Raw genomic sequence first — 224,296 nt, forward strand, 5'->3', positions numbered from 1 at the left:
ATCAAGGTCATCGACCTGCTCGCTCCTTACGCCAAGGGCGGCAAGATCGGCCTGTTCGGCGGCGCCGGTGTCGGCAAGACCGTGCTGATCCAGGAACTCATCAACAACATCGCCAAGGGCCACGGCGGCACCTCGGTGTTCGCCGGCGTCGGCGAGCGCACCCGCGAGGGCAACGACCTCTATCACGAATTCCTCGACGCGGGCGTCATCGCCAAGGATGCCGAGGGCAATCCGACCAGCGAGGGGTCGAAGGTCGCCTTGGTGTTCGGCCAGATGAACGAGCCGCCGGGCGCCCGCGCCCGCGTCGCGCTGTCGGGCCTGACCATCGCGGAATATTTCCGCGATCAGGAAGGGCAGGACGTGTTGTTCTTCGTCGACAACATCTTCCGCTTCACTCAGGCGGGCGCGGAAGTGTCGGCGCTGCTCGGTCGCATCCCGTCGGCGGTGGGCTATCAGCCGACGCTGTCGACCGACATGGGCGCGCTGCAGGAGCGCATCACCTCGACCAACAAGGGTTCGATCACCTCGGTGCAGGCGGTCTACGTCCCCGCGGACGATCTCACCGACCCGGCCCCGGCGACCTCGTTCGCCCATCTGGATGCGACGACCGTGCTCAACCGCGCGATCTCCGAACTCGGCATCTATCCGGCGGTCGATCCGCTCGATTCGACCAGCCGCGTGCTCGAACCGCGCGTCGTCGGCCAGGAGCATTACGACACCGCCCGCGCCGTCCAGTCGCTGCTCCAGCGCTACAAGTCGTTGCAGGACATCATCGCCATCCTCGGCATGGACGAATTGTCCGAAGAGGATAAGCTGACGGTGACGCGCGCGCGCAAGATCCAGAAGTTCCTCAGCCAGCCGTTCCACGTCGCCGAGGTCTTCACCGGCATCAGCGGCAAGTTCGTGCAGATCGAGGATACGGTCCGCTCGTTCAAGGCGGTGGTCGACGGCGAATACGACCATCTGCCCGAGGCGGCCTTCTACATGGTCGGCGGCATCGACGAAGTCGTCGCCAAGGCCGAGAAGCTCGCGCAGGAAGCGTAACCCTATCAAAGCCCCTCTCCTTCAGGGGAGGGGTTGGGGTGGGGCCTGTCCGTAGACGCGAGTCTCGATGAGACATCCCCCACCCCCAAACCCCTCCCCCGAAGGGGAGGGGCTTAGGAACACAAGACATGCTCCACTTCGAACTCGTCACGCCCGAAAAGCTGGTCCGCTCCGAGGACGTCTATATGGTCGTGGTGCCGGGCACCGAGGGCGACTTCGGCGTGCTCGAAGGCCATGCGCCGCTGATGTCCACCGTCCGCGACGGCGCGCTGTCGGTCTATCGTACCGAGGGTGGCCAGCCCGAGACGATCGCGATCCAGGGCGGCTTCGCCGAGGTCAACGCCAAAGGGCTGACCGTGCTGGCCGAAAAGGCTGCCTGACGCGCACGCGCCGGCAAGTCGCTGACCTGCCGGTCGAATCCCGACGCGCTGTCCTACACGTCGCGCCACTGCTAGGGGAGGAGCCGTACACCCGGCTCCTCCCCATCCGTGCAGAAACGGAAACGATCGGGAGGCGATCGTTTCCATTAAGGTGTCCAACTTGTCCATGTTGGCGCGGCGACCTCGGCGCATGAGGGCATGATCGCTCGAGCCCGGGCCCTCACGCCTTGAACAGCGACGGCCCCTTCTTCACCACCGTCACGCCCGCCGCATCGGTCACCGCAAAGGTGAAGCCCGGCAGCAGGCAGAAGGCGCCGACCTCGCCCTTCGGCGACAGCGCCAGGAAGCCGACCTGCGTGCCCTTGATGGCATCGCCGCGCAGCGTGGCGATATGGCGGACCACCTCCTCGCACGCCGCCTGCGGCGACAGGCCGGCGCGCATCGACGCCACCACGCGCGCGCTGCCCGAGACCCGCGTCACTTCCTCGCCGAGCCCGGTCGAGGTCGCCGCGCCGACCCCCGCCTCGACATAGAGGCCCGCGCCGACCTGCGGCGAATCGCCGACGCGCCCGCGCATCTTGAACGCCATGCCGGAGGTCGTGCACGCCCCCGCCATCCGCCCGTCCGCCGTCCGCGCCAGCAGACCGATCGTATCGTGGTCGAGCGCACCGCCGCGGGGGCGGCGGTTCTCGATATTGGCCTCCGGTCTGTATTGCGAGGTCTTGAGCCAGTCGCGCCACGCCTTCTCCGCCTCGGGGGTGAGCAGATCGACCTTGGGGAAGCCCTGGTCGCGCGCGAAGCGCGTCGCGCCCTCGCCGACGATGAAGGTGTGTGGCGTCTTCTCCATCACCCGTCGCGCCACCGAGATGGCGTGGACCGTGTCCTCCAGCGCCGCCACCGCGCCGACGCCGCCGCGATCGTCCATGATGACCGCATCGAGCGTGACGTGGCCGTCGCGATCGGGATAGCCGCTATAGCCGACCGAATGGTTGTTCGGGTCCGCCTCGGGCACCATGCCGCCCGCCTCGACCGCGTCGATCAGCGTGCCGCCCGCCTTCAGCCGCGCGAAGGCGGCGTCGTTCGCCGCGGCGCCGAAATCCCAGGTCGAGACGATCATCGCGCCGCTGCCCGCCGGCGCCGCGCCGGCGAGCGATGCCACACCGGCGGTCGCCGCCGCCCCACCGAGAAATCCGCGCCGTGTCGTCATTCGCCACACCCCTGTTGGACCTGTATTGGTCTGCTAGAGGAAGTTATACGGATCGACGTCCACCGTCACGCGCGCTTTCGCCGGCCAGTCGAGCGCGCCGAGCCAATCGCGGATCACGTCCTGCACGTCGAGTGCGCGGCGGGCATGGACGAGCAGGCGGTAGCGATGCCGCCCGCGCAGCATCGCCAGCGGCGCGGGGGCGGGGCCATAGACCGCCATCCCCTCGACCTGCGGCGCCGAGCGCGCGACCAGCCGCGCGATCTCGTTGGCGCAGGCCTGTTCCTCCGACGAGACGACGATCGCGGCATAGCGGCCGAACGGCGGCGCCCCGGCGTCGCGGCGCGCCTCGGTCTCCGCCTCGTAGAAGGCGTCCGCGTCGCCGGTGATCAGCGCCTGCATCACCTGCGCCTTGGGGCTGTGCGTCTGGATGAACACATGGCCGGGCTTGGCGCCGCGCCCGGCGCGCCCCGACACCTGCCGGATCTGCTGGAAGGTACGCTCGGCGGCGCGCAGGTCGCCGCCCTCCAGCCCCAGGTCGGCATCGACCACGCCGACCAACGTCAGATTGGGGAAGTGATAGCCCTTGGTGACCAATTGCGTGCCGACGACGATATCGATGTCGCCCGCCTCCATCCGCCCGACGAACTCCGCCGCCTTGGCCGGCGACCAGATCGTGTCGGAGGTGACGACCGCGGTCTTCGCCTCGGGGAACAGCGCGGTGACCTCGTCGGCGATCCGCTCGACGCCGGGGCCGCAGGCGACGAGGCTGTCCTCCTCCTTGCACTCGGGGCAGGCGCGCGGCGTCGGCAGGACATGGCCGCAATGATGGCAGGCGAGCCGCCGCGTCAGCCGATGCTCGACCATCCAGGCGGTGCAATTGGGGCATTGGAAGCGATGCCCGCAGGTGCGGCACAGCGTCAGCGGCGCATAGCCGCGGCGGTTGAGGAACAGCAGCGACTGTTCCCCCTTGGCGAGCGTCTCCTCCAGCGCGGCGACGAGCTTGGGCGCGAGCCAGCGGCCGCGCTCGGGCGGCTGCTGGATCAGGTCGATCGCCTCGATCGTCGGCATCTCCGCGGCGCCGTAGCGGCCGGGCAGCTTGAGTTCGGCATAGCGGCCGAGCGCGACCTGCTGGCGCGTCTCGATCGCCGGGGTCGCGCTGGCGAGGATCACCGGGCAGCCTTCGAACTTGCCGCGCATCACCGCGACGTCGCGCGCGTGGTAATGGACGCCCTCTTCCTGCTTGAAGCTCGTCTCATGCGCCTCGTCGACGACGATCAGGCCGAGGTTGCGATAGGGCAGGAACAGCGCCGAGCGCGCGCCGACCGTCACCAGCGCCTCGCCCGTCGCGATCGCCCGCCACGCGCGGCGCCGCTGCGTCGAGCGCAGCCCGGAATGCCACGCCACCGGCTCGCAGCCGAAGCGGTCGTGGAAGCGCTTGAGGAACGGCTCGGTCAGCGCGATCTCGGGCAGCAGGACGAGGCATTGCCGGCCCTGCCGGATCGCCTCGGCGACCGCCTCGAAATAGACCTCGGTCTTGCCCGAGCCGGTGACGCCGTCGAGCAAAGTGGGGCGGAAGTCATGCGCGGCGACGCCCGCGACCAGCGTCGCGGCGGCGGCCTGTTGTTCGCCGGCCAGCGCCGGCGGGCCGAAATCGGGATCGGGATGCGGATAGGGGCTGTCGATCGCCACCTCGACCGCCTCGATCGCACCGGTCTTGACGAGCCCGCGGATCACCGCGTCGGAGACGTCGGCCATCGTCGCCAGCTCGCGGATCAGGCCCTGGCGGTCGCCGATCCGCTCCAGCGCCTGTTCGCGCTGCGGGGTGAGGCGCGGCGGGACGTGACCGGTGACGCGATATTCGGTCGCGGTCCGCTTGCCCTCCAGCGCCGAGGTCGAGGCGAGCGCCATCCGCACCACCGCGGCGGGCGGCGCGAGATAATAATCCGCTGTCCACTCCACCAGCCGGCGCAGCGGCGCGGCGAGCGGCGGCACGTCGACCGTGCCGAGCAGCGGTCGCAACCGGTTGTCGCCGACCTCCGTATCCGAGGGCAGCCGCTCGGGCTCCCAGACAACGCCGAGCAATTGGCGCGGCCCCAGGGGCGCGATGACGACCGACCCGGGCTCGACCGCCATGCCCGCCGGCACGCGATAATCGAGCGGGCCGAGCGCGGAGTTGAGGACGAGGACGCGGGCACGCGAGGACATGGCCGAGCCCATATGGGGGCTCGGCGACTCGTCGGAAAGCGTTAAGCGGCCTTGCGGACGTTCGCGCGCTGCGCCTGGCCGACGCGGGCGCGTTTCGCCGCATAGAGGACGACGTCGGCGCGGCGGGCGAAATCGCGCAGCGAGTGGCAATCGGCGTCGAACAGCGCGAGCCCGACCGATCCGGCGCTGGTCATCGTGATGCCGCCGCTCTCGACCGGGATGTGCAACGCCGCCTCGAGCCGGTCGCGCAGCCGATCGGGATCGGCGATCATCGCCGGATCGGTGATCACCACCGCGAATTCGTCGCCGCCGATCCGCGCGGTGAAGCAGTCTCGCAGCCACGGTTCGGTCAGCGCCGCACCGGTCAGCCGCAGCACGTCGTCGCCGACGCCATGGCCGAGCGCGTCGTTGATGTCCTTGAAGCCGTCGAGATCGATCAGCGCCAGCATCAACGGCGATCCGTCGACCCGCGCCCGCCGCATCGCATGATCCAATTCACGGTCGAACGCGGCGCGATTGGGAATGCCGGTCAGCGCGTCGGTATCGGCGGAGTGGCGCAGCCGCGTCTCCAGCTCGTGCTGCCCGGTGATGTCCTGGAACACGCCGACCAGCGCCTGGACGATGCCGTCGCATGCCTCGACCTCGGCGGCGGCGCGGACCCGGCGGCGGTGGCCGTCGGCGGTGATCAGGTCGGTGTCGAATTCGAACGGCTCGCCCGTCTCCAGCGTCCGGCGGATCGTGTCGGCGACCATCATGCGGGCGTGCGGCGGGTAGAAATCGAGCGCGTTGTCGAGCGGCGGGACCGCACCGACCGGCAGGCCGTGGATGCGGAACACGTTCTCCGACCATTCCAGCGCCGAATCGGCGACCGACATGCGCCACGACCCGATCATCGCGATCCGCTCCGCCTGGCGGAAGATGCGCTCCTTGCGCGCCAGCCGGCGGACCAGCTCCTCGCCGGTGGTGGCGATGCGGATCGCCTCGATCGCGGTGCGCCGCGCCGCGATCAGCGCCTCGGCGAGGCTGGCGAGGTGCTGCAAGGCGGCATGGCCGGCGGCGTTGAGCGAACGCGGGCTGGTGTCGAGGACGCAGAGCGTGCCGATCGGCTGGCGGACGCCGGCGCCGTCGGCGACGTGGATCGCGGTCCCGGCATAGAATCGCATGCCGGCGTCGGTGACCAGCGGAAAGCTGTCGAACCGCGTATCCTGGGTGAGATCGTCGACGATCAGCGGCCGGTCCTGCCGGATCGTGCGATCGCAGAAGGCGACGTCGCGATCGAGCTCGCGCGCGCCGGGCACCGTGCTCGCCTTGATCCACAGCCGTTTTTGGTCGATCAGCGTGAGCAGCGCGATCGGGCAGCCGAGCAGCTCCGCCGCCAGTGCGACGAGCGCGTCGAATTCCTTCTCGGGTTCGCTGTCGAGCAGCGCCAGCGCATGCAACGCGGCGAGCCGGCCGGTTTCGTCATAGGAGGGATGGGATGACGACGGATGATCATTCATGGCCGCTATGGTGTTGTCCCAAAACAGTTAAAATGTTCTTCTTGACCCTGGATGCGCGCGCCGCGGCGGCCCGGCGATGAGCGCTGCCGAGCCGCCTCCATCGGTTCGCTGGGCCGCGCATCTCGCGCGCGACCGGCGGCGGTCGGCGCATACCGTGCGCGCCTATCAGGCGACCGCCGAGCGGCTGACCGCCTTCCTCCAGGTGCATTGGGGCGAGCGCGTCGATGCGGCGGCGTTGGCGCGGGTGACGGCGGCGGACCTGCGCGCCTTCCTCGCCGCGCGCCGCGCGGAAGGGCTGGGCAACGCCTCGGCCGCGCGCGAGCTGTCGGCGGTGCGCGGCTTCCTCGCCTTCGTCGTGCCCGATGGCGACGTGCCGCGGCTGCGCGGACCGCGGGTGAAGGTCGGGGTGCCGCGGCCGGTGTCGCCCGACGAGGCGCTGGCGCTCGCCGGCGCGGTGGCGGATGCGGCGGTCGAGCCGTGGATCGGCGCGCGCGATTGGGCGGTGCTGCTGCTGCTCTACGGTGCCGGGCTGCGCATCGGCGAGGCGATCGCCTTGCCGGCGGCGGTGCTGCCGCTCGGCGAGACGCTGGCGGTGACCGGCAAGCGCGACAAGACGCGGATCGTGCCGCTGCTGGCGCGGGTCCGCGACGCGATCGAGACTTATGCGGCGCAGCAGCCGTGGGTGCTCGATCCGGCGGCACCTTTGTTCCGCGGCGCCAAGGGCGGGCCGCTGTCTCCCGGCATGGTCCGCAAGGCGGTGCAGCGCGCCCGGGGGCAATTGGGGCTCGGCGAGCGGACGACGCCGCACGCGCTACGGCACAGTTTCGCGACGCATCTGCTCGGCCGGGGCGCGGACCTGCGCGCGCTGCAGGAGTTGCTGGGCCATGCCAGCCTGAGTTCGACGCAGGTCTATACCGCGGTCGACGCGGCGCATCTGCTCGACGTCTACCGCAACGCCCACCCGCATGGGTAAGGATAATTCCTCCCCCGCCAGGGGGAGGGGGACCGCCACGCGCAGCGTGGTGGTGGAGGGGGAGGACAGGGCGGGAGCATCGCAGGGCTTCCACCCTTTCCGCCCCCTCCGTCAGCCGACGTCACCGCTCCCGCGGCTTCCACGTCGCCACGCGCCAGATATAGCCCAGCACGATCAGCACCATGATCGCCACCGCCAGCGGCCCGACATAATGGTCCAGCTCGGCGAAGCGCGCACCGAGGTAGAGGCCCGCGCCGGCAAGGATGCTGTTCCAGATCAGGCTGCCCGCGAAGGTCCAGACGAGGAACCGCCACACCGGCATGCAGGTGATCCCCGCCGGCAGCGAGATGATCGTCCGGAAGGTCGGCATGAAGCGGAACACGAACACCACCCAGCCGCCGCGACGCACGAAGAAGCGGTGCAGCGCCTCGACATCCTCCCATTCCATCGTCAGCCAGCGGCCGTGCCGCTCGACGAAGGGGCGGAAGCGTGTGTAGCCGACGTGGCGGCCGATATAATACCAGACGTAATTGCCCGCGGTCGTGCCCGCGGTGCCCCATAGCACCAGCGGCACCATCGCCATGTCGCCGCGCGCGACCGCCATCCCGCCGAGGCCCATGATCACCTCCGACGGGATCGGCGGGATGATATTCTCCAGCGCCATCAGCAGGAAGATGCCGATATAGCCGCCCCAGGCGATGCCGTTGAGGATAAGCTCCGTCATGCCGGTGGGTAACGGCGCGGGGGTCAGCCGCGTTCCGCCACCCTGCGCTCGATCGCATCCCAGATCAGGCCGGCGACGTCGGTGCCGTCGAACCGTTCGATCGCGACGATGCCGGTCGGCGAGGTCACGTTGATCTCGGTCAGCCATTCGCCGCCGATCACGTCGATGCCGACGAAGATCAGGCCGCGGCGCTTCAGCTCGGGGCCCAGCGCGTCGCAGATCTCGCGCTCGCGGTCGGTCAGCTCGGTCTTCACCGCCGAACCGCCGACCGCGAGGTTGGAGCGGATCTCGCCCTCGCCGGGCAGCCGGTTGATCGCCCCCGCCACCACGCCGTCGACCAGCACGATACGCTTGTCGCCCTTCGCCACCGCCGGCAGGAACGCCTGGATCATATGCGGTTCGCGCCACGTCTGGTTGAACACCTCGATCAGCGCGGACAGGTTGGCGCCATCGCTGCCGACCTTGAAGATCGCCTTGCCGCCGTTGCCGTGGAGCGGCTTGACGACGATCTCGCCATGTTCGGCGAGGAAGGCGCGCGCCTCGTCGAGGCTGCGGGTGATCAGCGTCGGCGGCATGAAACGCGCATAATCGAGCACGAACACTTTTTCGGGCGCGTTGCGGACGCTGACCGGGTCGTTGACCACCAGCGTCCGGTCGGCGATCCGCTCGAGCAGATGCGTCGCGGTGATATAGCCGAGGTCGAACGGCGGATCCTGCCGCATCAGCACGACATCCGCCTCCTCACCGAGGTCGAGGCTGACCGGCGCGTCGAACCGGAAATGATCGCCCTCGACCCGCTGCACGGTGACGGGATGCGCCTTCGCCCAGACGCGGCCGTCGCGATAATTGAGATCCCCGGCGTCATAATGGAACAGCCGGTGGCCGCGCTTCTGCCCGGCGAGCATCAGCGCGAAAGTCGAATCGCCCGCGATGTTGATACTGTCGAGCGGGTCCATCTGGACGGCGACGGTGAGGGACATCGGGACACTCGCGGGCTGTTGGTCTGGGGGCGGGACTTAGGGTGGCGTGGGGGGAATGTCACCCGCTTCGCAACTCGCGCGTTATTCCTGAACGTCAGCCGCCGATCCACGCATTCTCGATATGCCGCGGCCGGGTGCCGGGAGCGAGCAGGATCACGTCGATGCGGATGTCGTCGCCGGGAACGGCATAGCGCGGCATCAGCAGCTCGGCGGCCGCCGCGACGCGGGCAAGGCGCCGTTCGTCGATCGCGAAGTCGAGTTCGGCGGCGGTCCGGCGCATCTTGACCTCGACGAAGGCGATCAGGCTGCCCTTGCGCGCGACGAGGTCGACTTCGCCCGCCGGCGTGCGGACGCGGCGATCGAGCACCGTCCAGCCCTTGAGCCGCAACCACCAGCCGGCCAGCCGCTCGCCACGACGTCCCGCCGCCTCCGCAGTACGACGCTCGGTGGTGGAGGCACGGCGAGGGGGACGCATGCCGTCAGGCTGCCGCAACCACCCGTGGCACGCAAGCCCGCGGGTCGTGCGGTTGGCCGGCACGGCGAGGGCGCCGCCTGCATCCGCCTATAATGACATCACGACATCGCCGGCCGGCCGATGCGACGGACCCGCCGGCATATCCGAACAGAGAGTAATGTGATGCTCGCCACCGATGCACTGGAACGCGAACTCATCGACGAGCTGAACCGGCAGATCGGGCGACGACTGAGTTCCGGCGAGATAAGCCGGCTCAGCCTGATGGTGTTCTTCGAACAATGGGCGGACGATCCGAATACGGTGGCGCAGACCCTGTTGCGTATCGCGCTGAAAGCCTCGCCCAATGCTGAAAACGCTACGCAGGTGCTGAATGCCTATCGCGAGATTACGCGGCAGCGCGCGATTCGCGACATGCCGGCGTTGATCGACTGGGTATCGGCGTGCGAACACCGATCGCTGCCGCTGCCGGTCATCATCTCGTGCGAAAAGTATTTGTCCACTGTCGCGCGCGCCGCAGGCGATCTGGCCGACCGCTATTTTGGCATACGGCCGGTCATCGTCACGGGCGGGAACGATCTCGGCTTCGATGAAGCCCGTTCGATCCTCCGGCTGCCGGTCAGCGACGTCTATGAAGCGCTGCCATACAAGATCTTCGAGACCTGGGTGTTTCTGGAGGCGCTCGGCGCGCGCCACGGCGTGATCAAGATCGACGACGATCTGCAGGTCGTCCCGCAGGCGACGCGCGATATCGACGCGGTGCGCGCGGCGTTTTCCGGCGTGAATTATATGGGGCTGACCCTGTCGTCGCTTCATTACGACCGGGCCTGGCATCAGGGCAAATGCGCCTCGGCCGTGGCGCCGCTCTACGCCAAGCCGTTCGTCGCGCCGTGGGCGCGCGGCGCACTGTACTTTCTCTCCAAGGCCGCGATCGAAAAGCTGGCGGCGCATTATCTGCGCTTTCCCGGCTGCCTTGCCGGGGAGCTTTACGAGGACAAGGCGGTCGGCGACCTGCTCCATGTGCTGGGTGTCAACGCCATACACAATCCGCTGGAGGCCATCCTCGGCGTCAGCACCGATGCGCCCGACCGCGGAGTCGCGACCGGCAGGTAATGCCAGCGCCGCCTAACTCACGACGCGGAAGGTGTAGCTGTAATCGGTGCGGGGTGCGCCGGTGATGCCGGTGATGGTCACCGTATAGCTGACGCCCGCCTGCAAGCCGGCGACGCGCCATTGCACGTTGTTGGCGAGGCCGTAGCCTTCGTTGTCGCTGGTCACGTCCGATACGGCGAGCGCGCCGCCGGGGCCGGTGACGGTGATCGTCGCGCGATCGTAGCGGACGTTGGCATTGGCGCCGAACGTGCTCGTCGTCCCCGCGACCACGCTGAAGGACAGATAGCTCGACAGCGTGAAATAGCGCGCCGGATAGTCGCCCGACGGATAGGCGACATAGGCGGGCAGGCCGGCCGGTGCGGTGACGCCGCCGGCGAAGTTGAAGACGCGCATCGAGGCGGCGCTGGCGCGGCTGCCGTCGGGCAGGACGACCGCGACGCGCCCGTAGGAGGTCTTGCCGAGGAACGGGTTGAGGATCCAGCGGCGGTGGCCGATCGAGGCGCTGCCGCCCTCGGTCAGCCACAGGCCGAGATAGCTGTCCTCGCTGTCGAAGCCGAGGCCGGTGCCCCAGCCGCCGATCAGGTTGCTCGCGCCGGCAGCGGTGGCGCCGCTCGCGGTATAGCAGGTCCAGCTCGTCGGCGGCGTGTGGCTGAGCTGTTTGTTGACCGCCATCATCAGCGACGAATCGGCCTCCTGCGCGTCCTCGGCCTCCGAATAGGTGACCGCGGGGAGCTGGTGCAGCGCGCGGATCGCGTTGAGCTTGGCGAGGAAGTCGGCCTTGACGCTCGCCTTGAGCGTGCCGGGTCGGCAGGTCGCGGCATCCGGCTGGACGTCGTAGAGCGCGGCGGCGGCACCTGCCCAGGTCGTCGGAGCGGGCGTCGGGGTCGGTGATGGTGCCGGCGTCGGCGTGGGGCTGGGTGCGGGCGTCGCCGTGGGGGTCGGCGCCGGCGCGCTGACCACGGGCACCGCGGCCGAACCGCCGCTGCTGCCGTCGCCGCCGCCGCATCCCGCCAGGGCCATCAGGAGCGCCGAGGTGACGCCGGTCTTCCACATCTGCATGCGCCGACCATAACCGCGGACTCGTTGACAAGTTGTTGAACGACGGCGCTATTTACCGTCCTGCCGGCACGGGTCGGCGCGCCGTGGCGCTATTCGCCCTTCAGTTCCAGCGCGCGTGCGTAGAGCGCCTTGCGATCCAGACCGAACGCCTTGGCCACCTCGCCGGCGGCCTTGGCGACGGGCAGGCGGGTCAGCGCCTCGACCAATGCGGCGTCGGCGTCCTGCGAATCGGGCGGCGGCGCCTCGCCGGGCGGCGCGACGACGATCACGATCTCGCCCTTCGGCGGCGCATCGGCGTAGCGCGCGGCGAGATGGGTGAGCGTGCCGGTGACCGCTTCCTCGTAGCGTTTGGTGATCTCGCGCGTCACCGCGGCGTCGCGGTCGCCCAGCCCCTCGGCCAGCGCGGCGAGGCAGGCGGACAGGCGCGGGCCGGATTCGTAGAGGACGAGCGTGGCGCGGATCGCGGCGATCTCGTCGATCGCCACCGCCCGCGCATGCGCCTTGCTGGGCAGGAAGCCGGCGAACAGGAAACGATCGGTCGGCAGGCCCGCGAGCGTCAGCGCGGCGACCGCGGCGCAGGGTCCGGGGATGGTGACGATATGATGGCCGGCGGCGCGCGCGTCGCGGACGAGCTTGTAGCCGGGATCGGAGATCAGCGGCGTGCCCGCGTCGGAGACGAGCGCGACCGCCTCGCTCGCCATGCGCGCGATCAGGCCGGGGCGCATCCCCTCGGCATTGTGGTCGTGATAGGGGAGCATCGGGCGCTTGATGCCGATATGGCGGAGCAGGCCGGCGGTGACGCGGCTGTCCTCCACCGCTATCACGTCGGCGCGGGTCAATATGTCGGCGGCACGCGGCGACAGGTCAGCAAGATTGCCGATTGGCGTCGCGACGATGTAGAGCCCGGCTTCTAAAGGTTCGGATATGGCCACAGGGGACGTCATGGCAGAGGCATCGACACTTGCACAGCCGGGGATGCGACAGCCGGAACCGCGACGGCCGTGGTTGCGGCGCGGCATCGCGCTGGCCGCGGCGGCGATGCTCGCCGCCTGTTCGACGGTGGTGCCGCGCGCGCCGGTGACCGCGCCGGAGCGGGCGCCGCGTCCCGCGGCGAACCGGCCCGAGCCGGTCGAGGCCGGGCTGCCGCGCGATACCGCGCGCAATCGCGTCGCGCTGCTGGTGCCGCTGTCGGGGAGCAATGCCGGGGTCGGCCGCTCGATCGCCAATGCGACGATGCTGGCGGTGCTCGACACCGGCACCGACAAGGTGCGGATCACCAATTACGACACCGCGACCGGTGCCGCGGCGGCGGCGCAGCATGCCATCGCCGAGGGTGCGCAGCTGATCCTCGGGCCATTGCTGTCCGACGACGTGCGCGCGGTGGCGCCGATCGCCAAGGCGGCGGGGGTGCCGGTGCTGAGCTTCTCCAACGACGTGTCGGTGGCGGGCAACGGCACCTATCTGATGGGCTATGCGCCGGCGCAGTCGATCGACCGCGTGGTGCAATATGCCACCAGCCGCGGCGTGACGAGCTTCGCCGGGCTGATCCCCAACGGCCTGTACGGCGAGCGCGCCTCGACTGCGTTCCTGCGCTCGGTCGAGGGGGCGGGCGGCTCGGTCGTCTCGTTGCAGACCTATGGCCGGGTGGCCGGCGGCATCGCCGGCGCGGTGACGCGGCTCAATGCCAAGGCGCCCTACGGTGCGGTGCTGATCGCGGATGCCGGATCGAGCGCGGCGGTGGCGGCGCCATTGGTCAAGCGCGGCAGCGGCGCATCGACGCGGCTGCTCGGCACCGAATTGTGGAATTCGGAGACCAGCCTCGCCACCAAGCCGGCGCTCAACGGCGCGTGGTTCGCCAGCGTCGGCAATACGCTCTACCGGCAATATGCGACCAAATATCGCGCGCGCTACAATGCGGCACCGTACCGGCTGTCGAGCCTCGGCTATGACGCGGTGCTGCTGACGGTGCGCATCTCGCGCGACTGGCCGGTGGGGCGGCCGTTCCCGGAGGCGCGGTTGCGCGATGCGGATGGCTTTGCGGGGATCGACGGCGCGTTCCGCTTCGGGCGCGACGGCATCGCCGAGCGGGCGCTCGAGGTGCAGGAAATCCAGAACGGCGCCACGGTGACGGTATCGCCGGCACCGGCCGGGTTCGGCCGCTGAACCCCATTCCTCCCCCGCAATGGGGAGGACTTAGGCGTCCTTGACCACCAGCGGCAGGATCGCGTCGAGCAGCAGCGTGCCCGCCTCCGTCACGCGCAGCCGGCCGGGATCGCGCGCGAGCAGGCCTTGTGCCTCCAGCCGCTCCACCGCGGCCCAGTCGATCGGCGCGATACCGCCGGCGAGCGTTGCGACATGCGTCAGGTCGATGCCCTCGCGCAGGCGCAGGCCCATCACCAGCGCCTCGCTGGCGCGATCGTGCGGGACGAGCGGCTCCTCGATCTGCAGGCCGTGGCCGTTGCGGGCGACGGCGGATAGCCAATTCTCCGGCTTCTTGTGGCGCTGCGTCGCCAATCTGTCGCGGCGGCCGTGCGCGCCCGGGCCGATGCCGGCATAATCGCGGTAGCGCCAATAAGTGAGATTGTGGCGACTCTCCGCACCACGCCGCGCGTGGTTCGAGGTCTCATAGGCCGGCAGGCCCGCCGCATCGGTGAGCGCACGCGTCACCTCGAACAGATCGGCGGCGGCGTCGCCGTCGGGGATGACGAGGCGACCCCTGGCGGCCTCGGTGGCGAAGCGCGTGCCGGGCTCGATCGTCAATTGGTAGAGCGAGAGATGCTCGGTGCCGAACGACAGCGCGCGTGCGAGCTCAGCCTCCCACGCGGGCAGGCTCTGCTCGGGGAGCGCGTAGATCAGGTCGAAGCTGACCCGCGCGAAATGCCGCTGCGCGGTGGCGAGCGCCGCCAGCCCCTCGTCGACGCCATGCGCGCGGTCGAGGAAGCGCAAGGCGCCGTCGTCCAGCGATTGCAACCCGAGCGACACGCGATTGACCCCCGCCGCGGCGATATCTGCGAAGCGCGCCGCCTCGACCGACGACGGATTGGCCTCCAGCGTGATCTCGATATCGGCGGTCGGCGGCCAATGCGTCTGCGCCGCGTCGAGGATCGCGGCGACGGTGGCGGGCGGCATCAGCGACGGCGTGCCGCCACCGAAGAAGATCGAGCCGAGCGTCCGGCCGGGCAGCGCGCGCGCCTCATGCGCGAGGTCGGCGAGCAAGGCGTCGCGCCACGCGTCCTGATCCACCGATTCGCGGACATGGCTGTTGAAATCGCAATAGGGGCATTTCGAGACGCAGAACGGCCAATGGACGTAGAGCGCGAGCGGCGTCTTGTCGGGGATCATGATGCTGCCGATATGGCGGCAATGACAGGGAAACGCCACTCATGGCTCGCCGCCGCGCTGATGTTCGTCGCCGGCTGTACGCAGGCGCCCGAGCGCATCGTCGAGCCGCGGCCGAGCGCCGCGCCGGCGCCGCGCGGCTCGGTGCTGCTGCGCGAGGCGATGCTGTCGGGGCAGAATCGGGCCCGCGCCGACGTCGGCGTCGCGCCGCTGACGTGGAGCGCGCCGCTCGCCGCCTCCGCGCTCGCCTACGCGCAGGAGATGGCACGGACGGGCCGGTTCGAACATGCGCCGCAGTCGATGGGAATGGACCGCGAGGGCGAGAATCTGTGGACCGGCACCCGCGGGGCGTATCGCTTCGACGAAATGGTCGGCCATTGGGTGGCGGAGAAGAAGGATTTCGTGAACCTGCCGGTGCCGCAATCGAGCAGGACCGGCCGCTGGGAGGACGTCGGCCATTACACGCAGATCGTCTGGCGCGGGACGACGCAGGTCGGCTGCGCGATCGCGAGCAATGCGAAGGACGATTTCGTCGTGTGCCGCTATTCGCCGCCGGGCAATGTTTGGGGGACGGTGGCGTATTGAGAGGCGCCGGGCGCCCCTCATCTCCCGTCACCCCGGACTCGTTCCGGGGTCCACGCCGCGGCGAGGAGAACGGCGTGCGATGATGCCGTCTCCTCCTCTGGCGGGGAGGAGTCGTCTTCAAATCCCCGAATATCGCCCCGACCTATGCGGGATCGACATTCATCGTCGTAGCGTAAGCTCCCTGGCGGGCAGGGCCATCGCATATGGCCATTGGGGTGTTGCAACGGCTTTCCCATCCCCGTCATGCCGGACTTGATCCGGCATCCCGCTTCTTCGCGCCGTCCAAAGAAGCGGGACCCCGGCGCAAGGCCGGGGTGACGAAGTGGATTTGGAGGGCGAACGACTTACCGGGAGGGCCATATGCGATCGCCCTGCCCTTGCGGGGGAGGAATCAGGATCGTCGCCGTCGTATAAGGCGCATAAACCCGCCAGCCGAGCGTCGCGTAGAGCGCGGCGCCCATTGCGGTGGCGGTCAGCACCTGGCGTGATGTCGGCGTGCATTGCGCGCCGAGCGCCATCATCAGCGCTTTCCCCAAGCCGCGGCGGCGGTGCGGTTCCTCGACGACGATCCGGTCGTAGACGAAGATGCCGTCCAGTTCCGCCGCATAGCCGCTCGCCGCGGGTCCGCCATCCGGTGCGGCGATCGTCGTGTGCGTGACGCCGCCGTCGCGGAGAGACGTCAGCCGGTAGCCGGGCGGTACCATTGGCGGCATCGGTACGGGCTGGTCCGGCACCATCATGCAATTGGCGTCGGTGATCGTCCAATGCGCAGGCAGCAGCGTGCGGAAGGTGTCGGCATCGGCGCAGAGCTTTACGAAGACACCCGGCTCGGCGATCGTCGCGAGCAAGGCGGTGAGGCCGGGGCCGGGCTCGGCAAACACGTAACGGCGGCGTTCGACCTCGCCGCCCGTGTCGACGCGCCAGCCGCCATGGTCGGCGACCGGCGCCGGCAGGCCGCGCGACAGCGAGCGGGCGGCGAGCCAGCCCCGCACGAGGACCGGATCGACGCCCGTCATCGCCTAGAGCACCGCGGCGACCAATTGGCGGAACGCGTCGGCACGGTGGCTGATCGCGTGCTTGGCGGCGGCGTCCATCTCGCCGAACGTCTCGGTGCCGCCCTCGGGCAGGAACATCGCGTCATAGCCGAAGCCGTTGGCGCCGCGCGGCGGCCAGACCAACGTGCCGTCGACGCGGCCTTCGAACCATTCGACATGGCCGTCGGGCCAGGCCAGCGCCAGCGCGCAGACGAAATGCGCGCTGCGCGGCAGGTCGGGCTCTTCGTTGAGGCGATCTTCGACCAGCCGCATCGCGAGGTCGAAGTCCTTCGACTCCCCCGCCCAGCGCGCCGAGAAGATGCCGGGGTCGCCGCCCAGCGCATCGACGCACAGGCCGCTGTCGTCGGCCAGCGCGGGCAGGCCGGAGAGATCGGCCGCCTGCAACGCCTTCAGCTCGGCGTTCGCCACGAAGGTGGTGCCGGTCTCCTCGGGCTCGGGCAGGTCGAGTTCGCCCGCCGAGACGGGCGCGATGCCATGAGGCCCGAGCAGTTCGGCGATCTCACGCACCTTGCCGGCATTGTGGCTGGCGATGACCAGCCGGCCGGGCTTCAGCTTGCGGATCGCCTGCGGGATATCGCCTTCGCCGCTCATTGGACGGCGCGATCCTGCGCCGCGAAGATCTCGGTGCAGCCGATCCGCGCGAGGCGGAGCAGGCGGAGCAGCGCTTCCTCGTCATAGGTGGCGTGTTCGGCGGTCGCCTGCGCCTCGGCGATATTGCCGTTTTCGAGCAAGACGAAATTGCCGTCGGCATCCGCCGCCGAATCCTCGAGATAGTCGAGGTCGAGCACCGGCGTGCCCTGATAGATGCCGCAGCTGACCGCAGCGACCTTCTGCCGGATCGGGTCGACGGTCAGCTTGCCGCTGGTCATCAGCGTGTTCACCGCGAGGCGCAGCGCGACCCAGGCGCCCGAGATGGCGGCGGTGCGCGTGCCGCCGTCGGCCTGGATGACGTCGCAGTCGAGCGTGATCTGGCGCTCGCCGAGCAGCTTCATGTCGACCACCGAGCGCAGCGACCGGCCGATCAAACGCTGGATCTCCTGGGTACGGCCCGACTGCTTGCCCTTGGCGGCCTCGCGACTGCCGCGGGTGTGGGTGGCGCGGGGCAGCATGCCATATTCGGCGGTCACCCAGCCTTCACCCTTGCCGCGCAGGAACGGCGGCACGCGCTCTTCCAGGCTGGCGGTGACGAGCACCTTGGTATCGCCGAAGCCGACCAGCACCGATCCTTCGGCGTGGCGGGTGAAGTTCGGTTCGATGGTGATCGCCCGCATCTGGTCGGGGGCGCGGCCGCTGGGGCGCATTCAACTCTCCTCAAGGTTCGATGGCGCAGCCCTAGACGGCACGGCTGGCACACGCCAGTGGTGAGCAAGGGGAGAAGGACATGCGCGGCACGGTCTTGGGGGTAGCATTGGCGGCGATCGGCCTGTCGGGATGCGTGGTCATCGACGCGTCGCGCGGCGACGGCAAGCCGGTGGCGTTGGAAAGCGAGACGATCCGCTACGAAACCGGCGCCTGCCACGGTACCTGCCCGGTCTATGCCGTGACGATCGCGCCGGACGGCAAGGGGACGTTCGAGGGCAAACGGTTCACCACCGTCGCGGGAACGCGCACCTTCCAGGCGTCGGCCGCCGCCTATCACCTGTTCGCCGCCAGACTGGCACCGTATCGGCCGCATGGCAGCGAGACGATCTATCAGCCCGGGACGCCCGATTGCCGCAACGCACCGACCGACCTGCCCAGCGTCGACGTGACATGGAGCGAGGCGAGCGGCGGACGCCAGCATCTCGCTTTCTATTACGGCTGCGGCGATCCCGCGATGCGCGAGGCGCTGCGCGGCGCGGCGGCGCTGCTGCCGATCGCCGGCCTGATCGGCACCCCGCAGCGGCCGGGGGCATCGTGAGGCGCGTCCTCCACCGGCGATCCGCATGCGGTGGATCGCCGGTATCGGCGCAGACGGCGGCGCAGGCCTGTTGCGTCGCTACGATCCGGCCTAAATAAAGCGTATGGCACAACCGGTCACCGAACTCACCGATCGCGCCCGCGACATCTTCCGTGCCGTGGTCGACGGCTATGTCGAGAACGGCATGCCGGTGGGGTCGAAGACGATCGCGATCGCCTCCGGACTCAACCTGTCGCCGGCGTCGATCCGCGGCGTGATGCAGGAGTTGGAGGAACTGGGGCTGCTCGCCAGCCCGCATACCAGCGCCGGCCGCATCCCGACCGAACGCGGGCTGCGCCTGTTCGTCGACGGGATGATGCAGGCGCTCGAACCCTCCGCCGAGGAACGCGCGGCGATCGAGGCGCGCGCCGGGCATCGCGGTCCGGTCGAGGAGGCGCTGGCGGCGACGACCGCGGCATTGTCGGGCCTGTCCGCCTGCGCGGGGCTGGTGATGGTGCCCAAGCGCGAACTGGCGCTGCGGTCGATCGGATTCGTCGCGCTGTCGCCCGATCAGGCGATGGCGGTGCTGGTCAGCGAGGATGGATCGGTCGAGAACCGGGTGATCCAGCTTCCCGCGGGGATGACGCCCTCGGCATTGGTCGAGGCGGGCAATTACATGACGGCGACGCTGTCCGGCCTGACGCTCGCCGAGGCGCGCGCGCGCGTCGGGCGGCAGATGGCGGAGGGCGAGGCGGCGCTCGACGGCGCGGCGCGGGCGCTGGTCGAGGCGGGGCTGGCCGTATGGAGCGAGGACGGCGCGCGGCGGCCGGTGCTGATCGTGCGCGGGCAGGGGCGGCTGATCGACGCCGCCGCCGCGGCCGATCTCGACCGGGTGCGCGATCTGCTCGACGACCTCGAGGGCAAGCAGGAAATCGCGCATCTGCTCGACAGTGCAAGTGCCGGCGACGCGACCCGCATCTTCATCGGTGCGGAGAACAAATTGTTCGCTTTATCAGGGTCTTCGGTGATCGCGCGGCCGTTCCGCGGACCCGGCGGGCGGGTGGTCGGCGTGGTCGGCGTGATCGGGCCGACGCGGTTGAACTATGCGCGCGTCGTGCCCATGGTGGATTTCACGGCGGCAACGCTCGCCCGATTGATGGGCTGACACTACAGGGACCTACATGACCGAAGAGACCAAGATCGACGTGGAAGCACTGCGCCAGGAGACGGCGGAGGCCGCTCCCGAAGTGGCGGAGCATGACGGCGCGGCGGCGCGGATCGCCGACCTCGAGAACCAGCTCGCCGACGCCAAGCAGCAGACTCTGTATGCTCAGGCCGAGATCCAGAACCTCCGCCGCCGTACCGAGAAGGAAGTGTCGGACGCGCGCAATTATGCGACGACCTCGTTCGCGCGCGACATCCTGTCGGTCGCCGACAATCTGGCGCGCGGCCTGTCGGCGATCCCGGCCGATCTGCGCGGCGACGAGCGGCTGAAGGGGCTGGTGACCGGGCTGGAAGCGACCGGCCGCGAGTTGGAAAGCGTGTTCACCCGCAACGGCATCACCAAGGTCAAGGCGATGGGCGCGATGCTCGACCCCAACAAGCACCAGGCGATGATGGAAGTGCCGAGCGACGCAGAACCCGGCACCATCGTGCAAGAGATGCAGGCGGGCTATATGCTTAAGGATCGCCTGCTGCGCCCGGCGCTGGTCGGCGTGGCGAAGAAGCCGGATTGAGGTGGGCGGCGGCTCCGGTTGGTTAAACCGGGGTCGCGCCGATTACGCGGCGTGCGACTGGATGTCGTTGAACGGCTCCGCGTCGCGCAGCACCGCGTTGATGCGCGCCTCCCAGCCGGGGCCGGTGGCGCGGAATTTTTCAATCACGTCAGGGTCGAGATGCAGCGTCACCTCTTCCCATTCGGTATCCGAGCGGACCAGCATCGCGACGATTTCGGGCGGCAGTACCTCGCTTGCGGGGCGCGCCTTTGCGAAATCCTCCTTGGTCCATTCGGGATTGTCGTCGAAATCAGGATCGGCGTCGAAGGGCGGTGTCGGGTCCGGCCTATTCATAACGGCGAAGCTCCTTCTCGTGCGCGCGGCAAAAACTTATAGCGCGAATGCCCATGTCGGTGAAGGTGAACACGAGGCAATGTGCCTTGCCGTCGCTCCGGCCGAATGCCTGATAGCGCTGCTCCCCATAATCGAATCGCTCGTCGACGCGTACAACCGGTCCGAGTCGAACGGTCGTAACTCGGCTAGCGACAGGCCGTGTTTTGCGATGTTGATCGCATCCTTGTCGGGATCGAAGGCGATAGGCATGGATTGAGGCTAGCGACCGGATATGACCGGTCTGCGACCCGACGGTCTTCCAAAAGCGAGACACGCATGCAGCTCAACCCCAATCTCACCGCCGATCGCCCGACCTTCGTCACGCATCTCGAATGCTCGCTGACCGGCGAGCGCTACGACGCGGACCGGCTGCACGGCCTCTCGCGTGCGGGACGGCCGTTGCTGGTGCGCTACGACCTCGACGCGGTGAAGGCGACCCTGTCGCGCGACGCGCTGGCAGCACGGCAGACCGACATGTGGCGGTGGCGGGAGGTGCTGCCGGTGCGGGGGACTGAGCATGTCATAAGCCTTGGGGAGATCGAGACGCCGCTGATCCCGATCCCGAAAAGCGCGGGCAGCATCAACGTCTGGGTCAAGGATGAGGGGCGATTGCCGACCGGCAGCTTCAAGGCGCGTGGGCTGGTGATGGCGGTGGCGATGGCCAAGGAGCTGGGCGTCACCCGCATCGCGATGCCGACCAACGGCAATGCCGGGGCGGCACTCGCCGCTTATGCGACGCGGGTGGGGATCGAGACGATCGTCTTCTGCCCCGAGGACACGCCGGAAGTGAACGTGCGCGAGATCGCGATGCAGGGCGCGCGGGTGTGGCGGGTCAACGGCCTGATCGACGATTGCGGGGCGATCGTCGGCAAGGGCGCCGCCGAGGGGCGCTGGTTCGATTTCTCTACGCTGAAAGAGCCGTATCGGATCGAGGGCAAGAAGACGATGGGGCTGGAACTCGCCGCGCAATTCGGCTGGGAATTGCCCGATGCGATCTTCTATCCCACCGGCGGCGGCACCGGGCTGATCGGCATGTGGAAGGCGTTCGACGAGCTGGAGGCGCTGGGCTGGATCGGCGCGAAGCGGCCGCGCATGTATGCGGTGCAGGCGAGCGGTTGCGCGCCGATCGTCCGCGCCTTCGAGGAGGGCGTCGAACATGCGACACGCTGGGAGGATGCGCATACCGTCGCTGCGGGCATCCGCGTGCCGAAGGCGGTGGGCGACTTCCTGATCCTGCGCGCGGTGCGGGCGAGCGGCGGCAAGGCGCTGGGGGTGGGCGACCCCGCGATCCTCAAGGCGGTGGACGAGGCGGCACGCAAGGACGGGCTGCTGCTGTGTCCCGAGGGCGGCGCGACGCTGGCCGCCTATCGCGAGGCGCTGCGCACCGGCGAGGTCGACGAGGACGAGCGCGTGGTGCTGTTCAATTGCGCGACCGGGCTCAAATATCCGATGCCCGAGGCGCCGCGGACGCTCGACCGGCATGGCGCGATCGACTTCGACGCATTGTAGAGCGGGCGCTCAGCCGAACGGCAGCAGCGTCTCATATTGCGCGAGGCTCGGCGCGCCGGGCACGCGCGCGCCGTGGCGGAGCAGGAAGGCGTGGCGGACGATCTCGCCCTGCTGCTCGATGCCGTAGCGGTGGAGCGGCTGGCCGGGCTTGAGGGCGTAATCGTAGCGGCACCACGGATGCCGCGCGAGCGGCAGGATGATGCCGCGCTGGTGCTGCCAGATGTGGACCATCTCGTGGATGAACAGCCCCTGGTCGGTCAGCGCGGCAGCGGCGAAATCGTCGCGCCAGCTCTGGCCCTTGGGATGAAAATGGATGCAGCCGCGCGGTGCCATCACCGTGTCACGCGGCTGGAAGAACGCCCATTTGCTGCGCGACAGACGGACCGCGTCATAGTCGATCGTGTCGCGGAAGACCGACGCCGCAAGGCTGCGTTCGCCGGTGGTGAGGGCGCGGGTCGTCGGGATCGTCATCCTGTCCGCCCGTTCGCCGGGATGACGAAGAGGGGGGGATGCGCTTTCCCCATCAGAAATCCGGTGCCGCCGCGGCCGCACTCACCGTCATCGCATCGACGTACAGCCGGCCGCCATTCCCGAAGTTGAGCGTCAGCTTGTAGATTCGGCCGGCTTTCGCCTTGGGGTTGATGTCGAACAGCATGACGTGGCGGCCGCCCGGGGTGAAGGCGACCTTGGTCTTCGCCGGTACGGCCACGCGGGCGAGCGGCTTCATCGCCGTCATGCCGCTATCGCCGGCCATGCTCTCGTGCATCTCGGCGCGTACCGCGATGTCGGCGGTGACGTCGATCAGCGTCGCGTCGGAACGACCGCCGTGCAGCGTGAAATAGGCCGCACCCGGCCGGCCCGGCACCGCCGGCAGGCGGATCCAGGCGTCGTCCACCTCGACCCGGTCCGGTCCGCCGCAGCCGCCCAGTGCGGCGGCGAGCACCAGCATCGTTCCCACTCCTGTCCGGCGCATCGTCGCTCCTCTTCCCGCAAACGCGATCATTTCTGTCACAGCCCTATGGTCGCCACCGTCTTGCGGCAAGCGGAACCCCACCTATATCGCCGCCATACACAGGAGCTTTCGCTGCCGTAACGGGGCAAAGGTTCCCTGGGTTCGGCAATGATTTTTGCCATCGTTTCGTATGTGAGGGGCTCAGTAAGCACACATGGCTAAAGTAATCGGTATCGACCTCGGCACGACCAACAGCTGCGTTGCGGTGATGGAGGGCGGCAAGCCCAAGGTGATCGAGAATGCGGAAGGCGCGCGCACCACGCCGTCGATCGTCGCCTTCGCCAAGGACGGCGAGCGTCTGGTCGGCCAGCCGGCGAAGCGTCAGGCCGTCACCAACGGCGACAACACGATCTTCGCGGTGAAGCGCCTGATCGGTCGTCGGTTCGACGATCCGATCACCAAGAAGGACACCGAGCTGGTCCCGTACCACATCGTGCGCGGCCAGAACGGCGACGCATGGGTGCAGGCGGGCGGCAAGGATTATTCCCCGTCGCAGATCAGCGCCTTCACGCTGCAGAAGATGAAGGAAACCGCCGAATCGTATCTCGGCGAGACGGTGACCCAGGCGGTCATCACGGTTCCTGCTTACTTCAACGACGCCCAGCGTCAGGCGACCAAGGACGCCGGCCAGATCGCCGGCCTCGAAGTGCTGCGCATCATCAACGAGCCGACCGCGGCGGCGCTGGCCTATGGCCTCGAGAAGCAGGACGGCAAGACGATCGCGGTCTACGATCTCGGCGGCGGCACGTTCGACGTCTCGATCCTCGAGATCGGCGACGGTGTGTTCGAGGTGAAGGCGACCAACGGCGACACCTTCCTGGGCGGTGAGGATTTCGACAACAAGCTTGTCGAATATCTCGCCGAGGGCTTCAAGAAGGACGAGGGCATCGACCTCGCCAAGGACAAGCTCGCGCTGCAGCGCCTGAAGGAAGCCGCCGAGAAGGCGAAGATCGAGCTGTCGTCGGCAGCCTCGACCGAGGTCAACCTGCCGTTCATCACCGCCGACCAGAACGGCCCGAAGCACCTCGTCAAGACGATCAGCCGCGCCGATCTGGAGCGTCTCGTCGACGACCTCATCAAGCGCACCATCGAGCCGATGAAGAAGGCGCTCGCCGATGCCGGCGTGAAGACCGACGACATCAGCGAGGTCGTGCTGGTCGGCGGCATGACGCGCATGCCGAAGGTCCGCGAGGCGGTGAAGACCTTCTTCGGCAAGGAGCCGCACACCGGCGTCAACCCGGACGAGGTCGTCGCGATGGGTGCCGCGATCCAGGCGGGCGTGCTGCAGGGTGACGTCAAGGACGTGCTGCTGCTCGACGTGACGCCGCTGTCGCTCGGCATCGAGACGCTGGGTGGCGTGTTCACCCGGATGATCGACCGCAACACGACGATCCCGACCAAGAAGTCGCAGACCTATTCGACCGCGGACGATAACCAGGGCGCGGTGACGATCCGCGTGTTCCAGGGCGAGCGCGAGATGGCGGCGGACAACAAGATGCTCGGCCAGTTCGACCTGGTCGGCATTCCGCCGGCGCCGCGTGGCGTGCCGCAGATCGAGGTCACGTTCGATATCGACGCCAACGGCATCGTCAACGTCTCCGCCAAGGACAAGGGCACCGGCAAGGAGCAGCAGATCCGCATCCAGGCCTCGGGCGGTCTGTCGGACAACGACATCGAGCAGATGGTTCGCGACGCGGAGAAGTTCGCCGACGAGGACAAGAAGCGTCGCGCCGGCGCCGAGGCGAAGAACAACGCCGAATCGCTGATCCACACCACGGAGCGCCAGCTCGCCGACAACGGCGACAAGGTCGACGAGGCACTGAAGGGCGAGATCCAGTCGGCGATCGACGCCGCCAAGGCGGCGGTCGAGAGCGGCGATGCCGATCAGATGACCGAAAAGTCGCAGGCGCTCGCGCAGGTGGCGATGAAGCTCGGCCAGGCGATCTACGAGAAGCAGGCCCAGGCCGATGCGTCTCCCGAGGGCGGCGCCGGTGGCGACGCACCCAAAGACGACGTGGTCGATGCCGAATTCTCGGAAGTCGACGACCACAAGGCGTAACCACTTATGATCTCCACCGTCATGCCAGCGGCGGTCCCGGCGAAGCGATGCTTCGCCGGCGACCGGCCCGCCGGCAGCTCCCGTCATCGGGGAGGCCCCGGCATCGGCCGGGGTGACGGCCGGGGGGCGGCGAGGCGATCATGAGCAGCACAGTCGATTATTACGAATTGCTCGAATGCGAGCGCGGTGCGGATGGCGCGACGATCAAGTCGGCCTATCGCAAGCTCGCGATGAAATACCATCCGGACAAGAACGCCGGGTGCAAGGACAGCGAAGCCAAGTTCAAGGCGGTCAGCGAAGCCTATGAGGTCCTGAAGGACCCGCAGAAGCGCGCGGCCTATGATCGCTACGGCCATGCCGCGTTCCAGAACGGCGGCGGCGGTGGCGGTGCGCAGGACTTCGGCGGCTTCTCCGATATCTTCGAATCGGTGTTCGGCGAGTTCATGGGCGGCGCGCGCGGTGGTGGCCGGGCGCAGCAGCGCCGCGGTGCCGATCTGCGCTACGACATGGAAGTCAGCCTGGAAGAGGCGTTCCATGGCAAGGCAACCGAGATCACCGTCGACGTCTCGGCACAATGCGACACCTGCCACGGCTCGGGTGCCAAGCCCGGAACGCACGCGTCGACCTGCCGGCAGTGCAACGGTCACGGCAAGGTGCGCGCGCAGCAGGGTTTCTTCGTCGTCGAGCGTGCCTGTCCGGTGTGTCAGGGCGCGGGCGAGATCATCGCCGATCCCTGCCCGGACTGCCGCGGCGAGGGGCGTGTCGAGAAGACCAAGACGCTGAGCGTCAATGTGCCGCCCGGTGTCGACGAAGGCACGCGCATCCGCCTGTCCGGCGAGGGCGAGGCGGGACCGCGCGGCGCGCCGGCGGGCGATCTGTACATCTTCCTGCACGTCAAGCGGCACCCGATCTTCGAGCGCGAAGGCACGACGCTGTTCGCGCGCGCACCGATCAGCTTCACGACCGCGGCGCTGGGCGGCGCGCTGTCGATCCCCGGGCTGGACGGGCGCACGCATGAGATCAAGATCCCGGCGGGCATTCAGTCGGGCAAGCAGCTTCGCCAGCGCGGTGCGGGCATGCCGGTGCTGCAAGGCCGCGGGCAGGGCGATCTGGTCATCCAGATCGAGGTCGAGACGCCGACCAAGCTGTCGGTGCGGCAGCGCGAGCTGCTCGAACTGTTCCGCGAGACCGAGACGGGCGACGAATGCCCCGACAGTCAGGGCTTCTTCGCCAAGCTGAAGGGCGTGTTCGCCGCGGAGTGAGGCGCGCACGACGCGGGGTGAGATCGGACTCGAGCCTGATCCACCCCGTTATGGCGGACGTGTCGCGAGGTTCACCCTCTCACGGGCACGGCGTTGCTCCTGCGGGACGGGGGCTAAACAATGGCAAGCCCTCCGCAAAACGCAGTCCGTGACTTACCATGGCTGCACCCCGGCGAAGGCCGGGGCCCAGTTGGGTGAAGGTCTGTAATGACTTGCAACGGCCTCCCCAGCTGGGCCCCGGCCTTCGCCGGGGTATATGAAGTGTTCAACAGAGCTCTCGCTTCCGCCGCAAACCACGCCATCTTGCGCCCTTGTCGCGGATGCGGATGATGCGCGCTTCGTAAACCGGGGGACATGCATGCGCGGACAGGTGTTGGGGGTGGATCAGCGGACCGGCGAAGGGCTGGTCGCGGGCGACGACGGCCGGCGCTATCGCTTCACCCCCGAGGATTGGGCGCAGCGCGGCGAACCGGCGATCGGCCTCCACGTCGATTTCGAGGCCGAGGGCGATCGCGCGCTGAGCGTCTTCGCGATGCCTGCCGCGGGCGGCGTAGCGGCGGCGAGGCATCCGGCACCGCGCGAGCCGGCGAGCGATCGCAACAAGATCGTCGCCGCGCTGCTCGCCCTTTTCCTGGGGACGCTCGGCATCCACCGCTTCTACCTGGGGCGGACCGGATCGGGGGTCGTCATGCTCGTGATGACGCTCACCGTCGTCGGGATGCTCGTCACCGGGCCATGGGCGCTGATCGACGCGATCCGTTATCTCGTGATGTCCAACCGCGAATTCGACGCCCGCTACGCGCGGCATTGAGGCGGCCGCCCGAGCCACGCCCTCTCGGCCCGTGCGGGCAAGGGGGCGGGCGGGCCGATGGGTCAAAGGGTGGAAATGATCACCCCGACCACCAGCGCCTGGGCCGCGATCGCCAGCACGCTGCTGGCTGCGGTTTCGAACATGCGCATGGAAGGTCTCCGATGCCGGAGGAATATCCGGCAAGCGCGAGATGGCTATAATTGCTTGATATCGCAACATTGTTGCTTGCATGCGCCAATGCGTTTCACGCAACTGTAACAAATGCCAACGTCGGACCCGTGTAGCGGACGCTTGCCAGACCCATATCGCGTACGTCAGACTGCCGCTTTGTCGTTCGGGAGATGCCGATGCCCAGATTGCCTTATGCCGCGATGCTCGCGGTAGCGTCGTTGACGGTCGCCGTCGCTGCCGACGCGCGGGTCGCCGCGCCGCGGGTGGCGGCAGCGAGCTTCGAGCAATTGTCGCAACCGCTACCGTTGCCGTACGACGGCAATGCCGATGCGAAGGCGGCGGTCGCCGCGGCCAAGGCGCGGGCGCTCAAGGGGCACAAGAAGCTGCTGATCGATCTCGGCGGCAATTGGTGCCTCGATTGCCGGCTGCTCGCCGGCGTGATGGAGCTGCCGACGATGCGCGGCTTCGTCGCGCGCCATTACGAGGTGGTGACGGTGGATATCGGCCGGTTCGACAAGAACCTCGACATTCCCGCACGCTACGGGATCAAGGGCCGGCCGGCCGGGGTGCCCGCGCTGCTGATCGTCGATCCGAAGACCGACCGGGTGGTCAATGCCGGGCGCGAGACGGCGCTGGCGGATGCGCGCTCGCTGTCACCGCAGGGGCTGGCCGACTGGCTGGCGCAATGGGTGTGAGCAAATCCTCCCCGGCACGGGGAGGTGGCGCCGCGCAGCGGTGACGGAGGGGGGATTCCGCAAGCGCTGCGTCTGCGGCGATCCCCCTCCACCCCTCGGCTGGCGCCGAGCGGTCCCCCTCCCCGTGCCGGGGAGGAATGGCTTACCCGAACACCCGCGTGAAGATCGTGTCGACGTGCTTGAGGTGATAGCCGAGGTCGAACTTCTCCTCGAGCTGTGCCGGTGACAGCGCCGCGGTGACCTCGGGGTCGGCCTTGAGCAGTTCGAGCAGCGAGAGCTGGCCGTCCGATTCCCAGACCTTCATCGCGTTGCGCTGGACGAGCCGATAGGAATCCTCGCGGCTGACGCCCGCCTGGGTGAGCGCGAGCAGCACGCGCTGCGAATGGACGAGCCCGCCCATCTTGTTGAGGTTCTTGTCCATCCGCTCGGGGTAGACGAGCAATTTGTCGATCACGCCGGTGAGGCGCGCCAGCGCGAAGTCGAGCGTGATCGTCGCATCGGGGCCGATATAACGCTCGACCGACGAGTGCGAGATGTCGCGCTCGTGCCACAGCGCGACATTCTCCAGCGCCGGCGTGACATAGCCGCGCACCATCCGCGCGAGGCCGGTGAGGTTCTCGGTCAGCACCGGATTGCGCTTGTGCGGCATCGCCGACGAGCCTTTCTGGCCGGGCGAGAAATATTCCTCCGCCTCGAGCACTTCGGTGCGCTGGAGGTGGCGGACCTCGGTGGCGAGCCGCTCGATCGACGAGGCGATGACGCCCAACGTCGCGAAGAACATCGCATGGCGGTCGCGCGGGATGACCTGCGTCGACACGGGCTCGACCGACAGGCCGAGCTTGGCGGCGACATGCTCCTCCACCGACGGATCGATATTGGCGAAGGTGCCGACCGCGCCGGAGATCGCGCAGGTGGCGATATCGGCACGCGCCGCGATCAGCCGGGTCTTGCAACGGTCGAACTCGGCATAGGCCTGCGCGAGCTTGAGGCCGAAGGTGACCGGCTCGGCATGGATGCCGTGGCTGCGGCCGATCGTCGGCGTCATCTTATGCTCGACCGCGCGGCGCTTGAGCACCGCGAGCAAGGCGTCGAGGTCGGCGAGCAGGATGTCGGCGGCGCGCGCGAGCTGCACCGCGAGGCAGGTGTCGAGCACGTCGGACGAGGTCATGCCCTGATGCATGAAGCGCGCCTGATCGCCGACGTTGTCCGCGACCCAGGTGAGGAAGGCGATGACGTCATGCTTGGTGACCGCCTCGATCGCGTCGATCGCGGGCACGTCGATCGCCGGGTTGGTGCGCCACCACGCCCACAATGCCTCGGCGGCTTCCCTGGGCACGACGCCCAGGTCGGCGAGCGCATCGGTGGCATGCGCCTCGATCTCGAACCAGATGCGGAAACGCGCCTCCGGCGTCCAGATCGCGGTCATCTCGGGGCGGGAATAACGGGGGACCATAATGTTCCTTCGTCCTGACGGGAGCACGGCTCGTCGCGGCCATTTCGGCCCGACTCGCGGATTTCTGCGGCGCAGTAGCAGCAGGGGCGGCCTGCGACAAACCTCCCGATCCGGAACCATTGCATGCGAAGGATCATTTCCCACATCAAGTATGCGATGCGGTCGGCATAGTCGATCGGCGCATGCTTCATGTAGTACGATGGGAGACAGGTAATGCTGAAATATGCTTTTCTCGCCGGAGTGATGACGCTATCCGCGCCTGCTCTGGCGCAAACGCAGACCAATACTGCACCAACTCAGACGACGCCGGGACAAACTGTGCCGGATTCGGGTTCTGTTGAGGCGCAGCCGCAATCGACGACGCCTGCCGATGCGACGACTGCGACCGACCCCGCGCAGACTGCGGCAACGCAGCCCGCGGGCGCCGATCAGGTCGCGACGGTGGTCCAGACCGAATTCCCGACTTATGACGCCAACAAGGACGGCAAGCTCGAAAAGGCCGAATTCGCCAGCTGGATGGTCAAGCTGAAACAGGCCAGCGACCCCAAGGCGAGCGCCGAAAGCGCCTCGACCAAGAAATGGGTGAACGCCGCCTTCGCCCAGGCCGACACCGACAAGAGCCAGTCGGTCTCCCAACCCGAATTGATCGGCTTCCTGAGCAAGGGCCAATCGTAACCTCGGGGTGACGTGAGAAGAGGGGCCGCCGGTGCGATCCGGCGGCCCCTTTCGTTCGGACGGTTATTGCTGTGGTGGCAATTCGACGGTGACGTGAAGCGTGCCGGTGTTGCCGGTGAAATCGACGTCGTTGAAGCCGAGGGCCAGTCCCGCCGCGGCATCCGGAATCGGCAGGCGGACACCCTTGCCGACCATGAACGGCCGGCTGACCACCGCACCCTTGGCGTCGACGAACACCGCGACCAGTCCGTGACGATAGGCGGGATAAAGCAATTTCGGCACGTAGAAGCTGGGATAGCGCTGGCCATCGGGCGACAGCGTGTCGTTGATCGTCTTCTTTTCGTTGCCGATCGCACCGACGCCGGCCGCTTCGGCGGTGTTGGTCGTGCCTTCGGCGAAGATCACCGCCTTGCCGGCGGGCACCTCGATAGGGACGATCACCGGCGGCTTCGCCCCCTTGGCGCCGATCGGCAGCGTCGCGGCATTCGCCACCGGGTCCCAGGGTGCGGTGGCGGCATCGATTGCGACCGAGACGCGCTGCACGGTCGCGGGTGCCGCCGGCGCGGGGGCGGGGGCGCCCGCCGGCGTGGCAGCGGCCGGCTTGGCATCGGCGTCCTCGACGGTGACCGAGGCGACCGGGATATCGATCGTCACCGACAGCGTGCCGCTATTGTCGAAGAAGGCATCGTCGTTGAGCCCCATCGAGATGCCGGCGGCGCCGGCCGGCACGACCAATTTGGTGCCGCGGCCGATCGGGAACGGGCTGCCGACGATGACGCCGTCGCCGGAGATGAACGCGCCGACGAGTTCGCCGAGGAAGATCGGGTCTTTCGCCGCCTTCATATGATGGCTGGGGAAATAGTCGACATTGCCGCGATCGTTCGGCCAGGATGTGTCGCCGTCCGGCCCGAACGAGCGGCCGCCACGCACATAGACGGTCGATCCCGACGCGGTGACGGTGATCGTCGCGCCCGCCTTGATCGCCGGGTCCATGACGATGGCGGGCGGGCGACCATCGTTGAGGCCGTAGCGCAGCATGCGGTTGGCGCGCAGATCCCACGGCATCGACTTCGAATCGACCTTGACGGTCAACGTTTTCGCCATGGCCGGCGTCACGGCGATCAGCGCCGCCAGGCATGCCGTCGAACGAACCAATGATTTCAACATCTTGTTTCCCCCATCTCCCAAATCACCGAGCTATCCGACGCCAATCGATCGGGCGGCGGCGTATATCGATGTGCCGAGTGAATATAGGGGCAGGAAAAGAGTCAATGTTCGACTCACCTCCCCTTTGTATTTATTGAAATTGTTTTTAATGATATCGGAATACCCCCGTCAGGATTGGGAGTCCGGCACCGACGTCAAATCAATCCTTGCGCCTTCAGGCTGACATGGCCGTTGCGACCGATGATGATGTGGTCGTGCAGCACGACGCCCATCGCCGCGCCGGCGTCGGCAATGGTGCGGGTGATGGCGATGTCGGCGCGGCTCGGCGCGGGGTCGCCGGACGGGTGGTTGTGGACGAGGATGATCGCTGCCGAGCCCAGGTCGATCGCGCGACGGATCACCTCGCGGACATGGACCGCGGCCTGATCGATCGAGCCGTCGCTCATCACTTCGTCGCGGATGAGCATGTTGCGCGTGTTGAGGTGGAGGACGCGGAATCGCTCGATACCGTGATGCGCCATGTCGGCGCGCAGATAATCGAGCAGCGCCTGCCAATTGCCGAGGATCGGGCGTTCGCTCACCTCCGCCTTGAGCAGGCGGATCGCGATCGCATGCGCGATCTTGACCGCGGCGGCGGCGGAGGGGCCGACGCCCTTGACCCGGCCCAGCGCCTCGGCATCGGCGCAGAGCAGCCCGCCGATGCCGCCGAACTCGCGTAGCAGGGCCTTGGCGATCGGCTTGGTGTCGATCCGCGGGATGGCGAGCATCAGCAGATATTCGATCAGCTCGTGATCGAGCAGCGCGTCGCCGCCGCCGGCGAGCAGCCGCCCGCGCAGCCGTTCGCGGTGGCCGGTGGCATCGTCCGGCGGGGAGGGGGGAGCGGCCATCGCGGCGAAGGCTATCGTCGGTCCGGCATGGGCGCAATTGCGCGGACGCATCGCCCCCGCCTATGAGGGGCGACGATGGGCGAGGGCGTGGACGAGTTGAACGATACGCCCGCGCGGCCGCGACGCTTCGCGACGCCCGCGCAGGCGCGACGCTTCGCGACGCCCGCGCAGCCGCGACGCTTCGCGTCGTGGAGCCGGCGGCGACGGATCGCGCTCGGCACCGCGCTGCTCGTGCTCGCCGCGCTGATCGGCCTGTGGGTCGAACGCAAGCCGATCGCCAGCCGGGTCATCGACGGCGAACTCGCCAGGCGCGGCGTCGTCGCGCGTTATGACGTGCGTGATCTGGGGTTCGGGCGGCAGCGGTTGACCAACGTGGTGATCGGCGACCCCGCCGATCCCGATCTCGTCGCCGACTGGTTGGAGACGCGGACGCGCATCGGCCTCGGCGGCGTGCGCCTCGATATGGTGCGCGCCGGGCACGTGCGGTTGCGCGGGCGGATGATCGATGGACGGTTGTCGCTCGGCGAACTCGACAAAGTGATCCCGCCGTCGTCGGGCAAGGCGTTCGCGCTGCCCGCGCTCGACGTCGATGTCGCGGATGCGCGGATGCGGCTGGAGACGCCATTCGGCGTCGCGGGGCTGCGGATCGCCGGACGCGGGCGGCTGGATGGCGGCTTTGCCGGCACCGTCGCGGTGGTGAGCGACCGGCTCGCGCGGGGCGATTGCGACGCCAGCGGGGTCCGCGCGGCGCTGAAGGTCGCGGTGACCGCCGGTGCGCCGCGGCTGCGTGGCCCGGTGCAGATCGCCGCGGCACGCTGTGCCGGGGTCGACGTGCAGCGGGGCGGGGCGGACATGGACGTGGCGCTGACGCCGGCGCTTGACGGTTGGCGGGGCAGCGCCCGGCTGGCGAGCGGACCGGTGCGTGGCACCGGTGCGCGGGTCGCGGGGCTGCGCGGCGCGGTCACCTTCGATGGCGCGGCGCAGGGGACGGGCGGAACGGTGGATCTCGCGGCAGGCATGGCTGCGGTGGCCGGCGCGACCGCGGGGACTGTCGGTATCGAGGGGCGCTATCGGGTCGGCGCGGCGCAGACGTTCGCCGGCACCGTTCGCGTCGCAAACGCGCGGATCGCACCGGATCGGCTGCCGACGATCGGCACCGCAGCGGGTGAGGGAACGCCGGTCGCGCCGCTGGTCGCCGCGGCGGCGCAGGCGCTGCGTGGCGCGGCGGACCGGTTCGGCGGATCGGCGGCGCTCGCGGTCCGGCAGGACGGCGGCGCCGGGCAGGCGCGGGTGACCGCCGCGTCGCTGGACTCGGCGAGCGGCGCCCGCGTGCGAATCGAAGGCGGTACGGGGTTGACCCTCGGCTGGCCGGGTGCGCGGCTGCGGATCGATACGCGCCTCGCCATGGCCGGCGGCGGATTGCCCGATGCGCAGATCGCGCTGGCGCAGGCACGTGCGGGCGGACCGATCACCGGCCGCGCGACGATCGCGCCTTATGCCGCCGGCGGTGCTCGGCTTACGCTGACGCCGGTCGACTTCGCCGCGACGCCGGACGGGGCGACGCGGATCGCGACGCGGGTGGCGCTGTCGGGGCCGCTCGGCGGCGGGCGCGTCGACGGGCTGGCGCTGCCGGTCGACCTGCGCTGGAACGGCCGCGGCACCTTGGTGGCGAACCCCGCCTGTACGCCGGTGGCGATCGAACGGCTGGCGGTGGCGGGGCTGGTGCTCGATCCGCTGCGTACGACGCTGTGTCCGATCGCCGGGGCGGTGGTGACACTGGCGGACGGACGATTGACCGGCGGGGCGCGGCTGCCGGCGGTGCGGCTGGCGGGGCGGCTCGGTCAGACGCCGCTGACCGTCGCGGCGAGCGGTGCGCAGGTGCGGCTCGGCGACGGCGGCTTCGTGCTCGACAGCGTCGCGGCGCGGCTGGGCAGCCCGGAGCGGGTCACGCGGATCGACCTCGCGCAGCTCACCGGCCGGATCGCCGGCGGGGCTGTGGTGGGCACGTTCGGCGGCGGGGCGGGGCAGATCGCCAACGTGCCGCTGCTGCTCGGCGCGGCGGCGGGCGACTGGTCGCTGCGCGGCGGCGCGCTGCGGCTGGCGGCGACGATGACGGTCGACGATGCCGCACCCGATCCGCGCTTCAAGACGCTGGCGGCGCGCGACGTCACGCTCGATCTGGTGGGCGGCGCGATCGCCGCGCGCGGGACGCTCTACGAGCCGACGAAAGACGTGAAGGTCGCCGATGTCGCGATTCGCCACACGCTGGCGAGCGGGCGCGGCACCGCCGATCTGACCGTGCCGGGGATCGCCTTCACCAAGGACTTCCAGCCCGAATTGCTCACCCGCCTGACCTTCGGCGTCGTCGCCGACGTGCGCGGCAGCGTCAATGGCGACGGCCATATCGCGTGGAGCCCCGAAGGCGTCGGCTCGACCGGCACCTTCGCGACCAAGGATACCGATCTCGCCGCCGCCTTCGGTCCGGTGACCGGGATCAGCACGACCCTGCACTTTACCGACCTGCTGGGCCTCGCGAGCGCGCCGGCGCAGGTGGCGACGATCAAGACGGTCAATCCCGGCATCGCGGTCACCGACGGCACGATCGTCTACCAATTGCTCCCCGATCTCCGCGTCCGGATCGACAGCGGCGATTGGCCGTTCGCCGGCGGCACGATGACGCTGCTGCCGACGACGCTCGACTTCACCGAATCCGCGGCGCGGCGGATGACCTTCCGCATCCAGGGCGCCGCGGCGGACCAGTTCCTCGAACAGTTCGACTTCAAGAACCTGAGCGCGACCGGCGTCTTCGACGGCGAGCTGCCGATGATCTTCGACGTGCAGGGCGGGCGGATCGAGGGCGGGCGGCTGGCGGTGCGGCAGGGCGGCGGCAGCCTCGCCTATGTCGGCGACCTCTCGCAGAAGGATCTGGGACTGTGGGGCAATATCGCCTTCCAGGCGCTCAAATCGCTGCGCTACCGCAACCTGACGATCGGCATGAACGGGCCGCTCGCCGGCGAGATGGTGACCGAGGTGCGCTTCGCCGGGGTGACGCAGGGGCAGGGGGCGAAGAGCAACTTCCTCGTCCGCCGGCTGCAGCGGCTGCCGTTCGTGTTCAACATCCGGATCAAGGCGCCCTTCCGCGGGCTGCTCGATTCGGCGCAGTCCTTCTACGACCCCAGCCGGCTGATCCAGCGCAACCTGCCGGCATTGCTCGAACGCCAGCAACAGCAGCAGAAGAGCCAGCAGCCCGCACCCATTCAGCCCCCCGCAAGCGGAATCGTGCCATGACCGAAACAGGATTGAAGATGGAGCAGCGAATCACGACTTTGAGACGCAGGACGGGGCTGGCCGCGATCGGTCTGGCGACGACGCTTGGTGGCTGCATCAACGTCTCGGCGCCCGACAAGCCGATCGAGATCAACCTCAACATCAGCGTCACGCAAGAGGTGGTCTATCGTCTCGATGGCGAGGCGAAGTCGCTGATCCAGCAGAATCCGGGGATATTCTGATATGAAGACGAAGCTTTTGATCGTTGCCGGTGCGGTGGCCCTGCTGGGCCTGTCGACGATGGCGATGGCGCAGCGCGACCCGGCCTATGCCGCCGCGCGCGAAGCCAAGCAGGTCGGCGAACAGCCCGACGGCTATCTCGGCGTGGTGAGCGGCGGCGCGTCGGTGCAGGCGCTGGTCCGCGACATCAACATCAAGCGCAAGGCCGCTTATACGGCGAGCGCGCAGGCGAGCGGCGCGACGGTGGAGCAATTCGCCTTCACCAGCGGCTGCAACCTCGTGGCGAAGGTCGGCCGCGGCGAGATGTACAAGACGCCGTCGGGCCAGTGGAAGGAGAATAGCGGCACGCCGGAGCTCGATCCGCGGTGTAAGTAACCCGATTCCTCCCCGCTTGCGGGGAGGGGGACCAGCGAAGCTGGTGGAGGGGGCTCGCCACCAGCGTAGCGCATGCGGAAGCCCCCCTCCGTCAGCACTGACGTGCTGCCACCTCCCCGTGCCGGGGAGTAATGGTGCGGGAACCAGACGGTTGACACCCCGGCACCCCCCACCTAAACGGACCGGGCCTTGGCGGGATCGCTCGCCCCGCGCGTTTTCTCCCCCGGCTGAACGAAACAGGCGAGGGATGGCGCGTGGCGGACGAGGAACCTGGACGAGACTTCACCAGCGCGGACGATCCGCGGCTTTCCGCGCTCGACGAGCGGCTGAAGGAAGCCCGGCATGCCGAAGCGTTGCGGACGGGGCAGGGGGCGCCGACGGCCGATGCGGGATATTCGCTCGGCAATCGCGTGCTCGCTGCACTCATCGGAAGCCTCGTCGGCAGTGCGCTGATCGGCTGGTGTATCGACCGCTGGTTCGCCACGACGCCCTGGGCGCTGATCGTGATGCTGTTCCTCGGAATCGCCGTCGCGTTCAGGCAGATCATTCGGATTGCAGGCGAACGCCCGGAATAACCGGGCGTTTGTCGTATTAGGGAGCGAACGGGCCAAGTGGCGGCAGAATCGGGCAGCAAGATCGATCCGATGCACCAGTTCCTGATCGAACCTTTGTTCGGTCGGCATTGGGTCGTCGCGGGATACGACATCTCGTTCACCAACTCGGCGTTGTGGATGGTGATCACGCTCGCCAGCCTGTGGCTGTTCATGCTGGGCGGGATGAAGCGCGAGCTCGTCCCCGGCCGCTGGCAGGCCGCGGTCGAGGGCTTCACCGGCTTCGTCTCCAACATGCTGACCTCGAACATCGGGCCGCAGGGCAAGCGCTTCGTGCCCTATGTCTTCTCGCTGTTCATGTTCATCCTGTTCGCCAACATCTGGGGCCTGACCCCGGTAGGCATCGTGCCGGGCTGGCATCCGTTCACCATCACCAGCCACCTCACCGTCACCGGTGTGCTCGCGGTGATTAGCTTCGCGATCGTGCTGATCGTCGGCTTCGGCAAGCACGGCTTCCACTTCTTCAGCTTGTTCGTGCCGCACGGCACGCCGAAGCTGATGATCCCGCTGATCTTCGTCGTCGAGCTGATGAGCTTCCTGGTGCGCCCCTTCTCGCTGGGCCTGCGACTGTTCGTCGCGATGACCGCGGGGCATATCCTGCTCAAGGTGCTGGCGGCCTTCGTGATCAGCGGCCTCAACCTCGGCATCGGCTACGGCCTGCTGGTGTCGCTGCCCAGCTTCCTGCTGATGATCGGCATCACGCTGCTCGAGCTGCTGGTCGCCGCCATCCAGGCTTACGTCTTTGCGCTGCTGACGAGCGTCTACCTCAACGACGCCGTCAACCTGCACTGAGTTTTTCGTTCCAACCTACTGAATTGATACGGGAGTATTGACATGGACGCAGAAGCCGCCAAGATGATCGGTGCCGGTCTGGCCGCGATCGGCATGGGCCTCGCCTCGCTCGGCGTGGGCAACGTGTTCGCCAAGTTCCTCGAGGGTGCGCTGCGCAACCCGGGTGCGGCGGACAGCCAGCAGGGCCGTCTGTTCATCGGTTTCGCGGGCGCCGAGCTGCTCGGCCTGCTCGCCTTCGTGACGATGATCATCCTGCTCTTCGTCGCCTAACATCGGACGTGTTCGCCGGGCGGGTGCGCCCGGCGACTCTTCGAGGTCGCGCAAAAGGTCCTAAATGCCTCAGATTTCGCAGATCGCTGCTACCTACGCCTCGCAGATCTTCTGGCTGCTCGTCACCTTCGGCATCCTGTATTTCGGGATCGGCAAGGTGATGGTGCCACGGGTCATCGCGACCGTGGACGCGCGTGAAGGCCAGATCGCGGCCGACCTCGCCGCGGCCGAACAGGCCCGTCTCGCCGCCGACCAGGTCGAAGCGGCGTGGCGCCTGAAGATGGACGAGGCACGCGCCGCGGCGCTCGCCGAAACCACCGCCGCCAAGGCGCAGGCCGCCAAGGCATCTGAAAGCCAGATCCGGTCCGCCGATGCGGAACTCGCCGAACGCCTTGCGCATCACGACCTCGCGGTCGGCAATGCCAAGTCGCAGGCGATGCTCAATCTCCAGGCGGTTGCGGCTGAAGTTGCGCAGGATCTGGTCGCCAAGGTGTCGGGCCTGACCGTCAGCATCGATGCCGCCGCGGATGCGGTGCGCCGGAGCAATGCGCATGGCTAATCCCGCCAGCAGTCTCGTCGCCGCCAATCTGTCGGATGCGGCATCGTCCGAAGCGATGCAGCCGCAGAACGTGCGGGACGGCAGCCAATTGACCGCCAACGTCTCCGAACCCGGTGCCGAGCACGTCGCCGAGGCGACCGCGCTGGGCTTCAACACCACCGGCTGGGTCGGCATCGCCGCCTTGGTCGTGCTGATCGGCATGGTGATCGTCAAGGTGCCGGCGAAGATCGCCGCGAGCCTCGACAAGCAGATCGCCGCGGTCCGCCAGCAGCTCGACGAGGCCAAAAAGCTGCGCGCCGAGGCCGAGGTGCTGCGCAACGAATATGAGGCCAAGGCCAAGGCGGCCGAGGCGGATGCAGTGACGATGCGTCATCACGCGCAGCAGGAAGCCAATCAGATCATCGCCAAGGCGAAGCACGATGCGGAGGAGCTGATGGCCCGCCGCACCAAGCGCACCGAGGACAAGATCGCCGCCGCCGAGCGGACCGCGATCGCCGAAGTCCGCGCGCTGGCGGCCGAGACCGCGGCGAAGGCGGCGGAGGTGCTGATCGCCGAACAGCTCGACGCACAGGCGGACCGCACGATGATCGACCGTTCGATCGCCAGCCTGGGGCGGGTGAACTAACGACAAGTCCTCCCCGCTCGCGGGGAGGGGGACCGCCCGCGCCAGCGGGTGGTGGAGGGGGTTCCCCACGCGCACAGCGCTTGTCGAAGCCCCCCTCCGTCAGCGCTGGCGCGCTGCCACCTCCCCGTGCCGGGGAGGATTGATCTCTCCGACGCGCGTCTCTTCCCGGGTTTCCGGCGCCGTCCTGCATTTACGAGCCCGTACAGGAGTAACATCCATGTCGTGGCTCATCCTGGGCATCGCCGTGTTCACCGAAATCTGCTGGGCGCTCAGCCTCAAATGGGCGGCGACCGCTGCGACGTGGCAGGCGTCGAGCGTCCCGATCATCCTGTCCTTCGTCAACATGGGGCTGCTCGCGCTGGCGATGCGCGGCCTGCCCGCCGGCACCGCTTATGCGGTGTGGACCGGGTGTGGCGCAGTGGGCGTCATCATCGGCGGCGTCCTGCTGTTCGGCGACAAGGTCGGCGTCGTGCAGGCGTGTTTCATGGCGCTGACCGTCATCGGCATCGTCGGCACCAAGATGTTCGCGCAGGCCTGACCCTTTCGCGGCGGCGCGAGGCTGCTACAAGGCCGGGTCGCGCGCCGGTGCGCGGCCGTGTCGAGGTGGCCCGATGTCGATCCTTTTCGCTGCGCTGATGGTCGCGCAATCCTCGCCGGCGTCGCAAGCCGCGGACAAATTCGCGCTCGACCTGCCCGCGGAGGGTACGCCGGCCGCGCCGGCAGACCCGGTAGCGCCCGTTGCCGCGGCGACTCCGGCGGCGGGCGGCTATTCGCTCGATACGCCGATCGCGGACCTGATCGCCGAGCCGCGCGCAAAGGCGATCCTCGACCGCGACGTGCCGGGGATGAGCGACGATCCCAATCTGCCGAAGTTCCAGGCGCTGTCGCTGCGCAAGCTCGCACCGCTCAGCGGCGGGCAGATGACCCCGGCCCTGCTCGCGAAGGTGGGCGCCGATCTGGCGGCGATCGACGGGACGGCGGCACCGGTGAAGAAGGTCGAGAGCCGCCGCGCGCTGCCATCGGGGCGCTAATCCCAATTCCTCCCCCGCAAGGGCGAGGAATTTGCCGCCTCGTCGCAACCCTCTAGCCCCGCACCGCCGCGACTCCTACATGCCGCTCATGTCCGGTTACGGTCCTCCCGATCGATTCAACGAAGAGCGCGCCACTTTCACCGTCCGCGGGTCCGATACGCCGGATCTCGACGCGGGGATCGCCGCGATCCGCAACGTGCTCGCGACGCTGCCGAGCCGCTCGGGCGTCTATCGCATGCAGGATGCCAAGGGCGACGTGCTCTATGTCGGCAAGGCGCGGTCGCTCAAGCAGCGTGTCGCCAATTATACGCAGGTCAAGGGGCTGACCAAGCGGCTGCAGCGGATGATCGCGCAGACGCGGTCGATGACGATCGTCACCACCAACAACGAGGCGGAAGCGCTGCTGCTCGAGGCGCAGCTCATCAAACGCTATCGCCCCGCGTATAACGTGCTGCTGCGCGACGATAAGTCGTTCCCGTTCATCCTGCTGCGCGGCGACCACGAATTTCCGCGCGTCCAGAAGCATCGCGGTGCGCGGCGCGCGCCGGGCAATTACTACGGCCCGTTCGCCAGCGCGGGCAGCGTCAACAACACGCTCAACGCGTTGCAAAAACTGTTCCTGCTGCGCTCGTGCACCGACGGATTCTTCAAGACGCGCGACCGGCCGTGCCTGCTCTATCAGATCAAGCGCTGTTCGGCGCCGTGCGTCGGCCGCGTCAGCAAGGCGGATTATGAGGAACTGGTCGACGATTGCCGCGACTTCCTCGGCGGCAAGTCGACCAAGGTGCAGGCCAAGCTCGGCGTGCAGATGCAGGCGGCGGCGGAGAATATGGATTTCGAGCTGGCCGCGCTGCTACGCGACCGGCTGAAGGCGCTCACCTTCGTCCAGGGCTCGCAGGCGATCAATGCGGAAGGGGTCGGCGATGCCGACGTCTTCGCGCTCGCCTGCAAGGACGGGACGATGGGCATCCAGGCGTTCTTCATTCGCGGCGGCCAGAATTGGGGCCATCGCAGCTTCTTCCCGCAGCATACCAACGAGGTGCCGGAGGAGGAGGTGCTGACCAGCTTCCTGACCCAATTCTACGAGGAGGTGCCGCCGCCCAAGACGATCCTGCTCGACCGCGAGCTGGGCGAGGGTGCGCTGCTCGGCGAGGCGCTCGGCGAGCGTGCCGGCTACAAGGTCGCGTTGTCGGTGCCGCAGCGCGGCGACCGGCGGCGGCTGATGGAGCAGGCCAAGCGCAACGCGATCGAGGCGCTCGAACGGCGGCTCGCGGAGAGCACGACGCAGGCGCGGCTGCTGCGCGAGGTCGCCGATCTGTTCGACCTGCCCGAGCCGCCCGACCGGATCGAGGTCTACGACAACAGCCATATCCAGGGCACCAATGCGCTGGGAGCGATGGTCGTCGCCGGGCCGGAGGGCTTCCGCAAGGGCCAGTATCGCAAGTTCAACATCAAGGGCAACGAGGCGGCGACCGACAGCGACGTCGGCATGATGCGCGAGGTGTTCCGCCGCCGCTTCGCGCGCCAGCTCGACGAAGCCCCCGATCGCGACGACGGCACGTGGCCCGACCTCGTCCTGATCGACGGCGGCAAGCCGCAGCTCAATGCGGCCAAGGCGGTGCTCGAGGATCTCGGCATCGAGGACGTGTGCATGGTCGGCGTCGCCAAGGGACCGCACCACGGCCGCGACGGGCGCGAGGTGTTCCACATGCTCGACGGGCGCGAATTCCAGCTGCCGGTCAACGCGCCGGTGCTCTTCTACCTCCAGCGGCTGCGCGACGAGGTGCACCGGTTCGCGATCGGCGCGCATCGCGACAAGCGCTCGAAGGCGATCGGCGCGAGTCCGCTGGACGAGGTGCCCGGCATCGGCCCGGCGCGCAAGAAGGCGCTGCTGATGCATTTCGGCACCGGCCGCGCGGTGCGCAACGCGAGCCTCGAGGACCTCAAGAAGGCACCAGGCGTATCGGCCGGCGTCGCGCAGCAGGTATACGACTTTTACCACGCGCGGTGATGGCCCTACCAATTGTTCACGTCCCTGCCGTATGGCCGGGCCATGGCGACCCGCGTCTTCCTTACGATCGACACCGAATTCGCCTGGCGGCATCATGCTGCCGGGCTCGACGTCGAGACGATCTATGCGCGGTCGATCGAACCCGCCGGGGTGGGGCTGAGCTATCAGCTCGATCTGCTCGCCGAGCACGGGTTGAAGGCGTGCTTTTTCGTCGATCCGATGCCGGCGCTGATCTTCGGCCTTTCGCCGGTCAAGCGGATGGTCGATACCATCCTGGCCGCGGGGCAGGAGGTGCAGCTTCATCTCCACCCCAATTGGACCGCGGCGCGGGTCGGTGATCGCGGCGCGCATTACGCCCGTTTCCAGCTGCACGAATATACGCTGGGCGAGCAGCGCGACCTGCTGCGCGGCGCGGTCGAACTGCTGGTCGCGGCAGGGGCGCCGGCGCCGATCGCGTTCCGCGCCGGCGGCTATGCGGCGAACGAGGATACGCTCATCGCGCTCGCCGAACTCGGCTTCGCCTATGACAGCAGCCACAATGGCGCCGAGGCGGCGGAGAGCCGGATCGCGCTGCCGCCCGCCCAGATCGCGCCGATCGACCATCATCTGATCGAGGTGCCGGTGACGGTGATCGAGGATGCGCCGGGCATGTGGCGCACCTTCCAATTGTGCGCGCTGTCGGGGGCGGAGACCGCGGCGGCGCTGGATCATGCCGCGGCGGAGGGCCATGCCGCGGTGACGATCGTCAGCCATGGCTTCGAGCTCGCCAACCGTCTCGGCACCCGCGCCAACGGCGTGCACGTCCGGCGTTTCGATACCTTGTGCCGGCTGCTGGCCTTGCGCACCGACGCGCTGCCGACGGTGCATTTCGCCGATCGTCCCCCGCTCACGCTGGGGCAGGACGATCGGCCGCTCGGCGCCAATGCGCTGCGCCGGCGCTTGCGGCAGGCCGAGCAGCTCTGGTCGAACTGGGTCGCGGAACGCGGCGTATGACGGCGGTGGCGCTCAAGTTCCAGGTCGGGGCGCGGACATTGGCGGTGGTGCGGCGACGGCTGGTGCGGGTGGCGCTGTCGCTCGACGCGGTGCTGGCGGGGCAGGTGCCGGTGCTGCCGGAAACCGATGGCGACGGCTATCTGATCACTTCGCTGCCCGCATCGCTCGCCGGAGCGGTGGAGCGCGGCGGCCGGGTCGCGATGGAGCGCCAGCGCTACACGCGCTTCTACACCGATCTCAGCATCGGCCACGATGCGTGGCTCGCGGGCCTGTCGGGCTCGGCGCGCTCGACGCTGAAGCGCAAGACCCGGAAGATCGAGGCGGCGGGGCTGGCGATCCACGCCTATCGGACCGCGGCGGAGTTCGCCGCTTTCTACCCGCTGGCACGGACGGTGTCGGCGACGACCTATCAGGAACGGTTGCTCGACGCCGGCCTGCCCGAAGATGCGGCGTCGGTGGCGCATCTGTCGGCGCTGGCGGCGGCGGACGAATTACGTGCCTGGCTGCTGCTGATCGGCGGGGCACCGGTCGCCTATCTCTGCTGCACCGCGCAGGGGACCGCGTTGCGCTACGATCATGTCGGCCATGATCCGGCGTGGAGCGAGCTGTCGCCCGGCACGGTGCTGCATGCGGCGGCGATGCGCGATCTGTTCGAGGACCGGTTCGCACGCTTCGACTTCACCGAGGGGGAAGGGCAGCACAAGCGGCAGTTCGCGACGGACGGGGTGGCGTGCGTCGATCTGCTGTTGCTGCGCCCGACGCTCGCGAACCGGGCGACGCTGGCGGCGCTGGCGGGGTTCGACGGGATGATGGCGCGGGCGAAACGCGCGGCTGGGCATCCGCGGGTGGCGGCGCTGGCGAAGAGGGTGCGGCGGTAGCGTGCCGCCGGTCCTGCCTCTGGCGGGAAAGGGCCGGGGGGCTATATCCCCATGATGCATCTGCGCGCCGAAGCCATCGTTCTCGCGATCCGTGCGCATGGCGAGCATGGCGCGGTGGTGCGCGCGCTGACCCGCGGCGACGGCGTCCAGCCGGGCTATGTCCGCGGCGGCCGGTCGCGGCATCTGCGCCCCGTGTTGCAGCCCGCCAATGCGATCGCCGGCGAATGGCGCGCGCGCACCGGCGAACAGCTCGCCGCGCTCACCGTCGAGCCGCTGCACAGCCGCGCCGCGCTGCACGGCGAACCCTTGCCCGCCGCGGCGCTCGCCTGGGTCACCGCCTTGACCGCCACGGCGCTGCCCGAGGCGCAACCCTATCCGCGGCTCTACGACGCGCTCGGCGCGGTGCTTGACGCGGTCGAGGCAGCGCCGGCGGCGCGCGGCTGGGCGACCGCGCTCGTCCGCTACGAATTGCTGCTGCTCGCCGAACTCGGGTTCGGGCTCGATCTCACCGCCTGCGTCGTCACCGGCGGCGAGCATGATCTCGGCTTCGTCTCCCCCCGCAGCGGCGGTGCGGTCAGCCGTGGTGCGGCTTACGGTTACGAGCAACGGCTGTTCGCGCTGCCCGCCTTCCTCACCGAAGGCGGCGCGGCGGACTGGCCAGATATCCTCGCCGGCCTTGCCATCACCGGCCATTTCCTCGCGCGCGATCTGCTCACCGATCGCCGCGCCGATCCGCTCGTCGCGCGCGAACGGCTGGTCGCGATGCTGAAAAGGGCCGTTGCGTAAAGCACGGCGGCGCGGCTAGGCAGCGGCCATGGCATTGATCGCACTCCTGCCGGGCGACGGCATCGGCCCCGAGGTCATCACCCAGGCGCGCCGCGTGCTCGACGCGCTCGATCTCGACCTGACCTATGAGGAGGCGCCGGTCGGCGGCGTCGCCTATCATAGCGTCGGCCATCCGCTGCCCGAGGCGACGCTGGACCTTGCCCGGCGAGCGGATGCCTTGCTGTTCGGCGCGGTCGGCGATCCGCGCTGCGACTCGCTCGAACGCGCGCTGCGCCCCGAACAGGCGATCCTCGGCCTGCGCAAACATCTGTCGCTCTTCTCCAACCTCCGCCCCGCGACCCTGTTCGAGGGGCTGGAGGACGCCTCCGCGCTCAAGCCCGAGGTGGCGCGGCAGATCGACCTCGTCATCGTCCGCGAACTCAACGGCGACGTCTATTTCGGCGAGAAGGGCCGTCGCACGACGGCCGCCGGTCATCGCGAAGGCTATGACATCATGAGCTACGACGAAACCGAGGTGCGGCGCATCGCCCGCGTCGGGTTCGAGACGGCGCGCAAGCGGCGCGGCCAGCTCTGCTCGGTCGACAAGGCGAACGTGCTCGAAACCTCGCAATTGTGGCGCGACGTGGTGATCGAAGAGTCGGCGGACTATCCCGACGTGACGCTGACCCATATGTACGTCGACAATGCCGCGATGCAGCTCGTGCGCAATCCCGGCCAGTTCGACGTGATCGTCACCGGCAATCTGTTCGGCGACATCCTGTCGGATCAGGCCTCGATGTGCGCCGGCTCGATCGGCATGCTGCCCTCGGCGAGCCTCGATGACGCGGGCAAGGGGCTGTACGAGCCGATCCACGGTTCGGCGCCCGATATCGCCGGACAGGGCAAGGCCAACCCGTGCGCCGCGATCCTGTCGGCGGCGATGATGCTGCGCCATTCGCTCGGGAACGGCGCGGCGGCGGACCGGATCGAGGCGGCGGTGGCGCAGGCGATCCGCGACGGCGCGCGCACCGCCGATCTCGGCGGCACGATGAGCACCTCCGCGATGGGGGACGCCGTCCTCGCCGTCCTGTGAGCGCGCTGCTCGAGATCGCGGTCGTCATCCCGACGTTCAACGAGCGCGCCAACGTGCCGACGCTGATCGCCAGGCTCGATCAGGCGCTGGCCGGGCGGCGCTGGGAGGCGATCTTCGTCGACGACGACAGCCCCGACGGCACCGCCGAAGCGGCACGCGAACTCGGGCGGGTCGATACGCGGGTGCGGGTGATCCACCGCATCGGCCGGCGCGGCCTGTCCTCGGCGTGTATCGAGGGGATGTGCGCGACCGCCGCGCCGGTGGTCGCGGTGATCGACGGCGATCTGCAGCATGACGAGACGTTGCTGCCCAAAATGCTCGACCTGCTGCAGGCGGATGCCGGCCTCGACGTGGTGGTCGGCTCGCGCTTCGTCGACGGCGGCGGGACCGGCGACTGGGACCGCGACCGCGTCGCCAAATCCGCGTTCGCGACGCGGCTGTCGCGCCGGGTGCTCAAGGGCGACCTCAGCGATCCGATGAGCGGCTTCTTCGCGATCCGCACCACGCATGCGCGGCGGCTCGCCCCCGAATTGTCGGCGATCGGCTTCAAGATCCTGCTCGACCTGATGACCGCCAGCGCCGAGCCGCTGCGCTTCGCCGAACTGCCCTATACCTTCCGGGTGCGGACCGAGGGCGAGTCGAAGCTCGATCACGTCGTCGCGATGGAATATCTGATTGCGCTCTACGACCGGATGTTCGGGCGGTTCGTGCCGGTGCGCTTCGCGATGTTCTCGTGCATCGGGGTGCTCGGCGTCGGCGTGCATATGGGGGTGCTCGGCGTCGCGATGCTGTTCGGCGCGGCGTTCCTCGGCGCGCAGATCCTCGGTGCGCTGGCGGCGATGACGTTCAACTTCGCGCTCAACAATGCGCTGACCTATCGCGACCGGCGGCTGAAGGGCATGCGGCAATGGCTCGACGGCTGGGTGTCGTTCTGCGTCGTCTGCTCGGTCGGGCTGGTCGCGAACGTCGGGATCGCGGCGTTCGTCCACGACGTCCACAACGAGGGCGCGGCGGCGTCGGCCTTGCTCGGCATCTTGGTGGGCGCGGTGTGGAATTACGCGCTGTCGTCGAAATTCGTGTGGGGCCGGTATTAAGCGACTAATTTCTTCCTCGCGAAGCGGGGGAGGGGGACCGCCCGGCGCAGCCGGGTGGTGGAGGGGGCGTCTCCACGAATGACGAGTTCTGCCGTATCCTCCCCCTCCGTCATGCCTTCGGAAACTTCCTGGCGGGGGAGGAATACCGCGCGCCTAAACCCAGCTTTTCAGCCACATCCAGCCATGGAACGACCCCGGCCCGCGCAGTGCCGCGGCGGACAGGATCGGGTGAAAGTGGATGAACAGCACCGCGCTCGCGGCGAGGAACGCCTCGTCCCAATTGCGCAGGCGTTGCCGCCAATGGTCGAACGTCGCGGCGATGACCAGCGCCAGCCAGATGCTCGACAGATAGTAATAATAATAGAAACCCAGCGACTTGGGGATGAGCGCCCACATCGCGACGCTGGCGATCCACAGCAGGGCGACACCACCGGTCCGCGCGTTGCCGTCGCGCACCCACGCGGCAAGCCCCGCGACCACCGCGACCAGCCCGCCCCACATCACCACCGGATTGCCGAGCATCAGGATGCCGCGCTGCGCGCCATCGGCGGGCTCGTAGAAATACCAGACCGGCCGCCAGTCGAACGGCCACGTCCACCAGCTCGACTGATAGGTGTGCGGCGGCAGCACCTGCGTCTGCTGGCGGTACATGTCGAGCTGGAAGGGGAGCAGTCGCGCGAGCGTCAGCGGCTGGTCGGCATAGAGGAAGGCAGGCCAGAAGGTGGCGAAATAGGCGAGCATCGCCACGCCGCCGAGCAGGACGAGCGCGACCAGCGGGTGAAGGCCGGGCCAGAGGTCCGGCCGGCGCCGGCGCGCGACGAGATAGGTCGCGCCGGCGAAACCCAGATACGGCAGCGCGGTCCATTTCGTGCCGACCGCCAGGCCGAGCAGCAAGGCGCCGAGCAGCCACCGCCACCAGACCGCCGCGCCGCGCGCGCGCATCGCCCAAAGCAGCGCGGCGAACCCGGTGACGACGAACGCCGCCATGAACCCGTCGAGCATCGCGATCCGCGCCTGCACGAAGACGGTGAAGTTGAGCAACGTCAGCACCGCGCCGATGCTCGCGGTGCGCACCCGGCCGAAGATAAGCCAGAGGATCGCGAACACCCCCATCACCACCGCGCTCGCCGCGACGGTCGACAGCGCGCGCCAGCCGAGCGGGCCGTCGCCGAAGATCGTCATGCCGAGCGCGATCAGCGTCTTGCCGAGCAAGGGATGTTCGATGTTCACCGGCCCGACAAGCCCGCGCAGCATCCGCGCGGCGGGAACGTAATGCACCTCGTCGAAGACGAGCACGTGCGGCGTGGTCAGCTGCCAGCAGAACAATATTTGCGCGACGAGGCCGATGGCGAGCGCGGCGGGGAGGGGGCGGGAGAGCAGGCGCACCCCGCCTTGTCTTCGCGGCGGCGGGCCTTGGCAAGCGCCTCGACGCGCCCGCATGCCGGCATGGTCGCGGCCTGTTGGACGATGCCGTCTCTATCCCGCTGATCGGGAACGGCGAACTGCCCCGGTCTGTCCTACCTGGCGGCATAGGGATAGGGCTGGGGCATCGCATCGCTCTTTCTCATTGCTGCATGACCTGCCGACGAGTGATCCGCGATCGGTGCAGAAATGGAAACGATCAGGGGGTGATCGTTTCCATTAAGGTGTCCATCTTGTCCATGTTGCGCGCGGCGACGCCGCCGCGTCCCGCGTCGCCAACGCTTGCACCGCCCGCACCCGTCCGGCTAAGCGCATCGCATGAAGCGCAAGGCAGGACAGGACCGCTCGATCACCGCCAATTGGCGTCCGGCGACGCTCGCCATCCGCGGCGGCACCGCGCGCAGTGAATATGGCGAGACAAGCGAGGCGCTGTTCCTGACCTCGGGCTATACCTACGACAAGGCCGCCGATGCCGCGGCGCGTTTCGCCGGCGAGCAGGAGGGGATGACCTATTCCCGCCTCCAGAACCCGACCGTCGAGATGCTCGAACAGCGGATCGCGTTGCTCGAAGGTGCCGAGGCGTGCCGGACGATGGCGACCGGCATGGCCGCGATGACCGCGGCGCTGCTGTGCCAGTTGCAGGCCGGCGACCATCTCGTCGGCGGCCGCGCCGCCTTCGGTTCGTGCCGCTGGCTGACGGATACGTTGCTGCCCAAGTTCGGCATCGCGACGACGGTGGTCGATGCGCGCGATCCGCAGGCGTTCCTCGACGCGGTGCGGCCCGAGACCAAGGTCTTCTTCTTCGAAACGCCCGCCAATCCGACGATGGATATCGTCGATCTGCGCGCGGTGTGCGGCATCGCGCGCGAACGCGGCATCGTCAGCGTCGTCGACAATGCCTTCGCCACCCCGGCGCTCCAGCGGCCGATGGACTTCGGCGCCGACGTCACCGCTTATTCGGCGACCAAGATGATGGACGGGCAGGGCCGCGTGCTCGCCGGCGCGGTGTGCGGCAGCAAGGATTTCATCGACAACACCCTGCTGCCCTTCACCCGCAACACCGGCCCGACGCTGTCGCCGTTCAACGCCTGGGTGGTGCTCAAGGGGCTCGAGACGCTCGACCTGCGCATCCAGCGCCAGTCGCAGAGCGCGGTCACCGTCGGCCGCTTCCTCGAAGGGCGCGTGCCGCGCATCCTCCATCCCGGCCTGCCCAGCCATCCGCAACACGAACTGGCGATGAGCCAGATGTCGGCGACCGGCCCGATCTTCGCGTTCGAGGTCGCCGATCGCGCACAGGCGCACGGTCTGCTCGATGCGCTGGCGCTGATCGACATTTCGAACAACATCGGCGATTCACGCTCGCTGATGACGCATCCCGCCTCGACCACGCACGCCGGCGTCGCCGAGGACAAGCGCATCGAAATGGGGATCGGCGAGGGCATGCTGCGCCTCAACGTCGGACTGGAGGACCCGCAGGACCTGATCGACGATCTCGACCAGGCGCTGCGGCAGGTCGGTCTGTGAAGGAATTCTTCCCGCATGCCGCGACCACCGACGGGGTGACGGTACGCGTCTCGGTGAGCTATCTCCCCGAACAGTCGGAGCCGCGCCGCGGCCGCTGGTTCTGGGCCTATCATATCCGCATCGAGAACGAATCGGCGCGGTCGGTGCAATTGCTGACCCGCCATTGGGTGATCATCGACGGGCGCGGCGCGCGCCATTCGGTCGAGGGCGAGGGGGTCGTCGGCGAACAGCCGCTGATCGCGCCGGGTGCGAGCTTCGATTATGTCTCGGGCTGCCCGTTGCAGACGCCGAGCGGGGCCATGCAGGGCAGCTATCGGATGATCGACGAGGACGGCACCTGCTTCGACGCCGCCATCCCCAAATTCACGCTGCTCGCCTCGGCGGTCGAATCGTGAAGCGCACGCACCTGCCGCTCAACGGGTTGCGCGTGCTCGATGCCGCGGCGCGCCACCTGAGCTTCACCCGCGCCGCCGACGAGCTGGCGGTGACCCCCGCGGCGGTCGGCCAGCAGATCCGCGCGCTGGAGGATACGCTGGGCGTCGTGCTGTTCCGCCGTACCACGCGCGGCCTGGAGCTGACCCCCGAGGCGGAGGCGGGACTCGGCGCGCTGCGCGACGGTTTCCTCCAGTTCGAGGAGGCGGTTCGCGCGATGCAGGCGGGCCAGTCGTCCAAGTCGCTGACCATCGCCGCGCCGCGCGACCTGACCGAGAAATGGCTGATGCCGCGGCTCGCCGAGGTCGCGCAGCGCGACGGCGAGCTGCGCTTCGTGCTGATCGCGGCGGACGATGCGGTCGATTTCACCGAAGCGAACCTCGACCTGGCGATCCGCTGGGGCGAGGGGCCGGGCGAGCATGAGGGCGAGGCGCTGGAGTCGGAGGGCATGGTGACGATCGCCGCGCCCGGTGCGGCGGAGACGCTGATCGCCTGGCCGGGCTGCCCCGGTGGCGAGGGGCATGCGCTGGTCCGCGTCGCCGACGCCGGCCTCGCGATCGATGCGGCGGTGGCGGGGCTCGGCCGCGCGACGGTATCTGAGCTGCTCGCCGCGCGCGATATCGCCAACGGCAAGGTCGCGGTGGTCGGCGATCCGCAGCCGTCGCGCTTCGGCTATTGGCTGGTCGCACCGCTGCCGCAATGGCGGCAGGCGAAGGTGCGGGCGCTGGTCGACGCGCTGACCGGGTGAGCGATACGCCGACGCTGACGACGGCGCGGCTGACGCTGCGGCGGTTGACGCTGGACGATGCCGAGGTGCTGTTTCCGGCGATGAGCGACCCCGCGGTGATGCGCTGGTGGTCGCGCGGGCCGTTCGCCGCGGTCGAGGAGCTGCGCGGATATTTCGCCGACATGCGAGCCCGGCAGCGCGTCTGGGCGGCGGTGCGGACGGGCGGGAGTGCGGCGATCGGCTTCGTGTATATCGGCGAGAAGCGGCCCGGGGTGGGCGAGATCGGCTATCTCTTCGCGCCGGCGACCTGGGGCAGCGGCGTGGCACGCGAGGCGGTGGAGGCGGTGGTGGCGCAGGTGTTCGGCGAGGGCATGCGGCGCATCTTTGCCGACATCGATCCCGAGGCGGTCGCCTCCGCGCGCTTGCTGGAGCGGGTCGGCTTCACCTGCGAGGGGCGGCTGCGCGGCGAATGGGAGACGCATATCGGGGTCCGCGATACGCTGATCTACGGGATGTTGCGCAGCGAGTGGATCGAGCGCGATGCAGCCCCGTCAGGACGCCAATAGCCCCAGCGTCCGCGTGACGAGCGCCATCAGGCGGGGTTCGTCGACCGCGCCGTCGGCGCTGTGCCAGCTCGCGCAGATCGCGTACCAGCGGCCGGTTTTCGTCTGCGCCAGCACGTTGAGCGCGATGATGCCGGGTTCGGAGCCGCCCTTGAAGCCGACATAGGCGAAGCGCGCGGCGGTTGCGGGATCGACGCCGTGGTTGATCGACAGGATATCGCGCACCACCGGGCCGGCGTCGCGCAGATGGGCGAGCAGGCGCGCCATGTCGCGCGGGGCGGCGAACCATTCGACGGTCTCGCTGGCGAGCGGACCCGAGGAGAACATCAGCGGGTCGAGGCGGGCGGCGTCGAGGCGCGCGGCTTCGGTTTGCAGCAGGGCGCGGCGGCCGGTGGCGTCGCGCCCGATCCAGGCGGCGGTGAGCGTCGGGTCGGCCTTGATCGCGAACGCCTCGCGCGTCGTCAGGACCGGGGCGGTCGCGCCGAAGCGTGCCGCCATCGCATCCACCTCGCGGCGGCCGAGCAGGCGGACCAGCGTGTCGGTGGCGGTATTGTCGCTGATCGAGATCATCAGCGTCGCCAGCGTCTGGAGCGTCACCGGCGTGGCGCGCGGCCAGGCCTGGAGGATGCCGGAGGGGAGCGACGGCGGCCCGACCGCCACGACATCGTCCCAATGGCGCGTGCCCGCCGCGACCTGCCGCGCCGCCTCGGCGAGGACCCAGAGCTTGAACGCGGAGCCGAGCGGGGCGGGGGTGTCGGCGCGGGTTTCGGCTTGTGGCGTGGGTTGCGGTCCGTCGAGCGCGTAGACGCCGAATTGCGCGATGCCGGGCAAAGCGGCGAGGTCGGCTTGCACCTTGGCGGGCGTGTCGCCGTGCAACTCGGTGCCGGTGATCAGCAGGCCGGCGATCGCATGCGGTGCGGCGGGGTCGATCGACAGGCGCAGCGTCGCGGTGCCGCGGTCATAGTCGATCACCGCCGTCGCCGCCCAGCGGCCGACGGGATCGAGGCGGGCGACCTTCCGCGGTTCGCCGAGCGTCGCGCGCAGTTGCGCGGTGAGGGCGGTCCATTGCGCGGACGGCACCGCATGGCGGAAGGCGGCGGTGAACAGCGCGTCGTAGCCGGGTCGGCCGGCGAGCACCGGGATCAGCGCGGTGGCGCGGGTGCGGACGGCGGGGTCGGCGGCCGGTGTCGCGGCCACGGCGGGGGGCGTCTGCGCCGATGCGGCGAGCGGCGTCAGGGCGATCAGCGCCGTCGCCGCCAGCGCGATCAGTTCTTGAGCTTCCAGCCTCGCTTGAGCAGCTGATAGCATAATACCCCCAGTGCGATGTCCACCGCGAGGATCGCGATGCTGCCGACCATGATGGGCGAATCGGCGGTGCCGAGGAAGCCGTATCGGAAGCCGGAGATGATGTAGAAGAAGGGATTGGCGTGGCTGAACGCGCGGAAGGCGGGGGCGAGCCGGTCGACCGAGTAGAAGGTGCCCGACAGCAGCGACAGCGGCGCGATGACGAAATTGGTCACTGCGGCGGCATGGTCGAACTTTTCCGCCCAGATCGAGGTGAGCACGCCGAGGAACGACAGGAAGGCGGCGCCGAGCAGGCCGAACCACAGGATCGCCAGCGGGTGCGTCGGGGTGACGTGGACGCCGGGATAGAGCGCCATCGCGCACCAGCAGATGAAGCCGACGATGAACGCCCGCGTCATCGCGCCGCCGACCAGCGCGGCGAGCAATTCCGCCGTCGACAGAGGCGGTTGCAGGTAGTCGACGATCGTCCCCTGGATCTTGCCGACGAGCAGCGAGAAGCTGGCGTTGGCGAAGGCGGGGCCCATCATCCCCTGGCTGATGATCAGGCCGGGGGCGATGAAATCGGCGAAGGGGACGGTGACGCCGCCGACCACGACCGGGCTTTTCGCGCCGGTCGCGATGGTGAAGACGATGAGGAACAGCAACGTGGTGATCGCCGGGGCCCACACCGTCTGGAGGTGGACCTTGAAGAACCGGCGCACCTCCTTCACATAGAGGGTCTTCAGGCCGCCCCAGTTCACGTTCCGGATCACCGGGACGCCGGGTGCGGACCGGATTGCCGATTGGATCTCGCCGATTGGGGGCTGGCTGCTCATGGGTGAAGCGGGTAACCGCAGCCGCAGCCGCCCGCAACCCGGCGCAAGTGTAAGGAACGTGATAATGTCCTGGACCGACGAGCGGATCGACACGCTCAAGACGATGTGGGAGGCGGGGCAGACCGCCAGCCAGATCGCCGAGGCGCTGGGCGGCGTCAGCCGCAACGCGGTGATCGGCAAGGCTCATCGCCTGGGCCTCCAGTCGCGCCCGTCGCCGGTGAAGCCGAACGAGCCGGCCGCCGCCGCCCCGGCGCCGGTCGTGCCGCTGCCCGAGGCCGAGCCCGAACCCGCGCCGGCACCGGTGGTCGCCGCGCCGCCGGCCCCGCCTCGCCCGGCGCCCGCGCCGGAGCCGGTCGCCGCCGCGGCCGATCCCGACGAGGACGAGGATGACGCGGTCGAGGACGATGCGGACGAGGAGGAAGACGAGGTCGTCGCCGCGCCCAAGCGCGAGCCGCAGCCGATCCTGCGTTCGGTCGGGCCGGGCGGGTTCGTCCGCCAGTCGCCCGGCGAGCAGCAGCCGCCGTCGACCCCGGCGCCGCCGCGCCGGCTGGTGCCCGCCAAGCCGTCGCCCGAGATCGCCGGCAAGACGACGCTGCTCGATCTCAACGACCGGATCTGCAAATGGCCGCTCGGCCATCCCGGCGAGCCGGACTTCCACTTCTGCGGCGACAAGGTGAACCCCGGTTTCCCGTATTGCGTCGCGCATTGCGGCCATGCCTATCAGGCGCAGCTGCCGCGCCGCGACCGCCGTCCGCCGCCGCCGCTGCCGTTCGGCGGCCCGCGCGTGCGCTGACGCATCGCGACTCGGGTGTGAAGGAGGCCGCTTCCCGCGAGGGGGCGGCCTTTTTCGTGGCCGGGGGGGCATGGCGCGGGCGCGGTACGTCGCTGCCTCGCCGTGGCTGCGGTTGGACGGGTTATCCACAAAGGCCGTCGCGTCGGACTGGTTCGAGGCCACTGCAAAGTACCGTATGTACCCCGGCGCAGGCCGGGGCCCAGTTGGGAAGGCCGTTGTAAGTTATTGCAAAGCTTCACCCAACTGGGCCCCGGCCTGCGCCGGGGTACGTGCTTGGGTGTTAGGCGACATGGACAACATGGACACCTTAACGGAAACGATCCACTCCCATCGTTTTCAAATCTGTCGTGATCGTGGTGCGGCGATGAGAAAGAGCGTCGCCACGGGAGATATCACGCGCCTGCCGTGTAGGACAGGCGATCATTCCCCCGCTGCGCTGCGCATAGCAAAAGGGGCCGGCTTCCTGCGAAGCCAGCCCCCTTCGGCTATCGGGCGTGGGCGCCGCGCCTAGAAGCGGAACGCCGCCGTCGCGCGCAGCGAATGCCAGCGGAACTTCTCGTCCGAGCGACGGAAGTCGGTCGAGGTGCCGCCGGCGACCGCGACGAACGGGTTGGTCGCGGGCGCGGTGCCCTGGGTCACGCGGACGCGGGCGTCGTCGTCGTTATACTGGTGATAGGTATATTCCATGCCGATCGAGAAATGCTCGCCGAGCTTCTGCTCGACGCCGCCGCCGCCGACGATGCCGAACTGCTTGCGCTTGCCCGACTGGGCGAAGGCGTTCGCGGTGTTGGTCGAGGTGAAGCTGCGGTCGATATTGGCATAGCCGGGACCGAAGGTGCCGTAGAACAGCGTCGTGCCGGGCGCATAGCCGACGCGGCCGCGGATGCTGGCCTCCCACTTCACTTCGCGGGTCATCACGTAATTGGCCGGCGTGGTCGAGAAGCCGCTGACGCTGTCGGTGATCTCGGTCTTGCCGAATTCGCCGAGCGCACCGATCACGATGTTGCCCGCCTGCGAATCCATGCCGATGCGACCGTAATAGGACCAGCCGTCCTTGTCGTTGGCGCAGCCTGCCGGCAGCGGCGTCGCGGCGCGGGCGCGGCCGTTGCAGAAACCGGGAGCGAAGGCGTTGCCGCCGTTCGCGACCACCGTGTCACCGAAGCTGCCGTTCGAGCCGCGGTCGAACAGGATCGTCGAACCGGTGTCGTTGGGCTGGACGTCATAGCCGCCGGCGGCGCCGACGTAGATGCCCGAGAACGGGGCCGGATCGCCGGCGTCCTGCGCCTGGGCGGCGGTGGCGAAGGTGGCGGCGGCGAGGGCGCCGAGCAGCAGGGTGGTACGCATAGTCTCTCCCGGAGTGTGTGCAGCACCCTAGGAACGTACGGGATGTCGTTGATATGCATCAGCATCTGCATTCACATAAAGTGTGGTTTTCATGCATCAGCGCAGACACATCCGAGCAACATCGCGCGGCCGGGCAGGTGCGGTCCGGCGCTGGTATCGGCGGCGATGTTCCCTTATGGTTCCCGCTGATGGCCCAAGACCTTTTCGCGCCCGCCGCGGCGCCCGACAGCAATTACGACGCGTCTTCGATCGAGGTGCTGGAGGGGCTGGAACCCGTCCGCCGCCGCCCCGGCATGTACGTCGGCGGCACCGACGAGCGCGCGCTGCACCATCTCGCCGCCGAAGTGCTCGACAATGCGATGGACGAGGCGGTCGCCGGCCACGCGACGCGGATCGAGGTGACGCTGGAACCGGGCAACCGGCTGACGATCACCGACAACGGCCGCGGCATTCCGGTCGATCCGCATCCCAAATTCCCCGACAAGAGCGCGCTGGAGGTGATCCTGTCGACGCTCCATTCGGGCGGCAAGTTCGCCGGCAAGGCCTATGCGACCAGCGGCGGCCTGCACGGTGTCGGCGTCTCGGTGGTCAACGCACTGTCGTCGGATACCGTGGTCGAGGTGGCGCGCGAGCGGCAGCTCTATCGCCAGCGGTTCAGCCGCGGGCTGACGCAGGGGCCGCTGGAGCATGTCGGCGCGGCGCCCAACCGGCGCGGCACCTCGGTCGCCTTCACGCCGGATACCGAGATCTTCGGGCCGGAACTCGCGTTCAAGCCCAAGCGGCTCTACCAGCTCGCGCGGTCCAAGGCGTATCTGTTCGCCGGGGTCGAGATCCGCTGGCATTGCGCGCCCGAGCTGGTCGAGGGGACGGACACGCCGCCCGAGGCGGTGTTCCAGTTTCCCGGCGGGCTGGCCGATCACCTCAAGGAACAGGTGGGAACCCGCGAATGCGCGACGTCGGACTTCTTCGCGGGCAGTCAGGATTTTCCGAGCGAACAGGGGCGCGTCGAATGGGCGGTCGCATGGCCGCTGTGGAGCGACGGCAGCTATAGCTGGTATTGCAACACGATCCCGACCCCCGATGGCGGGACGCACGAACAGGGATTGCGCCAGGCGCTAGTGCGCGGCCTGCGCGCGTTCGGCGACCTGATCCACCAGAAGAAGGCCAAGGAGATCACCGCCGACGACGTGATGGTCGGCAGCGAGCTGATGCTCAGCGTGTTCATCCGCGAACCGCAATTCCAGAGCCAGACCAAGGATCGCCTGACCAGCCCGGAGGCGGCCGGGCTGGTCGAGAAAGCGGTGCGCGACCATTTCGACCATTGGCTCGGCCACAATATGGACCGCGGCAAGGCGCTGCTCGGCTATGTGCTCGAACGGATGGACGAGCGGCTGCGCCGCAAGCAGGAGCGCGAGGTCAAGCGCAAGACCGCGACCAGCGCGCGCAAGCTGCGCCTGCCCGGCAAGCTGACCGATTGCGCCAACGACGGCAACGAGGGCACCGAGCTGTTCATCGTCGAGGGCGATTCGGCGGGCGGCTCGGCGAAACAGGCGCGCGACCGCAAGACGCAGGCGATCCTGCCGATCCGCGGCAAGATCCTCAACGTCGCCAGCGCGACCAGCGCCAAGATCGTCGCCAATCAGGAGATCGCCGATCTGATCCAGGCGCTGGGCTGCGGGACGCGCAAGGATTGCGATGCGAGCCAGCTCCGCTACGAGCGCGTCGTCATCATGACCGACGCCGACGTCGACGGCGCGCATATCGCGACGCTGCTGATGACCTTCTTCTTCCAGGAGATGCCCGATCTGGTGCGGCGCGGGCATCTGTATCTGGCGCAGCCGCCGCTCTATCGGCTGACGGTCGGGGCGAAGTCGCTGTACGCGCGCGACGATGCGCATCGCGCCGAGCTGGAGAAGACCGCGTTCAAGGGCAAGAAGGTCGAGGTGTCGCGGTTCAAGGGGCTCGGCGAGATGAACCCCGGCCAGCTCCGCGAGACGACGATGGACCCCAAGACGCGCGGCATGATCCGCATCACGCTGCCGCAGGAATATGAGGAACGCGCCGGGGTGAAGGACCTCGTCGACCGGCTGATGGGCAACAATCCGGCGCACCGCTTCGCGTTCATCCAGGAGAATGCGGCGCGGCTGGACGAGGAGGCGATCGACGCCTGATTGGGTGGGGGCTTATGGAGTCTGTGGTGGCCCTGACCTTGCGTAGGGTTGATCGACATTCATCGTCGTAACGTAAGCCCTCCCCCTGGCGGGGAAGGAATTGCTGAAGGTCGATCCCGCCTTAGCTCGTTCCGTCACCCCGGACTCGTTCGAGCCTTTTGCAGGGGTCGTCGCATGACACGTCGAGATTGTACCCCGGCGAAGGCCGGGGCCCAGTTGGGAAGGCCGATGTAAGTCATTGCAACCCTTCACCCAACTGGGCCCCGGCCTTCGCCGGGGTACATCAGGCCTTCCAAATAAGTCTCGACCCGTTCCGGGGCCGTCGGAGCGCCGTCAGCGGCGGTCGGCGCCGTCGCGTGTGTCGCAGTCCGCTTTGTGGAGCAGGTGGATCGTCTCGTCCTCCTCGCACACGACGAAGCCGATGTCCTCGAGCGCGAGCTTGAGGTGGATGCGGGTGAGGTGATCCCCTTCCTCGAAGGCGAAGACAGAGTCGGCGGGATCGATCATCCGCGTCCAACTCCAACCGATTATCGCCGTTCCACCCGTTAACCACTTAAATAGGTTAAATAAGACGAACGGTTAACCCCGATCTGGCGGCCATTGCGGCAGCGGTGGCAGACCGCGTGCCTGGGTACGGCCATGCGAGAAGCCGGCGTGCCAGGCGGCGAGGATCAGCACCGAGCGATGATCGAACGGGCAATCGCGCGTGCTGCCGTCGACGCCGGACAGGCGGCCGTCCTCGAACGCGGTCTGCAGATCGGTGAGATGGTCGGGGGCGGGGGGCTGGGTCATGCCGTCGGCTCCGTCTAGCGCCGCACCGGGCCGGGGCGGAACGTGCGTGGATCGGCGGGGGCCTCGGTCCCGTCGGGCGTGTCGAACAGATGTTCGAGCATCGCCGCCATCGCGGTATAGCCCTTGCCGGTGAGCCGGACGCGGACGCGGCGGTGATCGGTCGGGTCGGGATGGCGCGAGAGCAATGCGGCCTCCTGCAACCGGTCGATGCGGCGCATCGCGCTGGTCGTGCTCTCGCCCGACATCAAGGTCAGGTCCTTGACGTACAGGCGCTCGCCGGTGCCGGCGGCGACGAACAAATCGATCATCATGTCCCAGGCGGGATCGACGAGCAGGTCGCGCGGCAGGAAGTGGCTCATCCGCGCGCGAAGCTGGCGGGCCTGTCGCGCCCGGGCGAGCAACGTCGGCGAGAAGGTCGCGGCGGGATCGCCGTCGAGCGGGGTGGCGCCGGCGAAGGCGGCGTGGTCGAGGGGCGGGCTCATCGTTCGCGCAGTGCCTCCTGCGCACGGTTGAGGGGTTTGAGCAGATATTGCAGCACGGTCTTGCTGCCGGTGTGGATGTCGACGGTGGCGACCATGCCCGGGGTGATCGGGAAGCGGCGGCCGGCCTTGTTGGTCAGCGAATCCGATTTGGTGCGGACGAAGACGCGGTAATAGAGCACGTCGGGCTTCACCTCGTCGCGGATCGTGTCGGGGGAGATCGTCGTGACGACGCCCTCCAGGCCGCCGTAGATCGAATAATCGTAGGCGGTGACCTTGACCTTGGCGGCCTGGCCGGGACGGATGAAGGCGATGTCGCGCGGCTGGATGCGCGCCTCGATCAGCAGGCGTTCGTCGAGCGGGACGATCTCCATCACCTTGCCGTTGGGCGGGATGACGCCGCCGATCGTCGACACCTCGATGTTCTTGACCACGCCGCGCACCGGCGAGCGCAGGGTGAGGCGGCTCAGCGTATCGGAGCGGCCGCGGATCACCGGGCCGAGCGAATCGACCTGTTCCATGACCTTGGCGAGATCCTGCCGCGCCTCGACCATATATTGCGAGCGCAGGTCGGCCTTCTTGAGCTCCAGTTCGGCGCGCTGGCGTTGCAGGCGCAGCACCTCGACGTTGCTCGCCGCGCCGACGGTGATCAGCGACTGGCCGATCGACACTTCGCGGCCGATCAGCGCGAGGCTCTGGTCGATCAGCCCGATCGAGGATTGCAGGCTGCGGCGGCGGGTCTCGTAGAGGCTGGTCTCCGCCGCCTTGAGCTCGGGGAAGCGGTCGAGTTCGGGCGAGAAACGCAGCGGCGTCCCATTGGCCTCGGCCTGCAGGCGGCCGGCGCTGGCGAGCGCGGCGCGATATTTCGCGGCGCTCTCCTCGACGGTCGAACCGGCCTGGGTCGGGTCGAGCTGCGCGAGCAACTGGCCGGGTTTGACGATATCGTCCTGATGGACGAGCAATTTGGCGAGGATGCCGCCTTCGAGCGATTGCAGCACCTGTTCGCGGCTGGTCGGCACGACGCGCGCCTCGCCGGTCGCGACCTCGTCGAGGTCGGCGAACCACGCCCAGCCGAGCGCGGCGACGAACAGGGCGGCGAGCAGCCAGATCAGGCGGGTGGCGGTGACGCGGGTGGCCTCGCCGTCGCCCCCGAACAGATGGTCGTCGTCAGCGGTGATGCTGGTCATGCCGCCGCACTCCGTGTGCCACGCATCGTGGCGAGGATCTGGTCGCGCGGACCGTCGAGAACGACGCCGCCCTGGTCGATGATGACGATGCGCTCGACGATATCGAGCATCCGCATGCGGTGCGTAGCCACCACGAGCGTGCGGTCGCGGCCCCATTCGCCGAGGCGCTGGATGAAGTGGCGTTCGGTCGCCTCGTCCATCGCCGCGGTGGGCTCGTCGAGCAGCGCGACCATCGGCTGGCGGAGCAGCAGCCGCGCGAGCAGCAGCGCCTGGACCTGCCCGCCCGACAGGCCGCGGCCGCCCTCCTGGACGACATGGCCGAGGCCGTCGCGCATCCGGCGCAGCATCGCGTCGGCGCCGACCATGGCGAGCACCGCCATGATCTCGGCGTCCGACGCCGACGGCGCGCCGAGCGTCAGATTCTCGCGCAGCGTACCGTGGAACAGCCGGCTCGACTGGGTGAGCAGCCCGACGTCGCGGCGGACGTCGGCGGGGTCGATCTGGTGCAGCGCGAGGCCGTCGAGCAGTACCTCGCCCGAGACGGGTTGCAGCATGCCCGACAGGCCCTGGAGCAACGTCGACTTGCCGGCGCCGTTGCGGCCGAGCAGCGCGATCCGTTCGCCCGCGGCGATCTCCAGCCCCGCGACGGTGAGCGCGGGCGGCGCGTTGGGATCGGCGTAGGTGAAGACCGCCGAGCGCAGCGTGAAGGCGCCGGTGACCGCAGGCAGCGGGATGCGATGGTCGGCGTCGGCGCTGTCCACCGGCAAGGCCATGATCTGATTGAGGCTGCCCATCGCGACCTTGGCGTGCTGCCAGCGGCCGAGCAACTGCGTCACCTGCGCCATCGGCGCCATCATCCGCGAACCGAGGATCGAGGTGGCGACGAGTACGCCGGTGGTGATGCTGCCCGAAATCACGAGCGGCGCGCCGACGAAGATGATCGCCGCATAGACGCCGTTCTGCACGCTCTGCGTCCACACCGACAGGCCGTTGGTGAGGCCACGCAGGCGCAATTGCGCCTCGCCGGCGACGGCATTGTAGTGGTTCCACTGCTGGTGGAAGCGTTCCTCCGCCTGGAGCGACTTGATGTCCTCGATACCCTGCACCGCCTCGACCAGCATCGCGTTGCGCAGCGAGGATTCGCGCATCGATTCCGTCGCCAGCATGCGCAGCCGGCGCTGGGCGAGCAGGCCGGGGAGCAGCAGCAGGACGAGCGCGACGACCGGCACCAGCGCCAGCATGCCGCCGATATACCAGAGCAGGCCGAGGAACATCAGGAAGAAGGGGAGGTCTGCGACGGTGGCGATCGTGGTCGAGGTCAGCATGTCGCGGACCTGATCGAGGTCGCGGAGCTGCGCGATGAAGGTCCCGGTCGAGGCCGGGCGTGACTGGTTGCGGACGCGCAGCGCGTGGCCGAAGACGCGGTCGGAGATGCGCAGATCGGCGCGCTTGCCGAGCACGTCGACGATGTTGGTGCGCAGCCGGCGCAAGGCGAAGTCGAACGCGATCGAGACGAGCACGCCGACGAACAGGATGGTCAGCGTCGGGATCGACGCCGCGGGCACGACGCGGTCGTAGACCTGCATCGAGAACAGCACGCCGGCAAGGCCGAGCAGATTGGTGACCACCGAGGCGACCATGACATGACCATAAGCGGGGGCGTCGCGCATCAGGATCTGGCGCAGCCAATGATCCTCGAACGGGCGGATATAGGTGTCGACGCGCGCGTCGGGCGAGGAGCGCGACGGCCGCGGCACGACGAAGCCGGTGGCGGCGGCGCGCAGCTCGGCGAGGGAAAGGCGGGTCTGGCCGCCACGGTCGCCGGGCAGCACCAACCGCGCCTGCTCGTCGCCGTCGATGCCGTCGATCAGGGCGATCTCGCCATCGGCGAGGCGGACGATCATCGGCAGCCGCCAGCCGCTGAGCTTGACCTCCTGCGGCGTCGAGAAGCGGACGGTGAGGCCGGTGGCGCGGGCGAGCGCGAGGATGCGCGCGTTCTCGTCGCCGCCGAGATCCCATTGCGCGGCGAGGCGCGCGCGTTGTTCGGAGACGGGCAGGCGATAGTGGCGGGCGACGCGGGCGAGCAGTTCGAGCCAGCCGTCGACGGCGGCGGGCGCCGCCGGGGCGATCGCGGCGGTCACAGCGTCACCCCGCGCACCGAGGTGCCCGAGAGGCCGAAGGCGTCGCGCATCCGGCCCGAGACGTACAGGCAGTCGATTTGCAGGCGGCGCAAATTCTGGGTGGTGTTGACCGCGTCGAAGCGCACCTGTTGCAGCTCCTGTTCGGCGTTGAGCAGATCGACCAAGGTGCGGGTTCCCATTTCGAGATACTGGATGCGGTAGAGGCGGCCGGTCTCGCGCATATTGTCCTCGCGCGAGGCCAGCGTGGTGACGAGGCGCGAGAGGCTGTCGATCTGCTGCTGCGCCTCGGCGAGCTGCTGGCTGCTCTCGTTGCGGATGCGTCGCGCGCTCGCCTCGGCCGCGTCGAGGCGATAGGCGGCGCTGCGCACCCGCGCCTTGGTGAGCCCGCCGGCGAAGATGTTGCTCGAAACGCGCAGGCCGAAATTATAGATGCTGCGGTCGCCGAACGGCGAGTTGACGTCGGTCGAGGCGTCGCCGCCGAACGACACGGTCGGATAGCGATCGGCACGGCTGCGGCGCAGGTTGGCGGCGGCACGCTCGGTCTCGGCGTCGGCGGCGGCGACCGCGGGCACGCTCTGCCACGACGGCGCGGGGCCGGCGCACCCCTGCATCAGCCAGCCGGGCACGTCGGCGGAGACGCCGGCGGGCGCGGGATGGCCGAGCAGGAAGGCGAGGTTGCTGGTCCAGCGCCGCTCCTCCGCCTCGACCTGGGTGAGGCTGGCTTCGGCCGCCTCGACGCGGGCCTGCGCCTGCAAGGCATCCGACCGGGTGGCGGCGCCCATCGTCGAGCGCTGGCCGACGAGTTCGCTGATCTGGCGGATGCGATCGGCCTGGTCGCGGGCGATGATCCGCTGCGCGGTGGCGCGCTGCAATTCGATGATCGCATAAGCGGTGTCGCGGACCAGCGTATCGACCGCGAGCAGCATCTCGGCGCGGCTGGCGCGGGTGCCGGCGCGGGCGGCGGCGACGTCGCTCGACACCTTGCCGAAATCGAAGAGCATCTGCGACGCGCTGAATTGCGGGCGGGGCGACCAGGTGCCCGACACGCGACTGTCATAGCCGCTGCCGAGCCCGCCGCTGATCGTCGGCAGATAGCCGGCGCGCGCGGCGGCGACGTCCTCGCCGCTGGCGGCGAGCGTGCCCGCCGCCTCGATCACCGACGGATGCCAGGCGACGGCGTCGCGCGCGGCGCTTTCCAGCGTGACCGGCACGGGGGCGGGGGCATCCGCGGCCATGCCGCTGCCGGCGAGGGCGACGGCCATCACCGCGCCCGTCGCGACCAATAATCCGGGTAACCGTCGTGGGGAAAGCATTGCAACCGGGTCCTCTCTTGCCGTGCAAAAGAGGCCCGGTTGCTTAACAAAGAGTAGATTTCACTCTTTCGCCATCAATACTTTAGACGCAGTTTGAGGTGCTTAAACAACATGATTGACGGTAGTTCCATGATGCGTTTGATCATCAAGCGTCGCGAGATAGTCGAGCGGGTCGGCGACGACCGCCGCGGCGACCGGCGCCACCGCGGCGCTGTGATCGGCGCTCAACGCATCGGCGTGGATGCCATTCTGCTGCGTGGCGAGATAGTGCGAGAGCACATCTTCGAGTTCGCCGCGGCCTTCGAACAGCTGGTAGGTGGCGAGCCCGATCGCCGTGCCGTCGCCCGTCGCGGCGACCGCGGGCGCGGTGGCGAGATGGGCGTCGGCGGTCACTGCGTGCGTATCCAGTGAAACCACATCGGGTTCGATACTGTACACCGGTGCGACGGCATAATGGACCATCGCCGAGGCATTGTCGCCGGGCACGTCGATCGTGACGTTCAGAGTCGTGGTCGCCGCGACTCCGTTGGGCTGCACCAACTGGTAGGTGAACGAGTCGGTCAGGTCGGTGGTCGAGTAAGCCAGCGTCGCACTCGGCTGGTAGACGTAATGGCCGACCTCATCGACGGTGAGCGTGCCGTGCGCGCCGTTGATGACGAGCGGGGTGTTGCCGACCTCGGTGAAGGTGTTGCCGGTGCCGACGCGGACCGCGACGAAGCTGGAATGGGCGTCGTCGTTGGCGAGCAGGCTGCCCTCGACCGGCGCCGGGCTGACGACGACATGGCTGTCGAGCAGCGTCGTCGTCCGTGCCAGCGTGACGGTGGTGGAGAAGCCCGATCCGACCACCGCGTCTGCGGCAAGCGTATAGCGGTAATTGCCCGCCGGCAGGTCGTTCAGCGTGAAGCTGGTGCTGGCGCCGCCGACGCCGGCCAGCGCGAGGTTGGTGATCGTCTGAGTAGTGCCGGCGGTGAGATTGGTCAGCGTCAGCGTATAATTGGGAGCAACGCTGAGCAGTGCCGCCGTCGACGCGCGGATGGTGATGTCGGCATCGGTGTTGGGCGCGACGACGAACGTATCGGTCCGCTCACCGTGCGACCCGACCGCGACCGGCAGCAGCGGCAGCTGTACCGCGGGCGTCGTGGTGAAGCTGTAGGTGATCGGTGCTGCCGTCTCGACGACGTTGGCATAGGTGACCGGCGCGAACGCGACGTCGGCGACGGCGACCGGGGCGCCGGTGATCGCGCCGCTGCCGACGGTGATCGACAGATTGGCGCTCTCCACCTCATTGTCGCTCGGGTCGATGATCGCATAGCTGAAGACGTCGGTATGGCCGATCGCCGCGGCGTTTACGTCGGGCGTGTAGGTGTAGCTGCCGTTGAGGTTGATCACCAGCGTGCCCCATTCGCCGTCGACGACGGTGCCGTCTGCGGTGACGGCGATCGTCGCGCCGGTGACGGTGTTGGTGACGCTGGTCACGTGCGTGCCCGGCGAAACCACGTCGACCGCGCCGCCGACGCCGGGGTCGGTGATGACGTTGCCGGTGGCGGCGACGGGCCGGACGCCGCCGACATCGGTATAATCGATGTCGGTGCCGCTGACCGCGAGGCTGCCGAGCAGGCCGGCGCCGACGCCGAGGCCGCTCTGATAGGTGAGGAAGGCGCGATATTCGCCCGATGCGAGCGTCTGGCTGGCGGTGAGATTGCCGTTGAGCAGGCTGAGGTCGAGCAGCGAGCCGCCCGGTGCGCCGTTGACCGCGACCCATTGCGTGCCGTCGAAGCGCTGGACGACGACGCTATAGCCGCTGGTGACGCCGATGTTGAGCGTCGCGTCATAGGTGAAGCTGGCGGCGAGATTGTGGCCGTCCTGCACCGTGAAGCGGACGCTGGGCGTGCCCAACACCTGCGCCTGCAGGTTGAGCGCGCCGGCGGAGACCAGGGCGAGGTAATTGGCGCTGCCGACCGCGGTGGGCGCGGCGGCGACCACCGGCAGCAGGTCGATCGTCGCATTGGCGGCGTTGCCGAACGCCTGGATGTCGAACGGCGCGACCACCGTCGCGGCGCCCGAGACGTTGCCGGCGGCATCGGCCAGCGTCACCGCCAGCGTCGCACCGGCGACCTGCGGCGTGAGCAGGTTGACGGTGAACGTGCCGTCGGCGCCGACGACGCCGTTGCCGAGGACGCTCGTGCCGCTGCGCACCTCGACGCGGGCGCCGATCTCGCCGGTGCCGCTGAGCGTCGTGCCGGTCGCGTTGACCGCCAGCGCCGCGGGCGCCGCCGGCGCGGTGATGTCGGGCGCGACGACGGTGATCCCAGCCGACACGTTGCGGGCGGCGTCGGTCTGGATCGCGGTCAGCGACTCGCCGTTGCGCTGCGGCGTCGTCAGCGTGACCTGATACGCGCCCGAACCGGCGACGAGCGCGGTGCCGAGGTCCACGCCGCCGGCGGAGCGGATCGTCACCGTCGCGCCGGGTTCGCCGCTGCCGATCACCTGGGTGCCGCCGACGACCACCGTCGCGGTCGGCGCGGCGGGGGCGGTCAGATCGGGGGCGAGCGCGAGCACCGGCGGCGAGGCGTTGCCGGCCCCGTCCGCCTGGACGACGTTGAGCAATTCGCCGTTGCGTTGCGCGGTGCTGAGCGTGACCGAATAGGCACCGGTGGCGTCGGCGGTGGCGGTGCCGAGCGAGACGCCGTTGAGTGTGACGGTGATCGCCGCGTTGGCCGCGCCGACACCGGTGACCAGCGCGCCATCGGTCGAGACGGTGGCGGTGAGACCTGCCGGTGCGGTCAAATCGGGTGCGGTGGCGACGACGGGCGCCGAGACGTTGCCGGCGGGATCCCGCTGGGTGACGGTGAGCGTCTCGCCATCGGTCTGCGCGGTCGTGAGCTGCACGGCATAGGTGCCACCGCCGCCGACGACGCCGGTGCCGATCGTCGTGCCCGCGGCGTTGGTGACGGTCACCGTCGCGCCGATCTCGCCGGTGCCGGTGACGAAGCCGCCGTCGCCCGTCACCGTCGCGACCGGCGCGAGCGGGGGGGTGCTGTCGGGCGCGACGGCCGGCGTGACCGGCGAAATGCCGCCGCCATCGCTCTGGCTGACGCCGAGCAGCTCGCCGTTGGTCTGCGGGGTGGAGAGCGCCACGGTATAGCTGCCGTCCGCGGCGGCGACGGTGCGGCCCAGCTCGCCGCCACCCGGAGCGGTGACGACGATGGTCGCGCCGGCTTCGCCGAGGCCGCTGACGCTGGCGCCGCCGATTGCGACGGTCGCGGTGGGGGCGGCGGGAGCGACGAGGTCGGGCGCGGTGAGCCCGGTGCCGGGCGACGCGTTGCCGGCGGGGTCCGCCTGCCGGATCGTCAGCGGCTCGCCGTCGATCTGCGCGGCGGAAAGCGGGATCGTGAAGCTGCCGTTCGCCGCGACCACGGCGCTGCCCAGCACCGTGCCGGCGGCGTTCGTGGCGGTGACGGTCGCGCCCGCCTCGCCGAGGCCGGAGATGCTGGCGCCGTCGCCGGCGACCGTGCCGCTGGGGGCGAGCGGCGCGGTGGTGTCGGGGGCAGTCGCGGTCGCGACGGGCGAGGGGTTGCCGCCGCCGTCGACCTGGATCGCGGTGAAGCCTTCGCCGTTCAGGCGCGCCGGGGTGAGCGGGACGCTGAAATTGCCGTTGGCGTCGGCCGTCACGGTGGCGGTGAAGCCGCCGGGGCCGGTGACCGTGACGGTCGCATTGGCCTCGCCGACGCCGCTGGCGAGCGTGCCGTCGCCGGCGATGGCGAGTGTCGGCGCCGCGGGCGGCGTGATGTCGGGGGCGAGCGCCGCGACCGGCGGCGAGACGTTGCCGCCGCCGTCGGTCTGCGTGGCGAGCAGCCGCTCGCCGTTGGCCTGCGGCGTGGACAAGGTGACGGCATAGCTGCCGTCGGCGGCGACGATGGTGACGCCGATCGGCGTGCCGGCGGGATCGGTGACGACGATCCGCGCGCCGGCCTCGCCCGCGCCGGTGACGGTGGTGCCGTCGGCGGAGACGATCGCGGTCGGCGCCAGCGGCGCGATCAGATCGGGGGCGGTGACGGTGCCGGGGAGCGAGACGTTGCGGGCGGCATCTTCCTGCGTCGCGGTCAGCGTGCCGCCGTTGTTCTGCTGCGTGGCGAGCGTGACGGTGAAGCTGCCGTCCGCCGCGACCGTCGCGGTGCCGAGCGCGGCGCCGGCGGCGTTGGTGATGGTAACGAGGGCGCCGGCCTCGCCGCTGCCGGTCACGACGGTACCGTCGCCGTTGATCGCGAGGGTCGGCGCGGCGGGGGCGGTGAAATCGGGCGCGACGACGGTGACGGTCGGCGAGACGTTGCCGGTCGCGTCGGTGAGCGTCACCCGGACGCTTTCGCCGTCGACCTGTGCGGTGGTGAGCTGCACGTTGAAGCCGCCGGTGACGTCGACGGTGCCGGTGCCGAGCAGGTTGCCGGCGGCATCGCGCACCATGGCGATCGTGCCGGGCTCGCCGGTGCCGCTGACGAAGGTGCCGTCGACGCCGACGCTGGCGACCGGGGCGGGCGGTGCGGTGAAGTCCGGCGCGACCAGCGGGATCGCGGGCGAGACGTTGCCGGTGCGGTCCGCCTGGGTGACGGCGAGCACCTGGCCGTCGACCTGCGCCGCGGACAGCGTCACCGCATAGCTGCCGGCGGTGGTGACGATGGCGGTGCCGAGCGACGTGCCGTTGAGGTCGCGCACGACGACGGTCGCGCCGGCCTCGCCGGTGCCGGTGACGACCGCGCCGGTCGGATCGAGCGTCGCGGTCGGTGCCGTCGGCGCGGTCAGGTCGGGTGCGATCGCGGTGGTCGGCGGCGACGCGCCGATCGCATCGGTCTGGGTGACGAACACCGTCTCGCCGTTGACGCGCGGCGTGGCGAGCGCGACGCTGTAGCTGCCGTCGGCCGCCGCGGTGCCGGTGGCGATGACGATGCCGGTGGCGCTGTAGACGGTGATCGCGGCGGAACCCATCGCGCGGCCGGTCACCGCGCTGCCGTCGCCGGTCACGGTGGCCGACGGCGGCATCGGGATGACGCCGGGGGCGATGTCGGGCGCGGTGGCGTTGACCACCGGCGACACGTTGTTCGCCGCGTCGGTCTGGCGGACGGTGAGCACCTCGCCGTCGACCTGCGCGGTCGAGAGCGTCGCGGTATAGCTGCCGTTGCCGGCGACAATGGCGGTGCCGATCTCCAGCCCGACGGGATTGCGGATCGAGATCGTCGCGCCCGCCTCGCCGGTGCCGGTGACCGACAGGCCGTCGCCGCCGACCGTCGCGGTGGGGGCGAGCGGCGCGGTGATGTCGGGCGCGGTCAGCGCGACGGTGGGCGAGGCGTTGCCGGCACCGTCGGCCTGGCCGACGACGAGCGTCTGGCGATCGACCTGCGGGGTGGCGAGCGTCACCGAATAATTGCCCTGCGCGGTGACGATGGCACTGCCGAGCAGCGCGCCGGCGCTGTCGCGGACGGTGACGGTCGCGCCGATCTCGCCGGTGCCGGTGACGATGCGGCCGCTGGCGTCGAGCGTCGCGGCGGGCGCCGGCGGCGGGGTGAGATCGGGCGCGGCGAAGGCGAGCGGCGGCGAGGTGTTGCCCGTCGGATCGGCCTGGACGACGGTGAGCGCCTCGCCGTTCGCCTGCGGCGTGGCGAGCGTGACCGCATAGCTGCCGTTGGCGGCGACGGTGTCGGTGCCGAGCACGGTGCCGTCGGCGGCGGTGACGGTGACGGTCGCGCCGGGTTCGCCGGTGCCGATCACGGTGCTGCCGCCGGCGGCGACGGACGCGGTGGGTGCGCCGGGGGCGGTGAAGTCGGGCGCGGCGATGGTCGTCGCGGGCGAGGCGTTGCCGGTGGGATCGGCCTGGGTGACGGTGACGGTCTGGCCGTTGCCCTGCTGCACGGTCAGCACGACGCTGTAGCTGCCGTCGGTCGCGACGACCGCGGTGCCGAGCGGATTGCCGGCGGCGTCGCGGACGGTGACGGTCGCGCCGGCCTCACCGATGCCGGTGACGCTGTTGCCGTCGGTCGCGACGGTGGCGGACGGCGCGGCGGGCGCGGTGATGTCGGGCGCGGCGAGGCCGGTCGCGGCCGAGACGTTGCCGGCGCCGTCCGCCTGGGTGACGGCGAGCGTGCCGCCATTGGCCTGCGGCGTGCCGAGCTGCACGGCATATTCGCCGGCGGCATTGGCGGTGGCGGTGCCGACCGCGGCACCGCTGGCGTCGCGGACGGTGACGGTCGCGCCCGCCTCCGCGGTGCCGGTGACGATCTGGCCGGTGGCGTCGATCGCCGCGGTCGGTGCGGCGGGGGCGGTGAGATCGGGTGCGATCGCGGTGGCGGGCGGCGACACCGCACCTGCGGCATCCGCCTGGGTGACGCGGATCGTCTCGCCGTCGAGCCGCGCGGGGGTCAGCGCAACGCTGTAGCTGCCGTCGGCGGCGGCGGTGCCGGTGCCGATCGCGACGCCGTTGGCGTCATACAGCGTGATCGCCGCGCCGCCGGCGGCGACGCCGGTGACTGCGGTGCCGTCGCCGGTCACCGCCGCGGTCGGCGCAGCGGGAAGGACGTCGACGATCAGGTCGGGCGCGGTGGCGGTGGCGACGGGCGAGACGTTGCCGGCGGCGTCGGCCTGACGGACGCTCAGCACCTCGCCGTCGATCTGCGGCGTGGACAGCGTGGCGGCATAGGTGCCGTTGGCGGCGACGGTGGCGGTGGCGATCACGGTGCCGAGCGGATCGCGGATGGTGACCGCGGCGCCGGGCTCGCCGACGCCGCTGACGCTGGCGCCGTCCGCGGCGACGGCGATGGTCGGCGCGGCGGGGGCGGTGAGATCGGGCGCGGTGAGCGGCGTCGCCGGCGAGGCATTGCCGGCGGCGTCGGTCTGGGTGACCGCGAGGCTCTGGCTGTCGACCTGCGGCGTGGCGAGGACGACCGCATAGCTGCCCTGTGCGCCGACCGTCGCCGAGCCGAGCGCGGTGCCGGCGGCATCGCGGACGACGATCGTGGCGCCGGGCTCGCCGGTACCGGTCACGGTGGTGCCGGTAGCGTCGAGCGTGGCGACCGGCGCGGCTGGCGGCGTGATGTCGGGCGCGGTCAGCGCCAGCGGCGTCGCCTGGTTGCCGGCGGCGTCGCTCTCGCGCACCGTCAGCGTCTCGCCATTCGCCTGCGCCGGGGTCAGCGCGACGGTATAGGTGCCGTCGGCACCAACCAGCGCGGTGCCGAGCACGGTGCCGGCGGCGTTGACGATCGTGATGCGCGCACCCGCCTCGCCGGCGCCGCTGACCGAGGCGCCGTCGGCGGTGATCGCCGCGGTCGGCTGGCCCGGTGCGGTGAGATCGGGGGCGACGGTGCTGGCGGTGCCCGAGGCGTTGCCGGCCGCGTCGGTCTGGCGCGCGTCGAGCCGCTCGCCGTTGACCTGCGCGGTGGCGAGCGTCGCGCTGTAGCTGCCGTCGGCGGCGACGGTGACGGTGGCGAGCGTGGTGCCGGCGGGATCGGTGATCGTGACGCGGGCGCCGGGCTCGCCGGTGCCGGTGACGACGGTGCCGGTGCCGTCGACCGCGACGGTCGGTGCGGCGGGGGCGGTGATGTCGGGGGCGGCGACCGCGACGGTCGGCGAGACGTTGCCGGCGGCGTCGCTCTGGCTGACGCTCAGCGCGCCGCCATTGGCCTGGGGCGTCGATAGCGTGACGGTGTAGCTGCCGTCGGTCGCGACCAAAGCGGTGCCGAGCACGGTGCCCGCGGCGTCGCGGACGGTGACGGTGGCGCCGGCCTCGCCGCGGCCGGAGACGGTCGCGCCGGTCGCATCGACCGCGGCGGTGGGGACGGTCGGCGCGGTGAGGTCGGGTGCCTGGATGACGACGGCGGGCGAGACGTTGCCGGCGGTATCGGTCTGGGTGATCGTGAGCCGCTCGTTGTCGATACGCGCCGGGGTGATCACCGCGGTATAGCTGCCGTCGGCCGAGACGGTGGTGGTGGCGATCACCGTACCGGCGGCATCGCGGACGGTGATGGTGGCGCCGGCCTCGCCGCGGCCGGTGATCGCGCTGCCGTCGCCACGGACGGAGGCGACGGGCACGGCGGGCGGCGTGGTGTCGGGCGTGCCGGTGCCGGTGCCAGTACCGGTGCCGGTATCGGGCGTCGGGGCGCCGCTGCCGGCGGCGGTGGCGTCGCTGCCGCCGCCGCTGGCGATCGCGACGATGCCGCCCGCCGCCGCGGCCCCGCCGAGCAGCATCGCGGGAAGCGCGAGCGACGAACCGCCCTCGCTGGCGGTGGCGGTGAGATCGGCGAGATCGCGGAGCGATGCGAATCGCGCTGCGCCGCCGCTGCCGTGCGCGACCCAGAGATGGCCGTCGGGTTCACGCAGCACGAGGTCGTTGGGCGTGGTGGCATTGGCGGGGTAGAAATCGGCGATGCGCACGGTCTGACCGTCGACGAGGCGGATGACGAGATCCTGGCCCTGGCGATCCATGCCGGCGATCTGGGCACGCGTGAGATCGAGGCGGACGATGCTCGGCGCGTCGAGGTCGACGCTGTTGCCGGCGACCTGGTTCACGGTGCCGTTCGCCTTCGAGATCACTTCGACGTTCATGGCCTATTCCTCTACTGGCACTTCGCTGCACGAGTTTGTCCGTATTGGACCGAGGTGCGATTGCTCTATGCTAGTAAAGTCGGGTCAAACCCCGAAGCTGCTTCGATACCGATATCGGTTTGAAATCCTGTTGTCGGTTCCGCGCCACACTCTAGCCTGATGAACAGAGAGGAGAGGGGCGAGGACCATGAATCCCGAAGCCGAATACTTGCGCCGCCGGGAATTGCACGAATTGCACATGGCGCGGCGGGCGCAGTGCAAGCGGGCGCGGCGGGTGCATCATCATCTTGCCGCCATCTATGCGACGCGGCGGGCCGATCTTGGCCCGGCTCCGATGCCGGTGGCGATGCCGGTGCCCGGACCGTGGCGGGCGTGGCGCAGCTTTTGGCGGCTGGTGTGGGATTGAGCGGAACGTGCCGGGCGCTCGTTCGTCCAGTGCTGCGAACGCACGGATGGGAGCGAATTTGGTAATGGCGATCTTCAACAAGGATATGGTCGAACTCGCCGGTCGCAACGACCTTTGGCAGAAAGAGGTCTATCGCGATGCCAAGGTGCAGATCGTGCTGATGGCGATCCCCGCGGGCGAGGAGATCGGCATGGAGACGCATCCCGCCGACCAGACGACCTTCATCGTCGACGGCGAGGCGCAGGTGGTGATCGACGGCCATTCGACCACGGCGACGCCCAACCACCTCGTCGTGGTACCGAAAGGTGCGCAGCACAATATCGTCAACAAGGGCGCGGGCGCGCTCAAGCTGTTCTCGGTCTACGCGCCCCCGGCGGAGCCGGAGGGTGCCGCCTTCAAGACCAAGGCCGAGGCGGAAGAGGCCGAGAAGGGGCTGCTCGCCAAGGCTGTCGACGCGGTGAAGGATGCCGTCGGGCAGTAAGCCCGGACACGATCTTCAGAGATGTCGCGCCATCGGGGGACTCAACCCCTCCGATGGTAGCGATTGGCATTTGATTTTTAGCGGGCTTGGTTGCATCCACCACCGCGCGGCACGGGTGTCGATCGGAGCGGAGGTTCGCGCATGGCTATCGACAATGCCGACCGTCTCGACGAGGCGCGGCAGCTGATCTCGCAGGCATTGGAGCTGGCCGTCGCGGCGGATGAGACGTTGGCCGCGGCCGAGCTGGAGCAGGCGCTCGACACGGTGACGCGCCGGGCCGATGCGCTGCGCTTCAGTTCAGGGTCGCCCCCGCGGCGCCCGTCTGCGACTCAATGATCGCCTGACAGGCGTCGGCGGCCATCATGAAGCCCGCCTCGGTCAGGGTGATCGCACCGCCGTACTCGGCGACCAGATCGCGATCGACCAGCACGTCGATCCAGCGGCGCGCGACCGGCGCCGAGACCCCCGTCGCGGTGATCAGCGGCGGCATGGTCATCGCATGGTCGTCGGCGACGAACAGCGCGTACAGCAGGTCGATCGGCGGGTTGTTGACGAACTCGGCCGGCATCACCGAGCGCAGCGCGCTGCGCGAGGCAAGCAGATCCCGCGCCGCGCCGCGCAACTGCTCCAGCATCACCGGGGAGCGGGCGGCGATCGCTCTTGCCCAGAAGTCTACAAGGCGCGATTGCCGCATGGCCTTCCGTCCTCTCTTGTCTAACTGACGCCTACGTGCCGGAGCCGGGGCGGTGAAACAACCTATAACAACTGTTGTGGATCAAATACTTAGTTAACGCTGTCGAAATCAGGCGAGTTCATACCAGATCGCGTCCTGCGCGAAGGCGTCCGCGGCGCTGCGGGTGCTGCCGTCGGCGAAGCGGATCGTCGCGTCGGGCACCGCGGTGCCGCGGACGAGCGCGGCGACGTGCAGGCTGCGGCCGCCGGCGCTGCGGGTGAAGGCGAGGATGCGATCGCTGCCCTCGACCGTGGCGGGACGATAGTCGCCGTCGGCGAACAGCGCCGGATCGGCGCGGCGGCGCGCGAGCAGGTCGGCGATCAGCCGCAGCTTGGCCGGCGCCGAGTCGCTGCCGAGCAACGCGGCGCGTTCGGCATAATCCACGGGGCGGCGGTTGTCGGGGTCGACGAGGCTGAGGTCGGCGAGTTCGGTGCCCTGATAAAGATCGGGCACGCCGGGCAACGTATAGCGCAGCAGCGTCTGGACGAGCGTATTGGCGCGCGCCGCAGGTTCGATCTCGGCGACGAAGGCGGTGACGTCGGCGGCGAAGCGGGGATCGGCGAGATAGGCGTCGATCAGCGCCGCGGCGGCGGCTTCATAGTCCTCGTCGGGGGCTTCCCAGGACGAGCGTAGCTTGGCCTCGCGCAACGCCTTCTGCTGCCATGCTTTCAGCCGGTCGGCGAAGTCGCCGGCCGCGCCCTCGGCGGGCCAGGCGCCGACGATCGTCTGGAGCAGCATGTAGCGGTCGCCGCCGTCGACGTCATGGTCCCAGCCCCAGGACAGCGCCTCCCACGCCTCGACGCGCGCGCGCCACGCATCGGGGATCGTGCTCAACACCGCGAGCCGGGCGCGGACGTCCTCGCCGCGCTTGTGGTCGTGCGTCGCGGTGGTCAGCATCGCGTGTGGCACGTCGCGGGCGCGATCGGCGACGATCTGGTGGAAGGCGTCGACGGGGATGCCGAGGATCGTGGCGTCGAAGCCGACGTCGTTGCGCGACAGCAACCGCCCCGACCGGTAGAAAGCGGTGTCTTCAACCGATTTGGCGGCGATCGGCGCGGAAAGCTGCTGGAAGCGGCGCACCGCGTCGGCGGCTTCGTCCGAAGTCCCCTGCGGCCCTTCGCCGGCGAGCCAGGCGAGGATGCGGTCGACGACATGCGCTTCGCCGGGCGGAATCAGCCACGACACGCGCTCGCGGACGAGACCGCGGATCGCGGCATCCTGCGGCGCGGCGGCGTCGCCGGTGCCATAGGTGCGGTAGACCGGGAACACCCAGAGCAGCCGCTCGATCGCGCGACGCAGCATCGCCGGGGTGACCGCCTCGTCGTCGCTTAGCGCGACGAAGGCGGCGACGCAGGCATCGAGCTGCGCGGAGAATTGCCACGCGAGCAAATCCTGCCGCGCCTCGAACTCCTCCGCCTCGAAGCCCTGGTAGCGGCCGCTGACCTCCTGCCACAATTCCTCGAGCGGCAGCGCGCCGAGCGGTTCGTGGATCAGCGTCGCGACCTGTTCCATGAAGTCGTAGCCGCTGGTGCCGTCCACGCCCCAGCCCACCGGCTGGCCTTCGCCCGCGCCGAGGATCTTCTCGATGACGATCCAGGCGTCGGGGCCGAGTCGTTCGCGCAGCGTGCGGCAATAGCCGATCGGATCGGTGAGCCCGTCGACGTGGTCGACGCGGACGCCGTCGATCAGCCCTTCGTCGTAGAGGCGGAAATAGAGGGCGTGCGTCGCCTCGAACACCGCGGGGTCCTCGATGCGGACGCCGGCGAGATCGTTGACGGTGAAGAAGCGGCGCCAGTTGAGCCGGTCGTTGGCGACGCGCCAGCTTGCCAGCCGGTAATGCTGGCGGCCGAGCAGGGTGGCGAGGTCGCTTTCCTGCACGTCGGGGCGGAGCGGGAAGCGGTGTTCGCCGTAAGCGACGATCGCGTCGCCCTCGACCGCGAGGTCGCCGTTGGCGATCGTCGCGGCGAGCGTGTCGCCGAGCACCGGCAGCAGCAGGGGTTGCGACCAGTCGATATCGAAGACGCGCGCGTAGGCACTCGCCTGACCGTTGGCGAGCACGTCGTTCCACCAGGCGTTGCCGCCGCCGGCGACGCCCATATGGTTGGGCACGATGTCGATGATCACCCCCATGTCCCGTGCCTTCAGCGCGGCGACGAGGCTGCGAAAGCCGTCCTCGCCGCCGAGTTCGGGGTTGATGCGGGTCGGATCGATGACGTCATAGCCGTGCGTCGACCCCGCGGCGGCGACGGTGATCGGCGAGGTGTAGAGATGGCTGATGCCGAGCCGGTCGAGATAGGGGACCAGCGCCTCGGCATCGGCGAAGGTGAAGCCGGCGTGGAACTGCATGCGATAGGTGGCGCGGGGCGTCATGCTTGGCTCTTTGCTGAAAGGAGGGCGGTGCGGCGCGCGACCTCGGGCCGGGCGAACAGCGCTTCGGTCGTGTCGGGCATGCGACGGCGCCAATTGGGATGTTCGTCGGTGGTGCCGGGCAAATTGGGCTGTTCCTCGATCCCGACCAGGTCTTCGAGCGGGACGATGGTCAGCGGGCACGGCGCCTGACGCGTGAAGGCGATTGCGGCGTCGATCGCGGCGGCGGGATCGTTGGGAACCGGGCCGGCGGCGACGCCCGCCCCCCGATAGGCGGTCCACAGCGCCTTCTTCTCGCCGATGCGGCGCAGACGGTCGGCGGGTTCGTCGCCGCTGCTGCGCTTCAATTTGTGGTTCCAGGTGATGTCGCGGCCGGTCCACCAGCCCGCCAGCGTCGCGGTGTCGTGCGTGCCCGTCATCGCCACCGCCTGCGCGTCCCACTCGGTGGAGGGCGTGAAGCCCGTGTCGTCGCGTTCGAAGGGGAGGACGCGCATGCCGAGCATGCCCTTGTCCGCCATCGTGTCGCGGAAGCCGGGGGGAACGGTGCCGAGATCCTCGCCGATGACGATCGCCTTCGCCCGGTGGGATTCGAGCGCGAGGATGCGGAGGAGATCGGCGAACGGCATGGCCAGATAGGCGCCGTCGCTGGCCTTGCCGCCGTCCGGGATCACCCACAGGCGTTTAAGGCCGAGCGCATGGTCGATGCGCAGCCCGCCGGCGTGGCGGAGCGCGGCGCGGACGGTGCGGATGAAGCCGTCGAAACCGGTCCGGCGCAGCGCGAAGGGGGACAGCGCGGTGATCCCCCAATTCTGCCCCTGCGGCCCGAGCGGATCGGGCGGCGCGCCGATCGACAGGCCGGTGAGGAGGTCGTCCCGGCGGTTCCACGCGTGGCTGCCGCCCGCGTCCATCCCGACGGCGAGATCGGCGATCAGGCCGATGCGCATGCCGGCGTCGCGGGCGGCTTGCTGTGCCTGGGCGAGGCTCGCGTCGGTGAGCCATTGCAGGAAGGCGTGGAAGGCGACGTCCTGCGCGTGGTCGGCGACGAAGCGGGCGACCGCGGGGCCGGCGGGGTCGTGATATTCGGCAGGCCAGTCCTGCCAGCCGCTGGCCCCGGTCGTGGCGAAGACATGCGCGTGGAGCGCATCGAAGCGGGCGTGTTCGTCCCAGTCGGGGCGGGTCGTGCGATCGGCATCGAAGCGGGCGCGAAGCCCGGCGGGGGCGTGATCAAAGGCGGTGCGGAGCTGCGCGAGGCGATCGGGCCAGGCGGTCTGCCAGTCGATCAGCGCGCCGCCGGCGGGACCGGTGTCGGACAGGCCGGCGAGCGTGGGGTCGGCGAGCAGCGCGTGGTGGAACTGGCGGCTCGACGGCGCATAGGGGCTGAAGCGGGTGGCGTCGGCGGGGAAGAGCGCATGCGTCGGGCTGATCGCGACCGTATCGGCGCCGGCGTTCGCGATCGCGCGTGCGGCTTCGGCGAGCGTGCCGAGGTCGCCGTAGGGCGCGCGGCGCGACCCGCGCAGCGCGGGAATCTGCACCGCCGGCCCCCAGCCATGGCCGGGCGGGGGCGCGACGCAGCGCGGCGGGGCGATGGCGAGCGTGATCGCGCCGGTGGCGGTGTTGAGGCGGTGGTAGCCGGATTCGGCGATCGCGGGGATCGTGCCGTCCGCGGCGATGGTGACGGCGCGGGTGGTGCCGTCTTCGAGGATCAGGCGTGCCGCGCCGGGTTCGACGGATGTGGCGATGGGGCGGCCGGTGTCGCCGGTGACGAACGGCACGCCGTCGACGCGCGTGTCGAGCGTATCGAGGATCGCGCGCAGCACCGCGTCGTCGACGCGATGCTGGCGGCCGTCGGCATCCTCCCATTCGACCTGCAGCCCGGCGGCGGCGGCTTCGGTGGCGAGGTCGGTCATCGCATCGCCCCTTGGTATTCCGGCGAGGGCCTGGGCCCGGTCGGGAAGGTCGTGGTTATGACGTGATGCGCTTCGTTCTTTGCGTCCCCCAACTGGGCCCCGGCCTTCGCCGGTGTACAGAAGAGGTGGATTCGCGCGGAGGCGCGGAGAACGCGGAGGGGGTCGTGCGGCTTGGCCGATGTCGTGGCCCTATGATCCGTCTCGATGATGTTCGCTGCACGCGGAGGCGCGGAGGCGCGGAGGTGAGAAGAAGGCTGCCGCGGACGCTGGCCTGCTCCGCTCCTCCGCGCCTCCGCGTGAATCAATTCCGGCTTATCGGGAGTCCCGCCGCCGGTCCCGGCCGCGACCCCTCTGCGTCCTCCGCGCCTCTGCGCGCCGATCATTTCGCGATCCAGGCGCGGAAGCGTTCGCCTTCGGCGTGCAACACCTCGCCTTCGCCTTCCGGCAGCGGTGCCGGATCGTAGGCGAGATCGAGCGCGATCGTCAGGATGCTGCCGTCGCCGAGCCGCCAGCGGGCGGTGACCGCCGCCTCGCCGTTCGCTTCGGCGCCGATGGCCTGCGCGCCCGCGAGATGCGGCACGATCGCGCGCTGGCGCAGCGCGATGAGGTCGCGGATCAGCGTCCGCCAGCCGTGGGCGTCCGGCCCGGGCTCGGGTCGCGAGCGTTCGAAGGTGTCGGGGGCGTTGGGGTCGGGGATGCGTTCGCGTGCCGCGGGATCGGCGAAGGCGTCGAACTTGGCGAATTCCTTGCGCCGGCCTTCACGTACCGCGTCGGCCAGTTCGTCGTGGAAGTCGGTGAAGAACAGGAACGGCGTCTCGCTGCCCTCCGTATCCCCCATGAACAATAAAGGCACCTGCGGCCCGAGCAGCAGCAGCGCGGTCGCGGCGCGCAGCCGGGCGGTGTCGGTGAGGACGGTGAGCCGCTCGCCGAGCGCACGATTGCCGACCTGATCGTGGTTCTGGAGGAAGGCGACGAAGCGCGTAGGCGACAGATGCGCGCTCGGCGTGCCGCGCGGCGTGCCGTCGTGATTGGCCGATGGCTCGCCCTGATAGACGAACCCCTCGGCGAGGCAGCGCGCGAGCCGCTCGGCGGGAAGGTCGGCGAAGTCGCTGTAATAAGCGCTGGTCTCGCCGGTGAGCAGGACGTGGAGGACGTTGTGGAAATCGTCGTTCCACTGCGCGTCATAGCCGCCCTTTCGGAGGCGTTCGGCGTCGTTGCGCTCGTTTTCGAGGACGAGGTGGATGTGGCGGTCGGGGAAGGCGGCGCGGATCTCCGCCGCCATCGCATCGAGGAAGTCGGGATCGTCGATCGCGTGGACCGCGTCGAAGCGCAGACCGTCGATGCGATATTCGCCGAGCCACATCAGCGCATTGTCGACGAAGAAGCGGTGCACCGCCGCCTGCTTCACCGCGACCGCGCCGCCCCAGGGGGTGTGGACGTCGGCGTCGAGGAAATCGGGCGCATAGGCCGACAGGTAATTCCCGTCGGGGCCGAAGTGATTGTACACCACGTCGAGGAAGACCGAGAGGCCGAAGGCATGCGCCTCGTTGACCAGCGCCTTGAGGTCGGCGGGGGCGCCATAGGCCTCGGCGGGGGCATAAGGCAGGACGCCGTCATAGCCCCAGTTGCGCGTGCCGCCGAAGGCGTTGACCGGCATCAGCTCGATCGCGGTGATGCCGAGCGCGGCGAGCGTCGGGATCTGGTCCATGACGCCGCGGAAGCCGCCGAGGACGCCGGCGTGAAGCTCGATCAGCACCGTCTCTTCCCACGACCGGCCGCGCCAGTCGGGTACGCTCCAGGCGTAGGCGGGATCGATGACGAGGCTCCAGCCGTGGACGCCGCCCGATTGCGCGCGGCTCGCCGGATCGGGGACGGCGAGGTCGCCGATGCGGAAGCGGTAGCGCGTGCCGGCGGGGGCGTCGGCGGTGGCGGCGAACCAGCCGTCACCGTCCGCGATCATCGGAATCGTCGCGCCGCCGTCGATTTCCAGCGTCACCGCGTCGCGCGCCGGCGCCCAGAGCGCGAAGCGGGTGCGGCCGTCGTCGCGCAGCTCGGCGCCCCAGCGGCGGCTCATGCCGCGTCGTCCTCGAAGCGCAGCGTCCAGGTGACGAGCACCGCGCCCTGCGGCGACACCTCGTAGCTGTCCTCGATCGCGATTTCGCCCTGGTCGGGCTTGGCGCTGTCGATCAGCACGATACGGCCGGCGTGGGGCGGCGGCAGGTGGAAGGTCACCGGATCGGGCGAACCGTTGAGCAGCAGCGAGATCGCCTCGACCTCGCCGGCATCGTTGCGGCTGGCGCGGCGCATCATCAGCGCGCGACCTTCCGGATTTTGCCAGTCCTCGGGGCTCAGCCGCTCGCCGCGCTCGTCCCACCATTCGACGTCGTTGATGCCGTGGCCGGGCGAATCCTGCCCGTAGAGGAAGGTCGCGGCGCGCAGCACGGGGTAGCGGCGGCGCAGATCGGTGAGGCGCGCGACATAGTCGATCTGCGTCTGGCCCGCCTCGCTCGCCGCGGCCTGCCAGTCGAGCCAGCTGATCTCGTTATCCTGGCAATAGGCGTTGTTGTTGCCCTGTTGCGTCCGGCCGAATTCGTCACCGGCGACGAGCATCGGCGTGCCGAGCGAGGCGAGCAGCGTCGTCAGCATCGACCGCTGGACGCGGCCCCGTGCGTCGTTGATCGCGGGATCGTCGGTCGGGCCTTCGTGGCCCCAGTTGCGCGAATGGTTGTTGTCGTGGCCGTCGCGATTGTCCTCGCCATTGGCCTCGTTGTGGCGCTCCTCGTACATCACCGTGTCGGCGAGCGTGAAGCCGTCGTGTGCCGAGAGCAGGTTGATGCTCGCCCACGGCCGCCGCGCACGGCGGTCGAACAGGTCGCCCGACCCCGCGAGCCGCGCGGCGAGATCGGCGCGCTGGCCGGCGTCGCCGCGCCAGAACTGGCGGACGGTGTCGCGATATTTGTCGTTCCACTCGGCGAAACCGGGCGGGAAATTGCCGAGCTGATAGCCGCCGGGGCCGACGTCCCACGGCTCCGCCATCAGCTTGAGGCGGCCGAGCACCGGGTCCTGCCGCACCACGTCGAAGAAGGCGGCGCCGGGGTCGAAGCCGTCGTCCTCGCGCCCCAGCGTCAGCCCGAGATCGAAGCGGAAGCCGTCGATGCCGAAGCTCGTCGCCCAATAGCGCAGCGAATCGGCGACCATCTGGACGACGCGGGCGTTGCTGAGGTTGAGCGTGTTGCCGGTGCCGGTGTCGTTGATCGTATAGCGCGGCTGATCCTTGACTAGCCGGTAATAGCTCGCATTGTCGAGCCCGCGCCACGACAGCGTCGGCCCCTTCTCCGAGCCTTCGCAGGTGTGATTGTAGACGACGTCGAGGATCACCTCGATCCCCGCCTTGTGCAGCCGGTGAACGGCGCGGCGCAGCTCGTCCTGGCTGTCGGTCGACATATAGGCCTGTTCGGGCGCGAAGAAGCCGAGCGTGTTATAGCCCCAATAGTTCTTGAGGCCCTTCTCTTGCAGGAAGCGGTCCTGCGTGAAGGTCTGGATGGGGAGCAGTTCCAGCGCGGTGACGCCGATCCGCTTGAGATGCGCGATCACCGCGGGATGGCCGAGCGCGGCATAGGTCCCGCGTTCGCGCGGCGGCACCAGCTCCATCAGCTTGGTCAGGCCCTTGACGTGCGCCTCGTAGATCACGGTTTCGGACCAGGGCGTGTTGGGCCTGGTGTCGCGCGACCAGTCCCAATGATCGTCGACGACGACCGCCTTGGGCATCGCCGGCGCGCTGTCGCGCTTGTCGAAGCTCAGGTCCTCGCGCGCGTGGCCGACCTTGTAGCCGTGCAGCGCGTCGGTCCATTTGATCTGGCCGTGCAGCCGCCGCGCATAGGGATCGAGCAGCAATTTGTTGGGATTGAAGCGATGGCCGTTCTCGGGCTCGTAGCGGCCGTGCGCGCGATAGCCGTAGATCAGGCCGGGCGCGGCATCGGGCAGATAGCCGTGGAACACCTCGTCGGTACATTCGGGAAGCGTGATCCGCTGCAACTCGCGCTTGCCGGAGGGATCGAAGACGCAGAGTTCGATACGGTCGGCATTGGCGCTGAAGACCGCGAAATTGACGCCGAGACCGTCGAAGGTCGCACCAAGCGGATACGGCGAGCCCGGCTCGAGCCGGTCGGGCAAGGAATGCACGTCTTAGGAACCCCCATATTGATCTCGCTGCGCCAAACGCAGGTGCAGCATGGAAGCTCCCGACCGAAAATTCACGCGCGCGCGGCGCGCCGGCGGTCGGGCCGGCGCGCCTGCTCGGGTCAGCGCTTGGCGAGGGGGTCGAAGCCGGCGGCGCGCCACTGGCTGAGCGATTTGCACTCGCGCCGGCGGATGTGCGAACCGGTGACGTCGTCGACCAGGCAGACGCGCGGGTTATAGTCCGGGCGCGCCAGCGTCGCGGCGGCGGCGGCCGCTGCGGTCGCGACGGGGGTGGCGGATGCGGTGGGTGTCGAGGCGGGCTGCGGCGCGGCGGTGGCGGACAGGAGCGCGGCGGCGATGGTGGTGATGAGCATGATGTTCCTCCCAAGGACACAGCCCGATGTGGCTGTACCCGTAGCAGTGCATTATGCATGCCAAACACCTCATAGGAGGGCGGCGGGCGTTTTCGGAGCGATTTGCGCCGCGTGGCGCGCCAACATCTGGTTTCTGGCGCCGAAGCTCGGGATCAGCGCGCCGGCTTGCTGAGGAAGCGCGAGCCCGCCGCGCAAAAGCGCCACGGCGTCTCGACGGCGCGGGTGATGCCGATGCGCGTGCCGGCGTGGGTCGGGATGGCGGCGCCGGCGGCGGCCAGCGCGAACGGCGGCAGGTCGAGCGCGGCGCCGTCGAGCGCCTTATCGACGCCGAGCGCCTGGCAGAGCCGCCCCGGTCCGGCGCAGAGCAGGCGCGGATCGGCGAGGCCGCGGCGGGCGATCATCGTCGCGATGCCGTCGGTCGGTTCGAGCGCGCGGATCAGCACCGCGCTGCCCGGGCGGCAGACGAAATTTAGGCACCAGTGGATGCCGTAGCTGCGATAGACATAAGCGTGGCCGGCGGGACCGAACATCGCCGCGTTGCGCGCCGTTGGCCCGTTCGCGCTGTGCGAGGCGGGGTCGTCGGCGTCGTAAGCCTCGGTCTCGACGATCGTGCCGCCGACGCCGTCGATCCGCATCGTCGCGCCGATGAGGTCGCGGGCGACGCTCGCGACGTCGCGGTCGAAGAAGGCTGGGGGTAGCGGCATCGCGGTGGGGTTAGGCGGGGGAGGCGTTGCGGGGCAAGCGTGTACCCCTGTGGGCGGATACGACGAGCGGTTCAGGCGGCTGCCTTCATTCACCCGTCACCCCGGAACGAGTCCGGGGTGACGGAGTGGGTTGGAAAGGGCGGGGCAACCTAAATGCTCCTTGCCAAAAGCTCGAAGCCGGCCCGGATGCCGGTTATGGGCCGCCGGTCAGCCCCAGTCCTCCAGCACCGCTTCAATCCGCTCTAGCCGCGTCTGCGCGTCTTCGATCCGCTCGGCGAGGATCAGGCGGCCGTTCTTCTCCTTGAACCCCTCGGGCGGGGTGATCGGTTTGCGCGGGGTGAGCGCGATCGCGGCCGGTCCGGCGTCGATGCGCTGGATGTCCGCCGCGCGCGCGGCGACGCGGATGCGGGCGATGGCGAGGAGCAATCGCACCGCGTCGGGCAGGTCGCCGAACCGGTCCTCCAACTCGTCGGTGAGCGCGTCAAGGCCGTCGACGTCCTCGATGCGGGCGAGCCGCGCGTAGGTGGTGACGCGCAGCTCCTGTTCGGGCATCCAGTCGTCGGGCAGGCGGCCGTCGATGCCGAGGTGCAGCTCGGGGCTCCAGCGCTCCACCGTTTCGCCGCGCGCGGTGCGCAGCGCGCTTTCGAGCAGATGCTGGTACAAATCGATGCCGATCAGCTTCATATGCCCGGCCTGCGTCTCGCCGAGCAGATCGCCAGCGCCGCGCATGTCGAGATCGCGCGCGCTGATCGCGAACCCGGCGCCGAGCCGGTCGAACGCCTCCAGCGTCTTGAGCCGTTTGAGCGTGCGCGGCGCGATCGTCGCCTCGGGGTCGGTGAGCAACAGGACCTGACCACGGCGGATGCCGCGACCGACGCGGCCGCGCAACTGGTGGAGCTGCGACAGGCCGAAACGGTCGGCGCGCCAGATCACCATCGTATTGGCGCGCGGCACGTCGAGCCCCGCCTCGATGATGTTGGTGGCGAGCAGCACGTCGCCGTCGCCGCCGGCGAAACGCACCATAGCCTCGTCGATCTCGGCGGCGGGCATCTTGCCGTGCGCCTGGACGATATCGAGCTCGGGCACCGATTTGGCGAGCTTCTCGGCGAGCGGTGCCATGTCCTCGATCCGCGGCACGACGACGAAGCTCTGGCCGCCGCGGGTGCGCTCGCGCAGTAATGCGGTGCGTACCACGGTCGCGTCGAACGCGCCGACGACGGTGCGGATCGGCTGGCGCCGCGCCGGCGGCGTGGCGATCACCGAGAGCTGCTGGAGCCCGATCAGCGCGGTCTGGAGCGTGCGCGGGATCGGCGTCGCGCTGAGCGTCAGCACGTGGCCGGCGCCGAGGTCGCGCAGCCGCGTCTTGTCGGCGGCACCGAACCGTTGTTCCTCGTCGATGATGACGAGCGCGAGATCCTGGTAGGCGATGCCCTTGGCGGCGACCGCGCCGGTGCCGACGACGACGTGCACCGATCCGTCGGCCAGACCCGCCTTGATCCGCTTGCGGTCGGCGGCGGCGGTGAGGCGCGACAGGCCTGCGACGACCACGCCGGTCCCTTCGAACCGCGCGGCGAAGCTTTCGAGATGCTGGCGCGCGAGCACCGTGGTCGGCGCGGCGATCGCGACCTGATGGCCGGCGAGCGCTGCGATCGCGGCGGCGCGGAGCGCGACCTCGGTCTTGCCATAGCCGACGTCGCCGATGACGAGCCGGTCCATCGGCTTGCCCGAGGCGAGATCGTCGCGCACCGCGGTGATCGCGCGTGCCTGATCGGGGGTTTCGGTAAAGGCGAAGCCCGCCGCGAAGCGTTCGTAGGCGGCGATGTCGGGAACGAGCCTGGGCGCGGCGCAGCGGTCGCGTTCGGCGGCGAGCGCGGTGAGGCCGCGCGCGCTTTCGGCGATGGCGGCGTCGATCGCGCCGCGCCGCTTGAGCCAGCTCGCGCCATCGAGCTTGTCGAGCGTCACCGCCTCGGCATCGGCGCCGTAGCGCCAGATGCGGTCGGCCTCGGCGACGGGGACGAGGCGGACGCCGTCGTCGGCATAGGTCAGCGCGATGGCGTCGCCGGCATCGTCGGGCAGGGGTTGCAGGCCGCTGACCACGGCGAGGCCGTGATCCTCGTGCACGACGACGTCGCCGAGGCGGATCTCGCCATAATCGAACAGGCCGGTGTCGGCGACGGGGGTGGTGGGATCGTCGCGCTCGGCACGGCTGCCGAGCAGGTCGGCGGCGGCGATGGCGAGCACGCCGTCGCGGTGGAAGCCGCGATCGGCGGCGAGCGGGAGGGTGTGGACGCTGCCCGGCGCGGCGGCGACGATCGCCGGCCACGAGCCGGCTTCGGCGACGGGCAGTTTGAGCGTCTTGGCGATGCGCCGTTGCAGGAAGCGCAGATCGCGCGGGCCGCCGAGGATCGCGAGCCGGTCGCCGGCGTCGATCGCGGCGCGTGCCGCCTTGGCGAAGGCGCGCATCGGCGCCTTGCTCTCGACGAAGCGCGGCGGCGGGTCGCCGGCACGCGCCAGCGGCGGCATCGCGCGGTCGGCGACCGCCTTGCGCCAGCGGGCGTCGCCGAGCGTGTCGGCGATCGCGCGGGTCGGGCGGCGCTTGGCGGCGTCGGCGGCAAGCGCGAGGAAGCGCGCGCGGCGGGCGTCAGCGGCGGGTTCGAAGCCGATGCGTGCGTCGGGCAGATGGTCGCAGAGCGGCACGCCCTCGTCGGCGAGTGGCGGTTCGGCGACGCGGCCGAGTTCGCGCGTGTCGATGTCCCCCGTGGTGCGCTGGTCGCCGGGATCGAAGCAGCGCAGGCTGACGACGCGGCCGTCGCCGGCCTCGACGCGCAGCGGCAGGCCGGCATCGGCGGGGAAGACGTCGAGCACTTGGCCGCGCAGCGCGATCTCGCCGGGCTCGTCGACGGTCTCGTCCGGGGTGTAGCCGATCGCGGTCAGGCTGGCGAACAGCGCCTCGAGATCGATCGGCGCGCCGGCGTCGACGCGCGGCGGCGCGGCGGCGAAGGATTGCGGCGCGGGATAGGCGCGGGCCAGCGCCTCGCCGGTGGTGATGCACGCGATGCGCGGCCGCTCGGCCGCGTCGAGCAGCAGGCGGATGCGGCGTAGCGCCGAGACGCGCTGGCCGACGTTGCCGGGCGAGGCGGGGGCGGCGTCGCCGGGCAATGCGTCGCTACCGGGGCAGAACAGCACTTCGGCATCGGGCATCGCGAGCGCGAGTGCATGGCTGAGCGCGACACCACGCGGTTCGTCGGCAACGGCGAAGAGGAGATCACCGGCGGCGAGCCGTTCGGCGAGCGCGGCGGCGGTTTCGGCAATGCCGAGCGGGTCGGCGAGCGGCGGTTCGGGAGCCAGCAGGGGGGCGTCGCGGGAAGGGCTGGCTTTGGCCGGCATAGACCTATGTTGCCTTTCGATAGGGAATGCTGCCGAACGGCCGGTCGGCGGCGACGTTCCTTCTCCGCCAGTGCGAAAACTGTGGATGATATTTGCGGCCGCGGCTCAGGGACTTGGCGGGGTGGGCCAGCATATCCTCGCCTTTTTACGGACGATGATGGAAGTCAAAGCTGCACTCTTCCGTCACCCCGGATCAAGTCCGGGGTGACGAACTGAAGGGTGTCGCAGGCGCGGCGCCGATCAACGTCGATCCGGCCTGGCCGCTCGGGTCAGTCGACCTGGGCCAGATAGCGTTCGAGATCGTCGCTGCCGCCGATCTGTTCGCCGTCGATGAACACCAGCGGCGTCGTGGCGACGTCATGCTCGGCCTTGAACGCCTCGACCTCTTCGCGCGAGCGGAGGATCTGGTCGTCGACCTCGAAGCCTTCGGATTGCAGGATCTGCTTGGCGCGGACGCCGAACGGGCAGATGTGGTCGGGCAGGACCATGCGGTACAAAGTGGCGGTGCGGCTGTCGGCCATGTCGGGTCCTTTCGGGAACACTCGCGGCTATAGCGCGGCAGCGTCGCGTGCGTTCCGTCAGCCGCCGGGTTTGAGTCCGGCGGCGACCAGCGGGGTGAGCCGGTCGGCGATGCGCGCGACGCCGGTCGCATTGGGGTGGACGCGGTCCGCCTGCATCAGCTTCGGATCGCCGATCACGCCGTCGAGGACGAAGGGGTAGAGGCCGGCCTGGTCGCGCTTCGCCAGATCGGGCCAGATGCGGTCGAAGGCGGCGACGTAATCCGCGCCGAGATTGGGCGGTGCCTTCATCCCGGTGAGCACCACCGGCAGGCCGCGCTTGCGCAGTTCGTCGAGCATCGCGGTCATGTTGGCGCGCGTCTCGGCGGCGGGGAGCTGGCGCAGCACGTCGTTGCCGCCGAGGCCGAGCAGAACGAGGTCGGGCTTGCGCGGCAGATTGTCGAGCACGAAGCCGAGCCGCTGCCGCCCCGCGGCGGTGGTATCGCCCGAGACGCCGGCGTTGACGATCGTCGCGTTGATCCCGTCGCGGCGCAGCCGTGCCTGCACCGCATCGGGCAGGCTCTGGCCGCGATCGAGGCCGTAGCCGGCATAGAGGCTGTCGCCGAAGGCGAGTACCAGCCGTTCGGGGCCGGCCGGGCGCCGGGCCGTCGCGGTCGCCGTCGCGCTGGGTGCCGGCGTCGGCGTCTGCGCCGGCCGGTCGCAGCCGGCGAGCATCAGGGCTTGGCCGAGCGCGGCCGCTGCCGCATAGCGTATCATCAGCCCCTTCAAGGCCTTGTCCTCCCGATATGACCGAACCCGCTATGGTGATCGACGCGCGCGATGTCACGCTGACGCTCGGCGAAACCGCGATCCTGCGCGGTATCGACCTCTCCGTCGGGCGCGGCGAGAGCGTCGCGCTGCTCGGTACCTCGGGGTCGGGCAAATCGTCGCTGATGGCGGTGCTCGCCGGGCTGGAGCGGGCGAGCGGCGGGCGCGTGACCGTCGACGGGCTCGACTTCGGCCGCCTCGACGAGGATGCGCTGGCGCGCGCGCGGCGTGGCCGGATCGGGATCGTGCTCCAGGCCTTCCACCTGCTGCCGACGATGACCGCGCAGGAGAATGTCGCGGTGCCGATGGAGCTGGCCGGGGCGGCGGATGCGTGGGAGCGGGCGGCGGCGGAGCTGGCGGCGGTCGGCCTGGGCCACCGGCTCGATCATTACCCATCGCAATTGTCGGGCGGCGAGCAGCAGCGCGTCGCGATCGCGCGGGCGCTCGGGCCGCGGCCGCCGCTGGTCTTCGCCGACGAGCCGACCGGCAATCTCGACACCGCGACCGGCAGCGCGATCATGGACCTGCTGTTCGTGCGCCGCGCGGCGATCGGTGCGACTTTGGTGGTCATCACCCACGACCGCAGCCTCGCCGAACGCTGCGACCGGGTGGTGACGCTCGCCGACGGACGGATCGTTTGAGCGGCTGGGCCTCGGCGTGGCGGCTGGCGCGGCGCGAACTCGACTGGCGCTTCCGGGGGTTGCGGCTGCTCGTCGTCTGCCTGTTGCTCGGCGTCGCGGCGCTGGCGGCGATCGGCGGGCTCGCCGATGCGGTGGGACGCGAACTGGCGGCGCGGGGTGCGGCGATCCTGGGCGGCGACGTCGAATTCGCGGTGTCGCAGCGATCGGCGAGCGAGGCCGAGCATGCGGCGCTGGCGCGTGCCGGCGCGGTGTCGCAGACGGTGCGGATGCAGGCCAATGCGGTCGCCGGCGGCAGCGCCGCGCCGATCCAGTTGAAGGCGGTCGATACCACCTATCCGCTCTACGGGCGGGTGAAACTGGCGGGCGGGCGGCATGTCGGCGCGCCGCCGCCGGGGCAGGCGTGGATCGCGCCGGCGCTCGCCGAGCGGTTGCGGCTGCGTCCGGGCGGGCGCATCATGGTGGGCGCGGCTCGGCTGACCGTCGGCGGGATCATCGCCGACGAGCCCGACCGGCTCGGCGAGGGGTTCACGCTCGGCCCGGTCGCGATCATCGCGATGACGACGCTGCCGGCGACGCAATTGGTCCAGCCGGGCAGCCTCTACGAGACGCGCTATCGCCTGCGCCTGCCGGCCGGCAGCGACCCGGCGCGGATCGCCAAGGCGTTCGAGGCGCGCTTCGCCACCGCCGGATGGGAGAGCAAGACGCGCGAGCGCGCCTCGCCGGGGGCGTCGCGCTTCGTCGACCGGATGGGCGAGTTCCTGACGCTGGTCGGGCTCGCCGCGCTGGCGATCGCCGGGATCGGCGTCGGCAATGGCGTCGCCTCGTTCCTCGCCGGGCGGCGCGGCGGCATCGCGACGCTCAAGGTGCTCGGCGCGACCAGCGCCGATGTCGCCCGCCTCTATGCGATCGAGATCGGCGCGGCGGCGCTGGTGGGGATCGCCGGCGGGCTGGTGATCGGTATCGCGGCGGTGCCGCTGCTCGGCAAGGCGCTCGCCGGCGCGCTGCCGGTGGTGCCGGACCTGACGATCGCGCCGTGGCCGTTGCTGCGCGCGGCGGCCTATGGCCTGCTGATCGCGATCGCCTTCGCCGCGCCGCCGCTCGCCGCGGCGGGGGCGACGCCGGCGGCGGGGCTGCTCCGCGGCGCGCTCGCACCGATGCGCGCGGCGTCGTGGCGGGGGCGGGGAATCGCGCTCGTCGCCGGCGGCGCCGCGGTCGCGCTGGCGATCGCCACCTCGGCGCAACCGCCGATGGCGGCGAGCTTCCTCGCCGCGGTGGCGGGCGCGCTGCTGCTGCTCGCCGGGCTCGGCCGGCTGGTGCGCGCGACGGCGGGGCGGCTGCCGCGGTCGCGCCGGCCGCTGCTGCGCCTCGCCATCGCCGCGCTGCACCGGCCGGGTGCGCGCACCGAGGCTTTGGTGGTGGCGTTGGGGCTCGGGCTGACGCTGTTCGTGCTGCTCGCCGCGATCCGCACCAGCATCGACGCCAATATCGCCACCACCGTGCCGGCACGCGCACCGGCGCTGTTCGCGCTCGACGTGCCGCGGCCGCGCGAGGCGGAGTTCCGCCGTATCGTCGGCGCGGCGGTGCCGGCGGCGGTGGTCAAGACGGTGCCGATCCTGCGCGGCACGATCACCGGCTATCGCGACACCCGCGTCGCCGACCTCAAGACGCTGCCCGAGGGCGCCTGGGCGCTGCGTGGCGAACGCGGCCTGACCTATGCCGCGACGCTGCCCGAGGGGAGCACGCTCGCCGCCGGTCGCTGGTGGCCGAAGGACTATACCGGGCCGCCGTTGGTCTCGGTCGACGAGCGGCTCGCCAAGGCGCTCGACCTCCGGATCGGCGATCCGCTGACGGTCAGCCTGCTCGGCGTCGAGCGCACCGCGCGCGTCGCGTCGTTCCGGCAGATCCAATGGGATACTTTGGGGTTCAACTTCGTGCTGGTGTTCTCGCCCAACACGCTGGCGGACGCGCCGCACAATCTGGCGGCGACGATCGACCTGCCGCGGGGGCGCGAGGGGCGGGTGACGCGCGCGCTGCTGGCACCTTTCCCGTCGGTGTCGGTGATCGAGGTGCGCGGCGTGCTGGCGCAGGTGCGCGATCTCGTCGGGCAGGTCGCGGCGGCGATCGCCGCGGCGGCGGGAGTCGCGGTGGCGGCGGGGATCGCGGTGCTGATCGGCGCGATCGCCGCGGCGCGCGAGGCGCGCACCTATGACGCGGTGATCCTGCGCACGTTGGGCGCGACGCGCGGGCAGTTGCTGGCGGCGCAGGCGCTCGAATATCTGCTGCTCGGCGCGGTGGTGACGGTGGTGGCGCTGGTGCTCGGGCTGGGCGGGGCGTGGTATGTCGTGGTGCGGATGTTCGACTTCGCCTGGGCGCCCGATCCCGTCGCGGTGGGCGTGACGCTGCTGGCGGGGCTGGGCGTGACGCTGGGCATCGGACTGGCGGGCGCGTGGCCGATCCTGAGTATGCGGCCGGCACGGGCGCTGCGGGAGGTGTGACCCCAATCCCTCCCCCGCAAGGGGGAGGGGGACCGTCCGGCGCAAGCCGGATGGTGGAGGGGGAGGACAGGGCGGGAGCTTTGAACGACGCTCCCGCCCTGTCCTCCCCCTCCGTCACCGCTGCGCGGTGCCACCTCCCCCTGGCGGGGGAGGACTTAGGTCCAGTAGAGGATGCGCGCTTGCGGCAGGTGCCGCGCCACCTCCGCCGCGAAGAAGCGTTTCAGCGTTCCCATCGTCGCTGCGTCGTAGACGTATTTGAGCGAGCCGAACTTCGTCCGTTTCTCCACCCGGTTTTCGGCGCCCATGTCGAGCTTCGAGGACGGATACCAGCTGTCGAGCACCGCCTTCGACCCCGGCGTGTAGCGGTGGGTGATCAGCTCGATCGTGCAGTCCGTCGCCACCCCGGCGAGCGCGGCACCGGCCTGCGCGAGCAGCTCGCCATAAGCGTCTTCCCAACCCGGCGCGGCGATGATCGGCGCGATCGTCAGGCCGATCGGATAGCCGGCGCGGCCCATCCGCGCGAGCGCGGCGAGCCGTGCCGCAACCGGACTCGTTCCGCCCTCGAACCGGGCGAAGCGCGCCGGGTTGATCGAGGCGCGCATCCGCGTCCGCCCCTGATGATCGAGCGCGAGCAACGGCTCGACCGCGTCGAACTTGGTGGTGAAGCGCAATTGTACCGGCGCCCGCCATGCCCCGAACGCCGCGATCAGCGCCGACAGCGATCCGGTGAGATGTTCGAGCGCGAGCGGATCGGTGTAGCAGCTCGCTTCATAGGTCGTCCCTTCGTCGGCACGCGCCGCGGACCGCGAGGTAACCGTTCCCTCGCCGAGATACTGCGGCAGCGCGGCGACGATCGCGGGCAGATTGGCATAGGCGCGGGTGATCGGCGGCCCCTTCAGCGAGCCTGCGAGATAGCAGTAGCTGCAATGCGCCGGGCAGCCCTCGGCAAGGTCGACGCGCCAGTCGGCGGAGGGCGCGATCGGTTGCAGGCGCAGCTTGCCCGGCGGCGCGACGACCACCGCCAGCGTCTTCTTGGCGGCGGCATAAGCGGCGGCGGCCTCGTCGGGCAGGCCGAGCGCCAGCCGGTCGGAGGCGAGCCGCTCGACGGGAATGCCCAGCGCCTCCGCGCGCGCCGCAATGGCATGGCCGTGCTCCCACGACAGCGCCGAGCGGGTGATCAGCACGCGCCGCGGCAGCCACGGGCGCGTCGCCCGGATGTCGCTCACGGCAGGGCCTCGAACCAGGCGGCATACGGCGTGTTCGCCGCCATGTGGCGGTTGAGATCGGGCGTGCCGTCGTCCCACCACACCGGGCCGCGCTCGCCCAGCGCCTGTTTGGCGGCGTCGACGCGGCTGCGGGCGTCGCGCTCGGCAGCGGCATCCTCGGCGCGCAACGCGGCGCCGACGTCGCGGCGGGCCTGCATCAGATCGGCGACCAGCGCCGCGCGGCGATCTTCGCCGAGCGCGGGGTTGCTGCGGCGCCACAGGCGTCCGCGTACCACGATATAGCGGCCATCGGGGGTCGTCGGCGGGTCGGTATCGCGCATCAGGGTCCAACGCACCAACCCGCCGCGCGTCGCAAGCCATTGGCGGATAGTGGAAAGATCGCCGGCGCCGCCTACATCACGGACGATCTTCCAAGGACATGAGATGATTCCATCGCCGGTTTCCGCCGATCCCCTGCTGCTGGCTTATGGCGATAGCCTGATCGCCGGTTACGGCCTTGCGTCCGCCGATGCCTTTCCGGCCCGGCTCGAACAGGCGCTGCGGAGCGACTGGCCCGATGCGGCGGTGATCGCCGCGGGTCGGTCGGGCGACACGTCGCAGGATGCGCTCGCGCGGCTGCCGCGGACGCTCGCCGGCCTGTCGCACCGGCCCGATCTCGCCGTGGTGCAGATCGGCGCCAACGACGTGTTGCGGGGCATCGCGCCCGCGCGGATGCGCGCCAATCTCGATGCGATGCTGACCGAGTTCGCGCGGTGCGGCATCTCCGTGCTGATGACCACGATCGAGCCGCCCGCTGTGTTCGCCGAGCGGACGCGGGGCTATGCCGGCATCCACGCCGCGGTGGCGGAGCAGCATGGTGCGGCGACCTGCGCCTTCTTTCCCGCCGGCGTGCTCGGCCATCCCGCGATGACGCTGGCGGACCGCATCCACCCCAATGCCCGCGCGATCGGCCTCGTCGTCGATCAGGTCGCGCCCGCGGTCACCGCGGCGCTGCGATCCGCGCTGAGGGCGGCGGCCTGACGCCCGCCTTCGCGCAGGCGACGGGCGGGGCTATCGATTCTTCGCGCCGTTCGAAGAAGCGGGAGCCCGGCGCGAGGCCGGGGTGACGGGGTGGGTTTGGAACACGGGCGACTTATGAAAGCTCATATGCCATTGCGCTGCGGGCGAGGGGGGACGGATGGATCGCATGACGCTGCACTTCGACGGGGGATCGCGGCCCAATCCCGACCGGATGGAGATTGCGGTGGTGACCGGCGGGCGCACCTATATCCGCGACGATCTCGGTCCCGGCGACAATTGCACCGCGGAATGGCTGGCGTTGCTCTATGCGGTCGAGATCGCGGTGGCGGCGGGTGCCGAGGATGCGGTGTTCATCGGCGATGCGCGCACGATCGTCGAACAGGCGCTCGGCCGCTGGCGCTGCCGCAGTCTGCATTTGCAGCCGCATCTCGCCGCCTATCGCGCCGCGACCGCGGGGCTGGCGCGCGTCCACGTCCGCCATGTCGGCCGGTCGAAGAACCTCGCCGGCATCGCGCTCTCCCGCCGCCATCCGCGCTGAATTGCGTTCATTTCGCACATGCGGAACGATCGGCGGAAACACTGGGGTGATGAAGCGTTGGTCGCCGTCATCATCTAACAGGAGCGACCGACATGAATCAGGATCAGATCGAAGGTACGGCAGGCGATCTCACCGGCAAGCTCAAGGAAGGCCTGGGCAAGGCGACCGGCGACACCGAGACGCAGAACGCCGGCGTGGTCGATCAGATCAGCGGCAAGGTCCAGAAAACCTTTGGCGACACCAAGGAAACCGTTGCCAAGAACGCCGCACCGCTCGCCGACAAGGCCCGCAAGTTCGCCAACGAGCGTCCGTTCGCGGCAGCCGCGCTCGCCGGTGTGGTCGGTCTCGCGATCCTGAACACGCTGCGCGGCAAGACCTCGGCGTAATCGCCGGTACCCAGCGGATAGCAAAAAGGGCGTCGGCAACAGCCGGCGCCCCTTTTCGTTGGTCCCGTGACGGCGTCGCCGGGCGATCCGGGCCACGCCTTGCGTCCGATCAGGACTTGAGGGCCTTCGCCATGTTGAGGTGCGCCGCGACGGTCGGCGCGAGGCCGGTCGCGAAGGTCTTGAGCGCGGGCACGTCGCCCGTCGCCGCATAGCCGCGGAGCAGGTCGAGCGTCTGCTGATGGCCCGACTGCTGGGCGGTGATGTAGGCGGCGTCGAAGTCCGCGCCCTTCTTGGTCTTCAGCGAATCGACGATCGTCTGCTGCTCGGCGCTGAGCTTGGGATCGGGGATCAGCGCCGGGGCCAGGCCGGCGATGGTCGCCTTGAGCTTGTCGGTCGAGGCGGTGTGCGCGGTGATCATCTGGTTGGCATATTTCTTCACCGCGGCCGAGCTGCTGTTGTCGAGCGCGAGCTTGGACGTCGCGATCTCGAACGCGTCGCTCGCCGCTGCCGAGTTGACGAAGGCCTGGCCGCCGGTCGCAGGCGCTACCGTATTGGCGGTGCCGGCCGTGTTCGCGTCGAACGCGGTCGTGTCGTTGGTCGCGAGCGCGGTGTCGTTCGCGGCGGTCGTGTCGGTCTTCTGGCCGCAGGCGGCGAGCGCCAGCGCCGATGCCGACAGGATGACTATGGATTTCTTGAGCATGTGAAACTCCCTCGTTGCGCGCGCTGAACGTCCGGGCGTTGCGACGCGTTCCGTTTCCCGGGGGAGCGTTCCGGGCGTCCCGACGTTGCACGTTCATCCCAACCGACAGGAGACACGCGTTGAGCATTTTCGGCAACATCATGGGCAAGATATTCCACCACAAGCAGGATGCCGCCGCGGCCCCCGCCGCGCCGCAGACCACGCAGGCGGCACCGACGCCGACGCCTGCACCGGCCGCAGCGCCCGCCGCCGCGCCGGAAGCGCCCGCCCAGCCGGTCGATGTCGGCGCGGTGCTGTCGGAAATGGCGACGATGAAGAACGGCGGCGGCAACTATCAGTCGTCGATCGTCGACCTGCTCAAGCTGCTCGACCTCGATTCCAGCCTTTCGGCGCGCAAGGAACTGGGTCAGGAACTCGGCGTGCATGCCGGTGACGACGGCAGCGCCGAGCAGAACATCGCGCTGCACCGCGCGGTGATGGCGAAGCTCGCCGAGAACGGCGGCATCGTTCCCGACAGCCTGCGCGGCTGATCGACGGGGCGGGGGCAGGCGGTCCGCGCCGGCCCCCGCGTCTCGCGACCGACGCCGCCCGCCTTTTCTACCCCAGCGCCACGCGCGGGATCGGGTGGCGGCGGTGCAGGATGGCCGGCACCTCGTCGCGCGGCACGCTGTGCCCGAACCAGAAGCCCTGGCCGACATCGCAGCCCTGGCCGAGCAGGTAGCGCGCCTGATCCTCGGTCTCGATCCCCTCGGCGACCACGGTCATGCCGAGGCGATGGCCGAGCGCGACCACCGCGTCGACGATCGCCGCATCGCCGGCGTCGCGGTCGATGTGGCTGATGAAGCTGCGGTCGATCTTGATGGTGTGAACCGGAAACGCCTTGAGATGGGTCAGCGAGGCATAGCCGGTGCCGAAATCGTCCAGCGCGATGTGCACGCCGGCCCGGCTGAACGTCTCCAGCATCGAGGCGACGCATTCCGCGCCGCGGCCGACGAACACCGTCTCGGTGACCTCCAGCTCGAGCCGGTCGAACGGCACGCCGGCCCGCTCCAGGCGGCCGAGGATGCGGTCGGTCAGGTCGTCGCGACGGAATTCCGCCGGCGACAGGTTGAACGCGATCCGCCCGAAGTCGAGCCCGGCATCGAGCCAGCGTTGCATATCGCCGACGATCGCGCCGAGCATCCGCTCGCTCAACCCCTGCGCCAGCTCGAAATCCTCGAACGCCGCGGCGATCGTCGCCGGCGCCTGCGGGCCGAAAGTGGGGTGCTGCCAGCGCAGCAACGCCTCGAACCCGCACACCCGGCCCGTGCCGAGCGCCACCTTGGGCTGGTAGAAGGGCATGATCTGGTCGTCGCGGATGACGTCGCGGGCGATGCTGAGCATCGAGGAGCGGCGCTGCAGATCCGCGCGCATCGGCGGTTCGAACATCAAAAGCCCGCCCCGATATTGCGCCTTCGCGGCATAGAGCGCGATATCGGCGGCCTTGAGCAATTCGGTCGCGGTCGCGCCATGCGCGGGGAAGATCGAGCCGCCGGCGGTGGCATGGCAGTCGAGGATGCGTCCGTCGTGCGACAGCGGCTCGCGCACCGCCTGCAACGCGGCGCGCACCCGCGCGATCACCTGTTGCGTATCGTCGCGGCTCTCGATCACCGCGGCGAATTCGTCGCCGCCGAGCCGCGCCAGCGTCGCCTCCTCGCCGAGCGCGTCGCGCAGGCGCGTGCCGAGCGTGCGCAGCACGATGTCGCCGGCGTCGTGGCCGATCGTGTCGTTGGTTTCCTTGAGATCGTCGACGTCGAGCAGCACCAGCGCGAGATCGCTGCCCGCCTGCCGCGCCCGGGCGATCGCGGTTTCGAGCTGTTCGCCGAACTTGGCGCGATTGGGCAGGCCGGTGAGCGCGTCGTGATGCGCGGCGAAGCGGATGCGCTCCTCCGCGGTGCGTTCCTCGGTAACGTCGCGGGTGGTGACGAGGACGCGGCTGAGCTTGCCCGAAGGCGCCTCGATCCGCCAGCCGCCGGTCTTGATCCAGCGTTCCTCGCCGGTGTCGGCGCGGCGGATGCGCAGGATCGTGTCGAACCGGTGGCTGCCGTCGCCGGCGTCGACCGCGGCGATCAGCGCCTGGAGCCGGTGGCGATCGTCGGGGATGACGAGGTCGAGCGCGGTCGCCACCGAGGCGGCGGCGTCGAGCGGCAGGCCAAGCATCGCCTTCAGCTCGTCGGACCATTGGCGCTGGCCGCTGGTCGCATCATAATCCCAGATGCCGAGGCCCGCGGCATGCGCGGCGAGGCGGAAGCGCCGCTCGCTGTTGCGGAGCGCGCGTTCGGCGAGCTTGCGGTCGTGGATGTCCTCCAGCGTGCCGTACCAGCGGATCGTCGCGCCCTGCTCGTCGCAGCGGGCCGCGGCGCGCGAGCGGAACCAGCGATAGTCGCCGTCGGGCGAGCATAATCGATATTCGATATCGATCGGTCTGCCGCTCGCCACCGCCGCCCGCCACGCCGAGGCGGTCGCGGTGCGGTCGTCGGCATGAAGCGCGGCGAGCCAGCGCCGCCCCAGCGCATCGCAGGGCGCACCGCCGGTGATATCCTGCCAGCGCGAGCTGACCGATTCGACCTCGCCGTCCGGGCCCGCGGTCCAGGTGATCTGCGGATTGAGTTCGACGGTGTGGCGGTAATGTTCCTCGCTCTCGCGCAGCCGCGCCTCGGCCGCGCGACGGGCGGAGATGTCCTGCGCGATGGTGATCGTCGAGATCGCGGTGCCGGTCGCATCGCAGACGAACGACACGTTGATGTCGCACCACAAGGTGCTGCCATCGGGCCGGACGAACCGCGCCTCGACCTTGAACGGCGTCGATCGGGGCTGGTGGTGGGCGTAGGCGGCGATCACGCCGGGCAGGTCGTCCGGGTGGATGAACGCCTCGACCGACAGACCGGACAGGCTGTCCCGGTCGCGGCCGACGAGATCGCAGAACCGGTCGTTGACGATGAGCACCCGGCGGTGGCGGTCGCGGTGGAGCAGCCCGATGTCGGCGCGGCTCAATACCGTGCTCAGCGGCAGCCCGGTGTCGAGGCCGGCGACCGCGCGGGCGACTGCGGCGCGGATCGCGACGGTGTCCGCCGCGTCTTCGCCCTCGCCGCCGGGCGATTCGAAATCGACCAACTCCTTGCGATCAAACCCGCTCTCCCCCCAACGATCCACTTTTGGTTCCTCTGCGCGATCGGTCGCCCGACCGGCTTGGGTGGCCTGCACTTAACGAACGGTAACGGAACCGTTTTGACTGGTTCGCGGGTGGCGTCAGCCGGCGAGCGGCAGTTGCTGCGCCAGCGCGGCATTCTGGCGACGCATCTGGCGCAGCGCGCCGGCGACCCGATCGGCGTCGAGCGCGTCGACGATCGGGTCGTAGCCGGTCGGCATGATCCCCTGGCCGAGCAGCACCGCCACCCAGCTCGGCACGGTGAACAGCTCGTCGTCGTAGCGGAAGATGCGCCCCTTCTCGCGGAACAGCGCGATCTTGCGGGCCAGCGTCTCGGGCAGGTCCATCGTCCGCACGTGGCGCCAGAACGGCGTGTCGTCGCGACGCGTCGCGGCGTAATGGAGGATGATGAAGTCACGAACCGCGGTGTAATGATTGCCCATCAGCCGGTTGTATTCGTCGCGCTCGACCGGGCTGAAGCGGGCGTCCGGGAACAGCGCGAACAGCTTCGATATCCCTTCCTGGATCAGGTGGATGCTGGTCGATTCGAGCGGTTCGAGGAAGCCGCCGGCGAGGCCCAGGGCGACGACGTTGCCCGCCCAGCTCTGCCGCCGCCGGCCCGCGGTGAAGGACAGGCGGCGCGGCGCCGCGGTCGGCGCCGCGTCGAGGTTCGCCAGCAGCACGCGCTCCGCGGTGTCGTCGTCGGTGAAGGCGCTGGCGTAGACATGGCCGTTGCCGGTGCGGTGTTGCAGCGGAATGCGCCATTGCCAGCCGGAATCGTGCGCGGTGGCGCGGGTATAGGGCAGCAGCGGCTGCGTGCGTTCGGTCGGCACCGCGATCGCGCGGTCGCAGGGCAGCCAGTGCGACCAATCCTCGAACCCGACGCCCATCGTCTCGCCGAGCAGCAGGCTGCGGAAACCCGAGCAATCGAGGAACAGGTCGCCCGCGATCCGCCGGTCCCCCTCCAGCCGCACCGCGGTCACATGGCCGCGCGCGTCCTGCTCGACGCCGGTGATCCGCCCCTCGACGCGGATCGTGCCCTGTTCCTCGGCGCGGCGGCGCAGGAAGGCGGCGTAGAGGCCGGCGTCGAAATGATAGGCATAATCGACCCCCGACAGCGGCGAGCGCGGGTCGGGGGAGGGCGGCGCGAAGCGGCCGGCGCGCGCGGCGACGGCGGCCATCGCATAGCCTTCGAAGTCGCCGATCTCCGGTTCGCCGCGCAGCTTGAGCCAGAGCTGGTGGAAGTTCAGCCCCTCGATGTCGTGACCCGGCGTACCGAACGGGTGCATGTAGCGATCGCCCGACGCGCCCCAGTTGACGAATTCGATGCCGAGCTTGGGCGTGCCGCCGGTCGCGCGCAGGAACTCCGCCTCGTCGATCCCCAGCCGGGCGTTGAAGCCGCGGATCGGCGGGATCGTCGCCTCGCCGACGCCGACGGTGCCGATCGCGTCGGATTCGACCAAAGTGATCGTGCGTTGCCCGTCGTTGAGGAAGCGCGAGGCGGCGGCCGCCGCCATCCAGCCGGCGGTGCCGCCGCCGACGATCACCACCCGGCCGATCGGTGTTGCGGTCATCGCCTGCCCCGTTGTGCTGCCATGAGATACTCCGGATAGGCGGGCAGGCCGGCGGGCAGCGCCGCGACGGCATTGCGCAATTGCGTCAGCGCGGCGACCGCGCTTGCCCGCGGCACCGACAGCGCCAGCGGATCGGCGCGCACCGGGCGGACGCCGAGCCCGATCAGCGCCTGTTGCCATGCCGCCTGCGGCACCATCTCCTCCTCCAGCGGCGGCAGCGTGCCGCGCTGGCCGAATTGGGCGAGCGCCGTCGCCAGTTCGGCGGGCGGCACCTGCGTGCGCAGCGCATGCCAGACGTCGCCGCGCCGCCGGCCGACCAGATAGAAGGCGGCGGCATAAGCGTGGAAGCGGTCGGCGCGCAGCGTCGCGCGGCGGTTGTATTCGGCGACGAGCAATGGTTCGGGCGTCCGTGCCGGCATCAGCGCCAACGCCAGTTCGAGATGCGCCAGCGCCAGCGTATAGCCCGGCCAGCCCAGCGGCCCCAGCGTCGCGGCGGCGTCGCCGAGCGCCAGCACGTTGCCGGCAAAGGGCGCGACCTGCCGCCGCGGCCGGATCGCGATGCGTTCGCGATTGTGCGGCATCTGCTTGGCGGCGCGTGCGTCGCTGGTCGTCGCGCTGGCATAAGCGAGACCGGCGAGCGTGCGACCCGCCAGCGGCCAACGCGCGGCCCAGCCGTCGGTGGTCGCCTCGTACCGGTCGAGCGGCGACGGGCGCGGCGGCGCGACGCCGAGCAGCAGCCGGTCGACGGGCAAGGTGTCGCGCCAGTCGAGCCACGCGGCATGCTCCGCGGCGAGGAGGGCGGCGGGTCCGGTCGCGTCGATGAACAGGTCGCCGGTCAGCGCGCCACCGTCGTCCATCGTCAGCGCGCGCACGGTATCGCCGTCGCGAACGACGCGGAGCTGCTGCGGCGCGACGACGCGCACCCGCGCCGCACGCAGCGCGGCGGCGAAGAACGGCGTCGCCGCATCGGCATCGAGCCGTAGCGTGTAATTGACGCGCGACAGGAGCGATCGCGGATCGCTTGCCGGCGGGGAGAACCGCTCCGCCGCCGCCAGTGTCGCGGCGGGAACCAGCGCGTCATAGGGGCCGTCGCCGTGCGCCAGCCACAATTGGTGCACCGCCGCGCCGGCGACGCTCGGCACGCCGTCGCCCTCGCCGATCGTGAAGGCCGCATCGCCCCAGGCGAAACGCTCGCCGACGCGGTGCGTCGCCGCGCCGGCGGCGACCATCGCCGCCTCGTCCAGCCCCAGCGCGTCGAACGCCTCGGCGACCTGCGGCGTCACCGCGGGCAGGCGGTCGGCGAGTGCCGCCGGGTCGGGCGCGGTGGCGACGAAGGTCACCGTCGCGTGCGGCAGCGCGCGCGCGAAGCCGAGCGCGGCGGTCAAGGCGACGAGGCCGCCGCCGACCACCACGACGCTCTGCAAACCTTCGCGCCGGTTCACGCCGCCGCCCGCAGATAGGCCGCGTGATCGGGCATCGTCGCGACCGCGGCGGCGATACCGCCGCGCAGCGCGGCCAGGGCGCGGTCGAGCGCGGCGCCGTCGGGCAGATCGGCGCGCGGGTCCCACCCGTCGGGCACGACGTTCTGGCCGAGATACACCGCGACCCAGCTCGGTTCGAGGAACAGGCCGTGGCTGTAGCGCGACACCTGCGCGGTCTGCCGCCACAGCGCCATCTTCTCGGCGAGGCTGTCGGGGATCGTCATCGTGCGGACGTGGTTCCAGAAGGGCGAATCGTCGCGCGTCGTCGCGTGATAATGGAGGATCAGGAAGTCGCGCAGCCGGTCGTATTCGGCGTCGACCAAGGCATTGAAGCCGTCGCGATCGGCGTCGGTGACGCGGGCGGCGGGGAAATGCTCGACCAATTGCGTGATCGCCATCTGCACCAGATAGATGCTGGTCGATTCCAGGGGTTCGAGGAATCCCGAGGCAAGGCCGATCGACAGCACGTTGCCGACCCAGCTGCGCCGCCGCCGCCCGGCGCGGAATCGCAGGTGGCGCGGCTCGGCGAGCGGCGGGCTTTCCAGTGCGTCGACGAGCGCGTCGGTCGCCGCCCCTTCGGACAGATGCGCGCTCGAATAGACATAGCCGTTGCCGATGCGGTGGGTGAGGGGGATGCGCCAGCGCCAGCCCGCGGCCATCGCGGTGGCGCGGGTGTACGGCTCGATACCGCCGTCGGGCGAGGCGCAGGGCGCGGCGACGGCGCGGTCGCAGGGCAGCCAGTGCGACCAATCCTCCCACGCCTCGTCCATCGCGCCGCCGATCAGCAGCGCGCGAAAGCCCGAGCAGTCGATGAACAAATCGCCTTCGATCCGCCGGCCGTCGGCGAGCGTGATCGCGACGACGTCGCCGCTCTCCGCATCGCGGTCGACGTGCGTCACTCGTCCCTCGGTGCGCACCGCCCCGCGCGCCTCGGCATGCGCGCGCAGGAAGGGCGCGAAGCGGGTCGCGTCGAACTGATAGGCATAGCCGAAGGCGCTCGCCAGATCGTGCGGGTCGCTGCCCGGGCGGGTGAAGCGCTGCGCCGCGGCGGCGACCACCGCGGTCGAATAGTCGCCGATCGCCGCGGTCGCGCCGGCGTGATGGCGGCGTAGCCAATAATGGTGGAAGCCGACGCCATCCAGCGGCCGGCCATAGCTGCCGAACGGGTGGATGTAGGAATCACCGATCGCGCCGAAGTCGCGGAACTCGATGCCGAGCTTGAAGGTCGCATGGGTGGCGGCCATGAACGCCGCCTCATCGATGCCGAGCCGGGTGACGAAGGCGCGCAGATGCGGCAGCGTCGCCTCGCCGACGCCGACGATGCCGATCTCCTGCGATTCGACCAGCGCGACCTCCGCGGCGCCCGGTGCGAGCGTCGCCAGGGCCGCGGCGGTCATCCAGCCGGCGGTGCCGCCACCGACGATCACCACCCTGATCCGCTGCTCCGCCTGCACCGACCCTCTTCCTCTCGCCCCGTGGTTCCCACGACCTCTACAGGGAATGTCCATCGTTGACAGCGGCTTCGTGGCACGGCTTTGGTGCCGCTATCACGATAGAGACGGCTCCCGGGGAGAGGATGATGGTTTTGAGGTTCGGTACGGCTTGCGCAGCACTCGCGCTGATGGTGGGCGCGTCGCCCGCGGTTGCGCAGCAGCAGGCGGCAAGCGCCGCCGTTCCCGCCGCCGCCACCGCGCATCCCGAGCAATGGCCGCTGCTGCCGATGCAATTGAAGCGCGACGCCAAGGTCGAGGCGCGCGTCGCCGCGATCCTCGCCAAGATGAGCATCGAGGACAAGGTCGGCCAGCTCATCCAGGTCGACATCGCCAGCATCACGCCCGGGGATCTCGAGACGTACAAGCTCGGCTCGATCCTCAACGGCGGCAACTCCGCGCCCAACGGCGACGAATTCGCGCCCGCGCCGGAATGGCTCAAGCTGTTCGACGCCTTCTACGACGCCTCGGTCAAGCGCTCGGACGGCCGTCCGGTGGTGCCGGTGATCTGGGGCACCGATGCGGTACACGGCGCCAACAATATCGTCGGCGCGACGCTGTTCCCGCATAACATCGGCCTCGGCGCGATGCGCGATCCCGCGCTCATCAAGAAGATCGGCGCGGTCACCGCCGCCGAGACCGCCGCGACCGGCATCGACTGGAGCTTCGCGCCGACCGTCGCGGTTGTGCAGGACGACCGCTGGGGCCGCACCTACGAAAGCTATTCCGAAGACCCGGCGATCGTCGCTTCCTATGCCGGCCAGATGGTCGAGGGCATCCAGGGCACGATCGGGCAGGACTTCATGAAGCCTGGCCACGTCATCGCCTCGGTCAAGCATTTCCTCGGCGACGGCGGCACCGGCGGCCACGACCAGGGCGATACGCGCGTGTCGGAGACGGTGCTGCGCGAGGTACATGGCGCGGGCTATATGACCGCGCTGCCCGCCGGCGCGCTGACCGTGATGCCCAGCTTCTCGAGCTGGAACGGCGAGAAGATGACGGGCAACAAGAGCCTGCTCACCGGCGTGCTCAAGGACCGCTGGGGCTTTCAGGGGTTCACCATCGGCGACTGGAACGCGCACGGCCAGGTGACCGGCTGTACCAACGAGGATTGCGCGCCCGCGATCAACGCCGGGCTCGACATGTTCATGTATTCCGGCCCGAAGTGGAAGGAACTCTACGCCAATACGCTGCGCGAGGCGAAGGCCGGCACGATCCCCGCCGCGCGGCTCGACGATGCGGTGCGCCGCATCCTGCGCGTCAAGGTGATCGCCGGCACGTTCGACAACGGCCGGCCCTCGGCGCGGCCGATGTCGGGCAAGTTCGCGCTACTCGGCGCGCCCGAGCATCGCGCGATCGCGCGGCAGGCGGTGCGTGAATCGCTCGTGCTGCTCAAGAACAACGGCGGCGTGCTGCCGGTGAAGCCGGGCGCCAACATCCTGGTCGCCGGGCGCGGTGCCGACAATATCGGCCAGCAGGCCGGCGGCTGGTCGATCACCTGGCAGGGCACCGACGTCGCCAACAAGGATTTCCCCAACGGCCAGTCGATCTGGTCGGGGATCGATGCGGCGGCACGTGCCGCCGGCGGCAAGGCGACGCTGGCGGTCGACGGTGCCTTCACCGCCAAGCCCGACGTCGCGATCGTCGTGTTCGGCGAGACGCCTTATGCCGAATTCACGGGCGACCGGCCGAGCCTCGAATACAGCCCCGACGACAAGAGCGACCTCGCTTTGCTCAAGAAATTGAAGGCGGCGGGGGTGCCGACCGTCGCGGTCTTCCTCTCGGGCCGGCCGATGTGGGTCAATCCCGAGCTGAACGCCGCCGACGCCTTCGTCGCGGCGTTCCTGCCGGGGACCGAGGGCGGCGGCGTCGCCGACGTGCTGGTCGCGGGCAAGAGCGGCCGTCCGGTCGCCGACTTCCACGGCAAGTTGAGCTTCAGCTGGCCCAAGCGGATCGACCAGAATGTGCTCAACCGCACCGATCCGGGCTATGATCCGCTGTTCCCGATCGGCTTCGGCCTGACCTATGCCGACAAGGCGACACTCGCCCGGCTCGACGAGACCAAGCCGAAGATCGCGGCGGGCGACCAGAATGCGTTGTTCGTCCGCGGCCGCGTCGCCGGGGGCGCGCGAATCGGCACGACCGGCGCGGCGGTGCAGACCCGCACCGACCGCAGCGGGCAGGAGGACAGCCTGCGCCTCGCCTACAAGGGGGCCGGCAGCGTCGGAATCGAACAGGCGATGCCGATCGACCTGACGCGCGAATCCAACGGCGATCTCAGCCTGATCGTCGATTACCGCGTCACCGCCAAGCCGACCGGGACGGTCAGCGTCGGCATCGCGGATACGGGTAAGTCCGCGATGGTCCCATTGACGAACCGGCTGGCGGTGGGTGATTGGGCGACCGTGGCGGTGCCGCTGCGGTGCTTCGCCAATCAGGGGATCGCGATGAACAAGGTGACCAAGCCGTTCGAACTGGCGAGCAGCGGTGCGCTCGGCATCGACGTGTCGAGCATTCGCATCGGCAGCGCCACCACCCCGATCGCCTGTGGTGCCAAGTGAGCGACGCTAGTCTCTCGCGGCGCGGCCTGATCGGCGGTGCGGCGCTGCTGACGCTCGCCGGCGCGGCGGGTGCGCAGACCGTCGCCGGGGAGGAGGTCGTGCCGCTGTGGCCGGGCCGCATTCCCGGCGCACCGGGCAAGACGATCCCGCGCAAGGTCGAGGAGCGGTCGAAGACCGCGAGCTTCACCGACCGCTGGGTGACCGGCGTCGACGTGCCGGCGCTGGTCGTCAAGCGGCCGGCGCGTCCCAACGGTGCTGCGGTATTGCTGGTACCGGGCGGCGGCTATGGCTTCCTCGCCTATGACAATGAGGGGATCGAGCAGGCACGCTGGCTCAATGCGCTGGGCGTCACCTGCTTCATCCTGCTCTATCGCCTGCCCGGCGAGGGTTGGGGCGAGCGGCGGCTGGTGCCGCTGCAGGACGCGCAGCGTGCGATGCGCGTGATCCGCAGCCGTGCGGGCAGCTTCGGCGTCGATGCCAAGCGGATCGCGGTGATCGGCTTCTCCGCGGGCGGGCATCTCGCCGGTTCGCTGGCGACGCGGCATGGCGAGCGCGTCTATGCGCCGGTCGATGCCGCCGACACGCTGTCGGCGCGGCCCGATCTCGCTGGGCTGATCTATCCGGTGATCAGCATGGATGCCGCGATCACGCACAAGGGTTCGCGCGACAATCTGCTGGGGGCGACGCCTTCGGCGGCGGAGGTCGCGGCAGCCTCGGTCGAGACGCGCGTCACGGCGGAGACGCCGCCGGTGTTCCTCGTCCACGCCGGCGACGACGGCGCGGTGCCGATCGCCAACAGTATCACCATGTATGCGGCGCTGCTGGCGGCGAAACGCCCGGCGGAGATGCATCTGTTCGATGAAGGCGGCCACGGCTTCGGCGTGCGGCTGGCCAAGACGGTGCCGACGGCGGCATGGCCGACGCTGTTCGCGACCTATGCCGCACGCAAGGGCGTGTTCCCCGTCTGAACCAAAATCCTCCCCCGCAAGGGGGCGCGCGCCCACGGGGCGTGACGGAGGGGAGGACAGGGCGGGAGCATCATTGGCGTCCCGTGTCCTCCCCCACCACCAGCTTCGCCGGTCCCCCTCCCCCTTGCGGGCAGGGCTATCGCATATGGCCCTCACGGTAAGTCGTACGCCCTCCAAATCCACTTCGTCACCCCGGCCTTGCGCCGGGGTCCCGCTTCTTTGGACGGCGCGAAGAAGCGGGATGCCGGATCAAGTCCGGCATGACGGGGATGGGAAAGCCGTTGCAACACCCCAATGGCCATATGCGATCGCCCTGCCCTTGCTGGGGAGGAAGATGCGGTCACTTCATCCGGACGGTCATCGCCTTGCCGGTGTAGCTCACCCGCGTCGCGCCATTCTCGGCGAAGTCCACCGCCTCGGCCTTGCCCGGGGTGTGGAAGCGTACCGATACCGCGCGCGTCGCGACCATGCCGGGATAGCTGCCTTCGCGCGCGCCGATCGTCAGCGTCTTCGCCTGCTCGTTCCACGTCAGCGGCACGCGCGCGAACTTGCCGGACTCGTAACCGGGGGTCACGCCGTCGTCCTCGTACAGCGAGAACGCGCCGTCCTTGCCGGTGAAGACGTGCAGCACGATCGGCCCGCCGGGCTGTTCGCGCGCATATTGCACCGCCGGCCCGGTCGGCAGGATCGCACCCGCACGCACGAACAATGGCATCCGCTCATAGGGCGCGACGGCGGTGATCGACTGGCCGCCCGTGTAATGCCGGCCGCTGGCGAAATCGTACCAGTCCGCTCCCGCGGGCAGATACACCGCGCGCGAACGCGCCTTGAACGCGGTCACCGGTGCGACGAGCAGGTCGCGGCCGAAGAGATATTCGTCGTCGACGTTCCACGTCTTGCGATCGGCGGCATAGTCCATCACCAGCCCGCGCATGATGCTGCCGTCCTTGTGATAGGTGTCGGCGGCGGTGGTGTAGATATACGGCATCAGGCGATAGCGGAGCTGATCGTACCACAGCATCGACGATGCCATCGCCGGATCGCTGGCGCTCAGTTCGTAGATCTCGCGCTTGGGCGTCTCGCCGTGGCTGCGGAACAGCGGGCTGAGCGCGCCGAACTGGAACCAGCGCAGGTTCAGCTCGCGCCATTCGGGCAGCGCGGCGGGCTCGGCATTGGTGTAGCGATCCTCGACCGCGAAGCCGCCGATGTCGTGCGTCCAATTGGGCACGCCCGACATCGACAGATTGACGCCCGCCGAAATCTGATCGCGCAGATCGTCCCAGCGCGCGGCGACGTCGCCCGACCACAGCGCCGCGCTCGCGCGTTGCAGGCCGGCGAAGCCCGACCGGGTCAGGATGAACGGCCGCTTGTCGGTATTGGTCTCGCGCAGCCCCTCGGCGAAGCCCGCCGCATGGACCAGCGGAAAGCTGTTGAAATAGGCGCCGCCCGGCCCGAAGGCGTTCGGCCCCATCACGTATTTGCGCTCTTCGATCGACAGGTTGGAATGGATGTCGGGCTCGGTCGCGTCCATCCACCATGCATCGATGCCGAGCTTGACGAGGTTGTCGCGCACCTGCCGGTAATAGATCTTGCGCGCTTCGGGATAATAAGGATCGTAATCGGTGTTGAGATAGCCCGGCCCGACCCAGTCCTTGTTCTTCAGCTTGAGGTTGCCCTGGTACAGGAATCCCTTGGCGGCCAGTTCCTTGGCATTGTCGGTATTGGGATAGAATTTCGGCCAGACCGAGATCATCAACTGCGCGTTGAGCTTGTGGACCTCGTCCACCATGCCCTGCGGATCGGGGAAGCGCGTCTTGTCGAACTGGTGGCTGCCCCATTGATCCTGCGGCCAGTAGAACCAATCCTCGACGATGTTGTCGAGCGGGATCTGGCGCTTGCGGTATTCGCGCACGACCCCGACCAATTGCTCCTGCGTCTCGTAGCGCTGGCGGCTCTGCCAGAAGCCATAGGCCCATTGCGGCATCATCGGCGCCTTGCCGGTGAGCCCGCGATAGCCCGCGACGACCGCGTCCATATCGGCACCGGCGACGACGTAATAATCGACCGCCTTGCCCGCCTCCGACGACAGCCACAGCGATTGGCGATCGGGCTGGGGCAGGGGATCGTTGTGGAAGAACGCCATATAGCCGGCGTTCGGCTCCCATTCGATGCGGATCGCGACGGGCTTGCCGGCGGTCATCGACAGCTCGACATTATGGTACCAGGGGTTCCAGTTCTGCCGCCAGCGGTCGAGCACCAATTTGCCGTCGGCATAGACCTTGAAATAGCTCGAACCGTAGAGGCGGAACTTGTGCAGGCCGGTGACGGTGGGATCGACGGTGCCGGTCCAGATCACGCGCTGCTTGCCGACCACCTTGCCCGCAGTGTTCTGGCCGCTGTCCGCCGAGGCGACGGTCTGCGCCTTGGCTTCCGCCGGCCAGCGCGCCTGATCGCGGATATATTGATAGTTGATCGTCGCTTCCTGCCGCGTCGCGGCCAGTCTGTCGCCGAGGTAATATTGCGCGGTCCAGCCCGGCTTGCCGCCGTTCGACACCTTCATCCCGTCGCCGACCAGCGCATAGGGCTTGGGATTGCCGAAGCGGGTGATCGAGTTGTTGTCCCACAGCAGCCCGTAATTGCGCGTCGAGACGACGAACGGGATGGCGATGTCCATATTGTGCTGGGCGAGTTCGACGTCCTCGCCGTTATAGTTCATCTGCCGGTTCTGATGCTGGCCGAGGCCGTAGAAGCCTTCGTCGGTGGCGCGGTTGAACTGCTGCTGCGTGGCGACATAGCCCTTGCCCTCGACGCTGGGGGCGAAAGCGGCGCGGCCCGCCTCGTCGAGCAGCACCTTGCCCGCCGCGTCGCGGAAGGTGAGGTGGCCGTCGGACAGGCGGATTTCGGCGCTCGCCTTGGCGAGCTTGAGCGTGATGACGCCCGCGCCCTCGCTGATCGCCGGCGCGCCGTGCGGCTTGGCGACCACGATCAGGCTGTCGGGCAGGGTGAGGTCGGTGCCGGGGACCGCGGTGACGCGGAAGCTGTCGTCGCCATAAGCGACGACGCGGACGCGCTTGGCGGGGCCGCTGTCGGGCGTGACGACGACGCCCTGGTCGATCTTCTGCACTTCGGAGGCGAGCGCCGTGCCCGATACGGAGACGGCGAGGCCCGCGACGGCGCGGGCGAGGAAACGGAAGGTCATCGGGCGGTCCTTAACGATACGTGCCGAGCGTCACGCGGAGCAGCGTGGGCTTGGTGAGATTGAGGCCATAATCGGTCTGGTCGCCGTTCCAGACGCGCAGCGTCGTCCAGGTGCCGGCGGCGTCGAAACTGCCTTCCTCGACGCTGAGCAATTGCGTGTTCTCGCCCTTCGCTGCGGTGGCGCGGTCGATCTTGATGCGCACGTCGGAGCCGGCGAGCAGGAAGCGGTCCGGCCCGAGCTGCGCTACCGCGACACCGCCGACCGGCTGGTCGCGCGTCGGGTTGGGATCGGACTTCAGCCATTGCGAGTCGCGATCGCCGAACTGCCACTGGCCATATTGCGCGGTGATCTTCCACCGTCCCAGCACGCCGCTTTCGTCCGAGGCGTCGGCGGGCTTGGCGCTGCCCCAGGTCGGATGCTCCAGCGCGACCTTCGCCCAGCCGCGGGCATTGGGTGCCATCAGCGCGAATTTGTCGCCAAAAGCGGCGATCGTCTCGGCGTCGATCACCTTGGCGCCGAGCGGGTAATTGACGTAGCCGGTATCGTCGAAACCGAACGGCGCGAAGCCGATGCCGCCATGGCCGAGCACCGGCCACAGATAGCGCGCATAAGCGATCGCATTCCCGGTCTCCGGGATCATCAGCGGATTGTCGGGCCGGCCGTACAGTTTGAGGAAGGCGGCATAGGTCTTGGGATCGGCATTGTAGAGATCGGGGGCGACGACATCGAGATGCGGCGCCGCCGCCTTCCATACGTCGATGATCGTCCAGTTCGGGCCGCCGCTCGCGCCGCCGTCCTCGCCGGGCGTGGCGAAGGGGCTGCCGACCGCGGCATTGGCGTACATCGGCAGGTCGAGCACCGCACGGCCCGCCGCGGCGATCTCGTCGACGTAGCGCGCGACGTACCAGCCGTTGAACGCCGCCTCGGCGACCTTGCCGTAGACGCTCGTCCAGTCGCCGCGCTTGCCGGTCTGCTTCGCCAGCGCCGCCGGGACTGGCTGGCGGAACAACGCCTGCGCGGCGGGCGAGAGATCGCGGTTCTGGCCGTAGACGCCGGTCTCGTTCTCGACCTGCACCATGATGACGCGATGGTCGGGATCGTTCGCCTTGAGATGCTGCATCAGCGCCACGAAGGCGCGCTTGTCCGCCTCCAGCGTGGTGCGGGCGTGCGGGCTGAAGGTGGGGTGCGTCGAGCCGTCCGCCTTGCGCATCCGCGGGAAGCGCTTGGGATCGCTCTTCACCCAGGCCGGCGTGTAGCTCGGCCCGGTGTTCTTCCAGGTGCCGAACCACAACAGCACCAGCCGCGTGTCATGCGTCCGCGCGCCGGCGAGCAAGGCGTCGACATAGCCGAAATCGAACTGCCCCTCGACCGGCTCGACCTGCTCCCAGGCGACCGGGATCTCCAGCGTGTTGGCGTGGATGCGCTCGACCATCGGCCACACCTTGGGCAGCATGCCGGCGTAATTGCTGCTGTTGTTCGCCTGGATGCCCAGCATCAGGAACGGCGCGCCGTCGACCATCAGCGCGTGGCGTCCGTCGCGGGCGACGATCCTGGGCAGTGGCGCGGCGGTCTGCGCCTGCACGGGGAGTGCGCCGAGCCCGATTGCCGCCGCCACCAAAGGCGCGGTGATCCACCGCGTGTTCCTGCCCGTCATCGTCATCCTCCCAGATCGCATCGGCCCCCGCGGGTGCCGCTTTGCTGATGGTGGCGCTACCAAGCGGCGAGCCGAATGTCGATAAGTAAGACATAATAGATGGTTAGCGCGATGCGGCGGGGTCGCTCGCGGGGCGCGGGCAAGGGGTTGATAAGGGGCGGGTATTCGCGGGCGCTCTCGCTCTTCCCATCCGCCGGCCGGCGAGGTTCGAGCCGCTTCCCGGGGTGACGGGGTGGGCGGACGTATGGGGACGCCACCGCGCTTTGCCTTCGCCGACTTTGTGGCCGCGCGCCCTGCTCCGACCGCCGCTGCGCTGTTATGGTGCCGCCATGCTCTTCTCGACCCCCTGCGACTCGCCGGTCGGCACGTTGACCTTGGTGGCGAGCGACATCGGACTCGTCGCGGTGCTGTGGCCGGACGACGATCCGCTGCGCGTTCGCCTGGGTCCGCTCTCCGCGGCGGCGGATCACCCGATCCTTGTCGAAGCCACCCGCCAGCTCCGTGCCTATTTCGCCGGCGAGCGCACCGTCTTCGACCTGCCGCTGGACTGGCGGGGGACCGCGTTCCAAAAACAGGTATGGGCGGCGCTGCTGACCATCCCGTATGGCGAGACGCGCAGTTATGGCGCCCTGGCGCGGGCGATCGGCCGGCCGGCGGCGTCGCGCGCGGTCGGCGCGGCGAACGGTCGCAATCCGCTGTCGATCGTCGCGCCGTGCCACCGCGTGGTCGGCAGCGCGGGCCATCTGACCGGCTTCGCCGGCGGTCTGCCGGCCAAGGCGCTGCTGCTCGCGCTGGAGCGCCGTGCCGGCGAACTGCCGTTGTGACGAGCCTGTGCAACTTTCTGCACACATCGGTGATCGCGCTGCGGCCCGCCCCGCGGGCCGGTGACGGCCTATCAAGCTAACTATTTGATTAATAACGATTCTTTACTTCAGACCGTGGCATTGCCTGCCTGGTAGGGATCGCGGCATTGTCCGGCGACGCACCACGGCCAGAAGAGCCGATCTGCGCCGTCATAGAGGATGAGAGGCACCCATGAGCATCACCGTCGCCGCGACGCCGTCCGGAGGACCCGTCATACCCCCGGCCGCCAAGCCCTGGTATGCGCAATTGTACCTGCAGGTGCTCGTCGCGATCGTGGCGGGCGTGCTGCTCGGCCATTTCGCACCGCAGACCGGCGAGGCGATGAAGCCGATCGGCGACGCCTTCATCAAGCTGGTCAAGATGGTGATCGCCCCGGTCATCTTCCTCACCATCGTCACTGGTATCGCGGGTATGCGCGATCTCGGCGCGGTCGGGCGCGTCGCGGGCAAGGCGTTCATCTATTTCCTGTTCTTTTCGACGCTGGCGCTGATCGTCGGCCTGATCGTCGCCAACGTGGTGCGGCCGGGCGCAGGGCTCAACATCGATCCCGCCACCCTCGACACCAGCAAGGTCGCCGAATTCGCCGAAAAGGCGCATGAATCGACGATCACCGGCTTCCTGACCGGGATCATCCCCGACACGTTCCTGTCGTCGCTGACGCAGGGCAACATCCTACAGGTGCTGTTCGTCTCGATCCTGTTCGGTATCGCGCTGGCGCTGATCGGCGACCGCGGCACCAAGGTGCTGAGCGTGCTCGAAGACGTCTCGCTCGCCTTCTTCAAGGTCGTCAGCATCGTCATGAAGGCGGCACCGATCGGCGCGTTCGGCGCGATGGCGTTCACCATCGGCAAATACGGCGTCGGTACGCTCGCCAACCTCGCGATGCTGGTCGGCACCTTCTATTTCACCTCGCTGCTGTTCGTACTGGTCGTGCTCGGCACGGTGAGCTGGCTTTGCGGCTTCTCGATCCTGCGGCTGATCTCCTATCTCAAGGCGGAACTGCTGCTGGTGCTCGGCACCTCGTCGTCGGAAAGCGCACTCCCTGCGCTGATCGAGAAGATGGAGCGCGCCGGCTGCCCCAAGTCGATCGTCGGCCTCGTCGTGCCGACCGGCTATTCGTTCAACCTCGACGGCACCAACATCTATATGACGCTGGCGGCGCTGTTCATCGCGCAGGCGTGCAACGTCGACCTGACGCTCGGCCAGCAATTGCTGCTGCTCGGCGTCGCGATGCTGTCGTCCAAGGGTGCGGCGGGGGTCACCGGCGCGGGCTTCATCACGCTCGCCGCGACGCTGTCGATCGTGCCGAGCGTGCCCGTCGCCGGCATGGCGCTGATCCTCGGCGTCGACCGCTTCATGAGCGAATGCCGCAGCCTGACCAACTTCATCGGCAATGCGGTGGCGACCGTGGTCGTATCGCGCTGGGAAGGGCGGCTCGACGCCGCGCAGCTCCACGCCGCGCTGCACGGCGAGGCGGTGCGCGTCGACCAGATGCCCGCCCACGCGGTGCCCGCCGAATAACGCGCCGCGCCCGCACCCCTCGCTCGCTGCGCGACCTGCTCCCCCTCCCGACGGCAGGGGGACGGACGCCGGAGGTTGCGACGGGTGGGGGCGATGGCCGCCCATAAGGATATCCCCATGTTGCACCGTGCTCGCGCCCTCGCCGGCGCCACTGCTCTGCTCACCCTTGCCACGGCCGCCGCCGCCTCTGCGCAGACCAGCGTCGCGCCGAGCGAATCCGGCCAGACGCGCGACCCCGCGACGCCGACCGTGACCAGCTATCCGGCCGCCGCGGCGGGCGACGGCGCCACCGCGAACGGCTTCAACCTGTCGCGCTGGGCGGAGGACTGGAGCAGCTATCGCGATCCCGCCAAGCGCGACGACGTCCTCGACCGCCTCAAGTTCCTGCCGCTCGATAGCGACGGCGACGTCTATCTGACGCTGTCGGGCGAGGTGCGGCTGCGCGTCAACCACACCACCAACCCCAATCTGCGCGACAGCCGTGCGCAGCGGCAGGACATCAACCGCATCGTCGGGGGCGCCGACCTGCACGTCGGCCCGCATTTCCGCGCCTTCGCCGAGATCGCGCATGGCGGCATCTCCGGCGTCGAACTCGGCGCGCCGGCGGCGACGCTGCGCAACGACCTCGTGCTGCAACAGGCGTTCGTCGAGGGCGATGCCGAGATTTCCGGCGTCGCGGTCGGCGCGCGCTACGGCCGGCAGGAATTCACCGACGGTCCCAATCTGCTCACCTCGCAGCGCGACAACAACACCATCCGCTACACGCTCAACGGCATCCGCGCCTGGGCGCGCGGCAGCCGGGTGCGCGCCGATTTGTTCGACTTCAAGCCGACGCAATATGGCGACCTCGGCACCGACGACGACGTCAGCGATCCCGCGCGGCGCTTCTCCGGCGTGACGCTGGGCTATGCCGTGCCGAACCGCTGGTTGGGCGGATCGAAGCTCTTCATCGATCCCTTCTTCTGGCGGCGGCGCAACACGGTGGGTGCCTGGGGCGGCCGCATCGGCCCGGCGACGCGCTATTACGTGGGCACGCACATCTACGGCGATGCCGGCCCGGTGACGGTCGACTGGACGATCAACCATCAATCCGGCCATTACATCGACCAGGACATCGACGCCTGGCAGCTGTTGTTCGCGCAGACCTACCGGCTGGGCAAATCCAAGACCGCGCCGCGCGTCGGCATCCACATGGACTATGCGAGCGGCGGCGGCGGGTACGGCGACGGCAAGCTGCGGGATGCCTATTCGCCGTTCGGCAACAACATCTACTACAGCTACGGCCTGTTCCTGACCCCGTCGAACCTGATCGCGGTGGCGCCCAATTTCACCTTCTCGCCGGTGAAGAAGGTGCGCCTGACCGCCGAATATCAGCTCGCATGGCGCGATAGCGTCACCGACGCGGTATATCGCGCCAATGGCCAGCCGTTCGCCGGTACGCAGCGCGTCGGCGATGCCAAGATCGGCGACGTCATGCGGCTGCAAGGCGTATGGTCGATCAGCCCGCGGCTATCGTTCACCGGCCGCTACGAGCATCTCGCCGCCGGCCCGTCGCTGTCCAAGGCGGGGTTCAAAAGCTCCGACTTCATGGCCGGCTGGCTCAGCTTCCGCTTCTAGGGAGGGTCTATGTCCCCCGCTTTCCATGCCGCGCGCCGCGCGCTGCTCGCCGACCCGCTGACCAACAAGGGCACCGCCTTCACCGAGGAGGAGCGCGACCGCTTCGGCCTGCACGGGCTGCTGCCGCCGCATGTCGGGACGCTGGCCAGCCAGATCGTGCGCCGCCGCCGCGTGCTCGACGGCATGGCCGACGATTTCCATCGCTACGCCTTCCTGCGCGAGTTGCAGGATTCGAACGAGGTGCTGTTCCACGCGCTGGTGCAGGCCGACCTGCCGCGCCTGCTGCCGCTGGTCTATACGCCGACGGTCGGGGCGGGCTGCGAACGGTTCAGCGAGATCTGGCGCAAGCCGCGCGGCCTGTTCCTCAGCTATCCCAACCGCGATCGGATCGCCGACATCCTCGCCGATCCCGCGCTCGACCGGGTCAAGGTGATCGTCGTCAGCGATGGCGAGCGCATCCTCGGGCTGGGCGATCAGGGGGCAGGGGGGATGGGCATCCCGATCGGCAAGCTCGCGCTCTACACCGCCTGCGCGGGCATCCATCCCGCCGAGGTACTGCCGATCCTGCTCGACGTCGGCACCGACAATGCCGGCCTGCGCGACGATCCGCTCTACGTCGGCTGGCGCAACCCGCGGGTGCGCGGGGCGGACTATGCCGCCTTCGTCGAGGCGTTCGTAGCGGCGGTGGCGGAACGCTGGCCCGACGTCCTGCTGCAATGGGAGGATTTCGCCGGGCACAACGCCCATGACCTGCTCGCGCGCTATCGCGACCGGCTGCTCAGCTTCAACGACGATATCCAGGGGACGGCGGCGACCGCGGTCGGCACGTTGCTGTCGGCGATCCGGCGCACCGGCGCCAGCCTGACCGATCAGCGCATCGTGCTGTTCGGCGCCGGTGCCGCGGGCAGCGGTGTCGCGGAACTGCTGGTCCAGGCGTTGCGCGCCGAAGGCCTCGACGAGGCGGCGGCGCGCGCGCGCATCTGGGCGGTCGATCGCGACGGGCTGATCGTGTCGGACATGGCGAAGCTCAGCGCGCCGCAGATGCTGCTCGCGCGCGACCCTGCCGAAGTGGCGGGCTGGCCGCGCGACGCCGATGGCGATCTCCGCCTGCTCGAAACGGTACAGGCGGTGCGGCCCACCGTGCTGATCGGCGCGTCCGGCCAGGCGGGCAGCTTCACCGAGGCGGTGGTGCGCGCGATGGCGGCGGGCTGCGTGCGGCCGGTGATCTTTCCCTTGTCGAATCCGGTGTCGCGTGCCGAGGCGCATCCCGCCGACGTGCTGGCGTGGACCGACGGGCGTGCGGTGGTCGGTACCGGCAGCCCGTTCGGCGTCGCCGGCGTGACGCAGGTCAACAACGTCTACATCTTTCCCGGCGTCGGCCTCGGCGCGCTCGCCGCCGGTGCGACGCGAGTCACCGACGGGATGTTCATGGCCGCCGCGCGGGCGCTCGGCGCATTGGGCGGCGCGGGCGAGACGCTGCTGCCGCCGATCGAGGACCTGCGTGCGGTGGCGCTGCACATCGCCGTGGTGGTGGCGCAGGCGGCGCTCGCCGACGGTGTCGCGACGGTGGCGGCGGACGAACTGACGGCGGAGCGGATCGGTGCTTTGATGTGGGATGCGGCGTACGACTGAACGCGGCCCCGCCCGCACCTGCGCGGTTTCATCGAGTCCGGTATGGACGGCGCGACCTGCGCGGGTCAAAGGCAGGGGATGAGCGATGACCTGCTGATCCAGACAGAGGGCGCCGTCGGCCGGCTGCGCCTCAACCGGCCCAAGGCGCTGCACGCGCTCAACCGCGGCATGTGCGATGGCATGCTCGCCGCGCTGGAGGCCTGGCGGACCGACGCCGGGGTCGCCGCGGTGCTGCTCGACCATGCCGAGGGGCGCGGCTTTTGCGCGGGCGGCGACATCCGCATGTTGAGCGAAAGCGGCGCGGGCGACGGGGCGGCGGCGCGGGGCTTCTTCCTCAGCGAATACCGACTAAACCATCGGCTGTTCACTTATGCCAAGCCGACCGTGGCGGTGATGGACGGGGTGACGATGGGCGGCGGTGTCGGCATCGCGCTGCCCTGCCGCTATCGTATCGCCACCGAGAATACGCGATTCGCGATGCCGGAGACGGGCATCGGCCTGTTCCCCGATGTCGGCGGCGGCTGGTATCTGTCGCGGCTGCCGGGGCGGATCGGCCAGTTCCTCGCGCTGACCGGGCATCGGCTCGACGGCGCCGAGGCGCATGCGCTCGGGCTCGCGACGCATTACCTGCCCGCCGCCGCGATCGACGCGGCGAAGGCGGCGATCCTCGCCGACCCGCTCGCCATCGACGGCGCGCTCGATGCGCTGTCGGTGCAGCCGCCGCCCGCGAAAATGCTCGCGCATCGCGACCAGATCGACCGGCTGTTCGCCTCGGACATGCTCGAAGAGGTGCTCGCGACGCTCGAAACCGACGACGGCACCTTCGCCGCGGAACAACTCGCCATCCTGCGCACCAAGTCGCCGCAGGCGATGAAGGTGTCGCTGCGGTTGCTCTACGATGGCGGGCTGATGCAGAGCTTCGCCGACGAGATGGTGCAGGAATATGCCGTCGCCTGCCGCGTCGTGCAGCGCCACGACTTCCTCGAAGGGGTGCGTGCGGTGATCGTCGACAAGGACCATGCGCCGCGCTGGCAGCCGGCCACCGCCGAGGACGTCACCGACCACGTCATCGACCAGATTTTCGCGCCGATGCCCGAGGGCGAGGCGTGGACGCCCGCATAAGGGCCCGCATAAGGAGAGCCGCCGTGTCCGACTATCAGACCATCCTCGTCGAGCGGCGCGACCGCGTCACGCTCATCACGCTCAACCGGCCCGAGGCGCTCAACGCGCTCAACGCGCAGGTGCTCGCCGACCTGCTCGCCGCGCTGGCGGCGTTCGACGCCGATCCCGAACAGGGCTGCGCGGTGCTGACCGGCAGCGCCAAGGCGTTCGCGGCGGGGGCGGACATCAAGGAAATGCAGGCGATGGACTTCGCCGCGATGTACGGCCGCAACCATTTCGCCGGTTACGAGACGCTGACCGCGACGCGCAAGCCGATCATCGCCGCGGTGGCGGGCTATGCGCTCGGCGGCGGGTGCGAGCTGGCGATGATGTGCGACTTCATCCTCGCCGCCGATACCGCCAAATTCGGCCAGCCCGAGGTCAAGCTGGCGGTCAGCCCCGGCATGGGCGGCTCGCAGCGGCTCGCCCGCGCGGTGGGCAAGGCCAAGGCGATGGAAATGTGCCTCACAGGCCGGATGATGGACGCCGCCGAGGCTGAGCGCGCCGGTCTCGTCAGCCGCGTGATCCCCGCCGCCGAGCTGGTCGAGGAAGCGGTCAAGACCGCCGCGACGATCGCCGGCATGGCGCCGCTCGCGGTGCTGGCGAACAAGGAGATGGTCAACGCCGCGTTCGAGACGACGCTGGCACAGGGCGTGCAGTTCGAGCGGCGGCTGTTCCACGGCCTGTTCGGCACCGCGGACCAGAAAGAGGGGATGGCGGCGTTCGTCGAGAAGCGGCCGGGAGCGTGGACGGGACGGTGAACCAAAGTCCTCCCTCGCTTTAGCGGGGGAGGGGGACCGCCGGCCGCAGGCCGGTGGTGGAGGGGGCCTCTCCGCATACGACGAGCGTGCCGTATCCTCCCCCTCCGTCAGTGCTTCGCACTGCCACCTCCCCCTGGCGGGGGAGGAATAGGCTTACCGCGCCAAAAACCGTTCCACCGTGGCGAGCGCCTGCGCCTGCACCGCGCCCGGTGCGTCGCTCGCGTCGATCACCGCATGCCGTTCCGGTGCGGCCGTGGCCTGCGCACGGAACGCCTCGCGGATGCGCTGGTGGAAGGCGAGGTCGAGGCTTTCGAACCGCCCCTCGTCGATGCCGCCGTCCGACAGGCGCTTGCGGCTGCGTGCCAGCCCCACCGCCGGATCGACGTCGAGCACCAGCGTCAGGTCCGGCCAGAGATCGTCGACCATCGCCGCGTGCAGCTCGCGGATCAGCGCTTCCGACATGCCGCGCCCGGCGCCCTGATAGGCGAGCGTCGACCCGGCATAGCGGTCCGACACGACGACGCGCCCCGCCGCCACCGCCGGCAGGACGACGCGCGCGACATGCTGGACGCGCGCCGCGGTCATCAGCAGCAGCTCGGCGCGCGGCTCCCACGCGGCATCCTCGCCCGCCAGCAGCAGCCCGCGCAGGGCCTCGCCCTGCGGCGTGCCGCCCGGCTCGCGGGTGCCGACCACGTCGTGGCCACGCGCTTGCAGGCCCGCGACGAGCCGGCGGACGACGCCGCTCTTGCCCGATCCGTCGACGCCTTCGACCGCGATGAATGCGCCCGCCATCAGTCGCGCCGCCAGATCTGCGACTTGCAGATGAAGCCGCCGATCAGGCAGCCGCGCACGTTGAGCGTGTCGCCGTCCACCATCGTGACGGTCGATCCGAACGCCCGGCCCATGTCGGGGACGTAGATCTGCCCGGCCCAGCGCTGTTTGCCGTCCGCCTTGTATTCACGCAGCAATGCGGTGCCGATCAGCGGCGGATAGCCCTTGTCGGCGACGTCGCGCTGCGCCTTGTCGCTGGCGCGGATCACCCAGCCGCACAGTTTATCGCCGCAGCGCCCGGTCCGCACCGCGACGCTGTTCTTGGGATTGTGCCAGGTGCCCAGGATCGCCGCCGACGGCGACGCCGCGGACGCGGCGGCAAGAAGAAACGCGGTGATCACGGGCAGGGAGATGGTCGGCCGCGCTCAGCCGCGCAACTGCTGATGGTGGCGGATCACCTCGTCGATGATGAAGCGCAGGAATTTCTCGCTGAATTCGGGATCCAGCTCGGCCTCCTCGGCGAGCCGGCGCAGCCGGGCGATCTGGCGCTCCTCGCGCCCCGGATCGGCGGCGGGCAGGCCGGATGTCGCCTTGTGGCGCCCCACCGCCTGCGTCACCTTGAACCGCTCGGCGAGCAGATGGACCAGCGCCGCATCGATATTGTCGATGCTCTTGCGATATCCCTGCAGCACGTCGTCACTCATGCGTCGCCTTTCTCCGGTCGGTGTCCGTCCCCCATGGGGTGTGTTGCACCCGCGAGCAAGGCTTGCGTTCGCGAAGGCGAGAGGCCACAGCGCAGGGCGAGATGACCGCCACCATCCATCGCCTCGACAACCGTGAGCCTTCGCTGGAGCCGCTGCTTCAGCTCGTCGCGGGGGACATGAACGCCGTCAACACGGTGATCCTCGACCGCATGCAGTCGCAAATCCCGCTGATCCCGGAACTTGCCGGGCATCTGATCGCGGGCGGCGGCAAGCGGATGCGGCCGATGCTGACGCTCAGCAGCGCGCGGCTGATCGGCTATACCGGCACGCGGCACCACCGCCTCGCCGCCTCGGTCGAGTTCATCCATACCGCGACGTTGCTCCACGACGACGTCGTCGACGGATCGGACCTGCGCCGCGGCAAGCGCACCGCCAACATCATCTGGGGCAATCCGGCGAGCGTGCTGGTCGGCGACTTCCTGTTCAGCCGCAGTTTCGAGCTGATGGTCGAGGACGGCAGCCTCAAGGTCCTCAAGATCCTGTCGAACGCTTCGGCGGTCATCGCGGAGGGCGAGGTCAACCAGCTCACCGCCGCACGCCGCGTCGATCTCGGCGAGGACCGCTATCTCGACATCATCAACGCCAAGACCGCCGCGCTCTTCGCCGCCGCCTGCCGCATTTCGGCGGTGGTCGCCGAACGGCCCGAGGGCGAGGAACTGGCGCTCGACGCTTACGGGCGCAATCTCGGCATCGCCTTCCAGCTCGTCGACGACGCGATCGATTACGTGTCGGACGCGGGGACGATGGGCAAGGATGCCGGCGACGACTTCCGCGAAGGCAAGATGACGCTGCCGGTGATCCTCGCCTACGCGCGCGGCAGCGCCGAGGACCGCAAGTTCTGGAAGGACGCGATCGAGGGGCGCCGCCAGTCGGACGAGGATTTCGCGCATGCGATCGATCTGGTCCGCCAGACGCGCTCGGTCGACGACACGCTCGCCCGCGCCCGCCATTACGGCCAGCGCGCGATCGATGCGATCGGCGGCTTCGCCAACGGCAAGGCGAAGGACGCGATGATCGAGGCGGTCGAGTTCGCGGTCGCACGGGCGTATTGAGGGCAAGGAGCGCTCCCCTTTTCCGTCGTCCCCGCGCCGGCGGGGATGACGGTCGAAGGCGTGGCTCCCGGACCATGTTGCGCGATCCCTTCAGCGCAACATGGACAAGTTGGACACCTTAATCGAAACGATCCGGGTCCCATCGTTTCCATTTCGACGATGATTCACGGGCGAGAAAGAGCGCGGCGATTGCGCTGCGGCGTTAGCATGGCCGCCCCTCTGTAGGACAGCTCTGCGGTATCTTCCCGTGGGTACAAGGGCTTGGGAGGCATGGCAGCCTATCGCGCCGCGATCGGCGGCGCGGGACGTCAGCAACTGGTGCAGGCGTCGCCGCCGATCTCCACCTGCAGCGTCGCATGGCCGATCGCGAACCGGTCGCGCAGCATGACGCGCGCCGCGGCGAGGAAGCCGTCGCCGGGATGACCGGTGGGGATCACCAGATGCGCGGTCAGCACCGGCTCGGTGGTCGACATCGGCCAGATGTGGAGGTCGTGCACCTTGGTCACGCCGGGCAGCGCCTCGAGCGCCCCGGTGACCGCATCGTAATCGATCGCCCGCGGCACCGCGGCGAGGCTCATCTCGACCGTCTCGCGCAGCAAGCCCCAGGTCTGCCAGAAGATGAGCGCGGCGATGACGAGGCTGACCAGCGGATCGATCCAGCCGAGCCCGGTCGCCCAGATCGCGATCCCCGCCAGCACGACGCCCGCCGACACCAAGGCATCGCTGAGCATGTGCAGATAGGCGCCGCGGATATTGATATCGCCCTTGCGCCCGCGCGCGAACAGCCAGGCGGTGAAGGCGTTGATCGCGATGCCGATCCCCGCGACGACGGAGACGGTGAGGCCGGCGACGACGGGCGGGTTGCCGAGCCGCTGCACCGCCTCGGTCACGATCGCGCCGAGCGCGACGAGCAGGAACAGCGCGTTGGCGAGCGCGGCGAGGATCGTCGATCCCTTCAGCCCATAAGTGAAGCGTTTGGTCGGCGCGCTCCGCGCCAGCGCCGCGCCGCCCCAGGCGACCGCGAGCCCGAGCACGTCGGACAGGTTGTGCCCCGCATCGGCGAGCAGGGCGACCGACCCGGTCCACAGGCCGGCGCCACCCTCGGCGAGCACATAGGCGATGTTGAGCGCGATCCCGATCGCGAAGGCACGGTCGAACGAGGCGGGGGCGTGGGAATGGCCGTGGCCGTGGCTATGACCGTGGTCGTGGCCGCCGTGATCGTGTCCGTGGTGATGATGTCCGCCCAATGATCCCGTCCGGCTGCCGTCGTGACACCCTGCCTATCATCCGCGGGGCGGGAGATACTAGGACGCGGGCGATGACCTTTTCGTCATCTGGCGGGGCAGGGCGGATAGACCCCGACCCGGATCGTCATCCCGGCGAAAGCCGGGACCCATGGACCCGATGTGTGGCGATGGTGTTCCATCAGTCGCGTCATCCAACCATGGGTCCCGGCTTTCGCCGGGATGACGAAAGTAATTGGACCGTACGCGCAGGTCGTCAGGATTTGCCGAACATGCCGCCGAGGCCGCCAAGCAGGCCGCCGAGGCCGCCCTGTTCGCCGTTGGCGCCACCCAGCAGCGCGCCGAGATTGCCGAGGGCGCCTTCGCCGCCGAGATGGCCGAGGATCTGCTGGAGCACGTCGGGCGAGAGGCCGGTCGAATCGGCGGCGCCCGCGACGGTGTCGCCGGGCTGGGTATGCGCCTCGCCGAGCGCGCTGATCGCCGCGGTGACCTGTTCGGGCGAGAGGCCGATCCGTTCGGCGAGGTTGGTGATCGCGGGATTGCCGGCCACCTGGCCCAGGATGCCGTCCAACAGACCCATGATGCGTCTCCTTCGTTTACGTCGCGCGGCGGAATTGCTGCCGGGCATATAGCAGCTCGCGCGTATCGCGTCGCGCGGCGATCCATGGCATGGCGCCGCGACCGTGACCGATCTGCCGATCCTCGCCGTGCTGCCCGAATTGCTTGCCGCGTTGCGCGCGCGGCCCAATGCGGTGCTCGTCGCGCCGCCGGGGGCGGGCAAGACCACCGCGGTCGCGCCCGCGCTGCTGCGCGAGGATTGGTGCACCGGCGAGATCCTGCTGCTCTCGCCGCGCCGGCTCGCGGCGCGGGCGGCGGCGGAGCGGATGGCGGCGCTGGCCGGCGAAGCGGTCGGCGGCACCTTCGGCTATGCGACGCGGATGGACAGCCGGCGCTCCGCCGCGACGCGGGTGACGGTGGTGACCGAAGGTATCTTCGTCGCGCGCATCCAGAGCGACCCCGAACTCGCCGGTATCTCGGCGGTGCTGTTCGACGAGGTCCACGAGCGCAGCCTCGACGGCGATTTCGGCCTCGCGCTCGCGCTCGATGCGCAGGGGTCGCTGCGCCCCGATCTGCGCATCGTCGCGATGTCGGCGACGCTGGACGGCGCGCGCTTCGCCAGCCTGCTCGGCGACGCGCCGGTGATCGAGAGCGAGGGGCGCAGCTATCCGCTCGAATTGCGCCACCTCGGCCGCAGTGGCGACGGCCGGATCGAGGATGCGATGGCGAGTGCGATCCGCCGCGCACTCGGCGAGGCGGAGGGTGGCGTGCTCGCCTTCCTGCCCGGCGTCGCCGAGATCGAGCGGACCGCCGAACGGCTCGCCGGCCTGCCCGACGATATCATCATCCACGAACTGCACGGCAGCCTCGATCCCGCCGCGCAGCGTGCCGCGATCAAGCCCGAGCCCGATGGCCGGCGCAAGCTGGTGCTCGCCACCTCGATCGCCGAGACCAGTTTGACGCTCGACGGCATCCGCACCGTCGTCGATTCGGGGCTGGCGCGACGGCCGCGCTACGATCGGGCCGCGGGGATGACGCGGCTGGTGACCGAGCGGGCGAGCCAGGCGGCGGTGATCCAGCGCGCCGGCCGTGCGGCGCGACTCGGGCCGGGCGTGGCCTATCGCTTGTGGGAGGAAGCAGCGACCGGGGGCCTGCCGCGGTTCGATCCGCCGGAGATCCTTGAGGCCGATCTGTCGGGCCTCGTGCTCGCTGCGGCGTTGTGGGGCGTCCACGATCCGCGCGATCTCGCCTTCCTCGATCCGCCGCCCGCAGCGGCGGTGGCGGAAGCGCGCGAGCGGCTGACTGCGCTGGAGGCGATCGACGGCGACGGCCGGCCGACCGCGCACGGCCGTCGCATCGCGGCGATGCCGATGCCGCCGCGGCTCGCGCATATGCTGCTGCGCGCCGGCGAGATGGGGCAGGGGCGGATCGCGGCCGAGGTCGCGGTGCTGCTGTCGGAGCGCGGGCTCGGCGGCAACGATCCCGACATCGAGGCGCGGCTGCGGCGCTGGCGCGGCGAGCGCGGGACCAAGGCGCAGGCAGCGCGCAAGCTCGCCGAACGCTGGACGAAACTGGTCGGCGGCGACTCGGGCGGCAGCGAGGGGGTCGAAGTGCCGATCGCGCTCGCCTTTCCCGACCGGATCGCGCGGGCGCGCGATGCGAGCGGCGAATATTGGGCGTCGGTCGGCGGACGCGGCTTCCGGCTCGATCCGGCGACCGCGCTGGCGCGCAGCGAATGGCTGGCGGTGGCGGAGACGCAGGGCGCGGCGTCCGGCGCGCGCATCCTCGCCGCCGCGCCGATCGCGCTGGCGACGATCGAGCGGCTGTTCGCCGACCGGATCGAGACGCGTCGCACGGTGGATTTCGATCCGGCGACCGGTGGCGTCACCACGTTGCGCGAGCGGCGGCTCGGCGCGCTGCGGCTGTCGTCGGGACCCGATTCGCAGGCCGATCCCGCGGCGGTGGCGGCGGCGCTGCTCGACGGCGTGCGGACGCACGGTCTCGCGCTGCTGCCGTGGCGCGAGGGCGGCGAGGCGCTGAAAGCGCGTGCGCGTTATGCGGGCGTCGACATCGACGCGCTGCTGGTCGATCGGCTCGACGATTGGCTGCCGCCGCTGCTCGATGGTCGGCGGCGGCTCGACGCGGTTCCCGGAGGCGCCTTGACCGACGCGGTGCGTGCACTGATCGGCTGGGACGGGATGCGGCAGGTCGACCGTCTCGCCCCGCCCGACTTCACCAGCCCGGCGGGCAGCACGCATGCCATCGACTATGCGGCGGAAGGCGGCCCAAAGGTCGAGCTGCGCGTGCAGGCGCTGTTCGGGCTCGCCGAACATCCCTGTATCGGCTCGGCGCGGGTGCCGCTGGTGCTCAGCCTGACCTCGCCCGCCGGCCGGCCGATCCAGACGACGCGCGATCTGCCGGGCTTCTGGGCGGGGAGCTGGACCGCGGTGGCGAAGGAGATGCGCGGCCGCTATCCCAAACATCCCTGGCCCGACGATCCCGCCGCCGCAGCAGCGACGCTGCGCACCAAAAAGGCGGATGCGCGCGCCGCCGGGACGCGCTAAGGAGCCGCCATGCCTACCGCCCGTATCTTCCAGCGCCCCAAGAACGCGATGCAGTCCGGCAAAGCCCGGACCCAGACGTGGAGCCTCGAATTCGAGCCCGCCGAGCCGAAACAACCCGACCCGCTCACCGGTTGGGCCGGCAGCGGCGACACGCGCGACCAGTTGCGGCTGAGCTTCCCGACGCAGGAGGCGGCGATCGCCTATTGCGAGGCGCAGGGCTTCGACTACGAGCTGATCCCGGCGCCGGAGCGCAAGCTGAAGCTGCAGGCTTACGCCGACAACTTCCGGTAAGCCGGACGGCAATCCTTTAGGGTAAGGTCAACACAAATCCACCCGTCACCCCGGAACAAGTCCGGGTGACGGCCGTGAGGCGGCGAGGTCCGAACGCGACCCGCCGTACGCCCTCCGCTTCCGCTATCGCCCCACCACTTCGTCGAGCAACCCGCTTCCCAGCAGCAGCAACATCTTGGCGTCGACCGCCACGCCGTCGCGCCGCTTCGCCGCGACGAAGCCCGCGATCGCCTCCGGCGCGACGCGGTGGACGGTGATATTCTCCTGCGCGTCGCCGCCGCCGCTGCCGGTACGCGTCAGCCCGGTGGCGAGCACCAAGGTGAAGCTTTCCGAGGTCATGCCGGGCGACGAGAAGAACTCGCCGCGCTCCTCGACGAAGGCGGCGCGATAGCCGGTCTCTTCCTCCAGTTCGCGGCGCGCCGCATCGGCGACGCTCTCGCCCGCGCTCTCGTCGCCGACCAGCCCGGCGGGCAGTTCGAGGCATGTGCGCCCCAACGGCACGCGATGCTGCTCGACCAGCAGCAACTGGCCCTCGCCGTCGATCGCGACGATCACCGCCGCGGTGATCGCGCCGACCCGCTCGGCATATTCCCAGGTCCCGGCCTGTTTGACCGAGAGATATTTGCCCTTCCAGACGGTTTCGGTGGTCATAGCTCGATCAATCGGTCCGGCAGTTCGTTGGTGTCGTCGGCGCGCGGCGGGAATTGCTCGGCGAGGACGAGGCCGATCTGGCGCACCGCCTCTGCCATGCCGTCGCCGGGGCGACCGTCGCGCGTCGCCGCGATCAGCGCCGCCATCGCCGCACCCCAGATTTCGGGTTCGACGCGCGTGTGGATCGAGCTGTCCGCGATGATCTCGGCGCGATGCTCGTCGAGCGACAGATAGAGCAGCACCCCCGTCGCCTCCAGCGTCCGCGCCTCGGCCGCGGTGCGGAACAGCATCAACGCCCGCGCATGCACCCGCCGCGCCGCGGTGCTCCCCGGCGTCAGCGCCAGCCGCAGCGGCATATAGGCAAGCGCCAGCCGCACGACGAGGAAGGTCACGGCGAGCAGCACCAGCGCGACGGTGAACAGCCCGCCCGGCGCCGGCGCGCCGTCCCACGGATCGGCGACCAGCCCATGCAGCCGCACCGCCGCATCGGGCCACAGCGCGAGCAGCGCGAGCACGAACAGCATCGCCAGCACCGCCCAATGCAGCGCGACGTCGTGATATTTGTCGGAACGCCGGGCGACGATCGTCACGATCTCGCCGGCGGTGCTGCGCTCCGCCTCGGCCACCGCCGCGGCGACGCGGGCGCGATCGGTATCGGTCAGTTGCATGTCACCAATTCCCCGAAGCGCCGCCGCCACCGAAGTCGCCGCCACCGCCGCCGGTAAAGCCGCCGCCGCCCCAGCTGCCGTCGCTGCCGCCATCGGAGCCGCCGCCCCAACCGCCGCCACCGCCGCCCTGCGACCGGCCGATCTCGTTGGCGATCCCCCACAGCACGATCGGCAGCGCGCTGCCGCCGCCGTCGTCGTAGCGCCGCCCCCACGGCCCGGCGCGCTTGCGGCCGCGGAACAGCGGGATGAGCACGAACAGCAGGATCACGCCCCAGATGATCAGGCCGAACGGCACGCCGCCACCCTGCCGCGCGGTGGATCGCTTATGCGCCTGATCGAATTGCTTGGCGGCGGTATCGAGCCGCGCCTGCGCCTCTTCGGGCGAGGCGCGCAATTGCTGCGACAGCGCATCGACGCCGGCGTTCATCGCACCGGGAATGTCGCCGGCCTTGAGCCGCGGGATCATGTCCTGATTGATGATGACGCTGGACAAGGCGTCGGTCACGATCGGCTCCAGCCCGCGGCCGACCTCGATCCGTGGCCCGCGATGCCCGGCGGGCTCGTTCGGTGCGATGAACAGGATCGCGCCATTGTTGACGTCGCGCAGCCCGACGCCCCATGCGCGGCCGAGCTTGTAGCCATATTCCTCGAGCGGATAGCCCTGCAGGTCGGGGATCGTCGCGACCACCAGCTGGCGCTTCGTCTCCTTCTGCAACGCCACCAGTTTCGCGGTCAGCGCCGCCTCCTGGTCGGGCGGCAGCACGTTCGCGGCATCGACGACGAGGCCGGTGAACTTGGGGAAGGTCTGCGCCGCCGCCGGCGTGACGATCAGCCACGCCAGCGTCAGAAACAGCGCCGCCCGCCATGCGGCCAGCATCCGGGCGAGCACCGGCATCACCCTCAGCTCGCATTCCCGAAGTTGACCGTCGGCGCGTTCTCCGCATTCGCCGCCGTCGCGGTAAAGGGCGTCAGCGGCTTGGCGCCGTAGAAGATCTTCGCGCCGACCGCGTCGGGGAAGGTGCGGATGCGCGTGTTATAGGCCTGCACCGCATTGTTATAGTCGGTCCGTGCGATGGTGATGCGGTTCTCGGTGCCTTCGAGCTGGCTCATCAGCGTGGTGTAATTGCCCTGCGACTTGAGCTCCGGATAGGCCTCCTGCAGGCGCTGCAGCGACAGCGTCACGGCGCTCTGCGCGCGTTCGAACTGCTGCATCTTGGCGGGATCGGTGAGCTGATCGCCCGACAGCTTGACCTGATTGGCGCCGGCGCGGGCCTGCGTCACCTGCACCAGCACGTCCTTCTCCTGCGCGCCGGCGGCCTTCACCGTCGCGACGAGATTGGGGATCAGATCGGCACGGCGCTGATATTGGTTCTGGACATCCGCCCAGCGCGCCTTGGCGTTTTCCTCGGCGGTCGGCACGGAATTGATGCCGCAGCCGGCCAGCGACACCGATGCGGTGGCGGCCAGGGCAAAGGCGGCAACGGGACGAAGCGACGACATGGACATACTCCTGAGACGGTCTGTGCTAGGGATATAGGACAGTCGACGGGCTTGGCGAGGGCCTAATCGCCATCTACCCTCACGCCCTCTGCGCGGGTAACGAGGGAGACGCAATCGTGTTCAAGGAATTCAAGACATTCATCGCACGCGGTAACGTGCTCGATCTGGCCGTCGCGGTCATCATCGGCGCGGCATTCGGCCGGATCGTCACCTCGCTGACCGAGGACGTGATCATGCCGGTGATCGGCAAGATCTTCGGCGGCCTGGATTTCTCGGGCTATTTCCTGCGCATGGGGCCGGTGCCGGCGAATTACGTGGGGTCGCTGAGCGATTATGCCGCGCTCAAGAAGGCGGGGGTGCCGCTGCTCGGCTATGGCGCGTTCATCACCCAGGCGGCCAATTTCGTCATCGTCGCCTTCATCATCTTTCTGGTCGTCCGCGCGGTCAACAAACTGCTGCCCAAGCCGTCCGCCGCCGCGCCCGCCGAACCCGCCGACGTCACGCTGCTGCGCGAGATCCGCGACGAACTGAAGGCACGGCCGCGGGTCTGAGTGCCAATTCCTCCCTCGCTTTAGCGGGAGTGCAGGGTTGATCATGCCCCCGGCATGATCTTGGATTGCCGGGGGCAACCCAACCCTGCACTGGGGACCGCACGCGTCAGCGGGTGGTGGAGGGGGCGTTTCCGCAAACGCAACTCCGCCGTATCCTCCCCCTCCGTCACCGCTTTGCGGCGACACAGTGCCGGGTCGGTCATGCCCCCGGCATGACCTTGAACGGCCGGGGGCCGTTCAACCCGGCACTCCCTGGCGTGGGAGGATTGTAACTTGTCACGCCGCGACGAGATGCTCCGCCGTCGCCTCGGCCAGGCTGGTGCCGTCGAGGATCCGCGCGGTCTCGTCGCGGACGCGCATCATCGCGTGGCGGATCGCGCAATCGGTTTCGCTGTAGCAGTCGGTGCACGAGCGATAAGCGGTACGGCTGACGCAGGGGACCAGCGCCAGCGGCCCCTCGATCACGCGGATCACCTCGCCGAGCGAGATCAGCCGCGCCGGGCGCGACAGGACGTAGCCGCCCATCTTGCCGCGCGTGCTGGTCAGCAGGCTGGCGTCGCGCAGGTCGGCGAGGATGAGTTCGAGGAACTTGCGCGGCACGTTCGCGGCGACCGCGATCCGCCCCATCGGAATCGGGGGACTGGCAACGGGCGCCTGCGCGAGGAACAGCATCGCGCGCAGCGCGTAACGGGAACGCTGGGTCAACATGATGCCGGCCCTATGACGCCATAATGTGTCGAACGAAAGGCGTGGATTGCAGCCGCTGCGGGTTACGCCTATATGACGGTTGCCGGCTTCCAGCCGGCTATGGCGATAAACGGTGGCGTTGAATAGACGCAGCGGACCCGGGGGCAGTACCCGGCGGCTCCACCACCGCAGCTGACCGGACGTCGATGCGCGTGAAGCGTGCCGACGAGCGGCTCAGCTCCGATGACGGGGCCGAACTAGGATCGACGTGTGTTGAAGGGCGCTGTCTTTCGCTCGGAATGGGACCACCGCAACGGCCCATTACACAAGTGCCAACGATAACGAAGCACTCGCGATTGCGGCGTAACTGAGGGCCTAACGGCCTGAAGTTATTCCAAGATTACGCGGTTGGACCCACCGGGCAACAGAAGGGATTCCAGCGGTACGGGGAGCACCGGGCAACAGAAGCTCCCCACCTCACAGCATCGTGAAGCCGTTCAGAGCGGCGCGGCGCGCGCCTTGGCGGCGTGGCCGTAGGCGATACGGCGCAGCAGCCGTTCCGCCGGCCCCATCTCATGATGCGCCAGCCACCAGCGACACAGCATTGCCGAGATCGCCCAGATCGCCACCGCGATCAGCCACAGCTGCGGCAGGGTGAAGGCGCCGACATAGCCCGCCGCATAGAAGATCAGCGCACCGAGGATCGACTGCAGGCAATAGACCGACAAGGTCATCCGCCCGAGCGTACGCAGCGTCACCGCCTGGCCGAACCATCCGGCGCGGAAGGCGAGCACCGCCACCCCGACATGGCCGATCGTCACCAACAGCCGGGCGGGCTCGAACGCCGCTTCCATGGCCACCCACGCCCATCCCGGCGCCGCCGGCGAGCCCATGTCGAGTCCGGTCCGTGCGAGCAGCGCGACGTGCAGCCCGCGCAGCAGCAGCCCGCCCGCATAGCCGCCGATCGCCATCCGCCAATAGGTGGCGGCAGGCGCCGCGCCGGTGAGGATGCCCAGCCGGAACAGCGCCATGCCGACCAGCATGAAGCTGATGCTCTCGGCGATGTCGACCCAGCCGGTGATCGTCAGATTCTCGCGCATCCAATAGCCGCCGCTCCAGTGCAGCAGCGTGATCGCATGCTTGCGCTGGGCGATCCGCTCGGCGCGTTCGGCGGCGGTGGGGCGGATGCTGGCGCGATGCTCCTGTTCGGCCAGGATCGCGGCGCGGTCGTCGCTGGTCACCGCCTGTCCACGGGCGGCGCGCAGGCCGGCCGCCTGACCCTGTTCGAGCTGCGCGGCCTGCTGATGCGTCCACAGCGCGGCATTGGCGGCGAGGCCGGCGGTGAGCAGCGCGGCGGCGAGCAGCAGCGTGCGCGGACGGGCGGCGCGGAAGGCGAGCAGGAACAGGCCGCTGATCCCGTAATTCCACAGGATCTCGCCCGGCCACAGGAACAGCAGCCATTGCGCGACGCCGAACGCCATCAAGGCGAGCGACCGTCGCACCCAGATGTCGAGCGGCTGCGGCGACGCGTCCGCCCCCTCGGCGCGGCGCAGCATGATCACCATGCTCGCCCCGAACAGCATCGTGAACAGACCCCGCATCGCGCCCTGCACGAACAGCGTCTGCACGCCCCAGGCGATCCATTCGCCGGTCCAGCCGGCCGGAAACCGGGTCAGCGGGTAATCGGCGACGTCGCCCATGCCGTGGATATTCATCAGCAGGATGCCACAGATCGCGATGCCGCGCAGCACGTCGAGCGTGTGGATACGCTGCGCCGGCTGACCGTCGGTGGTACGATGCGAAGCGTTCGGCTGGAAAGGCGCGTTCATGTTCGAATAACCTGCATCGGGAGCCCGGACGCATCCCTGTCCGGCCCCCGGCCGATGATGCGCCAAGTCGCGCCCGGACACCATCCGTTACACCGGGTTAACGTCGCGTCATACCGCGATATCCCGCTCGTACCAATCGCCGCGGAACCGTGCGCCGCGACACCGGTTCGCCCTTGCACAACGAACGGCGTTATTGGGGGTTACGGGCATGGACGATCGCGAACACGGGGTACACAGCCCCTGGGCGCTGCCGGCGGGCGGCTGGAAGGCCGTCCTCAAGCGCACCTGGGCGGAGACCGGGCGCGACAATGTCGGGCTGATCGCTGCCGGTGTCGCCTTCTACGGTTTCCTGGCGCTGGTGCCGCTGCTCGGCGTCACCGTGCTGAGCTATGGCCTGATCGCCGATCAGCAGACCGTGATCGCCGACGTCAACCGCCTGGCCGCCGTGATGCCCGCCGATGCGGCGACGCTGGTCGGCGAGCAATTGATGAACGTCGTCAAATCGTCGGACGGCAAGAAGGGGTTCGGGCTGCTGCTCGCGCTGGCGCTGGCGCTGTTCGGCGCGCGCAACGGCGCCGGTGCGGTGATCACCGCGCTCAACATCGCCTATGAGGAAGAGGAGAAGCGCGGCTTCATCAAGGTCAATCTGCTCGCGCTCGGCATCACCGCGGCGGCGGTGATCGTCGCCTTGGTCGCGGCGCTGGCGATCGCCGCGCTCGGCAAGCTCGAGGCATTGCTGCCGGGCGCGCCGGGCGTGATCCTGGTCGGCGGCAAGCTCGCCTCCTATTTGCTGCTGCTCGTCGCCGGCTCGGCCGCGGCGGCGGCGCTGTACCGCTTCGGCCCGTCGCGGGCGCAGGCGCGCTGGACCTGGCTGACGCCGGGGTCGCTGTTCGCCGCGGCCGGGTGGTTGCTGCTCAGCCTCGGCTTCGGCCTCTACGTCGCCAATTTCGGCAATTACAACGCGACCTACGGCTCGTTGAGCGCGGTCGTGGTGATGCTGACCTGGTTGTACCTGTCGGCCTATATCCTCGTCTTCGGCGCGGAGATGAACGCCGAACTGGAACACCAGACCTCTGCCGACACCACCACCGGCACGGCACGACCGCTGGGCAGCCGCGGCTCGTGGGTGGCGGATCACGTCGCCGGCGATGGCGCGGCACGCGGCGAGCGCGTCGATGGGGACGCGGCGGCACCGGACGATCGCGAGTCCCATGCCGCCGCGCAGGAATTTGCGGCGAGCCGTGCCGCGGCCCGCGCGGGGCAGGTCGTGGGGCTCGGCAAGGCGGGGCTGATCACCAGCGCGTCGGCGACGCTCGGCCTGCGCCTGCTGCGCAAACGGGGGCAGGCGCGCACCGGCGTCGCCGTGCTGGGCGCGAGTGCGCTGGCCGCGTGGCTGACGCGCGAGCGGGCGCAGGTGCAGGCGGTGCTGTTCGACCTCGACGGCACGCTGGTCGACAGCAACGATTTCCACGTCGAGGCGTGGCACGCCGCCTTCGCCGAAGCCGGGCATGCCGTCGATCGCGATGCGATCCGCGGTCAGATCGGCAAGGGCGGCGATCTGCTCGTGCCCGCGCTGCTGCCGGATGTCGCGGCGGCGGATCGCGAGCGGCTGGCGACGCGGCAGGGCGAGCTGTTCAAGGCGCGCTATCGCGACCGCGTCCGCCCGTTTCCGGGTGCCGCCGATCTCGTCCGGCGCGTCGCGGCGAGCGGCCGTACGGTGGTGCTCGCGTCATCGGCGAGCGGCGAGGATCTGGCGCATTATCAGCGCTTGCTCGATATCGCCGGCGCGGTGGATGCCACGGTTTCGAAGGACGATGTCGCGACCAGCAAGCCGGCGGGCGACATCTTTGCTGCGGCGCTGGCCAAGGCGGGCGTCGCGCCGGGCCGCGCCATCGTGCTCGGCGATACCCCCTATGACATCACCGCCGCCAAGCGCTGCGGCGTCGCCGCGGTGGCGGTCAGGTCGGGCGGCTTCGACGACGCGGCGCTGCGTGGGGCGGTGGCGCGCTACGACGATGTCGCGACGCTGCTGGCCGGCTTCGACCGTTCGCCCCTCGCCGACTGACGCCAGCCATAGCTTCACGCCTCCGTATCTGATATAGACTCGCAATAGCAGATGCGGAGGCGGATGATGAGCGGAGCGTCGATGATCGAGGTCGCCGCGGGCACGACGCGGCCGCCCGGCGTGGCACCGTCTGTGATCGCCCGCGCCGCGCGATGCTGGCGCGCCGCGCGCGACAAGCGCGAACCGGTGCAACAACGCCTGCATGCGCTGCTCGCGCCGCTGGGCTATGACATGCTCGCCCCCGTAATCGACAGCGTGATGACCCTGGGCGAGGCCTGTCTGGGACGGCCGCTGTGCCGTGGGTGTCCGTTCGGACCCGATGGCGACGAGGCGTTGCTGTGCCGGCTGATCGCCGATCCCGAGCGCCTGCATCGGCTGCCGCCATGTATGGCTGCACGCCGCGATCCGACCGCACGCGCGATCTTCGCCGGGGCGCTCGCCTCGACCGTGGTGATGATGGAGATGTCGTTTCATCCATAAAGGGTCACCTTTGACAGCTGCCGCCGAGAGGGAACTTTGATTTGGCGTCCTGCATCGAGTCATGTCTGCGCTTATAAACGGTAATCCTGCCAAGATTTCGCTCCATAAGCAGTCATCACCTGTACAAAGCGCGCAAAAAAGCCGGCTCTAGGCCGGCTTCGCTTCATGACTAGGCTTTTGGCTTTCTAGGCTTGTCGGCTTTCGAGGAGGTCCAGCGCATCAGCCACGCTGTAGAACCGCTGTCGCAACTCACGGGTGCGATATTTCCAGATCCTTGTCCTGCACCGAATGCGAGGATTGTCTTCAAGATACGGCAGTTGTCGTCTAGGCCATAGCTCCTCCAGCAGTGCGTAAACCTGTCCCGAACGATAAAATGCGTCGCGTTCTCGTGCGCGTTCGGCGCGCTGTTCTGGCGACTGACTGAGTAAACGTGCGGCAATCTTGGCGTTTCGAACACCTCGTGCCAAATCGAAACGGCAAATTTGTATTGAGTGAAGACCTTCGCCGCTCTCATCCGGACAGCGCTTTACACGAATCCGCCCCTCGAGAACGTCACGCAACGCGTCTGACCGCCGATAGTGTTCGTTGTATATGAAGCGTGTATTCCACTCCTTGCTTGACAAGCCGTCTTCAAAATCACTCGTTTTGAGTTTCGAGATCGCTTTCATGGTCGTGTCTACGGAAGCCAAGCTGACCTTCCTGCCGACCATTTTGATCGCGCCAGCATCAACCCATGCCGAGTTGCATAGCAGGTTGAGCGATTGCGGATCGGTCCAGATCGCCGACAGCCGCGCCTGCACCTCGGTATCGAGCAGGTCGTCCATCGACAGGCGGTAGCTGTGGCGATCGGGGAAGTGATCGTAATTCTTACCCAAGCCGGAAAAGTCAGCATAGACTTCGATGACGTTGCCGACATCGACGATCAGCAGGAACGGCGGATAGCCGTGATCGACGGGCAGCGCGCGGGCATAATCCTCGGCTTGGCGGCGCGCGGCGATCATCACCTTGTCCCAACTCTTGGTACCGCGCTTGGCATGGCCGAGCTTCTGCGCGGTCTCTAGGCCGGCGATAGTCAGCTGTTCGGTTTCGAGCGTATGCTGGCGCTTGGCCGACTGCTTGGCTTCGAGGATGAAGCAGCCGCGCTTGTAGCAGTCGATGCGGCCGGTCGAGCTGGTGCCGCCCGGATGGCGGAAGGTGACGTTGCGTTCGAAGACGTAGTCGTTGAAGCGCGTCTGCTCGCGCGCGAATGCGGGCTGAGGGATACCGAGCGCGCCGGTCAGCCGCTCGACGAAGAGCTGGTAATTCGACATTTCCGAGCCGCCGGACGGCTTGATGTCCTCGATCAGCTTTTCCAGCCGCGCGATCTCGATCTTTCCTAGCCCCATGTAGAAACGCTAATGGCCGAACACTCGACTGCATAGCCTTCGCCGAGTTTAAAGCTGTTTGACGGGCTTTGGCTGGCCCGTTTTTCAGACTTGAGGGGGTAAAGCCGCATGAACGAGCGGCCGGTTCCGGGAAGCCGAACGCGAGGCGTGGACGTCTAGGTATGGGTCGTTGCAACAGTAGGGCGGGGGGCGCTTGAGCTCAATCCCCTATGAAGTCGTGTTTGGAAACGTAGCAATTAGCGGGACAACGCTAATTCGATCGCCGCTGCCGCATGTAGAGCGGTAGTGTCGAAGATCGGCACCTGACTGTCTTCCGGTTGGATCAGCAACATGATTTCGGTGCATCCCAAGATCACCGCCTCCGCGCCATTCTCAACCAGCCTGGCAATGATCGCGCGGTAATCCTCACGGGATGACGGCAGGACCTTACCCGCGACTAGTTCCTCATAGATGATGCGATGTACAATGGCACGATCCTCGTCATTCGGAATGATGACATCAAGACCGTGCTGATCGGTGAGCCGTCCCTTGTAGAAGGCGTGTTCCATTGTGAACGCGGTGCCGAGTAGTCCGACCATCCTGAAGCCGGCCGCTTTTATGCGTTCGGCTGTGGGATCGGCGATATGGAGCAGGGGCACGCTCACCGCCGCCTGCACGTCGGACGCCATACGGTGCATGGTATTAGTGCAGATTAGCAGCACGTCCGCACCGCCCGCTTCAAGGCGCCGTGCCGCGTCGACCAAACGCGTCGTCAGGCCCGGCCAATCGCCCTTATGTTGCAAATCCTCGATTTCCGCGAAATTGAATGACCACAGGAGGCACCGGGCAGATGCGGTCGGGCCGACCCGGTCCCGCACTCCCTCGTTGAGGATGCGGTAGTACGCGGCGGAACTTTCCCAGCTCATGCCACCGATCAGGCCGATCATCTTCATGCCTCAATATGCTCCGCTCTCATCCCCCTGTTCGACAACACCTATGAGTTTTCAGAACCCTGTCACGTCCTCTTTCCATTATCGTTCTTAAGACAGCTAACGACCGCCCGGCCCGCGCTGATCCCGGCTACACGACCACCACTTCAAGAATGAATGTCTGAAAGTGGAAAGCGATGAAGATGGCGTGAATGACCGGATGTGGGTCAATTTGTGTGAGTCGCGCCTTCGATCTGCCTCACGATTCCGTTGAGCGCCGCAGTGCAACCCTGTGCTCTGCCGATATCGTGATCCGTCCCGGCGGAGTTCCAGAACATATCTAGTGGCCAGCGTTCCGAGCAATGCGTGACGAGGCAGCGCAGCGCGAGCCGCACCTCGATCGTGTCGACTTTCCCCTTGTCCGACCGCGCCGCAGCGGCGCGGAGGATATGGAGCGACAGGTCGATGATGATCCGTTGATGGCGCGACACCGATCAGTGGAAGTCGCGCGACTTCACCCGCACCACGTCCTCCGGATCCATGCCCGTGCTATGCGGCGGCCAGTAGCTATCGCGAGGACCGGGCTTCCAGCCGGCGTCGCCGCGGTCAGGCGAGCCCGCATGCCGCGCGCCGTCACCACGCCCGGTGGCATGCGGGAAATCCATCTGTCCGACCTGTGCGAGCAGCGGTCCATGGTCGATGATCCGGTCGCAGATGACGTGGATCACCTGTCCCTCCTTCTGCACGCGACCCTTCATCCCGATCATCGCCGCCGACATCACCGTGCGGCGCTGCGCCTCGAAGCGGTCGGGCCAGAGGATGCCGTTGGCGATCCCCGTCTCATCCTCGATGGTGATGAACAGCACGCCCTTGGCTGATCCGGGCTTCTGGCGGACGAGGATGATCCCGGCCACCTCGACGTGCCGGCCATCCTTGATGTTTGCGAGGTCAGCGCAGCGCGTGATGCCACGCCGGGTTAGATCCTGCCGCAGGAAAGCCAGCGGGTGCGCGCGCAGCGACAGTTGCAAGGCGCGGTAATCCTCGACGACCTCGCGTCCATCGGACAGGGGCCGCAGGCTGACGTCAGGCTCCAGTCCTTCCGGGCTGAACAGCGACTCCCGCGCGTCAGCGGCGGCGAAGAGCGGCAAGGGGGCGTCGCCGAGGCCTTTCACCTTCCAAAGGCCTTGCCGCCGGTCCTCGCCCAGCACGCGAAATGCGTCCGCCTCCGCCAGCCGTTCGATCGCGGCGCGCGGCACGCCGGCACGGCGCCAGACCTCCTCGACTGAGCCGAACGGCATCTGCCCACGCGCGGTCACGATCGCCGCGCCATGCGCGTTGGCGAGGCCACGGACCTGCCGCAACCCGAGGCGCACGGCGAGATAGCGGCCACGGCCCGGCTCCAGCGTGCAATCCCAGCGGCTGGCGTTGATGCAGGCCGGGCGAACCTCGACACCGTGATCGCGAGCGTCACGAACGACCTGTGCCGGCGCATAGAAACCCATCGGCTGCGCATTGAGCAGCGCGGCGCAGAACACGTCGGGATGATGGTGCTTCATCCAGCAGCTCGCATAGGCGATCTTGGCGAAGCTGGCGGCGTGGCTCTCGGGGAAGCCATAGCTGCCGAACCCCTCGATCTGCTTGAACGTGCGTTCGGCAAAGTCGCGCGGGTAACCCCGCTCGACCATCCCGCCGACCAGCTTGTCGAAGAAGTGGCTGACCCCGCCGGTGAACTTGAACGTCGCCATCGCACGGCGTAGCTGGTCCGCCTCGGCGGGCGTGAAGCCCGCCCCGACGATCGCGACTTTCATCGCCTGTTCCTGGAACAGCGGTACGCCGAGCGTCTTCTCGAGCACCGCGCGCAGCTCGGGCCGCGGATAGTCCGGCTTCTCGCGCCCCTCGCGGCGGCGGAGATAAGGGTGGACCATGTCGCCCTGAATGGGCCCCGGCCGGACGATCGCCACCTCGATGACGAGATCGTAGAAGCGCGCCGGCTTCATCCGCGGCAACATGCTCATCTGCGCGCGGGACTCGATCTGGAAGGTGCCGAGCGTGTCCGCCTTCTGGATCATCGCATAGACGTCGGGATCGTCGTCCTGCAGGTCGGCCATGCCGACGCGGATGCCCTTGGCCTCCTCCAGCATATTGAAGGCGCGGTTCATGCAGCCGAGCATGCCGAGGCCGAGCACGTCGACCTTCATGAACTTCAGCGCGTCGATGTCGTCCTTGTCCCATTCGATCACCTGCCGGTCGACCATCGCGGCAGGCTCGATGGGCACGAGATCGTCGAGCCGGTCGTGCGTCAGCACGAAGCCGCCGGGATGCTGCGACAAATGGCGCGGCGTGCCGATCAGCCGCCTCGCGAGATCGAGCGCCAGCCGCAGGCGCCGGTCATCCATGTTGAGGTTGAGCTGCTGGACCTGTTTCTCGCCGACGCCTTCCTGGCTCCAGCCCCACACCAGCCCGGCGAGCGCCTTGGTGAGATCCTCGGGCAGGCCCAGCGCCTTGCCAACCTCGCGCACCGCGCCGCGCGCGCGATAGCGGGTGACGACCGCGGTCAGTGCGGCATGGGTGCGGCCATAGGTCTCATAGATCCACTGGATGATCTCCTCGCGGCGCTCATGCTCGAAGTCGACGTCGATGTCGGGCGGCTCGCGGCGCTCGCCCGAGATGAAGCGCTCGAACAACAGCTCGTGCTTGATCGGGTCGATCGAGGTGATGCCGAGCATGAAGCAGACGCAGCTGTTCGCCGCCGAGCCGCGGCCCTGGCACAGGATGCCGCGGCGCCGACTCTCCGCGACGATGCTGTTCACGGTCAGGAAGTAGGGCGCATAGGCGAGTTCGGCGATCAGCCGCAGTTCGTGATCGATCTGCGTCCGGTATTGCACGGGCACGCCATCCGGGAACCGGCGTTCGACGGCGGCGTCGGTAAGCTGTTCGAGCGCCTGCTGCGCGGTCAGCCCGTCGACGACGCGCTCGTCGGGATATTGGTAGCTCAGCTCACCAAGGTCGAAGGTGCAGCGGCGCGCGATCTCGGCGGTGGCGCGGATGGCGTCGGGGAAGGCGGCGAAGCGACGCTCCATCTCTTCCGGGGATTTAAGGTGCCGGTCGGCATGGCGCTCACGGCGATAGCCGAGCGTATCGACGGTACACTTCTCGCGGATCGCGGTGACGACGTCCTGCAGCAGCCGTGCGTCGGGCGCGTGGTAGAGGATGTCGCCGACCGCGACGGTTGCAACCGTTGCGTCGGCCGCCTGCCGGGCGAGGTCGTGGAGGCGCATCGCGTCGTCGGGCCGTCGCCGGAAGGTGAGCGCGCAATAGCCACGGTTCCCGAACACCTCGTGCAGATCGCCGAGATCGCTGCGGGTGGCGTCACCGGGCAGATCGGGAAGCAGGATGGCGATCAGCCCCGCGTTCCAGGTGACGACATCCTCCCACGCCAGTGCGCAGCCGCCCTTGCCGGCGCGCGACTTGCCGAGCGTAAGCAGCCGGGTGAGACGCGACCAGGCGGGCTTGTCGGTCGGGTAGAGCAGCAGCATGCGGCCGTCGTCGAGCCGCACCCGCGCGCCGGCGATCATCCGCACCCCGGTCGCTTTCTGTGCCTCCCAGCCACGGACCAGCCCGGCGACGCTGCCGAGATCGGTCAGCCCGAGCGCGGAATGACCGAGCAGCGCGGCGGCCGCGAACAGTTCGTCCGGGCTGGAGGCTCCGCGCAGGAACGAGAAATGGCTGGTGACCTGGAGTTCGACATAGGTCGTCTGTGTCTTCATCAGCCGAACAGCCCATGCAGATACCAGCTGAGGTCGCCGGTCGCGCCATCGACACCATCGCCGCGGCGGAACAGCCAGAAGCGCGCGCCGGTATCGTCCTCGACGCGGAAATAGTCGCGCACCGCCCATAGCTCGCCGTCGCGCCGCCACCATTCGCCGTGGATGCGCTCGGGGCCGTCGCCGGCGACGACGGCATGGACTTGGCCACGCCAGGTGAAGCGGCGGGGCGGTGCGTCGGGCAGCAAGGCCAGCACGCCGATGAGCGGCTCGGGCCGGTTGAGGAGCCGCACCGGCCGCCGCCACGCGGGCCAGCCGGTCGGGGCGGCGAGCGGCGCGGTGCGACGGACGGCGCGCTCGGGCACGTCGCTCTCTAACGGCGCTGCGGTAAACAGAGCCGCATCACCCACGCGGCCGGCGATCTGGTCTACCAGCGTCGCGACATCCGGCGGCGCATCGTCGCCAGCTAGGCTGGCGGCGAGCGCGGTCGCGCCAAGCGGATCGGTACGGGTGGCGGCGAGCCGCATCGTCTCGATCCCGTCGCCCGGATTGATCGTCTCGATCCTGAGGTGGAAGAGGCGGGCGAGATGGCCCGCGTCGCGCGTCGGTCGCGACGTGCCGATGGCGAGCCGCTGCTCGCTGCCGTCGATCCGCTCGATGACGAGCAGCAACGTGCGGGCGCCGGCGCCGCGCTCCTGCAGCAGCCCGATCATTTCGGCGAGAAGATCGCGGATGACGTGTTCGATCGCCTCGGCGGTGCCGATCGGCTCGAGCAGGCGGCGGCGCGCCAGCGGCGTCTCCCCCGGCACGACCGGCACGATCGGTTCCGCCACCCGGCCGAGCGCCTCGTCGAGACGGCGCACGCTCACGAGCCCCAGCCGACGCGCGAGGGGGCCGCGCGGCAGCGGCAGCAGATCGGCGATCCGGTCGAGCCCGAACCGCGCCGCGGCGGTCAGCGCCTCGGGCGTCAGCCGCAGCGCGGCGGGCGGCAGGCCGGCGAGCGCCTGCGCCTCGCCGCCGTCCGGAATAATGCTGGTCGCGTCACGCCCGAACCGTGCGAGCGCGTGCGCGGCGCCCGGCGTTCCCGCCACCGCGACGCGTGCGGTATAGCCGAAGCGGCGGCAGAAGCGGACCAGCCGCCGGCAGAAGCGCGCCTCGCCGCCATGAAGGTGCGCCGTACCGGTCAGCTCGATCCACAGCCCGTCCGCGCCACTTGCCGCGGCGGTGGGTGTCCAATGCCGCACCGCATGCAGCGCGAGGCTGTCGAGCACCGCGCGATCGGCGGCGGGATCGGCGGCACGCACGTCGAGCTCTGCCACCAGCGCGCGCGCCTGCGTCACCGCCATGCCGGGTATCAGGCCGAGCGAAAGCGCGGCTGGGCACGCGGCGGTGATGACGTGGCGTTGACCGGCCTGCTCGGCGAGGACCAGCGGCACCGCGTGCGCGACCGGCACGGCCACTGGCAGGGCCATGCGCGTGCTTCCTGCCGACACCGGTCGCTTGAACGGATGATCCGCCGCCTCGGAGCGCCGGCCGAGTTCGCGCATCGTCGGCTGCTGGTGACGCGGTAGTGCCGCAGCCTGCTCCTCGATCGCCGCACGTGCGCCGTCGTCGCGCGCCCAGCGCGCGCCCGGACGCCAGCCGCCGCCCCGCGGCACCGAACAGGCACCGGGGTCGTCGTCGACCGGCAGCGATGGCGCAGGCTGCGGTTCAGGCAGCGCGCGCGGTCGCTCGAGCCGGCGCAGTCGCTCGATGGCGAGGTGCGGCAGGTAGAGCGAGGCGACCCGTGTCATCGCATGCCTCCAGTTGCAGGGTGAAGGGAGGACCACCGCGCTGGCGCGCGAGGTCGACGGTCCAACGTGCCCGGCCGACGCCGGGTGCCGGCAGCCGCTCGGAGGGCGCGCAGGCGATCCGCCAGCGCGTCATCGCCGCAGACAGGTCGGACAAGGGCTCGACGCCAGCCTTGCGCCAGCGGCGCGCAAGCAGCGCCGGGGCGTGGCCGCTCATCGCAGCAAGCTGCAGCCGCCGCGTCGCGACCATATCGGCCCGCTTGACCTCGCCGACGACTGCGGCGAGCCCGCCGTGGCGCAGGCCGTCTTCCATGACGGCGAGCACTTGTTTGTCGTCGCGCGCCTCGACGAACAGCAACGTCGCCGGGTCGAGCCCGGCCTGCTCCAGACCGGGGGCGTAGAGGTCGAAGCGGGTCAGCGCCCAGAGCACGCGCTTGCCGGACTGCGCCGCAGCGCGGGCAGCGATGCCGACCGAAAACAGCGTCGCCGCGGCATCGTCGCTGAGCGTCGGCGTCGCCGGCGACACCTCGTGCAGGCCGCCCAGCACGAGTCCGCCCTCGGCGAGTCGCCTGTCGATCGCATCGATGTCGAAGGGCAGAACCGCCAGCTTCGGCCCGCGCACGGCACCCAGCTCCTCGCGCAAGCGGGCCAGGGCCTCATCGGGTTGGGGGTTAGCGGACATGGCTGTAGCGACTCATATGTTCGCTATATGTTCCAGAATTGTTGACGAAGGGTCAAGGCGTTACGGGAGAGATTCGGTGAACCGAAACGGGATCGACGCTGCCGGGCCGGCAGCTACGACGGGGGCGGCGCGCGCCGACTACGACCATGTCGGGCGCCGCCTGCGCACGCTCGAGCAATGCGCGCTGTACAAGCGGACGTTGCGTCTGACCTGCCCGCGCTGCGGTCATGTCCGGGTGCTGGATGCAGTATGCCTGTGGTGGTTGTTCAACCGCCGCGGCTGGGACGATGGCCTGCCTGCCGTGGCAGCCCGCCTGTTCTGCGCCGGCTGCCGTGAGCAGAAAGCAACGGCGCGACCGCATCTCACGGTCGGTCGCGAACCTCCGACCGGCGCGCCGCTGCCGTATCCGGACGAGGCTACGTGGAAGAAGCTTGTCTCGCGCCATCGCTCGTGATCGAATACGAAGATGTGCAATCTCTATAACTTGAAGGTCGATCCGCGCGGCTATTTCGATGCGCTCGCCGCGGTCGACGACGCGGCCAATGTGCTGGGGATCGAGAGGGATTATGCCGCCCCCGGCAAGCCCGGCTATGTCGTGCGCTACGAGGATGGCCGGCGCGTGCTGAGCACGATGCGCTGGGGGTTTCCGACGCGAAAACCCCGCAAGCGTGCCGCGCGCGAGGGGGAACGGCCGTTCCTCTACGACTGGTGGACCAACGCCCGCAATCTGCACAGTAACCTTTGGAAGCCCTGGCTGCTGCGGACCGAGCATCGCTGCCTCGTGCCATTCACCCGCTTCGCCGAACCCAAGGCTGTGTCCGACCGGCAGGGGCCGGGCGATACCAACTGGTGGTTCACCGTCGAGGACCAACCGGTGCCGTGCTTCGCCGGCCTGTGGAAGGTCGATGCCGACCACGACCGCGTCTATGCCTTCTGCACCACCGAGCCCAATCCGCTCGTCGCGCCCAAACACCCCAAGGCGATGCCGGTGATCCTGCTCGCCGAGGATCAGGAGCGATGGCTGACCGCGCCGATCGAAGAGGCGGTGAAGCTGCTCACCGCCTACCCCTCGCAGATGATGCGGGTCGCCTGACTGATGGCTCGCAATCGCTATTACGACGGCCAGCCGAGCGATCATTTCGACGGCATCCGCTTCTTCAATCGCGGTTAGGCAAGCACCGATCGCGGACTCTCCGATATGCTGCGCTGGAAGCTCGGCGGCCGTGCGGCAAAATGGCCAGCCTCGGTGCCGATCATCCCGACCAAACCCGAGGCACGTGTCGCCGGGCTCCGGATTTGCCACTTCTCGCCAAATCCACCATCGCTGTCTGACCGTCTACCGAGCATGAACGGATGCTTGAAGGTGGGACCGCAAAACGAAGACTCAATGTCGTCTCCTGCATCCCATCGGCTGATGGGTCGAGGCGGCCGCCGCGTACCATCATAGCTTGCGCTCACGCTTACCTCTGCCCCGTGTAAGGGTCGAGCTGTCTACTCCCATAAGGGATGATCTCGTAATGATCGGCAGCCACCGCCGCTTCACGAGGCGAACGCGAAAATTACTGCTTATAAGGGCGCAACGCACCTCTTATGGGCGAAACGACAGGAGATGGCTTGATCCCGCGACGGGCGGGGAAGTGGTGCCCGGGGACGGATTCGAACCGCCGACACTGCGATTTTCAGTCGCATGCTCTACCAACTGAGCTACCCGGGCAGGGTGGAAAGCGAGGATGCTCGCGATCGGAGCGCGGCCTTTAGTCAGCGGAATCGATGCTGTCTACCCCGTCTTTCTCTTCGTCCTTCACCGGAAGGCGATATCCCTCGCCGAGCCATTGCAGCAGATCGCGGTCGCGGCAGCCGCGCGAGCAGAAGGGCGTGTGGTCCGGCGTCGCCGGTTTGCCGCAGATCGGGCAGCTCTTTTCGGTCATGCGCAGTCCAGTCGATGGGTGACGCCGGTGCGGCGGGCAAGCTCCGCCAGCCATTCGGGGCGGCTGGTCAGTCGCGCGTGTACCGCGGGCGGCAGGCGGTGGTGAAGCGGGCTGCCCGGCGGTTCGCGCTCCAGGCGGCGCAACGTGGCGCGCGCGGCGGTGCCGGCGGGATCGGCGCGCAGCAACTCGGGCAGCGAGGCGCGGGGGCGGGGGCGGACAATCTGCAGGAAGCCGAAGCCGTTGACCGCGGTGCGCTCGAACGGCGGCGGCAGCGTCGCGTCGATCGCCTCGGCCACCGCCTGCCGCGCCGTCTTGTTGGCGAGCGTCGGAAAGTCGATGCCGATCGAGCCGCCGATCGCATGGCGGCGAATCGCCAGTGCGACCGCGCGCGCCGCGGCGATGGCGAGCGGATCGAGCGGCGGCGGGCCGTCGACGTCGAACAGCGTCATCGCCGGGGTCGGCGACATGCGCAGGCCGCCGAGCGGGAAGACGATCTCGCCGCCGATCGCCTCTTCGAGCAGTTCGGACCAGCCGGCGGCTTCGAGCGCGTCGGGTTCGTGGGCGCGTAACGTGCGGACCGGCAGGCCGGTGGCGTGGAGCCGGGCGAGCAGGTCGGGTCCTTCGCCGAGCGGCGCATCGCTGGCGACCGCGCGGGGAGGCTTGGCGCGGCCGGCCTCGGGAATCGCCTCGCGCGCGATCTGGACGGTGAGGGCGGCGCCCTTGGTGACGCCGGGGGGGATGCGGGCGATCACCGCTTCGTGGCCGGCGATGTCGAGGCGGCCCATGCCGCCTGCGGTCAGTTCGACCAGCTTCGCGCGGGCGACGGTGCCGAGGCGGAGCGGGTCGGGCCGTTCGATCGCGGCCTCGACGATGCGGTCGTCCTCGACCAGCGCGGCGCGCGCCTCGCCGATGCCGGCTTCATAGAGCCATTCAGGCAAGCGGCAGGCCGGCGGTGCGCAGCAGCGCGCGCGTCTCCATCAGCGGCAGGCCGACGACGCCCGAATGGCTGCCGTGGAGGAAGCGGACGAACGCCTCGGCGCGGCCCTGGATCGCATAGCCGCCCGCCTTGCCCTCGCCCTCGCCGCTGGCGACGTAAGCGTCGATCTCGGCGGGGTCGAGCGGGCGGAAGGCGACGATCGTGTCGGACAGCCGGTGGCGCAGCGTCCCCGCGGTGTCGATCACCGCGACCGCCGACAGGCAATGATGGCGCCGGCCGGAGAGCAACGCCAGCATGCGGCGCAGGTCGGCGTCATCCGCGGGCTTGCCGAGGATGCGGCGGCCGACCGCGATCGTCGTATCGCCGGCGAGGATAACCTCGTCCGGCGCGCGCTCGACCGCGCGGGCCTTGGCGCAGGCGATACGCAGCACGTAGTCGCGCGGGCGCTCCGCCGGCAAAGCCGATTCATCGATGTCGGGCGCGGTGATCCGGTCGGCGGCGAGGCCGAGCCGGCCGAGCAGTTCGCGACGGCGCGGGGACGAGGAGGCGAGAACCAGCGACACGCGTCGCGCGGCCGCTTATTGCGGGCCGGGGCCGCCGCGACCGGGCATGAAGCGGTAGGTGATCCGGCCCTTGGTCAGATCGTAGGGGGTGAGTTCGACCAGCACCTCGTCGCCGACCAGCACGCGGATGCGGTTCTTGCGCATCTTGCCGGCGGTGTGTCCGAGAATTTCGTGATCGTTTTCGAGCTGGACACGGAACATCGCGTTGGGGAGCAATTCCACCACGCGGCCGCGCATCTCGAGCAATTCTTCCTTGGCCAAAAATCAACCTCTATTCGCGTGCTTCGGGCGCGCCCTTAGCGCAGGCTGCCGAAAAAGGGAAGCAATGGGAACCGGCGTGCGGGCGCCAACTTCACGAAGTTCACGCATATCGCTGTCGGTAGCAACGTGGATGTGGGGAGCGCGGGGCGGTTCGGCAAGCGCATGGCAATAGAGCGCGTCTTAGGAGACGAGCGCGCGGGGGGACAGTCGACGATGACAAAGAGCGAGCCGGGAAGGTGGCAGATCCTTGGCGTGTAGGACTGGCGGGATTGCCTTGCAGATCGACCCGACAGTCCAATATCGACCAAGATATTGAAGAGCAAAGCAAATATATTCCAAAGTAATGACGGCATCCGTAGCCTCGACAATATACCTTGGCCGTAAACGATCATGCTGGGTTATATTTTGCCAAGAAGGCGTCCATGGCTTTAAGGAATTCCAGTCGGTCCTCGCTGCGGGTGAAATGGTGGTCGCCCAAGGGCTGTTCGATATATTCGTAGGGCTTGCCTGCCGCCTTCAACGCTTCGGCCATCTGTCGCGATTGTCTGACGGGGACGCGGCGGTCGGCCTTGCCGTGCATCAGAAGGATGGGAATCGACACCTGAGCGGCGCCGAAGCGGGGCGAGACACCATGCAGATCCTGCGTGCGCTTGCTCCAATAGCGACCCGCGGTCTTGCCGTTGAGGAATTGCGCGTCGTAGTGTTTGATGCCAACCAGATCGGAAACGCCCGCATAGGAAATCGCGCAGCGGTAAAAGGTGCCATCACGCTGCGCGGCGCGGAGCGCGGCATAGCCGCCGTAGGAGGCGCCGGCGATGCAGACGCGTTTCGGATCGGCGATGCCCTCCTTGGCGAGATAGCCGATCGCGTCGTTGAGATCGTCCTGCATCTTCAGACCCCATTCGCCTTCACCCAGCTTGACGAAGGCGGTGCCATAGCCCGAGGAGCCGCGATAATTGGGCTGGATCACGGCATAGCCGATCTCCGCGAGATATTGCGTCCACCAATCCCATTCCTCACTGTCGCGGGCGATCGGTCCGCCGTGCGGCAGGACGATCAGCGGCAGGTTCCTGGTCGCGCGGTGGCGAGGGAGGGTTAGCACCGCATCGATCGCGGTGCCGTCGCGTGCAGTATAGCGGATGGTCTTGACCGGCGAGAGGCTGCGGTTGCCGAGCGTCTTGTTCTGATAGGCGTAACGCTGCATGCGCCCGGCGGCGAGGTCCCAAAAATATAGCGTGCCGGCCTGCGAGGCGGTGCCGACCTCGACCAGCATGCGGCTGTCGTCTGCATTGCGCGAGACGATGCGCGCACGGCGGTTGCCGACCGCCTTGTCTGCCGCCTCCTGAATCTTCTTCATCTCCGGATCGAGCCAGACGGTATGCGGATAGGTGTCGGTGACCTGGACGCCGATGACATCAGTACCGTCGTGGTTCTCGATGATGCCGTCGATATCATAGCGATCGAGGCCAAACAGCTTCTTGCCGAGCTTGAGGTCGGGCAGCGAAACTTCATAGAGTTGATCGCGGCCGCTGGTGTCGTCGGTAGCAAGCGCGGTGCCGTCCGCACGAAAGGTAAGCGGCACGACGACGCTCGTCTCGCTCTTGGGATCGTTGCGCGCGATGGTGTGAAAGAATTCGCCGTTACTCGTGCGATAGAGAAGGGATGCCCGACCGGTCGCATCGGCGTAGCGGACACCCATGCGGACGGTGCCGGCGCCGTCAGCGTGCCAGTTCCATACGTCCACTTGGCTGCTGGCGACGCGCTTGGTCCGGCCGGTCGACACATCGGCCTCCCATACCGACGGGTAGATTTCGTCGAGTGTTTCGATACCGGTCTGGCGCGAGAAGAGGATGCGTGGGCTGCCGTCGCGCGCAACCCAAAGCAGATCGTCCGCACGCAAGCCCGAACGCGGCCAGTCGATCCGCTGTACCTGCTTCATATCGGCGCTGACCCCGATCATCCGCGTCATATAGACATCGTCACCCTGGAACGGCACCTGCTGGCCGACGCCGACCGCAAGCCAGCCGTTGCCGACCCAGTGCCACCAGTTGATATCCATCTCCGGCCCGACCTTGATCGCGACGGGTTTGGCATGATCGAAGAGCGAGACGACGACGAGATGCTGTGCGCCTGCGACCGCCATCTTGCCGGCGATGTGCGTGCCGTCCGGCGAAAGGCTCGGATCGGCGAGGACCGGAAGTTCGGCAAAGGCTTCTACGGGAACGGCGGCTTGGGGGTCGACCGCGGGCGCGTCGGCAGCTTTGGGCGCGCTACCGCCGGTCTGGCTGCCAGCCGGCGCAGCAATCGCGGCGAGCAGGATGGTGGCAGCGCAACGTGCGTGACGACGGACCATGAAAGCGTGTCTCCCCCTTGCGCGGCCTTGCCCCCAAGACCGCATAGGGAGGGATGACGGGGGCCGTGGCAGGCTGCAAGCGCGGAGTGCGAAGTGTCTGTTTCGACTAGTGGAGTACCGCAACCATCGAGCAGGACGACGGCGGCTATCATGGCGGGCCACAGGACGAGCCGATAGTGGCTGCCGTCTCCGATCCCGAGGGCAAACCGCCGCGTCTGGACCGTTGGCTTAGCGGGAAGCTCGCAGAATTGGCCGGGTCGCAGTCGTCATTCGACGCACGCCAAGACCTGTCGACGCGCAGCCGACGTTTCGCGCATCATGGATGGCGCGCAATCCCTGGGTCCCGGCTTTCGCCGAGATGACCTGGGGGCGTTATGTGCCCCGCCTCGCCATGGGAACGCGTGCCTGCGTCAGTCGGCCAGGGGGGCGTCGGGGCGATAGCCGACCTTGGCGATCACGGTGCCGTCGGGGTTCTTGCCGGCGCGGTAATAAGCGCCGATCTGCTGGCGTTGCGCCCAGGTCAGATCGTCCCAGTCTTCGCGGTCGTTGCTGGGATGTCGGCCGCCGATGCGCGTGTCGATGATCTTGCTTTTGCCGTTCGACGGCTGCTGGGCCCTGGCGCGGCCGATGCCCTTGGCCTTCAGTTCGTCGTCGAAGGCGCCGCTGTCGACCGCCTGTTCGAACTTTTCGAGGAATTCCTCGAAGCGATCGACCGGCAGGTGATTGGTCGTCGCGCCGTTGATCTGCAGCGTCTCGCCGCCGATCTTCACCGTCATCGCGAGGACGCCGTTCTTGATCTGCCACCAGCGGTTGGCCGCCTTGCTCGTATCGCCGTTACGCGCGGCGAACTGGTCGCGCATCCGCCTGATGCCGTCGAGCAGCGGCTTGCGCGCCTTGTGCGGATCGTCGTGCTGGACGTTGAAGGCATCGGCCAGACCCACATTGTCGATGAAGCCGGCAAGTGTGTCTTTCATCGTCCTACGCTCCTCCACGGTTGGAGGCGGCGGCTAGGCATCAGACCTTACCGATTTATCAACGAAATGGCCGGCGGATCGCGTGGCGGGTGCCGGGATCGGCGAAGGTTTGGGGAAGAAGCGTTGTCTTTCCTGACGTTAGCTTGGGGTTGGCGTTGATGGGCAAAATTGTGGCGGTGCGGCTATCGGCGGGTTCGCGGGCCGGTCGTTCGGGTCGATAGGAAGGTTCGCGCGAAGGCGCGAAGGCGCAGAGGAAGGAGGCTTTGCGCGCGGAGGCGCGGAGAGCGCGGAGGTGTTGCGTTCGTGGGGTATCGCGCCTCCACCCCGTTCGTCATCCCGGCGGAGGCCGGGGCCTATGGTCGCGGTAAGCTGCGATGTGGTGCGCTGCCGCTCCGTCGGCGCGTCCACGGGTCCCGACTTTCGTCGGGATGACGAATGGGAGAGGCGGCTACTCTCCCTGTCGTGGGATCGGAGCCGATCCCGCTTCTCAACACCTCCGCGCGGCCCCGACGCCCTTGACGTGAGGGCTTACCCGCCGCCGCCCGCCGCCAGTGCGGCGAGGAGGAGCAGCGCGACGATGTTGGTGATCTTGATCATCGGGTTGACCGCCGGGCCGGCGGTGTCCTTGTAGGGATCGCCGACGGTGTCGCCGGTGATCGCGGCCTTGTGCGCCTCAGAGCCCTTGCCGCCGTAATTGCCGTCCTCAATATATTTCTTGGCATTGTCCCAGGCGCCGCCGCCGCTGGTCATCGAGATTGCGACGAACAGGCCGGAGACGATCACGCCGAGCAGCATCGCGCCGAGCGCGGCGAAGCCCTGCGCCTGGCCCGCCACCGCGGTGATGACGAAGTAGAGCGCGATCGGGCTTGCCACCGGCAACAGGCTGGGCACGATCATCTCGCGGATCGCGGCGCGGGTGACGAGGTCGACGGTGCGGGCGTAATCGGGGCGGCTGGTGCCGAGCATGATGCCCGGATTGTCGCGGAACTGGCCACGCACTTCCTCGACCACCGCGCCCGCCGCGCGGCCGACCGCGGTCATGCCGAACGCGCCGAAGAGATAGGGCAGCAGCGCGCCGAGCAGCAGGCCGACGATGACATAGGGGTTGGACAGGCTGAAATCGACGGTGACGTCAGGGAAGTAGGTCTGGAGGTCCGTCGTATAGGCGCCGAACAGGACGAGCGCGGCGAGCCCCGCCGAGCCGATCGCATAGCCCTTGGTCACCGCCTTGGTGGTGTTGCCGACCGCGTCGAGCGCGTCGGTGCGGCTGCGGACGTCGTCGGGCAGGCCGGCCATCTCCGCGATGCCGCCGGCATTGTCGGTGACCGGGCCGTAGGCGTCTAGCGCGACCACCATGCCGGCCAGCGCGAGCATTGCGGTCGCGGCGAAGGCGATGCCGATGATCCCGGCGAGCTGATAGGTGGCGATCACCGCGACGACGATCACCAGCGTCGGCATCGCGGTCGATTCGAGGCTGATCGCGAGGCCCTGGATGACGTTGGTGCCGTGGCCCGTCTGGCTGGCGGCGGCGATCGACTTGACCGGGCGATAGTTGGTGCCGGTGTAATATTCGGTGATCCAGACGATCAGCCCGGTGACGGCGAGACCGATCACCATGCACCAGAACAGGTCCATGCCGGTGAAGCTGGGGATCGCCCCCGCCGCCGCTGCGGGCTGGTCGAAGCCCGTGGTGAGGTCGTCCGACACCGCGTCGAGGAAGCCGGCGCTGCCGATCGTGCGGTGGAGGTCGCCGAGCACATATTGCGTGGCTAGATAGATGGCGGGGATCGACAGCAATGCCGAGGTCCAGAAGCCCTTGTAGAGCGCGCCCATGATGCTGCCCTTGCCGAGGCGGACCGCATAGGTGCCGATGATCGAGGTGACGATGCAGACGCCGCCGACGAGCAGCGGCAGGCTCATCAGCCGCATCAGTTCGGCGGTATCGGCGCGGATGAGGAGCGCGATCGAGATCATCGTGACGCCGAGCGTGACGACATAGGTCTCGAACAGATCGGCGGCCATGCCGGCGCAATCGCCGACATTGTCGCCGACATTGTCGGCGATGACCGCGGGGTTGCGCGGATCGTCCTCGGGAATGCCCGCCTCGACCTTGCCGACGAGGTCGGCGCCGACGTCGGCGGCCTTGGTGAAGATGCCGCCGCCCAATCGCGCGAAGATCGAAATGAGCGACGCGCCGAACGCCAGAGCGGTCAGCGCCTCGACGATGATCCGGTCGTTGGGGGCGTGGCCGGCGGGGCCGGTGAGATACCAGAAGAAGCCGCTGATCGCGAGCAGGCCGAGCCCGGCGACGAGCATGCCGGTGACCGCGCCCGAACGGAACGCCATCGTGAGGCCGCCCTGCAACGAGTGGCGCGCAGCCTCCGCGGTGCGGACGTTGGCGCGGACCGAGATATTCATGCCGACATAGCCGGCGACGCCCGACAGCAGGGCGCCGATGACGAAGCCGATCGTCGAGATCGCGCCCAATGCGGCGAACAGGATGACCGCGACGATGACGCCGACGATCGCGATGGTGGTATATTGGCGGCCGAGATAGGCCTTGGCGCCTTCCTGGATGGCGGCGGCGATGTCCTGCATTTTCGCGTCACCGGGCGATGCGCGCAGCACCTGTTGGCTGGTGACGAAGCCATAGACCACGGCGATAACGCCGCAGAGGATGGCGATGAAGACCGTGGTCATTCTCGCATCTCCTTCTCCTGTTGACGCACGGCCGATGTGTCCCGGTCTCGTGGCGTTTGACCGGAGGCTATGGCGCGGCGGCGGGGAGTGCAAGCGCGCCGTTGCGATGCGGCTAGTGTTCGAAGCCCAGGCGGGCTGGCAGGGGCAGGGGCTGGCCGTCGTCGTGGAGGTGGAGGCCGCCGCCGCGCGCGAAGCGGCCGAGGCGGGTGGCGATGACCGGCGGGACGACGTTGGCGGGCATCGCGAACAGCAATTCGTAATCGTCGCCCGCGGTCGCGGCGGCGAGGCGGGCGGCGCGATCGTCGCCGGCGAAGGCGCGATAGGGCAGGGATAGCGGCACCGCGGCGAGATCGAGGTGGACGGCGAGGCCGCTCGCCTCTCCCATCCGCGCGGCGTCGATCAGCAGGCCGTCGCTGACGTCCATCATCGCATGCGCGATCCGGCTGAGCACGCGGCCCTCGGCGAGGCGCGGGGTCGGGCGGCGATAGCGTGCGGCGAGTTCGGCCGGGCCATCGGCGCCCTGCGCGATGGCGAGGCCGGCGCCGGCGTCGCCGATCGTGCCGGTGACCCAGAGCGCGTCATTCTCGCCGGCGCCGCCGCGGGGCGGGGCGGGGGTGTCGCAGCCGAAGGCGGTGACGGTGAGGAACCGCGGCGCGCCCCTGGGAAGCGTCACCGTGTCGCCGCCGAGCAGGCTGGTGCCGCAGGCGACGAGCACCTCGGCGAGGCCGGCGAGGAAGGCGCGATCCCAGGCGTCGTCGGAAAGCGGATAATTGAGCAGGATGCCGTCGGGCCTCGCGCCCTTGCCGGCGATGTCGGAGAGGTTGGTGGCGACGAGCTTCCACGCGACGTCCTGCGGTGTGTCGGCGGAGAGGAAGTGGACCCCCTCGACCAACGTGTCGGTGGTGACGACGAGGGGGACGTGGAGCAGCCGCGCGGTGTCGTCGCGCAGCCCGCGCGCCGCCGGATGGAGCGGCAGGGCGCGCAAGGCGGTGAGGAAGTCGGTTTCGGTCATGAGGCTCGGCCTGTCCTTCCAAATCCTCCCCCCGGCGGGGAAGGGATTCGAGTTACGCCGTGCGTACGTCCTTGGCGATGCCGTCGAGCAGGCCGTTGACGAAGCCAGCCTCCCGGCGCTCGTAGAAGGCGTGGGCGACGTCGACATATTCGCTGATCGTCGCGCCGACCGGCACGTCGGCGCGCGCCATCAGCTCGTAGGTGCCGGCGCGCAGGATCGCCTTCATCGGCTTGTCGAGGCGGGCAAGCGTCCAGCCCTTGGCGAGCTTCTTCTCGATCGCGAGGTCGATCTCGCCGGCGCGCGCGGTCGTGCCCTTGACGAGGTCGTCGAAGAAATCGACGTCGGCGTCGGCATATTCCGCGTCCTCGATCGTCGCGCCGAGGCGGTGGTTGTGGAATTCGTGGAGCAGCGACGGCACCGCGGTGCCTTCCATCTCATGCTGGTAGAGCGCCTGGACGGCGGCAAGGCGGGCGGCGGCGCGCGCCTGGGTGCGGTTGGAGCTTCGGGACATCCGGCGGGCCTGTAATCGGATTGACGCGATCCGTCACCCCTTTGCCGGGCCGCGACGCCGAGCGCGCCGCGGCCCGAAGCGGGATCAGGGCATCAGCACCGTGTCGACGACGTGGATGACGCCGTTCGACTGCATGACGTCCTTGATCGTGACGTGGCTCATGCCGCCCTTGGCGTCGGTGAGCGTCAGCCGGTTGCCCATCATCGACGCGGTGAGCGGCTCGCCCTGCACCGTGGTCAGCGTCGCCTTGCCGCCACCGGCCTTGATTGCGGCGGCGATCTGCTTCGACGTCATCGTGCCGGCGACGACGTGATAGGTGAGGATGTTGGTCAGCGTCGCCTTGTTCTCGGGCTTGACCAGCGTGTCGACGGTGCCGGCGGGAAGCTTGGCGAAGGCGGCGTTGGTCGGCGCGAAGACGGTGAACGGGCCGGGGCCGGACAGCGTGTCGACCAGGCCGGCCGCCTTGACCGCGGCGACGAGCGTGGTGTGGTCCTTCGAATTGACCGCATTCTCGACGATCGTCTTGGTCGGGTACATCGCGGCGCCGCCGACCATCGGGTTCTTGGCGGCCGACATGGCCGGGCCGGCGGCGAGCATGGCGACGGCGGCGATCGCGGCGCGGACGTGGATCTTGGTCATGGGGCATCCTTCTCTTGGCGCACCCCTTTGCGGGCTGCTGGTGAGAGGTACGTCGGCGGCACGGCCGGGGATGCCTTGGCTGAGGATTCAATCGCGCGGAGGCGCGGAGAAGACGGGGTGTTCGCGCAGAGAGGGGCCGGATGCCGCGGATGCGTTCCACCCGTCCTGCGTCAGAGGCCTTTCAGGCGCGGTTTCCAGCGGGCGGCGATGGCGGCGGCGGCGGTGTCGCCGTTCGTCGTGTTGGCGCTTTGATAGACGTCGATCGCGATGCCGCGGTCGGCAAGGCGCGCGGTCGCCTCCGCCAGCAGCGCGTTGATGATGAAGGCGCCGAGGATGGTGGAGGTCGGACCCATCACCGGACCGTGCGGGGCGATCGCGACGCTGGCGTCGCCCGGAACGGCGCCGTTGTCTAGGACGATGTCGGCGACCTCGAACAGGCGCTGGCCCGAGGAGTGGAGCGATCCGACGCTGTGCGAATGGCGCAGCGAGGTGATCGCTATCACGCTCGCGCCGCGCGATCGGCAGGCGAGCGCCATCTCGATCGGGAAGGCGTTGCGCCCCGAGTTGGACACGACGATGACGACATCGCCCACCGCGACGGGGTAGTTCGCCAGCAGCGCCTCGGCACGGCCCGGCTCGCGCTCCAGCGCCGAGGATCGCGTCGCGCTGACATGCAGCATCAGATCGGGGTCGAGGATCGCCTGTACCGCGGCGACGCCGCCGGCGCGGTAGAAGGCCTCTTCCGCGATCAGATGGGAATGGCCGCTGCCCGCCACATAAATGATCCGGTCCGCCGCGAGCGCGCTGGCCACCGCGTCGCAGCCGCGTTCCAAGTCATCATCCGGCGAGGCGACGAACCGATCGAGCGCCTGGACGATGACGTCGCGATAGGCCTGGGTGAATCGTCCCATCTTCGTCGTTCCCCGCTTTGCCGTCATGGTCGCGGCGCGCAGCGTATCGCAAGCCGGGGACGCAGACCATCGCCGCCCGGTCGGATCGACATTCAGGCAAATTCCTCCCCCGCCAGGGGGAGGAATTTAGCCAAAACCCCGAATGTCGATCTGGCTTAGGACTCGCTCCGGGGTGACGGGGCGGGTTTGGAACGAGGCCGGCCTAAATGAAGGTTCAGCGCTGCCATTGATCTCGACCCGCCCTATCGGTTGAGCCGCAGGCGCAGTGCCACCGAGCGGGCGTGGGCGGGGAGGCCTTCGGCGTGGGCGAGCGCGACCGTTGCCGGGCCGAGTTCGGCGAGCGCGGCTTCGTCCAGCCCCAAGAAGCTGGTGCGCTTCATGAAGTCGAGGACGGACAGGCCGCTGGCGAAGCGGGCGCGGCGGCCGGTGGGGAGGACGTGGTTGGGGCCGGCGACGTAATCGCCGATCGCTTCCGGCGTGTGGCGGCCGAGGAAGACGCTGCCGGCGTGGCGGATGCGGTCGAACAGCGACTGCGGGTCGTCGACGGCGAGCTGGAGATGTTCGGGGGCCAAGCGGTCGACCAGCGGGCAGGCGGCCTCGAGCGACTCGACGACGATGATCGCGCCGTTGGCGTCCCAGGCGGCGCGTGCGACCGCGGCGGTGGGGAGGATCGCCAGTTCCTCGCCGACCGCCGCCGCGACGCGGTCGGCGTAGGCGGCGTCGTCGGTGAACAGGATCGATTGCGTGGTGACGTCGTGCTCGGCCTGGCTGAGCAGGTCGGCGGCGGTCCATTGCGGGTCGTTGCGCGCGTCGGCCATCACGACGATCTCGCTGGGGCCGGCGACCATGTCGATGCCGACGACGCCATAGACCTGGCGCTTGGCTTCGGCGACCCAGGCGTTGCCGGGGCCGGTGATCACGTCGACCGGCAGAATGCGGCCGGCGCCATAAGCCAGCGCGGCGATCGCCTGCGCACCGCCGATCCGCCACACCTCGTCCACCCCGGCGAGATGCGCGGCGGCGAGGACGAGATCGTTGATCTGGCCGTCGGGCGTGGGAGTGACCATCACCAGCCGCCCGACGCCCGCGACCTTGGCGGGGATCGCGTTCATCAGCAGCGACGAGGGGTAAGCGGCGCGGCCGCCGGGAACGTAGAGTCCGGCGGCATCGACCGGTCGCCAGCGCGCGCCGAGGCGTACGCCGGCATCGTCGGTATAATCGGTGTCGGTCGGCTTCTGGCGCTCGTGATAGGCACGGATGCGGGTGGCGGCGAGATCGAGCGCGTCGCGCAACGACGGGTCGAGCGCGGCATAAGCGGCGGCGCAGGCGGCGGGTTCGATGCGCCAGCCGGTCTCGGCGAGATCGTGGCGATCGAGCTTGCGGGTGAAGGCCGCCACCGCCGCCTCGCCGTCGTCGCGAACCGCGCGGATGATCGCGGCGACGTCGCGGGTGACGTCGGCGGAGGCTTCGCGGCGACCCTCGACCAGAGCGGTGAAGGCGTCGGCGAAGCCGGCGTCGCGAATGTCGAGGCGGATCATGCCGCCTGCTCCTGCGCGACGGCGCGGCGGAACGCCTCGACCAGCGGCACGACTTCGGGGCGGGTCTTCATTGCGGCGCGGTTGACGATCAGGCGGCTGGTGACCTCGGCGATCACCTCGACCTCGACGAGGCCGTTTTCCTTCAAGGTCTTGCCCGAGGAGACGAGGTCGACGATGCGCGGCGCGAGGCCGAGCGTCGGCGCCAGTTCCATCGCGCCGTTCAATTTGACGCATTCGGCCTGCACGCCGCGCGCGGCGAAATGCGCGGCGGTGGTGTGCGGATATTTGGTGGCGACGCGGACGTGGCTCCAGCCGCGTGGATCGTCGGTCGCCGCCATCGCGGCGGGCTCGGCGACCGAGATGCGGCAATGGCCGATGCCGAGGTCGACCGGCGCGTAAAGTTCGGAATAGGCGAATTCGGCGAGCACGTCGGACCCCACGATGCCGAGCTGCGCGGCGCCGTGCGCGACGAAGGTCGCGACGTCGAAGGCGCGGACGCGGATCAGCTCGATATGCGGCACGTCGGTGGCGAAGCGCAGCGCGCGGCTGTCCGGGTCGCCGAAGGCGGCTTCGGGGTGGATACCGGCGCGCGCCAGCAGCGGCAGCGCCTCGGCGAGGATACGGCCTTTCGGCACGGCGATGACTAAGGGGGGTGTCGGCACGGCCCGGGCTTTACTGACGGGCAGGGGTGGGCGCAACACGGCGTCGCGAAGGGGGGCGAGTCGATGGCGAGCGAAGCGGAGAACCGGGCGGCATTCGATGTGCAGGCGGGCTATTGCGCGGCGATGGCGGCGCCGGTGACCGCGCGGGTCTGCGTGGCGCTGGGGCAGGCGCTCGACCGGACCAGCGCGACCGGGCGGCGGGTGCTCGACTGGCCGGGCGAGCCGGTGGCGGATGCGGTGGTGCTGCGGCTGGTCGGCGGGCTGCATGCGCTGCATCGCGCGGGTGTGGACGCCGACCTGTCGCGGGTGTTCGAGGGTGCGGTGACCGATGAGGCGGCGGTCGCGGTGGCGCTCGGGCGGGTGGTGCGCGAGCACGATGCGGCGCTGCTGCCCTGGCTCGACGGGCCGCCGCAGACCAACGAGGCGGCGCGGTCGGCGGGGCTGATGACGGGGCTGCTGCATCTGGCGACGCGGTTCGGGCCGCGTGTCGAGGTGCTGGAGATCGGGTCGAGCGCGGGGCTTAATCTGATGCTCGGGCGCTATCGGTTCGATCTCGGCGGCGTGGCGGTGGGGCCGGTGGACGCGGCGGTGGGGATCGTGCCGGAATGGCGCGGGGTGGCGCCGCCCGCCGCCACGGTCGCGGTGGTCGCGGCGCGCGGCGTCGATATCGCGCCGGTCGACGTCGGCGATCCCGCGCAGGCGGCGCGGCTGGAGGCCTATGTCTGGGTCGATGCGCAGGAGCGGCTGGCGCGTCTCGCCGCGGCGATCGGGGAGGTGCGCCGCGCCGGCGTCGATCTGGTGCGCGGCGATGCGGCGGACTGGGTCGAGGCGCGGCTCGCCGAGCCGCAGGCGGCGGGGGTGACGCGGGTGTTGATGCATTCGGTGGTGTGGCAGTACCTCTCCGCCGAGGGGCGGGCGCGGATCGTCGCGGCGATGGCGGCGGCGGGGGCGCGGGCGAGCGCGGAGCGGCCGCTCGGTTGGGTGATGATGGAGCCGAACCGCGATCTCCACCGCCACGAGGTGCGGGTGCGCGGCTGGCCGGATGAGACGCCGATGGAGCTGGTGGCGCTGACCCATGCGCACGGCGCGTGGGTGGAGGGGCTGCCGGCGCCGTACGAAACGCGCGATTACGTGATGCGGCGCGGGGCGTATGAGGCGGATTGAATAAATCCTCCCCCGCCAGGGGGAGGGGGACCAGCGAAGCTGGTGGAGGGGGAGGGCACGGAGCGCTTGCCGATCAAGCTCCACCCTTTCCTCCCCCTCCGTCACCGCTTCGCGGTGCCACCTCCCCCTGGCGGGGGAGGACTTCAGATCAATAGAAGAAGCGGTTGTAGACCTGCACGGCGCGGCCCGAGCGGGTGTCGACGAGCACCACGTCGTTGCCGTAGCGGACCCAGCGCTGGTAGCCGTAGCCCGGGCGCGGCAGGCGATAGGTGCCGTAGTCGTTGATCCAGTAACGCTGGCCGTAATATTCCGGCGCGAAGCGATAGCCGACGTTCACCGGGCGATAGCGATAGCCGCGCGGGCCGGCATAGCCGCCGCGGGTGTAGACGTCGCGGTGGGTGCGGCGATAGTCGCGCCAATCCTCGCGCAATTCGCGGCGATCCTCGCGGACCTCGCGGCGGGCTTCGCGGACGTCGCCGCGGTCGCCGTACGCGCGGGCGCGGGCGAGATCGCGCTCGCTCTGGCGCACTTCGCGTTCGCTCTGACGGACCTCGCGACCGCTCTGCGCGGTGGCGGTGGCGGCGGGCAGAATGGTCGCGGCGGCGATGGCGGCGATGATGATCTTACGCATCGTAACACTCCTTTCGATCGGGCGCCCCGGCGGGGCATGGCCGCTTATTCGGCCTATCCGCCTGAACGAACGAAGAATGTTTTGGTCAGCAACGCGAAAGCTGGGCGCCTGCTCACCCTCACGCCTCGGCGCTGCGCGCCTTTCCCCTCTCCCACCGGGAGAGGGGAGGAGACGGCGAAGCCGGCGAGGGTGAGGGTGAGCGAAGCTTCAGATGTTCCAGCGGCGCATCGCGGCGAGGACGGCTTCGGGCTTTTCCCATGGGACGAAATGGCCGGCGTCGATCTTCTCGACGGTCAGCTTCGGCACATAGGGGCCGAGATCGTCGACCAGCGGCGGCAGCAACGCCGAATCGCGCATCCCCCAGATCACCAGGGTCTCCTGCGTCACCGACGGGAAGGGGCGGTCGAGGAAGGCGGGGCGGGGCGGGGCTTCGTCCGGTGCGGGGACGATGACGGTCGAGGCGCGATACCAGTTGAGCATCGCGGTCATCGCGCCGGGCTGCGACCATTCGTCGAGATAGGCGGCCTTGTCGGCGCCGGCGATCGCCTGGGTGACGTGCTGCGCGAAGGTCGAGCCGAAGAACCGCTCGAGGCCGGCGCCGGTGAGGCCCTGGTCGATCCGGGTGTCGCGGAAGCGGGTGACATATTGGCTTGCCCGGCGTTGGGCGGGATCGTCGAACAAGGCGCGCTGGAAGAGATAGGGGTGGGGGGCGTTGACGATCACCAGCCGCGCGACGCGGTCGGGCCGGGCGAGCGCCGCCATCCACGCGATCGCGCCGCCCCAGTCGTGGCCGACCAGCGTGAACCGGTCGATGTCCAGATGATCGGCGAGCGCGACGAGGTCGGCGAGGATCGTGTCGGCGGTATAAGCCTCGACGCCCTCGGGCTTGGACGAGCGGGCGAAGCCGCGCTGGTCGGGGGCGACGACATAATGGTCGCGGGCGAGATCGGGCAGGATACCGCGCCACGTGCGATGCGATTCGGGGAAGCCGTGGAGCAGGATCACCGGCGGATGCGCGGGATCGCCGGCGATGGCGACGTCGAGTTCGACGCCGGTGGGGAGGGCGATGCGCCGTAACGCTGGGGTCATGAGGCTCTCCTGTGCTGCACCGTCCCTGTTTCGTCATCCCCGCGGAGGCGGGGCCGGCATAGGGGATCAGGGATAGCTCACCGTGTTCGGAACTTCGGGGATGGGAATCCATTCCTTGTCGTCGCCGGGGACCACCGGGAACTCGCCGGCCTTCCACGCGCGCTTGGCCTCGTTGATCCGTTCGCGGCTCGACGAGACGAAGTTCCACCAGACGTGGCGCGGGGTGCGGAAGGCGTCGCCGCCCGCCAGCATCGCGCGGCCGCCGCTCGCCGAGCGCAACGTCGCGGCGATGCCGGGGCGCAGCACATAGAGCTTCATCGGTTCGAGCGGCACGCCCTCCAGCGTCGCCTCGCCCATCGCGAGATAGACCGCGCGCTCCTCGGCGGCGGCGTCGATCGGCACGCTCGCACCGGGGTCGAGCGCGATGTCGGCGTAGATCGTGCCGGCGTAGGTCGTCGTCGGCGCGCGCTGCCCCCACAATTCGCCCATGATGATGCGCGCGCGGGCGCCGTGCGCGGCGATCGTCGGCAGCGCGGCCTTGGCGACGTGCTCGAACGCCGGATCGATCTCCTCCTTCGCCTCGGGCAGCGCGAGCCAGGTCTGGATGCCGGACAGCGCCGGACCGGCCCGACGCTCGTCGCCGGGCGAGCGTTCCGAATGGACGATGCCGTTGCCGGCGGTCATCAGATTGACCGCGCCGGGGGCGATCCGCTGCTGCGTGCCGAGCGAATCGCGATGGTCGATCGCGCCGTCGAACAGATAGGTCACCGTCGCGAGGTTGATATGCGGGTGCGGGCGCACGTCGATGCCGTTGCCGATCTCGAGATGCGCCGGCCCCATCTGGTCGAAGAACAGGAACGGGCCGACCATCGTCCGCTCCTTGTTGGGAAGCGTGCGGTGGACCTTGAAGCCGCCGAGGTCGTGGGTGACCGGGGTGATGGTCTGGAGGACGAAGTCATCGAGCACGGGCAGGCTCCGTTTCGCTGAGAAGCTGTTCGAGATCAGCAGGATAGATGGTTTCGGGCCAATCGGCCAGTTCGTGACGCTCGAACCAGCGCGAGCCGGCGAGGACGCGCTGCTCCAATTCGGTGAGCGCGCCGGCCTTGACCTCGTGCCGGTCGATGTCGACGCGGAAATAGCGTTCGTCGGCGATTACCTCGACGCGTTCGAAGGTCAGGAATTCGCAGGTGCGCTGCGCCACCTCGGGCCCGCAATCCATGTCGAGGCCGACCTCCTCCCACAATTCGCGGCGGGCGGCCTGCGCGTAGCTCTCGCCGGGATCGACCGCGCCGCCGGGGGTGCACCAGAGCGGCGGCCGGTCGTCGGGCGTGAAGCGCATGAGCAGCACGCGACCGGCGCCGTCGACGAGCAGGATGCGGGCGGCGGGGCGGGGGATGCGAGCCATTGCGCGGCTTTACCCGGTCGCGGGGGCGGCGCGAAGGCGGCAAACGCGAAACGCTGTCGTTCCGCAGGCTTGGGGAATCCCCACGCCGTCATCCCGGGTCGAGCCCGGAATGACGGGACGGGGCAGGTCGGCCGCTACGCCGCGTCGAGTTCCGGATAATGGCGGAAGATGCCGTCGGTGTTGAACGGCAGGCGGCGGTCGCTGGCCAGATAGGCGCGGATGCCGGGCAAATCGGCGACCGCGGCGTGCAGGCGGAGGAGCGCGGGGTAGCTCGGCGCCAGCGTCGCCATCCGCCTGGGGAACATGTAGCGCAGCCCCTCGATCAGCTGGAACAGCGAGGTGTCGCCATAGGTCCAGCGATGCTCGATCAGCCAGTCGCCGGGGCCCTGCGCTGCCGCCGCCTCGAAATGATCGAGATATTTGGGCAGGCGCTCGTCGCGGAACTGTGCGGCGGCGCGGGCGGCCTCGGGTTTCTGGTCGTCGTAATAGTCCATCATCGCGACCGGGTGATGAACGTTGTGGACCTCGGCGACGATGTCCGCGATCGTCAGTTGCAACTGGTTGAGCCAATAGCGGTCGGCAAGGTTGGAGGGCACCAGGTCGTGCTGCTGGCCGAGGAACTGGAGGATGTTGGCGACCTGCGCGATCGCATGGCCGTCGAGCGCGAGATAGGGCGGCGCATACGGACCGCGGCCATCCCCGGCGCGCGTTTCAAGGTCCTGCATCATCGCCTCGGCACCCTGGGTACGGGCGCAATCCTCATAGGCGATGCCGGCGGCTTCGAGCGCCAGGCGGACGAACTCGCCGCGACCCTGGATCGTCGGCCAATACCACAAGCGATAGACCATGCGCTTATTCCCCCGGCGCGCGGGCCTTGATGGCGAGCGCATGGATGCGCGTCGACAACAGATCGGCGAGCGCTTGGTTCACCGCGCGCTGGCGCGCGACGCGGCTGGCACCGATGAAGGCGGGGCTCTCGACGACGACGGTGAAGTGCGATTCGCCGGTGCCGTCGTCGCCCATATGGCCGGCGTGGAGGTGGCTGTCGTTGCGGACTTCGAGATGGGTGGGGGCGAGCGCGGCGGTCAGGCGGGCGGCGATGATGTCGGCGAGCGGAGCGGCGGTAGCGGTGTCGGTCATCGCGCCTATATATCGGCATTGCGCCAATTAGGGAGCGTTCGTGACGCGCGCGAGTGACAAGAAGGACCGGCCGCAGACGCGGTTTCACGGTCGCATGGAAGCACAGGGCCGGGTGTGCGCCGAGCCGGGCTGCGAGGAGCCGGGCGAATTCCGCGCACCGCCGCTGGAGGGGGCCGCGACGAGCAACGGCCCGGGCGCGTTCCGCTGGATGTGCCTCGACCATGTCCGCGCGTTCAACAGCCGCTACAATTTCTTCGACGGCATGACCGCCGACGAGATCCATCAGGCACAGCGGCCGATGGCGGGCTGGGAGAACGAGACGCGCGCGTTCGCACGGGCGGGCTATGGCGACCAGGGCCCGCGCTGGGCGGACTTCAACGATCCGCTCGACGCGATCGGCGCGCGCTATCGCCGCGAGGTCGCGCCCGAGCGGAGGGACGGCAAGCCTTTGTCGGGGCAGGATCGCGCGAGTCTCAAGGTGCTCGGGCTGGCGGCGGATGCCGACCGGCCGGCGCTGCGCAAACGCTATTCGGAGCTGGTGCGCCGCTATCACCCGGATCGCAACGGCGGCGATCGGAGCCACGAGGCGATGCTGCAATCGGTGATCGCGGCATATCAGCAATTGCGGCAGGCGCCCGCCTTCGTTTGAGGGGCGGGTCGCCCCCGTCATCCAGCCCGCCGCCGTGCGGCGATATCTCTCTTCGTATCGCCCATCCGTCTTCGCGGGAATTTCCGATACTTGGCACCTCTGCGGCGCAGAACGGCGCGGCGGCGGCTTGACGGCGGGGCAATCCGTTTCCACTGGATATGTGTTGCGCCATTCGCTCGCTTCGCGCGTTGGGGAGGGCCGCCTCTCATTTGCCCAGCTTCGAAACGGTGCCCCGACCCGATGACCGACATCCCCAATACCCAGCCCGACAGCCGCGAGACGACGATCCTCGATGCCCCCGACAAGATGGTCGGCATCCGCGAGCTGTTCGGCATCGATAGCGACATGCAGGTGCCCGCGTTCAGCGAGGCGGACGAACGCGTCCCCGATCTCGACCCCGCCTATGTCTTCGATCCGGACACGACGCTGGCGGTGCTGGCGGGCTTCGCGCACAACCGGCGCGTGATGGTGCAGGGCTATCACGGCACCGGCAAGTCGAGCCATATCGAGCAGGTCGCGGCGCGGCTCAACTGGCCGTGCATCCGCATCAACCTCGACGCGCATATCAGCCGTATCGACCTGATCGGCCGCGACGCGATCGTGCTGCGCGACGGCCAGCAGGTCACCGAATTCCGCGAGGGCCTGCTGCCGTGGGCGTTGCAGACTCCGACCGCTTTGGTGTTCGACGAATATGACGCGGGCCGGCCCGACGTGATGTTCGTGATCCAGCGCGTGCTGGAAACCGAGGGCAAGCTGACGCTGCTCGACCAGAACCGCGTGATCCGCCCGAACCCGTGGTTCCGGCTGTTCGCGACTGCCAATACGGTCGGCCTCGGCGATACCAGCGGGCTCTATCATGGCACGCAGCAGATCAACCAGGGCCAGATGGACCGCTGGAACATCGTCGTCACGCTCAATTATCTGCCCGCGGCGGTCGAATCGCAGATCGTGCTCGCCAAGTCGGGCGAGTACGACAAGCCCGAGGGGAAGAAGACCGTCGAACAGATGGTCCGCGTCGCCGACATGACGCGCAAGGGCTTCGTCAACGGCGATATCTCGACGGTGATGAGCCCGCGTACGGTGATCACCTGGGCGCAGAACACGTTGATCTTCGGCGACGTCGGCTTCGCGTTCCGGTTGAGCTTCCTCAACAAATGCGACGAGAACGAACGGCCGTTGGTCGCGGAATATTTCCAGCGCGTGTTCGGCAAGGACCTGCCGGAGAGCGTGGTGGGGAAAGCGTAAGGACCGGATGACGAAGGCCGAGGCTATCGAGCGGTTGCGTGCGCGTGAACCCGAACTGCGCCAGCTCGGGATCACGCGGCTGTCGATTTTCGGATCGACGGCGCGCGACGAGGCGCGGCCGGACTCGGACGTCGATCTCGTCGCGACGGTGGATTATGATGCGATCCGTGCGCTCGGCCCGTTCGGCTTCTTCGGGATCGAAGGCCGGATCGAGGACATGCTCGGTGTCAAGGTCGACTTCATGACCGAGGCGTCGCTGGAGCCGCGGTTGCAGGCGCAGGTCGATCGGGATCGCGTCCATGTCTTTTGATCGTATTGAAAGCCGTCTTCACCATATCGTCGACAATGCCGACCGCATCTCGGTCTATCTCGACGGCTACGATTACGATCGCTTCCGGGCGGACCAGCTGGTCGCCGATGCGGTCGAACGGTGTATCGAACGGATATCGGAAGCGGTCGTACAGATCGGTGCGGAAGCCGTTGGTGTGCTCGCTCTCCCCGTACCGTTCAACGATGTGCGTAGTCTCGGCAATCGACTGCGCCATGAATACAGCCGGATCGATTCGCAGGTTATCTACGATACGGCGCGCACCGATATCCCCGCGCTGCGGGACGCCGCGCAACGCGCACTGGACAATTGATGGCAAACGATACCCCCCTCGACCGGTTCAAGGCGGTGCTCGCCGGGACGGCGCGCGCGATTTCGGAGGAGCCGGAGGTCGAACTCGGCTTCACCGCCGATGCGCCGGTGCAATCGGGCAAGCATATCAAGGTGCCGATGCCGCCGCGCACGCTGCCTGCCGAGCAAGTGGCGGAGGCGCGCGGCTTTTCCGACGGTTTCGCGTTGCGGCTGCGCCATCATGACGATGCGCTGCATTCGCGTCATGCGCCGGCCGAGGCGGTGGCGCGGTCGGTGTTCGACGCGGTCGAGAGCGCGCGGGTCGAGGCCCTGGGCAGCCGCGGCTATGCGGGGATCACCGACAATCTGGCGCATGCGCTCGACGTGCGGATGCGCAGCGACCCGATCACGCGCGCGCGGACGCGCGAGGAAGTGCCGCTGGCCAGCGCATTGTCGCTGCTGGTGCGCGAGAAACTGACCGGGCTGGAGGCGCCCGCCGCCGCGGCGCCCGGCCTCGCTTTGGTGCGCGAATGGATTGACGCGCGCACCGATCTGTCGAGCCTCGCGCTCGCGCTCGACGACCAGCGTGCCTTCCAGAGCCTCGCGATGAAGATGCTCGAGGAGCTGGAATTGGTCGAGGGCGAGGTCTTGCCCGAGAATGCCGACGAGGGCGGCTCGGAGGACGAAGGCACCGACGAGCAGCAGCAGGACGAGGGCGAGGAGGATCAGGAGCAGGAGGGCGGCCAGGGCGAAGGCGAGGTCGACGCACGCGGCGAGGCGCAGGAATCGGACAGCGACGACGGCGAGGGCGAGGAATTCGGCGACCAGTCGATGGACGACCTCGACGGCGAGCCGGGCGACGATGGTGAGGATGGCATGCAGCCGGTGCGCCCCAACCGCCCGAACAGCGATTTCATGCCGCAGTTCGAATATAAGCCGTGGACGACGCAGTTCGACGAGGTCGTCGCCGCCACCGACCTGTGCGACGCCGAGGAACTGGCGCGGCTGCGCGGCTATCTCGACCAGCAGCTCGCGCATCTGCAGTCGGCGGTGTCGAAGCTCGCCAACCGCTTGCAACGCCGGCTGATGGCGCAGCAGTCGCGGTCGTGGGATTTCGATCAGGACGAGGGCATGCTCGACGCGGCGCGGCTGGCGCGCGTCGTCGTCACACCGGGCCAGTCGCTGAGCTACAAGATCGAGCGCGAGACCGATTTCCGCGACACGGTGGTGACGCTGCTCATCGACAATTCGGGCTCGATGCGCGGCCGGCCGATCGGCATCGCCGCGATCAGCGCCGATATCCTCGCGCGGACGCTGGAGCGCTGCGGCGTGAAGACCGAGATCCTCGGCTTTACCACCCGCGCGTGGAAGGGGGGGCAAGCGCGCGAGACGTGGCTGGCCGCGGGGCGCCCGCCGCAGCCGGGGCGGCTCAACGACATCCGCCACATCGTCTACAAGAAAGCGGACGAGCCGTGGCGGCGCGCGCGCACCAACCTCGGCCTGATGATGCGCGAGGGGCTGCTCAAGGAGAATATCGACGGCGAGGCGCTGCTCTGGGCGCACAGCCGGCTGCTCGCGCGGCCCGAGGAGCGGCGCATCCTGATGGTGATCAGCGACGGCGCCCCGGTCGACGACTCGACGCTGTCGGTCAATTCGGGCAGCTATCTGGAGCGGCACCTGCGCCAGGTGATCGGCTGGATCGAGGGCAAGTCGCCGGTCGAGCTGGTCGCGATCGGCATCGGCCACGACGTGACGCGTTATTATGCGCGAGCGGTGACGATCATGGACGCCGAGCAACTGGGCGGCACAATCATCGAGCAACTGGCGGCCTTGTTCGACACGCCGTGATCGGGGCATAACCTGCCTCGTATACGATTCGGGGGTGTCGAATGGCGTTCGGGGCGTGGAAAGCGGGGCTATGTCTGTTCCTTGCGACGGCGGCGGTCGCGCACGAGCCATCGCAGGCGGATCTGGCCGCAGCGGATGCCGCACGCAAGGCGGTGGAAGAAGGGCGTTACCTTGACGCCGAACGGACGCTGCGCAGGGCTGCTTTCGACGACAAGGGCGTCGCAAAACCAGGATACGCCTATGATCAATGGATGGAAATCCATGGGCTGCTGGATGGCGAGCCCGGCCCGGCGATCCCGGAGCCTGACGCTCGGATCGATGCCGAACAGCAAGCGGCGATCGCACGATTGAAGGCGGCGACGCCGCACGACGCGCTTGCCACGATCGTCGAGCAGGCGAAGACGCATCGGCTGGTGATCCTGAACGAGGATCACGCCAGCCCGCGCGATCGTGCCTTCGGATGGCAGGTGGCCCGCGCGCTGCGTCCGCTCGGCTATGACGTGCTGGGGATCGAGACGCTCAACAACGTTGCCGACGATCGCGAGGCAGCGGGGATGATGGCGACGCTCTTGCGCGAAGGCTATGCGCATCGCGTGTCGACGGGTTATTACGTGCGAGATCCGGTGTTCGCCGATTTCGTGCGGCAGGCGCTGATGGTCGGCTATCGTCCGGTCGCCTATGAGACGACCGACCATACGCCAAAGGGCGACGTGATCGCGCGGATCGAAGCACGCGAACAGGCGCAGGCCAACTTCATCGTCCGTCGTGCCTTGCAGCGGAATCCCAACTCGAAGATTTTGCTCTACGTCGGCTTTCATCATGTCACCGAAAACCCGACCGATATGGACGGCAAAAAGGTGTCTTGGCTGGCGACGCGGCTGAAAGCCATGACGGGGATCGATCCGCTCACGATCGATCAGACGACGCTGAACGCCAATGGCGCCGGGGAGCCAACCCTGTATGCGGCGGTCGCCGATCGGATCGTGACGAGGCCCGCGGTGATGTTTGCGGACGGGACGCCGCTGGTCGTCGGCCATTATGCCGGGCTGGTCGACCTGCAGGTCGCGCATCCGCGGACGACGCGGATCGGCGGCCGGCCGGACTGGTTGCTGGCGATGGGGCGCACGCCGACGCCGATCCCCGCAAAGCTACTGCCGAAAAAGGGGCAGAGGTTGGTGCAGGCGTTCGTCACCGGCGAGACCAACGCGATCCCCGTCGATCAGGTGGTGGTGACCGCGGGTCGTTCGGCGCCCGTTCTGATGCTGCCGAAGGCACCGGTGACCTTTGTCGTACAGGACGCCGGCGCGGTGCCGAAGCCCTGAGAACAAAAGGATTTCTGGCCAAACACCTGCGTTCCTGCTTGGCTGCGGGACAACAAGGGGACGTGCCGGTGATCGATCGTGGACGTGGGATGATGGCGCCGGGTCGTTCGGCATGAACCGTTCCGCGCTGCGCATACTCGCCGGCCTCGCGCTCGGGTTGATCGGCGGGGCGGTCGTCAGCGGACGGTCGTTCGCCGGGGCGCTGCTGGCGGTTAGCGGGCCGGTCGGGCGGTTGTGGCTCGATGCGTTGACGATGACGGTGGTGCCGCTCGTCTTCTCGCTGCTCGTCACCGGCATCCTCGGTGCGGCGCAGGATGCGCGGCAGGATCGGGTGGCGTTGCGCGCGTTGCTGTGGTTCGCGGCGTTGCTGTGCGGCGGGTGCCTTGCGGCGGCGGCGAGCACGACCTTGCTGCTGCACCTGTGGCCGGTCGGCGATGGGGCGGCGTTGCGACCGGTCGGCGCGGTGCCGGTGATCGGCGGGGCGGGGGACTGGCTCGGCAACATCATCCCGACCAATCCGATCAAGGCGGCGGCGGAGACGGCGATGGTGCCGCTCGTCGTCTTCGCGCTCTTCTTCGGCTTCGCCGCGGCGCGCGTCGCCCCCGAGCTGCAACGCGCGTTGCAGACGATGTTCCGCGCGATCGCCGAGACGATGCTGGTGATCGTGCAATGGGTGCTGCTGGTCGCGCCGATCGGCGTGTTCGCGCTCGCCTTCGGGCTCGGCGCGCGGGCGGGGAGCGGCGCGGTCGCGGTGCTGGTGCAGTATGTCGTGATCGTCGCTTGCGCGTGCCTGCTGATCGCCGTGCTCGCCTATGTCGTCGTGCTGGTCGGCGGCGGGCTGTCGCCGCTGCGCTTCGCCAAGGCGGCGCTGCCGGCGCAGGTTGTTGCGTTGTCGACGCAATCGTCGCTGGCGACGCTGCCGGCGATGATCGAGGCGGCGCCCGCGCTGGGTGTCGAGCGCAATGCGGCGGGGATCATCCTGCCGCTCGCGGTGTCGATCTTCCGCGCCGCGAGCGCCGCCGCCAATATCGCGGTCGCGCTGTATCTGGCGGCGGTCTACGGCGTGTCGCCGGGGATCGGCATGCTGGTGATGGGCGCCCTGGTGGCCGCCGCGGTCAGCCTCGCCGCGGTCGGGCTGCCGGCGCAGGTGTCGTTCTTCGCGACGATCGGGCCGGTGTGCCTCGCGCTCGGCGTGCCGGTGGAGCTGTTGCCGCTGCTGCTCGCGGTCGAGACGATCCCCGATCTGTTCCGCACCGTCGGCAACGTCACCGCCGACATGGCGGTGATGCGGCTAGCCGGCGCGGGTGACGACCGCGGCGACCAGCGCGATGCGGTCGACGTCGCGGTATAGGTCGCTCTCCAGTTCTTCGCCGAAGACGTCGGGGTCGATCTCGCGATAGCGCATCGTGCAGCCGCGCGCCGCCGCCGCCTCGGCGAGCGCGGCGGCGAGCTGGTCGTGGCCGCGGACGATCGCGCTGCCGGTGTACAGGATCAGCCGGCCGGCGGGGGCGAGCCGGTCCATCGCCATCACCGCCATGTCGAGCGACACCTGCCCGCCGTGCATCGCGCCGCCGTGACGGTAGAGCCGCTTGCCGCTGTCGATGACATAGGGCGGGTTGGCGGTGGCGACGTCGATCTCGCCCGCTATCGCGGCGAGGCTGTCGCTTTCGTGGAAGTCGGCACGGATGCCCGCGGCGGCGGCGTTGATGCGGGCGAAGCGCAACGCGACCGGATTGACGTCGGTCATATGGATGCGCAGCCCCGGGCAGGCGGTGGCGGCAACGAGGCCGCCGACGCCCGAGCCGGTGCCGATATCGACCATCTGCGCGCCGTCGCGTGCCGGACAGTCGCGCAATTCGTCGCGGATCAGGTCCGCGAAGCGATAGCTGTCCGGGCCGAAGAAGACCGCGTCGGCATCGTCGGTCGGATACGCCGAGTGGATGAAGAGATGGTCGTGGAGGCGCGAGACGCGGATCGTCGCGCGGCGGCGATCCCCCGCGGGCGCAGTGAGGCCGGCGCGGTCGAGCAGCGCCTCGATCGCCGGGTCGCAGTCGCCGGGGCGATAGGGCAGGCTCCAGCCGAGCATGTCCTCGACGCAGCGCGCATACTGCCGATCGGGACGGGCGAGGACGCGGGCATGCGTCGCCGGGGTCGGGGTGACGAAGCGATAGTCGCGGTCGCGCAATAGGGTGAGGAGTTGCAGCAGCTCGGCGTCCGCCGATCGAAGGGCCGGCTGGTCCGGTCTCGACACCCGTGATTCTCCGTGGATCGTTGATGTGGCGTAACGTCTTGGGATGGTGGGGGTTCCTATGCCTTCGGGAAGCGTTCGTCCGATCTCCGCCATGCCGGACTTGTTCCGGCATCCGCGGGGGAAGAACCGTCGACCCTGAGGAATTGTCAACGGATCGAGACCTCCGCGAGAGTCCACATCGGGCAGCATAGTGCTCCTGCGAAAGCAGGAGCCTAGGACCAAGCGAACCAACGCTTTATGGCGCTCGGGACGCCTGGGCTCCTGCGTTCGCAGGAGCACTGGGGTAGTGGTTTCGATCGAGCTCGCATTACGGCGTGCGTCTGGTGTGCTCGCGAGCATCGCCCGCCTCCATCGCTGGCGGCGCGGCGGGGGATCATTGTAGGGCGGTCGCGCTTTGACGCAGCGCGATGGGATCAGCGGAGACGATATGACCAAGACGGCTTTCATCACCGGCGCGACCGCCGGCATCGGCGCGGCGGCGGCGGCGGCGTTCGTGGGCGCGGGGTGGCGGGTGGTCGCCACCGGGCGACGCGTCGAGCGGCTCGACGCGTTGCGCGCGCGGCTCGGCGACGCGGTGCATACGCTCGCCTTCGACGTCGCCGACGAGGCAGCGGCGGGCAAGGCGATCGCCGGGCTGCCGGAGGGCTGGCGCGACATCGATCTGCTGATCAACAACGCCGGCCTCGCGCTCGGCACCAAACCGGCGCAGGAGGCGAACCTCGACGACTGGCAGACGATGATCGCGACCAACGTCACCGCTTTGGTATCGCTGACCCACCGGCTGCTGCCGGGACTGATCGCAAGGCGGGGGGCGATCATCAATCTGTCGTCGGTGGCGGCGACCTATCCGTATAGCGGCGGCAACGTCTATGGCGGCACCAAGGCGTTCGTCGAGCAATTCTCGCTCGGCCTGCGCGCCGATTTGCACGGCAAGGGGGTGCGCGTCACCTCGATCGAGCCGGGGATGGTGGAGACCGAATTCACCACGGTGCGCACCGGCGGCGACCAGGCGGCCTCCGACGCGCTCTACAAGGGCGCCGATCCGATGACCGCGGAGGATATCGCGGCGACGATGCTGTGGGTGGCGACGCTTCCGCCGCACCTCAATATCAACCGGCTCGAGCTGATGCCGGTCAGCCAGTCGTTCGCGGGCTTTCAGGTCGCGCGCGCGGGCTGATCCGCCTCGGCGCAGGGGTCGCGCAGCCGGCCCGAGAGGAAGGCGATCAGCGCCTCGACCCGCGCCGGGCGCAGCGCGCTCGGCGGGGTGAGCAGGTGGAGGCCGATCGGCGCGGCGGACCAGTCCGGCAGGATCGTCACCACCGCGCCGCTGCCGATATGCGGACCGACGATGAAGCCGGGCAGGCGGGCGATGCCGAGCCCGGCGACGAGCGTCGGGATCAGCGCCTCGCCGCTGTTGGCGATCAGCGGCCCCTGCGGACGAATCGCGACATCGCTGCCGTCGACATGCTGAAAGCGCCACGGCGCGAGCACGTTGGAATAGCCGAGCACGCGGTGGCGGGCGAGTTCGGACGGGTGCGCGGGCGTGCCGTGCGCGGCGAGATAGGCGGGCGCGGCGACCAGATGCGTGCGGATGTCGCACAGGCGGCGACCGCGCAGGCTGCTGTCGGGCAGGTCGCCGATGCGCAGCGCGACGTCGAAGCCCTCGGCGACGATGTCGACGCGCGCGTCGGACAGGTGCAGGTCGATCTCGATACCGGGATGCGCGCCGAGAAATTCGGCGAGCAGCGGCGCGACGTTGCGCACGCCGAAGCTCATCGGCGCGGCGAGGCGGACTCGGCCGGTCGGCGCGCTCAACGCGTCGCGCGCGGCTTCCTCTGCGGCCTGCGCCTCGGCGAGGATGCGCGCGGCGTGCGCGGCGAGCGGCTTGCCCGCCTCGGTGAGCGCGAGCCGGCGCGAGGTCCGGTGGAACAGCGACTGGCCGATCTGCTCTTCCAGCCGGGTGATCGCCTTCGACACGGTCGCCTTGCTGAGCCCGATCGCATCGGCGGCGGCGCTGAACGAATTATGTTCGGCGACGGCGGCGAAGATCGCCCAGGCTTCGAGATCGGGTAGGCGCATTGCGGGTCCTTCGCTGGCGATCGGGTCACCGCTATCAGTGCAGACGACCGGGTGCCATGGTTTCGCCGACGGCGTCGTGCGGCCGAGGCTGTTTTCTATAATGAACGGACACAGACGGAGCGGACGGCATGCGCGCTGAAGACATACTTCCGGGGGATGCGAGTCATATCGAACGTGGCGGCATGACGCTGCGCAAGGGAACGGTGGCAGCGTTCCTTGCCAATGCGGCGATCTGGCTCGATCCGGCAGCGGAACCGGCCGACGTGGCGGCGGCGGAAGCGGCGATGATCGAGGCCCGGCCTGTGCTGGAGGCACTCGCTCTCTTCGATATCTTGGCCCCGCGCGATCCCCGGCTCGGCGCCTTAATGGGTGTCTGACGCCGGGGCATCGGAACCTAGCGTGGAAACGGTCGGTTTCCAGCGTTTCCGTTTACGCGCCGTCCCTGCGGGACCATTTAGGGTGCGACACGCACATTGGAGACGTTCGGATGACCAAGGTTCTGGTGCTCTATTATTCGTCCTATGGCCATATCGAGCAGATGGCGGACGCCGTCGCCGAAGGCGCCCGCGCCGGCGGTGCCGAGGTGGATATCCGCCGCGTCGCCGAGACGGCGCCGGACGAGGTCGTCAAGGCGGCGCACTTCAAGACCGATACCGCGCATCCCGAGATCGAGGGGCCGGACGCGCTCGCGCAATATGACGCGATCATCGTCGGCGCACCGACCCGCTATGGCCGGATGCCCGCGCAGATGGCGGCCTATTGGGACACGACCGGGGGTCTGTGGGCGAAGGGCGCGCTGGTCGGCAAGGTCGGCGGTGCGTTCACCTCGACCGCCAGCCAGCATGGCGGGCAGGAGACGACCCTGTTCTCGATCATCACCAACCTGCTGCATCACGGCATGACCATCGTCGGTCTGGATTATGGCTTCCAGGGGCAGATGGGCGTCGACGAGGTCCGCGGCGGCTCGCCGTACGGCGCGACGACGATCTCGGCAGGCGACGGTTCGCGCCAGCCGCATGAGGAAGAACTGGCCGGTGCACGCTATCAGGGCAAACGGATCGCCGAGACGGCCGCGAAGCTGAAGTGAGGCGAGGGGGCGGCCTGCCGATGGGCGGGCCGCCTCGACATCCTCTCCGTCAACTCCGCTAAGGCTCCTGCGACGGCAGGAGCACCGTGCTGGCTGGATGGCTGTACCTACCCCGCTGCCCCGCGCGTGGCGCTCCGCCGCAAACGCGCCTACATCTCTGACGATGCCGACCCAGCCGCCCCGTTTGCCGCCGCCCGCGCCCGAGGATGCCGCGGCGCGCAACATGCGGTTGCTGGTGTTGCTGCGCTGGATGGCGGTCGGCGGGCAGCTCGCGGCGATCCTGATCGTCCATTACGGGCTCGGCATCCGCCTGCCGATCGTCGCGATGGGGGTGGTGCTCGCGGCGCTCGTCATGCTCAACGTCATCACGTGGCTGGGGCATCCGCATTGGCCGGTGACTAATTTCCAGTTGTTCGGCTCGCTCGCCTGCGATGTCGTCGCGCTGTCGGTGCAGCTTTATCTCAGCGGCGGGGCATCCAATCCGTTCGTGTCGCTGTATCTGTTGCAGGTCGTCATGGGCGCGGTGCTGCTCCATGCCTGGACGAGCTGGGCGCTGGTCGGGCTGACCTCCGTGGCGCTCGCGCTGGTCGCGTTGCTCAGCCCGCCGCTGGCGGTGCCGGCGGGGTTCGCGACGCATCTGTCGCCGGTCTACGTCATCGGGCTATGGGCCAATTTCGTGCTCGCCGCGGTGCTGCTGGTGCTGTTCGTGACGCGCATCGCCGCCAATCTGCGCAGCCGCGACGCGCATCTCGCCACGATGCGCCAGCGTGCGGCCGAGGAGGATCATATCGTCCGCATGGGCCTGCTCGCGAGCGGCGCGGCGCATGAACTCGGCACGCCGCTGTCGTCGATCCTCGTGCTGCTCGGCGACTGGAAGAGCGAGGCGGCGATCCGCACCGAACCGCGCCTCGCGGCCGAGGTCGACGAGATGCAGGCGGAGGTGATGCGCTGCAAGACGATCGTGTCGGGCATCCTGTTCGCCGCGGGCGAGGTGACCGGCGAGGCGCCCGAACGCACCACGCTGCGCCGCTTCCTGTCGGGGATCGTCGCGGTCTGGCCGGGGACGGTGACGTTCGAGGATCGGATCGGCGAGGATCGGCCGATCGTTTCCGACCGCGCATTGGGGCAGGCGCTCACCAATCTGCTCGACAATGCCGCGGAGGCGGGCGCATCGGCGATCACGCTGACTGCGACGGTGGCGGAAGAGACGATCGTGCTGACCGTGCGCGACGATGGCAGCGGCTTTCCGCCGGCGGTGCTTGCCGGGATCGGCAAGCCCTATAACACCAGCAAGGAACGGCGCGGCGCGGGGCTTGGGCTGTTCCTCGCCACCAACGTGCTGCGGACGCTTGGCGGCACGCTGGCGGCGCGCAACATCGCGGGCGGGGCGGAGATGGTGCTGCGGCTGCCGATGGCGGCGCTGGCGTTGGAGGAGGGAGCATGAGCGGGCGACGGCTGCTGATCGTCGAGGACGACGCCAATTTCGCGCGGACGCTGGGGCGCTCGTTCGAGCGGCGCGGCTATGCGGTGACGATGCTGCCGGGGCCCGACGGGCTGGAGGCGGCGGTGACCGACTTCAAGCCCGATCATGCGGTGGTCGACCTGCGGCTGGGCGGTGCGTCGGGACTGACCTGTGTAGCTGCGATCCACGGCATCGATCCGGGCATCAAGATCGTCGTGCTGACCGGCTTCGCCAGCATCGCAACCGCGGTCGAGGCGATCAAGCTCGGCGCGACCAACTATCTGACCAAGCCGGCCAATACCGACGATATCGAAGCGGCGTTCGCGCGGATCGACGGCGATGCCGGCGCGACGATCGCCGCGGCGCCGCCGACCTCGATCAAGACGCTGGAATGGGAGCATATCCACCAGACGCTGGCGGACGCGGACTTCAACATCTCCGAGGCGGCGCGGCGGCTGGGGATGCACCGGCGGACGCTGGCGCGGAAGCTCGACAAGCGGCACATGGGGTAGCACCTAATTCCTCCCCGGTACGGGGAGGGGGACCGCCGCGTGCAACGCGGTGGTGGTGGGGGGCTTCCACCGGAACTGGCGTTTGTAGAGGCCCCCCCTCCGTCACGCCCTACGGGCGCGCCACCTCCCCGTGCCGGGGAGGAATTTACTGGAGCAGTTTCGGGGCTTCCTGCTGGATCACGTCGCGGATCTTGCCGGCGAACAGGCCGAGGAAACCGGGTAGGTCGACGATCGCATGGACGTTGCTGTCCGACACGGTCGCGCGGCAGCCGATCGACTGGCCCATCGCGCCGACGGTGAAATGCATCGTATCGCCCTCCCAGCGATGCTCGACCTGCGCGCCGCCGGGGATCAGCCGGCCGATCTTGCCGATGCCGCCGTCGAGCCGCTCGCGCACCGCGGTCTTGCCGAGCTGATGGGGGATGTTGAGTTCGATCGGGGCGCTCATTGGGGATCCTTCGTCGTGGCGAACAGCATCGCATCGTCCCCGAACGCCTTGAACTCGAGCGCGTTGCCCGATGGGTCCGAGAAGAACATCGTCGCCTGCTCGCCCGCCTCGCCGCGGAAGCGGACGTGCGGCTCGATCCCGAAGCGCACGCCGGCGGCGGCGACGCGCTCGCTGAGCGCCTGCCAGTCGGCCATGGTGAGGACGACGCCGAAATGGGGGACGGGGACGTGGTGGCCGTCGACTTCGTTGGCGACCTGCACGGCGCGGGCGGCGGGGTCGAGATGCGCGACGATCTGATGGCCGAACAGGTCGAAGTCGATCCATTGGTCGCTGGAGCGGCCCTCCGGGCAACCGAGCACGCCGCCGTAGAAGACGCGCGCCGCGGCGAGATCGTGGACCGGAAAAGCGAGGTGGAAGGGGCGTAGGGACATGGCGCGAAGGTAGGGGACGGTGGTGTCTGGCGCTACCGCAATTCCTCCCCCGCCAGGGGGAGGGGGACCGTTCGGCGTCAGCCGAATGGTGGAGGGGGAGGGCACGGCGAGCCGTGATGGCGAACTCTGCCCTTTCCTCCCCCTCCGTCACGCCCTGCGGGCGCGCCACCTCCCCCTGGCGGGGGAGGAATTCAACGGTTTGCCGTTATGTCGTCACCTCAAATGTGTCTGGACTGAAAGAGGGCCCGCGGGCATGCGAGCCACTTCCAAGCGGGGGAGGACATCGGGTTTGGCGCGCGCTACACGGCGCCGCATGCCCGCCTTTCTTTCCCGCCGTCCCGCCCTCGTCGCGCTGATCCTCGGGGCGATCGCCGCGACGGGGTTCGCGCCGTTGCAGCTTTGGCCGTTGACGCTGGTCGGGCTCGCCGGGCTCGCCGCGCTCGTCCAGCGCGCCGACACCGGCCGGCGGGCCTTGTGGCTCGGCTGGTGCTGGGGCGTCGGGCATTTCACGATCAACAACAACTGGTTCCAGCACGCCTTCGACTTTCAGGACAAGATGCCGCCGGTGCTAGGCTATTTTGCCGCGGTCGGGCTGGCGCTGTATCTGGCGATCTTTCCGATGGCCGCCGCCGGGATCGGCTGGCGCTTCGGCCGCGGCGAGCGGCCCAACGCGGGCTATGCGCTGGTCTTCGCGGCGGCGTGGATCGCCAGCGAATATCTGCGCAGCGTCCTGTTCAGCGGCTATGCCTGGGACCCGATCGGCGTGATCTGGCTGCCGGTGATCGGCGTCGCGCGGCTGTCGGCGTGGATCGGGACCTATGCGCTGTCGGGCGTGACGGTGGTGGCCGCGGTGTCTTTGCTGCTGTTGCCGCAGCGGCGCTGGCGCGTGCCGGCTGGGCTGGCGGCGGTGCTGGTGCTCGCCGCGGTGTCGGCGCCGTGGACGCAGGCGCCCCCCGCACGGCGTGATGCGCCGCTACTGCGCGTCGTCCAGCCCAATGTCGGGCAGGACGCGCGCGGCGAGGGCGATCAGGAGGTGATGCTCGCCGCGCTGATCCGCCAGTCGGGGACGCCCGGGCCGCGGCCGCGGCTGGTGCTGTGGCCCGAGGGGGTGATCCGCGACTACCTGGAAAGCGGCTATCCGCGCTGGATCTATTTCGGCCAAAGCCCGCTGTTCAACCGCTGGCGGCTGGCGCGGCTGCTCGGCCCGCGCGACGTGCTGATGACCGGCCATACGCCGCTGCGCTTCGACACCAAGGGCGATGTCGCGGGCGCGTCCAATTCGGTGTTCGCGCTCGATGCCCGCGCGCGCATCGTCGGCCGCTACGACAAGGCGCATCTGGTGCCGTTCGGCGAATATCTGCCGATGCCGTGGCTGCTCAAGCCGCTCGGCCTCGCGCGGCTGGTGCCGGGCGATTTCGACTTCGACGACGGCCCCGGCCCGCGGACGCTGACGATCCCCGGTTTCGGCGCGATCGGCTTCCAGATCTGCTACGAGATCATCTTCTCGGGGCGCACCGTCGACGAGGTGCATCGGCCGGCGATCCTCTTCAACCCGTCGACCGATGCGTGGTTCGGCCGCTGGGGGCCGCCGCAGCATCTCGCGCAGGCGCGGATGCGCGCGATCGAGGAAGGGCTGCCGATCGTCCGCTCGACTCCGACCGGGATTTCGGCGGTGATCGCCGCCGACGGACGGCTGCTCGCCACCGTCCCGCACGAGACCGCGGGCGCCATCGAGCTGCCGATGCCGCCGGCGCTGCCGCCTACAGTGTTCAGTCGCTTGGGGAATTGGGCGGCGTTGATCGTGGCATTGGTCTTCGCGGCGGCGGCGATTGCCATCCGCCGCCGCGCGCGGTAGGAGCGACATATAAAGGCATCTTTATATCGTTATGAGGCAGTGATGCGCAGCAGCTATATCTTCACGTCCGAGTCCGTTTCCGAAGGCCATCCCGACAAGGTCGCCGACCAGATCAGCGACACGATCGTCGATCTGTTCCTGTCCAAGGATGCGGAGGCGCGTATCGCTTGCGAGACGCTGACCACCACCAACCTCGTCGTGCTGGCGGGCGAAATCCGCTGCAAGGGCGTGTACGAGAACGGCGCCTGGGCCGAGGGCGCGCTCGCCGAGATCGAGGCCGCGGTGCGCGCCACGGTGAAGCGGATCGGCTACGAACAGTCGGGCTTCCACTGGGAAAGCTTCACCTTCGAGAACAACCTCCACGGCCAGTCGGCGGAAATCGCGATGGGCGTCGACGAGGGTTCGAACAAGGACGAGGGCGCGGGCGACCAGGGCATCATGTTCGGCTATGCGACCGACGAGACGCCGGGCCTGATGCCGGCGACGCTCTATTACAGTCACAAGATCCTCGAGACGATGGCGGCAGACCGCCATTCCGGCAAGGCGCCGTTCCTCGAACCCGACGCCAAGAGCCAGGTGACGCTGCAATACGAGAATGGCGTGCCGACGCGTGCGGTGGCGCTGGTCGTCTCGACGCAGCACAAGGCGGGCTATTGCTTGCAGGGCGACAATGCCGATGCCGCCAAATATGACGTGCTCAAGGATTACGTCACCGGCGTGCTGACCAGCACGCTGCCCGAGGGCTTCGTCACCGACGAGACCAAGGTGTATATCAACCCGACCGGCGCGTTCGAGATCGGTGGTCCCGACGGCGACGCGGGCGTCACCGGCCGCAAGATCATCGTCGACACCTACGGCGGCGCCGCCCCCCACGGCGGCGGCGCGTTCAGCGGCAAGGACCCCACGAAGGTCGACCGTTCGGCGGCGTACGTCGCGCGGTATCTTGCCAAGAACGTCGTCGCGGCGGGTCTCGCCAAGCGCTGCACGATCCAGCTCAGCTATGCGATCGGCATTGCCGAGCCGCTGTCGGTCTATGTCGATACGCATGGCACGGGTACGGTCGACGAGGCGAAGCTGGAGCAGGTGCTGCCGCAGCTCGTTCGCCTGACCCCCAAGGGCATTCGCCAGCATCTCAAGCTCAATGCGCCGATCTACGTCAAGTCGGCGGCTTATGGTCACTTCGGCCGCGAGCCCGAGGGCGATCTGTTCACCTGGGAAAAGACCGATCTGGTCGACCGGCTGAAGGCGGCGGTCGCCTGATCCGTCCGATCCGACTTGCATGATCGGCACCCTCCCGCGTCGCTGGACGCGGGAGGGTGTTTTCTTATCGGGGCAAATAGCGCGCGGTGCCGGCGCGCGCCGGGCGCGCCGCCGCCTTATCGCCGATACGCGTCGTTGATATCGGCCATCCAGCCGGCCTTGGGCACCGCGCCGACGCCGCGCGGTTTGCGCGCTTCGTCGAGGTCGATCGGTTCGGCGAAGCGGACGCCGGCGAGCCGGTCCTTCACCCAGACGACCTCGCCGGTCAGCTCGGTGATATGACCCATCTCCAGCCGCAGCAGCATGCCGGTGGCGAAGTCGCCCGCATTCTCGATGCAGGCGCCCGAGCGCGACAGATTGCGCACCCGGCGCTCGACCGGCGAACCATCGGGCACACTGACCGCGGCGCGGACGATGACGCTATTGCGCTTTTCGCGCGAGGGTTCGGGAGGGGTGTTCATAACGCTGCCGTATCGGTTATCTATCATGGGCTCCACAGGAAACCCAATACAACTATCCCTGAAGTGGTTCTTTCCGGCTGGCGGACGGCGGCACGACGCGGTTGAACAGCGCATCGACCAAGGCTTCCGATACCCAGCCGATCACGCCGCCGACGAGCACGTCGGAGAGATAATGGTTGCCGGCGACCGGCTGGATCGCGGCGACCGCGGCGACGCCGAGCGCGGCGGGGGTCGCCGCGCCGTCGACCTCGCGCGAGACCGCGCGCGCCACTGCGACCGCGCCGGCGGTGTGGCCCGACGGGAACGAGCTGAGGTCGTGATCGTGACTGTCGCCGGCCTCGAAGCGATGGTCGCCGTCGTCGATCGCCTTGGCGGGGCGGGTGCGGTCGATCGAGCGTTTGATCGCGCTCTTGACGCCGGTGGCGACGAGATGCGCGGCGAGCATCCGCGCGCCGCCGCGGACCATGTCGGGCCGCCGCCCGACCAGCCCCGCCGCCATCGTGGCGATCGAGGCGGTGATCAGTTGCGGCTGGTCGGCGACCTCGCCGAGGAAGCTGGCGAAGCGGACCGGCGCCGTATCGCGCTTCGCCGCCGCCTCGTTGGTCAACTGGCGATCCGCCCGTTCGACCGTCTTGGCGGCGGTTTTCGCCCCCGATCCCGACTTGCTCACTGCTCTTCTCCCTGCGGCGATTGGCCGCGTACCTGTCCGTGTGCGAGTACCGCGAAAATGCCGGCACCGCCGACGAGATTGCCGAGCACCGCCGGCGCGATCAGCCCCGCCAGCGTCTGGACGACGCCGGTCTGGCCGGCGAACAGCAGCAGGAAGGCCTCGCTGGAGCCGACGATCGAATGGCTGAAGCCGGCGATCGTCAGTATATAGGTGAAGGCGAAGATCACCGCGACGCTCTGGCTGCGGGCATTGGGCAGCGCCCAGGCGAGGATCGCGATCATGAAGCCGGCGGGAATCGCGTTGATGAAGGTCCGGCCGGCGGACAATTCGGTGATTCCCATCGAAATGGCGAGTGCGGCGTGGCGGATCGCGTCGCTGCCCATCGCGCCGGTGGTGATCGCGAGCCCGGCAAGCGCGGTGCCGAGCAGATTGGCGACGAGGACAATGCCCCACAGCCGCAACGTACGCGCCAGCGCCCAGCGCGACGGCCGCGTCACTAGCGGCAGCATCGCGGTGATCGTGCTTTCGGTGAACAATTGCATCCGGCCCAGGATCACCGCCATGAACCCAATGGGATAGCCCAGGCCGCTGACCAGTTTGCGCCACGGCGCGTCGGGCAAGGCGGCATGGAGCGCGGCTTCGGTGAGCAGCGAGACGCTGATCGCGATGCCCGCGGCGAGCGCCGACCAGAAGAGCTGCAGCGCCGGGCGGCGCAACTCGTCCTCACCCGATTCGCGTACCGTGCGGTGGAGCGTCTTGGCATCGGCGGCCTTGAGGCCGTCGCCATCGGAGGCGTCGTCGGTCATGTGCCGGTGCAACGGACCGCCGCCCCGCTTTGCTCCGCGCGGTGTGGGCGATTGCGGCGTTTCCCTGTCGCGGTTTGTGTTCTAGGGCGCGCCACCATGAACGATCCCGCCACCATCCGCCGCCTCTACGGCCGTCGTCAGGGCCATAAGCTGCGTATCGGCCAGGCCGCGCTGGTCGAGGAGACGCTGGCGCCGCTGAGCGTGCCGGAAGCGGGGCCGCTCGACGCGCGGGTGCTGTTCGGCGACGCCGAAGGGCAAGAGCGCCCGCTGGAGCTGGAGATCGGCTTCGGCGCAGGCGAGCATCTCGCGGGTCAGGCGACGATGCGGCCCGAGACCGGGTTCATCGGTTGCGAGCCGTTCCTCAACGGCGTCGTCGGCGCGCTCGGTCATATCCGCGACGGCGGCCTCACCAACGTGCGGCTGCACATGGGCGATGCGCTCGAGGTGGTCGAGCGGCTGCCCGATGCCAGCCTCAGCCGCGTCTATCTGCTCCACCCCGATCCCTGGCCGAAGGCGCGCCACGCCAAGCGGCGGATGATCAACCACGGCCCGCTCGACGCGATCGCCGCCAAGCTGAAGCCGGGCGCCGAATTCCGGCTCGGCACCGACGATCCGACCTATTGTCGCTGGGCGATGATGATCATGAACCAGCGCCGCGACTTCGTCTGGACGGCGCGGACGCCGGCGGACTTCCTGACCCGGCCCGACGACTGGCCGGAGACGCGCTACGAACGCAAGGCGCGGCGGCAGGGGCACGAAGTGTGGTATTTCCGATATATCCGGCAATAGCGGGACGCCCTTCGAGGTCGGCCCGCGACACTCTAAGGTCGTACTCCGGCCTTCGCCGGGGAACAGGGGGCGTTCTACCGAGCGCTCGCGACAGCCGGATCTAGCGGAGCAGCGCGCCGATCGCTTGCAGGATGGTGGCGCCGCCGAGCGGCGCTACCAGCAGCATCACGAGGTTGAAGCCGACCACCACTTCCATCGTCTTGCGTTGGCGCGGGGTCAGGCGGCGCGGTGGCGGCGGCTTGGGTTCCCAGCGGGGGGGAGGCACTTGGTCGCGGAAGTCGACGAACATGGACCCTCCTGGTGCGTCAGCGGCGACGCTTCTTCTTCTTGAGGTCCGGCGCAGGCCAGGCCGGTAAGGCGACATAGACGATCGGCACGACCTTGGCGATGGTCCGTACCGCATCAACCCCCGGATTGGCGGGAAATTGCGCGCGTGCCTTGGCGAAGATGAAGCGCGCGCGGGCGGCACCGGGGGCGGTCGCGCTGGTGCCGACCCAGCGCCAATGCCACGGCTCCCATTTCACATTCTGCTTGTTGCCGCCGGGAAAGGACATTTCGAAGCCGAAGCGCGGCGCGTTGGCGACCAGCCAGCGCGCCGCCGGCGTCGCCGCCATGCACGCCTCGGCATCGGGGCAGCCGTTGGCGGGGCGGACGGCGAAGTCGAGCGCATAGCCGGTCGAATGTTCGCTGTGTCCGGGCGGCGCGACGGAGATGGCGCGGGTCGCGTCGGGATCGCCACCGGCATCGGGATGTTCGCGGCAGAAGACGCTCGCCTGGCGGATGATCGACCGGTGGCACGACAGGGCGCGCAGCTGCCCCATCACCGCCGGATCGCCCTGCGCGGCGGCGAGCAGCCGTTCGAGATCGGAGATGGCGTCGCGGCGGAGCATGCAGCCGTTGAGCGCGAAGCCCGCCGGCGCCGGCACCAGCTCGTCGGGCGGCGCGTCGCCGTAGGGAAGGTGGCCGTAAACGCGGCCGTCGCTCGCCATGGTCGCCGAGGCGCCGGCGCAGACCTGCGCGGTCGCGGGGGCGGCGAGGGCCAAAGGGGCGAGCAGAAGAGCGGCACTGCGCATCGCGCGCCTCTGGCGCGGACGAGCAGGGAGTGGCAAGGCGTTTCTCATGCATGGCGACCGCGTATTGTTCATCGACGGCGAGGCTCTGGTCATCGACAAGCCCGCGGGCTTGCCGGTCGACAAACCGCGCGACGGCTCCCTCAGTCTGGAGAATCACCTCGATTCGCTGAAGTTCGGCTTTCAGCGCTGGCCCACGGCGGTGCACCGGCTCGACCGCGACACCAGCGGCTGCCTCCTGCTGTCGCGCAATCCCAAGGCGCAGGCGCGCTTCCAGCAGGCGTTCGAGCGTGGCGAGGTGGAGAAGCGCTATCTTGCGATCCTCTCCGGCATACCCGCCGAGAGCGAGGGTGTCATCGAGATGGCGCTCGGCAAGACCAGCACGCGCGAGGAGGGCTGGCGGATCGTCGAGGACCCCAAGGGCAAGGCGTCGCGCACCGCGTGGCGGGTGATCGCGACCCGCGACGATCATGCCTTGGTCGAGTTCCGGCCGACGACCGGGCGGACGCACCAGATCCGCGTCCATGCCGCGAGCGGGCTCGGCCTGCCGGTGGTCGGCGATCCCGTGTATGGCGCGGGCGAACCCGGCGGCATGATGCTGCATGCGGCGGCGCTGACCGTGCCGCGCGCCAACAAGGACCCGATCGTCGCCGAGGCGCCGCTGCCCGAGCGGTTCGGGCCATGGCCGGGGATCGTGTCGGCGACGCCGGCGGACTAGGCGGCGCGCGATGCCGCTGATCCAGGTGACGCGATCGATCGCGATCGACGAACGCGAGGTGGAGGAGAGCTTCACGCGGTCGTCGGGGCCGGGCGGGCAGCACGTCAACACCACCGACAGCGCGGTGCTGCTGCGCTTCGACGTCTGGGGCTCGCCCAACCTGCCCGATCTGGTCAAGGCGCGGATGAGCGTGCTGGCGGGATCGCGGCTCAGCAAGGACGGCGTGCTGACGCTGCGCGGCGAGAGCAACCGCTCGCAGGAGATGAACCGGCGCGAAGTACGCGAACGGCTTGTCGCGCTGATCCAGGAGGCGACGATCGTCCCGAAGAAGCGGCGGCCGACCAAGCCGAGCAAATCGGCCAAGGCACGGCGGGTGGACGAGAAGAAGGGGCGCAGCTCGGTGAAGGCCGGGCGCGGGCGGGTGCGGGTGGAATAGGGGGCAGGTCCTCCGTCGCTTTCGCATATTGGTGACCCCGGAGAGGATCGACCGGCTTCCTCATCAGCCACGTCACCCCGGACTCGTTCCGGGGTCTACCGAGCCGCTGGGGATCGGTAGACCCCGGAAGCCGTTCTCCTCGCCGCAGAGTGGACCCCGGAACGAGTCCGGGGTGACGGAGAAGCTCAAAAAGAACGGTGTCGACAGGACCGGCCATATGCGATCGCTTCCCGTAGCGGGGGAGGAATTGGGTCTTCGGTATATGCGTCCCACCGCATCGCCCCTACATCGCGCGGCATGTACCAGTTCGACATCTCCGCCGGCTCGAAGGCCGATCTGTACCGCGACCTGCTGTCCGCGCTCGATGCGCTGACCGCGGACGAGCCCGATGCCGTCGCCAACATGGCCAATGCCTCGGCGCTGATCTGGCAATATCTGCCGGACCTCAACTGGGCGGGCTTCTACCGGCTTATTGGTGACGAGCTCGTGCTCGGGCCGTTCCAGGGCAAGGCGGCGTGCATCCGCATCGCGCTCGGCAAGGGCGTGTGCGGCACCGCGGCGGCGACGCGGACGACGCAATTGGTCGAGGACGTCCATGCCTTCCCCGGCCATATCGCCTGCGACGCGGCGAGCCGGTCCGAGCTGGTGGTGCCGATCGTGCGCGATGGCGTGCTGGTCGGCGTGCTCGATCTCGACAGTCCGGAACCCGCGCGGTTCGACGCCGAGGATGCCGCCGGCTGCGAGGCGCTCGCGGCGCTGCTGGCGACTCGAACCCTTTGATCCGAAACGGGACTGCCGGCGGTCTGGCGACTCCGCAGGCGAAATGATAGGTGGATTGCTAATGTGACGTTAACCGTCGGCGTCGGGGGCGGCGTACGGGCAGCAGGGAGAAGACGATGCGGACGTGGTGGATTGCGACGGCCGGCCTGGTGCTGGGTGCCGCCGGTGGTGCAGACGCACAGCGCGTGGTCGCGCATGGCCCCGATGGCCAGCGCGCCGGCGCCGGCTATCCCGCGCCGGTCGTGGGCGTGGCGCCGCCCAAGACGATGCAATCGTGGCAGGCACCGCGCGGCGGCTATCGCCGGCCGGTGGCCGTGCCCGCGGGGCAGCCGCGCTGGGGCAGCAAGGTCGGCGGTCGCTGGTGGGGCGGCGCCAACGCGCCCGGCGGCTGGAGCGCCTATCGCCGGCCGTTCCGCGGCTATGCCTTGCCGAGCTATTGGGTCGCACCGCGCTTCTACATCACCGATTGGCAGGGCTATGGGCTCAGCCGCCCCATGCCGGGTTACAATTGGGTGCGCTATTACGACGATGCGGTGCTGATCGACGCGCGCGGGTCGGTGTTCGACACGCGCGACGGCATCGATTGGGACGGCTATGGCGACGGCGGCTATGCCCCGGACGATCGCGGCTATGACGACCGCGGTTACGACGACCGCAGCTATGAGCCGCGCAGCTATGCGCGGCGCGACGATGGCCTGGGCGGTGCGGTGATCGGCGCGGCGGCGGGCGGGGTCGCCGGCAATGTCATCGCCGGGCGCGGCAATCGCCTCGGCGGGACGGTGATCGGCGCCGGGGTCGGCGCCGCGGCGGGTTATGCCATCGATCGTGCCGAGGATCGGCGCGCGCCGCCACCACCGCCGCCGCCGGCCTATCGCCGGGACTATGACGTGCCGGTCGCGCCGGATCGCGCGCCGCCGCCGCCGGTTGGCTACGCACCGGGCGGGGAGGCCTGGCGTTCGGCGGACGGCACGATGACGGTGACGACGTCGAGCGGCAGCGCCGGCTATTATCGCGGCGGCTATTATTATCCGGGCGCGTCCTCGACCACCGTCGTGGTGCAGAGCGCGCCAGTGGTGACGACGACGACCACCGAAACCTTCGAGGATGCGGTGACCTATACGCGGCGGCCGGCGGTGCGGACCAAGACGCGGCGGGTGTGGCGGCCGGCGCCGAAGTGCAATTGCCGATGATGGCGCAGTTCATCGGTTAACCAACGGGGCACTTGGGCCGTCTGCGAAATGCGCGATGTACCCCGGCGGAGGCCGGGGCCAGTTGGGTGAAGGCTGGAAACAGCTTACCACGGCCCGCCCAACTGAACCCCGGCCCCCGCCGGAGTAGTTTCTGTCAGGCGGGCGTCGGGCTCAGCCGATCCCCAGATCCGCCGGCCCGAATGCGTGCGGCAGAAGCTCCGACAGCCGGTAGCTGGAGATCGCGTCGCCTTCCGCCCCGCCGCAATGCACCGCGAGATCGCGGCCGCCGAGCTGCGCGGCTTCGTTGAGCACCTGGCGGCAGCGTCCGCAGGGGCTGACCGGAGCGGTACCGGTGGCGCGGCCGTCGGCGTCCATCGCGCCGCCGATCACCCCGACCGCGACGACCTCGCGCAGCCGCCCGGCGGCGCTCGCGGTGGCGATCGCCACCGTCTCGGCGCAGAGCGACAGGCCGTAGCTCGCATTTTCGACATTGGCGCCGGTGATCAGGCTGCCGTCGGTCATCAGCAGCGCCGCGCCGACCGCGAAGCGCGAATAGGGCGCGTGCGCGTGGCGGGCGGCATCGCGCGCGGCGGCGATCAGGCGGGCGGGGACGTCGACAGGGTCTTGGGTCATGGTGCGACGACGTCCCAGTTCACAGGGCCTTCGATACCGTCGATGCGGCGGATGTCGCTCGCGCGCCACATCCGCCACGCACGCGCGGCATAAGCGGGGGGGAAGAGATTGGCGGTCGCCCAGACCGGCCGTTCGATCGCCGCCGAGATCGTGTACTCCGATTCGACGGGCTTGCTGAGGCGCAGCAGCACCGGCTTGCGGGTGTGCGTCTCGACCATCGTGATGAAGGTGCGCAGCTCGCGGACGAGGTCGGTACGGTCGGGGCGGGCGGTGCAGTCGGCGCGGTAATCGACGTCGACCGCGGCGGGTAAGGCGTCGGCAGTGCGCGGCACGAAGGCGTTGAACGCATTCGCCTGGTCGGCGCCCGGCTGGCACAGCGAATAGAGGTGGACCGCGCCGCGGCGCAGCCCCGCGTCGGGCACCGCGGACCAATTCGCCTCGAAACCCGGATCGCGGCGATCCCTGCCCGAGGTGGCGACGAGATAGGCGAAGTCGGCGCCGCGCGCGCGCACCGTGCCCCATTCGATCGCGCCGGGGTTTTCGGGCAGGTCGACGCCCTGCAGCGGATATTGGCTGGCGGCGGGATGCCAGCCGGTCGCGAAGCTCCAGCCGCCGATGCCGATCGCCCCGGCCGCGACGAGTGCGCCGGCTGCCTTGAGGATGAAGGACGCCATCAGCCGCGCAGGTGCAGTACGCAGATCAGCGTGAATAGACGGCGGGCGGTGTCGAAATCGACCTCGATCTTGCCGGCGAGCCGCTCGCGCAGCGTTTCGGCGGCTTCGTTGTGGACGGCGCGGCGGGCCATATCGACGGTCTCGATCTGTTGCGGGGTGGAGGCCCGTATCGCCTGGTAATAGCTATCGCAAATCGCGAAATAATCCTTGATCGACCGGCGGAAGCGACCGAGCGCGAGCACCAGCGTCTCGAGGTGGCTGTGATCCTCGCGGTGGATGTGGATGCCGAGCCGTCCCTCCGCCGATTCGAGCGTGAGGCGATAGGGGCCGGCATAGCCGTCGGCATGGACGCGCTGCGGCGCGAAATGATTGCCCTCCAGCAGGTCGAAGATCGCGATCCGCCGCTCCTGCTCGACGTCGGCCGAGCGCCAGCCGATGCTGTGCTCGTCGAGCGTCACGTCGATGATCCGCGGGTCGGCCATCGTCGTCCGATAGTGGGCGATGCCGATTACGACAATTACGAGTTTGTCCGGCGGGGCCGCGCGGGGGTATGATCGGCGTCATGGCCACACTCGCATTCCCGATTCCGGCGACTCCCGCCGAACCGCTCCAGCTGCCCCGCAACGTCGAAGCCGAAGCCGCGATGCTCGGCGCGATGATGATCGACAACCGGCTCGCCGACGACCTGCTCGACCGGCTGGAGCCGGCGCATTTCTACGAGCCCGTCCACGGCCGCATCTTCGCGGCGATCAAGACGCTGCGCGTCAACGACATGCTCGCGACGCCGGTGACGCTGCGCCCGATGTTCGAGGCGGACGAGGGGATGCGCGAGCTGGGCGGGCCGTCCTATCTCGCCAGCCTGACCGGTTCGGGCGCCGGGCTGATCGGCGCGCGCCAGTTCGCGACGCAGATCTACGATCTCGCGATGCTGCGTGCCCTGGTCAGCGTCGGCCGGACGCTGGTCGACCGGGCGATGGACACGTCCGAGGAGGTCAATCCGCGCGCGCAGATCGAGCTGGCCGAGGAGGAGCTGTACAAGGTCGCCGGCGACGGCGGCGCGGAGAACGCCACCAAGACCTTCGCGCAGGCGACGACGATGGCGGTCAAGATGGCCGAGCGCGCGCTCAATTCGGGCGGCCATCTGTCGGGCGTCACCACCGGGCTCGACAGCGTCAACGCCAAGATCGGCGGCATGCACCATTCCGACTTGATGATCCTCGCCGGCCGTCCGGGCATGGGCAAGACCTCGCTCGCCACCAATATCGCGTTCAACGCGGCGCGTCGCTGGATGCGCGACATGGCCGACGGCATCCCGCCGAGCGAATCGGTTGGCGCCAAGGTCGTCTTCTTCAGCCTCGAGATGAGCGCCGACCAGCTCGCGACGCGTATCCTCGCCGAGCAATCCGGCATCAGCTCCGAATCGCTGCGCATGGGCAAGATCAGCAAGGCCGAATTCGGGCAGCTCGCCGCTGCGGCGGCCGAGCTGGAGACGCTGCCCTTGTTCATCGACGATACCGGCGGCCTCAGCATCAGCGCGCTGCACACCCGCGTGCGGCGGTTGCAGCGGCGGCACAACAACGAGATCGGCCTCGTCGTGGTCGACTATCTCCAGCTGCTGACCAGCGGCGGCAAGGGCGGCAAGGAAAACCGCGTCCAGGAGATTTCGGAGATCTCGCGCGGGTTGAAGACGCTCGCCAAGGACATGAACGTGCCGGTGCTCGCGCTGTCGCAGCTCAGCCGCGCGGTCGAAAGCCGCGAGGACAAGCGGCCGATGCTCTCCGACCTTCGCGAATCGGGTTCGATCGAGCAGGACGCCGACATGGTCTGGTTCGTGTTCCGCGAGGATTATTACACCGGCCAGCGCGAACCGAAGCGGCCGATGGAAGGCGACGAGGCGCGGGTGTTCGAGGATCACGCCAAATGGGCGAGCGACATGGAGCGCGTCTATGGCCTCGCCGAGCTGATCGTCGCCAAGCAGCGCCACGGCTCGACCGGCAAGGTGGTGCTGAAATTCGACCCGACGATCACCAAGTTCAGCGACTACGCGGGTTATTGATCGGGCCTGCGTTCCCACCCTTCGTCATCCCGGCGCAGGCCGGGACCCATAGATACGGCGCCACGGCCGTTGCGCGCCTCGCCAGCGGCTCGCCACCATGGGTCCCGGCTTGCGCCGGGAGGACGAAGGGACGAACATTTCAGAACCTTACCCGTAGTCAGCGCCATCCCGTTCAGCCTAGAGCGAGGTGGATAGTGCCACGGACTCCATAAGGGCGTTTGCCCGGGGGAATATGATGAGACGAACGACTGCGGCGGTGATGACGGCCGCGATGCTCCTACCGATCGCGCCAATTTCCGCGCAGGTCGCGCCGCCGGCGCCGGTGATGCCGCTACCGGCGGTACAGGTCGCGCCGCCGGTGGTGATCCCAACCGTGCCGCTGCCGCAACTGACCGAGGCGCAGGCGACGCAGCTCGCCAAGCTGCTCGGCAAGGATACGATGGCGCAGGGGCTGGCGCTGGTGCCGCCGCCGGCGGCGACCGCCGAGGCGCGCGATGCGCTGGTTCGCGAGGCGCTGGATCATGCCCGTGCGGTGCATGCCGGTCGGCTCGCCGAAGCGGATTTCCAGCGCGACTGGGGGCTGCGCCCGCCGGTGTTCGATCCGCTGCCCGGCTTCGCCGATGCGGTGAAGCGCGACCGGATCGCCGCCTGGTTCGCGGCGCTGCCGCCGCCTTATGCCGGCTATGACGGGCTGAAGCTCGGCCTCGATCGCTATCGCGGCATCGCCGCGGCGGGTGGCTGGCCGACGCTGGCGGGTGGCCCCGACCTCGGATTCGGCGCGACCGGCGCGCGCGTGATCGCGCTGCGCCAGCGGCTCGCGGTCGAGGACAAGGACGTCGCGACCAGCGGCACCAGCTTCGACGCGGCACTGGTCGAGGCGGTGCGCCGGGCGCAGCGCCGTTATGGCCTCAACCCGACCGGCACCGTCTCGACCCAGACGCTGGCGGCGCTCAACGTGCCGACCGCGGCGCGGGTGCGGCAGATCATGGCCAATATGGAGCGCTGGCGCTGGCTGCCGCAGGACCTGCCGCGCGATCGCATCCAGGTGAACATCGCCGCTGCGGTGCTGACCGTGTTCGACGGCGACGCGCCGGTGATGTCGATGCGTGCGGTCACCGGCCGGCCGGGCGACGAGACGCCGATGCTGTCCTCGACGATCCACAGCATCGTCATCAATCCGCCGTGGAACGTGCCGACCTCGATCGCCACAAAGGAATTGTGGCCCAAGCAGAAGCGCGATCCGGGCTATTTCAAGCGCAACGGCTTTCGCGTGATCGACGGCACCCGCCTGCAACAGGTCGCCGGCGACCAGAGCGCGCTCGGCCGGTTCAAGTTCGACTTCGACAACGCCTTCTCGGTCTATCTCCACGACACGCCGTCGCGCGCCAAGTTCGCCAGCTTCAGCCGGCTCGCCAGCCACGGCTGCGTGCGGCTGGAGAAGCCCGCCGACCTCGCGCAATTGTTGCTGAAGGGCGATCCGACATGGACGCCCGAGGCGATCGACGCGGCGGTGGCGAAGGGCGATACGGTGCGCGCGCGGCTGACCAAGCCGGTCGCGGTCTATCTGCTCTACTGGACCGCCTTCGCCAGCGGCAGCGGTCAGATGAATTTCCGCGACGATCCCTACGGCTGGGACGGGACGCTGGCGGCGAAGATCGAGGCGCGCTCGGCGCGTCAGGCACTTGCGGCACGATGACGAGGAAAACGATGAGCTTTCGCACCAAGACGATGACGGTGGCGGCGCTGGCCGCCGGGTTGCTGGCGGTGAGCGCCTGCTCGCGGTCCGAGCCCGAGGGGCCGATGGACGATAACGCGCTCGGCCTCGACCAGCCGATGACCAACGCGACCGGCGAGATCGCGCCGGTCGAGACGCCGAGCGCGATCCCTGAGCCGACCCCGGACGCCAATGCCGCCGCGGCCATCGAACCGCCGCCCGAGGCGCCGATCAAGCCCGACGCGCAGGTGCTCGACGACGCCGATGCGACCGGCATGACCGCGCGGGTGACGCGCGACGAGGCGCCGGCGCGCGACGAGACCGCGGCACCGAACGACCAGGCTCCGCAATAAGGGACGCGGCATGACGATGGTGACGCGCCGCACGGTTCATGCCTGGTGCGGCGCCCTGTTTCTGTTGGGCGGCCTCGCGGGTGCGGTGCCGGCGGCGGCGGTGACGCGGCCGGTTTCGGCGATCCTGGTCGACGCCCGCGACGGCACCGTGCTGTTCGCGGAGAATGCCGGCATCGTCCGCCGGCCGGCGTCGCTGACCAAGATGATGACGCTGTTCCTGACCTTCGACGCGCTCGATGCCGGAACGCTGCGGCCGGGCGATCCGGTGCGCTTCTCGCGCTATGCCGCGGCGATGCAGCCGTCGAAGGTCGGCATGCGGCCGGGCGCGACGATGACGGTCGAGGAGGCGATCCGCGCTGTCGCGGTGATCTCCGCCAACGACGTCGCGGTGGCGCTGGCCGAGACGATCGCCGGCACCGAGGATCGGTTCGCGCGGATGATGACGCAGAAGGCGCGCGCGCTGGGGTTGCAGGATACGTCGTTCACCAACGCGACCGGGCTGCCCGGCGCCAATCTGACGACGGCGCAGGATATCGCGCGGCTGTCGATGGCGCTGCTGCGCGACCATCCCGCCCGCTATGCCGCGTTCGGGACGCGATCGTTCAGCTGGGCGGGGCGGCGGGTGCAGAACCACAATCACCTGCTCGGCGCCTATCCCGGCGCCGACGGGATCAAGACCGGCTATACCGCCGAGGCTGGATTCGCGCTGGCGGCCTCGGCGAAGCGCGGCGGTCGGCGGCTGATCGCGGTGGTGATCGGCGAGCGTTCGGTGGCGCTGCGCGACCGGCGGGTCGCACAGATGCTGACCGAGGGGTTCGCCGAGCCGGCCCGCGCGCCGGAGCGCGGCGAGCGGCCGGACACGCTGGAGGAATGGCTGAGCAAAGGGCGGTAGGGGCCATCCCCTCGTCATCCCGGCGGAAGCCGGGACCCATGGTCATGATGTGGTCGGCGGCGGCGCGTAACGCTGGGTCATCGCATCCATGGGTCCCGGCTTTCGCCGGGATGACGAGGGGGGGCATCACCGCCGCGGCGCGCGACCGCCGAAGGTCGGCAGGCTCTCGCTGCCGTCCGCACCGAGCGACGATACCGCGAAGAACGTGTCGTCCACCGGCAGCTGCGTCATCGTCGCGTTCGTCCCGGTCACGTCCTTCGACTTCGCCCAGGCGGCGGTGTCGTTCGCGCGCCAGCGGATGCGATAGCCGACCGCGCCCGGCACCGGCGTCCAGCTCACCTGCGTGTCGCGCGACAGATCGCCGACCAGCCCGACGCTCGCCGGCGCGGCAGGGGCGGCGGCCAGGCGGGCGACGGTGGCGGCATTGATTGCGGTGACCTTCGCCAGATATGCGAAATCCATCCGGTCGATCGTGTCGCCATAGACGACGCCCTTCTCGGTGCGCAGGTCCTGATGCTGCGCATCCCAGTTTTCCGCGCCGACCGAAAAGCGCACCGCGGGATAGCCGCGCTTGAGGAAGGGTTCGTGGTCGCCGCCGCGGCCGAACCGGTCCGGACGACGGTCGATCACCACGTCGAAGCCGCCGGGGATCGCATCGGCGATGCCGTCGATCGTCTTGGCGAGCGCGCGGCTGGGGCCGTCGTCCTCGCCGCCCTCGCCGCGGCGGCGCTGCTGCTGCGGCAGGTCCTCCGCGGCGCGGATGCCTTCCGAGAAGACGCGGACGCGGCCGGCGTCGCGGACGCCGCCCTGGCCGATGCTGTTGCCGACGATATCGTTGTTGAGCATCGCGCTGACTTGCCAGCCGCGCGTCGCGGCGGTGTCGGCGAGCAGTTCGGCACCCCATAGCCCCTGTTCCTCGGCGGAAAAGGCGACGTAGACGATCGTCGCGTCGAATTTGCGCTTCGACAGCAAGCGGGCGGTTTCGAGCACGAGCGCGACGCCAGAGGCGTCGTCGTTGGCGCCAGGGGCATCGCTGGTCGCGTCCATCACGTCGGTGACGCGGCTGTCGATATGGCCGCCGATGATCACCACGCGATTGGGATCGCGGCCCGGCTGGATGCCGAGCACGTCCTCGACCATCACGCCGTCCGGCGCGCGCGGGCCGGTGAAGCGCCGGCTGATCCGCTCGACCTTGACGCAGCCGCCGCAGTCGCGGCCGATCGCTGCGAACTGCTCTGCCGCCCAGGTGCGCGCCGCGCCGATGCCGCGCTTGGGATCGGTGGTCGTGGACAAGGTATGGCGGGTGCCGAAGCCGACGAGCGCGCCGACGCTGGCCTTGAGCCGCGCGGGGCTCGGGGCGGGGACGGGCGCGGCGGCGACCGCGGCGGCGGCGAGGAGCGAAGCGATGATCATCAGGCAGTGTGACGCGCCACGGCGCGGCGCTCAAGCCCTTCAAGCCCTTGCGGCGACGATCAACTCAGCCGGTCGATCGCCTCGCGGCTGAGCGAGCCCGGGATGATCATCACCGGCACCGGCAGCGCGCCGGCGTCCGATCCGGCAAAATGGCTGACCAGCTTGCCCGGCGCCCCCGCCGGCGCGGCGCCGAGCACCAGCGCGGCGATATCGGGATTGGCCGCGATCATCTCGCGGATGATCTTCGGGCCCTCGCCCTGGCGGACGGTGATCGCCGGGCGCAGTCCCGATTCCTCGATCAACGTGCCCGCGGCTGCCGCGACCAGTCCTTCGGCGTGCTGCATCGCCTCTTCCTCGATCGTCGCCTGGACGCCGCCGAAGGCGATGAACTCCTGCGGCGGCAGCACGGTGAGGATCTCGACGCCGCCGCCGGTCTTCACCGCGCGGCGCGCGGCGAAGCGCAGCGCGATCTCCGCTTCCGGGCTGTCATCGACCACCACGAGATAGATACGCATCATTTCGCCCCTTTTCCGCTTCGTGCCGCGTGGGCGAGCGGCGCGCAAGACTTGACCCCCCGCGTCAGGAGCGCGAAGGGAGCCACCTGCTCCCCAGGCAAGAGGACCTGCATGTCGATCGAGATCAAGATGCCCGCGCTGTCGCCGACGATGGAAGAGGGCACGCTCGCCAAGTGGCTCGTCAAGGAAGGCGATAGCGTCAAGTCCGGCGACATCATGGCCGAAATCGAAACCGACAAGGCGACGATGGAATTCGAGGCGGTGGACGAAGGCGTGATCGCCAAGATCCTGATCGCCGAGGGTACGGACAATGTGAAGGTCGGCGCGGTGATCGCGATCCTCGCCGAAGAGGGCGAGGACGCGTCGTCGGTGTCCGCCCCGACCAAGAGCGACACGCCCGCTCCCGCGGCAAAGGAATCGGAATCCCGGCCGAACCCGGCCGATCCCAACAAGACCGGCAGCGAGGCCGAGCCCACCGACCGCACGATCACGCAGGCCGAGGATCACGGCAAGCCCGCCGATACCGGCGAGGCGCCCAAGGCCGCCGCCCCCGCATCGGGCGAACGCGTCAAGGCGAGCCCGCTCGCGCGCCGTCTCGCCGCCGAGAAGGGCATCGAATTGTCGGGCGTGACCGGCTCCGGCCCCAACGGCCGGATCGTCAAGGCCGACGTCGAGGGTGCCAAGCCCGGTGCCGCGGCGCCCGCCGCCGCGACGCGCGGCGACGCTGCACCCGCCGCTGCCGCCGCCCCGGCGCCCGCGCCGAAGCCCGCGGTCGTGCCCGACATCCCGCACGAGGCGACCAAGCTCAGCAACATCCGCAAGACGATCGCGCGCCGCCTCACCGAGTCGAAGCAGACCGTGCCGCACATCTATCTGACGGTGGATATCCAGCTCGACGCGCTGCTCAAGCTGCGCGGCGACCTCAACGCCTCGCTGCAGAGCCGCGGCGTCAAGCTGTCGGTCAACGACATGCTGGTCAAGGCGCTCGCCGCCGCGCTGATCGCGGTGCCCAAGTGCAACGTGATGTTCACGCCGGACCAGCTGATCAGCTTCAAGCGCGCCGACATCTCGGTCGCGGTGTCGACGCCGTCGGGGCTGATCACGCCGATCGTCGTCGGCGCCGACTCCAAGAGCCTGTCGGCGATCTCGGCCGAGGTGAAGGACCTCGCCGCGCGCGCCAAGGACAACAAGCTGAAGCCCGAGGAATTTCAGGGCGGTACCGCGTCCATCAGCAACATGGGCATGTTCGGGATCAAGCAGTTCGAGGCGGTGATCAATCCGCCGCAGGGTATGATCATGGCGATCGGCGCGGGCGAGAAGCGGCCGTATGTCGTCGACGGCGAGCTGGCGGTGGCGACGGTGATGTCGGCGACCGGCAGCTTCGACCATCGCGCGATCGACGGTGCCGACGGCGCCGAGCTGATGAAGGCCTTCAAGGATCTGGTCGAGCGTCCGCTCGGCATGCTTGCCTGAGGCGATCGTGGCGCGGACGCCAAACTCCCGCACGGCGATCGAATTGCTCCATCTCGTCGCCGGGCTGGTCGCAGCCGCGGCGATGACGTGGGCGGCGGCCTGGGCCTATCCGCTCGGCTATGAGACGATCTGGTGGTGTGGCGCGGGGGCGATGGCGGCGGCGGTGCTGATGAGCATCGGTCCGTTGCGTCGCGCCCGCGCGATCGACAGGAGCCGTACATGACCTTGCCCGCAGGTACCCCGACGATCCGCGTCACCGCGATGCCGGGCGATTCGAATCCCTATGGCGACATCTTCGGCGGCTGGCTGATGGGCCAGATGGATCTTGCCGCCGGATCGGTGGCGTCGCGCCATGCCGGCGGCCGCGCGGTGACGATCGCCTGCGACGCGATGAAGTTCCACGCGCCGGTGCTCGTCGGCGACGAGGTGTCGGTCTATGCGCGGCTGGTCGCGGTCGGCAATACGTCGATGACGATCGAGGTCGAGGCATGGCGCCGCGCCCGCCATCTCGAGGATTCCACCAAGGTGACGCAGGCGCGCTTCGTGTTCGTCGCCACCGACGAGAACCGGGCGCCGCGCCGCGTCGCGCCGCTGCCCGATCACACCCATGAACCTCCCCGGTAAGGACTTCCAACGTGGCTGATACCTTCGACCTCCTCATCCTCGGTTCGGGTCCGGGCGGCTATGTCGCGGCGATCCGGGCGAGCCAGCTCGGCCTCAAGGTCGGCATCGTCGAGCGCGAGCGGCTGGGCGGCATCTGCCTCAACTGGGGCTGTATCCCGACCAAGGCGCTGCTGCGCACGTCGGAAGTCTATCATTACATGACCCATGCCGACTCCTACGGCCTGAAGGCGGACAATGTCGGCTTCGACCTCGGCAAGATCGTCGATCGCAGCCGCAAGGTCGCCGGCCAGCTCAATGCCGGCGTCAAGGGCCTGATGAAGAAGAACAAGGTCCAGGTGTTCGAGGGCGTCGGCGCGCTGACCGGCAAGGGCAAGCTCTCGGTCAAGCAGGGCGACAAGACGGTCGAGCTGGAGGCCAAGCACATCATGGTCGCGACCGGCGCGCGCGCACGTGACCTGCCGTTCGCCAAGGCCGACGGCAAGCGCATCTGGACCTATCGCCACGCGATGGTGCCCGAAGTGATGCCGACCAAGCTGCTGGTCATCGGATCGGGCGCGATCGGTGTCGAATTCGCCAGCTTCTACAACGACATGGGCGCGGACGTGACGATCGTCGAGATGCTCGACCGGATCCTGCCGGTCGAGGATGCCGAGGTCAGCGAGTTCATGACCAAGGCGCTGACCAAGCAGGGGATCAAGATCCTCACCAAATCCGGGCTGGAAAAGCTGGAAAGCGGCGCCAACGGCGTCACGGCGGCGATCAAGGGCGCCGACGGCAAGGTCACCGAGACCGAGTTCAGCCATGCGATCGTCGCGATCGGCATCGTGCCGAACACCGAGAACATCGGGCTGGAAGCGCTGGGCGTCGAAACCGAGCGCGGCCATATTAAGGTCGACGGCTTCGGCCGCACCAACGTCGAGGGGATCTATGCGATCGGCGACGTCACCGGCGCACCGTGGCTGGCGCACAAGGCGAGCCACGAGGGTATCGTCTGCATCGAGAAGATCGCCGGGCAGGACCCACATCCGTTCGAGACGTGGAACATCCCCGGCTGCACCTATTCGCGCCCGCAGGTCGCCAGCGTCGGCTTCACCGAGGCCAAGGCCAAGGAAGCTGGCCATGAGGTGAAGGTCGGCAAATTCCCGTTCATCGGCAACGGCAAGGCGATCGCGCTCGGCGAGGCGGAGGGCTTCGTCAAGACGGTGTTCGACGCCAAGACCGGCGAATTGCTCGGTGCGCACATGATCGGCGCGGAGGTCACCGAGCTGATCCAGGGCTATGTCATCGCCCGCCAGCTCGAGACGACCGAGCACGAGCTGATGGAGACGGTGTTCGCGCATCCGACGCTCAGCGAGATGATGCACGAAAGCGTGCTCGGCGCTTATGGTCGCGCGATTCACTTCTAGGATCGATCGCCATTCACCTTGTGGCCTATTGTAATTCCTCCCCCGCCAGGGGGAGGTGGCATGCCGCAGGCATGACGGAGGGGGCGGAAAGCGACACGTTTGTTCCGTATCCTCCCCCTCCGTCACGGCTTCGCCGCGCCACCTCCCCCTGGCGGGGGAGGAATTTTGGCAGAATCCCGAATGTCGATTTCGCCTAGGATCATTCCAGCCGACCGCCGCGCTGCCCGCACCCTGGGCGCCGCGGCGGCGGTGCTGTTCGCCGTGTCGCTCGCGCTCTTCTGGCCGGGCTATGTCGCCTATGACAGCCTCGCCCAATATGCGCAGGCGACGAGCGGGCACTATGAGGATTGGCATCCGCCGATCATGGCACGGCTGTGGTCGCTGTTCGGCGATCACGGGCCGGCGCCGATGCTCGCGGTGCAGCTCGGCGCTTATTGGCTGGGACTGGGGCTGTTCGCCGCGGCGCTCGCCGCGCGCGGGCGGCGCCGTGCGGCGTGGATCATGCTGGCGATCGGCGTCTGGCCGCCGCTGCTCGGCTGGCAGGGGGTGGTGCTCAAGGATCTGCAGATGTCGGCGGCGCTGCTCGCGGCGACGGGCATCGTCGGCTGGTGGCGGCTGCGTGGCCGGCGATTGCCCGGCTGGTCGTTCGCCGCGCTGGCGCCGCTGTTCGGCTATGCTCTGCTGGTCCGCGCCAACGCGCCCTTCGCCGTGGTGCCGCTGATCGCGATGCTGCTGCCCTGGTCCAGGGGGCTCGCCCGGATCGCCGTGGCGTTGGTCGGGACCGTCGCCGCGATCGGACTGGCGTCGCCGATCAACCACGGCGTTTTAGGTGCCCATCGCACCGGCGTCGAGCAGACGCAGGCGCTGTACGATCTGGTCGGCATCGGCGTGCGGAGCGGCGATGCCGCGGTCGGGCTGCCGGTGGCGACGCTCGACGCGATCCGCGCGAAGCGCTGCGTCAGGCCCTATTTCTGGGACCCGCTCGGCGAACCGCGGCGCTGCGAGGCGCTGGTCGCGCCGTTGCGCGCCGAGCCGGCTGGAACGCTCTACGTCCGTCTGGCCGGGATGATCCTGCGCCACCCCCTCGCTTATGCCGGGCATCGCCTCGCGCATCTCAACTCGACCGAGCGATTGTGGGTGCCGCGGCACTGGCTCGGCGCCGCGCCGCTCCGCGCGAGCGAACCCAATACGCTCGGCTTCGGCGAACCCGGCGCGCTCGCCCGGACGTGGCAGGTGATCGGCGCGGGGCTGATGGAGACGCCGCTCGGCTGGCCGATCGTCTGGGTGGTGGCGGCGATCGCCGGGCTGTGGTGCGCCTTGCGGGCGCAGGCCCGCGGGCGCGGCGACGACGCGGTGGCGGCGGCGCTGTTCACGTCCGCGCTGACGATGGAGGCGAGTTTCGCGGTGATCAGCATCGCCTCCGACCTGCGCTATCATCTGTGGACGCTGACCGCGACGGCGATCGGCTGGGTGCTGCTCGGCCCGCGGCGCTGGCCGCGGGCGCCGACGCTGCTGCTGGTCGCCATGGTGCTGATCGGCGGCGTCGCGCGCGCGATCCTGCCCGAGGCGCCGCAGAGCTATGTCGGGATGCTCGGCTGATCCCCGCCGCAACCCTTCGCCGCACCGCGACGTTGGGCGGGACGAAGGAGAGCGGTGCATGGCGGACGATCACGCGGCGATCGCGCGGGATTTCGACGAGGCGGTCAACATGGCGCCGGCGGAACTGGAGCGCTTCCTCGACAGCGACGACAGCAAGCGCGTCGGCTGGAAGGGTGAGGATGGCGACGGCAAGGGCGAGAGCGTCGGCCACGCCTCCGGCCGCCACATCGTCGCGATCAAGCGGACCAAGAAGGCCGACCTGACCGACGCCGATTACGCGCATATGAAGAAGGTGGTCGGCTACGTGCACCGCCACCTCGCCCAGGGCGGTCCGGACGAGGACAAGCAACATAGCGACTGGCGCTATTCGCTGATGAACTGGGGGCACGACCCGATGAAATAGGCCGGCGGCGCCAGCCTCGCGTCGAGATCACGAACGAGGCTGATTGGTTACCGCCCTAAGCGGCAACATCCCTGTCCCAGCGCCGGCTCGCGACCGCGCGGGCCTCCTCGACGGGGAGGGGGCGGCCGAAATAGAAGCCCTGGACCTTGGTGCAGCCGAGGTCCTGCACCATGCGGTGCTCGGCTTCGGTCTCGACGCCCTCCGCGGTGGTCGCCATGCCGAGGCTCTGCGCGAGTGCGACGACGGCGCGGATGATCGCGATCGCTTCCTTGACGCCGCGCGAGGCACTCTGGACGAAGCTGCGGTCGATCTTGATCGACGAGAAGCGCGTGCGCGAGAGATAGCCGAGCGACGAATAGCCGGTACCGAAATCGTCGAGGCTGAGCCGCACGCCGAGGTCGAGAATGCGTTCGAGCACCTTGGTCGCGCCGAGCCCCTCATGCATGAAGACGCTCTCGGTCACTTCCAATTCGAGCCGCTCGACCGACAGGCCGCTGTCCGCCAGCGCCGAGGTGACGACGGTGACGAAGCCGGGGTTCTGCAACTGGTCGGCGGACACGTTGACCGCGACGCGGATGTGCGACGGCCAGCGTGCGGCCTCGGCGCAGGCGGTGCGCAGGACCCATTCGCCGATCGGCTGGATCAATCGCGCCTCTTCGGCGAGCGGGATGAACTTGGTGGGCGAGACGTCGCCGAACTGCGGGCTGTGCCAGCGCAACAGCGCTTCGAACCCGGTGAGGCCCCCGGTCGCGGCGTCGACCACCGGCTGATAATGGAGGTGCATCTCGCCGCGTTCGAGTGCCTGGCGCAGCGCCATTTCGAGCACGCGGCGTTCCTCCGCCTGGACGTGCAGCTCGGGCTCGTAGGCGTGATAGACGCCGCGGCCGGCATCCTTGGCGCGGTAGAGCGCGAGATCGGCGGAGCGGATCAGCATCTCCGCGGTGCGGCCGTCGCGCGGGCCGATCGCGAGGCCGACCGAGGCGCCGATGTAGAGCGTGTTGGCGTCGACCTCATAGGGGCGCGACAGCGTCTCGATGATCCGCTGCGCCAGCGCCTCGACCGCGCTGCTGTTGGTCGCGTCGCGCATCACCACCGCGAATTCGTCGCCGCCGAGCCGGCCGCAGGTCTCGTTGTCGCCCATCAGCTGGCCGAGTCGTTCGGCGACGCGGCTGAGCAGACGGTCGCCGATCGGATGGCCGAGCGTGTCGTTGACCGCCTTGAACCGGTCGAGATCAATCATCATGAACGCGCAGCGGCCGCCCCATTTGTCCGCCTCCGCCATCGCGCGCGCCAGCGTCTCGTTGACCATCAGGCGGTTGGGCAGGCCGGTGAGCGTGTCGAAGCGCGCCATCCGGTTGATCTTGTCGTCCGACGCGCGCTGCTCGGTGACGTCCGAACCGACGCCGCGGAAGCCGCAGAACGAGCCGTTTTCGTCGAACCGCGGGCTGGCGGCGAGCTCCCACCACCGTTCCTCGCCGTCGACGGTCAGCGACAACCGCAGATCGCGGAAGCTGTCGCGCGTCTTCAATTTGTCGGCGAGGTTGCGCAGGCCGGGGGTGAAGTCGCCGGTGTCCCAGGTCGATCCGGCGAGCACCTGGAGAAAGGGCATCCCCTCGATGGTAAGCGGATCGAGCCGACAGGCGTAGGCGAAGCGGGGCGAGGCCTTGACGATGCGGCGGGCGGCGTCGGTTTCCCACAGCCAGTCGGCGCTGGTCTCCTCGAACTCGCGCAGCAGCAGGCTGACCGTCTCGTCGCGTTCCGCCAGCGCGATCTGGCTGGCGCGGATCACCACCAGCGAGCGGGCGCGGTTGAGGCACACGATGATCAGCATCACGGTGAAGATCGACGTCGCGCAGGCCGCGGCATAGCTGCCGATCGTCACCAGCTTGACCGTCACCGACAGGCCGAGGCCGCCGACGAAGGCGATCGTGGCGAGCGCCAGCGGCGCCATCGCGACCGCGCCGGCGGTCATCAGCACCGAAAGGATCATCCACAGCACATAGGCGCTGTTGGAGCCGGGATGCGTGTTGAAGACGAGGCAGGGGATCGACCAGGCGACGGCGAGGGCGACGCCCTCGATCGCGGTCGCGCGCAGATCGGCCTGCGTGGCATAGCCGCCATCGCGGTGACGCGTGCTGAGCCGGCGCGTCGCGACGGTGACCGCGACCGCCGCGACCAGCATCGCCCACCCGCCGAGCCACCACGCCGACACCTGCGTCGCGAACAGCGACACGGTGGTCGCCGCGCCGACCAGATTGGCGCAGAGCAGCAGCAGGGCGAGCTGGCGGCCGGCATCCAATTGGGTCGAGCGGATCCGCGCCCAATGCGCGGCGTCGTCGCCGTCGCGAAACCCCAGCAGCTGAGAAAAGCGGATCGCGCCGGGATCCGAGGCAGGCGTGGTTTCTTGGTTCACCCGCGGGGGGTTAACCCGTCAAAGTTGACGGAGTGTTAGAACCGGATCGAGATTTCATCCGAAATGCCAGTAACTTCGCCGAATTGGTTGATCGTTTTCGAATGTGGGGACTGCAATGGGGCTTCGTCGTATCCTCCCCCTTGCGGGGGCGGAATAGGGGGAGTGCATCTAGTCCTCCCCCGCCAGGGGGAGGTGGCAGCGCGGAGCGCTGACGGAGGGGGAGGACAGGGCGATAGCCCCGTTATGGGAAACCCCGTTACGCCGCGATCGCGTAGGGCTTGATGTCCCCGCTCAGGTACAGGTTGCGTGCCTTGGCGCGCGACAGCTTGCCCGAGCTGGTGCGCGGCAGTGTGCGCGGCGGGATCAGCTCGATCACGCAATTCATGCCGGTCACCGAACGGACGCGCTCGCGGATCTCCTCGCGCAGCCGCTGGCGCTCGGCCTCGTCGCTGCTGCGGCACTGGACGAGCACCGCCGGCGTCTCCTCGCCGCCCGGCGTGGTGATCGCGAAGGCGGCGATGTCGCCCGCCTTGAAGCCGGGAAGCTGCTCGACCGCCCATTCGATGTCCTGCGGCCAATGATTCTTGCCGTTGACGATGATCATGTCCTTGGCGCGGCCGACGATGTAGATGTAGCCGTTCGACATATAGGCCATGTCGCCGGTGTCGAGCCAGCCGTCGGTCATGCACGCCTCGGTCGCCGCGGGATCGCGGAAATAGCCGACCATCACGCTCGGCCCCTTGCACCAGAGCTTGCCGATCGCGCCGTCGGGCAGGGGGGTGCCGTCCTCCTCGCGGATCTCGACGGTCATGTCGCGCACCGGCTTGCCGCAATTGACGATCGCGCGGAAGCGCTGCGGGCGCGGTCCGTCGTTGGCGGCGAGCGAATCGCCGCCGCCCGACAATTGCGTCTCCTCGACCAGCTCGACGCGGATGCCCTCGCCCGGCGGCATCAGCGATACCGCCAGCGTCGCCTCGGCGAGGCCGTAGCTCGGCAGGAAGGCGCTGGCCTTGAAGCCGGCGTCGGCGAAGGCGTCGACGAACGCCTGCATCACGTCGGGGCGGATCATGTCGGCGCCGTTGCCGGCGATCCGCCAGCGCGACAGGTCGAAACGCTGCGACGCCTTGGTCTGCGACGACATGCGCCGCGCGCAGATGTCGTAACCGAAGGTCGGCGAATAGCTCAGCGTCGTGCCGTCGTGGCGGCTGATCAGGTCGAGCCAGGCGAGCGGGCGGCGGGCGAAATCCTCGGTCTTGAGGTAATCGGTCGAGACCTGGTTGGCGATCGGCGACAGGAAGCAGCCGACGAGGCCCATGTCGTGATACCAAGGCAGCCAGCTCACGCAGCGATCGGTGCCGTCGGGTGCGATCTCCATGCCGTGGCTGTGCGCGGCGAGATTGTTGAGCAGCGCATGATGCGTGATCGCGACGCCGTGCGGGAAGCGCGTCGAACCGCTGGAATATTGCAGATAGGCGATCGCCTGCCCGTCCGCCTGCGGCAGCGGTGCCTCGACCGCCGGACGCGCCGCGAAGTCGGACCAGTCGAGCCCCTCGGTCCCGGCGAGCCGTGCCGCCTCCGCCGCCATCGCCGCAAGCTCCGGCGGGAAGATCAGCATCTTGGGCTCGCAGCTCGCCAGCTGGACGCGGAGCTGTTCGATATAGGAATCGCGCCCGCCGAACGAGGTGGGCAGCGGCAGCGGCACCGGCCAGGCGCCGGCGTAGACCGCACCGAAGAACAAAGCGGCGAATTCCGGCCCGGTCTCGGCGACCAGCGCGATCCGGTCCTCGGGCTGCACCCCGGCGGCGATCAGGCGATAGGCCATCGCGATCGCATCGTCGCGCAACTCGGCGAAGGGATAGGCACGGGCGAGCGCGCCGCGGGCATCGTGGAAATTGAGGCCGCGCACGCCCGAGGCGGCGTAATCCAGCGCGTCGCCGAGCGTGGCGAAGTCGGCATAGCGACGGGGCAGTTCGTCGAGCGTCGGCGTGGCCGCCATCTGGGGCGTCGGCGAGGGCGCGGACTGCTCGGTCATCACAAAATCCTGTTCACTCGCCGCGGGGCGAAACCATCTTCACTGTGCGCTATAACGCGCGATCATCGTTCTAAATCGAGCGCCACTGTGGCAACAACATGGCCATGAGGCAGGAACGGCGTACTCTTCCCCCGCTCGATGTCGCCGCTTTGGAGCGGATGGCGCTGCGCTACGTCGAACGCTTCGCGACGACGCGCGGCAAATTGGCCGATTATCTCCGCCGCAAGATCCGCGAGCGCGGCTGGGATGGCGAGGCCGCCGACCCGCAGGCGCTGGCGCAGCGGATGGCCGATCTCGGCTATGTCGACGACCGGCTGTACGCGGAGAGCAAGGCGGCGGCGCTGACCCGGCGCGGGCTCGGTGCGCGGCGGGTGACGATGGCGCTGCGCCACGCCCATGTCGGCGAGGCGGATACCGAGGATTTGGCGCCGGCGATCCACGAACAGGCCGTGGCGGCGGCGCTGACTTTCGCGCGTCGCAAGCGGATCGGACCGTTCGGGCCGCCCAGCGACGATCGCGCGGTTCGCGACAAGCAACTCGCCGCGCTGCTCCGTGCGGGACATGCAATGGATTTGTCGCGCCGGATTGTCGCAGCGCGGGACGAAAGCGAGATCGGAGAAATCGGGTAAACGTCCCTTTCGCAATTGCAGCAGCGATGAACCGTGCTAGCGTAGCGTCCATAGGGGTGCAGTGATGCGTAGCGAGCCGCAACGGGAGGGCGACGAGCGCGACGACGGGGGGATACCCGGCGCGCGTGCTGGTCTGCAAGCCGCGACGAATGAAGGCGAGGCGGCGATCGCCATCGCCGGCGTAATCAAATGGTTCGACGTCACGCGCGGCTTCGGCTTTGCGGTCGCCGACGACCGGTCGCTGGGCGACGTGCTGATCCACTTTTCCGTCCTGCAACCATACGGCCGCCGCAGCCTGCCCGAGGGCGCGCGGGTCGAGACGCTCGCGGTGCAGCGCGGCCGCGGCTATCAGGCGCGCGAGGTGATCGCGATCGATCTGTCGAACGCCGTCGAGGATGCGCCGCGCGCGCCGCGCGCCGCCGATCGGGTCGATCCGGTCACGCTGATCGACGAGGCGGGTCCGTTCGAGGGCGCGGCGGTCAAATGGTTCAACCGGCTGAAGGGCTACGGCTTCCTGGTGCGCGACAGCGACGGTAGCGACGTGTTCGTCCATATGGAGACGCTGCGCCGCGCCGGCATCGCGGCGATCGAGCCCGAACAGCGGCTGCGCGCGCGCATCGTCGCCGGCCGCAAGGGGCCGCTCGCGGTCACCGTGGAGGAGGGGTGAGCGCGTGATCGGATCGAAGGCGATGCTGGCGATCGTCGCGGTGCTGGGGCTCGGCGCGGGCGGCGTGGCGATCCAGCAGGGGGTGTTCACCCGCACGCAGCCGACCGACGCGGCGGCGAAAGCGGTGCTGCCGGTGACGATCGCCAGCAGCAACGGCGCACACGTCTTCCGGGTCGAGCGGGCGACGACGGCGGCCGAGCAGGCGCGCGGGTTGATGTACCGGACCGAACTAAAACCCGATGGCGGCATGCTCTTCTCGCCCTATCCGGCCGAGGGGGGCGGCCCGCGCGAGGCGAACTTCTGGATGAAGAACACGCCGACGCCGCTCGACATCCTGTTCATCCGCGCCGACGGCACGATCGCGACGATCGCCGAGAATACCGTGCCCTTCTCCGAAACCCCGGTGCCCTCGCGCGAACCGGTCGCCGCGGTGCTCGAACTGGTCGGTGGCCGCGCCGCGGACCTCGGCATCGCCGAGGGCGACAGGGTGACCTGGGCGAAGTGAGCGCTGCGCCCCTCGACACCCTGGGGTAGCTCGACACGGAGACGCTACGCGGAGCGGAATACGATCCCCGGTTGAAGGCCGCCGCCGCAGCGGGTAAGCGCAGGCGCATCATGGGCATCAACCTCAATCCCTTCACCTGGTGGAACGGCGCATCCTGGGGCACGATGCTCTACGGCTTGCGCGGCATGGCGCAGGTCGGCACCGATTCGCTCGGCAACGTCTATTATCAGGGGGGCAAGGACGGCAGCGGCCGCGTCCGCCGCTGGGTGATCTACGAGGGCGCCAACGACGCCAGCCGCGTACCGCCCGAATGGTTCAGCTGGCTGCACCATCAGATCGACGACGTGCCCGATCGCGCGCTGCCCGCGCCGCGGCCGTGGCAGAAGCCGGCGCTGCCCAACATGACCGGCACGCCGCTCGCTTATCGCCCGTCGGGCGCGATGGAGAAGGGCGGCAAGCGCGCCGCCGCGACCGGCGACTACGAAGCCTGGACGCCCGAAGGGTGACGCGACGCTGGCTCGCCGCCGGCGTCCTGCTGGTGGTGCTGGGGCTGGCCGCGGTGTTCGGCTATCGCGCGTGGCAGCGGTCGGACGAATCCGGCCGCGCCGTCGCCGTGCAGGATTTCGCGCCGAGCGAGGCCAACCCGAGCGAAGGCATCGAGACCGTCGCGACCACCGACGTCGCGTTGCCGACCGGCGGTACGCCGATGGCGCAGCGGGTGGCGCTGGTCGGCCTGCTCAACAAGCGCAACGGCGTCAGCCGCGACCTGACGCTGCGGCCCGGGCAGGCGGTGCGGGTCGGCGATGCGATCGTACGGCTGCGCGCCTGCGAACATACCGCGCCCTGGGAACAGGATCAGCTCACCGGTGCGTTCGTGCAGCTCGACGTGCGCGGCAGCGACCGGCATTGGCGGCGTGCGTTCTCGGGCTGGCTGTACAAGGAACGGCCGTCGCTCAACGTCGTCCAGCACCCGGTCTACGACGTCTGGACCAAGAGCTGCACGATGTCGTGGCCGGCGACCGGCCCGGAGACGACGTCGCTGTCCGGCGGGGAGGCGGCGGGCAACCGGTCGAGCGCGAAGAAGTCGCCGGCGGCCGACGATGCCGATGCCACCCCCGACGAACCGATCGTCCCGTCCAGCGCCCCGGCGAGCAACGCGCAATAATCCTTCCGATCGATCTCCACCGCGCCCAGCGAGGCGAGGTGCGAGGTCTGGAACTGGCAGTCGAGCAGGGTGAAGCCGCCGACCTTGAGCCGCGCGACCAGCCAGGCGAGCGCGACCTTGGACGCGTCGGTACGGCGGCTGACCATCGATTCGCCGAAGAAGGCGCGGCCGAGCGCCAGACCGTAGAGGCCGCCGACCAGCTCGTCGCCCTCCCAGCATTCGATCGCATGCGCGAAGCCCATGCGGTGCAGCGTGACGAAGGCCCGTTCGATGCCGCTGTTGATCCACGTCTCCGGGCGATCCTCGGCGCTCTCCGCGCAAAGCTGGATCATCCGTTCGAAGGCGGTGTCGGCGGTGACGCGGAACCGGTCGCGCGCGATCGTCTTGCGCAGCGATCGCGAGACGCGAAAGCCGTCGATCGGCAGGATCGCGCGGCTGCGCGGCTCTACCCAATAGACGCTGTCGGCATGGCGATCATCCGCCATCGGGAAGACGCCGACGGCATAGGCGCCGAGCACGGTTCGCGGATCGAGTGTCTCCATCATCGCCGAGGTGGCGCAGGCGATACGGTGACGCAAGTGGGGGTGGGTCAAGGTCGGAACGACGTTCAGACTTCCGGAGTAAATTCCTCCCCCGCCAGGGGGAGGTGGCATGCCGCAGGCATGACGGAGGGGGAGGACACGCAACGCCAGACGTCGCTTACCTCCCCCTCCGTCACGGCTTCGCCGCGCCACCTCCCCCTGGCGGGGGAGGAATTTCCTCGAAAACCCTGAACGCCGATGCAGCCTAGTCCAGCGGCAGCGCCGCGAACTCCGCCGTCGCCTCGGCACGGGCGGAGAGAGCGGCGAGTGCCGGATAGCGCGCCGGGGGCGCGACGTCGGGCAGCTTGCTGCCGGTGAAGCGCCAGGCGACCGCCGCGGTGATGTCCGCCTGCATCAGCCGCCCGGTGGAGGCCACGCCGGCACAGGCCGTTTCGAGCAGGTCGTAGGCCGCCAGCAATTGCCCCTGCACGCGGTCGAGCCATGGCTGGTGCTGCTTTTCCACCGGCCGCAGGTTGGTCTCGTAGACGATCTGCACCGTCTTCTCGCAGGCGGCGAGCGCCAGCCCGATCGCCCGCTGCGATGCGAGGAAGGCGGCGGGATCGTCCGGCAGCAGGCGGCGCTCCGCCGGTACGATCCGCTCGAGATAGTCGAGGATCAGCGTCGAATCGATCAGTACGGTGCCGTCGTCCGTGACCAACGTCGGCGCCTTGACGATCGGGTTGACCGCACCGAACGCATCGAAATCGCGGAAAACCGACAACGGTTCATGCGCGAACGCCAGGCCCATCGCCTTCATCGAGATCGCCACCCGGCGGACATAGGGCGAATCGAGCATGCCGATCAGACGCATGGGCAATCCTTCTGACGGGAAGATATCGGGCTTATTTGGCGAGCCGGCTCTCGATCGTCGTCCACAATCTGGCGAACGCCGCCGCCGCGGCGGACCGCGGCGCATAGGTGGCGACGGGGGCGCGATGCTCGGCCATCGCCTCGACCGCGCTCGCCATCGGGATCGCCGGCCAGTCGGGGTGGGCGGCGAGCGCGTCGGCGTGGAGACGGCGGCGGCGGTCGACCATCATATGCACCGGCAGCACCGGCACCTTGCCGCCCAGATGGCGCACCACCTCGTCATGCGCGCGCTGCGCGAAGGGCGAGGGGATCACCGGCAGCACGATAAGGTCGGCGGCGCGGATCACCTGTTCGCTGGTCTCGGTTAGGCCGGGCGGGCAATCGAGCAGGACATGGTCGTAATCGCCGATCTGCTCGATCAACCGGTCGAGCCGGCGGCGCTTGCCGATGTCGTGCAGCACCAGATCGAGCGTGCGCAGCGAATCGTCCGCGGCGATCAGGTCGAGCAGCGGAATGTCGGTCGCGCGGGTATGCGCCGCGGGCTTGGCATCCTTGGTGAACAAGGCGCGCGCCTGGTCGCCCACCGGCGTGCGCCCGAGCACCCAGCTGCTCGCCGCCTGCGGATCGAGATCCCACAGGATGGTGCGTCGCTTCGACAGGACGGCGCTGCTGTAGGAAAGGTTGACCGACAGCGTGGTCTTCCCCACGCCGCCCTTCGAACTGTAGATCGCGATCGTCGCCATGGCAGCGGCGTACCGGAATGGACCTATCCGGGCAACGTCCGATCGCGCCCGCCCACGCAAAAGGGCCGGCGGATCGCTCCACCGGCCCGGAAACGTGGTGCGGTGCCGCAGCTTACGACTTGCAGCTCTGCGACGGCTTGCCCGGCTGGGTGACGGTGATCGTCTTGGGGTCGCCGGTCAGCTTCCAGCCACCCTCGGCGACCAGCGGATCGCCCGTCTTCTCCGCGGTCAGGCGGTTGATGGTGCCGGTCTGCGAGGTCTTCACCAGCGCGAGCTTGTCGCCTTCGAACAGGGTGACGTACAGCAGGCTGTTGTCCTTGCAGCGGAACGTCTTTTCCGCCTTGATCGCCGGCGGCAGTTCGACCGGACCTCGGTTGGCGAGGGCGTTGGCCATCGGATCGGGGTTGGAATCGAGCACCTCGGCCGAGTTCGGCTTGGAGTTGCAGGCCGCCAGCGCGAGCAGCGCGGCGGTGGCGGAGAGGAGGAGGGGGCTCTTCATAGCGGCGCGACGCTTCGCGCATGCAGCAAGGAGCGTCAAGCAGGATGACTGACGTATGTGAGCTAGCTCGGGAAAATGCGACGGATGCCGCCGCGCTTGGCCGCCGCCAAGCTTAGCTTCGCTTGCCGCCGGCTGCGCCACGCGCCATTTAGCGGCGATGCATACCACGCCCGACACGCTGGCCCTGATCGGCAACACCCCCCTCGTCCGTCTGAAGGGGCCGAGCGAGGCGACCGGGTGCGACATCTTCGGCAAGTGCGAATTCACCAACCCCGGCGCGTCGGTCAAGGACCGCGCCGCGCTCGGCATCGTCGAGGATGCGGAGGCGCGCGGCGTGCTCCATCCCGGCGGCACGATCGTCGAGGGGACCGCGGGCAATACCGGCATCGGGCTCGCCCTGGTCGCCAATGCGAAGGGCTATCGGACGATCATCGTCATGCCCGAAACGCAGAGCCGCGAGAAGATGGACACGCTGCGCGCGCTGGGCGCCGAACTGGTGCTGGTGCCCGCAGCGCCCTACGCCAGCCCCTATCATTTCGTGCACACCTCGCGCCGGATCGCCGAGGAGCGCGACAATGCCCTTTGGGCGAACCAGTTCGACAATGTCGCCAACCGCCGCGCGCATATCGTCGGCACCGCCGAGGAGATCTGGCAGCAGATGGAGGGGCGGATCCATGGCTTCACCTGCGCGGCGGGGACCGGCGGCACGATCGCCGGCGTCGGGCTGGGGCTGAAGGCCAAGGACGAGAGCATCTGCATCGCGCTCAGCGATCCGCATGGCGCGGCGCTCTACGATTATTACGCGCACGGCGAATTGTGCGCCGAGGGCAGTTCGGTCGCCGAGGGAATTGGGCAGGGGCGGATCACTGCCAATCTGGAGGGCGCGCCGATCGACACGCAGTTCCGCATCTCCGATCAGGAGGGCTATCGCTGGGTACGGCGGCTGCTCGACGAGGAGGGGCTGTGCCTCGGCCTGTCGTCGGGGATCAACGTCGCCGGCGCGGTGCGGCTCGCCGAGCATCTCGGGCCGGGCAAGCGGATCGCGACGATCCTGTGCGATACCGGCTTCCGCTATCTGTCGTCGCTCTACGACCCCGCATGGCGTGCGGCCAAGGGGCTGGAATAGGAGCGGAAGCCGTCGCTACCTACCCGCCGGGGATGGGGCAGGGACCACCCTTCGGACCCGCGCAAACCGCTTGTTCGACAAAGCGATGACGAACCGTTACAGATGCACGGCAAGATGAGAGCCGTGCGCGATACCCAGCAGACGATGCAACGGATCAAGGTCGGCGTGATCGGCCTGGTCGCCGTGGTGCTGCTCATCGCCGTGGCCAGCGCGATTCTCGGTTCGGCGACGCGCGAGCGGCCGATCGCCGCCGCCGGATCGGCGCAGGCCGATGTCGTCGCCAACATCGCGATGACCAATGCCGGCGCCGCCGCGGCGGCGGCGGGCGCATCGGGCGAACCGCTCGCCGAATTGGGCGTCGCCCCCTCCACCAGCAACAGCCAGGCGCCGCGCTGATGCTTCGCCGGGGAAATCCGGGGATTTCGGCTAAGCAGCTGAATAGATGCACTTTAATGCCTTCGAGCAAGGCTGCGTCGCGTGGCGCGCGGAGCGAGCGCCCACCCGGCTAGGACGAACGGGGGCCATTTCCCCGCTTTTCCCCAAAAATCCCGTTGCGTCCCCGGGGTGCTGTTGATACCAACAGCGTCAACGGGGCAGGCATCACCGGTTGCGTTCATCGCAACAGGCCGAAGGGCGACGACGGGTCGTTTTTCGGAACGGTGAGCCGTGCGCGTCAGGGTGCGAGACGGCAGTGTCGGAAAGGGGCGATTATCAGGGAAGCGGACTTGCTCTTGTCGACGACAAGGGTCGCGTCGCCATCCCCAATGCGCTCCGCTCGACCTTGGCCGAGAATGCACCGCGCGCCGACGGCAAGGACGGCGGCACGGTCATCATCGCCGCGCACGAAGACCAGCCCTGCCTGATCGCCTACGATCCTGCCTATCTCGCCGAGCTCAAGCGCGAGCTCAACGAGCGGGTCGCGCTGTCGCGCGGCCCCGACGGCAAGATCGACCACAATATCAAGCGCGGCGGAGCCAATGGCGAAGCCGTGCCGTTCGACGGATCGGGGCGCTTCATCATGCCGGGTTTTCCCCGTTTCTATGCCGGTATCGGGGCGCACGCCTTCTTCTGGGGGACGCTCGACTATATCGAGATCTGGGATCCCAAGACCTTGCTGTCGACGCCCAACATCGCGCCGCAGATGGTCGCCGCCTGCCGCTATTATTGCCAGGACAAGGGCATAGCATTGTGAGCGACGCCCCGCACATTCCCGTGCTGCTCGACGAGGTCGTCGCCGCGCTCGCCCCCGCCCCGGGCGAGCGGATCGTCGATGCGACCTTCGGCGCCGGCGGCTATACGCGTGCGATCCTCGCCACCGGTGCGCAGGTCATCGCCTTCGATCGCGATCCCGATGCGATCGCCGCGGGCCGTGCCGCGGACATCCCCGGCCTCACGTTGGTGCACAGCGACTTCTCGGCGCTGGAGGCCGCGCTCGACGCGCCCGTCGACGGGCTCACGATGGATATCGGCGTCTCGTCGATGCAGCTCGATCAGGCCGAGCGTGGCTTCTCCTTCCAGTCGGACGGGCCGCTCGACATGCGGATGAGCCAGGAGGGGGCGAGCGCCGCCGACTTCCTCAACACCGCCGACGAGGAGGCGATCGCCGACATCCTCTATCATTATGGCGACGAGCCCAAGTCGCGCCGCGTCGCGCGCGCGATCGTCGCGGCGCGCCCGCTTACCCGCACCGCGGAACTGGCGCATGTCGTGCGCCGGGCGCTCGGCCATCGCCCGCACGACAAGAAGGACCCGGCGACGCGCACCTTCCAGGCGATTCGCATCCACGTGAACCGCGAGCTGGGCGAACTCGCCGACGGCCTCGCCGCCGCCGAGCGCGTTTTGAAGCCGGGCGGTCGCTTGGCGATCGTCACCTTCCACAGTCTGGAGGATCGGCTGGTCAAGCGCTTCCTGCGCGACCGGTCGGGCAATGCGCCGGGCGGCTCGCGGCATCTGCCGCAGGCCGAGGCGGGCATCGCCCCGAGTTTCGAAGCCGTCGGCCGCGCGGTGCGCGCCGGCGAGGCCGAGGTCGCGCGCAATCCCCGCGCGCGCTCGGCGACGTTGCGGACCGCCCGGCGAACGGCGGCGCCCGCTTGGGGCAATGGCAATCTGGCGGAGGTGACATCATGACGGCGGCGTATCGGTTCAAGGGGATCGGGTGGTTCGGTGGCTGCGTTGCCATCGTCCTCGGTTTCTACCTGGTGTCGCTGCAGGTCGCGGCGGAGCGCAAGAAGCTCGAGACGATGGATCGCAAGATCGATTCGGCGCAGCGCGACATCCGCGCGCTGGAGACCGAGTTCGAGACGCGCGCCAACCTCGCCCAGCTCGAAAAGTGGAACGGTGAGACGCTGGCGCTCGCCGCGCCGGTCGCCGGGCAGTTCGTCACCGACGAGGGCGCGCTCGCCAGCCTCGACGTCAATCAGGTCGGCGTGACGGCGCCGGGCACCAAGATGGCCGCGCTCGTCGTGCCGTCGCTCGCCACCGTCAACGTCGCCGCCCCCGCCGCCACGCCCGCGCCCGCCGTCGTCCAGGTCGCCGCCGCGCTGCCGACCGCCAAGCGCGCCGTGATCAAGGTCGCCGCGATCGAGAAGAGCGCGCCGATGCTCGCCAAGCTCAACGAGGCGGCGCGCGCCAAGGTCGCGGTCGCCAAGGTCCGGCCGCAGGCGGTGGCGATGCTCGACAAGAAGCTGCTCTCCGACACGACGCTCGGCGATATCCTCAGCAGCGCGCGCGCGGAGGCCCGCAAGCGTTGACCGTCATCGTCGCCCGGCCCGCACAGCAGCGGCGCAACGCCACCCAGCGCCACGCGCTGGTGGCGACGTCGCATATGCGGCTGATGATGCTGCTGATGCTGTTCGCCGCGGCGGTGACGTTGGTCATCGGCCGGCTGGCGATGCTCGGCATCATGTCGGGGGGCGAGGCGGAGGCGCGCGTCGCCGCACTGGCCGCGCGCGGCGACATCGTCGACCGCAACGGCGCGCCGCTCGCGCGGACGATCGATGCATGGACGATCGCGGTCCACCCCAAGCAGATCATCGGCGACAAGATGGAGATCGCCAGCCGGCTCGCCGCACTGATGCCCGATCGCGGCGATCAGGCATGGTTCTACGGCCAGCTCACCCGCCCGATCAGCTTCGTCTACCTCCAGCGCCGCGCCAGCCCCGCGCTGGTCGAGCAGGTCAATGCGATCGGCGAGCCGGCCTTGGTCTTCGCGCGCGAGACGCAGCGGCTCTATCCGCAATCGACGATGGCGAGCCACGCGCTCGGCTTCCTGTCGACCGACGGCCACGGCATGAGCGGCATGGAGCGCGTGCTCGACGAGCGGCTGCTCGACCCCACCAAGGCGGGCCAGCCGGTCGCGCTGTCGCTCGACGTGCGCGTGCAGGCGGCGATGGAAAGCGAACTCAGCCGCGCGATGAACACCTTCTCCGCGCGCGGCGCCGGCGGCATCGTCCTCGACGTCGCCACCGGCGAGGTGATCGCGATGGTGTCGCTGCCGACCTTCAACCCCAATCGCGTCGGCATGGCGGGCTCGGAAGAGCTGCGCAACATCACGACGCAGAGCGTGTTCGAGCTCGGCTCGACCTTCAAGCCGATCACCGTCGCGACCGCGATCGATACCGGCACGGTGACGCTCAACCGCAAGTTCGACGCGACGCATCCGCTGAAGGTCGGCGGCTTCACCATCCATGACGAGCGCGGCGATCCGCAGCGCTGGCTGTCGATGCCGGAAACGCTGATCTATTCGTCCAACATCGCCACCGCGCGGATCGCCGACGAGGTCGGGCCGCAGAAGATGCAGGCGATGTTCCGCAAATTGGGCTTCGACACCAAGCCCGACATCGAGCTGCGCGAGAAGGGCCGGCCGCTGATGCCGACCTATTGGGCGCGCACGACGACGATGACCACCGCCTACGGCCACGGCATCGCGGTAACGCCGCTGCATCTCGCCAGCGCCTATGCCGCACTGGTCAACGGCGGCATCTGGCGGCCGGCGACGCTGATGAAGGTCGATCCGGGCAAGGCGCCGGTCGGCCGCCGCGTGATCAGCGAGCAGACCAGCGCGCGGATGCGCCAGATGTTGCGGCTGATCGTGCTGCGCGGCACGGGGCGCAAGGGCGAGGCGCCGGGCTATCGCGTCGGCGGCAAGACCGGCACCGCCGAGGCGGCGGTCGCGGGCGGCTACGACCATTCGCGCAACGTCGCGACCTTCGCGGCGGCTTTCCCGATGGACGCGCCGCGCTATGTCGTGCTGGCGATGCTCGATTCGCCGCTCGGTACGAAGGAGACCTCCGGTTGGAAGACTGCCGCCTGGAACGCCGCGCCCGTCGTCGGGCGCACGATCTCGCGCGTCGGCGCGATGCTCGGCGTGGTGCCCGACGAGCGGCACGACCTCGACGTGTCGGAAATGATGCCGCTGATCTGGCAGGACCCCAAGCGGGCCACCGGCAATTGAGGAGCGCGCGATGAGACTGGGCGCACTCACCGGCGGCGGCGAGGATGCGGTCGTCACCGGTTTCGCGATCGATCACCGCAAGGTCGCACCCGGCACGATCTTCGGCGCCTTCCAGGGCGCGCGCGTCAACGGCGAGGATTATATCGCGGAGGCGGTCCGCTCGGGCGCGATCGCGGTGGTGACGCGGCCGGGCGTGCCGGTCGAGGGTGCCGTCGCGATCGTCGACGACAATCCGCGCGAACGGTTCGCGCGCGCCGCGGCGACCTTCTTCGCGCCGTTTCCGGAGGTCGCGGTCGCGGTGACCGGCACCAACGGCAAGACCTCGACCGTCGAGATGACGCGGCAGCTCTGGCGGATGGCGGGCGCGCATGCCGCCTCGATCGGCACGCTCGGCGTCACCACCGCCGACGAGCGGGTGACCACCGGGCTGACCACGCCCGACGTCGTCACCTTCCTGTCCAACGTCGCCGGGCTCGCGCGCGAGGGGATCACGCACGTCGCGTTCGAAGCGTCGAGCCACGGCCTCGTCCAATATCGCACCGAAGGGCTGACCGTCGCCGCCGCGGCCTTCACCAACCTCAGCCGCGATCATCTCGATTACCACGGCGACATGGGCGCCTATCTCACCGCCAAGCTGCGTTTGTTCTCCGAGGTGCTGAGCCCCGAGGGGACCGCGGTGGTCTGGGCGGACGACGTCCACGCCGCGCGGGTGATCGACCTCGCCCAAGCCCGCGGCAACCGGTTGGTGACGGTCGGCGAGCGCGGCGCGACGCTGCGGCTCGTGGGGCGCGATCCGACCTTGCTGGGGCAGGGGCTGACGATCGAGGCGGAGGGGCAGACGCACCGCGTCACGCTGCCGCTGATCGGCGGCTATCAGGCGGCGAATGCGCTCGTCGCGGCGGGCCTCGTCATCGCGACCGGCGGCGACGTCGCGCGGACGATCGCCGATCTCGCGCGGCTGCAACCCGTCCGCGGCCGGCTGGAGCGCGCGGCGATCGCGCGCAGCGGCGCGCCGGTCTACGTCGATTACGCGCATACCCCCGATGCGCTGGAGGCGGCGATCGCCGCGCTCAAGCCGCATGCCGGCGGCCGGTTGATCGTCGTGTTCGGCGCCGGCGGCGACCGCGACCCCGGCAAGCGCGAGACGATGGGGCAGGTCGCGCAGATGCAGGCCGACCTCGCCATCGTCACCGACGACAACCCCCGTACCGAGGACCCCGCCGCGATCCGCGCCGCGATCCTGAAGGGCGCGACCAACGCCCGCGAGATCGGCGACCGCCGCGAGGCGATCGCCGCGGCGGTGCGTGAGGCGGGGCCGCAGGACATCGTGCTGATCGCCGGCAAGGGCCACGAGCAAGGCCAGATCGTCGGCGACATGGAACTGCCCTTCGACGACGTCACCGTCGCGCGGGAGTATGCCGCGTGAGCCGCCGTCAAATCCTCCCCGGTACGGGGAGGGGGACCATGCGTAGCATGGTGGAGGGGGGGCGCCGCACAGGCCTCGCGCTCTCTGGTCGCAGCCGTGCCTCATGGGGAAGCCCCCCTCCACCACGCTCCACGAGCGCGGTCCCCCTCCCCGTGCCGGGGAGGATGTGATGAGCCTCTGGAGCGCGGCGGAGATCGCCGCCGCCACCGCGGGCACCGCCTCCGCCGATTTCGCCGCCACCGGCGTCGCCTTCGACAGCCGCGAGGTCGGTGCCGGCGACCTGTTCGTCGCGCTCACCGGCGAGAGCACCGATGGCCACCGCTTCCTGCCGCAGGCGTTCGCGCAGGGTGCGGCGGGGGCGATCGTCTCGGCTGCGACCGACCATCCGCACGTCCGCGTCGCCGACACCTTCGCCGCCCTGAACGACCTCGGCCGCGCCGCCCGCGCGCGCATGGCGGGGACGGTGATCGGCGTCACCGGCTCGGTCGGCAAGACCAGCGCCAAGGAGGCGTTGTTCGCCGCGCTCGACCGGTCGCTGCCCGGCGCGGTCCATCGTTCGGTAAAGAGCTACAACAACCATACCGGCGTGCCCCTCAGCCTCGCCCGCATGCCGCGCGACACGAGGATCGGCGTGTTCGAGATGGGCATGAACCATGCCGGCGAGCTCGCCGAACTGACGAAACTGGTGCGGCCGCATATCGCGATCGTCACCGCGATCGCGCCGGCGCACACCGCCTTCTTCCCCGACGAAAGCGCGATCGCCGACGCCAAGGGCGAGATCTTCCGCGGCCTTGAGCCCGGCGGCGTCGCCATCGTACCCTACGACAGCCCGCACCGCGACCGCCTGATGGCAGCCGCCGCGCCTTATGCCGCGCGCACCGTCACCTTCGGCCTCACCAAGGGTGCCGACGTCCGCGCGATCGAGGCGATGCGCCTGCCGGCGGGGGGCTCGTTCGTCACCGCCAAGATCGGTGAGCGCGAATTGTCGTTCACTCTGTCGCAGCCCGGCATGCATTGGGTCTCCAACGCGCTCGCGGTGCTCGCCGCGGTCGATGCCGCGGGTGCCGATCTCGCCCGCGCCGGTCTCGCGCTCGGCGAGATGGGCGGCCTCGCTGGCCGCGGCGCGCGCTTCGTCGCGTTCGGCGACGTGCTGGTGATCGACGAAAGCTACAACGCCAATCCCGCCTCGATGCGCGCGACGCTCGCGGTGCTCGCCGACGAGCCCGGCCGTCACCTCGCGGTGCTCGGCGAGATGCGCGAGCTGGGCGACGCCTCCGACGACTTTCACGCCGATCTCGCCGGGCCGGTGCTCGCCGCGCGGGTCGAAGCGGCCGTGCTGGTCGGCGAAGCGATGGCGCCGCTCGCCAAAGCCCTTGAGGGACGCACCCAAGTCATGCATGTGGCCGACGCCGCCGCCGCGCTCGGCCAGGTGAAGGCCCTGGCCCGCGCCGGGGATGCGGTGCTCGTCAAAGGGTCTAACGGTGTCGGGTTGTCGCGGGTGGTCGCGGGACTCGCCAATGCGGGCGATCAGCGATCGCTGGGGGGCGGAACGTAATGCTATATTGGATCGCCGAGCATCTGGGTTTCACCGGATTGCTGAACCTCATCCGCTACCAGTCCTTCCGGACCGGTGCGGCGGTCGCGACGGCGCTCCTGATCGGGCTCATCATCGGGCCGCGCTTCATCGGCTGGCTGCGCGTGCGCCAGGGCAAGGGGCAGCCGATCCGCGCCGACGGACCGCAGACCCACCTCGCCAAGCGCGGGACGCCGACGATGGGCGGGCTGATGATCCTCACCGCGATGAGCCTCGCGATCCTGATCTGGATGGACCTCAGCAACCCCTATGTCTGGTCGTGCCTGTTCGTGACGCTGGGGTTCGGCGCGATCGGGTTCATGGACGATTACGACAAGGTCCGCAAAGCCAGTACCGCGGGCGTCTCCGGCAGGACGCGCCTCCTGCTCGAATTCGCCATCGCCGGCATCGCCTCGTGGATCATCATGGGGCAGAACGGGCCGCATCTCTATCTGCCGTTCACCGACCGGTTGTACCTCGACCTCGGCTATGCCTTCCCGCTGTTCGCCGCCTTCACCATCGTCGCCTTTGGCAATGCGGTGAACCTGACCGACGGGCTCGACGGGCTCGCGACGATGCCGGTGATCATCGCCAGCGTCGCCTTCATGCTGATCGTCTATCTGGCCGGCAACGTGAAGTTCGCCACCTATCTCGGCATCCCGCACGTACCGGGGGCGGGCGAGCTGGCGATCTTCTGCGGCGCGGTGATCGGCGCCGGGCTCGCCTTCCTGTGGTTCAACGCGCCCCCCGCGGCGGTATTCATGGGTGACACTGGCAGCCTCGCGCTCGGCGGCGCGCTCGGCACGATCTCGGTGGTCGCGCATCACGAAATAGTGCTCGGCATCGTCGGCGGCCTGTTCGTCGTCGAGGCGCTTTCGGTGATCATCCAGGTGTTCTTCTACAAGCGCACCGGCAAGCGCGTCTTCCGCATGGCGCCGATTCACCATCATTTCGAACAGCTTGGCTGGAGCGAGCCGACCGTCGTCATCCGCTTCTGGATCATCAGCCTCGTGCTGGCGCTCGCCGGCCTGTCGACGTTGAAGCTGCGGTGATCACCAGTCCGACCTTCGCCGGCCGGCGCTATGCCGTGCTCGGCCTCGCCCGCTCCGGCCTCGCCACCGTCCGCGCGCTCGCCGCCAGCGGCGCCTATGTCGTCGGCTGGGACACCGACCCGGACGCGCGCGCGCGTGCCGCCGCGATCGACGGCTTCATCGTCCACGATATCGCCGAACTAAGCCTCGATGGCGCGGCGGGGCTCGTCGTCTCGCCGGGCGTGCCGCTCAACACGCATCCGCTCGCCGCGCGCGCGCGCGAGGCGGGTGTGCCGGTGATCGGCGACATCGAATTGTTCGCGCAGGCCCGCGGCGACCTGCCGCCGCACAAGGTCGTCGGCATCACCGGCACCAACGGCAAGTCGACGACGACCGCGCTGATCCACCATATCCTCCGGACCGCGGGCGTGCCGGCGCTGATGGGCGGCAACATCGGCCTGCCGATCCTCGAACAGCCGCCGCTGCCGGCAGGCGGCGTCTATGTGCTCGAATTGTCGAGCTATCAGCTCGACCTGACGCAAAGCCTGGATTGCGAGGTCGCGGTGCTGCTCAACGTCACCCCCGATCATCTCGATCGCTACGACGGGTTCGAGGCTTATGCCGCCTCCAAGGCCCGGCTGTTCGCGATGCAGTCGCCCGGTCACGCTGCGATCATCGGCATCGGCGACGCCCCCTCGGCGCAAATCGCGCGCGGTCTGTCGGCACGCGGCGAGCATCTCACCAAAATCGCGCCCGGCATCTGCATGGACCAGTCCCACTGGCCCACACTGCAAGGCCCGCATAACGCGCAGAATGCGCTTGCCGCGATCGCCGCGGTCAAGGCGCTCGGCGTAGCGGAGGCGGACATCGATCGCGGCCTCGCCAGCTTCACCGGCCTGCCGCACCGGATGGAGACGGTGGCGGTCCGCAACGGCGTCACTTTCGTCGACGACAGCAAGGCGACCAATCCGGAGAGCACCGCCCCCGCGCTCGGCGCGTTCGGCCGCATCCACTGGATCGTCGGCGGCAAGCGCAAAGGCGACGACCTCGACGCCTGCGCGCCCTATTTCGACCGCGTCGTCGCCGCCTATACGATCGGCGAGGCCGGGCCGCTGTTCGCCGGGCTGCTCGAAGGCCGCGTCCCCGCGGTCACCCACAGCGGCGATCTCGTCACCGCGGTCGCGCAGGCCGCCGCCGCGGCGACGCCCGGAGACACCGTGCTCTTGTCGCCGGCCTGTGCTAGCTTCGACCAGTTCCGCGATTACGAGGAGCGCGGTGCCGCGTTCCGCGCGGCGGTGGAGGCCCTCGCATGACCAGTGCCGGTATGACCGACGCCGAGCGCGACACGCTGATCGCCAAGGTCAAGCGGCGCGGCGGGCGTGGCGACAGCTCGCCGCTCGGCACCTGGTTCTGGGACATCGACCGGATGCTGCTGCTGCTGACGCTGTTCCTGATCGCGATCGGCCTGATCGCGGTGGCGGCGGCGAGCCCGGCGACCGCGGTCCGCTATTCGGGCGAACATCACAAATTCACGCCGCTCTATTATTTCTGGCGTCAGCTCATCTGGGTCGGCATCTCGCTGCCGGTGCTGTTCGGCGTGTCGATGCTGCCGGTGCCGCTCGCGCGGCGGCTGGCGCTGGGCGGCGCGGCAGTGCTGGTCGTCTGCCTCGCGCTCACGCCGTTCGTCGGCAACAGCATCAACGGCGCGCGGCGCTGGATCGGCTATGGCTTCGCGCAGTTTCAGCCGTCCGAATTCCTGAAACCCTTGTTCATCGTGACGGTGGCGTGGCTGCTGTCGCTGAAGGCCAAGGACCCCGAGCTGCCGACCGTGCTGATCACCGGTGCGATGACCGGGCTGATCGCGGTGCTGCTGATGCTGCAACCCGATTTCGGACAGACGGTGATCTTCTGCACGGTATGGCTGGCGCTGCTGATGATCGCGGGGACGCCGATGCGAATCCTCGGCGGCATCATTGCGATGGTGCCGGTCGGGCTGACCGCGGCCTATATGTTCTACGGCACCGCGCGCAATCGTATCGACGCCTTCCTGTTCCCGAGCGTCGAGGGCGAGGGGGCGAGCGACCATTTCCAGACCAACGCCGCGCATGCGACGATCACCAGCGGCGGCTGGACCGGCACCGGCCCCGGCGGCGGCACGGTCAAGTTCGGCCTGCCCGAGGCGCATACCGATTATATCTATTCGGTGATCGGCGAGGAATTCGGCCTGATCGCCTGCGCGATCATCGCGCTGGTGTTCCTCGCGATCGTCGTGCGCGTGTTCGTCAAATTGCTCGACGAGCAGGACGAGTTCAAACTGCTTGCCGCTTCGGGGCTCGCGGTGCAATTCGGGGCACAGGCATTGGTGTCGATGGCGGTGAACACCGGGCTCGCGCCGTCGAAGGGGATGACGCTGCCGTTCATCAGCTACGGCGGGTCGTCGATGATCGCGCTGTCGATCGGCATGGGGCTGCTGCTCGCATTCACGCGGCGCAACCCGTTCCTGACGCGCAGCCCGTATGTGGTGAGATGGGGATCGAATTGAGCAAGCATTACGTCCTCGCCGCGGGTGGTACGGGGGGGCACATGGTCCCCGCCGCGGCGCTGGCCGAGGAATTGACCCGGCGCGGCCATCGCGTCGCCCTGATCAGCGACCAGCGCGGCGTCCGCTTCCCCGGCCTGTTCGCCGAAGGACCCGGCGGTATCCAGACGCACGTGCTGCCCGCCGGCCGTTTCCAGGTGAAGCGCCCGGCCGGCTGGCCGTCGGCGGTGCGCGAGATGCTGCGTGGCCGCGCGATGGCGCGCGAATTGTACCGCACCTTCAAGCCCGCCGCGGTGATCGGCTTCGGCGGCTATCCTGCGATGCCCGCGTTGCTCGCCGCCTTCGCCAACAAGATCCCGACGGCGGTGCACGAGCAGAATGCGGTGCTCGGCCGCGTCAACCGGCTGGTCGCCGGCCGCGTCGATGCGATCGCCACCTCTTATGCGACGACCGAGCGGCTGGCGGTGAAGCATGAGGGCAAGGTGCATCTCGTCGGCAATCCGGTGCGCGAGGCGGTGCTGGCGCTGCGCTCGCGACCCTATCCCTTGCTCGAGGAGGACGGCATCTTCCGAGTCCTCGTCACCGGCGGCAGCCAGGGCGCGAGCATCCTCAGCCGCGTGGTGCCGGACGGGCTCGCCATGCTGCCGATCACCTTCCGCCGCCGCCTGCAGGTGACGCA

215 protein-coding genes, 1 tRNA gene, 1 other RNA gene and 1 pseudogene (2 of these 218 running past the window's edge) are annotated in these 224,296 nt (G+C 69.2%); 111 read left to right on the forward strand and 107 right to left on the reverse strand.

What is annotated here, in order from left to right; all coding sequences use genetic code 11:
- Together atpD and ACLBWH_RS07120 are read left to right on the forward strand one after the other, a co-directional pair.
- Positions 1-1,044, forward strand: the 3' portion of a protein-coding gene (gene atpD, locus ACLBWH_RS07115) for a F0F1 ATP synthase subunit beta (RefSeq protein ID WP_038662646.1). It extends 438 nt beyond the left edge of the window; only the last 1,044 of its 1,482 coding nucleotides appear in the window; its start codon lies beyond the left edge, outside the window; it ends in the stop codon at positions 1,042-1,044.
- Positions 1,045-1,172: 128 nt separating this feature from the next.
- Positions 1,173-1,424: an ATP synthase F1 subunit epsilon gene (locus ACLBWH_RS07120; RefSeq protein WP_447797811.1), complete on the forward strand. Its 252-nt coding sequence runs from the start codon at positions 1,173-1,175 to the stop codon at positions 1,422-1,424.
- Between the two features lie 220 nt (positions 1,425-1,644).
- Here the strand turns inward: ACLBWH_RS07120 and ACLBWH_RS07125 are convergent, their stop codons facing one another.
- Genes ACLBWH_RS07125 through ACLBWH_RS07135 form a run of 3 tightly spaced genes read right to left on the reverse strand, consistent with a single transcriptional unit; the run spans position 1,645 to position 6,335 of the window.
- Complete coding sequence (locus ACLBWH_RS07125; protein WP_447797812.1) at positions 1,645-2,631, reverse strand: N(4)-(beta-N-acetylglucosaminyl)-L-asparaginase; 987 nt, start codon at positions 2,629-2,631, stop codon at positions 1,645-1,647.
- A gap of 33 nt (positions 2,632-2,664) precedes the next feature.
- Positions 2,665-4,836, reverse strand: a complete 2,172-nt coding sequence (locus ACLBWH_RS07130) for a primosomal protein N' (RefSeq protein WP_447797813.1) — start codon at positions 4,834-4,836, stop codon at positions 2,665-2,667.
- Positions 4,837-4,877: 41 nt separating this feature from the next.
- Positions 4,878-6,335 carry a diguanylate cyclase domain-containing protein gene (locus ACLBWH_RS07135; RefSeq protein ID WP_447797815.1) on the reverse strand — a complete coding sequence of 486 codons (1,458 nt, stop codon included), beginning with the start codon at positions 6,333-6,335 and terminating at the stop codon, positions 4,878-4,880.
- Between the two features lie 76 nt (positions 6,336-6,411).
- On the opposite strand from ACLBWH_RS07135, the gene ACLBWH_RS07140 reads away from it, so the two are divergent.
- Entirely contained in the window at positions 6,412-7,308 is an 897-nt protein-coding gene (locus tag ACLBWH_RS07140) for a tyrosine recombinase XerC (protein WP_447797817.1), read from the forward strand.
- 121 nt (positions 7,309-7,429) lie between these two features.
- Here ACLBWH_RS07140 and ACLBWH_RS07145 read toward each other — a convergent pair whose 3' ends face one another.
- From ACLBWH_RS07145 to ACLBWH_RS07155, 3 genes are all read right to left on the reverse strand, one after another.
- Positions 7,430-8,032, reverse strand: a complete 603-nt coding sequence (locus ACLBWH_RS07145; RefSeq protein WP_447797818.1) for a DedA family protein — start codon at positions 8,030-8,032, stop codon at positions 7,430-7,432.
- Positions 8,033-8,055: 23 nt separating this feature from the next.
- On the reverse strand, positions 8,056-9,012 hold the full coding sequence (gshB, locus tag ACLBWH_RS07150; RefSeq protein WP_322848723.1) for a glutathione synthase: 957 nt from the start codon (positions 9,010-9,012) through the stop codon (positions 8,056-8,058).
- A 94-nt stretch (positions 9,013-9,106) separates the two neighbouring features.
- Positions 9,107-9,487: a YraN family protein gene (locus tag ACLBWH_RS07155; RefSeq protein ID WP_447797821.1), complete on the reverse strand. Its 381-nt coding sequence runs from the start codon at positions 9,485-9,487 to the stop codon at positions 9,107-9,109.
- Positions 9,488-9,649: 162 nt separating this feature from the next.
- On the opposite strand from ACLBWH_RS07155, the gene ACLBWH_RS07160 reads away from it, so the two are divergent.
- Complete coding sequence (locus ACLBWH_RS07160) at positions 9,650-10,597, forward strand: hypothetical protein (RefSeq protein WP_447797823.1); 948 nt, start codon at positions 9,650-9,652, stop codon at positions 10,595-10,597.
- A 12-nt stretch (positions 10,598-10,609) separates the two neighbouring features.
- Here the strand turns inward: ACLBWH_RS07160 and ACLBWH_RS07165 are convergent, their stop codons facing one another.
- Both ACLBWH_RS07165 and rsmI read right to left on the reverse strand, forming a co-directional pair.
- Positions 10,610-11,656 carry a CAP domain-containing protein gene (locus ACLBWH_RS07165; protein ID WP_447797824.1) on the reverse strand — a complete coding sequence of 349 codons (1,047 nt, stop codon included), beginning with the start codon at positions 11,654-11,656 and terminating at the stop codon, positions 10,610-10,612.
- Between the two features lie 89 nt (positions 11,657-11,745).
- Positions 11,746-12,600: a 16S rRNA (cytidine(1402)-2'-O)-methyltransferase gene (gene rsmI / locus ACLBWH_RS07170; protein WP_447797826.1), complete on the reverse strand. Its 855-nt coding sequence runs from the start codon at positions 12,598-12,600 to the stop codon at positions 11,746-11,748.
- 31 nt (positions 12,601-12,631) lie between these two features.
- Here rsmI and ACLBWH_RS07175 point away from each other — a divergent pair, with 31 nt between their 5' ends.
- Positions 12,632-13,819, forward strand: coding sequence for a penicillin-binding protein activator (locus ACLBWH_RS07175; RefSeq protein ID WP_322849083.1), 1,188 nt, complete (start codon positions 12,632-12,634; stop codon positions 13,817-13,819).
- A 30-nt stretch (positions 13,820-13,849) separates the two neighbouring features.
- Here ACLBWH_RS07175 and hemW read toward each other — a convergent pair whose 3' ends face one another.
- Entirely contained in the window at positions 13,850-14,998 is a 1,149-nt protein-coding gene (hemW, locus tag ACLBWH_RS07180) for a radical SAM family heme chaperone HemW (protein WP_447797828.1), read from the reverse strand.
- Between the two features lie 12 nt (positions 14,999-15,010).
- Between hemW and ACLBWH_RS07185 the strand changes: the two genes are divergently transcribed.
- Positions 15,011-15,580, forward strand: coding sequence for a CAP domain-containing protein (locus tag ACLBWH_RS07185; protein ID WP_447797830.1), 570 nt, complete (start codon positions 15,011-15,013; stop codon positions 15,578-15,580).
- A 344-nt stretch (positions 15,581-15,924) separates the two neighbouring features.
- Here ACLBWH_RS07185 and ACLBWH_RS07190 read toward each other — a convergent pair whose 3' ends face one another.
- From ACLBWH_RS07190 to rph, 3 genes are read right to left on the reverse strand one after another with little or no spacing between them, the layout of a single operon-like run.
- Positions 15,925-16,596 carry a GNAT family N-acetyltransferase gene (locus ACLBWH_RS07190; RefSeq protein WP_322848730.1) on the reverse strand — a complete coding sequence of 224 codons (672 nt, stop codon included), beginning with the start codon at positions 16,594-16,596 and terminating at the stop codon, positions 15,925-15,927.
- Positions 16,597-16,599: 3 nt separating this feature from the next.
- The gene (rdgB, locus tag ACLBWH_RS07195) at positions 16,600-17,226 is read right to left on the reverse strand and encodes an RdgB/HAM1 family non-canonical purine NTP pyrophosphatase (RefSeq protein WP_447797832.1); all 627 of its coding nucleotides are present in this window, start codon (positions 17,224-17,226) and stop codon (positions 16,600-16,602) included.
- The gene (gene rph, locus ACLBWH_RS07200; RefSeq protein WP_322848732.1) at positions 17,223-17,936 is read right to left on the reverse strand and encodes a ribonuclease PH; all 714 of its coding nucleotides are present in this window, start codon (positions 17,934-17,936) and stop codon (positions 17,223-17,225) included. Before rph ends, rdgB begins: the two co-directional genes overlap by 4 nt.
- 80 nt (positions 17,937-18,016) lie before the next feature.
- Here rph and ACLBWH_RS07205 point away from each other — a divergent pair, with 80 nt between their 5' ends.
- The 3 genes from ACLBWH_RS07205 to grpE all read left to right on the forward strand — a co-directional run bounded on the left by ACLBWH_RS07205 (position 18,017) and on the right by grpE (position 20,250).
- Positions 18,017-18,535 carry a DUF6438 domain-containing protein gene (locus tag ACLBWH_RS07205; RefSeq protein WP_447797834.1) on the forward strand — a complete coding sequence of 173 codons (519 nt, stop codon included), beginning with the start codon at positions 18,017-18,019 and terminating at the stop codon, positions 18,533-18,535.
- Between the two features lie 103 nt (positions 18,536-18,638).
- Positions 18,639-19,679 (forward strand): heat-inducible transcriptional repressor HrcA, encoded by a 1,041-nt coding sequence (hrcA, locus tag ACLBWH_RS07210; protein ID WP_322848734.1) that lies wholly within the window; start codon positions 18,639-18,641, stop codon positions 19,677-19,679.
- 16 nt (positions 19,680-19,695) lie between these two features.
- Positions 19,696-20,250, forward strand: a complete 555-nt coding sequence (gene grpE, locus ACLBWH_RS07215) for a nucleotide exchange factor GrpE (protein ID WP_322848735.1) — start codon at positions 19,696-19,698, stop codon at positions 20,248-20,250.
- 42 nt (positions 20,251-20,292) lie between these two features.
- Here the strand turns inward: grpE and ACLBWH_RS07220 are convergent, their stop codons facing one another.
- Together ACLBWH_RS07220 and ACLBWH_RS07225 are read right to left on the reverse strand one after the other, a co-directional pair.
- Positions 20,293-20,583: a BrnA antitoxin family protein gene (locus ACLBWH_RS07220; protein WP_447797836.1), complete on the reverse strand. Its 291-nt coding sequence runs from the start codon at positions 20,581-20,583 to the stop codon at positions 20,293-20,295.
- Complete coding sequence (locus ACLBWH_RS07225; RefSeq protein ID WP_416222393.1) at positions 20,576-20,896, reverse strand: BrnT family toxin; 321 nt, start codon at positions 20,894-20,896, stop codon at positions 20,576-20,578. The genes ACLBWH_RS07220 and ACLBWH_RS07225 overlap by 8 nt, the downstream gene beginning before the upstream one ends.
- A gap of 2 nt (positions 20,897-20,898) precedes the next feature.
- On the opposite strand from ACLBWH_RS07225, the gene ACLBWH_RS07230 reads away from it, so the two are divergent.
- Positions 20,899-22,131, forward strand: a complete 1,233-nt coding sequence (locus ACLBWH_RS07230) for a threonine synthase (protein WP_447797838.1) — start codon at positions 20,899-20,901, stop codon at positions 22,129-22,131.
- Positions 22,132-22,140: 9 nt separating this feature from the next.
- On the opposite strand, the gene ACLBWH_RS07235 is transcribed toward ACLBWH_RS07230, so the two are convergent.
- Complete coding sequence (locus tag ACLBWH_RS07235; RefSeq protein ID WP_447797840.1) at positions 22,141-22,602, reverse strand: vgr related protein; 462 nt, start codon at positions 22,600-22,602, stop codon at positions 22,141-22,143.
- A gap of 52 nt (positions 22,603-22,654) precedes the next feature.
- On the reverse strand, positions 22,655-23,104 hold the full coding sequence (locus ACLBWH_RS07240; RefSeq protein ID WP_322848739.1) for a copper chaperone PCu(A)C: 450 nt from the start codon (positions 23,102-23,104) through the stop codon (positions 22,655-22,657).
- A gap of 193 nt (positions 23,105-23,297) precedes the next feature.
- Here ACLBWH_RS07240 and dnaK point away from each other — a divergent pair, with 193 nt between their 5' ends.
- From dnaK to ACLBWH_RS07260, 4 genes are all read left to right on the forward strand, one after another.
- Positions 23,298-25,202, forward strand: a complete 1,905-nt coding sequence (gene dnaK, locus ACLBWH_RS07245; RefSeq protein WP_447797843.1) for a molecular chaperone DnaK — start codon at positions 23,298-23,300, stop codon at positions 25,200-25,202.
- Positions 25,203-25,342: 140 nt separating this feature from the next.
- Complete coding sequence (dnaJ, locus tag ACLBWH_RS07250; protein ID WP_322848741.1) at positions 25,343-26,464, forward strand: molecular chaperone DnaJ; 1,122 nt, start codon at positions 25,343-25,345, stop codon at positions 26,462-26,464.
- A gap of 379 nt (positions 26,465-26,843) precedes the next feature.
- Positions 26,844-27,275 carry a TM2 domain-containing protein gene (locus ACLBWH_RS07255; RefSeq protein WP_447797845.1) on the forward strand — a complete coding sequence of 144 codons (432 nt, stop codon included), beginning with the start codon at positions 26,844-26,846 and terminating at the stop codon, positions 27,273-27,275.
- 347 nt (positions 27,276-27,622) lie between these two features.
- Positions 27,623-28,141: a thioredoxin family protein gene (locus ACLBWH_RS07260; protein WP_447797847.1), complete on the forward strand. Its 519-nt coding sequence runs from the start codon at positions 27,623-27,625 to the stop codon at positions 28,139-28,141.
- Between the two features lie 142 nt (positions 28,142-28,283).
- On the opposite strand, the gene purB is transcribed toward ACLBWH_RS07260, so the two are convergent.
- The gene (purB, locus tag ACLBWH_RS07265; protein ID WP_447797849.1) at positions 28,284-29,594 is read right to left on the reverse strand and encodes an adenylosuccinate lyase; all 1,311 of its coding nucleotides are present in this window, start codon (positions 29,592-29,594) and stop codon (positions 28,284-28,286) included.
- A 213-nt stretch (positions 29,595-29,807) separates the two neighbouring features.
- On the opposite strand from purB, the gene ACLBWH_RS07270 reads away from it, so the two are divergent.
- Positions 29,808-30,269, forward strand: coding sequence for an EF-hand domain-containing protein (locus ACLBWH_RS07270; RefSeq protein WP_447797851.1), 462 nt, complete (start codon positions 29,808-29,810; stop codon positions 30,267-30,269).
- Positions 30,270-30,332: 63 nt separating this feature from the next.
- Here ACLBWH_RS07270 and ACLBWH_RS07275 read toward each other — a convergent pair whose 3' ends face one another.
- The gene (locus ACLBWH_RS07275; RefSeq protein WP_447797853.1) at positions 30,333-31,373 is read right to left on the reverse strand and encodes a hypothetical protein; all 1,041 of its coding nucleotides are present in this window, start codon (positions 31,371-31,373) and stop codon (positions 30,333-30,335) included.
- On the opposite strand from ACLBWH_RS07275, the gene ACLBWH_RS07280 reads away from it, so the two are divergent.
- Complete coding sequence (locus tag ACLBWH_RS07280; RefSeq protein ID WP_447797855.1) at positions 31,372-31,659, forward strand: hypothetical protein; 288 nt, start codon at positions 31,372-31,374, stop codon at positions 31,657-31,659. The two genes, ACLBWH_RS07275 and ACLBWH_RS07280, sit on opposite strands and share 2 nt — an antisense overlap.
- On the opposite strand, the gene radC is transcribed toward ACLBWH_RS07280, so the two are convergent.
- A complete protein-coding gene (gene radC / locus ACLBWH_RS07285; RefSeq protein ID WP_447797857.1) occupies positions 31,631-32,323 on the reverse strand; it encodes a RadC family protein in 693 nt (230 codons plus the stop codon). The genes ACLBWH_RS07280 and radC overlap by 29 nt on opposite strands.
- An 87-nt stretch (positions 32,324-32,410) precedes the next feature.
- Here radC and ACLBWH_RS07290 point away from each other — a divergent pair, with 87 nt between their 5' ends.
- From ACLBWH_RS07290 to ACLBWH_RS07365, 16 genes are all read left to right on the forward strand, one after another.
- Positions 32,411-35,611 carry an intermembrane phospholipid transport protein YdbH family protein gene (locus tag ACLBWH_RS07290; protein ID WP_447797859.1) on the forward strand — a complete coding sequence of 1,067 codons (3,201 nt, stop codon included), beginning with the start codon at positions 32,411-32,413 and terminating at the stop codon, positions 35,609-35,611.
- Positions 35,612-35,628: 17 nt separating this feature from the next.
- Positions 35,629-35,832: a YnbE family lipoprotein gene (locus ACLBWH_RS07295; RefSeq protein WP_322848748.1), complete on the forward strand. Its 204-nt coding sequence runs from the start codon at positions 35,629-35,631 to the stop codon at positions 35,830-35,832.
- Position 35,833: 1 nt separating this feature from the next.
- Positions 35,834-36,205 carry a YdbL family protein gene (locus ACLBWH_RS07300; RefSeq protein WP_322848749.1) on the forward strand — a complete coding sequence of 124 codons (372 nt, stop codon included), beginning with the start codon at positions 35,834-35,836 and terminating at the stop codon, positions 36,203-36,205.
- A gap of 254 nt (positions 36,206-36,459) precedes the next feature.
- Positions 36,460-36,780, forward strand: a complete 321-nt coding sequence (locus ACLBWH_RS07305; RefSeq protein WP_322848750.1) for an AtpZ/AtpI family protein — start codon at positions 36,460-36,462, stop codon at positions 36,778-36,780.
- 36 nt (positions 36,781-36,816) lie between these two features.
- Positions 36,817-37,608, forward strand: a complete 792-nt coding sequence (locus ACLBWH_RS07310; RefSeq protein WP_322848751.1) for a F0F1 ATP synthase subunit A — start codon at positions 36,817-36,819, stop codon at positions 37,606-37,608.
- 42 nt (positions 37,609-37,650) lie between these two features.
- Positions 37,651-37,878 carry a F0F1 ATP synthase subunit C gene (locus tag ACLBWH_RS07315; RefSeq protein ID WP_038662560.1) on the forward strand — a complete coding sequence of 76 codons (228 nt, stop codon included), beginning with the start codon at positions 37,651-37,653 and terminating at the stop codon, positions 37,876-37,878.
- A gap of 64 nt (positions 37,879-37,942) precedes the next feature.
- Positions 37,943-38,437 carry a F0F1 ATP synthase subunit B family protein gene (locus tag ACLBWH_RS07320; protein ID WP_322848752.1) on the forward strand — a complete coding sequence of 165 codons (495 nt, stop codon included), beginning with the start codon at positions 37,943-37,945 and terminating at the stop codon, positions 38,435-38,437.
- Positions 38,430-39,062: a F0F1 ATP synthase subunit B family protein gene (locus ACLBWH_RS07325; RefSeq protein ID WP_447797862.1), complete on the forward strand. Its 633-nt coding sequence runs from the start codon at positions 38,430-38,432 to the stop codon at positions 39,060-39,062. The genes ACLBWH_RS07320 and ACLBWH_RS07325 overlap by 8 nt, the downstream gene beginning before the upstream one ends.
- A gap of 217 nt (positions 39,063-39,279) precedes the next feature.
- Positions 39,280-39,600 carry a DMT family transporter gene (locus tag ACLBWH_RS07330; RefSeq protein WP_322848754.1) on the forward strand — a complete coding sequence of 107 codons (321 nt, stop codon included), beginning with the start codon at positions 39,280-39,282 and terminating at the stop codon, positions 39,598-39,600.
- Between the two features lie 73 nt (positions 39,601-39,673).
- The gene (locus ACLBWH_RS07335) at positions 39,674-40,093 is read left to right on the forward strand and encodes a hypothetical protein (RefSeq protein ID WP_447797863.1); all 420 of its coding nucleotides are present in this window, start codon (positions 39,674-39,676) and stop codon (positions 40,091-40,093) included.
- Between the two features lie 88 nt (positions 40,094-40,181).
- Complete coding sequence (gene uvrC / locus ACLBWH_RS07340; protein WP_447797865.1) at positions 40,182-42,104, forward strand: excinuclease ABC subunit UvrC; 1,923 nt, start codon at positions 40,182-40,184, stop codon at positions 42,102-42,104.
- A 42-nt stretch (positions 42,105-42,146) separates the two neighbouring features.
- Positions 42,147-43,097 (forward strand): polysaccharide deacetylase, encoded by a 951-nt coding sequence (locus tag ACLBWH_RS07345; RefSeq protein ID WP_322848757.1) that lies wholly within the window; start codon positions 42,147-42,149, stop codon positions 43,095-43,097.
- Positions 43,094-43,975: a GNAT family N-acetyltransferase gene (locus ACLBWH_RS07350; protein WP_447797867.1), complete on the forward strand. Its 882-nt coding sequence runs from the start codon at positions 43,094-43,096 to the stop codon at positions 43,973-43,975. Before ACLBWH_RS07345 ends, ACLBWH_RS07350 begins: the two co-directional genes overlap by 4 nt.
- A gap of 54 nt (positions 43,976-44,029) precedes the next feature.
- Positions 44,030-44,761 (forward strand): DNA repair protein RecO, encoded by a 732-nt coding sequence (gene recO, locus ACLBWH_RS07355; RefSeq protein WP_447798202.1) that lies wholly within the window; start codon positions 44,030-44,032, stop codon positions 44,759-44,761.
- A gap of 28 nt (positions 44,762-44,789) precedes the next feature.
- Complete coding sequence (gene leuB, locus ACLBWH_RS07360) at positions 44,790-45,833, forward strand: 3-isopropylmalate dehydrogenase (protein WP_447797869.1); 1,044 nt, start codon at positions 44,790-44,792, stop codon at positions 45,831-45,833.
- Positions 45,830-46,927 carry a glycosyltransferase family 2 protein gene (locus ACLBWH_RS07365; RefSeq protein ID WP_447797871.1) on the forward strand — a complete coding sequence of 366 codons (1,098 nt, stop codon included), beginning with the start codon at positions 45,830-45,832 and terminating at the stop codon, positions 46,925-46,927. The genes leuB and ACLBWH_RS07365 overlap by 4 nt, the downstream gene beginning before the upstream one ends.
- A gap of 153 nt (positions 46,928-47,080) precedes the next feature.
- On the opposite strand, the gene ACLBWH_RS07370 is transcribed toward ACLBWH_RS07365, so the two are convergent.
- Positions 47,081-48,313, reverse strand: a complete 1,233-nt coding sequence (locus ACLBWH_RS07370) for a phospholipid carrier-dependent glycosyltransferase (protein ID WP_447797873.1) — start codon at positions 48,311-48,313, stop codon at positions 47,081-47,083.
- Positions 48,314-48,667: 354 nt separating this feature from the next.
- Here ACLBWH_RS07370 and ACLBWH_RS07375 point away from each other — a divergent pair, with 354 nt between their 5' ends.
- Genes ACLBWH_RS07375 through ACLBWH_RS07390 form a run of 4 tightly spaced genes read left to right on the forward strand, consistent with a single transcriptional unit; the run spans position 48,668 to position 51,598 of the window.
- Complete coding sequence (locus ACLBWH_RS07375) at positions 48,668-49,873, forward strand: trans-sulfuration enzyme family protein (RefSeq protein ID WP_447797875.1); 1,206 nt, start codon at positions 48,668-48,670, stop codon at positions 49,871-49,873.
- Entirely contained in the window at positions 49,870-50,268 is a 399-nt protein-coding gene (gene apaG, locus ACLBWH_RS07380; RefSeq protein ID WP_322848763.1) for a Co2+/Mg2+ efflux protein ApaG, read from the forward strand. The genes ACLBWH_RS07375 and apaG overlap by 4 nt, the downstream gene beginning before the upstream one ends.
- The gene (locus tag ACLBWH_RS07385; protein WP_322848764.1) at positions 50,265-51,053 is read left to right on the forward strand and encodes a LysR family transcriptional regulator; all 789 of its coding nucleotides are present in this window, start codon (positions 50,265-50,267) and stop codon (positions 51,051-51,053) included. The genes apaG and ACLBWH_RS07385 overlap by 4 nt, the downstream gene beginning before the upstream one ends.
- Positions 51,050-51,598, forward strand: coding sequence for a GNAT family N-acetyltransferase (locus ACLBWH_RS07390; protein ID WP_447797878.1), 549 nt, complete (start codon positions 51,050-51,052; stop codon positions 51,596-51,598). Before ACLBWH_RS07385 ends, ACLBWH_RS07390 begins: the two co-directional genes overlap by 4 nt.
- On the opposite strand, the gene ACLBWH_RS07395 is transcribed toward ACLBWH_RS07390, so the two are convergent.
- Together ACLBWH_RS07395 and ACLBWH_RS07400 are read right to left on the reverse strand one after the other, a co-directional pair.
- Positions 51,584-52,903, reverse strand: coding sequence for a serine hydrolase (locus tag ACLBWH_RS07395; protein WP_447797879.1), 1,320 nt, complete (start codon positions 52,901-52,903; stop codon positions 51,584-51,586). The two genes, ACLBWH_RS07390 and ACLBWH_RS07395, sit on opposite strands and share 15 nt — an antisense overlap.
- Entirely contained in the window at positions 52,861-53,715 is an 855-nt protein-coding gene (locus ACLBWH_RS07400; RefSeq protein WP_322848767.1) for an ABC transporter permease, read from the reverse strand. The genes ACLBWH_RS07395 and ACLBWH_RS07400 overlap by 43 nt, the downstream gene beginning before the upstream one ends.
- Before the next feature lie 64 nt (positions 53,716-53,779).
- Here ACLBWH_RS07400 and ACLBWH_RS07405 point away from each other — a divergent pair, with 64 nt between their 5' ends.
- Positions 53,780-54,508 (forward strand): GcrA family cell cycle regulator, encoded by a 729-nt coding sequence (locus ACLBWH_RS07405; protein ID WP_447797881.1) that lies wholly within the window; start codon positions 53,780-53,782, stop codon positions 54,506-54,508.
- Between the two features lie 507 nt (positions 54,509-55,015).
- On the opposite strand, the gene ACLBWH_RS07410 is transcribed toward ACLBWH_RS07405, so the two are convergent.
- Entirely contained in the window at positions 55,016-55,852 is an 837-nt protein-coding gene (locus ACLBWH_RS07410; RefSeq protein WP_447797883.1) for an outer membrane protein, read from the reverse strand.
- A 188-nt stretch (positions 55,853-56,040) separates the two neighbouring features.
- On the opposite strand from ACLBWH_RS07410, the gene parE reads away from it, so the two are divergent.
- Positions 56,041-58,023: a DNA topoisomerase IV subunit B gene (parE, locus tag ACLBWH_RS07415; RefSeq protein ID WP_447797885.1), complete on the forward strand. Its 1,983-nt coding sequence runs from the start codon at positions 56,041-56,043 to the stop codon at positions 58,021-58,023.
- Between the two features lie 333 nt (positions 58,024-58,356).
- On the opposite strand, the gene ACLBWH_RS07420 is transcribed toward parE, so the two are convergent.
- The 7 genes from ACLBWH_RS07420 to ACLBWH_RS07450 form a co-directional block, all read right to left on the reverse strand.
- The gene (locus tag ACLBWH_RS07420) at positions 58,357-58,530 is read right to left on the reverse strand and encodes a hypothetical protein (protein ID WP_322848771.1); all 174 of its coding nucleotides are present in this window, start codon (positions 58,528-58,530) and stop codon (positions 58,357-58,359) included.
- A gap of 72 nt (positions 58,531-58,602) precedes the next feature.
- The gene (locus tag ACLBWH_RS07425; RefSeq protein ID WP_447797887.1) at positions 58,603-58,815 is read right to left on the reverse strand and encodes a hypothetical protein; all 213 of its coding nucleotides are present in this window, start codon (positions 58,813-58,815) and stop codon (positions 58,603-58,605) included.
- A gap of 14 nt (positions 58,816-58,829) precedes the next feature.
- Positions 58,830-59,297, reverse strand: coding sequence for a winged helix DNA-binding protein (locus ACLBWH_RS07430; RefSeq protein WP_447797889.1), 468 nt, complete (start codon positions 59,295-59,297; stop codon positions 58,830-58,832).
- Positions 59,294-60,481, reverse strand: a complete 1,188-nt coding sequence (locus ACLBWH_RS07435; RefSeq protein ID WP_322848774.1) for an HlyD family type I secretion periplasmic adaptor subunit — start codon at positions 60,479-60,481, stop codon at positions 59,294-59,296. Before ACLBWH_RS07435 ends, ACLBWH_RS07430 begins: the two co-directional genes overlap by 4 nt.
- Entirely contained in the window at positions 60,478-62,622 is a 2,145-nt protein-coding gene (locus ACLBWH_RS07440) for a type I secretion system permease/ATPase (RefSeq protein WP_447797891.1), read from the reverse strand. Before ACLBWH_RS07440 ends, ACLBWH_RS07435 begins: the two co-directional genes overlap by 4 nt.
- Entirely contained in the window at positions 62,619-63,884 is a 1,266-nt protein-coding gene (locus ACLBWH_RS07445; RefSeq protein WP_322848776.1) for a TolC family protein, read from the reverse strand. Before ACLBWH_RS07445 ends, ACLBWH_RS07440 begins: the two co-directional genes overlap by 4 nt.
- 153 nt (positions 63,885-64,037) lie before the next feature.
- Positions 64,038-72,521: a BapA/Bap/LapF family large adhesin gene (locus ACLBWH_RS07450; protein ID WP_447797894.1), complete on the reverse strand. Its 8,484-nt coding sequence runs from the start codon at positions 72,519-72,521 to the stop codon at positions 64,038-64,040.
- Between the two features lie 187 nt (positions 72,522-72,708).
- Here ACLBWH_RS07450 and ACLBWH_RS07455 point away from each other — a divergent pair, with 187 nt between their 5' ends.
- The 3 genes from ACLBWH_RS07455 (at position 72,709) to ACLBWH_RS07465 (ending at position 73,744) form a co-directional block, all read left to right on the forward strand.
- Positions 72,709-72,927 (forward strand): hypothetical protein, encoded by a 219-nt coding sequence (locus tag ACLBWH_RS07455; protein WP_322848778.1) that lies wholly within the window; start codon positions 72,709-72,711, stop codon positions 72,925-72,927.
- 64 nt (positions 72,928-72,991) lie between these two features.
- Positions 72,992-73,408, forward strand: coding sequence for a cupin domain-containing protein (locus ACLBWH_RS07460; protein WP_447797895.1), 417 nt, complete (start codon positions 72,992-72,994; stop codon positions 73,406-73,408).
- 141 nt (positions 73,409-73,549) lie between these two features.
- Entirely contained in the window at positions 73,550-73,744 is a 195-nt protein-coding gene (locus ACLBWH_RS07465) for a hypothetical protein (RefSeq protein WP_322848780.1), read from the forward strand.
- On the opposite strand, the gene ACLBWH_RS07470 is transcribed toward ACLBWH_RS07465, so the two are convergent.
- From ACLBWH_RS07470 to ACLBWH_RS07515, 10 genes are all read right to left on the reverse strand, one after another.
- The gene (locus tag ACLBWH_RS07470) at positions 73,701-74,102 is read right to left on the reverse strand and encodes a hypothetical protein (RefSeq protein WP_447797897.1); all 402 of its coding nucleotides are present in this window, start codon (positions 74,100-74,102) and stop codon (positions 73,701-73,703) included. The genes ACLBWH_RS07465 and ACLBWH_RS07470 overlap by 44 nt on opposite strands.
- Positions 74,103-74,210: 108 nt before the next feature.
- A complete protein-coding gene (treY, locus tag ACLBWH_RS07475) occupies positions 74,211-76,511 on the reverse strand; it encodes a malto-oligosyltrehalose synthase (RefSeq protein WP_447797899.1) in 2,301 nt (766 codons plus the stop codon).
- Positions 76,508-78,415, reverse strand: a complete 1,908-nt coding sequence (gene malQ / locus ACLBWH_RS07480) for a 4-alpha-glucanotransferase (RefSeq protein ID WP_447797901.1) — start codon at positions 78,413-78,415, stop codon at positions 76,508-76,510. Before malQ ends, treY begins: the two co-directional genes overlap by 4 nt.
- Before the next feature lie 379 nt (positions 78,416-78,794).
- Complete coding sequence (treZ, locus tag ACLBWH_RS07485; protein ID WP_447797903.1) at positions 78,795-80,489, reverse strand: malto-oligosyltrehalose trehalohydrolase; 1,695 nt, start codon at positions 80,487-80,489, stop codon at positions 78,795-78,797.
- Positions 80,486-82,597, reverse strand: coding sequence for a glycogen debranching protein GlgX (gene glgX, locus ACLBWH_RS07490; protein WP_447797904.1), 2,112 nt, complete (start codon positions 82,595-82,597; stop codon positions 80,486-80,488). Before glgX ends, treZ begins: the two co-directional genes overlap by 4 nt.
- Positions 82,598-82,716: 119 nt before the next feature.
- Positions 82,717-82,968 carry a hypothetical protein gene (locus ACLBWH_RS07495; RefSeq protein ID WP_322848786.1) on the reverse strand — a complete coding sequence of 84 codons (252 nt, stop codon included), beginning with the start codon at positions 82,966-82,968 and terminating at the stop codon, positions 82,717-82,719.
- A gap of 152 nt (positions 82,969-83,120) precedes the next feature.
- A complete protein-coding gene (locus ACLBWH_RS07500) occupies positions 83,121-83,672 on the reverse strand; it encodes a DNA-3-methyladenine glycosylase (protein WP_447797905.1) in 552 nt (183 codons plus the stop codon).
- Positions 83,673-83,879: 207 nt separating this feature from the next.
- Positions 83,880-87,059 carry a helicase-related protein gene (locus ACLBWH_RS07505; protein WP_447797907.1) on the reverse strand — a complete coding sequence of 1,060 codons (3,180 nt, stop codon included), beginning with the start codon at positions 87,057-87,059 and terminating at the stop codon, positions 83,880-83,882.
- Positions 87,060-87,328: 269 nt separating this feature from the next.
- Complete coding sequence (locus tag ACLBWH_RS07510) at positions 87,329-87,580, reverse strand: glutaredoxin domain-containing protein (protein WP_038662469.1); 252 nt, start codon at positions 87,578-87,580, stop codon at positions 87,329-87,331.
- A gap of 57 nt (positions 87,581-87,637) precedes the next feature.
- Positions 87,638-88,333, reverse strand: a complete 696-nt coding sequence (locus ACLBWH_RS07515) for an arylesterase (RefSeq protein ID WP_447797909.1) — start codon at positions 88,331-88,333, stop codon at positions 87,638-87,640.
- A gap of 29 nt (positions 88,334-88,362) precedes the next feature.
- Here ACLBWH_RS07515 and ACLBWH_RS07520 point away from each other — a divergent pair, with 29 nt between their 5' ends.
- Entirely contained in the window at positions 88,363-89,025 is a 663-nt protein-coding gene (locus tag ACLBWH_RS07520; RefSeq protein WP_322848790.1) for an ABC transporter ATP-binding protein, read from the forward strand.
- The gene (locus tag ACLBWH_RS07525; RefSeq protein WP_447797911.1) at positions 89,022-91,520 is read left to right on the forward strand and encodes an ABC transporter permease; all 2,499 of its coding nucleotides are present in this window, start codon (positions 89,022-89,024) and stop codon (positions 91,518-91,520) included. The genes ACLBWH_RS07520 and ACLBWH_RS07525 overlap by 4 nt, the downstream gene beginning before the upstream one ends.
- A 155-nt stretch (positions 91,521-91,675) precedes the next feature.
- Here ACLBWH_RS07525 and ACLBWH_RS07530 read toward each other — a convergent pair whose 3' ends face one another.
- Positions 91,676-92,746, reverse strand: coding sequence for a spore photoproduct lyase family protein (locus ACLBWH_RS07530; RefSeq protein WP_447797913.1), 1,071 nt, complete (start codon positions 92,744-92,746; stop codon positions 91,676-91,678).
- The gene (locus ACLBWH_RS07535) at positions 92,743-93,066 is read right to left on the reverse strand and encodes a hypothetical protein (RefSeq protein WP_447797915.1); all 324 of its coding nucleotides are present in this window, start codon (positions 93,064-93,066) and stop codon (positions 92,743-92,745) included. Before ACLBWH_RS07535 ends, ACLBWH_RS07530 begins: the two co-directional genes overlap by 4 nt.
- A 103-nt stretch (positions 93,067-93,169) precedes the next feature.
- On the opposite strand from ACLBWH_RS07535, the gene ACLBWH_RS07540 reads away from it, so the two are divergent.
- The 3 genes from ACLBWH_RS07540 (at position 93,170) to ACLBWH_RS07550 (ending at position 94,690) form a co-directional block, all read left to right on the forward strand.
- Complete coding sequence (locus ACLBWH_RS07540) at positions 93,170-93,766, forward strand: arylesterase (protein WP_447797917.1); 597 nt, start codon at positions 93,170-93,172, stop codon at positions 93,764-93,766.
- A gap of 166 nt (positions 93,767-93,932) precedes the next feature.
- The gene (locus tag ACLBWH_RS07545) at positions 93,933-94,304 is read left to right on the forward strand and encodes a reverse transcriptase-like protein (RefSeq protein ID WP_447797919.1); all 372 of its coding nucleotides are present in this window, start codon (positions 93,933-93,935) and stop codon (positions 94,302-94,304) included.
- Between the two features lie 92 nt (positions 94,305-94,396).
- The gene (locus ACLBWH_RS07550; RefSeq protein ID WP_038662454.1) at positions 94,397-94,690 is read left to right on the forward strand and encodes a CsbD family protein; all 294 of its coding nucleotides are present in this window, start codon (positions 94,397-94,399) and stop codon (positions 94,688-94,690) included.
- 109 nt (positions 94,691-94,799) lie between these two features.
- On the opposite strand, the gene ACLBWH_RS07555 is transcribed toward ACLBWH_RS07550, so the two are convergent.
- On the reverse strand, positions 94,800-95,390 hold the full coding sequence (locus tag ACLBWH_RS07555) for a DUF4142 domain-containing protein (RefSeq protein WP_447797921.1): 591 nt from the start codon (positions 95,388-95,390) through the stop codon (positions 94,800-94,802).
- A gap of 119 nt (positions 95,391-95,509) precedes the next feature.
- Between ACLBWH_RS07555 and ACLBWH_RS07560 the strand changes: the two genes are divergently transcribed.
- Positions 95,510-95,920 (forward strand): DUF3597 family protein, encoded by a 411-nt coding sequence (locus ACLBWH_RS07560; RefSeq protein ID WP_447797923.1) that lies wholly within the window; start codon positions 95,510-95,512, stop codon positions 95,918-95,920.
- A gap of 67 nt (positions 95,921-95,987) precedes the next feature.
- On the opposite strand, the gene ACLBWH_RS07565 is transcribed toward ACLBWH_RS07560, so the two are convergent.
- From ACLBWH_RS07565 to ACLBWH_RS07580, 4 genes are all read right to left on the reverse strand, one after another.
- Complete coding sequence (locus ACLBWH_RS07565; RefSeq protein ID WP_447797925.1) at positions 95,988-98,582, reverse strand: sensor domain-containing protein; 2,595 nt, start codon at positions 98,580-98,582, stop codon at positions 95,988-95,990.
- 96 nt (positions 98,583-98,678) lie between these two features.
- Positions 98,679-100,151 (reverse strand): tryptophan halogenase family protein, encoded by a 1,473-nt coding sequence (locus ACLBWH_RS07570; protein WP_447797927.1) that lies wholly within the window; start codon positions 100,149-100,151, stop codon positions 98,679-98,681.
- Positions 100,148-101,593 carry a tryptophan 7-halogenase gene (locus ACLBWH_RS07575; RefSeq protein ID WP_447797929.1) on the reverse strand — a complete coding sequence of 482 codons (1,446 nt, stop codon included), beginning with the start codon at positions 101,591-101,593 and terminating at the stop codon, positions 100,148-100,150. The genes ACLBWH_RS07570 and ACLBWH_RS07575 overlap by 4 nt, the downstream gene beginning before the upstream one ends.
- On the reverse strand, positions 101,590-103,086 hold the full coding sequence (locus ACLBWH_RS07580; protein ID WP_447797930.1) for a tryptophan halogenase family protein: 1,497 nt from the start codon (positions 103,084-103,086) through the stop codon (positions 101,590-101,592). The genes ACLBWH_RS07575 and ACLBWH_RS07580 overlap by 4 nt, the downstream gene beginning before the upstream one ends.
- A 122-nt stretch (positions 103,087-103,208) precedes the next feature.
- Here ACLBWH_RS07580 and ACLBWH_RS07585 point away from each other — a divergent pair, with 122 nt between their 5' ends.
- Both ACLBWH_RS07585 and ACLBWH_RS07590 read left to right on the forward strand, forming a co-directional pair.
- Positions 103,209-105,683, forward strand: coding sequence for a glycoside hydrolase family 3 N-terminal domain-containing protein (locus ACLBWH_RS07585; RefSeq protein WP_447797932.1), 2,475 nt, complete (start codon positions 103,209-103,211; stop codon positions 105,681-105,683).
- On the forward strand, positions 105,680-106,651 hold the full coding sequence (locus tag ACLBWH_RS07590; RefSeq protein ID WP_322848802.1) for an alpha/beta hydrolase: 972 nt from the start codon (positions 105,680-105,682) through the stop codon (positions 106,649-106,651). Before ACLBWH_RS07585 ends, ACLBWH_RS07590 begins: the two co-directional genes overlap by 4 nt.
- 340 nt (positions 106,652-106,991) lie before the next feature.
- Here the strand turns inward: ACLBWH_RS07590 and ACLBWH_RS07595 are convergent, their stop codons facing one another.
- Both ACLBWH_RS07595 and ACLBWH_RS07600 read right to left on the reverse strand, forming a co-directional pair.
- On the reverse strand, positions 106,992-109,850 hold the full coding sequence (locus ACLBWH_RS07595; protein ID WP_447797934.1) for a TIM-barrel domain-containing protein: 2,859 nt from the start codon (positions 109,848-109,850) through the stop codon (positions 106,992-106,994).
- 10 nt (positions 109,851-109,860) lie between these two features.
- A complete protein-coding gene (locus tag ACLBWH_RS07600; RefSeq protein ID WP_447797935.1) occupies positions 109,861-111,504 on the reverse strand; it encodes a DUF5597 domain-containing protein in 1,644 nt (547 codons plus the stop codon).
- A gap of 329 nt (positions 111,505-111,833) precedes the next feature.
- Here ACLBWH_RS07600 and ACLBWH_RS07605 point away from each other — a divergent pair, with 329 nt between their 5' ends.
- From ACLBWH_RS07605 to ACLBWH_RS07630, 6 genes are all read left to right on the forward strand, one after another.
- Positions 111,834-112,328, forward strand: a complete 495-nt coding sequence (locus tag ACLBWH_RS07605; protein WP_447797936.1) for a methylated-DNA--[protein]-cysteine S-methyltransferase — start codon at positions 111,834-111,836, stop codon at positions 112,326-112,328.
- 211 nt (positions 112,329-112,539) lie between these two features.
- Entirely contained in the window at positions 112,540-113,889 is a 1,350-nt protein-coding gene (locus ACLBWH_RS07610) for a dicarboxylate/amino acid:cation symporter (RefSeq protein WP_447797938.1), read from the forward strand.
- Between the two features lie 117 nt (positions 113,890-114,006).
- Complete coding sequence (locus tag ACLBWH_RS07615) at positions 114,007-115,506, forward strand: alginate export family protein (RefSeq protein ID WP_447797940.1); 1,500 nt, start codon at positions 114,007-114,009, stop codon at positions 115,504-115,506.
- Between the two features lie 9 nt (positions 115,507-115,515).
- Complete coding sequence (locus ACLBWH_RS07620; protein ID WP_447797942.1) at positions 115,516-117,138, forward strand: NAD-dependent malic enzyme; 1,623 nt, start codon at positions 115,516-115,518, stop codon at positions 117,136-117,138.
- A gap of 78 nt (positions 117,139-117,216) precedes the next feature.
- On the forward strand, positions 117,217-118,260 hold the full coding sequence (locus tag ACLBWH_RS07625) for an enoyl-CoA hydratase/isomerase family protein (protein WP_447797944.1): 1,044 nt from the start codon (positions 117,217-117,219) through the stop codon (positions 118,258-118,260).
- A 23-nt stretch (positions 118,261-118,283) separates the two neighbouring features.
- Positions 118,284-119,060, forward strand: coding sequence for an enoyl-CoA hydratase (locus tag ACLBWH_RS07630; RefSeq protein ID WP_447797945.1), 777 nt, complete (start codon positions 118,284-118,286; stop codon positions 119,058-119,060).
- 153 nt (positions 119,061-119,213) lie between these two features.
- Here the strand turns inward: ACLBWH_RS07630 and tmk are convergent, their stop codons facing one another.
- The 3 genes from tmk to ACLBWH_RS07645 are packed head-to-tail and all read right to left on the reverse strand — an operon-like array spanning position 119,214 to position 120,535.
- Complete coding sequence (gene tmk, locus ACLBWH_RS07635; RefSeq protein WP_447797947.1) at positions 119,214-119,852, reverse strand: dTMP kinase; 639 nt, start codon at positions 119,850-119,852, stop codon at positions 119,214-119,216.
- Positions 119,852-120,232: a DUF2147 domain-containing protein gene (locus tag ACLBWH_RS07640; protein ID WP_322848812.1), complete on the reverse strand. Its 381-nt coding sequence runs from the start codon at positions 120,230-120,232 to the stop codon at positions 119,852-119,854. Before ACLBWH_RS07640 ends, tmk begins: the two co-directional genes overlap by 1 nt.
- A 24-nt stretch (positions 120,233-120,256) precedes the next feature.
- A complete protein-coding gene (locus ACLBWH_RS07645; protein ID WP_038662415.1) occupies positions 120,257-120,535 on the reverse strand; it encodes a chorismate mutase in 279 nt (92 codons plus the stop codon).
- A 101-nt stretch (positions 120,536-120,636) separates the two neighbouring features.
- Here ACLBWH_RS07645 and ACLBWH_RS07650 point away from each other — a divergent pair, with 101 nt between their 5' ends.
- Positions 120,637-121,647, forward strand: coding sequence for a polyprenyl synthetase family protein (locus ACLBWH_RS07650; protein WP_447797950.1), 1,011 nt, complete (start codon positions 120,637-120,639; stop codon positions 121,645-121,647).
- Between the two features lie 308 nt (positions 121,648-121,955).
- On the opposite strand, the gene ACLBWH_RS07655 is transcribed toward ACLBWH_RS07650, so the two are convergent.
- Positions 121,956-122,894 carry a cation diffusion facilitator family transporter gene (locus ACLBWH_RS07655; protein ID WP_447797952.1) on the reverse strand — a complete coding sequence of 313 codons (939 nt, stop codon included), beginning with the start codon at positions 122,892-122,894 and terminating at the stop codon, positions 121,956-121,958.
- Between the two features lie 253 nt (positions 122,895-123,147).
- On the reverse strand, positions 123,148-123,471 hold the full coding sequence (locus ACLBWH_RS07660; protein ID WP_447797953.1) for a winged helix-turn-helix domain-containing protein: 324 nt from the start codon (positions 123,469-123,471) through the stop codon (positions 123,148-123,150).
- Positions 123,472-123,574: 103 nt separating this feature from the next.
- On the opposite strand from ACLBWH_RS07660, the gene hrpB reads away from it, so the two are divergent.
- A complete protein-coding gene (hrpB, locus tag ACLBWH_RS07665; RefSeq protein ID WP_447797955.1) occupies positions 123,575-126,013 on the forward strand; it encodes an ATP-dependent helicase HrpB in 2,439 nt (812 codons plus the stop codon).
- Positions 126,014-126,022: 9 nt separating this feature from the next.
- The gene (locus ACLBWH_RS07670; RefSeq protein ID WP_447797957.1) at positions 126,023-126,304 is read left to right on the forward strand and encodes an ETC complex I subunit; all 282 of its coding nucleotides are present in this window, start codon (positions 126,023-126,025) and stop codon (positions 126,302-126,304) included.
- Between the two features lie 123 nt (positions 126,305-126,427).
- Here the strand turns inward: ACLBWH_RS07670 and ACLBWH_RS07675 are convergent, their stop codons facing one another.
- The 4 genes from ACLBWH_RS07675 to ACLBWH_RS07690 are packed head-to-tail and all read right to left on the reverse strand — an operon-like array spanning position 126,428 to position 129,129.
- Entirely contained in the window at positions 126,428-126,955 is a 528-nt protein-coding gene (locus ACLBWH_RS07675; RefSeq protein WP_447797959.1) for an NUDIX hydrolase, read from the reverse strand.
- Entirely contained in the window at positions 126,952-127,623 is a 672-nt protein-coding gene (locus ACLBWH_RS07680) for a TPM domain-containing protein (RefSeq protein ID WP_447797961.1), read from the reverse strand. Before ACLBWH_RS07680 ends, ACLBWH_RS07675 begins: the two co-directional genes overlap by 4 nt.
- Before the next feature lies 1 nt (position 127,624).
- Positions 127,625-128,518: a TPM domain-containing protein gene (locus ACLBWH_RS07685; protein ID WP_447797962.1), complete on the reverse strand. Its 894-nt coding sequence runs from the start codon at positions 128,516-128,518 to the stop codon at positions 127,625-127,627.
- 5 nt (positions 128,519-128,523) lie between these two features.
- On the reverse strand, positions 128,524-129,129 hold the full coding sequence (locus ACLBWH_RS07690) for a LemA family protein (protein WP_322848822.1): 606 nt from the start codon (positions 129,127-129,129) through the stop codon (positions 128,524-128,526).
- 110 nt (positions 129,130-129,239) lie between these two features.
- Between ACLBWH_RS07690 and mscL the strand changes: the two genes are divergently transcribed.
- Positions 129,240-129,674 (forward strand): large conductance mechanosensitive channel protein MscL, encoded by a 435-nt coding sequence (mscL, locus tag ACLBWH_RS07695; RefSeq protein ID WP_447797965.1) that lies wholly within the window; start codon positions 129,240-129,242, stop codon positions 129,672-129,674.
- Between the two features lie 276 nt (positions 129,675-129,950).
- On the opposite strand, the gene ACLBWH_RS07700 is transcribed toward mscL, so the two are convergent.
- Positions 129,951-130,382 (reverse strand): RrF2 family transcriptional regulator, encoded by a 432-nt coding sequence (locus ACLBWH_RS07700; RefSeq protein ID WP_447797966.1) that lies wholly within the window; start codon positions 130,380-130,382, stop codon positions 129,951-129,953.
- Positions 130,383-130,424: 42 nt separating this feature from the next.
- Here ACLBWH_RS07700 and ssrA point away from each other — a divergent pair.
- Positions 130,425-130,800: a transfer-messenger RNA gene (gene ssrA / locus ACLBWH_RS07705) on the forward strand.
- A 58-nt stretch (positions 130,801-130,858) separates the two neighbouring features.
- Here ssrA and ACLBWH_RS07710 read toward each other — a convergent pair.
- Positions 130,859-132,190 (reverse strand): DUF418 domain-containing protein, encoded by a 1,332-nt coding sequence (locus ACLBWH_RS07710; RefSeq protein WP_447797968.1) that lies wholly within the window; start codon positions 132,188-132,190, stop codon positions 130,859-130,861.
- 208 nt (positions 132,191-132,398) lie between these two features.
- On the opposite strand from ACLBWH_RS07710, the gene ACLBWH_RS07715 reads away from it, so the two are divergent.
- Together ACLBWH_RS07715 and ACLBWH_RS07720 are read left to right on the forward strand one after the other, a co-directional pair.
- A complete protein-coding gene (locus tag ACLBWH_RS07715; protein ID WP_447797970.1) occupies positions 132,399-134,255 on the forward strand; it encodes a YhjD/YihY/BrkB family envelope integrity protein in 1,857 nt (618 codons plus the stop codon).
- A gap of 81 nt (positions 134,256-134,336) precedes the next feature.
- Positions 134,337-134,735 carry a hypothetical protein gene (locus tag ACLBWH_RS07720; RefSeq protein WP_447797972.1) on the forward strand — a complete coding sequence of 133 codons (399 nt, stop codon included), beginning with the start codon at positions 134,337-134,339 and terminating at the stop codon, positions 134,733-134,735.
- A gap of 185 nt (positions 134,736-134,920) precedes the next feature.
- Here ACLBWH_RS07720 and ACLBWH_RS07725 read toward each other — a convergent pair whose 3' ends face one another.
- From ACLBWH_RS07725 to ACLBWH_RS07750, 6 genes are all read right to left on the reverse strand, one after another.
- Positions 134,921-136,120 (reverse strand): type IIL restriction-modification enzyme MmeI, encoded by a 1,200-nt coding sequence (locus tag ACLBWH_RS07725; protein ID WP_447797974.1) that lies wholly within the window; start codon positions 136,118-136,120, stop codon positions 134,921-134,923.
- Positions 136,121-136,356: 236 nt separating this feature from the next.
- A complete protein-coding gene (locus ACLBWH_RS07730; protein WP_447797976.1) occupies positions 136,357-137,052 on the reverse strand; it encodes an aspartate/glutamate racemase family protein in 696 nt (231 codons plus the stop codon).
- Between the two features lie 203 nt (positions 137,053-137,255).
- Entirely contained in the window at positions 137,256-137,519 is a 264-nt protein-coding gene (locus ACLBWH_RS07735) for a hypothetical protein (RefSeq protein ID WP_447797978.1), read from the reverse strand.
- A 3-nt stretch (positions 137,520-137,522) separates the two neighbouring features.
- Positions 137,523-140,795, reverse strand: a complete 3,273-nt coding sequence (locus tag ACLBWH_RS07740) for an error-prone DNA polymerase (RefSeq protein WP_447797980.1) — start codon at positions 140,793-140,795, stop codon at positions 137,523-137,525.
- On the reverse strand, positions 140,795-142,585 hold the full coding sequence (locus ACLBWH_RS07745) for a Y-family DNA polymerase (RefSeq protein WP_447797982.1): 1,791 nt from the start codon (positions 142,583-142,585) through the stop codon (positions 140,795-140,797). Before ACLBWH_RS07745 ends, ACLBWH_RS07740 begins: the two co-directional genes overlap by 1 nt.
- Positions 142,503-143,204, reverse strand: a complete 702-nt coding sequence (locus tag ACLBWH_RS07750) for an ImuA family protein (protein ID WP_447797984.1) — start codon at positions 143,202-143,204, stop codon at positions 142,503-142,505. The genes ACLBWH_RS07745 and ACLBWH_RS07750 overlap by 83 nt, the downstream gene beginning before the upstream one ends.
- Positions 143,205-143,340: 136 nt before the next feature.
- On the opposite strand from ACLBWH_RS07750, the gene ACLBWH_RS07755 reads away from it, so the two are divergent.
- Together ACLBWH_RS07755 and ACLBWH_RS07760 are read left to right on the forward strand one after the other, a co-directional pair.
- Positions 143,341-143,718 (forward strand): hypothetical protein, encoded by a 378-nt coding sequence (locus tag ACLBWH_RS07755; protein ID WP_447797985.1) that lies wholly within the window; start codon positions 143,341-143,343, stop codon positions 143,716-143,718.
- 12 nt (positions 143,719-143,730) lie between these two features.
- Entirely contained in the window at positions 143,731-144,357 is a 627-nt protein-coding gene (locus tag ACLBWH_RS07760; RefSeq protein WP_447797987.1) for an SOS response-associated peptidase family protein, read from the forward strand.
- A 545-nt stretch (positions 144,358-144,902) separates the two neighbouring features.
- On the opposite strand, the gene ACLBWH_RS07765 is transcribed toward ACLBWH_RS07760, so the two are convergent.
- The 14 genes from ACLBWH_RS07765 to hisG all read right to left on the reverse strand — a co-directional run bounded on the left by ACLBWH_RS07765 (position 144,903) and on the right by hisG (position 158,226).
- Positions 144,903-144,978 (reverse strand) — tRNA-Phe (locus tag ACLBWH_RS07765).
- 40 nt (positions 144,979-145,018) lie between these two features.
- The gene (locus ACLBWH_RS07770; RefSeq protein WP_322848827.1) at positions 145,019-145,192 is read right to left on the reverse strand and encodes a DNA gyrase inhibitor YacG; all 174 of its coding nucleotides are present in this window, start codon (positions 145,190-145,192) and stop codon (positions 145,019-145,021) included.
- Complete coding sequence (locus tag ACLBWH_RS07775; protein WP_447797989.1) at positions 145,189-146,130, reverse strand: ribonuclease; 942 nt, start codon at positions 146,128-146,130, stop codon at positions 145,189-145,191. Before ACLBWH_RS07775 ends, ACLBWH_RS07770 begins: the two co-directional genes overlap by 4 nt.
- The gene (locus tag ACLBWH_RS07780; protein ID WP_447797991.1) at positions 146,123-146,692 is read right to left on the reverse strand and encodes a Maf family protein; all 570 of its coding nucleotides are present in this window, start codon (positions 146,690-146,692) and stop codon (positions 146,123-146,125) included. Before ACLBWH_RS07780 ends, ACLBWH_RS07775 begins: the two co-directional genes overlap by 8 nt.
- A gap of 15 nt (positions 146,693-146,707) precedes the next feature.
- Complete coding sequence (infA, locus tag ACLBWH_RS07785) at positions 146,708-146,953, reverse strand: translation initiation factor IF-1 (RefSeq protein WP_017977808.1); 246 nt, start codon at positions 146,951-146,953, stop codon at positions 146,708-146,710.
- A 388-nt stretch (positions 146,954-147,341) separates the two neighbouring features.
- The gene (locus ACLBWH_RS07790) at positions 147,342-149,306 is read right to left on the reverse strand and encodes an alpha/beta hydrolase family protein (protein ID WP_447798204.1); all 1,965 of its coding nucleotides are present in this window, start codon (positions 149,304-149,306) and stop codon (positions 147,342-147,344) included.
- A 410-nt stretch (positions 149,307-149,716) separates the two neighbouring features.
- Positions 149,717-150,280 (reverse strand): hypothetical protein, encoded by a 564-nt coding sequence (locus ACLBWH_RS07795; protein ID WP_447797994.1) that lies wholly within the window; start codon positions 150,278-150,280, stop codon positions 149,717-149,719.
- Between the two features lie 528 nt (positions 150,281-150,808).
- Complete coding sequence (locus ACLBWH_RS07800; protein ID WP_447797996.1) at positions 150,809-152,980, reverse strand: sodium-translocating pyrophosphatase; 2,172 nt, start codon at positions 152,978-152,980, stop codon at positions 150,809-150,811.
- Positions 152,981-153,092: 112 nt separating this feature from the next.
- Positions 153,093-153,992 carry a thiamine-phosphate kinase gene (gene thiL / locus ACLBWH_RS07805; protein ID WP_447797998.1) on the reverse strand — a complete coding sequence of 300 codons (900 nt, stop codon included), beginning with the start codon at positions 153,990-153,992 and terminating at the stop codon, positions 153,093-153,095.
- A 52-nt stretch (positions 153,993-154,044) separates the two neighbouring features.
- Positions 154,045-154,503 (reverse strand): transcription antitermination factor NusB, encoded by a 459-nt coding sequence (nusB, locus tag ACLBWH_RS07810; RefSeq protein ID WP_038662363.1) that lies wholly within the window; start codon positions 154,501-154,503, stop codon positions 154,045-154,047.
- Positions 154,504-154,587: 84 nt separating this feature from the next.
- Positions 154,588-155,142 (reverse strand): fasciclin domain-containing protein, encoded by a 555-nt coding sequence (locus ACLBWH_RS07815; protein WP_322848835.1) that lies wholly within the window; start codon positions 155,140-155,142, stop codon positions 154,588-154,590.
- 170 nt (positions 155,143-155,312) lie between these two features.
- On the reverse strand, positions 155,313-156,053 hold the full coding sequence (locus ACLBWH_RS07820; RefSeq protein ID WP_447798001.1) for a sugar isomerase domain-containing protein: 741 nt from the start codon (positions 156,051-156,053) through the stop codon (positions 155,313-155,315).
- A 242-nt stretch (positions 156,054-156,295) separates the two neighbouring features.
- A complete protein-coding gene (gene hisD, locus ACLBWH_RS07825; RefSeq protein ID WP_447798003.1) occupies positions 156,296-157,591 on the reverse strand; it encodes a histidinol dehydrogenase in 1,296 nt (431 codons plus the stop codon).
- Positions 157,588-158,226 (reverse strand): ATP phosphoribosyltransferase, encoded by a 639-nt coding sequence (gene hisG / locus ACLBWH_RS07830; protein WP_447798004.1) that lies wholly within the window; start codon positions 158,224-158,226, stop codon positions 157,588-157,590. The genes hisD and hisG overlap by 4 nt, the downstream gene beginning before the upstream one ends.
- A 90-nt stretch (positions 158,227-158,316) precedes the next feature.
- Here hisG and ACLBWH_RS07835 point away from each other — a divergent pair, with 90 nt between their 5' ends.
- The gene (locus tag ACLBWH_RS07835; RefSeq protein WP_447798005.1) at positions 158,317-159,417 is read left to right on the forward strand and encodes a DUF2332 domain-containing protein; all 1,101 of its coding nucleotides are present in this window, start codon (positions 158,317-158,319) and stop codon (positions 159,415-159,417) included.
- Between the two features lie 148 nt (positions 159,418-159,565).
- Here the strand turns inward: ACLBWH_RS07835 and ACLBWH_RS07840 are convergent, their stop codons facing one another.
- The 6 genes from ACLBWH_RS07840 to ACLBWH_RS07865 form a co-directional block, all read right to left on the reverse strand.
- Complete coding sequence (locus ACLBWH_RS07840; protein WP_322848840.1) at positions 159,566-160,048, reverse strand: RcnB family protein; 483 nt, start codon at positions 160,046-160,048, stop codon at positions 159,566-159,568.
- Between the two features lie 207 nt (positions 160,049-160,255).
- Complete coding sequence (locus tag ACLBWH_RS07845) at positions 160,256-161,137, reverse strand: alpha/beta fold hydrolase (RefSeq protein ID WP_447798007.1); 882 nt, start codon at positions 161,135-161,137, stop codon at positions 160,256-160,258.
- A gap of 66 nt (positions 161,138-161,203) precedes the next feature.
- Entirely contained in the window at positions 161,204-162,103 is a 900-nt protein-coding gene (locus tag ACLBWH_RS07850) for a pirin family protein (RefSeq protein WP_447798009.1), read from the reverse strand.
- A complete protein-coding gene (locus ACLBWH_RS07855) occupies positions 162,093-162,542 on the reverse strand; it encodes an NUDIX hydrolase (protein WP_322848843.1) in 450 nt (149 codons plus the stop codon). The genes ACLBWH_RS07850 and ACLBWH_RS07855 overlap by 11 nt, the downstream gene beginning before the upstream one ends.
- 134 nt (positions 162,543-162,676) lie before the next feature.
- A complete protein-coding gene (locus ACLBWH_RS07860; protein ID WP_447798011.1) occupies positions 162,677-163,390 on the reverse strand; it encodes a glutathione S-transferase in 714 nt (237 codons plus the stop codon).
- A 4-nt stretch (positions 163,391-163,394) separates the two neighbouring features.
- On the reverse strand, positions 163,395-163,682 hold the full coding sequence (locus tag ACLBWH_RS07865; protein ID WP_322848845.1) for a BolA family protein: 288 nt from the start codon (positions 163,680-163,682) through the stop codon (positions 163,395-163,397).
- 94 nt (positions 163,683-163,776) lie between these two features.
- Here ACLBWH_RS07865 and ACLBWH_RS07870 point away from each other — a divergent pair, with 94 nt between their 5' ends.
- The 5 genes from ACLBWH_RS07870 (at position 163,777) to cobT (ending at position 168,043) form a co-directional block, all read left to right on the forward strand.
- Entirely contained in the window at positions 163,777-164,331 is a 555-nt protein-coding gene (locus tag ACLBWH_RS07870) for a J domain-containing protein (RefSeq protein ID WP_447798206.1), read from the forward strand.
- Positions 164,332-164,571: 240 nt separating this feature from the next.
- Positions 164,572-165,576 (forward strand): cobaltochelatase subunit CobS, encoded by a 1,005-nt coding sequence (cobS, locus tag ACLBWH_RS07875; RefSeq protein WP_038662320.1) that lies wholly within the window; start codon positions 164,572-164,574, stop codon positions 165,574-165,576.
- Between the two features lie 7 nt (positions 165,577-165,583).
- Positions 165,584-165,886, forward strand: coding sequence for a nucleotidyltransferase family protein (locus ACLBWH_RS07880; protein WP_447798013.1), 303 nt, complete (start codon positions 165,584-165,586; stop codon positions 165,884-165,886).
- Complete coding sequence (locus tag ACLBWH_RS07885) at positions 165,876-166,217, forward strand: HepT-like ribonuclease domain-containing protein (protein WP_447798015.1); 342 nt, start codon at positions 165,876-165,878, stop codon at positions 166,215-166,217. Before ACLBWH_RS07880 ends, ACLBWH_RS07885 begins: the two co-directional genes overlap by 11 nt.
- Positions 166,217-168,043 (forward strand): cobaltochelatase subunit CobT, encoded by a 1,827-nt coding sequence (gene cobT, locus ACLBWH_RS07890; protein ID WP_447798017.1) that lies wholly within the window; start codon positions 166,217-166,219, stop codon positions 168,041-168,043. Before ACLBWH_RS07885 ends, cobT begins: the two co-directional genes overlap by 1 nt.
- 68 nt (positions 168,044-168,111) lie before the next feature.
- Here cobT and ACLBWH_RS07895 read toward each other — a convergent pair whose 3' ends face one another.
- Complete coding sequence (locus ACLBWH_RS07895) at positions 168,112-168,306, reverse strand: hypothetical protein (protein ID WP_447798019.1); 195 nt, start codon at positions 168,304-168,306, stop codon at positions 168,112-168,114.
- On the opposite strand from ACLBWH_RS07895, the gene ACLBWH_RS07900 reads away from it, so the two are divergent.
- Together ACLBWH_RS07900 and ACLBWH_RS07905 are read left to right on the forward strand one after the other, a co-directional pair.
- Entirely contained in the window at positions 168,295-169,365 is a 1,071-nt protein-coding gene (locus ACLBWH_RS07900; protein WP_447798021.1) for a hypothetical protein, read from the forward strand. The genes ACLBWH_RS07895 and ACLBWH_RS07900 overlap by 12 nt on opposite strands.
- A gap of 112 nt (positions 169,366-169,477) precedes the next feature.
- Positions 169,478-170,716 (forward strand): dicarboxylate/amino acid:cation symporter, encoded by a 1,239-nt coding sequence (locus ACLBWH_RS07905; RefSeq protein WP_447798022.1) that lies wholly within the window; start codon positions 169,478-169,480, stop codon positions 170,714-170,716.
- Here the strand turns inward: ACLBWH_RS07905 and ACLBWH_RS07910 are convergent.
- Positions 170,657-171,616: a methyltransferase gene (locus ACLBWH_RS07910; RefSeq protein ID WP_447798024.1), complete on the reverse strand. Its 960-nt coding sequence runs from the start codon at positions 171,614-171,616 to the stop codon at positions 170,657-170,659. The two genes, ACLBWH_RS07905 and ACLBWH_RS07910, sit on opposite strands and share 60 nt — an antisense overlap.
- 427 nt (positions 171,617-172,043) lie before the next feature.
- Here ACLBWH_RS07910 and ACLBWH_RS07915 point away from each other — a divergent pair, with 427 nt between their 5' ends.
- Positions 172,044-172,793 carry an SDR family NAD(P)-dependent oxidoreductase gene (locus ACLBWH_RS07915; protein ID WP_447798026.1) on the forward strand — a complete coding sequence of 250 codons (750 nt, stop codon included), beginning with the start codon at positions 172,044-172,046 and terminating at the stop codon, positions 172,791-172,793.
- Here ACLBWH_RS07915 and ACLBWH_RS07920 read toward each other — a convergent pair.
- Positions 172,772-173,695, reverse strand: coding sequence for a LysR family transcriptional regulator (locus ACLBWH_RS07920; RefSeq protein WP_447798027.1), 924 nt, complete (start codon positions 173,693-173,695; stop codon positions 172,772-172,774). The two genes, ACLBWH_RS07915 and ACLBWH_RS07920, sit on opposite strands and share 22 nt — an antisense overlap.
- 182 nt (positions 173,696-173,877) lie before the next feature.
- Between ACLBWH_RS07920 and ACLBWH_RS07925 the strand changes: the two genes are divergently transcribed.
- From ACLBWH_RS07925 to ACLBWH_RS07940, 4 genes are all read left to right on the forward strand, one after another.
- A complete protein-coding gene (locus ACLBWH_RS07925) occupies positions 173,878-174,072 on the forward strand; it encodes a hypothetical protein (RefSeq protein WP_447798029.1) in 195 nt (64 codons plus the stop codon).
- Positions 174,073-174,182: 110 nt separating this feature from the next.
- Entirely contained in the window at positions 174,183-174,782 is a 600-nt protein-coding gene (gene wrbA, locus ACLBWH_RS07930) for an NAD(P)H:quinone oxidoreductase (protein ID WP_322848854.1), read from the forward strand.
- A gap of 163 nt (positions 174,783-174,945) precedes the next feature.
- Complete coding sequence (locus ACLBWH_RS07935) at positions 174,946-176,226, forward strand: ATP-binding protein (protein WP_322848855.1); 1,281 nt, start codon at positions 174,946-174,948, stop codon at positions 176,224-176,226.
- Positions 176,223-176,756: a response regulator transcription factor gene (locus tag ACLBWH_RS07940; protein WP_322848856.1), complete on the forward strand. Its 534-nt coding sequence runs from the start codon at positions 176,223-176,225 to the stop codon at positions 176,754-176,756. The genes ACLBWH_RS07935 and ACLBWH_RS07940 overlap by 4 nt, the downstream gene beginning before the upstream one ends.
- Before the next feature lie 145 nt (positions 176,757-176,901).
- On the opposite strand, the gene ACLBWH_RS07945 is transcribed toward ACLBWH_RS07940, so the two are convergent.
- Together ACLBWH_RS07945 and ACLBWH_RS07950 are read right to left on the reverse strand one after the other, a co-directional pair.
- Complete coding sequence (locus ACLBWH_RS07945) at positions 176,902-177,204, reverse strand: polyhydroxyalkanoic acid system family protein (RefSeq protein WP_447798032.1); 303 nt, start codon at positions 177,202-177,204, stop codon at positions 176,902-176,904.
- On the reverse strand, positions 177,201-177,635 hold the full coding sequence (locus ACLBWH_RS07950; protein ID WP_447798034.1) for a VOC family protein: 435 nt from the start codon (positions 177,633-177,635) through the stop codon (positions 177,201-177,203). The genes ACLBWH_RS07945 and ACLBWH_RS07950 overlap by 4 nt, the downstream gene beginning before the upstream one ends.
- Positions 177,636-177,948: 313 nt before the next feature.
- Here ACLBWH_RS07950 and lnt point away from each other — a divergent pair, with 313 nt between their 5' ends.
- Positions 177,949-179,490, forward strand: coding sequence for an apolipoprotein N-acyltransferase (gene lnt / locus ACLBWH_RS07955; protein ID WP_447798036.1), 1,542 nt, complete (start codon positions 177,949-177,951; stop codon positions 179,488-179,490).
- 42 nt (positions 179,491-179,532) lie between these two features.
- Complete coding sequence (metK, locus tag ACLBWH_RS07960) at positions 179,533-180,750, forward strand: methionine adenosyltransferase (RefSeq protein WP_322848860.1); 1,218 nt, start codon at positions 179,533-179,535, stop codon at positions 180,748-180,750.
- 116 nt (positions 180,751-180,866) lie between these two features.
- Here metK and ACLBWH_RS07965 read toward each other — a convergent pair whose 3' ends face one another.
- The 3 genes from ACLBWH_RS07965 to ACLBWH_RS07975 are packed head-to-tail and all read right to left on the reverse strand — an operon-like array spanning position 180,867 to position 182,687.
- Positions 180,867-181,211 carry a PilZ domain-containing protein gene (locus ACLBWH_RS07965; protein WP_447798037.1) on the reverse strand — a complete coding sequence of 115 codons (345 nt, stop codon included), beginning with the start codon at positions 181,209-181,211 and terminating at the stop codon, positions 180,867-180,869.
- A gap of 52 nt (positions 181,212-181,263) precedes the next feature.
- Positions 181,264-181,881, reverse strand: a complete 618-nt coding sequence (locus tag ACLBWH_RS07970; protein WP_447798039.1) for a phosphatase PAP2 family protein — start codon at positions 181,879-181,881, stop codon at positions 181,264-181,266.
- A complete protein-coding gene (locus tag ACLBWH_RS07975; protein ID WP_447798041.1) occupies positions 181,878-182,687 on the reverse strand; it encodes a formate/nitrite transporter family protein in 810 nt (269 codons plus the stop codon). The genes ACLBWH_RS07970 and ACLBWH_RS07975 overlap by 4 nt, the downstream gene beginning before the upstream one ends.
- Positions 182,688-182,783: 96 nt before the next feature.
- On the opposite strand from ACLBWH_RS07975, the gene trmB reads away from it, so the two are divergent.
- Entirely contained in the window at positions 182,784-183,476 is a 693-nt protein-coding gene (gene trmB / locus ACLBWH_RS07980; protein ID WP_447798043.1) for a tRNA (guanosine(46)-N7)-methyltransferase TrmB, read from the forward strand.
- A gap of 100 nt (positions 183,477-183,576) precedes the next feature.
- On the opposite strand, the gene ACLBWH_RS07985 is transcribed toward trmB, so the two are convergent.
- On the reverse strand, positions 183,577-183,765 hold the full coding sequence (locus ACLBWH_RS07985) for a hypothetical protein (RefSeq protein ID WP_322848865.1): 189 nt from the start codon (positions 183,763-183,765) through the stop codon (positions 183,577-183,579).
- A 16-nt stretch (positions 183,766-183,781) separates the two neighbouring features.
- Positions 183,782-184,549, reverse strand: coding sequence for a M15 family metallopeptidase (locus tag ACLBWH_RS07990; protein ID WP_322848866.1), 768 nt, complete (start codon positions 184,547-184,549; stop codon positions 183,782-183,784).
- A gap of 46 nt (positions 184,550-184,595) precedes the next feature.
- On the opposite strand from ACLBWH_RS07990, the gene ACLBWH_RS07995 reads away from it, so the two are divergent.
- From ACLBWH_RS07995 to ACLBWH_RS08010, 4 genes are all read left to right on the forward strand, one after another.
- Positions 184,596-185,264 carry an RluA family pseudouridine synthase gene (locus ACLBWH_RS07995; protein ID WP_322848867.1) on the forward strand — a complete coding sequence of 223 codons (669 nt, stop codon included), beginning with the start codon at positions 184,596-184,598 and terminating at the stop codon, positions 185,262-185,264.
- A 10-nt stretch (positions 185,265-185,274) separates the two neighbouring features.
- Complete coding sequence (gene arfB / locus ACLBWH_RS08000) at positions 185,275-185,700, forward strand: alternative ribosome rescue aminoacyl-tRNA hydrolase ArfB (protein ID WP_137897933.1); 426 nt, start codon at positions 185,275-185,277, stop codon at positions 185,698-185,700.
- Positions 185,701-185,997: 297 nt separating this feature from the next.
- On the forward strand, positions 185,998-186,480 hold the full coding sequence (locus tag ACLBWH_RS08005; protein ID WP_447798045.1) for a GAF domain-containing protein: 483 nt from the start codon (positions 185,998-186,000) through the stop codon (positions 186,478-186,480).
- A 116-nt stretch (positions 186,481-186,596) separates the two neighbouring features.
- Positions 186,597-187,670, forward strand: a complete 1,074-nt coding sequence (locus ACLBWH_RS08010; RefSeq protein ID WP_447798046.1) for an RcnB family protein — start codon at positions 186,597-186,599, stop codon at positions 187,668-187,670.
- Between the two features lie 171 nt (positions 187,671-187,841).
- Here the strand turns inward: ACLBWH_RS08010 and ACLBWH_RS08015 are convergent, their stop codons facing one another.
- Genes ACLBWH_RS08015 through ACLBWH_RS08025 form a run of 3 tightly spaced genes read right to left on the reverse strand, consistent with a single transcriptional unit; the run spans position 187,842 to position 189,459 of the window.
- Positions 187,842-188,303 (reverse strand): cytidine deaminase, encoded by a 462-nt coding sequence (locus tag ACLBWH_RS08015; RefSeq protein WP_447798048.1) that lies wholly within the window; start codon positions 188,301-188,303, stop codon positions 187,842-187,844.
- Positions 188,300-188,977: a GH25 family lysozyme gene (locus ACLBWH_RS08020; protein WP_447798049.1), complete on the reverse strand. Its 678-nt coding sequence runs from the start codon at positions 188,975-188,977 to the stop codon at positions 188,300-188,302. Before ACLBWH_RS08020 ends, ACLBWH_RS08015 begins: the two co-directional genes overlap by 4 nt.
- Complete coding sequence (locus ACLBWH_RS08025) at positions 188,977-189,459, reverse strand: UPF0262 family protein (RefSeq protein WP_322848873.1); 483 nt, start codon at positions 189,457-189,459, stop codon at positions 188,977-188,979. Before ACLBWH_RS08025 ends, ACLBWH_RS08020 begins: the two co-directional genes overlap by 1 nt.
- Positions 189,460-189,539: 80 nt before the next feature.
- On the opposite strand from ACLBWH_RS08025, the gene ACLBWH_RS08030 reads away from it, so the two are divergent.
- The 4 genes from ACLBWH_RS08030 (at position 189,540) to ACLBWH_RS08045 (ending at position 193,992) form a co-directional block, all read left to right on the forward strand.
- On the forward strand, positions 189,540-191,033 hold the full coding sequence (locus ACLBWH_RS08030) for a replicative DNA helicase (RefSeq protein ID WP_322848874.1): 1,494 nt from the start codon (positions 189,540-189,542) through the stop codon (positions 191,031-191,033).
- Positions 191,034-191,268: 235 nt separating this feature from the next.
- Complete coding sequence (locus ACLBWH_RS08035) at positions 191,269-192,729, forward strand: L,D-transpeptidase family protein (RefSeq protein ID WP_447798051.1); 1,461 nt, start codon at positions 191,269-191,271, stop codon at positions 192,727-192,729.
- 11 nt (positions 192,730-192,740) lie between these two features.
- The gene (locus ACLBWH_RS08040; RefSeq protein WP_447798053.1) at positions 192,741-193,100 is read left to right on the forward strand and encodes a hypothetical protein; all 360 of its coding nucleotides are present in this window, start codon (positions 192,741-192,743) and stop codon (positions 193,098-193,100) included.
- 10 nt (positions 193,101-193,110) lie between these two features.
- Positions 193,111-193,992: a D-alanyl-D-alanine carboxypeptidase family protein gene (locus tag ACLBWH_RS08045; protein ID WP_447798055.1), complete on the forward strand. Its 882-nt coding sequence runs from the start codon at positions 193,111-193,113 to the stop codon at positions 193,990-193,992.
- 126 nt (positions 193,993-194,118) lie between these two features.
- Here ACLBWH_RS08045 and ACLBWH_RS08050 read toward each other — a convergent pair whose 3' ends face one another.
- Together ACLBWH_RS08050 and ACLBWH_RS08055 are read right to left on the reverse strand one after the other, a co-directional pair.
- Positions 194,119-195,405, reverse strand: coding sequence for a M20/M25/M40 family metallo-hydrolase (locus ACLBWH_RS08050; RefSeq protein WP_447798057.1), 1,287 nt, complete (start codon positions 195,403-195,405; stop codon positions 194,119-194,121).
- Positions 195,406-195,464: 59 nt separating this feature from the next.
- The gene (locus tag ACLBWH_RS08055) at positions 195,465-195,920 is read right to left on the reverse strand and encodes a universal stress protein (protein WP_447798059.1); all 456 of its coding nucleotides are present in this window, start codon (positions 195,918-195,920) and stop codon (positions 195,465-195,467) included.
- A 111-nt stretch (positions 195,921-196,031) separates the two neighbouring features.
- On the opposite strand from ACLBWH_RS08055, the gene ACLBWH_RS08060 reads away from it, so the two are divergent.
- The 6 genes from ACLBWH_RS08060 (at position 196,032) to ACLBWH_RS08085 (ending at position 201,425) form a co-directional block, all read left to right on the forward strand.
- Entirely contained in the window at positions 196,032-197,393 is a 1,362-nt protein-coding gene (locus ACLBWH_RS08060; RefSeq protein WP_447798061.1) for a pyruvate dehydrogenase complex dihydrolipoamide acetyltransferase, read from the forward strand.
- Between the two features lie 7 nt (positions 197,394-197,400).
- Positions 197,401-197,616, forward strand: coding sequence for a hypothetical protein (locus tag ACLBWH_RS08065; protein WP_447798062.1), 216 nt, complete (start codon positions 197,401-197,403; stop codon positions 197,614-197,616).
- Positions 197,613-198,017, forward strand: coding sequence for an acyl-CoA thioesterase (locus ACLBWH_RS08070; protein WP_447798064.1), 405 nt, complete (start codon positions 197,613-197,615; stop codon positions 198,015-198,017). Before ACLBWH_RS08065 ends, ACLBWH_RS08070 begins: the two co-directional genes overlap by 4 nt.
- A gap of 11 nt (positions 198,018-198,028) precedes the next feature.
- Positions 198,029-199,423, forward strand: coding sequence for a dihydrolipoyl dehydrogenase (gene lpdA / locus ACLBWH_RS08075; RefSeq protein ID WP_447798066.1), 1,395 nt, complete (start codon positions 198,029-198,031; stop codon positions 199,421-199,423).
- 180 nt (positions 199,424-199,603) lie between these two features.
- Positions 199,604-201,022, forward strand: a complete 1,419-nt coding sequence (locus ACLBWH_RS08080; protein WP_447798068.1) for a hypothetical protein — start codon at positions 199,604-199,606, stop codon at positions 201,020-201,022.
- A 58-nt stretch (positions 201,023-201,080) separates the two neighbouring features.
- Positions 201,081-201,425, forward strand: coding sequence for a DUF3140 domain-containing protein (locus ACLBWH_RS08085; protein WP_447798069.1), 345 nt, complete (start codon positions 201,081-201,083; stop codon positions 201,423-201,425).
- Positions 201,426-201,480: 55 nt separating this feature from the next.
- Here the strand turns inward: ACLBWH_RS08085 and ACLBWH_RS08090 are convergent, their stop codons facing one another.
- Entirely contained in the window at positions 201,481-203,838 is a 2,358-nt protein-coding gene (locus tag ACLBWH_RS08090) for a putative bifunctional diguanylate cyclase/phosphodiesterase (protein WP_416222397.1), read from the reverse strand.
- Between the two features lie 256 nt (positions 203,839-204,094).
- Positions 204,095-205,870 (reverse strand): fatty acyl-AMP ligase, encoded by a 1,776-nt coding sequence (locus tag ACLBWH_RS08095; RefSeq protein WP_447798071.1) that lies wholly within the window; start codon positions 205,868-205,870, stop codon positions 204,095-204,097.
- A gap of 98 nt (positions 205,871-205,968) precedes the next feature.
- Between ACLBWH_RS08095 and ACLBWH_RS08100 the strand changes: the two genes are divergently transcribed.
- The 5 genes and pseudogenes from ACLBWH_RS08100 to ACLBWH_RS08120 form a co-directional block, all read left to right on the forward strand.
- Positions 205,969-206,499 (forward strand): regulatory protein RecX, encoded by a 531-nt coding sequence (locus tag ACLBWH_RS08100; RefSeq protein ID WP_447798072.1) that lies wholly within the window; start codon positions 205,969-205,971, stop codon positions 206,497-206,499.
- Between the two features lie 64 nt (positions 206,500-206,563).
- Positions 206,564-207,166: a cold-shock protein gene (locus tag ACLBWH_RS08105; RefSeq protein WP_447798208.1), complete on the forward strand. Its 603-nt coding sequence runs from the start codon at positions 206,564-206,566 to the stop codon at positions 207,164-207,166.
- Positions 207,167-207,170: 4 nt separating this feature from the next.
- Positions 207,171-207,671, forward strand: a complete 501-nt coding sequence (locus tag ACLBWH_RS08110) for a DUF192 domain-containing protein (protein WP_447798074.1) — start codon at positions 207,171-207,173, stop codon at positions 207,669-207,671.
- Positions 207,672-207,781: 110 nt separating this feature from the next.
- On the forward strand, positions 207,782-208,177 hold the full coding sequence (locus ACLBWH_RS08115) for an NADH:ubiquinone oxidoreductase subunit NDUFA12 (protein ID WP_447798076.1): 396 nt from the start codon (positions 207,782-207,784) through the stop codon (positions 208,175-208,177).
- A gap of 200 nt (positions 208,178-208,377) precedes the next feature.
- Positions 208,378-208,611 (forward strand): annotated as a pseudogene (locus ACLBWH_RS08120) (DUF2155 domain-containing protein); the annotation flags it as partial.
- Positions 208,612-208,646: 35 nt separating this feature from the next.
- Here ACLBWH_RS08120 and aat read toward each other — a convergent pair.
- The 4 genes from aat to ACLBWH_RS08140 all read right to left on the reverse strand — a co-directional run bounded on the left by aat (position 208,647) and on the right by ACLBWH_RS08140 (position 211,469).
- Complete coding sequence (gene aat / locus ACLBWH_RS08125; RefSeq protein ID WP_447798209.1) at positions 208,647-209,378, reverse strand: leucyl/phenylalanyl-tRNA--protein transferase; 732 nt, start codon at positions 209,376-209,378, stop codon at positions 208,647-208,649.
- A 244-nt stretch (positions 209,379-209,622) separates the two neighbouring features.
- Complete coding sequence (locus ACLBWH_RS08130; protein WP_447798078.1) at positions 209,623-210,228, reverse strand: glutathione S-transferase N-terminal domain-containing protein; 606 nt, start codon at positions 210,226-210,228, stop codon at positions 209,623-209,625.
- A gap of 31 nt (positions 210,229-210,259) precedes the next feature.
- Positions 210,260-210,970, reverse strand: coding sequence for a ParA family protein (locus tag ACLBWH_RS08135; RefSeq protein WP_322848890.1), 711 nt, complete (start codon positions 210,968-210,970; stop codon positions 210,260-210,262).
- A gap of 112 nt (positions 210,971-211,082) precedes the next feature.
- Positions 211,083-211,469 carry a hypothetical protein gene (locus ACLBWH_RS08140; protein ID WP_447798080.1) on the reverse strand — a complete coding sequence of 129 codons (387 nt, stop codon included), beginning with the start codon at positions 211,467-211,469 and terminating at the stop codon, positions 211,083-211,085.
- Between the two features lie 157 nt (positions 211,470-211,626).
- Here ACLBWH_RS08140 and ACLBWH_RS08145 point away from each other — a divergent pair, with 157 nt between their 5' ends.
- The 12 genes from ACLBWH_RS08145 to murG all read left to right on the forward strand — a co-directional run.
- Entirely contained in the window at positions 211,627-212,595 is a 969-nt protein-coding gene (locus ACLBWH_RS08145; protein ID WP_447798082.1) for a cysteine synthase A, read from the forward strand.
- A 123-nt stretch (positions 212,596-212,718) separates the two neighbouring features.
- Entirely contained in the window at positions 212,719-212,991 is a 273-nt protein-coding gene (locus ACLBWH_RS08150) for a hypothetical protein (protein ID WP_322848893.1), read from the forward strand.
- A 295-nt stretch (positions 212,992-213,286) separates the two neighbouring features.
- Positions 213,287-213,787: a division/cell wall cluster transcriptional repressor MraZ gene (locus ACLBWH_RS08155; RefSeq protein ID WP_447798084.1), complete on the forward strand. Its 501-nt coding sequence runs from the start codon at positions 213,287-213,289 to the stop codon at positions 213,785-213,787.
- A complete protein-coding gene (gene rsmH / locus ACLBWH_RS08160; RefSeq protein WP_416222403.1) occupies positions 213,781-214,722 on the forward strand; it encodes a 16S rRNA (cytosine(1402)-N(4))-methyltransferase RsmH in 942 nt (313 codons plus the stop codon). The genes ACLBWH_RS08155 and rsmH overlap by 7 nt, the downstream gene beginning before the upstream one ends.
- Positions 214,719-215,345 carry a hypothetical protein gene (locus ACLBWH_RS08165; RefSeq protein WP_322848896.1) on the forward strand — a complete coding sequence of 209 codons (627 nt, stop codon included), beginning with the start codon at positions 214,719-214,721 and terminating at the stop codon, positions 215,343-215,345. Before rsmH ends, ACLBWH_RS08165 begins: the two co-directional genes overlap by 4 nt.
- Positions 215,342-217,048 (forward strand): peptidoglycan D,D-transpeptidase FtsI family protein, encoded by a 1,707-nt coding sequence (locus ACLBWH_RS08170; protein WP_447798086.1) that lies wholly within the window; start codon positions 215,342-215,344, stop codon positions 217,046-217,048. The genes ACLBWH_RS08165 and ACLBWH_RS08170 overlap by 4 nt, the downstream gene beginning before the upstream one ends.
- Before the next feature lie 10 nt (positions 217,049-217,058).
- A complete protein-coding gene (locus ACLBWH_RS08175; RefSeq protein WP_447798088.1) occupies positions 217,059-218,474 on the forward strand; it encodes a UDP-N-acetylmuramoyl-L-alanyl-D-glutamate--2,6-diaminopimelate ligase in 1,416 nt (471 codons plus the stop codon).
- Positions 218,475-218,643: 169 nt separating this feature from the next.
- Entirely contained in the window at positions 218,644-220,029 is a 1,386-nt protein-coding gene (locus tag ACLBWH_RS08180; RefSeq protein WP_447798090.1) for a UDP-N-acetylmuramoyl-tripeptide--D-alanyl-D-alanine ligase, read from the forward strand.
- The gene (mraY, locus tag ACLBWH_RS08185) at positions 220,029-221,099 is read left to right on the forward strand and encodes a phospho-N-acetylmuramoyl-pentapeptide-transferase (RefSeq protein ID WP_322848900.1); all 1,071 of its coding nucleotides are present in this window, start codon (positions 220,029-220,031) and stop codon (positions 221,097-221,099) included. The genes ACLBWH_RS08180 and mraY overlap by 1 nt, the downstream gene beginning before the upstream one ends.
- Positions 221,096-222,391 carry a UDP-N-acetylmuramoyl-L-alanine--D-glutamate ligase gene (gene murD, locus ACLBWH_RS08190; protein WP_447798092.1) on the forward strand — a complete coding sequence of 432 codons (1,296 nt, stop codon included), beginning with the start codon at positions 221,096-221,098 and terminating at the stop codon, positions 222,389-222,391. The genes mraY and murD overlap by 4 nt, the downstream gene beginning before the upstream one ends.
- Positions 222,388-223,620: an FtsW/RodA/SpoVE family cell cycle protein gene (locus tag ACLBWH_RS08195; protein WP_322848902.1), complete on the forward strand. Its 1,233-nt coding sequence runs from the start codon at positions 222,388-222,390 to the stop codon at positions 223,618-223,620. Before murD ends, ACLBWH_RS08195 begins: the two co-directional genes overlap by 4 nt.
- Positions 223,605-224,296: the 5' portion of an undecaprenyldiphospho-muramoylpentapeptide beta-N-acetylglucosaminyltransferase gene (gene murG, locus ACLBWH_RS08200; protein ID WP_447798094.1), read on the forward strand. It continues 478 nt past the right edge of the window; 692 of the gene's 1,170 nt are visible here — the first part of the coding sequence; its start codon is at positions 223,605-223,607; the stop codon falls past the right edge of the window. The genes ACLBWH_RS08195 and murG overlap by 16 nt, the downstream gene beginning before the upstream one ends.

Source organism: Sphingomonas sp. M6A6_1c (genome assembly GCF_053345135.1).

Bases quoted from the DNA above. Each gene is read 5' to 3' on its own strand.
- ACLBWH_RS07120 (WP_447797811.1), top strand. From the start codon at position 1,173: ATGCTCCACTTCGAACTCGTCACGCCCGAAAAGCTGGTCCGCTCCGAG.
- ACLBWH_RS07125 (WP_447797812.1), bottom strand. From the start codon at position 2,631: ATGACGACACGGCGCGGATTTCTCGGTGGGGCGGCGGCGACCGCCGGT.
- ACLBWH_RS07130 (WP_447797813.1), bottom strand. From the start codon at position 4,836: ATGTCCTCGCGTGCCCGCGTCCTCGTCCTCAACTCCGCGCTCGGCCCG.
- ACLBWH_RS07135 (WP_447797815.1), bottom strand. From the start codon at position 6,335: ATGAATGATCATCCGTCGTCATCCCATCCCTCCTATGACGAAACCGGC.
- ACLBWH_RS07140 (WP_447797817.1), top strand. From the start codon at position 6,412: ATGAGCGCTGCCGAGCCGCCTCCATCGGTTCGCTGGGCCGCGCATCTC.
- ACLBWH_RS07145 (WP_447797818.1), bottom strand. From the start codon at position 8,032: ATGACGGAGCTTATCCTCAACGGCATCGCCTGGGGCGGCTATATCGGC.
- gshB (WP_322848723.1), bottom strand. From the start codon at position 9,012: ATGTCCCTCACCGTCGCCGTCCAGATGGACCCGCTCGACAGTATCAAC.
- ACLBWH_RS07155 (WP_447797821.1), bottom strand. From the start codon at position 9,487: ATGCGTCCCCCTCGCCGTGCCTCCACCACCGAGCGTCGTACTGCGGAG.
- ACLBWH_RS07160 (WP_447797823.1), top strand. From the start codon at position 9,650: ATGCTCGCCACCGATGCACTGGAACGCGAACTCATCGACGAGCTGAAC.
- ACLBWH_RS07165 (WP_447797824.1), bottom strand. From the start codon at position 11,656: ATGCAGATGTGGAAGACCGGCGTCACCTCGGCGCTCCTGATGGCCCTG.
- rsmI (WP_447797826.1), bottom strand. From the start codon at position 12,600: ATGACGTCCCCTGTGGCCATATCCGAACCTTTAGAAGCCGGGCTCTAC.
- ACLBWH_RS07175 (WP_322849083.1), top strand. From the start codon at position 12,632: ATGCGACAGCCGGAACCGCGACGGCCGTGGTTGCGGCGCGGCATCGCG.
- hemW (WP_447797828.1), bottom strand. From the start codon at position 14,998: ATGATCCCCGACAAGACGCCGCTCGCGCTCTACGTCCATTGGCCGTTC.
- ACLBWH_RS07185 (WP_447797830.1), top strand. From the start codon at position 15,011: ATGGCGGCAATGACAGGGAAACGCCACTCATGGCTCGCCGCCGCGCTG.
- ACLBWH_RS07190 (WP_322848730.1), bottom strand. From the start codon at position 16,596: ATGACGGGCGTCGATCCGGTCCTCGTGCGGGGCTGGCTCGCCGCCCGC.
- rdgB (WP_447797832.1), bottom strand. From the start codon at position 17,226: ATGAGCGGCGAAGGCGATATCCCGCAGGCGATCCGCAAGCTGAAGCCC.
- rph (WP_322848732.1), bottom strand. From the start codon at position 17,936: ATGCGCCCCAGCGGCCGCGCCCCCGACCAGATGCGGGCGATCACCATC.
- ACLBWH_RS07205 (WP_447797834.1), top strand. From the start codon at position 18,017: ATGCGCGGCACGGTCTTGGGGGTAGCATTGGCGGCGATCGGCCTGTCG.
- hrcA (WP_322848734.1), top strand. From the start codon at position 18,639: ATGGCACAACCGGTCACCGAACTCACCGATCGCGCCCGCGACATCTTC.
- grpE (WP_322848735.1), top strand. From the start codon at position 19,696: ATGACCGAAGAGACCAAGATCGACGTGGAAGCACTGCGCCAGGAGACG.
- ACLBWH_RS07220 (WP_447797836.1), bottom strand. From the start codon at position 20,583: ATGAATAGGCCGGACCCGACACCGCCCTTCGACGCCGATCCTGATTTC.
- ACLBWH_RS07230 (WP_447797838.1), top strand. From the start codon at position 20,899: ATGCAGCTCAACCCCAATCTCACCGCCGATCGCCCGACCTTCGTCACG.
- ACLBWH_RS07235 (WP_447797840.1), bottom strand. From the start codon at position 22,602: ATGACGATCCCGACGACCCGCGCCCTCACCACCGGCGAACGCAGCCTT.
- ACLBWH_RS07240 (WP_322848739.1), bottom strand. From the start codon at position 23,104: ATGCGCCGGACAGGAGTGGGAACGATGCTGGTGCTCGCCGCCGCACTG.
- dnaK (WP_447797843.1), top strand. From the start codon at position 23,298: ATGGCTAAAGTAATCGGTATCGACCTCGGCACGACCAACAGCTGCGTT.
- dnaJ (WP_322848741.1), top strand. From the start codon at position 25,343: ATGAGCAGCACAGTCGATTATTACGAATTGCTCGAATGCGAGCGCGGT.
- ACLBWH_RS07260 (WP_447797847.1), top strand. From the start codon at position 27,623: ATGCCCAGATTGCCTTATGCCGCGATGCTCGCGGTAGCGTCGTTGACG.
- purB (WP_447797849.1), bottom strand. From the start codon at position 29,594: ATGGTCCCCCGTTATTCCCGCCCCGAGATGACCGCGATCTGGACGCCG.
- ACLBWH_RS07270 (WP_447797851.1), top strand. From the start codon at position 29,808: ATGCTGAAATATGCTTTTCTCGCCGGAGTGATGACGCTATCCGCGCCT.
- ACLBWH_RS07280 (WP_447797855.1), top strand. From the start codon at position 31,372: ATGGCCGGCGTCACGGCGATCAGCGCCGCCAGGCATGCCGTCGAACGA.
- ACLBWH_RS07275 (WP_447797853.1), bottom strand. From the start codon at position 31,373: ATGGCGAAAACGTTGACCGTCAAGGTCGATTCGAAGTCGATGCCGTGG.
- radC (WP_447797857.1), bottom strand. From the start codon at position 32,323: ATGGCCGCTCCCCCCTCCCCGCCGGACGATGCCACCGGCCACCGCGAA.
- ACLBWH_RS07295 (WP_322848748.1), top strand. From the start codon at position 35,629: ATGGAGCAGCGAATCACGACTTTGAGACGCAGGACGGGGCTGGCCGCG.
- ACLBWH_RS07300 (WP_322848749.1), top strand. From the start codon at position 35,834: ATGAAGACGAAGCTTTTGATCGTTGCCGGTGCGGTGGCCCTGCTGGGC.
- ACLBWH_RS07315 (WP_038662560.1), top strand. From the start codon at position 37,651: ATGGACGCAGAAGCCGCCAAGATGATCGGTGCCGGTCTGGCCGCGATC.
- ACLBWH_RS07320 (WP_322848752.1), top strand. From the start codon at position 37,943: ATGCCTCAGATTTCGCAGATCGCTGCTACCTACGCCTCGCAGATCTTC.
- ACLBWH_RS07325 (WP_447797862.1), top strand. From the start codon at position 38,430: ATGGCTAATCCCGCCAGCAGTCTCGTCGCCGCCAATCTGTCGGATGCG.
- ACLBWH_RS07330 (WP_322848754.1), top strand. From the start codon at position 39,280: ATGTCGTGGCTCATCCTGGGCATCGCCGTGTTCACCGAAATCTGCTGG.
- ACLBWH_RS07335 (WP_447797863.1), top strand. From the start codon at position 39,674: ATGTCGATCCTTTTCGCTGCGCTGATGGTCGCGCAATCCTCGCCGGCG.
- uvrC (WP_447797865.1), top strand. From the start codon at position 40,182: ATGTCCGGTTACGGTCCTCCCGATCGATTCAACGAAGAGCGCGCCACT.
- ACLBWH_RS07345 (WP_322848757.1), top strand. From the start codon at position 42,147: ATGGCGACCCGCGTCTTCCTTACGATCGACACCGAATTCGCCTGGCGG.
- ACLBWH_RS07350 (WP_447797867.1), top strand. From the start codon at position 43,094: ATGACGGCGGTGGCGCTCAAGTTCCAGGTCGGGGCGCGGACATTGGCG.
- recO (WP_447798202.1), top strand. From the start codon at position 44,030: ATGCATCTGCGCGCCGAAGCCATCGTTCTCGCGATCCGTGCGCATGGC.
- leuB (WP_447797869.1), top strand. From the start codon at position 44,790: ATGGCATTGATCGCACTCCTGCCGGGCGACGGCATCGGCCCCGAGGTC.
- ACLBWH_RS07375 (WP_447797875.1), top strand. From the start codon at position 48,668: ATGAAGCGCAAGGCAGGACAGGACCGCTCGATCACCGCCAATTGGCGT.
- ACLBWH_RS07395 (WP_447797879.1), bottom strand. From the start codon at position 52,903: ATGCTATCAGCTGCTCAAGCGAGGCTGGAAGCTCAAGAACTGATCGCG.
- ACLBWH_RS07400 (WP_322848767.1), bottom strand. From the start codon at position 53,715: ATGAGCAGCCAGCCCCCAATCGGCGAGATCCAATCGGCAATCCGGTCC.
- ACLBWH_RS07405 (WP_447797881.1), top strand. From the start codon at position 53,780: ATGTCCTGGACCGACGAGCGGATCGACACGCTCAAGACGATGTGGGAG.
- ACLBWH_RS07410 (WP_447797883.1), bottom strand. From the start codon at position 55,852: ATGCGTACCACCCTGCTGCTCGGCGCCCTCGCCGCCGCCACCTTCGCC.
- parE (WP_447797885.1), top strand. From the start codon at position 56,041: ATGGCCCAAGACCTTTTCGCGCCCGCCGCGGCGCCCGACAGCAATTAC.
- ACLBWH_RS07420 (WP_322848771.1), bottom strand. From the start codon at position 58,530: ATGATCGATCCCGCCGACTCTGTCTTCGCCTTCGAGGAAGGGGATCAC.
- ACLBWH_RS07425 (WP_447797887.1), bottom strand. From the start codon at position 58,815: ATGACCCAGCCCCCCGCCCCCGACCATCTCACCGATCTGCAGACCGCG.
- ACLBWH_RS07430 (WP_447797889.1), bottom strand. From the start codon at position 59,297: ATGAGCCCGCCCCTCGACCACGCCGCCTTCGCCGGCGCCACCCCGCTC.
- ACLBWH_RS07435 (WP_322848774.1), bottom strand. From the start codon at position 60,481: ATGACCAGCATCACCGCTGACGACGACCATCTGTTCGGGGGCGACGGC.
- ACLBWH_RS07445 (WP_322848776.1), bottom strand. From the start codon at position 63,884: ATGGCCGTCGCCCTCGCCGGCAGCGGCATGGCCGCGGATGCCCCCGCC.
- ACLBWH_RS07450 (WP_447797894.1), bottom strand. From the start codon at position 72,521: ATGAACGTCGAAGTGATCTCGAAGGCGAACGGCACCGTGAACCAGGTC.
- ACLBWH_RS07455 (WP_322848778.1), top strand. From the start codon at position 72,709: ATGAATCCCGAAGCCGAATACTTGCGCCGCCGGGAATTGCACGAATTG.
- ACLBWH_RS07460 (WP_447797895.1), top strand. From the start codon at position 72,992: ATGGCGATCTTCAACAAGGATATGGTCGAACTCGCCGGTCGCAACGAC.
- ACLBWH_RS07465 (WP_322848780.1), top strand. From the start codon at position 73,550: ATGGCTATCGACAATGCCGACCGTCTCGACGAGGCGCGGCAGCTGATC.
- ACLBWH_RS07470 (WP_447797897.1), bottom strand. From the start codon at position 74,102: ATGCGGCAATCGCGCCTTGTAGACTTCTGGGCAAGAGCGATCGCCGCC.
- treY (WP_447797899.1), bottom strand. From the start codon at position 76,511: ATGACGCCCCGCGCCACCTATCGCATGCAGTTCCACGCCGGCTTCACC.
- malQ (WP_447797901.1), bottom strand. From the start codon at position 78,415: ATGACCGACCTCGCCACCGAAGCCGCCGCCGCCGGGCTGCAGGTCGAA.
- treZ (WP_447797903.1), bottom strand. From the start codon at position 80,489: ATGAGCCGCCGCTGGGGCGCCGAGCTGCGCGACGACGGCCGCACCCGC.
- ACLBWH_RS07495 (WP_322848786.1), bottom strand. From the start codon at position 82,968: ATGCTCATCACCACCATCGCCGCCGCGCTCCTGTCCGCCACCGCCGCG.
- ACLBWH_RS07500 (WP_447797905.1), bottom strand. From the start codon at position 83,672: ATGCCGCTACCCCCAGCCTTCTTCGACCGCGACGTCGCGAGCGTCGCC.
- ACLBWH_RS07505 (WP_447797907.1), bottom strand. From the start codon at position 87,059: ATGCCGGCCAAAGCCAGCCCTTCCCGCGACGCCCCCCTGCTGGCTCCC.
- ACLBWH_RS07510 (WP_038662469.1), bottom strand. From the start codon at position 87,580: ATGGCCGACAGCCGCACCGCCACTTTGTACCGCATGGTCCTGCCCGAC.
- ACLBWH_RS07515 (WP_447797909.1), bottom strand. From the start codon at position 88,333: ATGATACGCTATGCGGCAGCGGCCGCGCTCGGCCAAGCCCTGATGCTC.
- ACLBWH_RS07520 (WP_322848790.1), top strand. From the start codon at position 88,363: ATGACCGAACCCGCTATGGTGATCGACGCGCGCGATGTCACGCTGACG.
- ACLBWH_RS07535 (WP_447797915.1), bottom strand. From the start codon at position 93,066: ATGCGCGATACCGACCCGCCGACGACCCCCGATGGCCGCTATATCGTG.
- ACLBWH_RS07540 (WP_447797917.1), top strand. From the start codon at position 93,170: ATGATTCCATCGCCGGTTTCCGCCGATCCCCTGCTGCTGGCTTATGGC.
- ACLBWH_RS07545 (WP_447797919.1), top strand. From the start codon at position 93,933: ATGACGCTGCACTTCGACGGGGGATCGCGGCCCAATCCCGACCGGATG.
- ACLBWH_RS07550 (WP_038662454.1), top strand. From the start codon at position 94,397: ATGAATCAGGATCAGATCGAAGGTACGGCAGGCGATCTCACCGGCAAG.
- ACLBWH_RS07555 (WP_447797921.1), bottom strand. From the start codon at position 95,390: ATGCTCAAGAAATCCATAGTCATCCTGTCGGCATCGGCGCTGGCGCTC.
- ACLBWH_RS07570 (WP_447797927.1), bottom strand. From the start codon at position 100,151: ATGACCGCAACACCGATCGGCCGGGTGGTGATCGTCGGCGGCGGCACC.
- ACLBWH_RS07585 (WP_447797932.1), top strand. From the start codon at position 103,209: ATGATGGTTTTGAGGTTCGGTACGGCTTGCGCAGCACTCGCGCTGATG.
- ACLBWH_RS07595 (WP_447797934.1), bottom strand. From the start codon at position 109,850: ATGACCTTCCGTTTCCTCGCCCGCGCCGTCGCGGGCCTCGCCGTCTCC.
- ACLBWH_RS07600 (WP_447797935.1), bottom strand. From the start codon at position 111,504: ATGACGGGCAGGAACACGCGGTGGATCACCGCGCCTTTGGTGGCGGCG.
- ACLBWH_RS07605 (WP_447797936.1), top strand. From the start codon at position 111,834: ATGCTCTTCTCGACCCCCTGCGACTCGCCGGTCGGCACGTTGACCTTG.
- ACLBWH_RS07610 (WP_447797938.1), top strand. From the start codon at position 112,540: ATGAGCATCACCGTCGCCGCGACGCCGTCCGGAGGACCCGTCATACCC.
- ACLBWH_RS07615 (WP_447797940.1), top strand. From the start codon at position 114,007: ATGTTGCACCGTGCTCGCGCCCTCGCCGGCGCCACTGCTCTGCTCACC.
- ACLBWH_RS07620 (WP_447797942.1), top strand. From the start codon at position 115,516: ATGTCCCCCGCTTTCCATGCCGCGCGCCGCGCGCTGCTCGCCGACCCG.
- ACLBWH_RS07625 (WP_447797944.1), top strand. From the start codon at position 117,217: ATGAGCGATGACCTGCTGATCCAGACAGAGGGCGCCGTCGGCCGGCTG.
- tmk (WP_447797947.1), bottom strand. From the start codon at position 119,852: ATGGCGGGCGCATTCATCGCGGTCGAAGGCGTCGACGGATCGGGCAAG.
- ACLBWH_RS07645 (WP_038662415.1), bottom strand. From the start codon at position 120,535: ATGAGTGACGACGTGCTGCAGGGATATCGCAAGAGCATCGACAATATC.
- ACLBWH_RS07650 (WP_447797950.1), top strand. From the start codon at position 120,637: ATGACCGCCACCATCCATCGCCTCGACAACCGTGAGCCTTCGCTGGAG.
- ACLBWH_RS07660 (WP_447797953.1), bottom strand. From the start codon at position 123,471: ATGGGTCTGTTGGACGGCATCCTGGGCCAGGTGGCCGGCAATCCCGCG.
- ACLBWH_RS07670 (WP_447797957.1), top strand. From the start codon at position 126,023: ATGCCTACCGCCCGTATCTTCCAGCGCCCCAAGAACGCGATGCAGTCC.
- ACLBWH_RS07675 (WP_447797959.1), bottom strand. From the start codon at position 126,955: ATGACCACCGAAACCGTCTGGAAGGGCAAATATCTCTCGGTCAAACAG.
- ACLBWH_RS07680 (WP_447797961.1), bottom strand. From the start codon at position 127,623: ATGCAACTGACCGATACCGATCGCGCCCGCGTCGCCGCGGCGGTGGCC.
- ACLBWH_RS07685 (WP_447797962.1), bottom strand. From the start codon at position 128,518: ATGCCGGTGCTCGCCCGGATGCTGGCCGCATGGCGGGCGGCGCTGTTT.
- ACLBWH_RS07690 (WP_322848822.1), bottom strand. From the start codon at position 129,129: ATGTCCATGTCGTCGCTTCGTCCCGTTGCCGCCTTTGCCCTGGCCGCC.
- ACLBWH_RS07700 (WP_447797966.1), bottom strand. From the start codon at position 130,382: ATGTTGACCCAGCGTTCCCGTTACGCGCTGCGCGCGATGCTGTTCCTC.
- ACLBWH_RS07710 (WP_447797968.1), bottom strand. From the start codon at position 132,190: ATGAACGCGCCTTTCCAGCCGAACGCTTCGCATCGTACCACCGACGGT.
- ACLBWH_RS07715 (WP_447797970.1), top strand. From the start codon at position 132,399: ATGGACGATCGCGAACACGGGGTACACAGCCCCTGGGCGCTGCCGGCG.
- ACLBWH_RS07720 (WP_447797972.1), top strand. From the start codon at position 134,337: ATGATCGAGGTCGCCGCGGGCACGACGCGGCCGCCCGGCGTGGCACCG.
- ACLBWH_RS07725 (WP_447797974.1), bottom strand. From the start codon at position 136,120: ATGGGGCTAGGAAAGATCGAGATCGCGCGGCTGGAAAAGCTGATCGAG.
- ACLBWH_RS07730 (WP_447797976.1), bottom strand. From the start codon at position 137,052: ATGAAGATGATCGGCCTGATCGGTGGCATGAGCTGGGAAAGTTCCGCC.
- ACLBWH_RS07740 (WP_447797980.1), bottom strand. From the start codon at position 140,795: ATGAAGACACAGACGACCTATGTCGAACTCCAGGTCACCAGCCATTTC.
- ACLBWH_RS07745 (WP_447797982.1), bottom strand. From the start codon at position 142,585: ATGACACGGGTCGCCTCGCTCTACCTGCCGCACCTCGCCATCGAGCGA.
- ACLBWH_RS07760 (WP_447797987.1), top strand. From the start codon at position 143,731: ATGTGCAATCTCTATAACTTGAAGGTCGATCCGCGCGGCTATTTCGAT.
- ACLBWH_RS07770 (WP_322848827.1), bottom strand. From the start codon at position 145,192: ATGACCGAAAAGAGCTGCCCGATCTGCGGCAAACCGGCGACGCCGGAC.
- ACLBWH_RS07790 (WP_447798204.1), bottom strand. From the start codon at position 149,306: ATGGTCCGTCGTCACGCACGTTGCGCTGCCACCATCCTGCTCGCCGCG.
- ACLBWH_RS07795 (WP_447797994.1), bottom strand. From the start codon at position 150,280: ATGAAAGACACACTTGCCGGCTTCATCGACAATGTGGGTCTGGCCGAT.
- ACLBWH_RS07800 (WP_447797996.1), bottom strand. From the start codon at position 152,980: ATGACCACGGTCTTCATCGCCATCCTCTGCGGCGTTATCGCCGTGGTC.
- thiL (WP_447797998.1), bottom strand. From the start codon at position 153,992: ATGACCGAAACCGACTTCCTCACCGCCTTGCGCGCCCTGCCGCTCCAT.
- nusB (WP_038662363.1), bottom strand. From the start codon at position 154,503: ATGTCCCGAAGCTCCAACCGCACCCAGGCGCGCGCCGCCGCCCGCCTT.
- ACLBWH_RS07815 (WP_322848835.1), bottom strand. From the start codon at position 155,142: ATGACCAAGATCCACGTCCGCGCCGCGATCGCCGCCGTCGCCATGCTC.
- ACLBWH_RS07820 (WP_447798001.1), bottom strand. From the start codon at position 156,053: ATGGGACGATTCACCCAGGCCTATCGCGACGTCATCGTCCAGGCGCTC.
- hisD (WP_447798003.1), bottom strand. From the start codon at position 157,591: ATGATCCGCCTCGACATTCGCGACGCCGGCTTCGCCGACGCCTTCACC.
- ACLBWH_RS07835 (WP_447798005.1), top strand. From the start codon at position 158,317: ATGGCGAGCGAAGCGGAGAACCGGGCGGCATTCGATGTGCAGGCGGGC.
- ACLBWH_RS07840 (WP_322848840.1), bottom strand. From the start codon at position 160,048: ATGCGTAAGATCATCATCGCCGCCATCGCCGCCGCGACCATTCTGCCC.
- ACLBWH_RS07845 (WP_447798007.1), bottom strand. From the start codon at position 161,137: ATGACCCCAGCGTTACGGCGCATCGCCCTCCCCACCGGCGTCGAACTC.
- ACLBWH_RS07855 (WP_322848843.1), bottom strand. From the start codon at position 162,542: ATGGCTCGCATCCCCCGCCCCGCCGCCCGCATCCTGCTCGTCGACGGC.
- ACLBWH_RS07860 (WP_447798011.1), bottom strand. From the start codon at position 163,390: ATGGTCTATCGCTTGTGGTATTGGCCGACGATCCAGGGTCGCGGCGAG.
- ACLBWH_RS07865 (WP_322848845.1), bottom strand. From the start codon at position 163,682: ATGACCGACACCGCTACCGCCGCTCCGCTCGCCGACATCATCGCCGCC.
- ACLBWH_RS07870 (WP_447798206.1), top strand. From the start codon at position 163,777: ATGGAAGCACAGGGCCGGGTGTGCGCCGAGCCGGGCTGCGAGGAGCCG.
- cobS (WP_038662320.1), top strand. From the start codon at position 164,572: ATGACCGACATCCCCAATACCCAGCCCGACAGCCGCGAGACGACGATC.
- ACLBWH_RS07880 (WP_447798013.1), top strand. From the start codon at position 165,584: ATGACGAAGGCCGAGGCTATCGAGCGGTTGCGTGCGCGTGAACCCGAA.
- ACLBWH_RS07885 (WP_447798015.1), top strand. From the start codon at position 165,876: ATGTCTTTTGATCGTATTGAAAGCCGTCTTCACCATATCGTCGACAAT.
- cobT (WP_447798017.1), top strand. From the start codon at position 166,217: ATGGCAAACGATACCCCCCTCGACCGGTTCAAGGCGGTGCTCGCCGGG.
- ACLBWH_RS07900 (WP_447798021.1), top strand. From the start codon at position 168,295: ATGGAAATCCATGGGCTGCTGGATGGCGAGCCCGGCCCGGCGATCCCG.
- ACLBWH_RS07895 (WP_447798019.1), bottom strand. From the start codon at position 168,306: ATGGATTTCCATCCATTGATCATAGGCGTATCCTGGTTTTGCGACGCC.
- ACLBWH_RS07905 (WP_447798022.1), top strand. From the start codon at position 169,478: ATGAACCGTTCCGCGCTGCGCATACTCGCCGGCCTCGCGCTCGGGTTG.
- ACLBWH_RS07915 (WP_447798026.1), top strand. From the start codon at position 172,044: ATGACCAAGACGGCTTTCATCACCGGCGCGACCGCCGGCATCGGCGCG.
- ACLBWH_RS07920 (WP_447798027.1), bottom strand. From the start codon at position 173,695: ATGCGCCTACCCGATCTCGAAGCCTGGGCGATCTTCGCCGCCGTCGCC.
- ACLBWH_RS07925 (WP_447798029.1), top strand. From the start codon at position 173,878: ATGACGCTGCGCAAGGGAACGGTGGCAGCGTTCCTTGCCAATGCGGCG.
- wrbA (WP_322848854.1), top strand. From the start codon at position 174,183: ATGACCAAGGTTCTGGTGCTCTATTATTCGTCCTATGGCCATATCGAG.
- ACLBWH_RS07935 (WP_322848855.1), top strand. From the start codon at position 174,946: ATGCCGACCCAGCCGCCCCGTTTGCCGCCGCCCGCGCCCGAGGATGCC.
- ACLBWH_RS07940 (WP_322848856.1), top strand. From the start codon at position 176,223: ATGAGCGGGCGACGGCTGCTGATCGTCGAGGACGACGCCAATTTCGCG.
- ACLBWH_RS07945 (WP_447798032.1), bottom strand. From the start codon at position 177,204: ATGAGCGCCCCGATCGAACTCAACATCCCCCATCAGCTCGGCAAGACC.
- ACLBWH_RS07950 (WP_447798034.1), bottom strand. From the start codon at position 177,635: ATGTCCCTACGCCCCTTCCACCTCGCTTTTCCGGTCCACGATCTCGCC.
- lnt (WP_447798036.1), top strand. From the start codon at position 177,949: ATGCCCGCCTTTCTTTCCCGCCGTCCCGCCCTCGTCGCGCTGATCCTC.
- metK (WP_322848860.1), top strand. From the start codon at position 179,533: ATGCGCAGCAGCTATATCTTCACGTCCGAGTCCGTTTCCGAAGGCCAT.
- ACLBWH_RS07965 (WP_447798037.1), bottom strand. From the start codon at position 181,211: ATGAACACCCCTCCCGAACCCTCGCGCGAAAAGCGCAATAGCGTCATC.
- ACLBWH_RS07975 (WP_447798041.1), bottom strand. From the start codon at position 182,687: ATGACCGACGACGCCTCCGATGGCGACGGCCTCAAGGCCGCCGATGCC.
- trmB (WP_447798043.1), top strand. From the start codon at position 182,784: ATGAACGATCCCGCCACCATCCGCCGCCTCTACGGCCGTCGTCAGGGC.
- ACLBWH_RS07985 (WP_322848865.1), bottom strand. From the start codon at position 183,765: ATGTTCGTCGACTTCCGCGACCAAGTGCCTCCCCCCCGCTGGGAACCC.
- ACLBWH_RS07990 (WP_322848866.1), bottom strand. From the start codon at position 184,549: ATGCGCAGTGCCGCTCTTCTGCTCGCCCCTTTGGCCCTCGCCGCCCCC.
- ACLBWH_RS07995 (WP_322848867.1), top strand. From the start codon at position 184,596: ATGCATGGCGACCGCGTATTGTTCATCGACGGCGAGGCTCTGGTCATC.
- arfB (WP_137897933.1), top strand. From the start codon at position 185,275: ATGCCGCTGATCCAGGTGACGCGATCGATCGCGATCGACGAACGCGAG.
- ACLBWH_RS08005 (WP_447798045.1), top strand. From the start codon at position 185,998: ATGTACCAGTTCGACATCTCCGCCGGCTCGAAGGCCGATCTGTACCGC.
- ACLBWH_RS08010 (WP_447798046.1), top strand. From the start codon at position 186,597: ATGCGGACGTGGTGGATTGCGACGGCCGGCCTGGTGCTGGGTGCCGCC.
- ACLBWH_RS08015 (WP_447798048.1), bottom strand. From the start codon at position 188,303: ATGACCCAAGACCCTGTCGACGTCCCCGCCCGCCTGATCGCCGCCGCG.
- ACLBWH_RS08020 (WP_447798049.1), bottom strand. From the start codon at position 188,977: ATGGCGTCCTTCATCCTCAAGGCAGCCGGCGCACTCGTCGCGGCCGGG.
- ACLBWH_RS08025 (WP_322848873.1), bottom strand. From the start codon at position 189,459: ATGGCCGACCCGCGGATCATCGACGTGACGCTCGACGAGCACAGCATC.
- ACLBWH_RS08030 (WP_322848874.1), top strand. From the start codon at position 189,540: ATGGCCACACTCGCATTCCCGATTCCGGCGACTCCCGCCGAACCGCTC.
- ACLBWH_RS08035 (WP_447798051.1), top strand. From the start codon at position 191,269: ATGAGACGAACGACTGCGGCGGTGATGACGGCCGCGATGCTCCTACCG.
- ACLBWH_RS08040 (WP_447798053.1), top strand. From the start codon at position 192,741: ATGAGCTTTCGCACCAAGACGATGACGGTGGCGGCGCTGGCCGCCGGG.
- ACLBWH_RS08045 (WP_447798055.1), top strand. From the start codon at position 193,111: ATGACGATGGTGACGCGCCGCACGGTTCATGCCTGGTGCGGCGCCCTG.
- ACLBWH_RS08050 (WP_447798057.1), bottom strand. From the start codon at position 195,405: ATGATCATCGCTTCGCTCCTCGCCGCCGCCGCGGTCGCCGCCGCGCCC.
- ACLBWH_RS08055 (WP_447798059.1), bottom strand. From the start codon at position 195,920: ATGCGTATCTATCTCGTGGTGGTCGATGACAGCCCGGAAGCGGAGATC.
- ACLBWH_RS08060 (WP_447798061.1), top strand. From the start codon at position 196,032: ATGTCGATCGAGATCAAGATGCCCGCGCTGTCGCCGACGATGGAAGAG.
- ACLBWH_RS08070 (WP_447798064.1), top strand. From the start codon at position 197,613: ATGACCTTGCCCGCAGGTACCCCGACGATCCGCGTCACCGCGATGCCG.
- ACLBWH_RS08080 (WP_447798068.1), top strand. From the start codon at position 199,604: ATGTCGATTTCGCCTAGGATCATTCCAGCCGACCGCCGCGCTGCCCGC.
- ACLBWH_RS08085 (WP_447798069.1), top strand. From the start codon at position 201,081: ATGGCGGACGATCACGCGGCGATCGCGCGGGATTTCGACGAGGCGGTC.
- ACLBWH_RS08095 (WP_447798071.1), bottom strand. From the start codon at position 205,870: ATGACCGAGCAGTCCGCGCCCTCGCCGACGCCCCAGATGGCGGCCACG.
- ACLBWH_RS08100 (WP_447798072.1), top strand. From the start codon at position 205,969: ATGGCCATGAGGCAGGAACGGCGTACTCTTCCCCCGCTCGATGTCGCC.
- ACLBWH_RS08105 (WP_447798208.1), top strand. From the start codon at position 206,564: ATGCGTAGCGAGCCGCAACGGGAGGGCGACGAGCGCGACGACGGGGGG.
- ACLBWH_RS08115 (WP_447798076.1), top strand. From the start codon at position 207,782: ATGGGCATCAACCTCAATCCCTTCACCTGGTGGAACGGCGCATCCTGG.
- aat (WP_447798209.1), bottom strand. From the start codon at position 209,378: ATGGAGACACTCGATCCGCGAACCGTGCTCGGCGCCTATGCCGTCGGC.
- ACLBWH_RS08130 (WP_447798078.1), bottom strand. From the start codon at position 210,228: ATGCGTCTGATCGGCATGCTCGATTCGCCCTATGTCCGCCGGGTGGCG.
- ACLBWH_RS08135 (WP_322848890.1), bottom strand. From the start codon at position 210,970: ATGGCGACGATCGCGATCTACAGTTCGAAGGGCGGCGTGGGGAAGACC.
- ACLBWH_RS08140 (WP_447798080.1), bottom strand. From the start codon at position 211,469: ATGAAGAGCCCCCTCCTCCTCTCCGCCACCGCCGCGCTGCTCGCGCTG.
- ACLBWH_RS08145 (WP_447798082.1), top strand. From the start codon at position 211,627: ATGCATACCACGCCCGACACGCTGGCCCTGATCGGCAACACCCCCCTC.
- ACLBWH_RS08165 (WP_322848896.1), top strand. From the start codon at position 214,719: ATGACGGCGGCGTATCGGTTCAAGGGGATCGGGTGGTTCGGTGGCTGC.
- ACLBWH_RS08175 (WP_447798088.1), top strand. From the start codon at position 217,059: ATGAGACTGGGCGCACTCACCGGCGGCGGCGAGGATGCGGTCGTCACC.
- ACLBWH_RS08180 (WP_447798090.1), top strand. From the start codon at position 218,644: ATGAGCCTCTGGAGCGCGGCGGAGATCGCCGCCGCCACCGCGGGCACC.
- mraY (WP_322848900.1), top strand. From the start codon at position 220,029: ATGCTATATTGGATCGCCGAGCATCTGGGTTTCACCGGATTGCTGAAC.
- ACLBWH_RS08195 (WP_322848902.1), top strand. From the start codon at position 222,388: ATGACCAGTGCCGGTATGACCGACGCCGAGCGCGACACGCTGATCGCC.